The following is a 230,686-nucleotide window of genomic DNA, read 5'->3' as shown; positions in this document are numbered from 1 at the left end:
TTCTAGTTCATCCATCAATTGATTTATTTCATTAAATACTTGTTTATTTAACGCATTCACTGGTGGACGATTGATTGTCACAGTCGCTACATGATTTTCAATTTGACAATCTATACATTCATAGCTCATCACTTTGCCTTCTTCCTTGATATTATTTGTCGTAGTCATAGAATCCAGCTCCCGTTTTCTTACCTAAACGTCCTGCGTTTACAAGTTGTTTAATTAATAATGGTGGTGCGAAGCGCGAATCATTAAATTCCTCTTTAAAATATTCCATCACATGCATGCCGATATCTACTCCAGCATAATCTTGTAAAGTAAATGGTCCCATCGGATAGTTCAAACCAAGAGTTACTGCTTTATCAATATCTTCAGCAGAAGCAACGCCTTCTTCTAAAAGTTTGATTGCTTCAATAAATTGTGGAATCATAATTCGGTTTACAATGAAGCCTGGTGTATCTTTTTTTACTTCAATCGCTTCCTTGTTCAATTGTTTCGAAAACGCTTTAAGTTCATTTACCGTATCATCGCTTGTTTTATACCCTCGTACAACTTCAACTAATTTCATAAGCTGAGCTGGATTAAAAAAGTGCAAGCCAGCTACTCGCTCCGGTCGCTTAGTTGCAGATGCAATGACTGTAATGGACATTGAAGACGTATTCGTAGCTAATATCGCATTTTCACGGACTATTTCATCTAATTGTGAGAACACTTCTTTTTTCAGATCCAAATCTTCTATTACGGCTTCAATAACTATATCCGCCTCTTTCATATCATTAAGATCTGTTGTTACTTTAATTCTTTCTAACGTTTCTAATTTTTGCTCTGCTGTCATCTTTCCTCTTGAAACACTCTTATCCATAAACGCTTCAATTCTCTTTAATCCATTTTCAAGATATTTATCTTCAATATCTCTTAGGATTACGTTAAACCCAGACATTGCAGCGATATTGGCAATGCCACTTCCCATTGAACCTGCACCAACTACTCCAACTGTCGTAATATTCATAATCAAATGCCTCCTAATAATCTAATAAAATATAATTCCCTTAATTGAATTATAGGAATATTAAAACAAAAAATACACCATCACCGTATAGGAAGATACCATCAAAAATTCGTCATATTTAAGGGGAGAATACTTAATCGATTTGTCGACCCACGCACAAAGTCTAAGTCACCCATCCGTTTATTATTTTCGCGTTAACAACAAAAAGCATGGAAAAATTCTCCACGCTTTAAATCAACTTTATGCATTTGAATAATATAAGTCATACAATTTATAGGCCAGCATGAAATTAAATCGATGTTCAGAATAATGAAGGTCTACTTCTAACAGACTCTCTATTTTTTCCAACCTGTATAGAAGAGAACTTCTATGAATAAAAAGTTCTTCTGAAGTTTCTTTAATGCTACCATTATGATAGAGGAAAATTCTTAACGTTTGAAATAAATCCATATTTTTACCTTTTGAATAATTAATTAATGGACCTAGATGCTTATTAACAAAAAGTGTTGAAGACGCGGAATCCCTCAAATCGTTCAAGAGCGTGTATGCACCCAATTCTTCAAAAAAGGCAAAGCCTAAATCTTTAAAGCGCTGGTTCACTACACTCAGTGTCTGCACACCTTGTTGATAACATGTATAATAATCTTCAAGCTTTTCGGTTTTTCCCCCAATCCCCATGAAAATGGTGCTTAATGCTTTTTCTCCTTTCATCCATTCTTTTAATTGCTGATACAATGTCGACCAATATACTTTAGGTTTCTTTTTTTCCTTTACAGTTGGCACGATTAATATATACTCTTCTTTATTGGTTGCTACGATCATATCTTGATCGAAAATGCGAATTTGTTTCTTTAAATGTTCCCACAATAGTGACTTTTTTGCTTCTTGTTCAAGAATATTACACTCTAGTGAATCTCTATCATCAAGTAAAATGGAAAGGACGACAACCCGGTGTTGATCAAATAAATCCCACTTAAATAAATTTGCATATTGAATAATACTTTCTTGATCCTTTATCTCTTCAACCAAAAGTTTATTGATAAAGCTATCTTTCACTTGTTCCTTTGTATCAAAAACTAGTTTTTGTTTCATAAATTGTAACGAGTAAATATTCAAAGACAAATCAATACCTAGTTTCAAAAAATCATCTATGTTCTCATTCCCCATCTCGATCACTAAATACCCTAATAAATCCCCTCCTCCATTTATTGGAAAAGTTTCTACGTTCATATTCTGTCTCGGTTCAAGCATAAACGGTAGCTCTCTATTTTTACGTTGGACAATCGCATATGTGGCATTTTCGAGAAAAGTCGGGAGATCTGCTTCATCTTTTTCCCACAAGTTATAAGCAATCGGCCTCATAAATCGATCAAATAAGACGACAGATTTTGTAAATAACGTACTTAATGTCTTTGTAATCCCCTCAAAGTGATCGGCCTCAACTGTTTCTTTTACAAGTGCATGTTGATAATCTAATAAAGAATGCAATCGATTTTTATGGTATTTTTCAATATTGTAGAGGCGTGCATTTTCAAGCATAGCTGCAACATGGTTAGAAAGTAACTCTAGAATCTCTAAGTCTTCTTCTATAAATACACCCTTGGTTTTATTTTCTACATGAAGGACACCAATTGTTTTTAATTCTAATACTAAAGGCACACTTAATTGATTTCCTCCCGTCGTTTCTAAAAAGGGGAAGTATTCTTTTAAAATATTATTATCATCGATCTCAATCCTTTTAGATTGACTCATTTCTCCATAACAAGGCGGTTGATAAATAAAACAATTTTCCTGTTCGTTATATAAGTAGATACATGCCACTTTTGAGTTTGTACCTTTTCCCGCTCTTTCTACAATTTTTTCTACTACCTTTTCAATAGATGAATTTAGAGATATATTTTCACTGATCCATTTAGCACCTTGTATTTGCTTTTTTTGAACTTCTTTCCTTTTCGCCAAACTAATAGCAACTGCGACATCTTTACCAAATTCTACAAAAAGAGGTTCCATTTCTTTTAATAGTGCTACTGAATTCATAAATCCAATGATGCAAAAACCATAGCTATTTCTCTCTTCTTTTATCGGAACCGTAAACCATGTACTCATTATTTCTTTTTTTAATAAATGGGACAATTCGCAACTTTCATTTCGCTTGATTTCTTCATAGGTTAAAGCTCTTGTTAGAATTTCGCTTGAACAGTTATTAATATATAATGGGAATTTCGAAAAAAATGAAACGGAGGCACCGCTCGTTACTCCTGGAACTAAATTTTCTCCATCTTTAAGAATAATTCCCACAAAATCACAGGCAAGTTCTGAACGAAAAGAGTCAATTAAGTATTGAAGTGTTTCTTCTTCCGTATCAAACTTAACAAGTTGACGAGCGGTCATGCGCAAGTGATTCTCAACTCTTTTTATTAACTCATCACGCTTTTTTATCTCCATATCTGATTAATCTCCCTTCCTTTTTAATCCTTAATCACATTCGTTTTTATCAGTTTAACAGATTACTATAATACAAACGAAACAATCTTAATTCATATTCTGAATTAAGATTGTTTCGTTAACTTTATATTAAGATAAGCGCTTTCATAAAAATGGTTATCTTGTAGTGATTCTCTTTGCTAACTGTTCCTTAAGTAAAACCTTTTTAATTTTCCCTGAAGGTGTCATTGGAAATTCTTCTACAAAAACAATTTTGTCAGGAATTTTATAGTCTGCAATCTTATTTTTTATAAAATTCATCATTTCCTCTTCTGAAACATCTCTTCCGGCTCTTAGACGTATACAAGCACAAGATATTTCTCCTAACACTGAATCAGATAACCCTACAATCGCTACTTCCGATACATCAGAATGGGAATAAAAATGCTCTTCAATTTCACGTGGATAAATATTGTACCCTCCACGAATAATCATTTCTTTTTTTCTTCCCACGATTCGAACATATCCATCTTCATCAATAGTTGCTAAGTCACCTGAATAATACCAACCATTTTCATCAACTGCCTCTGCAGTTTTTTCTGGCATATTAAAATAACCTTTCATTAAGCCGAAACTTTTACAAGCTAACTCTCCTATTTCACCAACCTCTAATTCTTCTCTTTCTTCATTAACAATTTTAATTTCAACACCAGGAAGTGGTTTTCCAACCGTTTCTGATCTAATCCTTTCGCTATCATCAAAACTAGTTACAGTCAAAACAGGAGAAGTCTCTGTCATACCATAAGCTACAAGAACATTACAATTCATTTCTGTTCTAACTCTTTGTACAATTTCTACTGGACAAGCGGCAGCAGCCATTTCCCCTGTTCTTAGGGAAGATAGGTCATAAGACAAAAACTTAGGATGATTTAACTCAAGGATAAACATCGTTGGTACACCAGGATGTACAGTTACTTTTTCCTTTTCTATTAACGACAATGCTTTTTCTGGCTTATACTTTTCCATCAACACAATTTTTCCTTCTGATGCGACGGCGCGAAAGATAAAATTGATTCCCATCACATGAAATATCGGGGTTGGCATTAGAAACACATCTTCAGGAGTACATCTCATCCACTCACCCGCAGCTACTGCTGTATGAACAACATTTTTGTGAGTTAACATCGCCCCTTTTGGATTACCAGTTGTACCAGAGGTATACAAAATAGCATAAATATCTTCTTCTACATCGATTTTATTAACATTAAATGTAATTGATTTACCTGTCTCTACTAAGTTAGTATAACTAACAGCACGGTCAGCTTTAAAACGAACCGTAATAAGGTATTCAAGTGTCTGTAATTCATTGCTTAATTCCATATATTGTTGATAATGATCAACATTATCAACATTCTCTGAAAAAAATATTGCCTTAGCACCTGAATTTCTTAAAATATATTCCACTTCGCCTTTACGGAAACGTGTATTAAAAGGGATCAAAACGGCCCCAATTTTTGCTAAAGCAAAGTAAATTACAATTGTTTCATGCCAGTTTGGTAAGCTTACAGCGACACGGTCGCCCTTTTCAATTCCTAGTTTTGATAGTCCTGAAGCTAGATAACTAGCTTCAGTGTCTAACTCACGATATGTCATCCTATTTCTTTCATCTACAATTACTTCTTTATTTGGGTTTAAAGATGAGGCTTTTTCTAGCAGTTGATTTACTGACATATTATATCGAGTTTGAGTCATTATGATCCTCCTTCACATTATAACCGTTCCCAAATAGCTGCTATTCCTTGGCCACCGCCTATACAAACCGCTGAAGCGCCGTATCTTTTATTCCTTAATTGCAATTCATAAATTAAACTGAGTGATATTCTCGCTCCACTAGCGCCTAACGGATGACCTAAAGCAACTGCTCCTCCATTTACATTTCCAATTTCCGGGTCAAAGCCTAACTCTTTTTGACAAGCTAAATATTGAGCTGCGAAAGCTTCATTAATCTCAATTAAATCTAAGTCTTCAAGCTTTAAGTTTGCCTTTTTTAAAGCATCCTTAATGGCAGGGACTGGACCAATTCCCATAAGTGTTGGCTCTACACCTACAACACTCCAGGATACTAATCTTGCTAATGGCTTTAATCCTTTTTTTTCTGCATATTGTGATGATGCTAATACTAACGTTGCAGCTCCATCATTGATTCCACTAGCATTTCCCGGCGTAACAACACCATTTTCCTTAAACCTCGGTTTTAATTTCAATAAATCTTCTAATTCTGTTTTTCTTGGTTTTTCATCTTGACTGATTACTTTTTCGCCTTTATAAGTTTGCACGGTTACAGGTGCAATTTCTTTTGCCATTCTCCCAGATTCAATTGCCTTGATAGCTCGATCATTGCTTGCTTTTGCAAATAAATCGACTTCTTCTTTTGATAATTCGTATTTTTCAGCTAGGTTCTCCGCTGTTATCGCCATTGTACAATCACCAAATGGATCATATAATGCTTCCCATAAGAAATCGACCACCTTTGGTACTTCCCCTAAACGTGTCCCCCATCTAGCTCCTTGTAACAAAAATGGAATTTGACTCATATTTTCCGTACCACCAGCCAGTGCGACTTGTGTGTCTCCAATTAAAATATTCTTGGCTGCAATGGTAATGGCTTCTAATCCGGATCCACACAAACGATTAACCGTTAACCCAGGAACATGCTTAGGAAGTCCAGATTTCAATCCGATATGTCTTCCAACAAACACAGCATCTGTACTCGATTGCTGGACATTGCCTATTACAACTTCATTAATATCCTGAACATCAATTTTCGACCTTGAAATTGCTTCCTTTGCGCTACATACTCCAAGTTCAATTGCTGAAACATCTTTAAAAGCTCCTCCAAAATTGCCAAAAGGGGTTCTAGCTCCCTCAACTACAACTACATCATTATTTTTCATGTTTTCACTCCTCTTTTATTAAAAGATAAATAGATCAATCATTTTTCATACTTGAATTATAATCGTTTTTTTTTCTTTTAATTATCTATTCAGTGTAGGAATATGGATAGTATCCTTCCTACAGTATGTAGGTCATACTTCATAATCATTTTTGTCATTTAGAGAATACTTCCAAACTAAAAACAATAAAAAAAGAAGTGACCGCACAAATAAATAAAATGTGGTCACTTCATGTTTTACTAGTATTATCTTACACTATTAGAGCCCATAGATTGTTCTCTATTGTATACATCACTTTTTCTAAGATTCAGGATTACATTGCCAAATTCGGAATCCATAATACGATCTGTGGAAAAACAGTAATGATAATTAAAACGACAAACGATACAACTAAAAAAGGAAAAATTGATCTTGTTAACTGTTCTATTTTCACTTGTCCGATCGAAGAAGCTATGAATAGGCCAGCCCCCACCGGTGGAGTTAACAAACCAATTGTTAAATTGATACATATAATAATCCCAAAATGGACCGGATCAATTCCATAAGTAGTGATCATAGGCAAATAAATCGGCACTAGTATAATAAGAGCTGCAATCCCGTCAATGACCGTTCCTATTAATAATAATAAGAGATTTGTGATTAATAGAAAGATTAATGGACTTTCTGTTATTCCAGTCATCGTTTTTGCAAGCATCTGCGGGATGCCTTCAAATGTTAACACCCAACCAAATATATTCGCCATCGCTATAAGCAACGTCACTGTAGCGGTTGTCATTGCTGTATTTACTAAGATATCAGGTATGTTTTTGATTTTAAGATCTTTATAGAAGAAGTATCCTACAATAATCCCGACCAAACACGCAATTGCGGCTGATTCAGTTGGAGTAAACACACCACTTATAATCCCTACAATAATGATTGCCGGAACAAGTAAAGCTGGGATGATTTTAAAACTAGCTTCAAAAACATGTTTCAAAGGCTCTTTCTCTGAACGTGGGAACTGATAACGATACCCCAAATACATGATAACTAGTATAAAGGAACCACCTAATAAGATACCAGGCATGATTCCTGCAAGAAACATCGTACCTATTGACGTTCCAGATTGAACACCATAGATAATAAATAACATACTTGGCGGAATAATAGGCCCGAGTAGTGCAGCTGCAGATGTCGTTGCGGCTGCAAAAGAGCGCTTATATCCTTCCTCTTCCATGGCTGGAACCATAACTTTACTCATCATCGCAATTTGCGCTGTCGCTGAACCAATGATAGACGCTAAAAACATATTAGCGACAACATTGACATAAGCTAGACCGGCCCGATAATGCCCAAATAATACTTTAGCAAAACGAACTAGTCGTTTAGTAATTCCGCCAGAGTTCATTAATTCACCAGCAAGCATGAATAAAGGTATCGCTAACAATCCATAACTTGCTAAACCTGAAAATAATCTCTGTGGGACCGTATGCAAAAGTCCTAAACTACCACTAATCACGATATAGGAAACACTCGTTATTCCTAACACAATCGCTATCGGTATCCGTAATAATAATAGAATGATAAACACAAGTAACGCAGTTAACATTGTAACCCCCCCTTTATGAAGTTTCCTTAAGACTTAGTAAAAATAAATGAATCGAATGTATACTCATAAAGAAGAAGCCTAAAGGAACACTTAAATAAGGGTAAATCATTGGAATTTGCATAGAAGTCGATTTCTGTAATGAGATATTTGGTGAACTCAGCCATATATATGAATAATAGACGATAAATAAACAAAAAATGATTACAATTAAAAAGCCAATACTAGCGACAATTTTTTTAAACTTATTGTTTAATTTATCTACTAAAATCGTAACGGCAGCGGTTTCCTGCCGTTTAATACTCATACTTCCGCCTAAAAACGTCAACCAAACTAAAGTAAAAATCGCAAACTCGTCACTCCAAAATAAGGGGCTATTTAAGTAATAACGGAAAAATACACCTGCTGTAAGTGATACAAACATCGCAATAATTAAGATCATTACTATCGACTTTTCAATTTTGAAAACGTAATCACTTATTTTTCCGAATATATTGGTTAAAGTCACTTCTATGCCCCCCTATACGTTTATTGATTGTTTTCAATAAATGTTTGAATTAGCTCATTGCTGCTGTACTTTGAATAAATGTCTTCTTGAACGGATTTAAAAGAGGCCGTGTCGAATTCATCGACGATATTTAATCCTCCTTGTTGCAACAACTCTAAATTATCTTTTTCTCGTTGAATCGCATCTGCAACTCCCCAATCTACTGCAGCCTTCATTGCTTCTTTCACAATTACTTGGTCCTCAGGAGACAGTGAGTCAAGCACCTTTTGGCTCATGATAACGACTGCTGGGAATGCCATATGCTTCGTCAATGTTAAATCGTTTGAAATTTCTTGTAAGTTTAAAGAAACAAGCGCATCTAAATCAATATCAATCCCATCAATTACACCCGTTTGTAACGAAGAGTATACTTCCCCAAGTGGCATTGGAGTAGGACTAACCCCTAAACTTGACCAAAATTCTTGCATAACAGGATTACCAATGATACGCAGTTTTTTACCTTGTAAATCTTCTTGAGATTGTATCGCACCGTCTTTCATTAATACATGTCGTTCTCCAGCAAAACTAAAATCTAACCCAACTAATCCTTGTGCTTCAAGTTCTTCTAACATTTTTCCTACTTCTTCAGAGTCTCTAGCTTGACTTGCAGCTTCTAAATCTTCGAAAAGAAACGGCATAAACCAAGCATTTAATGATTCAGATCTTGTACTCATATAAGCATTTGTTATAAATCCAAAGTCTAACGTACCAATTTCCATTTGTTGAACCATATCTGCCTCAGATCCAAGTTGTTCACTAGGAAAAACTTCCGCACTCATTCGTCCATCCGAACGAGCTTGAAGTTCTTCATTGAACTTTTCAGCTGTTACTGTCCAACCATGTGAAGGTGGCGTTACTAACGATACTCTAAAATTGTACGTTTGTTCACCATCTGTTTCACTTATATCAGTGCTTTCATTTCCTCCACATGCAGCAAGAATTGTTATAAAAACAAAAGATAGTATCATTACAATTACGTTTCTTTTTCTCATCATAATCCCCCATTTGTATAGTTTAATAGTTATACTACCTATTTGATAGAAACAATTGTAGGCTATTTATGAGCCTATTCTTACATCCCTTTAGGAACCGCTTTCATTCCACCCTCCCTTGATCTACTTTTTTTCGAACTAGTGAAACTTGTTCCTTAATATGATAATATTCAAAATTACTTAACTTGTCAATATCATTTCACAATTTGAAGAATTTTGTCGAACAACCCCGAACTGTCTGATTTCACTAGTAATGCTTTCTCACTGTTGAAAAATTCGCTTTTTGAACAAGCTCGAAGCAATGAGCGAAGCCACTGCAATGTTTTAAGTCGATCCGAGTGGTTTTTCGGATAGACGCGCAGTGAGTGAAGCCATTGCAAGTCTTATAGAGTACCTTTTGAACTCGCTCTTTTATCTGAAATAAAAATTTACATTAACCCTCATCAGTAATCGCTAAAATGCATCCTTCTCATATGAAAAAGCGCTAGAATCCTTTTTTCTAGCGCTTTTCATCTTCATTCTTATGCTTTTTCTTGAGATACTCGTTTTAACACAATCACCGTTATGACTAACAAAGCGAACGCAACGATTAAGCTAAATCCTACACTTGTCGTCACTCCTAAAACAAGATATGAAATAATGGTAATTCCCGCTGCAAGCAATGCATAAGGAAGCTGTGTGACAACGTGATCAATGTGATGACTTCCCGCACCAGTTGATGATAATATCGTGGTGTCTGAAATCGGAGAACAGTGATCACCAAAAATCGAACCAGCAAGAACCGCCGCCATCATGGGTAGGATCATCGTAATATCAATTACCGCCGCCATTTCACCTGCGATTGGCAGCAATAGCGCAAAGGTTCCCCATGAAGTTCCTGTTGAAAAAGCTGCAAATCCAGCAATCACAAATAAAATAACAGGTAAGAACATCGGATTTATATTAGATCTCTCGACAATTGAAGCTAAATAGGCTCCTGTTTCTAAGTCTCCAATGATGGAAGTGAGTGTCCAAGCAAAGAATAAAATATAAATAGCAGGAAGCATTGATTTCATACCGATCACTAGTGATACAACTAAACCTGTTTCAGATTTTGGTTTCATGACATTTACGAATAGGGCAATTGCTAAACCGAAAAGTCCACCATATACAAGGGCTGCTGCAACATCTGTATTTTCAAAAATAGTTAAAATTGAGACGTCGCCTTCTGACGCTTGAATTCCAGTTAAAATCATAAAGAAAACTGTACCAACAATTAAAGCAACAATTGGCCATACAAGATCGCCAACGTTTCCTTTATCGTTTGCTTTAATATCATCTTGAGCACCAGGAATCGGACCTAACGCAGGATTGAATAATTCGCCCGTTTCACGAGCACGCGTTTCATGCTTCTTCATAGGTCCAATATCTAAGTTAAACCAAGCTACCGCTAACACTAAGCCAATGGCAACCAATGCATAAATATTCATTGGTACCATAAGCATAAACGCTTGTAACGCTTCGTATTCTGTCACTGAGTGCGTGGCAAAAATCCCAGCAATAATCGCAATAATATAAGCTCCCCAGCTAGAAATCGGGGCAATGACACACATTGGTGCCGATGTTGAATCGACTAAATAAGCTAGTTTTGCCCGAGAAATGCTATGCCGATCTGTTAGCGGTCGGCTAACATTCCCAACCGTTAAGCTGTTAAAATAATCATCAATGAAAAGAATGATCCCAAGTACAACCGTTAACAACTGAGCACCAACTCGTGTTTTTACATGTGTCATTGCCCACTCACCAAAGGCCCTGCTTCCACCAGAACGCGTGATCAGCGCAGCCATCATGCCTAATAATAAAAGGAAAAGAACGATGAAAAATTCCCACGTATTAATCGCAAAACGCTGATCAATGATTGCACGTGTGACCGTTCCAAATGTTACGACTTCCACTTCAAAATCAAAGACAATACCCATGACAATTGCATAGATGTTCGCTACTGCTGCAAGTGGGTTAAATTGATTTAATAATAATGCTCCAACAATAGCACCAAGTCCCAATGATAACAGGACTCGTCTTGTGAAAATAACCATGACTAGCGCTAAAATTGGAGGCAATAAAGATATAATAGATGATTCCAAATGACTCAACCCCTTAAAAAATATGGTATAAAATAGGAACTACTCCATAACATTCACTACAATTTGGAATTTTTCGATCCACAAAAAAAGACAATAATGGTTACCCACTATCGCCTATTGCGCACGTGATATCCCCACTAAGATGGTAGTCCTCCATAACCTGTTCGCATCCACGTTATGACAGCCCTGCATTTATTCAATGCAGTTCCAGTAAAAGCAGCCTGACCTCTACTTCCACTTCGGCGACATTCCCTTTCGCTTTCTCTCCACGTTGTCATCCTTAAGAAAGATATTCATGGCCGTCGCGCCTCTACCTCATTGTACAATGAGGCACCTCTATTCAATTACCGTATAGGATAGTACCATGTTTTATAGTAGTTGACAATATTAATTTCCTCCACCACTTGATGATTGACCAGCTGGAAGGATCATTCCTCCACCTTCTGAGTAGTATTCAGGTACTCTTCCTTGGATATTCACAAGCCCTACAGGAATCGTAGTCTTAATTGCCTCCGTATTCGTGGCAAAAGGAATGACAATTTTAGCATCAACAATCACATCAAAATTGACAGACATCGTCGTATTATTAATCCCTGTATTCTTCACATCTAATTTCAAATCTGTTTTCACATCACCAATGGCAGAAAACCGAACGGGAATTTGCGGACCTAACTGAGCAAGTAAAGCATTATTCGTTGCTTGCCCTAGTGGAATGCTATAAATAATTCCCCCCTCTGTCGTTAGAGGGATTTCATTTTCTGTTTCGAGCGATACATCAAAGGCTTCTCCTCTTTCTATTGCTTTTAGATGTCGTTGAACACGGTTCGTTGCTTCTGATAAAATTCGATTGTAAATCTGTGTATTAAACTGGATGGACGTTATGAAATTATCTGAATCGGTTTTGACAATAAATAACTCATCCTGATTAAGATCAGACGCAATTTTCTTTGATACCGCATCATTAATCGATTTTGTCGCTATCACTCGCGTTTCGGTGGTGGCAATATCCATTAAAGTGGGCCTAATCCCCTTCTCAACGATCCATAATCCTTGTACGGTTAACACTACAAAAATAAGAAAAGATAATAACAAAACATAGCGAAATGGAAGTGGACCTTTTCGAGATTGGGGTCTGCGTTTTCTCGGTGCTCTCATCTTGAAATCCCCCTTCACCACAATTATATGCAGCAAAGAGGGATAGTTTGACCAAAAGATTTATTTTAGTTGCCTAGCCTAACGCTCGATTCTTTCATATGTCCGAAATTCATGTGGGTAATGATTTTTCTCATCAACTGTACCTTGCTCGACTGAAACAAGCTCCCAAGTATCTTCATCAATTTCTGGGAAGTATGTATCCCCTTCAAAAGCCTCATCAATGTATGTAACATATAAGCGGTCGACATGCTCCCATAACAAAGAAAACACTTGTGTACCACCAATAACAAAGCATTCATCCTCTTGCTTGGCCAGCTTTAGTAAATCGTCAACATGATAGACGACTTCACACCCTTCCGCTTTAAAGCTCATACTCCTAGTAAGGACAACATTTTTCCGTTTAGGCAGAGGACGCCCAATCGACTCATATGTTTTTCTACCCATTACAATTGTGTGGCCTGTAGTCACCTTTTTAAAATAAGCAAGGTCTGCAGGTAAATGCCATGGTAACTGATTATCTTTACCGATCAAGCGATTGCGATCCATTGCTACAACAAATGAGATCATAGTAACCGACTCCTTTAGTTATGTATATGCTCATATCGTATCATATTGAAGTTTTCCTTGCAGGCAAACTTCCGTTAAAAAGGATGGTATCGCATAACAAATCGAGTGCTTCGGATAGACGTGCTTTTCAGCTGATAATATCTTTTAAGGTAATACTTAATCGATATGTTAATTCTTTCTTCCCTAACCGAAGCCATTACCTTTTTAGGTTTATCTCTCTTTTGATTGCTCTAACCGTCACTTTATTCTAAAGAATAGTTTCAATTACTTTGGAAATGATATAACTTGTAATACACGATCAATCACATTTTCTTAGGAGGTTTTCAGAATGGGATTTTTTGATTTGTTTAACGAAGAAGAAACTCAAAAGGAAAATCGAAAAGAAGTACGTGAAGTAGATCGAGTTACAGACACAGAGTTCGCCACTGAAGACGCACATCTTGATCTCCGTGAAGAACAATTAGATATTGACAAATATCGTGTGGAAACAGGAGATGTTATTCTTCATAAAGATATTATTGAAGAAGAGCAAGCAGTTAATGTTCCTGTGTCTCATGATCAAGTCATTATTGAAAGAAAAGCGGTCGATCATGAACCAACTGATGAACCGATAACAGACGAAGAAACGGTTCACATCCCTGTTACATCAGAAAAGATCGATGTCGATAAGCATACGGTTGTTACTGGTGAAGTTTCCGCTCATAAACGTTCTGTTGAGGAAACACAACAGGTTCGCGATGTCCTTCATAAAGAAGTCGCTGATGTTGAAGCACATGGTGAGGCAGACATTATTAAAGAGGACTAATGGAAAAAGTCGCTCCCCCTACTTAACCTTTGTTAAGTAGGGTTTTTTTCATACTCTAAAACAAAATGGGACATACTAATAAAAAACGCTACACTAGGAGGTCCCATGGGAAGATACATTCTTATTGGAGCTGTAATTGGAAGTATTTTAAGTTGGGTAATGAATATTTCAATTGTAACAGGACTTGTTCTTGGAGCTTTTGTAGCCGCAATCTGCTACACCATTTACTCTAAAAGAAACATTGCAGAAGGAACAAACGATTCTCTAGAACAAACCATTCAATTGCGTGAAGAACAGGTAGATATAAAGAAAGAACGTGTCCAAACAGGTGAAATAAAGATTCACAAAGAAATCGTTGAAGAAGAAAAAACGATTACAGTCCCAATCCGTAGAGAGGAAATGGTTATTGAGGCCGGAAGTGAAGAAGAACTTCGAATTCCTCTAAAGGAAGAAGAAATTGAAATAAACAAACACCCTGTTCAAGTCGCTGAGGTCTCTGTAACAAAACATCAAGTTGAAGAAACAGAACAAGTTAAAGCAACCGTCAAAAAAGAGACATTGAGCTATGAAACGGAAGGCAACGCAGATGTCAAAGAGGAACAGGAACAGTCTTTATAAATTCTTTAAACGTTTATAATAAAGACGATTCGGGAAACAAGGTAGTACGAGACCCCAAAGGAGGTTGTCCGACGTGAAAAAAGTACCAGTTGGCAGTATCTTCTATTTTATTGCCTCTTTACTATGGCTTTTCTTAGCCTTTACCGGTTTAGGAAATTGGTCAACTAAAGTTTATATCTTCTTGTTTATTCTTTTTGTTGCAATCGGCATCATTAATTGGAGAATGACCGATCGCGCTAATTCTGATTGATTCTCCTAACTATCCTTACCTGCGAAACTAAAGGATGAGAGTTTTTTATTAATAACGTCCTCCAGTGGACCGATATCATAGGAAAATGGTTAATATCTCCACCTTTTGTATAAAATAAAGAACAGAGGTGATTCAAATGAACCATGATTTAGACTATGATCGTGATGGTGATAGAGAAGATTTGTTAACAACAGAAAATGTCACGATGCAATTGCAAACAAATTTAGGCAAAGAACAAGAAATGATGCGTTCCTACTTAATACTAGCCGAACGGATACACGATAACGATAGCTTAAAAGATCGTTTAGTTAATTTTGCTGAAGGCAATGCTAAACGTTCACGACAATTAATCGACGAACTCTCACAAGAACATTAATAAAAAGGTGCTGAGAAATCTTAATTCTCTCTCATGTACATGGAGAATATGTAAGGGATAATTTTTGGCCAAAACAGAAATTGGCTAATTGAGCTAAGACGTCATTGTCAGGAAACGACAGTTATGGAAAATGAAGCTACGATTAGTAAAAGGAAAATAAAAGGCTTCTGAAAAAGGGAAAGCACCCTTTTGAGGAGCCTTAGTTTGAATAAGTTTCCTGCCTTGTCCATTTTGTTCGAAAGGTAAGAACTGTCATCGTTTTTCGGAAACCGAGAAACGCATTTACTTAATAGAGAGTCCAGGGATATAAGGCATACCAAGACTTTACAATAAACAGTCTACTGCTTTATTTCCTGTAAACCTTTAATAGTTCTTACTAACTTCAGATAAAAAAATAATCAAATCTTTAAATGTTAGATAATTCCATGATTGACAACAATTCCATTATCTATTACAATGGTAATGTAAACGCTTTCATATTTATTAAAGGGAGTGACGTTATGTCTGTAACACTTTCTGAGTTTGATAAGGAACAAATCATCAACACCCTTTTAGAACATCAATACTTTAAAATGCCTGATGGTCGCCAACTATACGAAGCATCTGAATCCGAACTTCAACTATTCATCTGTTCGGCAATCAATGACCAATATAATTTTTGCTCTTTATAACACATACAACAGCCAGTGTACAAAACGCACGGGTTTCGTTCTAAGAGGGAAAAGCGTTAAAAGTTAGATTTAAATAACATACCATTTAAGCAATAATGGTTAAATTTTTTTTGTCAGTACTTTGTATGAGTGGACTCTCGTTCCGTTATCTACTAACTGACAATCAAATTACCATGGAACAAATGAAGTGTTAATTAGAAAAGAGCTCTGATAAATCGATGGCACTGAAAAATCCCTTTTAGCAGATTCAAGGAAGCAGCAATGGCTCCACACGTTGCGCGCCTACTATGAGAAGCCCACTCATAGCAGGCTTAAGACAAAGCAACGGTTCTGCTCATTGCTTAAAGGCCACTGAAAAAGGTGAAAATCGTACCTTTTTCAGTGGCCTCGATAAATCTGAGCTCTTTTTAATGCTAAGTCTAGGAAAAGGAGACCTACCTTCCCTCCCTCTAGTTTAAAACACAATAAATGACTTGGATTTTGATTACTCATACCCATTTGGGTTGGTGTTTTGCCATCTCCAGGAATCTGCACACATCTCTTCAATTCCTTTCGTTGCTGCCCAGCCTAATACAGCTTTTGCTTTTGATGGATCGGCATAACATATGGCAACATCCCCAGGTCTACGATCGACAAGTTGATACGGAACACTACGCTGAGATGCCTTTTCAAACGCCTCAACCATTTCGATGACACTATAACCGTTCCCAGTTCCAAGGTTATAAGCATCCGCTCCTGTTGAATTCATCACTTTCTCGAGAGCCTTTAAATGCCCCTTTGCTAGATCAACTACATGAATGTAATCTCTTACACCTGTTCCATCTACCGTTGGATAATCATTACCAAATACTTTTAACTCATCTAATTTTCCCACAGCTACTTGCGTAATAAAAGGCATCAAGTTATTAGGAATTCCGTTTGGATCTTCGCCAATCATCCCACTAATATGTGCTCCAATCGGGTTGAAATAGCGTAAAAGAGCCATACTCCACTCTTGATCAGAAACATAGAGGTCACGGAGTATTTCTTCAATCATAAGCTTTGTTCGACCATATGGGTTTGTCGCACTAAGAGGAAAATCTTCAACAATTGGGACACGCTCAGGCATTCCATAAACAGTTGCCGAGGAACTGAACACGATTTTTTTAACGTTGTATTTCTGCATTAGTTCACTAAGAACTAGAGTACCCGTTACATTTGTATAATAATATTGTAATGGCATAGCAACCGATTCACCTACTGCCTTAAGACCTGCAAAATGAATAACGGCTTCAATTTTATTTTCAACAAAAACAGGTTCAAGTGCTGCCTTATCCAAAAGATCAACTTCATAAAAAGCAAAGTCTTTCCCTGTAATTTTTTTCACTCGTTTAATCGATTCTATTTTACTATTAGAAAAGTTGTCCACTACTACAATTTCATACCCAGCTTCTAGAAGTTCCACACATGTATGACTGCCAATGTATCCTGCTCCGCCTGTTACAAGGATCAACTTAAATCACTCCTCAATATCTTACTCTCTCATTCAAATTATTAATATTTCGTATTTTACCATATCGCTGTCATTTTATATAGGATATTTAGATAAGCCAAGTAAGCAACTGTACTCTAAAAGTAACATGAAGATGTTTTGTGTTTGGAATGCTTATTCAATGACTACACTCTTTACTAATGAGAGTGTAAGTAGAGCTAAGAATCATGAATGTTCAAAACCGGGTTATAGTAGGGAGGTTATTTGTATGAGACCCATTATGTACGGAGTGCTATTTGTCTTGCTTTGTGTGACCATTCCAAGTTTGATCGGCTTTTACCACAACACAGATCAAAAACAAGCGAAAGTGATTGAACATGAACAGATTGCCACTACTAGCAATAGTAATAAAATCATTGAAAAAGAAGCAGCGGAAAAAGAAACTACTTCCAACTCTTTTAACAATCACGACGGACATTCTGAATTAGTATTCACAAAAGAGGAAGCTGTTGAAGCTGTGCTTAATCAGTTTACCCTCACAGAATTACTTAGTCTTTATTCACAACTTCAAAATGGTATCGATGATGTGGACAAAGAGAAGATCCTTGCGATGCTGGAGGAACGCTTTACCGATGAGGAAATCGAAGCTCTTAAAGTCTATGGAATTTCCGAACTTGAAAAAGTGTTGCAGTGAGGAGATCAGTGTCTCTCGTGGGTCACTTATGCTTAATTCAACTCAGAAAGATGCTTAGCTTCAATAAGAAAACGGCATACCGTCTTGTTCTTAAGTCCAATGTACGGAGCCGTTGTCCTTCTAAAGTTATCAATCAAAAAAAACCTTCTCGAGATACGTTCAAAACTCTTTGAATCTCGAAACAAATCCTTTTTTAAAAGCCCCCATTTCAGGGCTGCTTTGGCATCAACTTTTCACAATGCTCAATCATTTCTGCCAATAAATCTTGTTTCTCAAGTGAGGTCCATGGAACTTCCACCCCTTGGCCTGGAGCAAGAGCCTTTCCCCTATACTCTTCTTGATCGTTGGCTGCGATATAAATATCCCAACTCCAAGTTCTCAATTTATTTGTTGAGGCTGCACTTCCGACATTATCAATTTCTACTAAAAAGTGATTTTTGATTTGAAATTCCCTTATATTATCCATTTATTAAAACACTCCTTTTACTTATCATTCTGCAAGAAGGGGTTATTTTCCTATAATAATCGTCAGACAATAACCGACAGAAGAAAACGTTTATGTCGAAAAAATTATTATGTTTGGAAAGTTTGCTAAACCTTCTTTACTTTTTTTACACACGTAAAGGTGTGTTACATGTCAGCTAGTCGTGGAGAATTTTTGCGGTAAACTACTTGATCTCAAAAAAAAAAGAGACACAAATCTATGAGATTTATGTCTCTTTTTACGATATTTTGGAGTTTCTCCCTCTGCTTTGAACCCTACTTTTAATTAATGATTAGAGATGCATTACCTCTAATAGATAAAGGGCAAAGGGCCTCTTGATTTATTTTACTTAGGTAACGTAATCGTAACCTTCGTTCCATCCTTTTTATTTTCAAAAGAGATCGTTCCCTTATGCTCTTGAATGATTCTTTTAGAGATCGACAATCCTAAGCCTGTCCCACCCTCTTTCGTCGAAAAGAACGGTTCCCCTAACCTACCTATAACAGCTATTGGTATCCCTATGCCATTATCAACCACCTCAATAGTAACCTCTTTATTCCCTATGGTGCTTACGTTAATCATAACTTTTCCACTTTCTTCTACGGCCTCTATTGCATTTTTTAATATATTAATCATCACCTGTTTTATTTGAATTCGGTCTACGTACACGTCAAACTTGTCTGAGTCAACCGAAACAGACATCTCTACATTATGAAGTGCAGCCTTACTTTGAATGAATTCAACAGTTTCACAAACAACCTCATTTATATCATAATGACCCTTCTTAGGAGCGGTTGGCTGCGTGACCAATAGAAAATCATGAATCAAGTTGTCCATTTGATCAATTTCACTTAAGACGATATCACGAAAATGATTATCCACCTGATCTTCAAACAAAAACTGAACAAAGCCTTTCACAGACTGCATCGGATTTCGAAGTTCATGCGCCAATCCGGCTGATAGCTGTCCAAGCAAAGCTAACTTTTCTAGCCTCATAAGTTTATCATCAACCGTATTACAACTTGAATTAGTAGCATTCTCTAAAATAACCGCGAAAATAGAAGAAAGCCTCTCCATCACTTCAATCTCATCTTGAGTAAACGCATATGGTTCTGGATCAATTGCACAAACAGTCCCATACATTTTCCCATTTTGTAGGTAAACAGGGACGCCCAAATAAGAACCAATATTAGCCTCATATATCGCATCAAAGACGTTAGCTCTCTCATCCTTTTTTGTATCATGTATAATTAACGGTTCCCGACCGTTACAAGGAATAAGACTTCAAATAGCATGGTCTTTCGATAACTCCATACCTTCATTCAAGTAGCAACCTTCTTCATTGAACACTTTTATTACTTTAAATGTTTCTTCAATATGACTAACAAAAAGCGTTCGAGCCCCAATTAATTTACTAGAAAACCATAAGAGATTTTCTAATATATCTTCATATTGAACGGCCATACTACTCCTCCTCTATCAAAAAAGGCACGTTTCTATTGTTTATCATGCTTTCCTGTTACCTAGTAAAACGACCTATTGTATATAAGTATAACAAGATTTTACAGCAATAGGGTTCAACTTGAAGGTTTTATCAAGATTCGGTCTAAATCCCTATATTCTTTATCACTCTTTTTAAAGGAGTGTTTCATAAACATTGTACTAACAATACAAAATTGTATAGAGACCCATGTTCAAAAAAGCATTTTAATTAAATGTTCCACTTTTTAACATATATGATTATTTAAGGGGTCATTATGATTAGTTACATGAAAAAGGAGGAGTTTATGTAACAGAACATTTTGATACTTGTCGTTGTAGTACTAGATATTTGCACGAAGACATCGAGTTGACTTCCAAAAAAGTTACAAAGGTATAGTGTTGGCCAGTTTTATTAACTCCCTTTATTATCGTCTTTTTTAGACACCTGTTTGGGAATTTAATCCTAGTAGTTTAAGCTAGGGGCTCTAAGAAAATTTTACATTTTTTTGTCCACCATCATTATCCCTTTTATGTTTATCTAACTTTCCTAAATCTTTCTCCAAATTAGTTTTACTTTTACCGATACTATAATGAGTTTATTCGTAGATTTACAATGCAAAGAATCCTTTAGAACACTTGTTATTATTTGAGTATACGTCTTAAAGGTCTAAATGTTTTTAAAAGCTTTCTTCATTAATTGGAGATTTTCAAATAACGATATCGACGTTTAACATGCAAGTACTAAGACACATTACAAAATTCACTTGATTTAATGCATCAGTTTACCCAAATGCTACGACTCTTTACAATCAAAGGACTTATAAAGATAAAACTTTTTCCATTTTTTACAAAGTTTTTTTGCTTTGTAAATCCAGCTTTACTAATTGAAATTTCGGGAAAAAGAAAACAAATTTAATTGAATTGAGGGGAGCAAACCGTGGAAATGGTATCCTACTTTTTAAAGTTTTGTTTTAAAGTCACTTAAAACGAGATGATATATTGGTCTAGCGAAAAAAACATCCCCTTAAGGATGCTTGGGCATTTGCTGTTCACATAAAGCCATCATTTCTTCCAGTAAGTTTTGTCCCCCAAGTGATGTCCAAGGCACTTCTATCCCTTTTCCAGGTGCCATTGCTTTTCCTTTGTATTCTTTCTCATCATTCGCAGCAATATAAATATCCCAACTCCAAGATTTGATTTCATCTCCGACATGTTCAATTTCAGCTAAATAGTAATTTTTCACCTTGAAATTTCCCATACGTTCTTTCATCATTTGAATCACTCCTTTAATTAATGTTTGTCCCTTCTCTTAGTTATTATAATAATCTGAAAACTGGATAATTGAAAGCATTAAGGGAGAAAATCTCACATTAAATATGCTATTACTTTGTAAGTTGTTAGATATTTACGGGATTCGACTCGTTCTCCTAACTGATTCCATTAGAACTAGGCTGTTTGCTAACGCTAGTAAACATCCTTACCGATTAACAGAACTAATCTATAGTGAAAACTACATTACCTTCGTAAGCGCTCTTCTTTCGGCATATTCTAAACATTTCGGACAAACTTTCATTTGTCTACCTTGATGATCTCGGTATTTTGTAAAATAATCTTGCTTGGATGAGCAAAAATGCATTTTTACTTAAAGAATGATTTTAAAAACGTAACCTTACTCTTCCTCATTTTGTATGATTATATTCACAAATATTCTTTGTTGTCATATTTTAAGTAACACTCGTTTAATGACGTGTATAGTTGAAAATAATTCAGTCGATACTTGTAAAAAAATGATTGCGAGGACTGATTAAGATGGAAGAAGAGGGTAATGTATTTAAAGGGTTATTGTGGGGATCTGTCTTAAGTGTTCCGCTATGGGCGGGGATCGTCTTGATCATTAAACAGTTGCTCCACTAGATCAAAAAAAAAACAGGTTCTCGTTAAATCAAGGGTAAAGAGATACAAACTTAAGCTAGCCTTTTTAAGTTTGTGTTCCTCAAGTCAGGGATTTACCGCCGACTTCCTTCAGATTCTGGGGTACCATATCTTATGCTAACTGCAACTCTGCCTTCACAGATTGGGGACTTGAACCCTAGAGAATATGCGCATGCCTGGCGCACATAAAAAGGTTTAAGGGGCACATCCCTTAAACCTTAGTTCACTAAACAGCTATTGTTCCTTTAATTTTTGGATGAGGATTATAATCCACGATTTCTATGTCTTCCATCTCAAATTCAAAAAGAGAATTTATATTTGGATTTAATTTTAGTGTTGGGAAATTACGAGGTTCACGATTCAATTGAGTTTTTATCTGCTCTATATGATTTAAATAAATATGAACATCCCCAAAAGTATGAATAAATTCTCCCACCTCTAATCCACATTCCCATGCTATTAAATGAGTTAAAAGAGAATAACTTGCAACATTAAAAGGTACTCCAATAAAAACATCACCAGATATATTTTATTCAATTAAGTTCGCTAAACTTAACCTGCTCTTTTATGAGCTACTACATGTTTCCATATAGATTAGACCATATTATCATCCAAATTGGATGCTCCCCGTTTCGAATGCCAATCGCTTGCACTCTACGAACAATCACGTTCTGGTCGTTGCACCTTCCTTCTAAAAGGCTTGGCTCAGGATTACCCACCGTCCTATACGGTTTGGGCTTCCCCTGAATTAGAGGAATTTTTCAATACGAATTACTCCGTAAAGGCGCTCTGGAATTTAACGCTGATATAATTGACAACTAAGTTTTCCGTTAGATACATAGAATTGAAACAAACTATGACATGGAGGAAGGGCCATACTTGAGACTTCACCGGGATTATATGCTACTACTAAATGTCTTCGACTATCAGGGTTAGATTTTATTTGCTCTACAACATTTTTTAATTGGTCTATCGTATCACCACGAGCTGTTTCCCAATCCCTCCACTGTTTCCCATATACTGGACCAAGTTCACCGAACTCCTTAGCAAATCTATCATCTTCAAGAATAAGTTTCTTAAACTTTTTCATCTGTTCTTTATATAATTCATTAAAGTCTTTGTCTTGTTGACTGCGGATTCCAAAACCAGTCATATCAGGACCGTTATATTCACCACTTTCAACCCATCTTTTAAAAGCCCACTCGTTCCAAATATTGTTTCCATGTTGAAGTAGATACCTGATGTTTGTATCACCTTTTATAAACCATAACAATTCACTAGCTACTAATTGAAACGGAACACTCTTAGTGGTAAATAAGGGAAAACCCTTACTTAAATCAAAACGCATCTGATACCCAAATATTGATTGTGTACCCGTTCCAGTTCTATCATCTTTTTTCGTACCATTGTCTAAAATATAACGACACATATCAAGATATTCATATTCTTGATGTTTCAATTTATCCACCCCATCTTTAAAAAAATCAAGTTAAACACACTTAAGATTCACTTAAATTTATATAAAGATTCATTATAATATAAAATCAAGTTTTTTTACATTTTCATTTAAATTAGTTAATTAGTTCGCATCATATTTTTCATCTGTCTTTGAGCTCTTTAATCTCATTATTCGTACATCAAGAGTTTCTTGCTTTTGTTGAATTAACCTGCTTAACATATTTATTTCTTCTTTTGTACTTTCATATTTGGATAACTATTTTGTAGTTTCCTCCTTACTCTTCTCTAATTTCATTTTTAGTATATCAACTGAATTTTCTTTTCTACATTGTAATGAATTTTCTTCATCACTTTGATCGATTATTATTTTTCCGAATAAATCCTTTCGCTTTAAAAGGTTTTAGTCCTTCCTTTGCCCCAAATTCTCCCATTTCTTCTTTAGCATAATCAAATTGAGGGTCTTTTATTTCACTTTATTATCTTTATCCATGTTAATCCAAATAGGAACTTTGTTTTGGTACAAGAGCATTACCACAACGAACAGGGTACTAACTCGGTCTGTTCCTTATTATTCCAAAGTCTTATCTAACACATTCTAATACTAATAATCATTTTAACATAAAGAAACAGGCATTTAGATCATTAAAATCTAAACACCTAATTCAAGTTGTCTATTAAATTGATTGCCTATGATATAATATCTAGCTTATGTGATTGATAGTTGTACGTGAACATCCTCTTTTTTCTTACGTAGCAATTGAATCGCAACTAAGAGAACTAATAATACCATTCCAGCGACATCAGTCATCCATGAACCATGGATAAATACCAATGCTGTTACAAGAGCCAGAATACGTTCATAGAAACGTAATTTAACAAGGAAGAAGTTTTGGATAAACACCACGAACGCGATAATCCCAAGTACTGCCGTAAAAATGTTTTGTGCCACGACCGGCCAACTGTAAAGGCCTGCGTTTTCAGGTAACAAGAGGATGACTGTATTCGTAGCAAATACAAATGGTAATAGCAATGCCCCTGAATCAAACTTAAAGCCTTGAATTCCGGTGCGGATCGGCTCAGAATTTGCTATTCCTGAGACCGCATAGGCTGGTAGGTTAATCGGTGGTGTATCATCCGCTAAGATCCCGTAATATAAAACGAAAAGATGCGCTGCCATAATCGGGACACCCATTTGCACAAGAGCTGGAGCAACCATCGCTGCTAAAATAACGTAAGTTGCTGTTGTCGGTAAACCTAACCCTAAAATTAAACAAGCAATTAATGTAAATACGAGTGCTAAGTACAAATTATCACCAGCAAAATTAACGATAATGATTGGCAACTTCGCCGTTAATCCAGTAAGGTTAATAACTCCAATTAATACCCCAGCAGTCGCACACGCTACGACAACCGTTAGCGAGTTACGCGCTGCCATTTCAAAGCCTGAAAATAATTCTCTTACTCCAAAACGAATCGGAGCTGCTTCAACTTTAAATTGCTTCTGCAAAAGGATTACAAAAAGAGAGACAAAAATACCAAGCGCAACCATCACAGCTATTTCAATGTTCCAATCTAAAACAAAGTGCATCCCATAAGCAAATCCGCCGACGATAGCGGCAATTAAAAGGCCAACGCCCATTTTCTCACGCATGCGATGAGTAAAGACGGCGAGTGTTAGCAAGATGACAATCGAAAAGAATGCTGCATTGGGAACGGTATTTCCTTTTACTAAAAAGTAAACGAGGATGATGATCGGCAAGATCAAATACCCGTGTTGAATCATTGTTTTCCGCGCTGATACAAGCATTTCTTTTGGTAGTCCTTTAATATTATGTTTCGATGCTTCAAAATGAACCATAAACAAAATAGCGATATAGCTTAAAATGGCTGGTATGGCCGCAGAACGAATAATCTCTCCATATGAATAAGGCGTATACTCTATCATTAAGAAAGCAGCCGCCCCCATAATTGGTGGTAACAACTGACCGCTTGAAGATGCTGCTACCTCGATCCCGCCAGCAACTTGTGGCTTAAAGCCAACTTTTTTCATCAATGGAATTGTAAAAGTACCTGTTGTAACTGCATTGGCAACCGAGCTTCCCGAAATCGAACCTAACATTCCAGAAGCAACAACCGCTGCTTTAGCAGGTCCACCTTTGTATTTTCCAAATGCCCTTAACGCTAAATCAATAAACATTTTCCCGGCACCTGTTGCTTCTAAAATGGCACCAAATAAAATGAAAATGAAAACATAAACGGCGGAGACCGATAGTGGAGTACCAAAAATTCCAGAAGATGTATACGTCATTTCATAAATAAAATTTTCGAAATCGGCTCTTGTATGTCTGAATGGTGGATTTAAGTAATGACCCAAAAAGAAATAAGCAATGAAAAGAGAACTTATGATGACTAACGGTTTTCCAACAACTCGTCTCGTTGCTTCTAAAACAAGAGCAAGCAGCACAATTCCAATAATCATATCCGTTAGTGTCATCCGACCTGTTAAAATCGAGTTTGAAGTTTGGTTTGAATATAAATAATAACCTACAAAAATCGCGATAAGCGCAATAAAAAAGTCATACCAAACAATTTTTGTTTGTCCTAACCCTCTTTTAATTGGAAAAATTAAAAACACAAGCGCCAGTCCAAATGTTAAATGGATAATCATATGAGTACGAGTTCCGACCCCTGGCAAGAGACCGAAACCAGCCGTATATAAATGATACAAAGACATGACAATTGCCATCACTAGAATAAGAAAAGCCATCCAACCGCGAACTTTCCTGTCACTGCCGGCAAGCTCATTTACTTTTTCCTCTATATCTGGATCGGCTTGATAACTGATTTGCTCATTCTTTGTCATTATATTCAACCCCTTCCAAGTTTAGAGACTATCGTTTTATTTTTTTATCACCTGGATTCGAATTCGTTTTCCGTTTAATTCGCCAGATAAATCAACCGTTTGCTCTCCTACATAAAAAGCATGTGGAAACAGATCAGACGGCAGCATATTTAAATGCTCTATTAAACGTTCCTGCTTAATGACGATAAAGCCCTCTTTCATTTCTAGTTCATCTCTTTTCTCATAAGGTAGACCGGCCCCAAATGACTGCGTCCAACTCGCTGTAGCTATCATATTATAATGATCATCTATTTTAAAATATTCTCGAACCTGAGATAATTCAACGGAATGGATATACTCATGATAGAAAGTTTCATCTGGTTTAATAGGCGTTTCAAAAAAAACGACATCCTCATAAGGTAAGTAAATCTGTAAAAAGTATTCATCCTGCTGACTAGGAGTCAAAATGAAGTAGATCACTATGAAAAGGAACAAAAAGGCAGTGCTTAAAAGCAATGCCTTTTTGCTAAACTTTTTTTTATTGCTCATCATAAAAACGTTGTGCACCTGGATGAACGTCGATAGACATGCCATCTAATGCTGTATCTAACGTAATGTTCGCACCTTGTTGGTGAGCATTACTGAAAGCATCAGAGTTTTCAAACATAGCCTTCGTAATGTCATAGACAAGATCTTCGTCCATTTCAGAAGACACAACTAGCATAGCAAGTACAGCAGCTGTTGTTGTATCCTCAGTTCCGTATGTGTCACCAGGAATAGTGAACTCTGTATAGTACGGATAAGCTTCCGCTAGCTCAGCCAGTTTCTCTGAACTAATCGCAATAACGTTAATGTCTTTTGATGCTTTAAGAGCTTCCACTGCACCAGTAGGTAATCCAGCTGTAATGAAAGCTGCATCAATGTTACCATCTTGAATTCCATTAGCAGCATCACCAAAGCTCATGTATTCTGGACTAATGTCATCATATGTGATGTCATGTACTTCAAGAATTTGTCTTGCATTGATTTCAGCACCTGATCCTAAGTCACCGACTGCAACACGCTTATCTACTAAGTCTTCAATCGTTTCAATACCACTGTCAGCGGCTGTAATGATTTGAATCACTTCAGGATAAAGAGTAGCAATCCCTTGGAAGCCTTCTAGAGCACCATCTTCTTCAAACATATTAATACCCTCTGCAGCATAGTAAGCTACATCATTTTGAACTAAAGCAAGATCTGCATCGCCATCAATGATTCCGTTAATATTAACAACAGAAGCACCAGATGCGAATGAAGCAGCATCAACGTTTTCAATGTGAGCATTAATAATGTTGTTTGCAAGTGCCGCTCCAAGTGGGAAGTATGTACCTTGCTCTCCACCTGTCATAATTGCGATATCTGTGAATTCACGAGCCGTATCGTCCCCTTCTGCTTCTTTAGTCGTATCAGCACCGTCGTCAGTTGGTTCTGCAGGCTCTTGTGCACCACCACATGCAGCTAGTACGAGCATAAGAGCTAGCATCATTAAAAAACTGATCTTCTTCATGTAAAAATTCCCCCTTATTTCTTCTAAATTTTATTGTTAGCAAATGTAATTTGCCTAACACCTTTTCCATTTGTTGGATCACTCTCTATTCTATATATATCTTTTTAAATTTACAACTTAATAGGCACATTTTCAAACAATTAAACTAGTAATCACCAAACCATCCAAAAAAAGGTGTTTATTTGACATTTCAGTCATCTACTATCAACAAAAAAAGCCCTCGTAAGTTACACAAAGGCTTTCATAAACGATTAAACTAAACTGCTTGCCGCTAACGTAGTTTCTGTCTCAACAATCGTTACATTTAATTGTTTCATTAAATCGACATCGTATGAAGGTGAAATCTCAATATTATTTTCTTCAATAATACGAACAACAGGATGGGTACTCAATTGTTTATTTTGTTTGACTACAATCGCCATTCTTCCATCACTTAATTTCACTTTTAATCCAGCTGGATAAACCGCAATCGTTCGTCTAAATGCTTCAACAAGCGTCTTGTCAAATTGTTTTCCAACGCCAGCATATAACAGCTCCAATCCTTCATGAGGTAGCATCGATTTCCGGTAAATTCGATTGGAAGTAACCGCATCAAATACATCAGCAATCGCCATTATCTTTGCATAGTAATGAATTTGATTGTCCTTAAGTCCTTGTGGATAACCAGTTCCATCCAACCGTTCATGATGCTGATAGGCACAATGCGCTGTAAGCAATGAAAGATTAGGAGCATTTCTTAGCATATCAAAGCCCGCTTTGGCATGAGTCTGAATGATACTGAACTCTTCATCATTTAAACGTCCTGGTTTATTTAACACCTCAACTGGAATAGCCATCTTCCCAACGTCATGAAGTAAAGCACCCATCCCAATATCCATCATTTGTTTATCATTAAAACCTAACTCGACTGCTAGCCCTAACGTATAGACCGTTACATTAAGCGAATGAGTGAATATATAGCTATCATAAACGAACATATCCGATAAGATGGTCAACGCATTCTCATTCTCTTTAATATCAGATAAAATAGCCTTGATTACTTTAGAAAAATCTTTACTTAAGTGATCACCGTTAAACGTTTTTTTAAGATTCAAATCGTTCGCAATGACTTGAAACTCTTTCTTAATCGTTTTAACAGCTTTACGTTTCGTCTCTTCTCTTACAACATTTTCTATATCTATATCATCTGTTCGTTCATCTTGAACATAAATAAAAGTAAAGCCTAACTGACTTAAACGATTAAGAACACGATCTGTAAGCTCTGCTCCTTGAAATAAGAGGACTTGTCCATTATCATTATATATTGGTTTAGCAAGTTTAGATCCTGCCGTTACAGAGCGAGTAGAAACTAACCTCATGGAGTTCTCCTTTTCGTTGATATTCAATAAGCAGAAAACAAGGCGAATGTCTAACTTAACTAGTTGCTGCTTCGTTTCATAGACTTAAGAAAACTCGAAAATCATTTCCAACAAGTGCCAATTTTCGACATAAATAGACGCAGCTGCCATGTCTCAAAATGTTTGAATATTGTTTTAGTAGGAATTATCTACTATTAAGTTTACATCATTAAGAAGAGTCTGCAAGTAAAACCTTCCATTCTAGGCGAATTTTCTTTAAAAAATGAAAAATTTGTCGAAATTTTTCATTTCATAGCAATAAATATTGATATTTTTAAATAGAGTAGTCCATAATGACTACTCTATTTTGAACGTTCTATTTCATTTTTAATAAAGCATCTTTTCCTTTCATACCAACATGAATACCTAACTGCTCGGCTTCTAAAGTAACAGATTCTAAAGGGGCCTCTAATAGTTGATCAATTGTTCTTACACCAACTGCTCGACCTGCAACAATTTTACGATCCTTTAATTTTTCATTTAAAAGCGCAACATCTAGTGCTCCACACATAATGTATCCTGTATCATTCATAACTGCCATAAAATTAGTTTTAGGAAGTTTTAATGTAACGGCAATAAACGTTTCGCCTTGAATTTGAATTGGGTTCATTTCAAGCATCAATCATACCCTCCCTTTCATTCGCTCTATCTCATTAGTACGATATGAAAGGATTCTAAATGGCGTGAACCTAAATTAAGAGCTAGTTCAAAAAGGGCGTTTTTCCAAGGGCTGAAAAAGGTACGATTTTCACCTTTTTCAGTGCCCTTGAAGCACTGTGCGGAACTGCTACCTGCTCTTAAGAACCCTATGAGCGGGTTTCTCATAGGGGGCGTGTAGCTTGTGGAGCCAGTGCCTATAATGAAACAAAAAGGGCGTTTTTCCAAGGGCATTGAAAAAGGTACGATTTTCACCTTTTCAATGCCCTTGAAGCAATGAGCGGAACCGTTGCTTTGTTTTAAAGCCTGCTATGAGTGGGTTTCTCATAGCAGGCGCGCAACGTGTGGAGCCATTGCCACTTCCTCGAAACTGTGCGGAACTGCTACCTGTTCTTAAGAACCCTAGGAGCGGGGTTCTCATAAGTGCGCCAGAAAGATAGTTCCACACTTTCTTAAAACCACTCTTTATGCCCATTTTTGCGTTAGCTTCCACGCCAATACATCTCGCAAAAATTCAGGCATAAAATACTGTTTCTCCGTGGAATCGGAGAAATCTGGGAACAAATATCCAAATGTATACATATCCAGTGTCGCTACTGAATAGACTTTTTCTTTATTAAGTGGCTTATTAAGAACTTTTATTTGGATCATACTAGACTGTTGTTCGATCTCAATACCTGTAAAAAGCATGACACCAAGTATTTTTCCACGGAAACCAAAACCCTTCAGTTCTAGATCAGTCAATTCTTTTGTCAGCGCCCTCTTAATCGTTTTCTCAAGTTGCGCACCTGTTACTTTCACAGTACAAGGATTAATAGGATGCGGACAAATACGATGAATATCTGCTTTTGTTACAACTCCTTGTTCAAGGGATTCAAGCAGGACTCCTGCATTTAACATACCGATCTCTTTTCCACACCACTCGGTGACCGCATCACAAAGAAGTTGGCCAAATTCCGTTTGTTTTTGCCAGTGAACCGGTAGAGGCTTCGGAATCACCGCAATCGGCTCACTTAGAATTTCCGATGCTTGTACTTTCATTCGTTCTAGTATTTTATCCGTATCCAAATCTTTCGGTTTCTCTTTCAAATCCAATAAACTGGCTTGCCTCTGTTTAATTCTATGTACAGAATCATCATAATCTAAAGTTACTTTTCCCAGAAAAGCACCATGCTTTCCCGTCTGAGCTATCAATGTATCCCCAACCCACTTTCCATTAGGAAGTACATGATGAGTATGGGCCCCTAAAATCACATCAATTCCCGAAATTCTTTCGGCGATTTCTTCGTCCTTTGTTAACCCTAAGTGAGACATAAAAATAACAATATCAGCTTGCTTTCTTACTTGAGGTAAAAGCTCTTTTAGCAAGGGTAAAGGAGCTTTTACCTTCCACCCCAACTGTTCATAAAAACGAGAGAAAGGTGCTGTGATTCCAATTACTCCTATTTTCAACCCACTCTTCATTGTATGTATCACAAATGGCTTCATCCACTTCGGACGAGCTTCATTCTCACTGAACACATTCGCTACAATAACAGGAAAAGTAGCTTGTTCATATAAAGACTCTAACTGATCTTTTGAAAACGTAATTCCTTCATTGTTTCCAATGGTTCCGTAATCAACACCGGCCTCATTTAACAGCTCGACATTTCCCTTTCCATATGTCGCTTCTGTCAGGGCATTGCTTCGATCGGTATGGTCTCCCAATTCTAAATAAAGCGTGTTTTCATCTCTGTTTTTCTTAATATACGCAACTGTTTGAGACCAATTATCAAAACAGCTATGGATATCATTTGTATGAAATATAGTTAGTTGCTTGATCGCCAAAATTTAATTCCTCCTTCCTAAACTACTCACAAACCCTCGTATATGAGTCTAAGCGCAACAAATATCAATACGATTCGAAGAACAAGGACTAAACTGTCACTTGATAATCGACGATTGATCGCAGCTCCGGTTAGCCCACCAAACCATGCTCCAGGTAAAAGAGCAAGTATATAAAACCACTCAACATTTCCTAAAATTATATGTGCTAGAGAGCCGGCAAATGCCGATAATAAGATCATAAACATCGAAGTTGCTACGGCTATATGCGGAGGAAAATGAAAGAGAATCATCATCGCTGGTACCATGAGCGAGCCGCCACCAATTCCAAATAAACCTGATAACATCCCAACAACAAAAGAAAGCATTAAAGCCGGTAACACGTTATAGCTATATGTATAGGTAGTTCCTTCTTGATCGATATAGGTACGTTCTATTCTTTTTTTCGTATATAGTTTTGGGGTGAGTCGGCTGCGAATAAACAAAACAACCGAAACCAGTAAAATAAAGATCCCTAAAAACAATTGAAAAGAATCAGCATCAAAACCTCGATTTAGCCAAGTACCAACAATCGCACCGGACCACTTGCACAAAAAAAGAGCAGACCACTCTTATAATCAACTTTCTTTTGCTTCACATAAGCGATCGTTGCTGAAAATCCCGTTACGATCATAATGACAAGCGAACTCCCAACTGCAACTTGCGGTGTGATATCTATTAAAGACAAGCTTGCAAGTAATAATAAAGAAGGAACGACAATGATTCCTCCGCCAAGCCCCATAAGACTCCCAACTGTTCCACCTACAAAGCCGACTATTACTAGTATCAACCAAACCATCTTATTCACACCTACTTCTTCATTAAGTTCATATCATATCATCTCTTCTATTATCAAGAAAATAGATCTAATTGTCTAGGTGCAAGACCTTGATAGTCAATTTTCAGTAAATCAATCAGCTGTTTAGCATTCTCAGCAGCATCTCCACCAGAATTATTGTTGAACACAATATAAATATCTTTTGTTTGTAAGGCTAAAAGCTTGAGTCGTTCCTGCCATTCTTGTAATTCTTCCAAATTGTATTGATATAAATATCGTACGTCTCGCCACGTACCATCACCAGGATCATTCCATCCATGTACATTCCGACCATGAAAACGAATTAACGTTTTATCGTCATGTGTGGCTTCTAGTACAATGGGAATCGACCGCATCCCCGCTTGAGGTTCATCACAAATGCTATGAATCCATCCTTCTTCCTTCATAAATTGAAGCGTTTTTCTATACATCTCCCCATCAAACCAAGAGCGATGTCTAAACTCAAGTGCAACTGGTATCTCTTTTAATTGTTCTTTCACATACCGAATCCACTGCACGTGTTCTTTTTTACAATCGAACCACGGTGGAAACTGGCAGAGTACCATCGCTAATTTTCTAGCTTGAAGGAAAGGCTCAAGCGATAAACGGAACGCCTGAAACATCTCTTCTTTCGTTTCAAAAGGAGCAAAGCCTTTTTGATGCCCCGTCATTCCTTGATAGGCTTTTACGACAAATTGAAAAGTTTGCGGTGTTTCCCGAACCCACTTTTCCATATTCCGAATAGGTTGTACAGCGTAGAAAGATGCATCAACTTCTACAATTGGATAATGGCCTGCATAGATTTCTAACTTAGATTGTCTGCTTGCTACTGTATACAGATCATCATGATCGCCCCAGCCTGCTAAGCCTATGTAGATCATTTTTAACAGCTCCTTTAATGATTACATTACCTACATTGTACCTGAGATAAAGCCAACCTCACATAAAATTAACTAAATAAAAATCTAGAAGCCCTTCATTAGTAAAAGGATGACTCAAAATGAGTCATCCTTTCTTTGGTTTATTTCCTTTACGGCTTGCTCTAGAAGGGGACTGGACTAATTAAATAATAAACATAATAATACCGATTCCTAAAACTGCCATGATCGATAAGTGCAAACCATTTGCACGAAGACCTGTTTCTACTCCAGATATTCCGGCAATTCGACTAACCATTAAATTCAAACCAGAAAAAGGACTTAAAGACGATGAAATGGACCAAGTAAGTAATAAAAGCATCGCAAGAGCGAGATTGCTTATTCCTAATTCATGAGCGTTTAATTGCATCGCTAGGGCCGCAACTACGGCGATTTGATGAATGCCAACATATGTCACAACTAACACAATAGCCATTACAGCTAAAGCAAATAGCAAGAATGATTGATGGGCAATTACAGTTAAGTACTCACTAATTGTATTGGCGAAACGCGTTCCTTGAATTGCATGCGCCAGCAAACCTGCGCTCATAAAAAGCGTAATTTCGTTGCTCATCATCGGTACCGATTGATCACGAAATTGGATTAACATCGGATTTATTCGGTTCCACCCAGTAATCATTCCCCATATTAAAGGCAATATAATCGAAATTAAACTAACGATAACAATCATTGACCACTTCGTTAGATACTCTATTGTTAGAGACGAAGTCATAAGAATTACGACAAATAAAGCCAGTTGTACGAGTTGCTTTTGATGCTTCCTATCAAGCGGCTTTTCTGGAATAGAACTTTTGGTGAGTGGATGGCTCCGCTCCCACAAAAAGAATAGTAAATTCCCGATAACTAGGGAAAGAAACGATAAGCTGATTCCGTATAGAATATATGTCCCTACCGACATTCCTAAATAGTAAAGAACTAGTGAGACGGAAGCGAAATAGGGCGACCACAACAATGCCGTCGAAAAACCAATTAAATAACTTTTAGCTGACATGGCCGAGGGTAGCTTAAGATCCGTTAGAAATTCATTGATGATTCTAACAGAACCTAAGTTTAAGATCGGACTTAAGATAAAAAGAATCGTCGTAATCCCGGCAAATAATTGTCTCGGATGGTGTAATAAGTTGCGTAGCAACGAATCAACCGATTGAAAATACCCTCCTAATTTGAGGGGAAGCGAAAGAAGCGGTGCGAGGGTAACAAGACAAAGTAATGGCAAAATTAATAAAATGCCTTGGCTAATTCCTTCTAGTCCTGTACCTTTGTTAATTTCTAATAACATCCCTGTTCCCATCATAATGATCGCAATAATCCTTGGAAATCCGCTCGCGTTTATCGCACTTGCAATAAACGCGAGAATGGCCATGATGACGACGAAATTCCCGATCCATACGACATTGGCAAAATACTGAATGAGAAACAGGAAACACATTAGTAAAACGAGATAGCTACGCACAGGTCTCATCCTTTCCTGTAAACAAACGATAAACCTTTCTCTATATTAACCCTATAAAACAAGAGAAAGGTCCCTAAAACGAGAGAGGTAAGTGTTTATGTGACTGGAGCAGGGTTGAATAAGCTCAGTTCGTTGCTGATTCCCCATTTTTCTGTCCATGTTTGCTTACGACCACTAGCTACATCTATGATGAAATGAAACAACTCCCAACCAACATCTTCAATCGTTGCCTCACCTGTAGCAATGGACCCTGCATTTACATCAATCAAATCACTCCACTGTTCTAGCAGCGCCGTTCTTGAGGATACTTTAATAACCGGAGCTGCAGCTAGTGCATAAGGTGTTCCGCGTCCTGTAGCGAATACTTGCAGATGCATGCCGGCTGCTAATTGCAGCGTACCACAGACGAAGTCACTTGCCGGTGTCGCGGCAAAGAGCAAGCCTTTTTCAGTTGCCTTTTCTCCTGGTCCAACAACGCCTGCGATCGGACTGGTACCTGACTTCACAATCGAGCCAAGTGATTTTTCAACGATATTTGATAGACCGCCTTTTTTATTTCCTGGTGTCGTGTTGGCACTGCGGTCTACTTCACCTTTTTCCAAATAATCATCATACCATTTCATTTCTCGAATGATCGCCCGGCCAACATCTTCGTTCACGGCACGAGGCGTCAACAAATGCACACCATCACGAACCTCTGTTACTTCAGAAAACATAACCGTGGCCCCTGCACGAACGAGCAAATCTGCAGCATAGCCGATGGCAGGATTAGCTGTTACACCTGAAAAAGCATCACTTCCCCCGCATTGCAAGCCAATGACCAGGTCCGAAACAGGACACGTCACTCGCTGTCTTTGATTTAATTTTTCTAAGCGTTCTTCTGCCATTTTCATAATCATTTTTACCATTGGCATAAAACCTGCTTGATCTTGAAGCGACATCAAGTCTTTCTGATCACCTAATTGGGCAGGTGATAATTTTTCACAGCCTAATCCAACAACCATCGCCTCTCCTCCGAAATTCGGATGAGTAGCAATATTTTGAATGGTACGGATTGGAATTTTTGCTTCAGGTGCATTGATGGCCACACCACATCCGTATGTGTGGTTTAGGGCAACGACATCATGAACATTTGGAAATTTCGGTAGAATTTCCTCCTTGATTCTTTTCACCGAATATTCAAGGACTCCTGTTACACACTGGACACTCGTTGTAATACCAAGGATGTTCTTAATTCCTGCTGTTCCGTTCGAATTTCTGTAACCTTCAAATGTATACCCATCTAAAGGTAATAATTCAACTGGTACATGACTAGCTAGTGGTAACTCATCCATCTCTGGTGGAGTTGGCATTCTTACTAATGATTCTTTAATCCAACTTCCTTTATTGATGGGGGTCATCGCATATCCAATAACTTCTCCGTAACGGGTAATTCCTTGCCCCTCTTCAATATCGCACAAAGCCACTTTGTGTCCTTGTGGTACGAACTCATCAAGTTTCAGACCACAAGAAAACAACGTTCCTTCCTTTAAACCACCAGCATTGACAATAATCGCGACATTATCTTGTGCGTTAACTTTGATATATAAAGGTATTTCATTCACTTTTGTGTTCAAAGACATAGGACAGCTCTCCTTTGTTGAGTATTTGATCGTTTTTCCCAACTAAAAGTAGACCGAAATTCGGCCTACTTTTTTCTAGAATGATCAAGGTTTTATACCTCACACTCATCATTCACTTCTAATTAATCTCGCACTAAACATGGACGTTTGTTATCAAACTTCCAACCAGGAATTAAATATTGCATGGCAACAGCGTCATCACGAACGCCTAATCCTTCTTGAAGATAAAGCTTATGAGCGCTCTCAATTTGCTCCATATCAATTTCAACACCTAGACCTGGTTTATCAGGTACATCGACCATTCCATTCTTAATCTTAAATGGATTCTTTGTTAGGTGTTGCCCATCCTGCCATATCCAATGGGTATCAATCGCTGTAATATTCCCAGGAGCAGCCGCAGCCACATGAGTAAACATCGCAAGTGAAATATCAAAATGGTTATTCGAATGAGAGCCCCATGTGAGACCCCAATCATTACACATCTGTGCCACACGAACAGATCCTTGCATTGTCCAAAAGTGTGGATCTGCTAAAGGTATATCAACTGATTGTAAAGAGATCGAGTGTCCCATTTGGCGCCAGTCTGTGGCAATCATATTCGTTGCTGTTTTCAATCCTGTTGCACGACGGAATTCAGCCATGATTTCACGAGCAGAATACCCGTTTTCTGCCCCACAAGGATCTTCTGCATAAGCAAGAACGTTATGTTGGTCTCGACAAAGGCGAATTGCCTCTTCTAATGACCAAGCACCGTTTGGATCAAGTGTGATTCTGGCATTCGGGAATCGTTGTGCTAGCGCAGTAACCGCTTCGATTTCCTCTTCTCCACGTAATACGCCACCTTTCAACTTGAAATCGTTAAAACCATAACGTTCATAAGCCGCTTCAGCTAAACGAACAATCGCCTGAGGAGTCATCGCTTCTTCGTGACGTAATTTAGACCAAGCATCTTCTCCATTAGGATCACTTAAATAAGGGAGATCTGTTTTGTTACGGTCTCCGATGTAGAATAAGTATCCTAACATTTCAACTTTATCTCGCTGCTGGCCTTCGCCAAGCAACGCTGCAACTGGTACGTTCAAGTGTTTCCCGAGAAGATCTAGAAGAGCTGCTTCTAATGCCGTAACGGCATGAATCGCGATACGCAAATCAAAGGTTTGTAGTCCCCGTCCCGCTACATCTCGATCAGCAAATTGCTTTCGAACTGAGTTTAGAATGTTATTGTATTTCCCAATTGATTGGCCAACGACTAATGGCGTGGCGTCTTCAAGCGTTTTTCGAATTCCTTCACCACCTGGCACTTCCCCAACGCCAACGTTACCTGAGCTATCTTTTAATATGACGATATTTCTTGTAAAAAACGGACTATGCGCTCCGCTTAGGTTCAATAACATGCTATCACGACCAGCAACAGGAATGACTTTTAACTCTGTAATCATCGGGGTAGCTGTTGTTCTTTCATTCGTTTTTTGTTCAGTTTGCATGCAGGATTCCCCTCCATCTTTAAAATGTATTTCAGATTATCATTACTTAAAGGTTGTTCAAATAGTGGATAATCCCTTTTGAACAACCTCTTATGCTATCTTATTTGACGAAAACCGTTTTAATAGAAGTAAAGAACTCCTTCGCCGCTTCACCTTGTTCACGAGAGTGTGAGCTAGATTGCTTCATACCGCCAAATGGAGCTTGGAGCTCAACACCAGCACTTTCAGAATTAATACGTACAAGGCCTGCTTCCATGTCTTCAACAAAAGAAAGCATGCTTTGGATATTGCTTGTGAAAATTGAAGCACTTAGACCAAATTCAACGTCATTTGCAATTGTTAGAGCATTTTCTAAACTATTTACTTGAATTAGAGCGATAACCGGACCAAAAATTTCTTCTTGAGCAATTGTCATATCAGAAGTAACATTTTCAAAGATTGTAGGCTCAACGAAAAATCCGTTATCGTACCCTTCACCTGTTAAGCGATTTCCACCTGCTAGAAGAGTTGCTCCTTCTTCTTTTCCTTTTTCAATGTAATGAAGGACTGTATTCAGTTGGCTTTCACTTGCAGATGGTCCCATCCAAATTCCTGATTCTAGACCATCACCTACTGTAATTTCAGCCGTTTTAGCTAATAGTTTCTCTTTAAAAGTTTCATAGACAGCTGCTTCAACAATGACACGGCTTGTAGCTGTACACTTTTGTCCAGTAGAACGGAATGCTCCACTAATTGTTGAGTCAACGGCAAGGTCGATATCTGCATCTGCAGCTACAATAACTGGATTTTTTCCACCCATTTCTAGTTGATACTTTGCTCCACGAGCTAAACAACCTTGACCAATCCCTTTTCCGACTCCATTAGAACCAGTAAACGTAATTCCATTTACATCAGGATTGTCTGTAAGCGCTTGACCGATAACTGAACCTGACCCTGTAACCATGTTTACAACACCTGCAGGGAATCCAGCTTCTTCAAAACACTCGATAACTTTAGCCAATGTTATAGCTGCTTCTTGTGCTGGTTTAATAACAATGCTATTCCCATAAATAAGAGCGGGTGCCATTTTCCAAATAGGAATGGCGACTGGGAAATTCCAAGGTGTAATGACGCCAACAACACCTAAAGGTACACGACTTGTGAACATAAGAGCTTTGCTGTCTGTTGAAGGAATCACATCGCCAACTTTGCGTAACCCCTCACCAGCGTAGTAACGAAGAATTGCAATACCACGTGCCGTTTCACCTTTTGCTTCAGGCAATGTTTTTCCCATTTCACGAGTCATACATTCCGCTATTTCATCCAATCTGCTCTCTAACACATCTGCAGCTTTGTATAAGAACGTTCCACGATCATTGCCGGAAAGCTTCTTCCACGCTTTTTGAGCCACTTTTGCATGCGCAACTGCTTGATCCGTTTCTTCCTTTGTAGACATTTGCACATAGCCTATAACATCTTTAGTATTTGCTGGGTTTAAGCTTGGTTTCGTTTCTCCACTTGTAGAGGCAACCCAAGCACCATTCACATAATTTAAATACGTTTCTTTCTTAGTTTCAACTGTCATTTTTATTTCCTCCTTCTAATTTACTTAAAAAAATATACTGTTTTAAAGTTTACTAGTTTCTGTTTTTGTTACTGGATACTTTTCTAAAGTAGAGCTAATAATTTTTTTCAGTTCCTCATAATGGCCTTCTTCAACTGGTACACAAGGTGGACGCACTGTATTAGCAACAGGGAAGCCTTGAATTTCCATTCCTGCTTTAATTAAAGAAACGGCATAACCTTTTTTCGCTTTTCGAATTCGGTTAATCGGGAGTAAAACATCCACGTAGATTTCATTTACAAGCTCATCGTTGCCTTCTAGTAGAGCATCATAAAACATTCTTGAAATATGAGGCATATAGTTAGACATCGCTGAAGAATATGAACTATATCCAATTTTCGCATATGCTGGCATCGTGATCTCCGCAAACGGCATTCCATTTAACCATTCAAGTCGATCTCCAATTGTGTTTGTAAACTCTAGGTTCAATTCCATATCTCCATGACCATCTTTTAAGCCAACGATTTGTGGAAATTCATTTATTAACCTTTGTAATGTATCTAGATTAACAATAGCATTATCACGGTTATAAAGAATTGCATTTAAATGACTGCTTTGAACAATAGTTTTATAGTAATTATAGAGACCCTCTTGCTCACCATCAATAAGGTATGGAGGAAGAATCAAGTATCCATCTGCACCTAAATCTTCTGATAGTTTTACTAATTCAACCGCATCAGTAATGTTACCACCTACACCAGTGTAAATTGGAACTCGACATGCTGTTGTTTCCACTGCCACCTCTACCATTTTCTGATACTCTGCTCTGCTAATTGCATGAAACTCTCCAGATCCACAAGCGATGAAAATAGAAGATAATCCTTCATTAATTAAGAAGTCAATATTTATTGCTAATGCTTTCTCGTCAATGTTTCCGTTTTCATTTAACGGAGCTGTCGGAAATCCTAAAATCCCCGTTGGTATTTTTTTGTTGTTTATCATATTATTCCCTCCACTAAATATTCTATTAGTTTGAATGAATTAATTGTAATATCTTTTATTGTTTTAATTGTAAGACAAATGAATTCTTTAGTCAACACATTAAAGAAAATTATAATGATGTTTTCCTTTTTTATTAAAAACTATTGATGCTCATAACATATTGTTCAAGTTATGAGCATCTAAGCTATTAAAACTTATTCTTCATTAAGCTCAATATAAAATTCTTCCGTTTCTTTAATATAATTAAATGTTTCTTCTGGGTTCATAAACGTAGGTGAAACAAGGAACTTCTCTGCCTCTGCTACATATTGCTCATTGTTTACTACATTTTCAACGGCCTTTGAAAATTTCTCTACAAACTCATCAGGTGTTTCTGGGCCAAATCCATAAAAGAAGAATTTTTCGAAACTAGTGTTAACATCTTGCTCTATGAATGTAGGTACATCTGGCATTAAGTCAACTCTTTCTTTAGCCATAATACCAAGTGATCTCATATCACCAGACTCAACATAATCCTTAACCAATCCTAAAGAAGTAGGAACAATATCAATATGTCCACCAAGAAGAGCGGCAATTTTATCAGATGCTCCACCAACGTCAACAATATTGAGTTCAATTCCTTGATCCTTTTCTAAAGCTAATAATTGCAAGTGCGTGAATCCACCAACTTCAGTCGCAATTGAAACCTCACCTGGATTAGCACGAGCAAATTCAACCATATCTTGAAGATTTTCAAATTCGGAATCACCAGCTACCATAAATGTATTTCCCTGATCTAATACTGGAATACCAGCTAGTTTAAAAGAATCATAGCTAAAATCAACTAGGCCAAGAATTCTATTTAATAATAATGAATTGTGGAAAAATAAAACGGTATGTCCATCAGCATCAGCATCCAATACTTCTCTAGCACCAACTGTACCACCAGCACCAGTGACATTAGAAATGACAATTGTCTGACCTAATTCTTCCTCTAAATATTTACCTAGTAATCTTGCATTTGCGTCAGTATCCCCTCCAGCCCCTGCTGGAACAACTACTGTAATTGGTTTCGTTGGATAATCACTTGCTGCTTCAGATCCTTTTTCAGTATCTGTCGTTTCCTCTGAACTTCCTTCATCATTACTTGGCTTACTAGAACCTTCTTCACTCGAACAGCCAACAGCAAAAGCTGCTAAACAAAACATTGCCACGATCAAAAATAACGTCTTAAAAGATTTTTTCATAATTGTACCCTCCCAGAATATTTTTTATATTTTCATAGGAACTTATGTCCTATCAAAATCATTTGAATACGCTTACTTTAAACCCCTAAAGTATTTGAATCTACTTTTTTCTTTTTCTTATAGTTGTCTCTTACTTTTAGAATAATAGATAAAAGAGCAAGTGCTAAGAAAAGCGCCGCAATTGGTTGAGTTAAAAATGGTAAGAAGTCACCTTTTGTGTACATGAGACCTCGACGCAAGTTTGTTTCTAGAAGCGGTCCTAGAATAAAACCTAGAATGACAGGTGCTACTGGAAATTTAAATTTCAACATTAGATAACCTAAAACCCCGAAAAACAATAGAGCTCCAGCATCAAACAAACGATTATTAACACCGATTGCCCCTACTACACATAGCACCATGATGATAGGTAACAAGATATATTGTGGAATACTTAAAACTCTCGTGAATACTCTCATTCCCCAGTAAAGGAAGGCAATCATGGCAAAGTTAGCAATAATCAATGCTGCAAATATTCCGTAAACAATGTCACCATTATTTTGGAATAGTAGCGGACCAGGTGTTAAGCCATGAATCACTAATCCTCCTAGGAGTAGAGCAGTAACCGTGTCCCCAGGTATCCCTAGAGAAACTAAAGGTACGAGCGCTCCCCCTACGGCAGCGTTATTTGCCGATTCCGATGCAACAACTCCATCTGGATGACCCTTCCCAAATTTTTCAGGAGTCTTTGACTGGTTCTTAGCGGTAACATAAGCAATAATATTGGCTGTTCCTCCACCTATACCCGGTAGAATTCCAATTCCAATTCCAATTATCGCTGATCGTAAACCATTCCATCCTTGTTTGAAGAAGTCCCGTAGCGAAAAACCAAATCCTTTCATCGCATATTGAATTGATTTTCCCTTTTTAACTTTAGTCTCTGAAATTTTAATGATTTCAGAGACCGCAAACAATCCAATAAGAACTGGCAATAAGTTAAAACCAGCATCAAGAGCAGTATTGCCAAAGGTAAATCGCGGGAATGCGTCAATCGGAGCAGCTCCTACCATTGCTAGGGCAATCCCCATTAATCCAGCAAGTAATCCTTTAATTAACGAGTTTCCGGCCAAACTGGAAATCATCGTTAAAGCAAAAACCGTGATGGCAAAATACTCAAATGGTCCAAACTTAAGTGCAATCTTCGCTAAAGGAGGAGCAAGTAGCATTAGAACAAAGATACTTAATAATCCTCCCAAGAATGAGAACACAATTGCGTATCCAAACGCCGCCCCCGCTTTACCATTTTTCGCCATTGGATAACCATCAAATGTAGTTGCAATGGAAGAAGGCGTTCCTGGAAGCTTTAACAAGATTGCAGGAATTAATCCACCAGATACCCCTCCAATATATAGTCCCATCAATAAGGACATCGCAGCCATCGGATCCATTCCAAACGTAATCGGCAGGGTGATCGCGATCGCCATTGTTGCTGTTAGCCCAGGAATTGATCCAAATATCAGTCCCATTGCTACACCTGCCATTATTAGTAGGATCGTCTTAAAATTTAATACTGCAGCAAATCCATCTAGAAACAATTCAAACATATGAACACCTCCTTATCCCAAAATTCCAGCTGGTAGCATTAGATGAAATATTGATTTAAAGCAAAAGTAGATAACTACAGAAGATACAACTGATACAATTATAAATAAAGGTGCTTTTCTCTCTTTTGGATCAGCTAGTAAATACATCTGTAAGAATAGATAAATCGATGACATTATCAGAAAGCCAACTGGTTTTAATAGAGCAATATAACCAATCATTAGAGCCAAGGTTATGACGACTGATAGCGGACTAATTTTTCTTTTTATACCCTCATGCTCGTCCTCATCTTCATCCTCTAAAATATCAGTTCTTTGTTTCGCAAACTTCATTTCTTTTATAGAGTTAATTAGTAAGATTATACTAAGGATAAATATTGCAATCGCAATCATCCTCGGCATAAACCCTGCACCAATTTTAGAGACAGTTAACATTTTAATGCTGAAACTAGAGACATACATAATTACTGAAAACGCCAGCAAGAAAACGCTTGCATATACATCTTTACTTAATCTAAACATTGTCCTCCCACCTTATATTGGAATCTACCCTTCAAACTCAACTAAAGCAGCAAGTAGTGCCTTAATGTATCCAATCGAGTATGCAAAACCTACGCTTCCATAACTCCATCCAATATTTGAATTTGCCCAGTTTTTATCTAGATCAGGGTTGTCGCCTTCCATCATCGGTACATGATCAGGATTTAAACAACCATTGTATCCTACTTTTCTAAGTTCTAATAAGATCTTGTACATATTCATGTCTCCGTCATCTAACAACGCTTCTTCAAAGGCTCCTGCTGTTGGTAATGTACCTCGAACGTTACGGAAATGCACAAGGAAAATTCGATCTTTTCTTCCATAATGGTTGATTTCATTTAACACAAGCGGGCTTCCACCTTCTTCTGCTCTCGTTCCCACACAGTAAATGTAGCCAACATTTTTACTTGGGAACTCATCCATGATCCGGCGGTAGCCAAGGCCTCCAAATGGAGTATCATGATTCGGTGAGTCTGAAGGATGCATTCCAATGTTCACATTGTAATCTTCGCATACCGGAACTATTTGCGCATAAGCATCTCTGAAACGTCCCCACCATTGTTCATGCTGCTCTAATGTTGGAGTTTCGTATGGTTCCTTTTGAAAACCAAGGCTTTCCCCGCGTGCAATCGCTCCTCCTCTTTGACGAGCTTGAAAACTCCTTGTCATGTAGTTGAATGTATCTCCTGCAAAACGTTGCCTTACAATTTTAATACCAGCTTCGCCGAATACTTTTACCGCATTCACTGAGTGTTCTAGCTCTTTTTCACTTCCTTCTTCATTATTCATATAACTTGGTGAGAGATCAGGCAAGGTGACTCTGTTGACATCAAGTCCAAATGACCGAACACGCTTTTTCATTTTTAGTACTGCATCCAAATCTGGAAATCCCTGTTCCTTCACACCTGGAAATGAAGAACCTGTTCCAAAGTCAACGCAATCTACGCCTAGTTGACACATTTGCCTTAAATCGCCATCCGTTAAATCAAACTTGGTGGTTGTTACTGATACTTTCATCATCTTCTTTTCCCTCCATTTGTCTAAAACTTCATTCAAGTAGATCAGTTCAAGTATGCGCTTTCAAACCTCTTATGAAAATTAAGGTCTTTCTCGAACGACCCATGCTATCCGCAATTGACTAATTATTTGATAATCTAATTGTAAGACAAATGAATTGTATAGTCAATACCGAATTTTAAAAAAATGTTTCCTATTCAAATGAAAAAATTTTTATACTGAATAATGGATAAACGCTTATCCATTATTCAATATTTTCATTTATTTATTTTTAAACTTTTCAATGCTTTCTTTCTTACAAAATCGAGATGACGATACATCGCAATGTATGCTTCAACTGGATCTCTTTTTAAAAGGGCATGATAAATCTCGACGTGATAGCTTAACGTATCATCTAAGTTTCGATCTTCGAGTGGAATTTGTTCTAAAATTTTGGAATGAAACTTCTGCAACGCATCAATAATTCCTTCAAACAGTGGATTTCTAGCACTTTGTGCAATGATCTTATGAAAACGCATATCTACTTCTGAAGAATCATTAGTCGGTAAATTTCTCATCTCTTCAATATTTTTTCTAATTAGCTCAAGCTCATTGTCTGTAATTTTTTCAGCCGCTAATGTGACCACTCCTAATTCTAAGGCAACTCTTGTTTCGATAATAGAAACGACATCTCCAGCTGAAAGCGCTAACATCATTGAAAACGGTTTGCTTCCAATTCTCTCAGAAAAAAACGTCCCATGACGAGTTTTTCGATTCACAATTCCCAGTACTTCTAGTGACGTTAATGCCTCACGTATAACGGGTCTACTCACATCACAAATTTCCATTAATTCGTGTTCGGATGGTATCCGGTCTCCTGGTTTCAACTGTCCGGTCATTAATAAATTTATAATTTCATCAATAACTTGTTTAGAAAGCGATTTTCGGCTAAGTGATTTAATATCTACTTCTTTGTTGTCTGCCATGTTAAAACCTCCTCTTGGTAGACTTATGTCTTTATTATAATTGTAAGACAATTGATAAAAAAAATAAAGCTTTTTATTATTTAATTCAAAAATTACAGAAGAATTTTTAACTAATTCTTTTTCCATCATTTCCTCAAACTACCAACCCATTAGTTAAAGATTATTGCAAAAAAAGGCGAACCCCAGCGGGATTCGCCTTTTCTATTTTATTACCCGATTGACCCTTCCATCTCAAACTTGATCAGACGGTTCATTTCAACAGCGTATTCCATCGGTAGTTCTTTTGTGAATGGCTCAATGAAGCCCATTACGATCATTTCTGTTGCTTCTTGCTCAGAAATACCACGGCTCATTAGGTAGAAGAGTTGATCTTCTGACACCTTTGAAACCGTTGCTTCATGCTCAAGTGTAATGTTATTGTTTAGAATTTCGTTATATGGAATTGTGTCAGAAGTTGACTTGTTATCCATGATTAACGTATCACACTCAATCTTCGACTTCGAGCCAGCTGACTTACGACCAAAGTGACAGACACCACGGTATGTTACTTTACCACCATGTTTAGAAATCGACTTCGATACAATGGTCGATGAACAATTTGGTGCAAGATGATGAACTTTTGCTCCAGCATCTTGGTGCTGTCCTTTACCAGCGATTGCGATTGAAAGGATTGTTCCTTTCGCTCCCTCACCGCGCATGATAACAGCTGGGTACTTCATCGTTAATTTTGAACCGATGTTCCCATCAACCCATTCCATTGTTGCACCAGCATCAGCTACTGCACGTTTTGTAACAAGGTTGAAGATGTTTGGAGCCCAGTTTTGAATCGTTGTGTAACGACAGTATGCGTTTTTCTTAACAATGATCTCAACAACCGCACTATGAAGTGAGTTCGTTGAATAAACAGGCGCTGTACAACCTTCAACATAGTGTACAGAACTGTCTTCATCAGCAATGATTAGAGTACGTTCAAATTGACCCATGTTTTCAGAGTTAATACGGAAGTACGCTTGTAATGGTGTTTCAGATTTAATACCTTTTGGTACATAGATGAATGATCCACCAGACCATACAGCTGAGTTTAATGCCGCGAACTTATTATCAGACGGAGGAATAATTGTTCCAAAATGCTCTTTGAAAATTTCCTCATGCTCTCTTAACGCTGTATCTGTATCTGTAAACAGAATTCCTTGATCCGTTAATTCTTGCTTCATGCTATGGTAAACAACCTCAGATTCATACTGAGCAGAAACCCCAGCAAGATACTTTTGCTCTGCCTCTGGAATACCTAGCTTATCAAACGTATTTTTAATTTCCTCTGGCACTTCATCCCATGACTTTTCTGATTTCTCTGATGGCTTAACGTAGTAAGTGATGTCATCAAAGTGAAGTTCAGATAAATCTCCACCCCATTGTGGCATAGGCATTTTGTAGAACATTTCTAACGATTTTAAACGGAAGTCTAACATCCATTGTGGTTCACTTTTCATACGTGAGATTTCTTCAACGATTTCTTTCGTTAATCCACGCTTCGAACGGAAAATCGAGACATCTTTGTCTGAGAAACCGTATTGATATTCTCCGATTTCAGGCATTTTTTTAGCCATTTGAAACCCTCCTCATATAGTCTAACTATCGAGTTTACTTCAAAAAGATAAAAGCTACTTTTTTGAATCAACTCTCTTACTGGTGGTCGTTGATTCCTTTTTCCATGGCTTTCCATGCAAGAGTCGCACATTTAATGCGAGCAGGAAACTTCGCTACACCTTGTAAAGCTTCAATATCACCTAAATCAAAACGTTCTTCGTCGTAATCTTTTCCGAGCATAATACTCGAAAAAACATTAGACATTTCTACAGCCTCATCCAATTTCAAACCTTTAATAGCTTGAGTCATCATCGAAGCGGAGGCTAGGCTAATCGAACATCCTTCCCCAACAAATTTAGCATCGGTTACAATATCATCTTCAACTTTGAGTTGAATTTGAATGCGGTCGCCACAAGTTGGGTTATTCATATTAACGGTTACGGTATCGCCTTCAAACTCCCCGCGGTTACGAGGGTTTTTATAGTGATCCATAATTACCTGTCTATAAAGGGTATCAAGTTTAGAAGACATCTCCAAAGTACTCCTTTGTTTTTACTAGTCCTGTATAAAGAGCATCGACGTCTTCTTTCGTATTATACAAATAGAAGCTTGCACGAGCCGTCGCTGTAACCTTTAACCACTTCATAAGAGGTTGGGCACAGTGATGACCAGCACGAACGGCAATTCCCTCTGCATCTAGTACTGTTGCGACATCATGTGGATGAACATCATCCAAGTTAAATGTTACAACACCAGCGCGATGTTTTGGACCAAATATTGACATTCCATCAATCTCACTTAAGCGTTCGATTGCATAAGATGCTAATTCATGTTCGTGTTTAGCAATTTCATCTAAACCAATCTCTTCTAAGAAATCTATGGCTGCTCCTAGTCCAATAGCACCTGCAATGATCGGAGTCCCACCTTCGAATTTCCAAGGTAACTCTTTCCAAGTTGAATCTTGTAGTCCAACAAAATCAATCATTTCACCACCAAATTCAATTGGCTCCATCTTTTCAAGCAGGGCCTTCTTTCCGTATAAAGCACCCATTCCAGTTGGTCCAACCATTTTGTGAGCTGAAAAAGCAAAGAAGTCACAATCAAGGTCTTTCACATCAATTTTCATATGTGGTGTACTTTGCGCACCGTCGACGACCATAATTGCTCCATTGCGATGAGCAATTTCTGCGATCTCTTTCACAGGGTTAATCGTTCCAAGCACGTTTGACACATGCATAACGGAAACAATTTTCGTTTTATCCGTTATTGTTTTTTCCGCATCAGCTAGATCAATCGTACCATCTGACTGTAGCGGGAAATATTTTAATGTCGCTCCTGTTTGCTTGGCAATTTGCTGCCATGGAATGATATTACTATGATGCTCCATTATCGAGATCACAATCTCATCCCCAGCAGTCAAGTTGTCTCGACCATAACTAGCAGCGATTAAATTAAGGGCAGTCGTTGTTCCACGTGTAAACACAATCTCTTCCATCGAACTTGCATTAATGAAGCGGCGAACTTTTTCACGAGCTCCTTCATATCCATCGGTTGCAAGTGTCCCAAGAGTGTGAACACCACGGTGAACATTTGAATTGTAACGACGATAGTAATCATCAATTGCTTCAATGACTTTAAGTGGCTTTTGTGAAGTAGCGGCGCTGTCTAGGTAGACAAGCGGATTTTCGTTTACTTCTTGATTAAGAATTGGAAAAAGCTGCTTAATCTCTTTTGCATTCATTAGCGTACTTTCCTTTCAATCGCCTCACGCATACGCTCCTTAACAGATTCAATCGGAAGCTGTTCAACAACAGGTGCTAAGAACCCATGAATAACAAGGCGTTCTGCTTCTGTACGTGAAATTCCACGACTCATCAAGTAGAACATTTGCAGTGGATCTACTTGACCAACAGATGCTGCGTGACCTGCTGTAACATCATCCTCATCAATCAATAGAATGGGATTCGCATCACCACGAGCTCTTTCACTAAGCATCAATATGCGCTCTGTTTGAACGCCGTTCGACTTTGTTGCGCCATGCTCAATTTTAGTAATCCCGTTAAAAATGGCCGTAGCTGCTTCACGCATAACACCATGCTTGAGGATATGACCTTCCGAATGCTTGCCATGATGGAAAATTTGTGTAGTGAAGTTTTGCTTTTGTTCACCACGACCAATTGTAACAGTTTTCGTATCCGCCCAAGAACCATCGCCAACAAGATGCGTTGTATTTTCAGATATTGTATTTCCGTCATTCATTTGACCAAGAGCCCAATCAATACGAGCATCTTTATCAACATGGCCACGACGTACTACATAGGTTGTCACATTACTACCAAGGTTATCAACGGCACCAAACGCCACCTTAGCCCCTGCCTTAGCATATACTTCAGCAATGATATTAGCAACGGCTGATCCTTCATTAGATGACGTGTAGTTTTCAACATAAGTAACGGAACTGTTTTCTTCCGCAACAACAATCACATGATTACTAAGAACCGCTTCTGGTGTTTCAAGTGAAAATACTGTTTGTAAAGGCACTTCAACATGAACATTTTTCGGAACATAGATAAACGCTCCACCATTTAGTACAGCTGCATGTAGAGCGACAAGACGATTTTCCTCAGGCTTCACTGCTTCGCCGAAGAAATAAGGTTTTATTAAATCAGCGTGCTGTTGAAGAGCTGTTTGAATATCTGTGAAGATAACACCTTTTTCAGCAAGCTCTTTGTTTGTTTTCGTGTAAACCGCTGTTGTATCTTGTTGAACAAGCAAATTTTGTTCAGCTGTCTCTGCGCCAATTAACGCTTGAATGGCTTCAGGTAAAGCTTTCACTGATGTAGCTTTTGGCTTTTGATTCATGTCAAAGCGACGCTCTACAAAATTCCACTTATCAATTTTAGTTTTCTCTGGCTTTGGAAGTGCTGCTGTTTCAGATAATTCTAAGCCTTTTAAACGAATGTCGCGTACCCAATCAGGTTCACTGCGTCCATTCGAGAATGATTCAATTTGTTCTTTTTCGAACAATTCTTTTGTCTCGACTGACATACATACCCACCCTTTACTTTTAAACTCACTCGCCTAATGCGAGTCGATTGTTTCATCTATATCTGCGATTTTCTTACGCTTCTAGGTTTGCGCCTACACGCTCATCTTCAATACCAAGCTCAACCTTAATCCAGTCATAACCTTCTTTTTCAAGGCGAGTAGCAAGCTCAGCGCCACCAGATTTCACAATACGACCTTGCATCATTACGTGTACTTTATCAGGAGTGATATAGTCAAGTAAACGTTGGTAGTGAGTAATCATTAAGCAACCAAAGTTCTCACTGCGCATTTCGTTAATCCCTTTAGAAACCACTTTAAGTGCATCGATATCTAAACCAGAATCAATTTCATCAAGGATGGCAATTTTCGGCTCAAGCATTAAAAGTTGGAGGATTTCATTGCGCTTCTTTTCTCCACCTGAGAAGCCTTCGTTTAAATAACGGTGTGAAAATGAATCATCCATATCAAGTAGTTCCATTTTTTTATCAAGTTGGCGAATAAATTTCATTAATGAAATTTCGTCTCCTTCCTCACGTTTTGCATTGATCGCTGAACGTAAGAAGTCTGCATTTGTAATCCCACTAATTTCACTTGGGTACTGCATTGCTAAGAAAAGACCAGCTTGTGCACGTTCGTCAACTTCCATTTCAAGAAGATCTTCCCCATTAATTGTTACCGATCCACTTGTAATTTCATATTTAGGGTGTCCCATAATAGCAGAAGCTAAAGTAGATTTACCTGTTCCGTTCGGTCCCATGATCGCATGGAATTCTCCACCTTTAATTTCAAGGTTGAAATCTTTAAGGATTTCATTCCCTTCTACTGATACGTGTAGGTTTTCAATTTTAAGATATGGTACTGACATTACGACGACCTCCAATGTATTATGCTTTATCCTGGACAAAGCTGCATTTAATTTTTTATTTAATTTTATTCTCAATCTATTCTCATTACAATCTTATAACAAATCTATTATAAGTTCAAGGACTGCGATTCAGTAAAAACTATTATACCTATGTTTATAGTGGAAACTTTCTTGAGAACCTTACTCTACAGCCCTATACTTCGTTTCATACTATTTAAAGTATGTAAAATTTCTTTTATAACTTAAGGTTGAAAGGAGGGAAATCTTCACAAAATAGCGTCAATAAAAAAAGAGTAGCACCTCAAGGCACTACTCTAACTCGATCTATCATAACTGATACGACCCTAGCTAAATTGAGCTGCAATTTTTTTGCTAGCCTCGTAATCTTTTTCACGTTGTTTCTCAATTTGAATACGTTTTTCTAAACTTTGATTGTATTCAGAATAATTAATCCCGTGTGCTTGTTGCAATCCCTTTTCCATTTCTCCTTTGACAGCTGAATGGCCCTCATTACGACTTGTGTCTATTGAATGGATAATGAATCAACCCTTTCTCGTTATTGTCAGATGTAATCTTACCATGATCAGAAAATTCCACCAACAACGAAATAACGAGATATATTAGTATATTGAGCCTTGAGAAGTGTTTAAGTATTGTCAGAAAATATACCGATACAAATCCTTTAACATCCTAGCTTATTGAACTTGAGAACCACTTCCATCTAGTTCACTAATACATTCTTGAACGAGTGTAACCGCTTGGCTCATCGCAGCCCCGCCACCAAATGCAGCTGTCACTCCAACCGTCTCAAGAATTTCTTCTTCTGAACAACCTTGATCTAAACATCCTTTAGCATGATAAATGATGCAATACTCATCTTGAGAATACACACTAATGCCTAGCGCAATCATTTGCTTTTCCTTTTGTGAAAGCTTCCCATCTGCAAAACACGCTTCCGTGAATGCGTTGTATTTCTTCGCAATATCAGGCATTTTTTGTGTGAAATTGCCTAATCCTTGTTTATAATCTTGTAATGCTTGTTCAATTGGAGTTCCTTCTTGTTGCTGTTCCATTTTAATAAAGCCCCCTTTGTTAAATTGCGACAATGATAGTATCCGTAGCTATAAATGGGTTTATACACTGAAAAAAGAGGACTAAAATAACGAGACCACTGAAAAAAGGTACGGTTTTAACCTTTTTTCAGTGGTCTTTAAGCAATGAGCGGAACCGTTGCTTTGTCTTAAGCCGGCTATGAGTGGGTTTCTCATTGCTGGCGCGCAACGTGTGGAGCCATTGCTGCTTCCTCGAATCTGCTAAAAGGGACTTTTTCAGCGGCCTCTAAAATAACTTTTCCTTTAACTATGTATGTCTTAGATTGTTTAAGAAATATTACTAATAAGAATTGATTTTTAGGGGGTTCACAAAAAAATATGTGGCCAGTATTGATTATCCGTTTAATCCTTTTTTTACCGTGGTTTACATTATTGTTTATGAAGAAAAAATTCATAAAACGCTACACACCCGTTGCAACTTTTTCAGCTTTGCTCGTCACCTTGTACGCAGAACTTGCCTACACACAGGATTGGCTTATTCAAAACGTGGTAATAACGGACGCTTTAATTACATTTCTCCCCTTCACATTTGGAATCTTTTTCGTCGGAACCATTTGGATTTTCGCCGTGACCTTCGGACGCTTCTGGTTATTCCTGATTGTCAACGTCGTGGTTGATTCTTTGTTTGCATTTGGTTTACACAAATTTGTAATAGTACCTCTAGGCATTATTAAAGAAGTCAAGCACGGGAGCCTTGAAGTTTTTTTAGCTTTTGTCATCATGGCTGTGCTTCTTTATCTTTATCAACTTTGGATCGAAGGAGCCTTATTTAAAACGGATACTACGAGCAAGAATAAGAGCTTCACTGATCGTTTTAAGACAGTTATTCGTTGGGATATCTAGTTTTAAAAAACGACGAGGCTGCAATGAGCGGAATCCCTACTTCTTTGACTAGGTTTTATACTTCTTTAAAATCGATTCTGTATTTCACTTCAATTTTAAACTTTCTTACCTCAAAAAGGCTGTTGAGTTTATCACTCAACAGCCTTTCGTTTATTAGAAATTATTTCGACATAAACCAAAGTTCATTTAGTTCGTTAACGGAATTACCGCACCTTTATAATTTTCTATTATAAATTGTTGAACTTCTTCTGATTGAAGGATTTCAACTAATTTTAGTAGCTCAGGACGGTTTTCATCTTCAGCACGGACAACGATTAAGTTCGGTTGAAGAACATCTTCACCTTCAAACGCAATACCAAATTGCTCAATGTCCACGCCGCCTTCTAGTGCGTAGTTTGTGTTAATGACAACAGCATCGCCCTCACCAGCTTCAAAAGATGGTGCGAGCATTTTCGCTTCTACTTGCGGATCTCCAAATTTAAGGTTCTTTGGATTAGATGTAATATCATCGATTGTTGCTAAGGCACCTTCTTCAACGTCAAGCTCAATTAAACCAGCACGTTCAAAAATCGGTAGGATACGACCGTGGTCACTAATAGAATCACTCATCACAATGCTAGCACCTTCTGGAAGCTCCTCTAAACTAGAGTACTCTTTAGAATAAACACCAATTGGCTCTGCATGAACGGAACCAATGCTTACAAAGTCATAATCATTTTCTTCAATTTGCATTTCTAAGTAACCAGGTGTTTGGAAATAGTTAACATCAATGTCTCCATCACGAAGTGTTTGATTTGGTAAAATATAATCTTGGAAAGTGACAATCTCAAGCTCAATGCCTTCTTCAGCTAATAATGGTTGTGCAAACTCAAGCACTTCTGTATGCGGTACAGCAGATGCACCGACTACGATTTTTGTTGATTCTTCTTGAGCTGTTTCGTCTGCAACCTCTTCAGTTGTTTCTTCCTCTGCACCACCGCATGCTACTAATGAAAGTGACAATGCAGCTGCGCCAATCAAACTTAAAAATTTCTTCATCTGTAAATCCCCCTTGTTATCGTTTATCTGTTTTATTTGTAAAGTAGTCACCCATCCATTGAATGAAGAAGACAACTAATAAGATGACAACTGTAGCAACTAATGTAATTTGGCTGTTGTTTCGTTGAAAACCTTCTAAATAAGCAAAGTGACCTAGTCCACCTGCCCCAATGACACCAGCCATCGCCGTGTAACTCACTAGCGCAATCGCGGTCACGGTGATACCAGAAATCAAAGCAGGTAGTGATTCAGGAATCAGCACTTTACGGATAATATCCCAATTACTAGCTCCCATAGCTTGAGAAGCCTCAATCACACCTTTGTTAATTTCCCGCAGTGCAATTTCAACCATCCGCGCATAAAATGGAGCTGCTCCAATAATTAACGCTGGCAAAGCGGCATTCGCCCCTAACATTGAGCCTACAAGAATTCGTGTAAATGGAATTAACAAAACAATGAGAATAATGAAAGGAATCGACCTAAACACATTAACAATAAAACTAAAAACACCATTGACTAACGCGTGTTCCCAAAGGTTTCCTTTGCTTGTTAAATATAGAATCATCCCTAGAATCAATCCAATGATGAATGTTGCGGTCACTGAGATACTTGTCATGTAAAGTGTCTCAAGAGTTGCATCCCAAAGTTTATCCCATTTCACTTTTCCAAACCATTGGTCAATCATGGACAATCACCTCCACATCGACTTCCTTATTACGAATAAAGGTGATCGCTTTTTCGATTTCAGCTTTCTCGCCATTTAAAGCGACAAATAATGTTCCATAAGAACCCTCTTGGAATTTCGTGATTTTCCCTTGAACAATGTTCACTTCAACATCAAACTGACGAATCAATTGCGTTATTAACGGCCGCTCCGCTTCTTCACCAACAAATGTTAACTGAACAATCTGACCTTCTGGATGCTCTTTAAGCATTTGTGTAATCGCATCAACCGTTTCTTCCGGCTCTGTAATCTGCTTAACAAACTCTTTCGTCATGTTCTCTTTTGGTTTGCGGAACACTTCACGTACGAGTCCTTGCTCAACGATACGGCCAGCCCCCATCACCGCCACTTGATGACAGATCTTTCGAATCACATGCATTTCATGGGTAATCAGAATAATCGTCAAGCCAAGCTTCTCATTAATATCAACAAGTAAATCAAGAATCGAGTCAGTTGTTTTCGGGTCAAGTGCTGATGTCGCCTCATCACAAAGAAGCACTTTCGGATTATTAGCAAGTGCACGAGCAATCCCAACCCGCTGCTTTTGTCCACCACTTAATTGAGATGGATAACTTTCCCCTCTTCCTTCTAACCCAACAAGTTCAATTAACTCATTGACGCGCTGGTCTCTCGTAGCTTTTTTTACACCGGCAATTTCAAGTGGAAAGGCAATATTTTCACGAACGGTACGAGACCAAAGAAGATTAAAATGTTGAAAGATCATGCCAATCTCTTGACGCGCTCTTCGAAGATCTTTTTGACTCAACTTAGAAAGAGTTTGTCCAGCGACTTCAACATCACCTTCTGTTGGATGCTCTAACATATTAAGCATTCGAATCAACGTACTTTTCCCAGCACCACTATATCCGATGACCCCGTATATTTCACCTTCATTAATCTTTAAATCTATGCCATCAACTGCTGTAACCGGTCCATCCTTTGTTTGAAACGTTTTCCGGATGCCGCTTAACGAAATCATAGTCGTATCCCTTCTTTCTTAAGGTAGTTTGAAGAAGTCTATGAATGTCCAACTCTCTTTTTATGCTAGATTCATATGTTTAAACTCTTCATTCTAACTTTCCCCACTAAAAACTAAGCTTTAATTCAATAATAATTACGTTCATTTAGCTTCCATACAGAAAAACCTTTCTGAACATGGTGAACAGAAAGGGTAATAACAATGCCTTTCTCTCATCTATCAAAGCAAATCGCTTTGCAGGATTTAGCACCTTCTTAGATAAGCAATTCATCTAACGGTTGCCGGGCATCTTCGGGCCAGTCCCTCCGCCACTCTGGATAAGAGTCTATATCTTTAACAATGAGTGAATAATAGCATGCAAGAAAAATAGTTGTCAACTGATAAAGCTATAGCATTACGGCATTATTCATATTCGTATTCTTTAGAATAGTCACTTATTTAAAACGTTAATTTTGTCCCTGTAACACCCATTAACATAGCATTTTTTAAGAACGATCACTGAAAAAAGAAAAAAATGACCTCACCATTATTTAATATTTTAAAATATTAAATAATGGTTAAGAGCTTTGCTATCTGTTCTTTTAAAAATTAAAACCTCTTAAGATCATTCGCTCTACCACGTCATCTTACAAAGAAAGAGGGACATAAAATTGAGGCCACTGAAAAAGGTACGATTTCTACCTTTTTCAGTGGCCTTTAACGTGTGGAGCCATTGCTGCTTTCTGAATCTGCTAAAAGGGACTTTTTTAGTGGGTTCTGGTTTTTATCTTCTTAAGTAGCTTCCATAAAATCAACTCACTTCGAGTTCAATTTAATGCGAGCCATACCATTTTTAACACCAGCCCTCGTCACAACCTTCTACATACGATTTCACTTCATTTGGATTCTCTTGCTCATAGCGGAAAATTTTATCGTTCTCAAATTCAAAGCCTTCAGCCATTTCATGCGCGAGCCCTTGATTCGTTTCGATGACTTTTCCTATTTGAGCCTTATCCATATATAAATTCATATGGCCATTCTCATATTTCCCTTTTACTTTACTTGTTACATCAACTTTTACAAGATCCACGGCACTAACCTCCTTAAACAGAAGCTACTCTTATTGTGTCCACCAAAAATGACAGCAGCCATGGGTAATACATGAAAAAGAGGAAAGGCTTTTGCCTTTCCTCACTTAATGCTTAGTCTTCATTGATCATTTCTTGATATTGCTCTGCAGACATAAGCTTGTCTACTTCACTTGAATCACTTGGCTCTATAACGATCATCCAAGCTTTTTCGTATGGTGACTCGTTGACGAATTCTGGTGAATCATCAAGCTCTTCATTAACAGACACAACTTTCCCACTAATTGGTGCATACAATTCTGATACCGTCTTTACTGACTCAACACTTCCAAATGGCTCGTCCGCTTCAATTTCATCTCCCACTTCTGGAAGTTCAACGAATACGATGTCTCCAAGTTCCGACTGAGCGAAATCTGTAATTCCGATACGAACCGTTTCACCTTCAACTTTAACCCATTCATGCTCTTCTGAATACTTTAATTCCTTTGGTAAATTACTCATCCAAATCCCTCCACTCAAAATAATACAATTTATTTCTACATTATACCTGTTTTACCATTAAAACAAAACTACTTGCCCCATGTTTTCTCAAATTGTTCTTCTTTAAATCCAACAGTCACTTGAGTGCCATCTATTGTTAGTGGACGTTTGATCAACATGCCATCCGATGCAAGTAGATCTAACGCCTCTTCCTCTGACATATCCTTTATTTTGTCTTTTAAACCAAGCTCCCGGTATTTCTGACCACTCGTATTAAAAAATTTTTTCAATTCTAAGCCACTCTTTTGATAAATGCTGCGTAGCTCATCCTTTGCTGGAGGATTTTCAACAATATGTATATCGTTAACTTCGATGTTTTTTTCCGCAAACCACTTACTTGCTTTTCTGCATGTCCCACATTTCGGATATTGATAAAAAACTACTGCCATTTTCATTCCTCCTCTCTTCCTTCTTCAACGTTATTATTACTTATCTCTAGCTTGTTCACAATTTTTTTGCTCATGATTCTCTGTTTTCGTTTCCCACGTTTTTTGCAGAGCATCATGGACCGAACCAACACTTATATCTTGAGCAAATTCTTCTACTCCTGTTAAAGGCTCCGTATAACGGATTTCTTCGTTTTTTTTCATTTAAATCCCTCCAGTTATTCTTGATACTAAGATAGGTTGCGTCGGGTAAGGAAGAATCATACAAACCAGTTGGATCGGTAGAAGGTTGAGTGAAAAAATTGTACTTCCTTCTACTTTTTTCACTGATATGGTGAGAAAACTCGTTGTTAATGTAGCTGCGCTGATAAAAGGCAAATTGGTTTTCCTCCAAAAAATATCGCTGTTATTTCTCAGGTTTTCCGTTGTTATCTAGAGATTCCTGGTTAAATTTAATATATCGCCATTGCGGTGCAATTCCCCAAGAACCGATCACCAAGGAACATGACGACAAAAGAAGTCCCATTTGGGACTTCTTTGTACTAGAGAGGAGAATGCTCCATAAGAAAGGAGTATTTTATAATATTGTGAGGAAGGAATGAACTTCCCCAAAAGCGTAAACATTAATTAAACGACAAAACGTTTTGCTTTTAAGATCGCTGCGGCAATTTCTCGTTTTTTCGTAACGACATTGATTGGTGTGTGGCGTGTTAGTTTACGAAGAATGCCTAGCATTGTACGAAGCTTATCGCCTTCTTCCATTGCTACAAGTGATTCTTTCGCGTGTGCTTCAATGCGGTTGAATGCTTCTTGGCAGAATACTTCTGTCATCAGAAGCTTTTGCGCGGCTTGATCTGCACCCGATTTGTTGATTGCTTTTTCAGTACGAAGGATCACAGATTCCATAGAGTAAATCTCGCTTACAATGTCTGCAACATTTGAAAGCTGCTCTTGCTCGTGTTGAAGCTTTTCACCGTATTTTTGCGCTCCATTACCAGCCACCATTAAGAAAATTTTCTTCGCCATGCCTAGTAAATACTTTTCTTGCTCAAGTGGCTCATCACTAACTTCTTGAGGCATCATCATCATAATTTCTTCTTGTAAAGCCATCGCTTTTTGTAAAAGCGGAAGTTCACCTTTCATTGCTTTACGCATGATCGTACCAGGAACTAAAAGACGGTTGATTTCGTTTGTTCCTTCGAAAATACGATTAATTCGTGAATCACGGTACATGCGCTCTACTTCGTATTCTGCCATAAAACCATAACCACCATGGATTTGAACGGCTTCATCCACTACATAGTCAAGTGTCTCAGAACCGAATACTTTGTTTAATGAACACTCAATCGCATATTCAGCAATTGCGTTTGCAACGGCACGACCATCTTTTTGCTCTTCATCTGACAATCCCCCAAGACGTTCTTCAAAAAGACCACCTGTGCGATAGACTGAACTCTCAGCTGCATACGTTTGTGTCGCCATGTTCGCAAGCTTTTCTTGGATAAGCGTAAACTGGCCAATTGGCGTTTTAAATTGCTTGCGTTCTGTTGCATACGTTGCCGCAAGCTCAAGCGCACGCTTCGCACTTCCTACACAACCTACACCAAGCTTGTAACGGCCGACATTTAAAATATTAAAAGCAATTAAGTGACCTTTACCAATTTCACCAAGTACATTATCAATTGGTACAAGCGCATCTTCTAAAATTAATGTTCGAGTCGATGAACCTTTGATTCCCATTTTCTTTTCTTCTGGACCCGTTGTAACACCCTCGAATTCTTTTTCCACAATAAAAGCTGTAAATTTATCGCCATCGATTTTTGCGTAGACTACAAATACATCCGCAAACGCTGAGTTCGTAATCCATTGCTTCTCCCCATTTAATACATAATGAGTACCTGCTTCATTTAGAACTGCGGTCGTTTTTGCACCTAAGGCATCTGACCCTGAGCTAGGCTCTGTTAAAGCATACGCAGCAAGCTTGGCACCGCTCGCAAGGTCAGGAAGATATTTTGACTTTTGCTCATGATTACCAAAGAATACGATCGGCAATGAACCAATTCCTACGTGCGCGCCGTGACTTAAACCAAATGCACCACCACGAACAAATTTTTCAGAGATGAGGGACGAACTGATTTTATCAAGGCCAAGACCGCCGTATTCTTCAGGAACATCTGCGCCAAGAAGTCCTAGTTCCCCCGCTTCTTTTAACAATCTTACGGTATGTTCAAATTTATGCTGTTCAATCTCTTCAAGAACAGGCTCAACCTCATTGATGGCGAACTCTTCCGTCGTACGACCAATCATCACTTGCTCATCTGTGAAATCTTCTGGTGTGAATATTTGATTAGCCGTAATGTCTTCAACTAAGAAACTACCGCCTTTTAATACCTTGTTTTCTGTTTGACTCATTTTCCGTTCCTCCTTATTTGTGATGTCTTTATTTTTTTAATGGCAATAGTCTTAGATCAGTTCAAAAACGCCAGCTGCGCCCATTCCGCCGCCGATACACATAGTGACAATACCGAATTGTTCGTTGCGGCGTTTCATTTCATGTAAAAGCGTAAGTGTTAATTTCGTTCCTGAGCAGCCTAGTGGGTGCCCTAAAGCAATCGCACCACCGTTTACATTGACACGATCCTGATCAAGGCCAAGGTGGCGGATGACTTGAAGTGATTGAGAAGCAAACGCTTCATTTAGTTCGAATAAACCAATATCAGATAGTTGGAGTCCCGCAAGTTGAAGAGCTTTTGGAATCGCTTCAACTGGTCCAATTCCCATTATTTCTGGAGCAACTCCAGCTACTGCAAATCCGCGGAACTTCAACTGCGGTGTTAAGCCATTAGCAAGTGCCTCTTCACGGTCCATCAGGAGGACTGATGCTGCACCGTCACTCATTTGTGAGGAATTCCCTGCTGTAACACTTCCTTTTGGGTGGAAGGCTGGTCGAAGTTTTGCAAGTCCTTCAGCCGTTGTATCTGTTCGCACACCTTCATCCATTTCAAACCGCACTTGTTTTTCTTTCAGCTTGTGATCGGCACCAACCGAACGTAACATGACGTCGACTGGTACAATTTCGTCTTTAAAACGTCCGGCTTGAATTGCTACCGCTGCACGTTTATGACTCTCTACTGCAAACGCATCCTGATCCGCGCGGCTCACTTCAAAACGATTTGCTACTTCCTCAGCTGTATAACCCATTCCCATATAATATTCTGGTTGTTCTTCAACAAGCTTTGGATTCGGTGCAATGACATGACCTCCCATTGGAATCATGCTCATTGACTCAGCTCCACCAGCAATAATCGCTTTTGAGTGACCAAGCATAATTCGCTCGGCACCGTATGCAATACTTTGCAATCCAGAAGAGCAATATCGATTTATCGTTATAGCTGGAACTGTATTTGGCAATCCTGCTAAAGCAGAGATGTTACGAGCCATGTTCATGCCTTGTTCCGCCTCAGGCATCGAACAACCCATAATGACATCTTCTATATATCTAGCATCAAAATCACCGGCACGCTTTAATGTTTCACGAATGGTTAACGCACCTAAATCGTCCGGACGCACGTTAGCTAACGTCCCGCGTTTTGCTTTTCCGACTGGTGTTCTAGCACCAGCGACTATAACGGCTTCTCTCATTTCGTTTCCCTCCTATTCCATCGATTAGTTACGAAGTGGTTTTCCTTTTGATAACATATATTGCATCCGTTGTTGTGACTTTGGTTCAGCAAGTAGGCTTAAAAATGCCTCACGCTCTAGGTCGAGTAAATACTGCTCGTCAACTAATGTTCCCTTTGGTACACGACCACCAGCTAAAACGAAGGCTAGCTTCTCAGCAATTTTCAAGTCATGGTCAGAAATCATGCCACCGAATTTCATTGTTTTTGCACCTAATAACATCGTTCCGTATCCGGTTTCTCCAACAACCGGAATTTTCTTTCTCTCAGGAGCTCGGTAGCCCGTATCAGATAAGTGTAGAACTTCTTTTTTTGCACGATCAATGAGCAAATCACCATTGATGACAATCCCATCTCGCTCACTTAGAAAACCGCTTTCTTTAGCTTCTTCGGCAGACGTTGATACGTTCGCCATTGCAATTGACTCAAACGTTTTGTTAGCAACAGCTTGTAGGTCTGTTCCTCCTGATTTCTCAAGGTTACGAAGGTACAATTCTTTGTTACCACCACCACCAGGGATCAACCCAACTCCGACTTCAACTAAACCCATGTATGTTTCAAGTGACGCCTGAATGCTAGCAGACGGTAGACAAATCTCCGTTCCACCACCAAGTGTCATCCCAAATGGAGCTGCCACTACTGGCTTCTCTGAGTACCTGATATTTGCCATTGTTTGTTGGAATTGACGAACGACCATTTCTAGTTCAAAGAAGTTATCATCTTGCGCTTCCATTAAAATCAGCATTAAATTGGCGCCGACACAGAAGTTTTTACCTTGATTGTTAATGATAAGACCTTTGTAATTTTTCTCGACTTCTGCAATCGATTTATTGATCATTTGTAAAACATCGGCACCGATTGAGTTATTTGGAGAATGAAATTCCAGTAGAGCAACGTCATTTCCGACATCAATCAAGCTTGCTCCTGAATTTTTGAACACGACATGTTCAGGCTTTAACGATGTAAGGTGAACGATCTTTTTGTTAATGACCTTTGGTGCAAATCTACCTTCATGGTAGAAGGTATTTTCTTTATAGAAGCTTTCTTGTCCTGAAGCAAGCATGTCTTTCACCCAGTTCGGAACGGTTTCTCCTTCTGCTTCCATACGTTCAACAGATTTTGCAACACCGATTGCGTCCCATGTTTCAAACGGACCCATTTCCCAGCCAAAGCCCCACTTCATCGCTTGGTCAACAGCATGAATATCGTTAGCAATTTCAAATGCTTTTTCTGCTGAATAAATTAAAGTTGGTTTAAGTATGCTCCAAATCAATTGGCCCGCACGATCATCTGCATACACTAGCGTTTTCAATTTGTCTGTTACTTTCTTTGCTTGCTTCGTTTGCTCAACTGAAGCTGCTGTTAATTTTTTACGCTCTTCGTACTCAAGTGTTACTGGATTTAATTCGAGGATTTCTTTTCCTTGCTTCAAGAAAAATCCTTGGCCACTTTTAGCACCGAGCCAACCCTTCTCAGCCATCTCTTTCATAAATAGCGCTGGATCAAATACTTCTTTCTCCGCTTTGTCCACGACATCATAGACATTTTTCGCTACGTGTAAGAATGTATCGAGACCAACGACATCCAACGTACGGAATGTGGCACTTTTAGGACGCCCAATTAGCGGTCCTGTAACGGAATCCACTTCGCCGACTGAATAACCGCCTTTTAACATTTCTCTAACTGTTACAAGAAGTCCATATGTTCCAATTCGGTTCGCAATGAAGTTTGGTGTGTCTTTTCCTTCTACAACTCCTTTACCGAGCGTCCCCTCAGCAAACGCTTTCACAAATGATAAAACCTCTTTATTCGTTTGATTTGTTGGGATAACTTCTAACAGCTTTAAGTATCTTGGTGGGTTAAAAAAATGCGTCCCAAGGAAGTGCGCTTTAAAATCATCTGAACGCCCTTCAGCCATAGCTTCAATTGAAATTCCTGATGTATTTGAACTGACAATTGTACCTGGTTTACGAACCGCATCAATTTTTTCAAAAAGTTGCTTTTTAATCGCTACGTTTTCAACAACGACTTCAATAATCCAATCGACTTCTTCGAGTTTTTTCAAATCGTCCTCTAGATTTCCTGGTTGAATATAAGATGCTTTTGTTTTTGAAGAAAGCGGTGCTGGTTTTTGTTTAGCAAGCTTCTGAATAGCTGTTGTGCTTAACCGATTGCGAACAGCCTTATCATTCAGCGTAAGACCTTTTGCTTGTTCTGCGTTATTCAAATCTTTCGGTACAATATCAAGTAATAAAGACGGGATTCCAACATTCGCTAAATGAGCGGCGATTCCTGAGCCCATAACTCCTGAGCCGATTACCGCGACTTTACGTATGTGACGAGTCATACTTCTCCCCCTTTTCCAGTTCGAACTTAGTTTAATTTATTCATGTCTTTTCTGCAGTATGAATCATTTAAAAACGAATGAACACTCATTCATTTCCACTCCAAAAAAAGACGACAATCTCAAATGTCATTTTCTATAAGTTATCATAACGAAGAATAGTCATTTGCACAAGAGATAATTCTGAAAATAATCTTGATGATTTTCTAAGCTGACATTTTTCAATCCCTATGAATTTTTTGGAAATGACTCCTTCTTATGTAACGGATAAAATCAACTGATCTATTTCACACTAATGAGGTATCCGAATGACGGATACGTTGCTTACTTGCAACATCCAAAGGAGGGTATATAATGGACCAACAACAATTCCAAGGCATGCAAAATCAACAACAGCAACCAACCGGGATGCAAAACCAACAACAAATGGGAGGACAACAAGCGACTTTCCAAACACCTCCTCCTGTCATTACGACTAAGGATCAGCTTTATTTAACGGATATCCTTTCTTGGAACATGATAGCAATGAAAAAAGCTCATTTCTTTGCTCAGCAATGTCAAGACCAAGAAATTAAAGCCTTGCTTGAAAAAACGGGGCAAATGCACCAACGACATTACGAAAAAATCTTAAGTCATTTAAAAACAACCGAACAACAACAAAGCATTCCAATGCAATAATATTGTTCAACCTGAAACAACTTCGGATTAATGCAATTTTTAAGCCTGCAGAAGTGGTTTCCTTTTTAGCATGTGCGCTACACTATGTGGCGCCATTGCTTCAACTAATTATAAGGGGGCATTTTCATAATGAACCAACAATCGAAAAAGATTCAAAACCCTGAAATGCAAGTTCCAAAAACACCGCAGATGAACGACCGTGACTATATTAATGATATTCTCATGTGCGCTAAAAACATGACAAACTCATATAGCGTTGCGTTAAACGAAATGAGCCATGACCAATTATACCAAGACCTTTCACAAGTTTTTAATGAAACACAAAATTGTCAGCGTGAGTTATATAATACGATGTTCAAAAAAGGATTTTATGGGTTAGAAGCCGCTGATCAGCAAAAGCTCGATCAATCCTATCAGCAGTTTTCTGGTTACAGCAGTCAGTTTCCTTATCAGCAGTAATGAGTTAAATCGCTGTCCCAAGATTGGGGCAGCTTTTGGTTTCTAAAAAAAGACTCCCAAAAAGGAAAACCTCTCCCCTTTTACGATTTATCTTTGCTGTTACCTGTTGCAGACCTGCATACTTCGGATCTGCAACTTTTATGCGTCAGTGTCACTTCCGCTACATTAGCAGTATACGAACCACATAACCCTTTAGAAGAATGGTTTCCTATACTCGCTGATAGTGCAATACCCGCAAAGCTCAGTAGCCTTGCGGGTAAGAAAGACAAGTTATGAGTTCGCCCACATTAACAAACTAGCACAACCTAAAATTTCCTCTGGTGGTCCGACACGACTAATGACACCATATTCAATAAAAACGATGCGGTCAGCTAATGCTTTGGCATCTTCTTGATCATGGGTGACAAAAATGGAGGTAATGCCAGTCTTTTTTAAAATCGTTCGGAGTTCGTCTCTGATTCTCACTTGTAAATTCGCATCCAAATTGCTAAATGGTTCATCAAAAATAAGCAAGGAAGGAGCTGGCGCCAATGCTCTAGCTAAGGCGACACGCTGCTGCTGCCCACCACTTAATTCAAATGGATAACGCTCTTTATATTCAGTTAAATTAATTAATGATAACATCTCATCTAATCTTTCTTGCTTTTGTTTACGATTCATTTTTCTAAGCCCATACTTAATGTTATTCGCAACTGTCATATGAGGAAAAAGGGCATAATCTTGGAAAACCATTCCTACTCCTCTTTTTTCAGGTGGAGTGAAATGGGCATCATTCATAATTGTTTTATCATTAATTAAAATCGATCCATGGTTCGCTGTTTCTAGGCCTGCAAGTAAACGTAGAATCGTACTTTTCCCACTACCACTTTCCCCAAGAATACAAACGATTTCTCCCTGTTCGATATTTAATGAAAAGTCCTTAATCGTTGGTTCAACTGCATTTTTATAACGATACTGTAAATTTTTAATTTGTACAAACATTAGTTACTCTCCTTATCTAAGACTTTATGAAAGAAGAAAATACAAATTCCACTGATCAAGATAATAATAATCGATGCTAAAGCAGCTTCATGTACTCGTTCATCATTTGCATACTTAAAAGCTTGGGTTGCTAGTGTTGAAAAGTTAAAAGGCTGTAAGAACATCGTCAATGGCAGTTCTTTTAATATATCGACAAAAACAAGAATAAATCCGCTAAAGACAGCGCCTTTTAACATCGGAATGTCTACTCTGAAAAAAGTTTTAACCGTTGAATTTCCAAGTGTTCTTGAAGCTTCCGTAAAGCTATTCCCCACTTTTTCAAATCCAGATTCAATTGAATTGTATCCAATGGCTAAAAAGCGAATAATATAAGCCGACACCAACATCACAAGACTAGTTCGTAGCACAAAAGCTGGATCAAAACTAAAAACGGATGAAGCCGTTAAGATAAAATCATCCAATAGTAGAAAAATGCTGATTACAGCTATTGCGATCGCAGCACCAGGGATTGAATATCCCAGTGTGGTCACTTTAGAAAATGCCTTTGTGAATCGCCCTTGATGCAGCCTTGTATAATTTCCAATGATTAAAGAGATAAAGACAATAATGAGTGCAGCAATCGACGCTACAAAAACAGAATTGTAAATTAACGTGAGGAACTCCTTACTAATTACCTTTTCATAGGTCATTAAAGCCCATTGTACTAACTGCAAGAAAGGAACAATAAAAGCGATGGTAAAAATCCCAAAACAATAAGAAAAAACTAGCCATTTCTGTATACCCTTTAGTTGTTTAGGCTCAATTGGTCGAACCTTTGAGGTCGCATAGCTATAACGCTTTCGGCCCCGAATTAACTTTTCGATCACGAGAATAAAAATGACAATAAACATTAAGGTTCCAGCAAGCTTTAACGCTGAATCGAGATCTTTCATTCCATACCAAGTGCGAAAAATAGCTGTACTAAATGTTTGAATACCAAAATAACTGACAACCCCATAATCATTTAAAACCTCTAATACAACCAAAGTCACACTACCAACGATCGCAGCCCTTGAAATCGGTATAATAACACGAAAAAAGGTTTCAAAAGAGTTGTCTCCTAGCAATTTGGCATTTTCCACAATAGAGGACGATTGATTTTGCAAAAAACTTTTCGTAATCGTGTAAACATAAGGAAACAGGAAGAGCGTGAAAATAAAAATGGCCCCCTGCAAGGTCATGATGTTAAAATGGCTTTGTTTAACCGAGATATCGAATGAATTTCTTAATGTCGTTTGGATGACACCTGTATAATTTAACATCCCATGATAAGCATAGGCTCCGATATAAGGCGGAATCGCAAGCGGCAAAATCAATCCCCATTTTAAAAAGTTTCTGAGAGGAAATTTATACATCGTAATAAACCAAGCTAAACTAACGCCCACAATCGTAGTAGCCAGTCCCGTAAAGCTAATAATGACAAGAGAATTATAAATATAATCTTTAAGTAAGTAATCTTTTATGTGTTGCCAATTTTCATTTGGCTCCGTAAACAATTCAAAACCAATTAGAAAGTTAGGAATTAAAATAATAGAAACGAAGATTAAGCTTAATATGGCCCATATATTTAATTGTTTCTTCGCTTGTTGGATTAGTCTCATGTTGACACACCTTATATTCGTTTCCTACATTATAACGAAAATCATTCTCAAATGGAATACTTAACAGGAAAACTCTGGATCAGTTCCACATAAGTCTATTATTTACCTCAGATAAACGCTTGTACCTCAGAATTTTTGTTCAACTTATAAAAAAATAACCGTATCACTTTTTTAAATGATACGGCATTTTTTAGATCTCTTATTTCCAACCAGCTTGATCAAATAACTTGATTGCTTGTTGTTGATTTTCTCCTAGAACAGATAGATCAATATCTTGCTCTTTGAATTCGCCCCATGATTTAAGAAGGTCATTCGGTTCAACATTTGGATTTGCAGGATACTCATTGTTTGCTGCAGAATACGCACCTTGAGCTTCTTCACTAGATAAGAACTCCATAAGCTTGATCGCATTCTCCTTGTTCCCTGCATGCTTCGTTAAAGCAACTCCGCTAATGTTAATGTGAGTCCCTGTTGTTTCTTGGTTCGGGAAGAATACACCAACAGATTCTGCTACTTTCACTTCTTCTGCATCTTCTGAATTTAACATTGTACCAATATAGTACGTATTCATGATCGCTACATCACCTTCACCAGCAACAATTGCTTTAGCTTGGTCGCGGTCATTCCCTTGAGGATCTCTAGACTGATTGTTCACAATACCTTTAGCCCATTCTAATGCTTCTTCTTCACCGTTCAATTCAATCAAAGATGCAAGCAAAGAAATATTATACATATTATTTGATTCACGAACCGTCACGCGACCTTCCCAATCAGCTTCTGTTAACGCTTCATACGTAGAAAGCTCTGATGGATCAACACGATCTTTCGCATAAACGATTACACGTGCTCTTTTCGTTAAACCAAACCACTCATTATCAACATCACGTAATTTTTCAGGAATATTAGCCGTTAATACTTCACTTTCAACCGGTTGCAATAACCCACTTTCACTAGCAACATAGAGGTTACCAGCATCTGACGTAATAAATAAATCAGCCTCTGTGTTCTCACCTTCAATATTCAGACGCTCCATTAATTCGTCGCCTTTTCCTTCTACAACATTTACTTGAATACCCGTTTGCTCAGTAAACAAGTCATAAAGTTCTTGATCAGATTCATAGTGTCTGCTTGTATAAAGATTTACAACACCAGCTTCTTCTGTAGTCTCTTCAGCCACTTCACTTTCACCTTGCTCAACTTCTGTTTCTTCTGGTTCCGCAACTGCGCTATCATCTGCTCCGCAAGCAGTGACAACAGCTAGTGCTAGTACCATTAATGCGAACAACATAGCTTTTAACGTTCTACTCATACGATAAACCCCCGATATGTATTTTTCATGAAATTGCGGTAATGAAAATCATTATCACTATTTCTCCCAATTTAGATTCTAATGGAGTTGATAATCATTGTCAATATTTTTTTGGATTTTTATTTCTTTTCTACCTTTAAATTTCATCAATTCACATTTATTTACAAAAGTAAAAGCACCTTCAATATCGTTCAGAAGGTGCTCTTGTTAATCGATACTCTAACTCAAAAAGGCCTCAACCGGCCATTTTTTGATAAGATCATCCTATCTTGCTCCTATTCCATCCGGAGCCCTAAATCATTTTTATCGGCGTCATTTACATTTTCAACCCATTCAAACTTGCTCCTTCTACAAAAAACCTCTCTATGTTCTTTTCAACAGCAGCATCCGCTATTAATGGTGGTGCGTGATGGGTTTTAATACGGGCATCAATGATGAGATTATCACAGCCCCAATGCTTGTTCTCATAATAACTGTTTACGCCATAAATATCGTGTGAAGGGTTGCTACGAGTGAAAGTCGCCCAAAGAAAGTTACTGATCGATTCGCTCATAAAAGCACTATCATCACATAGGATGATCAGCGGGCAAGTTGGTATTGAGCCCTTTGCTTGAATGGCTTGACTTATTTCATTTAGTTCCTCTTGCGCAGATGGGTAATCTTTAAATGTAGACGCTTGAACCGCCACAACACCAGGCATGACCAATTTCGAATGTTGAACATTTCGCAATTCACCCAATGCCTCTGGAACCTCCTTACATAAGTCTCTTTTTTGATCGCCATATGCCGCAAAAATCACTTTGCTTCCGGTATTTAAACCGGTTCCTGAGTAATCAAGAGTATCGATCGTCGTGTTCGTTTGAAAATGAAGATCGCGATGCAGATCGATTCGTTCAAGGATATAAGTTAAAAAATCAGCTTCTTGATGCGTATCTAACGGCCTGTCCTCTTCGGCCGTAATAAATAAATATTTCGCTAAACTTAATTGACCCGTTCCTAATATTCGATTAGCAATCGTCAGAATCTCAGCTGGCTGTTTGACTTTTTGATAAGGGGTATACCGCTCACTCCCAATGGCAAAAAGCAATGGATGTACTCCGGCAGCGTCAACAGCATGGACTTCTTTGACACCAGGGACTTCTTGCTTGATCGCATTACCTGTTAACTCATGAATGAGATCACCGAATGATGTATCTTCTTGCGGTGGACGTCCGACAACCGTAAACGGCAAGATCGCATTCGTTCTCGCATAAACTTTGTGAATTTTCATTAATGGGAAGTCATGAGTCAAACTATAGTATCCTAAATGATCACCAAAAGGTCCCTCAGGTTTGGTCTCACCCGGATGAATTTCTCCCGTAATCACAAAATCTGCATCATGACTAACACAGAAACCATCAACGTAGCTATACCGGAAGCGTCGTCCTGCCAGCAAGCCAGCGAACGTCATCTCGCTTAAACCTTCAGGTAATGGCATTACGGCTGATAACGTGTGCGCAGGAGGACCTCCGATAAAAATACTTACTTTTAGCGGTTCTCCTTTTTTCACTGCTTTATCTTGATGAATGCCAATTCCGCGATGAATCTGATAATGTAACCCAATTTCCTTGTTCTCTTCATACTCGTTTCCATCTAGTTGTACCCGGTACATCCCTAAATTAGAATTCATAATCCCTGGCTTTTCCGGATCCTCCGAATATACTTGTGGCAGCGTGATAAAACCACCGCCATCCATTGGCCAGTGTTGAATCGATGGAATATCAGTTAAATTTATTTCCTGCATACCAGCTGGCAAACCACTCTTTTTCGCAGGTAGAGCTGTAGATGCAGAGAAACCTGTCTTAATATGTTTTAATGGATTTTTTAATGCCATCATTGGATCGTTGCGTAAAGCAATGATGTCCTGAACCGGTTCTAGTGTATCTCGGAAAATAAATTTACTGCGCTCGATCGTACCGAAAAGGTTGGATACAGCCCGATACTTTGACCCTTTTACATTTTCAAATAACAGCGCAGGACCACCAACTTCATAAGTTTTCAAGTGAATTGCTGCCATTTCAAGATATGGATCCACTTCTTCTTGTATCCGCACCAAATGTCCGTTTTTTTCTAAATCAATTATGCATTCTTCAAGATTTCGATACATGTATGAAATGCTCCATTCTATTCATTCTAGGTTTTATTCTATTATATCTTGGTCGATTATAAAAAGAAAAGTCTTAGAAAGTGGCTAACAGGGGGTTGGTGAATGCTTTTTTCAAGTACATCCCTTTTGAATATTGTGGCTTTTTTTATTAATTGCACGAATTTGTGGGGAATTGCGCGAATTTCCATTTTATTGCATGAAATCAAGAGGGAATCGCAACCCCTGTCTATTGTCCGGCACCCCTCTCATCTATTTTTTTACATTTGTATGATTGTCCGTTGCCAAAAACCTGTTCGATGCATTTCCTATTATCTAGATACAAATTTTCATTGGAGGAGAATGGATATGCTGAAAAATGTCTCAATCATTATTCCCTTCCAAACCGACCATGGACCACGAGCGGAGGCATTTGAATGGGTAAAAAAATATTATTCTAATGTTTTCCCAGAGGCCGAGTTGTGTTTAGGGATAATTGATGAAAGTCATATGAATAAGGCGAAAGCAGTCAATCAAGCTGTAAAACAAGCAACTAGAGATCTATTAGTCATTGCTGATGCTGATGTCGTTTATGATCCTAAAATAATTGTTGAATCGATTAAATTATTAAAAAAAGCTCCCTGGGTTGTTCCCTTTACCGAACTATATGATGTACCTCAACAAGAAACTAGAAAGATACTGACTAAAAAGGCAAAGTGGCCTATTGCTATAAAACCAAAAAATTGCCATAAGATAAATTGGTTATACGAAGGATTTGCCGGAAAACTAATTGTTATTCCGAGAAAACATTTTGAAGCGGTAAATGGTTTTGATGAACGATTTATTGGGTGGGGAGGCGAAGATGATGCTTTTTCGCATGCTGTAAATACTATTTGCGGTGAGTTTGTTAATTTAAAAGCAAAATTATTTCATTTGTGGCACCCCCCCGCTTACTGGACTACTAATCCAAATGCAGATGAAAATGGCCAGCTTCTTAACCGCTATATAGCTGCAAGTGGCAATAAGACGGAAATGCATCAACTAATTCAAGAGCGTGTAAGCAATTATGAAACCGAAGAACAAACAAATCAATCGTCGATTCCAATAAAAGAACATCAAAAAAACTCTTCACAAAAGAAAATATCAGTGGATCGTCTTTTTAGTCAGAACATAGATGCAAATAAAATTGGAAAAGAAATGATTAACTTGATCAAGAAACGCAACGGACAACGAGCAATTACTGACCATACTAACCTTCCCAACAGTAAAATTTGTTTTGCTATCCTTGTTCATAAAAACCGCGACTTAGTTAAACAACTAATTGATAACATAAGGTACTATTGTCCGAACAGTGCAATTGTTTTGTACAATGGCGGGGATGACCCAAATCTTTGTAAAGGCTTAGATGTTCCTGTTTGTCCATCCAGTCACAAGTTAGAACGTGGATATACAACGATCTATTTTTTAGAAACAATGGAATGGATTGAACAAATAGGAATGGAATATGATTACTTTATTAATGTGGACTCTGACGCTCTATTTATTAGAAAAGGGTATGAAGAATTTATTGAAGAACAAATGAAAGACACAGATTACATGGCTGTGAGGCTTCGGATACCTGAAGATGATTGGTATATTGGAAACGAATTAAAAAAAGATATAACAAGATGGAAAAAGTTATTTTCCGTTACGCCCTTTTATGGGGTATTCAACGTCGGCCAAGTCATCTCAAGACCACTCGTTAACGTGTTGCTTCAGCCAGCACGTAAAGATAAATTTAAAAAGGCTCTACTCAAAACTTCCACCTTTGGCTCAGATGAAATCTTTTTCGTGAATATCGCTAAAGAGCTAGGTTTTAGAATAAAGAAATACCCAAATGTGACGGACTCTACAATGATTCGATATCGACCATACTTTTCTTTAGACGAGATGATCCAATGCCTTAACGACATTAAAAAAAGCTGGTTATGTCATCCAATTGATTTAGATCATAACGACCCTGCCAGAAGGTTCATTACTAGTATTGAAAGTGAACATTATATGCAATCTTACAAAGCTCCTGAGTTTCCTTGGTATGAAAACAATCCCACAACCTATTCACTGTCTTTACCGATTAAAAGTAGTTTTGGCAGCTCAGAAGTGATCGTCCGATCTGGAAGTTCATTGGCCCACTACTGGCAGCAGTCTCCCAATGAAAAATGGACTAAAAGTGAAACGTTTGCAGTTGGAGCTACCGGTATACCTATATTTCATGAAAATTCCTTAGGGCATTTTGAAGTAGTAAGTGAGTTAAAAAAAGGCGGAGTTGGATTTTGGTGGAGAGACAACCACTCACACGAACATTCTTGGCATGGACCTTACGTTATTCTTAAAAAAGATGTAGAACCTATTTTGCTGACTCAGCAATCAGATGGTCAACATGTCCTCGTTTGTAAATCTGGTGATAATTTCGTTCGTTCGATCAGCAAGAAATCCTGGCCATCATCTTTTGGATAGGAGGGGATTGTTTTTTTGTGTGAGTCAGCAAAATAATGATCGAATTTCGGTTATTGCACGAGAATAACTGATTATTGCACGAGTTTATATTTAATTGCACAAATCTTTTTTTAATTGCACAAAATCATTAAGTCATTGCACATTTAACCATCTTGAGAAAGTAGATATACACTTCCTTTTGTTACACCTGTCGATTTGAGGTTCATTTTTTTGAGTAAATGAGCGCTGATCGATCTTGACGTGAGCTGAAGAAAGCCGCGCAATTGTTTGTTGGTTATAGTTTCGCTAATGAGGAGAGAGTAATCTTTTATTGCATTTAGATGGGCGTCTTTTGAATTGAGGTGACATTGAGGACAATTCCACAACCCATGTTTCCTTCTCATGGGGACAAAATAACAAATGGGACAATGAACGCCGCTCAATAGGTCTGTTTCCGAAAGGTTGAATTTCTGAAGGATATTCGAAGTTTTTGGAGTGTGATGTTTCAGAAGAAGTGATGTTAGTTTTCTCAAGTCTTTTGTTGATAATTTCTCCATTTTGTTTGCGTGGTCAAATTGCTTGATCTTACTAGGAAGGTTAGCATTATGAATCAACTGTTTTAACCTGGGATCTGAATGAGAGGATTTTATAATTGTAGATGGATGCGAAATAACCACTAAAGTTTCAACTGCTACTGGAGGAAACTTATGATTACTAAGCCATTTGACAAACTGTTCTTGCTGGAGGCTCACTTGGACGAGCGGATTAGGAAAACCCGTTTCTTTCCCATCAAGAATTCGGATCATTTGATCAAACTTGTCATCAAAATAAATAGTACCTTTAATATTTTTCACTTCAATAATGAAGAAGTAACACGGGGATAGAAGCAGGAGATCGATCTGAAAATAAGAAGACTGATGAAAGAGTCTGAGGTCGTGGAAAGCGAAGAATTTTCTGGGCTCAAGTAGATTTAGATAATAATCAAGTGACTGCTCTCCGCGATATCCAGCCATACCAGTTGCAAACTTCTCTTCAATAAGCGAATGTTTCGGATGGTTCGAGGGCAAACGTCGCAGCAACGCTCGTAATTGCTCAACCTCCAGTGGAATTTTCAGTTCTTTTTTAATCAATTAGTTCAACTCCTTTTTGGCTTAAGGATAAATTCTACAACTTTTTCAAAAACCCTCTAAACTTTTTTAAAAGAGGGAAACAGCAAGTACGCTTATTGTTCAACACATACGAAATTTATGTAATTGCACGAAAACAAATGATTATTGCTCAAGTATTTAAATAATTGCACAAATTCAGCTTATAATTGCGTGAAAATCAAAGTAATTGCACGAAATACCATCACATATGCACAAACAGCAAAAGCCCGAACAAAAACAACCGCATGACCTCTGCGGTCATGCGGTTGATGGTATGGTTTTGGTGGAGACGGTGGGACATGTTATTCCAAGCTTTCGCACTGGCACTGACTATATCTTGAACTTGAGATAACTCAAGTCCCTTGGCGTGTTATGAAGCACATATATTTGTCAAAGACTGAATGCTCCATCCTAGTACTACCTGTATTGGCAGCCTATAAGTCGATACACGGCTGTTGGATTACTCCACATACCGCTCGATATTACCCTATCATCCAAAACGGATGACGTAGACTTCATCGATAAAGCCAAGTTATCACTCATGTGTCACCACATAAGGCGACTATTTCCATAATCGAACCCACGTCCAGAAACAACGACACTTATGCTTCTACGAGCGTAGTCATCGAATTAGTATTTCGCTAACACTTCGGCCCAATGACAGGCTTTGGTGCAGCTAGTCTGATTGATCTCTTCCTTCACCCTCAGACGGAGAGTAACCGGCGTATCCCACTTAGAGTGAGTCCCAGATCCTACCACATGGGCGATGGAGGGTGGAACCGCAAAGCGCTATTAAGCTGCTAGTGCGAAGTTGTTGTTTTCTTTGCCAGTTAATTGGCTTTGGCGTTTTAACGAGGCCGACCCCCTCGACTCGCAACATAAGCACGACCTATCCCTGTCGAATCCTAAACGTCCCCAAGTTAAAAGTTAGCTCAAGAGATTCTCACTCATTGGCTAAGTGAATCGTCCAGAACAAAGAGTAACTCTCTGCCTGGACTCTTATTATAGCATACTGATTAGTGAATACAACTGGTAATTATCTACCATAAACACCAATTCAAGTTAGCCTTTTTGACGTTCTCTTAACGCACGATCGATATCACGCTTAGCATCTTGTCGCTTTAGTGTCTCACGCTTATCATAATTCTTCTTACCCTTCGCAACACCGATTAACACTTTAGCAAACCCATTTTTGATGTACACTTTCAATGGGACAATGGAATAACCTTTTTGTTGCGTTAGCCCAATCATCTCGCTAATTTGTTTTTTATGGAGAAGAAGCTTGCGCGCACGGGTAGGATCGTGATTGTAACGATTGCCTTGTTCATACTCACTAATATGAGCATTGTGTAAAAACATCTCACCATTTGAAATACGAGCAAATGAGTCCTTAAGATTCATACGTCCTAATCGCATCGATTTGATTTCCGTACCTTTTAACACTAAACCTGCTTCGTACGTTTCTTCAATAAAGTAATCATGACCTGCTCGTTTATTTTGAGCAATGACATTACGGTCTTTGTCTTTTACAGCCATTCGCTACACCCTTTTGCTTCATGACATTTCTTTTAATGATAGCAAATGTTTAAGAATGACGTCAATCAGTCTTTAGATTAGAGCAAAGATTTAACAAGCTTTGCTCCTTTTTTTGAATTATTTGCCTCGCTTCTTTCCTTTTTTACGCTTTGCACTTGGAGCATTTTCATAAAACTTTTTCTTTTTGCGTCCTTGCCCTTGGCCAGCGGTCTTTTCTCCGGTTTTTTCACCAGGATTTCCGCTCTCTTTCCCTCGTCGACCATTTCCACCACGAGCACCACCACGCGGTTCACGCTTTCCGCCAATGATTACTTTTGGACGATCTTTCGGTTCACGACGCTCTCTTGGTTTCATTCCGGTTACTTCAAAATCGATTGAAGCTTCATCAACATTGACATTGGTCACTTTGACTTCAATTTCATCACCGATGCGGAATATTTTCCCCGTTCGCTCGCCGATCATCGCATATTGCTTTTGATCATAGTGATAATAATCATCCGTTAAATAGCTAACATGAACGAGTCCTTCAATCGTGTTCTCAAGCTCGACAAACATCCCGAAATTGGTAACCCCGCTAATCATTCCGGTGAACGTTTCGCCAATTTTATCTTCCATGTACTGAGCTTTTTTCACACTATCGGTATCACGCTCAGCTTCTACAGCACGTCTTTCCATTTCAGATGCATGACGAGTTAATCCAGGCAGTACCGCGTTATTTTTCTCTTGCGTTGCTTCATCGACATTTCCTTTAATTAAGTACTCACGAATGAGTCGATGAACAAGTAAATCCGGATAACGTCTAATAGGCGATGTGAAATGCGTGTAGAACTCTGTTGATAAACTGAAATGGCCAATGCTATTCGTATCATACTTCGCTTGCTGCATGGAACGAAGCATTACCGTGCTAATCACCGTTTCTTCTGGTTCGCCTTTTACTTCTTCAAGCAGCTTTTGAAGTGCGCGTGGATGAACGGTATTCGCACTCCCTCGAACAACATAACCAAAGTTTGTAATGAACTCAAGGAATTTTTCTAGCTTCTCTGTATCTGGGTCTTCGTGAATTCGATAAACGAACGGGACCTTTAACCAATGGAAGTGCTCAGCAACTGTTTCGTTTGCTGCTAGCATGAATTCCTCGATTAATTTTTCAGCGACTGAACGTGTTCTGAGGACGACATCCGTTGCTTTTCCTTCTTCATCAACAAGCACTTTTGCTTCTTTAAAATCAAAGTCCATTGCTCCACGTTCAAAGCGTTTCTTCCGTAAAATCGCTGCAAGCTCTTCCATCTCCTCAAAAAACGGGACGAGCGGCTCGTAGTTTTTACGCGTTTCTTCATCTTTGTCGACTAAAATTTTATTAACATCAAAGTACGTCATTCGCTCAGTTGTCTTGATTACACTTTGAAAGATTTCATGTTTTTTAACATGTCCATTTGAGTCAATTTCCATTTCACAAGTAAGTGTTAGTCGGTCGACCTTCGGATTTAAACTACAAATTCCGTTAGATAATCTATGAGGGATCATCGGGATTACTCGATCGACTAAATACACACTAGTTGCCCGGTCCGCTGCCTCTTGATCAATCGGAGATCCTTCTTTAACATAATGGGTAACGTCAGCAATCGAAACACCTAATAAATAATTGCCATTCTCAAGACGCTTTACATGAACAGCATCATCTAAATCCTTCGCATCTGCTCCGTCAATCGTCACAATCGTTTCATGTCGCAAATCACGACGATCTTTAAGATCAGCAGGATCAATCTCATCTGGAACGGAATTAGCTTGTGCAATTACTTCGTCAGGAAACTCAATTGGAATTCCATGTTTATAAATGATCGAAATGATGTCCATTCCTGGGTCATTTTTATGCCCTAGCACTTTGATGACTTTTCCTTCTGCACTCATTCGGCCTTCAGGGTACTTGGTAATTTTCACAACGACTTTATGGCCTTCAACCGCGCCATTTATATTTTCTTTTGGAATAAAAATATCATTAGCAATACGCTTATCATCCGCCACAACAAAACCATACGATTTTTGATCCGAATAAAGACCAACTACCTCTGTTGTTCCGCGTTCAATAATCCGAATAACTTGTCCCTCTGGTCTTGATCCAGAACTTTTTTGATTTAAACGAACGAGAACGGTGTCTCCGTTCATCGCGCTATTCATATCGCCACTCGTTACATAAACATCATCCATGCCTTCTACTTCCGGGATGATAAAGGCAAATCCTTTTGCATGCCCTTGCACACGTCCTCGAACAAGGTTCATTTTCTCTGGAATGCCGTATCGATCGGTTCTCGTTCGAACGATTAACCCCCGATCTTCAAGTTCATTCAACGATTTAACAAGGTTTTTAAAATCGTCGCCACCTTCAATCTTAAATGCTTCCTCAATTTCTTTTACCGAAAGAGGTTTTTCCGCGGTTTCGCGAAAGTAAGTTAATAGTTGTTGAATTTGTTCTTCATTCAATGGTCCTTACTCCTTTCGTTCAAACAACTTCATTTTCATTTTTTTCTTACACGGTCCACTCTAGCTGTTCCAAAAAATGATAGATGTCTTCATGAAGCTGTTCTTTCTCTTTATCTAAAGTAATGACATGAGTTGAATGCTCATACCATTTTAATAACTTCTCATCTGCTTCAACGTGATCGTGAATGATGTTGGCACTGTTCGTATCAATCATTTCATCATGACGGGCTTGCACCACAAACGTTGGGGAATAAATATAATCGAGCTGTTCTCTAACATCCTCAATTAATTCCTGTAACGCGTTTAACGTTTCCATCGGCGTTTCCTTAAAAGCAGCCATCTCTTCTGCTATCTGCTCTGTCGGCTTCTGCTCGAGTTTTTTGTAGCCTTCTGCATACGCGAGTATCCCTTCATACATTGCATCTTCTGTTTTAGGTTTCATCGGAGCACACATAGGCACAATTCCCTTTATAGGTAGAGTGTACCCGATTTTAAGCGAGAATACCCCTCCAAGTGAAAGTCCGGCAACGGCAATCTCTTCATATCCTTGACCTTTTAGGTATTCATATCCTTCGACAACGTTCTTCCACCAGTCCTCAGGTCCCGTATGTATTAATTCTTCAGGCGGTACTCCATGTCCTTTATATAAAGGTGCATAACATGTATAACCTTGTTTTTGCAAATAGCGTCCAAGCATTCTCACATCAGCTGTCGTTCCTGTAAAACCATGCAAAAGCAAGACAGCACGATCTCCTCCTTCAAATGTAAATGGCTTAGGAGCAACCACTTTCATCTTCATCATCTTCCTCTCTACATAAAAATGCTTCAATCTTGTTCAGTAACAAATCCTTCTCAAAGCCATGGCAAATAAGATGCTTTGACTCCGGCAAAAAATGAAGTTCCTTTATTTTGGAACCGATGTTCTCATATAAATAGTGTGCACTTTTCCGCGGAACGACTCCATCCAACTCCCCTTGCAAAATTAATGCCGGCACATGTACTTTTTGAACATATGGTTTAATCTTTTTGACGACTTGCATAAACTGAAACACAGCCGACATGGGAGTTTCAGTAATTTTCTTACGATAGAGTTGGTAATGTTCATCTAAAACAAGCTCGCCACGAAGACGTCGACGAACAATGTCTTTAAGCTCCTGTAACAGCTGTAGCGGATTTACATAATAAGCTGCGGCACTCAGGAGAACGAGTTTATCAACGGGATATTTAGCAGCGAGGTAGGAAGCTAGCATACCACCCATTGAAAAACCAATTACAAACACTTGATCACAACGACTAAGCAACTCTCGTATCGCTACTTCAGCCATTATTATCCATTCCTGATAGGTTACTTCTTGAAGGTTTCCTGTTGGTCCATGTCCCGGTAAGGTCGGTGTATAAACAAGCCACTTCTTCTTTTCAAGAAAATAGGTTGAGATCGGTTCAACTTCCCACGGTTCACCGGTGAAGCCATGTAAACAAAGACAACCAATCATATCTCCCCACCTTTCTCCATGAATTAACCACTTCTCTGATCTTATTCATCCTTTTCGATAAGGCCTGTCCAATCAATTTTTCAGTAAGCTATTTTATGAATGTACATCATTACAGGAAATCAAGCAATGTTTTCCATTTTAACCTCTTCCCTATTGGTTTAAGCAAGTAAACGCACTTTCTACAATAAATAAAAAAACAGCAGGCATCGCCCACTGCTTTATGATTACATTAAATATGCGACTGTAATGGTTAGGACAAAAAACAATACAGCTAAAACGACTGTTGCTTTTCCTAAGACGGCATCCACGCCACGAGCTTTTTGTTTACCGATCAGTTGCTCTGCACCACCAGAAATCGCTCCAGAAAGACCGGCACTACGTCCTGATTGCAATAAAACAACTCCAATTAAGCCGATTGATACGATCACAAGTAAAACGGTTGCTATCATTTGCACGTTTCCTACACCTCCAAGCACAGTATGCGCTTATACTAATGTACCATAACTAACGTTTGATTCTCAACATAAAAAGTACAAGTTATATTAAGGATAAAATTTACGTTTTCCCAAATAATAAACATATAAATAGATAGGAGTGATAAAAGTGGATGTTAATCGTGTAAAACAAATCCTTTCGTCTTCTGCTGAGATTGACGTGCTATACAATGGTACGCCAGTTTGGATTGATAAATTAAATGAAGATGGTGCAACGGCGACTGTGCATTTAAGAGGTTCTTTAGAGGAAAGATCGGAAGTGGAAATATCAGAGCTTGAAGAAATATAATATATAAGAAAAATGGCGTTAGCTGTCTTTTCTTAGAAGCAATCCGTCGAGCCCTTGCTCTTCTTCTTTCATTCTTCATTAACCCGATCTGTAGAAACTCCCTCATTAATAAAGTAAGGTCAAAAAAGAGCTAACAGTTATCCTGTCAGCTCTTTTTCGTTATTGTAGCTTGTTTTGTTCAGTAGCCATTGCATTAAATAATTGTTGTTGCGCTTGAAGAACTTCTTGTTTTTCTTGTAAAATTTCTTGCTTCTTTTGAATAACTTGATGCTGTTGATCGCGTAATTGCTGTTGTTTATTCGTAACTTGTTGATGCATATTATCTAAATCCAATTTTCCTTGTTGCACTTGTTGCTGGGCTTGTTGAAGCTGTTGTTGTGCCTGTTGCAATTGTTCGTTTTCTAACTGCAACTGTTGTTTTGCTTGTTGTAGTGTTGTTTGAGCTTGCTGTATTTGCTGTGGAGATCCACTAGTTTGCGCTTCAATTAACGCTGCATTGGCTTCTTCTAATAAAAGTTGTGCTGGGTTGGTACTTGGATTCATAAGCAAGAAACCTCCAATATCATAATTTTAGGTGCCCAATCTTATCGTGCGCACAATCGGTTTTTCTATGCTGTACAATCCCTGCCAAACACGGCTCCGCTCCTGAATCCGAAACATGAATCAATTTTTTTTACAGTGGTTTATTCGAAGTAAGTTAAAGGAAGTTTATCAATTGAACAAGAAGATGATGAACACGAACAAATTAAATGCCGTATAAAAAGAAAAGGCAAATAAAGGCTTAACTACGAACGTAGGTTAGTTGAAGAAAACGTAAACCATTCTTGAAATTTGTTCAGTTTTTCGAAAAAATTGAATTGTATCGATTAAATTAAAAAGAAATAGGTTGAAATTAATAAATGCGATTGCTCCATAAAGGCAGTCGCTTTTTTGTACTAGGTGCAATTTATTCAAATGATTTTGCATTTCAATATTTGTAATGATTGGAATAATTTAATAGCGGATTTACACACTATAAGATAAGAAAAAATTGTTGAATTACACAACCAGTTTTCGTGACACACAAATGAACGGATTTAAAAATGAAAAAACAATTTGTACTTCTAGATAAAAAATCATGAAAAAATGACTATCAAAGGATAGTCTTTTTTCATTTTATAAATATCTTATTAGCAATAAAAGTAGGTTGTGTTTCAAGCAGTGCAGTAAATGTTATATACAAATAAATAGTCAAAAACCAAATACTATATTTATTCAGGAAAGGATAGCGTTAACTAACTATAAAATCAAACGCTCAAAGAATGAACTCTGAGCGCTTTTTCTTCTTATGCAAATGGTTGAGCAATGGTAAAAGCCTTCGCCACACGAGCTACTCGTTCGCCAAGACGGCCAGCCATTGTTAATTCCTCCACTACGGGTGTTCGTGATCCATCCGGTCCTGCGAGTGTCGAGACGCCATATGGAGAGCATCCAATTGCTTGATCGGTTAAATATTCTGGATTCTCTGTGTACGGCAACCCCACAAAAATCAAACCAAGATGCAAGAGTGGAACGAGTGAATTTAACAAAGTCGCTTCATGCCCTCCATGGATTGAGCCTGTACTCGTAAATAAAGCGGTTGGCTTTCCTTCAAGCTCACCAGTTGTACAAAACTGACCGGCTTGATCAAGAAAGGATTTCACTTGCCCGGGCATCGAACCTAAATAAGTGGGAAAGCCCCAAATAATTCCGTCTGCGTCCCGTAAATCATCCATCGTCGCGACCGGTATGCTCGCTTGTTCGTGTTGGACTTCTTTATAATCCTCTATTCGTTTCGTTAATTTAAAATGCTTCGCTAACCCTTCTTCTTCCTCAGCGTTACGCTGATTAACAATGCGAATATTCGGGTCTTCGAATTCAGGAATCCGGACGAGTTTAGAGGTGACACCGTCCACTCTGTCAACGCCTTTGGCAATTGCCTCACTCAGCGTCGCTATATGACCAAATGCACTGTAATATATAATTAAAACCTTCGTCAACATCGATCCCTTCTTTACACGTTTATCGTCTTACTGATTCCAGACTTTTTTTCACATGCGTTACCTGGAGCCATCTCCCCGCACCGTAAACCGCTCGTGTTTGTGGCAATTCGGCAAATAGCTCTTCAAGAGTCGTTGCATCAAACAACACAAAATCCGCTTTTTGTCCGAGTTCAATTCCCTTATGCTTTTGACCGACCAATTGCGAAGGAACGGTCGTGATCATTTGTAAAAGAGTAACGAGATCGTCTTTCCCCCCCATATGAGCGGTATAGCCTGTTAATTGGGCGATCTGCAACAAATCACCTCTTCCAAACGGATGAAAAGGATCACAGACATTATCTGATGCTGTCGCAATCGGTACGTCGGCCGCTAACAACTCACAAACCCGTGTGATGCCCCTGCGCACAACACCACGATCATCTCTTCCTTGTAAATATAAATTCGCCGCAGGTAGCGTGATCACACCAAACTTCGCTTCCTTCATTTTCGCAATAACTGATGCTGCCTTTTCATGATCCATCGCTGCTAATGAGCAAAGATGGTCGACGACGACTTTTCCTTGATAATCAGCTTCAACTGTTTTCTCAGCAATGTACAAAACCGTCTCAACATTTGGATCATCGCTTTCATCTGTGTGGAGATCGATCGGCAAATTATGCTGAAGTGCATACGTAAAAATTTCATCAATGCATTCTAACGGCTTCTCACTAATATGAGGAGCCCCACCAACACCGTCGACTCCCATCGTTAGCATTTTTTCAATTCTTTTACGATCGTCATCATCGTAAGGATAATACGGGAGCATCGGAAACACTTGAATATCGATAAAAGGAGCGAGTTCTTGCTTTAATTCTAAAGCCATTCTCACCCCGCGAAAAGTCGTTTCTTCTCGCACCTTCGTATTAAAGTCAATATGAGTTCGAATCGTCGTTGTCCCGTGTGCCAAAGCCGATAATGCCGTTTTCCTCATTCTATCTTTAACATTTTCATCCGTGAACGTTTCAGAAGCTTGTGTATAGCTTTGAATCGCTTCTAATAACGTGCCACTTTTATTTTCAGCTACAAGTAGAGAGTGTGATTTATCTAGATGCATATGCGCATCTGTCATTCCCGGCAAGAGAATTCGACCATCGCCATCCCATGTTAAATCGTCAGCTTCCTCATAATCTTCTCCGAGGAAAGAAAACATGCGATCCGCTTTTTGCTTCTGTTCGTGAGAATTTACCGCCATCACCTGGCCAGCTTTTATCGTAAGATCATAATAGAGCTCAGCGTCTAGAATAGGGATTTTTACATTGATCAACTTCATGTTCATTCCTAAACTTCCTCTCTTACTTGATTTCGATTTTGATGAAAGATCGTTTTTGTTGGAGCCGTTTCCAGAATTTCTCCTTGAGTGATCACCATCTCAGCTTTCGGTTGTCTTCTTAATAAGTCATGGGCGTTTGTGGCAAATACAAGGAGTAAATTGGCTTTGTTCCCTTCCGCAATTCCATAGCCTTTTAGCCCTAAGATATTAGCTGGTTGAGTCGTTACCATCTTAAAAACCGCGTCGAAACTCTGCTCCTGTCATGTGGGCTAAGCGGATAAAAAGGACTGAGAAATCATCATGGGCAACCGCTACCGTTATACCAGCATGATGCAAATTCTTCACTCGCGTAATCCCTCGACCTTTTGGCCAAGAATCAAAACGTCCTTGCATCACACTATTGATTGATGGCGTTGTGACGACATTGATTTTTGCTAATTGAAGTAAGTCAATTAATTTTCGGACATCGGCCTCATCATAATAACTCATCGCGTTAATATGGCTAACTGTGACTCGCTCTTTTAACCCCGATTCTATGGCAAGATCGGCTACAACCTCTAGAAAGTGTGATTGCCCTCATCAATTTCATCACAAAAAATATGAACAAAACGATCATGCTTTAGCGCCAACTGAAAACAGTCTTTTAAAAACTGACTAAGCGCTGGTTTCCCGCTTGTCAAGGCTGTACCCAAATGCAAATGAGACTCTACATATGGAAGAGAACCAATCTTCCTTCGCCAAGTACCACTTGACGATAGGTTTATTGACATGACCTATTTTCTCAATATGTCCATCTTTAACACCACTATCAAAAGTATTTTCACTAGATAATAAATGTACCTCTTTAATGACAAGATCAAACATTTGTCTCACCCATTAGTTGTGATTTAACCAACTGCTTTGTCTTTCCAGGATTTAAAAGATCATATGGATCGTTTTCCAGTATTCGTTGTTTGAAATTCACGACAAACTAGATGCCCCGAATACTTCCAATACTGAGGGTGATCAAACGAAGGCTTTCATCAATCCCAATATTTTTCACTCCTAATTCAGCTAACTACTTTGCAGCTAAATAATGGAGACCCGAATGACGCTTAAACCAGTCCTCCGTTCTATATGAGCGTTCATAGTGACCTGTATAGAGAAGGACAATGTCTCCCTCTTCAATTTGTTGTCCAGATTGTTTCAATGCTTCTTTTAAATGTTGTCTCTTCATATATTCGTCTGGGGATAGCTGAGAGAGATCCAAACAAATTGCAGGACAGTTTATGACTATTGCTTGTTTTTCATATAATAAACTAGTCTAGCAATAGAGTAATGTATAACCGGTTTTTTTTGGTGATAAGTTACCTAATCTGACAGATTTTTGAGAGAGGTTTTTTAAAAGCAAGTATGGTGAACCAACTCGACAGTCTGGAATCGGTGTAGCCGTGGTGGTCACTGAATCTATCTCCAAACAAAACTCAAAAAAGCATCCGCTACGCGAAATGCTTTTTATCTTCCCCATGCTATATACATCTTTAAGGTGCAACATTCATCAGCGCGTAAAGTAAAGGTTACCCCAGAAGGCGTATAAGAAGTTTCTGCAATAGTTTGTACACCCGTTTCTCTAATAATACGATCGACTTCTTCATCGTCACTTTTTTGCGCCGCATCCATCAGTTGAAACATTTTATCTTGTGACGATACAAGGCTATTGACCACGACTTTCCCCTGTTCTAACAAGGTTTTAAACGTTTGTAATGATTGTTCGAATTTGGATGTATCGACAGGAGGAAATTGACGATAGTATGCGGGGTGAAATTGATAATAGACTTGATAAAACATTGTACTAAGACCCCCAACTTTTTAGTTCTTACAATATATGTGGTTGACCTGAGTAGAGTGAACACATGACTCTCATTGCTTTCCCCTGTATTTGTTTGATCAATTTTTTTATGAATTAAGACATATAGTAGTTATAGATATTATTTTTAGGGTAAAGTGATAAGAAAAGGAGAGACTTATCATGAAAACAAGTTTTTTAGGATTTTTTTTAGCTCTAGCTATTCTCTTAACTGGATGTACCCAAACAGAAACTGAACTAGTTGAACAGGAACCTACTGCTCCATCCGAACAAGAAGAGACTGATCAAACACCTGAAGAAAAGCCAGGCGATGAAAGCGAAATTGATTCAGTTACAGATGAGGAAACGGAAAAACAAAATCTTTCACTAGAGGAAACATCAGACACCATTGTTCAGCTTTTAAAGGATCACAAAATGAAGGAGTTAGCCGAGTTTGTCCACCCAACGGATGGCGTACGCTTTTCTCCTTACGGTTACATTGATGTTGAAAACGATCAAGTTTTTTCAGTAGAAGAAGTGAAGCAACTATGGGAAGATGAAACCGTTTATCATTGGGGACAACATGACGGTAGTGGTGAACCGATTGATATGACATTTCTACAATACTATGAACGCTTCGTCTATGATCAGGATTACGTAAACGCGGAGGAAATAGCCGTTAATGAGCGACTTGGGCAAGGAAATACACTTGATAATACTGAAGAGGTTTATCCTAATGCCACCGTTGTTGAATATCACTTTTCTGGCTTTGAAGCGCAATATGAAGGTATGGATTGGAGAAGTCTTCGGCTTGTCTTGAAAGATGATATTTTTACTTGTTTGTTGTTTTAAAACATTCATGATGAATGGACAATCTAGAAAAGCAAAACCGACTCTGCTCAAACAGAGTCGGTTTTGCTTTTCGATTATTTGATTCCACCAGCAGGATGATAGGCTGGTGGAATTTTTAACCATCCGCGCTGTTTCTTTAACGTTCTTAATGTGGTACTAAACACAAGTAATTCAGCTTGAAACTCAGCCCACATCATTCCAATATCATTTCTGATCGCCTGAGCTTGCCCCCTGGCACATTCTACAAGAGAAGCTGCTACTTTTATTGCGAGGCTGTTTGCTAGTTCATCATCAGTCATTTTCACACCTTGAGGAACATCAAGAGGCGAAGAATCCGGCTTGGGTGGTGATGTATGCGGAAGTGGAACCCCTTCTTTAATCAGAAATTTTTCTAAACGGTCACTTTGTTCTTTACACATTTTATAGGCATCTTTTAATAGCTTAACCACATCTGAATCAGTTGTTGTATTTAAACCCACCTCTTCAAATCGTAACATCTCTTTCATTGCTGTAAAATAAGTCCAACACGTCATCACTTCACCAATATGCATGGGGGTTTCCTGCCCCTTATCATTATCACTAGAAGATTTTAAGATATCCCAAAATGCTTCAAAAGGATTAGACATTTTTCTCACCTCCGTCTCATTCATTTTCCCCAGAGTGATGTGAGAATATTTGTATACTCAAAAAAAAATGACGTGTGAATAAACTTAAAGGTACTGAAAAAGATCAAACCATTCAAAAGTGATTCGGGGAAGCGGCCATGGCTCCACATGTTGCGTGCCTGCAATAAGAACCCCACTCACAACGGGCTTAAGACTTAGCAACGGGCACGCTCATACTAAAAAGGCTACTGAACAAGGTAAAAACCTTTTTCAGTAGCCTCATTAAACTATTACTTCTTCAAGTTATAAAATGCAGAACGTCCGCCGTAAGTTGCCACGTTCGCAAGCTCATCCTCGATGCGAAGAAGTTGGTTGTACTTCGCCACACGGTCAGAACGTGATGGTGCACCGGTCTTGATTTGACCAGCATTTGTTGCAACAGCGATGTCAGCGATTGTCGCATCCTCTGTTTCACCAGAACGGTGAGAGATAACAGCTGTATAACCAGCGCGTTTAGCCATTTCGATTGCTTCGAACGTTTCCGTTAAAGTACCGATTTGGTTTACTTTGATTAGGATTGAGTTACCAATTCCCTTTTCAATTCCTTCAGCAAGCTTCGCTGTGTTTGTCACAAACAAGTCGTCTCCAACAAGCTGAACTTTTCCACCAAGACGTTCAGTTAGAAGCTTGAAACCATCCCAGTCGTTTTCGTCTAAGCCATCTTCAATCGAGATGATTGGGTATTTAGAAACAAGCTCTTCATAGAAACCAACCATTTCCTCAGAAGTGAAGCTTTTGCCTTCACCAGCTAAGTGGTACTTCTTATCTTCTTTGTTGTAAATTTCAGAAGCAGCTACGTCCATTGCAAGCATAACTTCTTCACCAGGCTTGTAGCCGGCTTTTTCGATTGCTTCGATGATCGTTGAAAGGGCTTCTTCGTTTGAAGAAAGGTTTGGAGCGAATCCACCTTCATCCCCTACAGCTGTATTGTAGCCTTTTCCTTTAAGAACAGACTTCAGGTTGTGGAAAATTTCCGCACCCATGCGAAGTGCTTCGTGGAAGTTTTCCGCTCCAACAGGCATAACCATGAATTCTTGAATGTCGACGTTGTTATCAGCGTGCTCTCCACCGTTGATGATGTTCATCATTGGTACTGGAAGTTGTTTCGCGCTGAATCCGCCAAGGTAGACATATAAAGGTAAACCAAGAGCGTCAGCAGCAGCATGTGCCACAGCCATAGAAACACCAAGAATTGCATTAGCACCTAGCTTGCTTTTGTTTTCAGTACCATCAAGCTCGATCATTAATTGGTCAATACCAAGTTGATCAAGTGCGTCAAAACCGATTAACTCAGGAGCAATCACTTCGTTTACGTTATCGACCGCTTGAAGAACCCCTTTACCCATATAACGCTCTCCACCATCACGAAGCTCAACTGCTTCGTATTCACCTGTAGAAGCACCACTTGGTACTAAAGCGCGACCCATCGCACCAGACTCAAGGTATACTTCCACTTCAACTGTCGGATTACCACGTGAATCTAATACTTCGCGAGCATAAACATCTGTAATCATTGTCATTGTAAAGTCACTCCTTCAAATATATTGTATTATTTCAATTTATTGTTAGTTAGAATGTTGTTTTTCATTCAGGGCCAACCGTATTAAGGTTCGACTAGAATAAAAACATTCCTGCTTTTATTTGTGAATTATTTTTGAACCAATGAAATCCCGGTCATTTCTGTTGGTTGCTTTCCACCTAAAAGGGCTAATACCGTTGGTGCTAAATCTGCTAATTTACCATCTTGACGTAATGTAACATTATCCTCGGTTACAATAACTGGTACGCGGTTTGTCGTATGTGCAGTCATTGGCTTGTCTTCAGGTGTAAGAACCTCATCAGCATTCCCGTGATCAGCGGTAATAACAGCGGCTCCCCCTTTTGCGACAATCGCATCGACGATTTTTCCTAGACACTCATCGACAACTTCCACCGCTTTAATCGTTGGCTCAAGCATCCCTGAATGTCCAACCATGTCTGGGTTAGCAAAATTTAAAATAATTGCATCGTGCTTATCTGCTTCAATGTCTGCTAGTAACGCGTCCGTTACCTCGTAAGCACTCATTTCAGGCTGTAAGTCATATGTTGCTACTTTAGGTGAATTGATTAAAATCCGTTCTTCACCTGGGAACGGCTCCTCACGACCTCCACTAAAAAAGAACGTGACGTGGGGGTATTTCTCCGTTTCCGCAATGCGAAGCTGTTTGTAATTTTGTTGAGCTAATACTTCACCGAGCGTATTGTCTAAGTTTGATGGCTTGAATGCAACAAACCCATCAACCGTCTCACTAAAATGTGTTAAGCATACATAGTGAAGGCGTTCTGGGTGATTTTCGCCACGATCAAAGCCACGGAAGTCTTCGTTTGTGAATACTTGTGACATTTGAATGGCTCGGTCTGGACGGAAGTTAAAGAAGATAACCGCATCATCATCTTGAACCATACCTACCGGAGTGCCATCTTCTTTCGTAATAACAGATGGAATAATGAACTCGTCGAATATCTCATTTTTATAGCTATCTGTCACAACATCAATCGGATTCGTGTAAGTTGGACCTTCGCCGTACACCATCGCACGGTAGGACTTCTCGACACGCTCCCAACGACGATCGCGATCCATCGCGTAATAACGACCGTGAAGCGAAGCCAATTCTCCTACACCTAAATCCTCTAATTTGCTTTGTAAGCCTCGAACATAAACTTCAGCCGACGTTTGACCAACATCACGTCCATCAAGAAACCCATGAACATACACCTTTTCTACGTTTTCACGCTTGGCCAGTTCAAGCAAGGCAAAAAGGTGATCGACATGGCTATGAATACCTCCATCTGAAAGCAGCCCATACACATGTAGCGCACTGTTTTTTGCCTTAGCATGATTCATCGCATCAAGAAACGTTTGATTTTCAAAGAAGTCTCCTTCGCGAATCGATAAATTCACGCGCGTTAAGCTTTGATAAACGACACGTCCTGCACCAATGTTCAAATGCCCTACTTCCGAATTCCCCATCTGACCTTCAGGTAAACCAACGGCCTCCCCTTGCGCTTCAAGAGTGGCATGGGGATATTGATTCCAATAACGATCAAAGTTCGGTTTCTTCGCTTGAGCAACCGCATTTCCTTTTACTTCATCTCTCATCGCAAATCCGTCTAAGATGATGAGAGCGACGGGCTTTTTACTCATTTGCCTTCCTCCAAAAGTGAAAGGAATGAATCCGTTTCAAGGCTAGCGCCACCAACAAGAGCTCCGTCAATGTCAGACTGACCCATGTATTCTTTAATATTAGCAGGCTTAACGCTGCCGCCATACTGAATACGAACCGCTTCAGCTGCTTCCGTTGAGAAAGCCTCAGCTACCACTTTACGAATGTATGAACATACTTCGTTTGCATCGGTTGGCGAAGAAGATTTTCCTGTGCCGATTGCCCAGATTGGCTCATAAGCAATAACGGTATTTTTCACTTGCTCATCCGTTAACCCAGCAAGACCAGCCTCTACTTGAACTTTAACAACATCGTTCGTTTTGCCCGCTTCACGCTCAGCATCTGTTTCACCGCAGCACATGATTGGAACAAGATTATGTTTGAAAGCAGCGTGAACTTTTTTGTTTACTGTTTCATCCGTCTCAGCAAACATTTCACGGCGCTCTGAGTGACCGATAATGACGTAGTCCACTTTCATATCAGCTAGCGCTACAGGGCTAATCTCACCTGTAAAAGCACCGTTCTCTTCGAAGTGAACATTTTGAGCTCCGATTTTAAGGTCTGTTCCTTCTGTCGCACTTACTAGGCTTTCTAAAAACAATGCTGGTGCACAAACAACAGCATCCACTTCACTATTAGCCGGAATAGTCGTTTTCACTGCGTTCACAAATTGCTTCGCTTCACCTAGTGTTTTGTTCATTTTCCAGTTACCTGCAATAATTGGCTTACGCATCGTAATCACACTCCTTATTTATCGTTTAAAGCAACAAGTCCCGGAAGTTCTTTTCCTTCCATGAATTCAAGGGACGCTCCACCGCCCGTAGAAATATGACTCATTTTATCCGCAATTCCAAACTTTTCAACTGCTGCTGCCGAGTCTCCGCCACCAATAACAGAGTAAGTATCTGTGCTTTCCGCGAGGGCTTCCCCTACGCCACGAGTACCTTTTGAGAATGCTTCTAATTCGAACACACCCATTGGTCCGTTCCAAATAACTAGTTTCGATTCAGAAATAACTTTACGATATGTATCAATCGTTTTTGGTCCAATATCAAGTGCTTCCCAGTCTGAAGGGATTGAATCAATATCCACGACTTTAATATTGGCATCATTTGAAAAATCATCAGCAACTGTCGCGTCAACTGGTAATAACAAGTTCACATTGTTTGCTTTTGCTTTTTCCATGAATGTTTTGGCAAGATCAATTTTGTCTTCTTCAAGAAGGGACTTACCAATTTCATGGCCCTGTGCTTTGACAAATGTATAAGCAAGTCCACCACCAATAATAAGGTTGTCGACTTTATCAAGAAGGTTATCTATGACACCAATCTTGTCTTTTACTTTTGCTCCACCGATAATGGCCGTGAATGGACGCTCTGGATTTGATAGGGCTTTACCAAGGACGTCTAGCTCTTTCTCCATTAGAAGGCCTGCTGCTGCCGGTAAGTGATGTGCAATTCCTTCAGTTGAAGCATGGGCGCGGTGAGCAGCACCGAACGCGTCATTAACATACACATCAGCAAGTGCAGCAAATGCTTTTGCAAGTTCTGGATCATTCTTTTCTTCACCAGGATAGAAGCGAACGTTTTCAAGTAGAAGTACATCCCCTTCTGCAAGTGCATTAGCCGCTTCTTCTGCTTGTGGTCCAAATGCTTCATCGACCTTTTTAACCTCCTTGCCTAGTAGCTCACTTAAACGAGCTGCTACAGGTGTTAAACGAAGCTCTTCTACGACTTCTCCTTTTGGACGGCCGAGGTGAGAAGCAAGAATGACTTTTGCACCTTGTTCCATTAAAGCTTGGATCGTAGGGATTGCAGCACGAATACGAGTTTCGTCTGTTATTTGACCAGCCTTCATCGGAACGTTGAAATCAACACGACAAAATACCTTTTTCCCTTTTAGATCAAGATCACGGATCGTTTGTTTGTTCATTTGCTAGACCTCCTGCGCATGCAATATTTTTCACAGCGGAAAAAAGAGGAGAAGCAAATCCTTCTTCCTCCTCTTTCCAACTATTCTCTATTATAGTCCTTGCTTAGCCATGTAATCAACAAGATCTAAAACACGGTGAGAGTAACCAGACTCGTTATCGTACCAAGAGATTACTTTTACCATGTTACCTTCCATAACCATAGTTGAAAGAGCATCAATTGAAGATGAATGTGGGTTACCGTTATAGTCACTAGATACTAGTGGTTCTTCGCTGTAGTGAAGGATTCCTTTTAATGGACCTTCAGCTGCTTCACGAAGGGCATTGTTCACTTCTTCAGCAGTAACGTCTTGGTTTAACTCAGCTACTAAATCAACTAAAGAAACGTTTGGAGTTGGAACACGCATAGCTCCACCATTTAATTTACCTTTAAGCTCAGGAAGAACAAGAGCAACCGCTTTTGCAGCACCTGTAGTAGTTGGGATGATGTTCTCAGCAGCCGCACGTGCACGACGATAATCCTTATGTGGAAGATCAAGGATTTGTTGGTCATTTGTGTATGAGTGGATCGTTGTCATCATACCGCGCTTGATTCCGAACTTATCGTTAAGAACTTTTGCGAATGGGGCAAGACAATTCGTTGTACAAGAAGCGTTTGAGATAACGTGGTGGCTTCCTGCATCGTACTTATCTTCATTAACACCCATTACGATTGTGATATCTTCGTCAGAAGCAGGAGCAGAAATGATAACTTTTTTAGCACCAGCTTCGATATGTTTAGCAGCATCCTCACGCTTCGTGAAGAAACCAGTAGATTCAACAACTATTTCTACACCACGGTTTGCCCAATTAAGTTTAGCCGGGTCACGCTCAGCAGAAATATTGATTTCTTGTCCGTTAACAACTAAAGAATTTCCGTTTACAGAAACTTCAGCATCTAAGTTACCGTGTACTGTATCATATTTGAGTAAGTGTGCAAGCATATTAGCATCTGTTAAATCATTAATTGCCACTATCTCTACTGCAGGGTTGTTAAGCGCTGCACGAAATACGTTACGTCCAATACGTCCAAAACCATTAATACCAATTTTTGTTACCATGTTAAAATTCCTCCTAGAGTTAATTCTTAGATTTATCAAAAAGAGCAATGCCCTTTTATCTACTATTTAATTTCAATAATGACTCGGCAGCCGCTTCATCTGTAATCAACACATCGCTCGGACGATATTTCATGTAAGCACTAATGGCTTCCGCCTTCGAGCTTCCTCCTGCAACAGAGATCACATTTTTTTGCTCACCAAGGTCATCAAGCTGTAAACCAATCGTTCTTTGCTTATAGATTAGTTTTCCGCTTCGGTTAAAATAAAAACCAAAAGCTTCTGCTACAGCCTCTTCCCGACTCAGCTTCTCAATGAACGAATCGACCGAATCTCGTCTAAGTGCCATCGTTTTAGCATCACCAATTCCGTGAATAACAGTTCGAGCCGATTGAATCAGCTTTAGGATATCCTTAACAGAAGGTTCTAATACTAACGATGAGTAAGCTTCTTCACTAATTTGATCAGGCACATGTAACAAGCGATATTGTGCGCCCGCTCGACTGGCTAGTTGAGCACTAATCGTATTCGCTTGATTCTCAACTTGCTCACCAAGTCCACCCCGTGCTGGCACAAAAACCACTTCTCTTGTTTTTGCATCAGGCTGCATCATTTGAGCAACAGCTGCGAGCGTTGTGCCACCCATAACAGCAACAACATCTTTAGGTTCCATAATACGCTTTAGTTCGCTAATACAAGCACGGCCCATCTCACGTTTTACCCAATCATCTTGATCACTGTTTCCAGCGACTACGATTACTTGCTTCACACCAAGTTCTTTTTCTAACTTGCTTTCAAGCTCCCTTAGCCCAAGTAATTCCTTCATCATCTCTTCTAACTTCAGAAAAAGTTGTTCGCCTTCTTCTGTAATACTCATCCCTGCAGTTGCAAAGTGAACAAGTCCTTGATCTTTTAAAAAGGTGACTTCTCCTCTTAACACGCGTTCTGACAATTGCAAGCTAGAAGATAAATTTCTTCGACCAATTGGTTGCATCAGCTTAATGTAGTGGAGGATCCGATAGCGCTTGACCATTACGTCAAGCAAATCAGGTAATAATTTTTTTTGAATATCTAATAATAGTTGCATAGAATCATACTCCCTTTTCTCATCATAGGACAAAATTAGTCCCACTAAGACTTTTTATGTCCCGATCAAGGTAAAAAAAAAGACCAAATCCTTCCTACAGATTTATATTACCAAGGATCAGGTCATCGCACAAGTTAAATTTGCCTATTTAATTCAAGTAAACGCTTTCTTACTTTTTCTTTTGAGATTTGCCCAAAATCTATTTCTTCATCATTAATTAAAATGACCGGGATCATGATTTGATATTTTTCGAGCAACTCATCATCCTGATAAATATCAACTATGTTCAGATCAAAATGAAATTGTTCTGCTAATGGTTTGATTTTATCAATGGCCTTATCGCACAGCGGGCAATCAATCTTTGACATGACGGTTACTTCTAGCATTTGTGTTATCACTCGCTTCTATTCAATGTTCATTCGAGTTAGTTCAAAAAGGTAAAGTTCAACCTTTTTGCGTTGAAGTTTGCAATGGCTCCGCTCAGAGTAGGCTTAAAACCTTGCAACGCCTTTGCTCATTGCTTCGAGCTAATAGGAAAAGGCAAATTTCCACCTTTTTCTATTAGCTCTCAAATCTTTTTCTCTTTGATGAGGAGGGGATTCCTAATTCGTCACGATACTTTGCAATGGCTCTTCTTGATACGGTAGTATCTTTCTCCTGTTGCAACCAGTTTACTATTTTGGCATCGGATAAAGGTTTCTGCTTGTTTTCACTCGCAATAAGTTCCTTCATCCATTCTTTAATCGAACGGCTTGATGTCGATTCTCCTAATCCATTTTGAACAGAAGAAGAAAATAATGATTTTAACTCAATGACGCCTCTTGGTGTATCAGCATACTTGTTCGTAGTCGCTCGACTTACCGTCGATTCATGAACTTCAATCTCGTCAGCAATTTCTTTTAATGTCAGAGGCTTTAACGCACCGTTTTTATTTAAAAAATACTCTTTTTGATGGCGCGCGATCGCTTCTCCTACTTTCACAATCGTTTGCTTGCGTTGCTGGATGCTTTTCATCAGCCATTGCACCTGTTGTATTTTCTGTTTAGCATATTGGGATGCCTCGTTATCGGCTTCATTTTTTAACAACTCTTCATAATGACGATTCAAACCAACATTTGGAATTATATCATCTTCTAAATGAACTAGAAGATCTCCCTCATATGGTACAATCCTCAACTCAGGTCTCACAAATTGAACCGGCTCAGACATATATTGTGTTCCTGGCCGTGGATCTAATGTTTGAATTAAATCATTTACTTCTTGGATTTCGGCAAGGCTCACACTTAGTTCAAGGGAAATTTCTTTCCACTTTCTTTTAGCAAAAGGCTCCATGTAATGAGTAAGAACTTGCTCAGCCAAAAAATTTCTTTTTTCTAGACGCTCTAATTGAAGAAGCAAACATTCTTGAAGGTCACGTGCTCCCACTCCAGCTGGTTCAAAACTTTGCAACGTAAATAATAGGTCTTCCCCTTCTTCAATGTCAATGCAAAGCTCTTCACATAGTTCCTCAAGCGGACGAGCTAAGTAGCCATCTTCTCGCAAGCTATACACTAAATAGGTAAAATCTTTTTTCTGTTTATCCGTTAGTCTCAGCTCTTGAATTTGTAATAGAAGATGGTCACTTAAATTCGCTCTTGTTACAAGGGCATAGTCAATTGGCGAGGGGTGGTCTTCCTTGCTTGCATGTGTAAAAGTTGAATAAGAATACTCTTCCATCTTGGGCCGTTCTTTCACATCAAGTAACGGGTTATCAAGTGCTTGATCATTAATGAAATTGGCTAATTCTACTGCCGAAAACTGTAACAAATGAATTGCCTGACGTAACTCCTGAGTCATGACAAGACTCGTTGTCTGCTGTTGATAAAGACCAAATTGCACATCCGTCCCCTCCCTTACTTAGAAATCTTTATTCCGTTGAATTTTAATCGAAGTTATCGTTTTCTTTCCGTAAACATCATAATCTTCCTTTATATTTTTTTATAGGAAATCAGATGCCTACACTCCCAATAATTCAAATTCTCTCTTCTCTATTGTAAACGCTTTCTAATATCTATGCTACTCATTGTTTATTTCATTCCTAATCTTATTATATCGGATAAATAACTTCAAAACTATGTTAATGATTAGCAAACTCGTTTAGATATTTTAAAAACGGATATTATGAAAGGAGGGTTTAATTATCTTGATATGGAATAGTATGTATAGGAGGTTTGAAAAAAAGAGTAAATTTAAACCTCTGTGAAGAAGGCTTATCATTTGACCTTCTTTGACCTTTTTTGTATGATGTACATAACATAGAGATGATAGACGATTACTTTTTAACTATCATCTGTAACACAAACTCACCCCATTTTAAAGGAGGAATTTTTCAATGAATTTAATCCCTACAGTTATTGAGCAAACGAACCGAGGCGAGCGTGCATATGACATTTACTCGCGTTTATTAAAAGACCGTATCATCATGCTTGGCAGTGGTATTGATGACAATGTCGCAAATTCCATTGTCGCACAGTTACTGTTCCTACAAGCAGAAGACCCTGAGAAAGATATCTCTATTTACATCAATAGCCCTGGTGGTTCAATCACTGCTGGTATGGCTATCTACGACACAATGCAGTACATAAAGCCTAAAGTATCAACAATTTGTATCGGTATGGCTGCATCAATGGGCGCATTCTTATTAGCAGCGGGTGAAAAAGGAAAGCGCTTTGCCCTTCCTAACAGTGAAATTATGATTCACCAACCACTTGGAGGAACACAAGGTCAAGCATCTGATATCCAAATTCACGCAAAACGCATTCTTGAAATGCGCGACAGCTTAAACAAAATTTTATCTGAGCGCACAGGTCAACCTCTAGAAGTGATTGAGCGCGATACAGATCGTGATAACTTCATGCTTGCAGCGAAAGCAGCTGAGTATGGTTTAATTGACAAAGTTATTCCAGCTTCGAAATAAGGTTCGTGAAAACATGTTAGAACAGCGATGTTCTAGCATGTTTTTTTATTGTATTGGAGGATAAAGACCTTAATCTTATTATAGTGGTTTTCAGTAGCTTTATTTTTGGCAACTTTCTTTCGTATTTCGGCAACTATATACTTTATTCCGGCAACTTTGTGCTCTATTCCAGCAACTTCCAGCCTGATTTCGGCAACTTTCTCCCTCTTTTCAGCAACTTCGCTTTTTCCGGCAACTTTGCTTTGTATTTCGGCAACTATATGCTTCATTTCGGCAACTTTCAGCCTGGTTCCAGCAACTTCCAGCCTGATTCCAGCAACTTTCTCCCTCTTTTCAGCAACTTCGCTTTTTCCGGCTGCTTTCTTCAATAAAATAAAAAAGACACCGTTTCCCCTTGCGGTTGGTCGGTGTCTCAATTCTTATTCAGTTTCAATAAATGTGCTTAGCGCTTCGAGTGCTTCGGCTTCATCTTTTCCTTCTGTAATTAATGTGATCGTTGTTCCATGGCCTAGTGCTAAACTCATTAACCCCATGATGCTTTTCGCGTTGACTCTTTTCTGATCCTTTTCAATAGACACCTCAGATGAAAATCTTGATGCTTCCTGGACAAAAATTGCTGCAGGTCTTGCTTGTAATCCTGCTTTTCTTTTTACTATGATTTCTTTTTTAATCATGGTAGATCATCTCCTCATTTTTTATTTTCTACTTCAAACGCTTGACCATTCCGTAATTTATCGGCAATTTGATCAATTTTTCTTAACCGATGATTGACACCAGATTTGCTTACAGTACCGCCATCAACCATTTCCCCTAGTTCTTTCAATGTCACATCTTGATGAAGAACTCGTAATTCAGCAATTTCTCTTAACTTTGGTGGCAGTTGATCAATGCCCATGACGCGATCAATATAGCGGATATTTTCGACTTGTCTCAGAGCTGCCCCGACGGTCTTGTTTAAATTAGCCGTTTCACAATTCACAAGGCGATTAACAGAGTTGCGCATGTCTTTCATAATACGCACATCTTCAAAATAAAGCAGCGCCTGATGTGCTCCGATGATGTTTAGAAACTCTGTTATTTTTTCGCTCTCTTTCATATACGTAATGAAACCCTTTTTACGTTCCAACGTTTTTGCATTTAATTGATATTCGTTCATCAGTTCACATATTGAATCATTATGTTCCTCATATAAAGAAAAGATTTCGAGGTGATAAGAGGACGTTTCAGGGTGATTGATCGATCCACCTGCTAAAAAGGCTCCTCTTAAATAAGCTCGTTTACAACAAGCTTTTTTGGTCAGTTGTTTTGAAATCGTTCGAATAAAGACAAAACCTTCACCAAGAATATCAAGTTTCTCTAACAATTCCCTTGCCTCATGCTGCATTCGAACGAGATAAACATTGTTTTTTTTCAGCCTCATCTTTTTTCGAACAAGCAACTCAACAAACATAGAAGGATACACTCGTTTAATCAGTGTATAAATCCTCCTTGCTATAGCCGCATTCTCCGTTGTAACATCTAAACCTAACTTCTTTTGACTAAATGAGACAGATCCATTCATTCGAATTAAAGCCGCTAACTCTGCCTGTGCACAGCAATCTTCATGTTCAATTTGCGTCAACTCTTTTTTGGTTTTGGCTGCAAAGGACATCGTCCTCACTCCTTTCAGCCGTGTAGCAAGGTGCTGTAGCTAAGTAGTAGGTTTGACTACACGAACATTTGCCTATTTTGACACTCGTAAAATGGCCTTAGAAACTTTTATGGCATCATGCCTTAACACGTTCTCTCGTTCTATAACGAAATGATCTCGAATAATAGAGACGCCTAACTGATGTAATCGCTTATCATCTACGACTACAGGAACAGCTCCTTCTTCTGCATAGATATTTTGAACATCTGCAGAAACAGGTGAACCATTAACTAAAATATCGTCTACGAGCGCAACTCCACAATGGTTAATAATCGCTTGAATATGATCAGCCGCTGAGTAGTGATCGGTTTCACCCAACTGAGTCATCACGTTGCAAATATAGACTTTTCTAGCCGCTGATTTTTGAATCGCTTTCACGACTCCCGGAACAAGCAAGTTTGGAATAACACTAGTGTAAAGGCTACCGGGCCCTAATACAATTAAATCGGCTTCTTCAATCGCTTGAATTCCATTCTGCAATGGATGAATATTTTCTGGAGTTATGAACACTCGTTTAATTTGCTTTTTCTCAAGAGGAATAAGCGACTCACCAGTCACAATCGTTCCATCTGTCATCTCCGCATGAAGAACAATGCTTCGATTCGAAGCGGGATACACATTCCCTCTCACATTTAACACTTTACTTAACTCCGTAATTCCTCTAGCAAAATCACCGGTAATCGACGTCATTCCAGCGAGTAACAAGTTTCCTAAAGAATGTCCCGATAAACCATTGCCATTGGCAAAGCGATGCTGGAAAAGTTCTTCAACTAAAGGTTCTACTTCAGACAAAGCGACTAACACGTTCCTGACATCCCCTGGTGGAGGAATGTTTAGTTCTTTACGCAGTCTACCTGAGCTACCACCATCATCGGCTACTGTTACAATCGCTGATATATCAACAGGAAATTTCTTTAATCCCCTCAGTAATACCGATAACCCTGTTCCGCCCCCAATAACGACTACTTTCTTCTTTGTCAATGATGAGAATCCTTTTCGATATCGCGGTGACTCATATGCACAATATATTCATCCGCGAATGCTTTTCCGAAATGCTCTGCTAACGTTACAGAACGGTGTCTACCACCAGTACAACCGATTCCGATAACAACCTGACTTTTTCCTTCTCTTTTATATTGCGGGAGCATGAATTTCAATAAATCCATTAACTTTTCAACAAATTGTTGTGTTTCCGTCCACTTTAGCACGTAGGAGGAAACCTCTTCCTGAAGACCTGTTTTCGGTCTCATATGATCAATATAATGCGGGTTTGGCAGGAAACGAACATCAAACACAAGATCGGCGTCAATCGGCATCCCATATTTAAAGCCAAACGACATCATATTTATCGTAAAGGGATGTTTCTCCTCTAAGGAAAATCGTTGAATGATTTTTTCCCGTAATTGAATCGGTTTCATCTCAGTTGTATCAATAATTTGCTGAGATCTTCCCTTCATTTCCTCTAACATTTCTCGTTCCAAACGAATTCCTTCAAGCGGCAATCCAGTTGATGCAAGGGGATGTGAACGTCTTGTTTCTTTATAGCGTTGGACAAGCTTAGCATCCTTGGCATCTAAGAATAAAATTTGTAGCTTGTAATGTTTTTTAAGAGAAAGACTAATTGAATCAATCGCTTCAAACAAATGATCAAAAAACTTCCGTCCTCGTAAATCAATCACAAGGGCAACTTTATTCATTTTCCCGTTCGAGCCTTCAATTAACTCGACAAACTTAGGAATCAAAGCAGGAGGAAGGTTATCGACGCAAAAATAACCAAGGTCCTCGAAGCTTTGAACAGCTACTGTTTTACCCGCTCCGGACATACCGGTAATAATGACAATTTGAATTTCTTCTTGCTCGGCCGTCATCCTATCACTCCTTTAGGCAAATTCCGGGGTCAAACGATACGAAATCAACTTAAATTCTTTCGTATAATAAAAGGTCCCATACATAATACCTTGGCGATTTAACACATGCTGAAACATCCATGTATCTCCTTCTGCCATTGGTAGTTTTACTATGTCCTTTACCTGTTTCCATTCTAACTTTCCTTCAGGAGATTGTTCAAATAGCTGACCTTTGAAACTTGTTGATTGGAATGTAAACATCATCCATTCGTCGACTAGCTGATTATTTTCCATAATCACTATGGTTGAAACCACTCGTAGCTCAGTGTTTAAAACATGAAGCCCTGTTTCTTCGCGAAATTCGCGCTCCGCTGCTTCCTTAATCGTTTCACCAGATTCCATTTTTCCACCTGGTGCAACCCACCAGCCACGCCTTGGCTTTTGTAATAATAATGCTTGATCTCCAGTTGTTAGTACACAATTTGTAATTCGCTGCAACTGCGTCACCTCACGTTCTCCTAATAGAGTCTGTTCAAAATGATTTGAACAAATGCAATGAGCGCAGCCGCTAATACAGGTATAAGAATTCTATCCCACAAAACCTGCTACGCAAACCTGATAACAGACAAACAAGCTAAGCGGGGTACTGCATCACCTTGCAAACACGCTCTATTTCTTCATTATACAATTAATTGAAAGGTCTCACAATTGCTAGAACTAGGGAATGAATCTTTTTTCAAATATATGTATGTTTTGTGAAGGAAAAAAGGTAAAAAAAGGGCACGGACAGATGTCCGTGCTAAAGTATATAAAAAAGGGGGTCAATTACTTATTTATATCCTACCCTTTTTATATTTCACCTGTGTTACAGAAGTATTAAGAACGAATGACGAATCACAAGCCGCGGTTTTAAAACTAGTTAGGATGTGGGGATTGTTGACCACATGTGACATGTTAAGGCATTGCCACGGTTAACCATTTTGACAATGGTGGACTGCACCGATGTGCTGATTGCCGAGTCACTTCCTCATCGAAAAGTCTATCGTTCATTGCACGTTAATAGTCCATTTTCAAGTGATAACAGCGAATATTTAGCAGTATCAAGGTTTCTCATTTGGCTAATCCTCCTCAAACTCGCAAAAAAAACCTGCACCCCTGTTAATTACATAACAGGACTACAGGTTTCTACTGCCTAATTAAGCCTTTGTTTTTTCACTTAACGACTCAAGATAATGCTGAACGTTTTGCGCGGCAAGGCTTCCATCTCCCGTTGCCGTCACGATTTGACGAAGCGATTTTTCACGAATATCACCTGCTGCAAGAATACCAGGCACCTTCGTTTCCATCTCTTCGTTTGTTTCAATATACCCATCGGCATTGGTGATGCCTAGGTTTTTCACGCTTTCGTTAAGTGGAAGCATGCCGATATAAATGAACACACCATCGGTTTTGAACTCTTGTTCTTCCCCGTTTTCTGTGCTGACTAAAGTCACACTTCCCACTTTTCCGTTTTCAGCGTTGATCTCTTTAATCGTATGATTCCAGATGAAATCAATCTTTTCGTTGTTAAAAGCACGTTGCTGTAAAATCTTTTGAGCACGAAGCGCATCGCGACGATGAACAACCGTTACTTTAGATGCAAAGCGCGTTAGATACACGGCTTCCTCAACAGCTGAGTCTCCTCCACCAATAACAACTAGTTCTTTCCCTTTAAAGAAAGCTCCATCACAAACGGCACAATAAGAAACCCCACGACCACTTAACTCTTTTTCACCTGGAACGCCAATCTTCTTATATTCAGCTCCTGTCGATACGATGACCGCACGAGCCTTGTATTCCTTGCTTCCAGCTTTAACGATTTTTATATCGCCCTCATCAATGATTTCTTTAATGTCGCCATAGCCATACTCCGCACCGAACTTTTTAGCATGCTCGAACATTTTTGTTGAAAGTTCTGGTCCGAGGATATGGTCAAAACCAGGATAGTTCTCGACATCCTCTGTGTTGGCCATTTGACCTCCAGGAATCCCACGCTCAAGCATAATCGTCGATAGATCAGCACGAGAGGTGTATACAGCTGCTGTCATCCCGGCAGGTCCTGCGCCTGCAATAACAACATCGTAAATTTTTTCCTCACTCATTTTGCTCACTCCTTTAAAAAAAGAATTCATTCACTTCAATTACATACTCATATCGTAGCGAATAACCCTTTAGTTGTCTAATTTCATGCTCAACTTAATCAACCCAAATATCATAGTGAATCTGATCGGTATCGAGTTCACCTCTAAGGTGTCTTTTCATCGTAATTTTAGCTTGTTTAGATCCTAATTCAGCAGCTCTTTTAAAAATTGATCTAGCTCTACCTGGCTCGCCTAGGTTATGAAGCGCAACGCCGTAGCTAAATAGCAATTCTGGTCGTAATTCCAGTTCCCAGCGCCCTAGATCCTTTAAACGTTCGTAAGCTAATTGATATTCTCCAACAGCACAAAGCGTTTCAGCTACTTTCACATAGTGATCACCATCAAGTGGATAGACTCTACGTAACGAACGAATGAACGTTTCAGCTTTTTTAGCATCCCCATTTTTCATATAAAACAAAGCCAAATTGGCAATCGTAAATAGATTTCCCTGATCTTGTTCAAGAACAGATTCGCATATCTCAAAAGCAGACTCATCCCCAAGTCTAAAGAGAGCCTCAGCCAGGTGATTATGAGCAGCCCAGTATGTTGGATGTTCAAGGATAATCGTTTGTAAAAGTGGAATCGACGCTTCAATCTCGCCTTTTCGAAGTAAGGAACGAGCGCGCTCATGTTGGGCAATGAGTTCATCTTCATCGTCCTCTAACTCATCCCAATCATCTTCTTCCTCTCGTTCAAAGTGAAGCAGCTCTAATAAATCTTTTGCATCCTCTGTAAAACGATCATCCGGATTGGATTCTAAATAGCGCATAACCATCCGTTCCGCTTTTTCAAAAAGACCTAAATAAGCGTAGTTATTCGCCATAAAAAAGAAGCATTCATCGACATTTTCCTTTTTTTCGTCTAATACATTTTGTAGAATTTCATTTGAACGCTCGTACTCGCCGATCTCAGAGAGAACTGCTGCCAATTGAACATGAAAAACCGGCTCTGTATTTGTTATCTTAACCGCTCTCTCAAAAAGTTTAATCGCACGATGCAGATGATTTTTTCGGTATGCCTCTATCCCACGATGAAAGAAATAATCCCCAGTTTGGAACATAGGGACGACATTACTTTTTCCATGTTCGTTTTTAGGTGTTAATCCCATGAAGTTTCGTTCCCTCCAGCTTCTCATTCATACCTTTCAGTATACAACATTTTAGCAAAAAAGGGCTATTGTTTTCACATGTAAAAACACCTCCCTGTTTTTTCCAGAGAGGCATTCTTTCTTCCTTATTTATGTCGTTCCTGAAGAACAGCCAGCACTTCATCAAGTGGCAACTTTTGCTCACGAAGGAGAACCAATACATGATAAAACAGATCGGCCACTTCCCATTTTAATTCTTCTGGGTCACGGTTTTTCGCAGCAATTATCACTTCACCGGCTTCTTCACCGACTTTTTTCAAAATTTTATCGACACCTTTTTCAAAAAGATACGTCGTATAAGCACCTTCTGGCATTTCCGCTTCTCTTTGCGCAATGACTTGCTCAAGCTCATCGAGGATCGCAAAACGAGTCGGATTCGTTCGTACTGGTTCTGCATCGAAAAGTGAGTCAGCAAAGCACGTATACGCGCCTTTGTGACAAGCAGGGCCAGCTGGTACGACTAATACAACGAGCGAATCGGCATCGCAATCATAGCGCATATCAATAATTTGCTGGGTGTTTCCAGACGTTGCTCCTTTATGCCAAAGCTCTTGGCGCGAACGCGAATAGAACCATGTCTCTCTTGTTTCAAGCGATTTTTCAAGTGATTCTTTGTTCATATAAGCTAACGTCAACACTTCCTTGCTCACTGCATCTTGAACGATCGCAGGAACGAGTCCGTTTTGATCAAATGTAATGTTTTCAACCGTCATCGTACAGCCACACCCTTTTCTATTAAATACGTCTTCACTTCTGCAACCGATGTTTCTTTATAATGAAAAATCGATGCGGCAAGTGCTGCATCTGCTTTTGCTTCCTCAAACACATCAGCAAAATCTTCTTTCTTACCAGCACCGCCAGAAGCAATCACCGGTACCGTAACTGCGGCATTGACAGCTTTTGTTAAAGGAAGATCAAAGCCTGTCTTCGCTCCGTCTTGATCCATACTCGTTAATAAAATTTCTCCAGCTCCAAGACGAACCGCTTCCTTCGCCCACGCTGTTACTTCCCAGTCGGTTGCCTTTCGTCCGCCATGTGTATAAATGCGCCACGAACCTAACTCTTCGTCGTACTTCGCATCAATCGCCACAACAATACACTGGGAACCGAAGAAATCAGCACCTTCTTTAATAAGCTCAGGACGATTTACTGCAGCCGTGTTCAGTGAAACTTTATCAGCTCCAGCACGTAAAACACGTTTCATATCTTCAAGTGCGTTGATTCCCCCACCAACGGTAAAAGGGATCGAGAGCGTACCTGCCACTTGCTCGATGACTTCTACCATCGTTTCACGGCCTTCATGTGAAGCGGATATATCTAAAAAGACAAGCTCGTCCGCTCCTTGTTCATCATAAAACGCGGCAAGCTCAACCGGATCACCAGCATCACGTAAATCCACAAATTGAACGCCTTTTACGACACGTCCATCTTTAACATCCAAGCAAGGCACGATTCGTTTTGTTAACATTTACTCGCCTCCTTGCAGGGCTTCTTCTAATGTAAACTGATTCGTATAAAGAGCTTTGCCAACGATTGCGCCACTCACACCACGATTTTTACGTTCACGAAGTTCGGTTAAGTCTGCTAAAGAACTCACTCCGCCAGAAGCAATCACTTGCTTGCCTGTCGCTTCTGCTAAACTGGTAATCGCTTCGGTGTTCGGGCCTGAAAGCATGCCATCGCGAGAGATATCGGTGAAAATAAACACCTCTGCTCCGTGACGAGCGAGTTCCTGTGCCAGCGTTTCTGCTTTTACAGAAGATGTCTCAAGCCATCCTTCTGTTGCAACAAACCCATCACGAGCATCTAGACCGATTGCAATCCGCTCTCCGCCATATGTAGCTAACATTTCTTTTGTAAAAATTGGGTTGTTCACAGCAACACTTCCAAGGATAACACGGTCTACTCCTTGATCAAGATAAAACGCAACATCTTCGGCTGTCCGAATCCCTCCGCCAACTTGCACTTTCGCGTTCAACTCTTTTGCAACACGAAGCACATGCTCATGATTCACACGTTTTTTTGCTTTTGCTCCGTCTAAATCAACCATGTGAATCCACTCAGCTCCAGCATCAGCAAACACTTTTGCCATATCAAACGGAGAATCCCCATAAACCGTTTCTTGATCATAATCTCCTTGAACAAGACGGACACACTTGCCGTCTCTCATATCAATCGCTGGATAAATAACAAAATTACTCACTTGTTTCTCCTCCTTGTGTGACAAGCTCCCCGAAATTACGAAGAATCGCCATTCCGACATGGCTGCTTTTTTCTGGATGGAACTGGGTACCAAGTACATTGCCACGTCCGACGACAGCCGGCACTGTTACATCATAGTCACTCGTTGCAAGTAAGACTTCTTCAGCTTCTGTTTTGACAACATATGAATGAACAAAATACACATGACCTTCTTCGACATCTTTTAAAAGGCGGTTCTCAGGTTGTCTGAACGAAAGCTTATTCCAGCCCATGTGAGGAACCTTGTACATGGCGCCACTCGCATCATGCCCGGCAAAACGCTCCACTCGCCCTGGCAATAAAGCTAAACCTTCTGTGTCACCATGCTCGCTGCTTTCTTCAAACAAAAGCTGCATCCCTAAACAAATGCCAAGTAGCGGCTTGCCTTCTGCTGCCCACTCTCGCAAAAAGTCGCTCATGCCCATTTCATTTAATGTTTTCATCGCATCAGGAAAAGCTCCAACACCTGGAAGCAAAAGTCCATCTGCTTGTTTTAACTGCTCGATATCATCTGTTAACATATACTCTAATTCTAAGCGCTCTAATGCTTTACTCACACTGTGCAAGTTGCCCATCCCGTAATCAACAATGCCAATCATTCTACAACATCCCTTTCGTAGACGGGACCCCTTTTACCCGCTCATCGATACTTGTTGCTTCGTCAAGCGCACGCGCTAGTGCTTTAAACACTGCTTCAATCATATGGTGCGTGTTCTGACCATAGTGAACGATAATATGAAGGTTCATTCGTGCCTCAAGTGCAAGTTTCCACATAAATTCATGGACAAGCTCAACATCAAACGTCCCAACCTTTTGACTTGGAAATTCAGCACGGAACTCCAGATGTGGACGGTTGCTTAAATCAACAACGACTTGCGCTAACGTTTCATCCATTGGTACAAACGCATTTCCGTAGCGGCGAATTCCTTTTTTATCTCCTAATGCTTCTTTTAACACATGTCCTAGACAAATTCCGATGTCTTCAGTCGTGTGATGATCATCAACTTCGGTATCACCATTTGCGTCCACTTGTAAATTAAAGTGACCATGCTTCGTAAAAAGATCAAGCATATGCGTTAAAAAAGGGACACCTGTTTCCAACTCTGATTTTCCTTCTCCATCGATCGTAAAATCTAGTTTAATTTGTGTTTCACCTGTGAGTCGTTCAATTTGTGCGCGTCTTTCCGTCATCTTATTTATCCTCCAACCTGATATCAATTGCTCGTGCGTGAGCTTCTAAGCCTTCTAAGCGAGCTAGTGCTGAAATTTTCTGACCATTCTCTTCTAATGCTTGCTTGCTATAAGAAATAATGCTCGATTTTTTGATGAAATCATCAACATTCAGTGGACTTGAAAAACGTGCAGTTCCGTTTGTCGGCAGAACATGATTCGGCCCGGCAAAGTAATCACCAACCGGCTCTGAGCTGTAAGGTCCAACGAAAATGGCTCCCGCGTGGCGAATTTTCCCGATTAGATTCATCGGTTCTTCTGTTAAAATTTCAAGGTGCTCGGGTGCGAGCTGATTGACGACATCAATCGCTTCAACAAGATCACGAGCGACATAAATGACGCCATAATCTCGGATCGACGCCTCAGCTATCGCTTTTTTCGGGAGTGTCGCTACTTGCTGTTCTACTTCTGTTGCGACTTGCTCTGCTAGATACGTTGATGTTGTCACAAGAACTGCTGAGGCTTGCTCATCATGCTCAGCTTGCGAAAGCAAATCGGCTGCGATAAAACGCGGATCAGCTTTTTCATCTGCTAACACAACGATTTCACTCGGTCCAGCAATCATATCGATATCCACCTTGCCAAACACCGCTCTTTTCGCAAGAGCGACATAGATGTTTCCTGGTCCTGTAATTTTATCAACGGCTTTTATTGATTCCGTTCCATAAGCAAGAGCAGCAACCGCTTGAGCGCCACCAACTTTATAGATTTCCTTCACTCCGAGTTCACTTGCTGTTACCAGCACACTCGCAGGAAGGTTTCCGTCCGCGCCAGCTGGTGAGACCATCACAATCCGCTTCACTCCTGCTACTTGTGCCGGGATGACGTTCATCATGATGGAAGACGGGTACGCTGCTTTTCCGCCTGGTACATAGACACCGACTGAGTCTAGTGCGGTAATTTTCTGACCGAGGATCGTTCCGTCTTCTTTCGTTGTTAGCCACGATTGGCGTTTTTGACGTTCGTGAAAGTCGCGGATATTGTCGGTCGCCTCTCTTAGGGCTAGGAGGAGATCTTCGTTGATCTCTGCATAGGCACCTTTTAATTCTTGTTCTGTTACACGAAAATTGGTTAGCTCAGCACCATCAAATTTTTTCGTATATGCACGAACAGCCTGATCGCCATTTTCTCTTACTTGTTGGATGATCGCTTCAACGGCCGCACGCTGCGCCTCTGTCCCGGTGTCGAGGTCTCTTGTTAAACTCACATTGGCTGTGACGGGAACTATTTTCATGCTTCTTCCCCCTCGATTACAAGAGATAACCGTTCAACCATTTGGTCAATCCGCTCATCTTGCATGCGATAGCTAACTGGATTGACGATTAAGCGTGATGTAATCGGTACAATCGTTTCAAGTTCCACTAGCCCATTTTCTTTTAATGTGCGCCCTGTTGAAACAATATCGACAATTCGATCAGCCAATCCGATTAATGGCGCGAGCTCAATCGATCCATTTAATTTGATAATCTCAACTTGCTCACCCTGCTCTTTAAAATACTGTGTCGCAAGGTTTGGATATTTCGAAGCGACTTTCGGGTTGATGTCTTTTTTTTCATAACCCGGCAAGCCGGCAACCGCTAAGTAGCACTCACTAATCTTTAAATCAAGCACTTCATACACAACGCGCTCTTCCTCGATCATCGTATCCTTACCAGCGACCCCGACATCCGCAACCCCGTGTTCGACATATGTCGGTACATCCATTGGCTTCGCTAGGATGAAGCGCATCTTTTCTTCTGGTACATCGATAATTAACTTGCGCGAATCATCAAACTCAGCCGGCAAGTTATAACCAGCCTTACGCAATAATTCTAACGCTTCTTCAAAAATTCGCCCTTTCGGCATCGCAACCGTTAACCAATCCTTCATGTTACGCCTCTCCTTTCTTCTGCCCAATGAAATAGTAAACATCAGTAAATTGCTCTGACATGCCGTCAACATCGGACACTCCAGCGATATCTTGTACCACCACGGCTTCTCCCGCTTCTCTTAAGCTGATAGCCTCTTGAAATGCCTCAGCTCGTCTTTCTTTGCTGAAAATGATACAGGTTTTCTTACGTTTACTTGCTTTTTCTCCAATCGCTTCGACAAGAAGGTCTAACCTTAGGCCGAATCCAGTCGCTTGGCCAGGTCGCTCAAATTTCCCAAGTAGCTCATCATAACGCCCCCCACTACAAAGAGGTACACCGAGGTTGCTGCCGTAACCTTCAAAAACAGCTCCCGTATAATAGCTCATATGCAAAACGAGATTAAGATCGAGCTTCACGTACTCTTCGATGCCATAGCTTTCTAACACTTGCCATAGCTCTTCAAGTTCTGCAAGTGCTTTTGTGCCTTGCTCATTTTGAACAAGCTTAGCTGCTTCTGTTAATGTTTGTTTCCCACCGCGTAGTTTGAGAAGACCAAGTAGTCGGCCTTTATCAATAGAAGACAGTGGTAAGTTTTTCACATGCTCACGGAACCCCACATAATTTTTTTCATATAAAAAGCGTCTGAGCGCATCTGCCCGCTCGCCGACGATATCATTTAATAACGCATTCACATAACCGATATGCCCGATTGCAATTTTGAAGTTTGATAGACCTGAGCGTTTTAAAGCAGACACCATCAGTGCGATCACTTCTCCATCCGCACTCACCGTACCGTCGCCAATCAGTTCAACCCCGATTTGCTCAAACTCAGCAGGCTTTCCACCCTCATGCTGTTGCGCACGGTACACATTTGATTGATAGGAAAGTCTTAAAGGGTATGACTCACCTTTCATGCTTGATGCCACAAGTCGTGCAATCGGCGCCGTCATATCCGGACGAAGAACCAATGTATTTCCTTGTTGATCTAGAAGCTTAAATAGTTGCTGATCCAAAATAGCCGATGCTAAACCGACTGTTTCGTAATACTCCAACGTGGGTGTTTCAATCATTTGATAACCCCAACCAGACATTTCCTCTTCTACTTGTTCTCTAACTTGCTTTTTCATCTCATACATTTCTGGCAATGTATCCCGCATTCCAAGCGGTTTTTCAAACATAAATGGCTTAGACACTGACTGTCACTCCTTCATGATCTCCGTTATCTGCTTGTTGCAGATCCCCAAGTTGTCTTTATGACAACTTCTAGTCCTCTTTTTCTATCTTTCCTATCATTCGCTTTTTTTGTCAAAATACCTGTTTTTTTCTTTGTGAAAGCTTTGCTTTAGTTCGCTAATGTGCTAATAAGATAAAGTATGTTTATAGTTTACATCGAGGTAAGATCATCGTCAACCGTTTTGCGCTAGTTTTCACACAATTGAGTCAGAAAATAAAAATTCAAGTAATCATTCACTTTTTCCTGTGTATAACTGCCTTTTATGTGGATATTTTGTGGATAAGTCCGACTTATACACAGATTCCCGAGTCCCGCTTACGGCTTTTTGTTCTCTCAGATCGATTAGTGGCTAGTTTCTTGCTTCGATTTACTTCCTTGAATTTTTCCGTCGACTTTGTTTTGCTTTTCGACAACTTTTTATCTTTTTTCTGCGACTCTTGCTCTCTTTCCGGCGACTTCTGCTCTCTTTTCGGCAACTTTCCCTCCTTTTCCGGCAACTTCCGCTCCTTTTCCGGCGACCTTCCCTCCTTTTCCGGCAACTTCCGCTCTCTTTCCGGCAACTCCTCTTTTTCCGGCGAATTCCGCTCTCTTTCCGGCAACTTCCGCTCTCTTTCCGGCAACTCTCACTCTCTTTCCATCAACTCTTTCTCCGATTTCGACCACACCTCATGCTAGTCCTTCTGTCTCGAAACCGCAAAAAAGGCCGCTCCAGCCTCAGGCTTTGAGCGACCCTATTCATTATTCTCGTATCACTTGCATCGGGTTTCCACCGACGAACGCTCCGGCTGGAACATCGCGATGTACGAGTGTACCGGCAGAGACGATGGCGCCGTCACCAATTGTGACCCCTGGAAGAATTGTAGTGTTGGCACCAATCATTACTTCATCTCCAATCACAACATCGCCTAAGCGATATTCTTTAATCAAGTACTCATGAGCTAAAATCGTTGTGTTGTAGCCGATAATTGAGTTGCGGCCAATTGAAATTCGTTCAGGAAACATAATGTCCATCATCACCATGAGAGCAACGGCCGTTTCATCTCCCACTTTCATCCGTAAAAACGTGCGGTACAACCAATTTTTCACACTGATAAAAGGGGTGTACCTAGCTATTTGAATGACAATGAAGTTTTTAACAACTTTCCAAAATGGAACCGTTTTGTAGATTTGCCAGAGCGAATTTGCTGCTGTGACAGGGTATCGCTCTGTTTTTCTACTCACGACTGGTCCCCAACAATCGCTAGCAAATCACGCATATTCGAAAGTGTATAGTCCGCTTCGAATGTACGAATTTTTTCTTCTCCTTTAATTGACCACCCAACTACAGCTGTTGGTACGCCAAGGTTTTTTCCCGCTAATACATCAGCATGGCTATCGCCAATCATCATCGCCGTTTCTTTAGAAGAACCTAGCCTCTTTAACGCTTTTTCAAGCGGTTCTGGATCTGGCTTTGCTTTTTCGACATCATCCAAGCCAACGACGACATCAAAAAACTTGTCTAGGCCAGTTAGTTTTAATCCCATTAAAGCGGTCTTGCGAATTTTCGTTGTCACAATGGCCAACTTAAAGCCTTTTTCATGCAACTGTTCAATCGTTTCATAAACTCCTTCGTACTCCGTTACTAGATCATCGTGATTTGCATGATTATGCGTACGGTACACTTGAATCATTTCATCGACACGTGTTGGATCAACGGTTTTAAAGCTATCTATTAAAGGAGGACCGATGAATTCAATCACATGCTCTCTTGTAAATTCACCTGGTCGATATTGCTCTAACGTATGCAGAAATGAAGCGATAATTAATTCATTTGTATTAATAAGAGTCCCATCTAGATCAAATAATAGTGTATCAATTTTCATAAGTGGCTTCCTTTCTCTCTACCTCTGTTTTTTTCTCAACCTGTTTCCAAACGTAAGCAATGGCAATCGTAAGTAAAATAGCTGTGACAACCCGAATGATTAACAGCGGCCAAACCGGAACCCCTAGTGGAATAAAAATTAATGTATCTTCCACTACAGCGTGACAGGCAACTAGGAAAACAAAGACCAAATACAAATCTTTCTTTTCTACTCCATCTTCCTTTACTGCTTGAATCATCACACCCGCCCCAAAAGCAAGACCAAATAACAAGCCAGATGCGAGCGTTGTAGATGTATTTTCCTTGATACCAAGCATTTTCGTAAATGGTCTCATGCCTTTTGAAATGTACTGAAGCCAATTTCGTTCTTTCATAATTTGCACAACGATCATGAGCGGAATAACGATCATCGCTAATTGCAAGATTCCAAGCGACGCACTCATGACACCTTGCCATCCAATCGCAAGCCAGCCGTCAATGACTGGTTGCTTACCTCCACTTGATACGAATCCGTATTGAGCCGTTTCCTGCCCACCATTCCAGAGCAAGTTAATCACAAAAGCCGAGAACAAGGCAAGACCGATTCGAACGACTAAAACAACCGACATGCGAATGCCCACTTTTGTCGCTACAGCTGACTCCACAAAGAGATTATGCGAGAAAGAAAGCATGACCGCTAAAATAAATACTTCTTTCACCGTTAAATCTAACGTCAAAATCGCGCCAATCGCAGCGTATAAATTAAGCACATTTCCTAGCACAAGCGGAATAGCCGCTTCTCCCGGTAATCCAATCCAACCCATAACCGGCGCTAAGATTCCTGCAAGCCAGTTTAAAACAGGGGTATAACCTAAAATGGTAACAATCAGGGTAATCGGAAAAATAATTTTCCCCAATGTCCACGTTGTTTGGAGACCAACGAATAGGCCACGTTTTAACATCCCCATGCTCTCCCTCCACTCAACAGTCTCTATTTTTTCTTTTTCTTCTTTTTTTTAGCTTTCTTTTCAACAACCGGTAACGCCGGATCCCAGTATCTCAGTGTCTGTGGTTGCATACGACGATAGATAATTAAAATAATCGCAGCGACAATGGCAATAATTGATATAACCTGAGCTGTTTTCAAGACGCCACCAATCAGTAAGTAATCAAGACGAACCATCTCAAGGACAAAACGTCCTACTGAATAGTAAATCATATACGTCATGAAAATTTCACCTTGTTTTAGGTTTAGTTTTCGTAAATACATCAAAATTGCGAATCCTAGTAGGTTCCAAAGTGATTCATAGAGAAACGTCGGATGATAATAGATTCCGTTGATGTACATTTGATTAATAATAAATTCAGGCAACATCAATCCCTCTAAAAATTCTCTTGTCACAGGTCCACCGTATACTTCCTGATTCATAAAATTGCCCCAGCGCCCAATCGCTTGAGCCAAAATTAAACTCGGCGCAGTAATATCGGCAATTTGCCAAAACGAGTACCCACGGTTTTTACAAAAGAAGTAAGCCGTCAACATACCGCCAATTACCCCGCCGTGAATCGCTAGGCCACCTTCCCATATAAAAAAGACCCGAATCGGTTCATCCGCAAACTGTTCCCATCTAAAAATCACATAATACAATCTTGCTGATAAAATTGAAATTGGTAGGGCGAACAAAAGCAGATCCGCATAGGTTTCTTTCGGGAACCCGTGCTTGACCGCTTCCTTTGTCGCAATTAAATAACCAATAAACACACCTAAACCAATCAAGACCCCGTACCAGTAAATCTTAAAAGGACCAAGCTCTAAAAAAATTCTACTTAAAGGTTGTATTGTTTCTTCCATCATTTCACCCCATCCTAACTATTTACAATGGTCCTTAAAAATTAGGACCATCCCCCATTAATGAAATTCATCGTGATCTCCCTCTTCAATCACATCCGTTAATCTTGCTGAAAATTCTTGAGCGGCATCATAACCTAGACGCTTCAAACGGTAGTTCATCGCTGCTACCTCAATAATAACAGCCAAGTTACGACCAGGTCGAACTGGAACCGTCAGCTTGGTAATGTCAGTATCGATGATTTTCATTTTCTCTTCCTCTAATCCTAGACGATCATACGCCTTTTTCTGATCCCAAAGCTCAAGATTAATACAAAGCACAATCCGTTTAAAAGGACGAACAGCTCCGGCACCAAACAACGTCATAACATTGATAATCCCTAACCCGCGAATCTCGAGTAAATGTTGAATCAAGTCGGGCGAACGGCCAACGAGTGTTCCTTCATTTTCTTGGCGGATCTCAACAGAATCATCGGCTACAAGACGATGACCACGACGAACCAGGTCAAGAGCCGTTTCACTTTTACCAACACCACTGTTTCCAGTAATTAACACACCAATCCCATAAATATCAACAAGGACCCCATGCACCGCTGTCATTGGCGCTAGCTTACTATCTAAAAATGTAGTAATGCTACTACTCAATCTTGTAGTCGGAACATTGGATCTCAGCAAGGGAACGCCCACTTTTTCAGCTGCATAGATTAACTCAGCTGGCACTTCTAGCCCACGAGAAATCACAATTCCAGGCGTATCATATGTACACAGTTTCAACATTCTTTCTTCTTTTTCATGCTGCTTTAATTGCTCGAAAAAAGAAAGCTCCGTTCTTCCTAATAATTGCAATCGTTTCGCCGGATAATACGTGAAATAACCAGCCATCTCAATTCCAGGTCTAGAAAGGTCACTCGTTGTAATCGGGCGATAGATCCCTTCTTCTCCTGCGATAAGTTCTAAACTAAAACGTTCTAATAAATCATTTGCTGTAACTTTTGCCACTTCTCTAATCCCACCTTCACCATCTCTATGCGTTTACGCGTTTGTTATTTAGAACGAACTCGAGTCAATGAGCCTAACCACTGCTTGTATCATTCCTTGCAACAGGGTTATGTACCTATAAGAACACAGTGCTTCGAGTCATTGTTCCACCTTTATTTATAAATAAGTGAGTACGTTTTCCATTTTAGCATGTTTTAACCTAAATCATTTCATACTTCTCTTATCTTTTTTTTCAAATACTTACTCGAATCTACATTGTATTTACCAACAAAAGATTGCTAGGCTACTGAAAGCAATGAGCGGAACCGTTGCTTTGTCTTAAGTCCGCTATGAGTGGGGGTTCTCATAATGGGGCGCAACGTCTGGAGCTATTGCCGAAAACCTTGAATCTGCTAAAAAGGTCTTTTTCAGTAGCCTTTTGCTCGTTTTCTTTACTAGAGCTTGTTTAAAAAGGGACACGAGAATAGAGTTTCATTCCTCGTGCCCCTTTTCTATTTTTTATTTTGCAAAGTGAGCAAATAATTGCTTGAATTTATCTCTTGATCGTTCAATTTGTTCAAACGGTACACTGTAAGACATGCGGAAGTGACCGCCTCGGCCAAAACCACTACCTGGTACAAGCAATATTTGGAACTCCTCCGCTGCAATACGGCAAAATTCCTGATCATCTTCAATCGGCGATTTCGGAAAAATGAAAAAGCCTCCTTTTGGTTGAACAAATTCAAATCCAGCATTAACAAGCACACTGACCATCGCGTCACGACGTTGCTTATACTCACTTTGTTCTTCTGTTAAAGAATCTAACTTGCTAATCATTCGTTGAACCGTCACAGGTGCATTTCCAAATCCAAGCGTACGATTAGAGAAAACAAACGCAGCCATATAGTTCCCTGCTTCCTGCAACGCTTGGCTAATCGCTATGTATCCAAGTCGCTCACCCGCAAGACCTAAATCCTTACTGAAAGAAGATATGTAGAGTAATTTATCAATCGCTTTAAATGGATTCGGTACTTCACCATCGTAAATCAATTGGCTATAAGGATCATCATACAACACATGAATATCGTTGCTTAATTCCTGCTCTTTTTTCCGTAACAATTGATTAAACGCAACTAAATCGGCTTCAGGTAGCAATTGTCCTGTTGGATTATGAGGATTATTTAAAATAACTGCCTTCGTTTTCTCCGTAATTTTTGACTCAAGTAACGCTAAGTCAATCGTGAAATCTTCGGCTAATGGGCAATAGACAGCTTCTCCATTTACATTCCCAACATAGAATTTATATTCTACGAAAAATGGCGTGAAGATAATGACTTCATCGCCTGGATTTAAAATGCTTTTCAAGGCCACATTTAAGGCACCCGCTGCTCCAGATGTCATAATCACCGTGTTTTCATTGACTTGAATAGAACCAAAACGGCCCTCTAAATGAGCTGCGACTTTTTGTCTTGCTTCCACTAAGCCTTGGTTCGAAATATAACTATGTCCACCCTTTAACGGATTATGCGAATATTCTTGTAACGCTTTAAAAAAAGCTGGAGGAGGATCAATAATCGGATTTCCTAATGAAAAATCATAAATATTCTCAGCCCCATGAATTTTAGCTAAGCGTTGTCCTTCCTCAAACATCTTGCGAATCCAAGAACTTTGAGTTAAGTTTTGTTCGATCTCTTTTGCAATCATCTTTACACCTCATTATCATTATGTACACTGTCTTAACTATACCAGAAAAAAGATAGATTAGGCGAGTTCCTCTTATTTTATGTAAGGCCTTCATTAGAAAAAACTCTACCCTCATCATGAACAATGAAAGTAGAGTCTTTGATTATAGAGCTTGTTCAAAAGGGCGGTCTTTCCTTTTTGAACAAGCTCGAAGCAATGAGCGAAGCCACTGCAATGTTTTAAGTCGATCCGAGTGATTTTCTCGGATTGACGCGCAGTGAGTGAAGCCATTGCAACTCCGCATTAGGAAAGAAGATATTAAAGGTTCAAAAAGGGCGGTCTTCCCTTTTTGAACCTACTCTTAAACCCTATTAAACTCATCCGGATCAGGACCAATTCGTTTATCCTCGTTCAGATCATTAATGCGGTTCATGTCTTCTTCTGTCAACTCAAAATCAAAGACATCAGCATTTTCTGCAATTCGATGCGGCTTTATTGACTTTGGAATCGTCACCACTTCATTTTGTAAATCCCAACGAAGGATCACCTGCGCCGTTGATTTCTTGTATTTGTTTGCGATTTCGACTAATGTTGGTTCCTCAAGGAGTCCACCTTGCATTAATGGGGACCAAGCCTCCAATTGGATTTTGTTTTGTTTACAAAACGCATGTAAATCTGTTTGAGTCAGTCTTGGGTGATATTCTACTTGGTTGACCATCGGTGTAATGTCACAGTTAGCGATTAATTCTTCAAGATGATTGATCTTAAAGTTACTAACACCAATCGCACGGACTCGTCCATCCTTATAAAGCTTTTCAAGCGCTCTCCATGTATCAACGTATTTCCCTTCTACTGGAAGAGGCCAATGAATTAAATAGAGGTCTAAATAGTCTAAATCTAATTTCTTCATTGTTTCATCAAAGGCTGCTAAGGTAGAGTCGAACCCTTGACTCGCGTTCCACACTTTCGACGTGATAAATAACTCTTCCCGAGGTACGTTGGACTCAGCGATAGCTTTACCTACTCCATCTTCGTTTCTATAAACAGCTGCTGTATCAATACTTTTATAACCCGTTTCTATAGCTGCTTTTACTGAAGAGACAACTTCTTCTCCTTCCTTGACTTTGAAAACACCTAAACCAAGCCACGGCATTTTCACTCCATTATGTAAGGTTGTTGTGCTTTGTAAGTTTTTAAGCATTGATCTCGCTCCTTTTTCAATGAGTTATTACAGCCTTGCATACGCTACAAATAATCGTTTTGCCTTTTAAGTGCTTAGCTTTCTTCTACTTATCTCTCAACAGCTAGCCGATGTTGAGCCGTTACTAAGTTTGCAGCTCTTGCATTCAATTCTACTTCGTTTTCACAGCCAGGAAGGAGACTTTTGACAGCTGAATGCTTCAAGCACCAAGCAAAAGACCATCGGAAAATCTGACTCGACCTACAAGGTCAGAGTCAGACTCTCTTTTATCGTTTTTTCAGAGGTTTCACAATAAACGTTTGGGTAATGGTTATTAGGATCGAAGCTAAAATCGCAATGCCGAACCCGTCAATCTCAAACGCACTTCCCAATAAAGCTGCCGTTAACATCAGCGTAAGAGCACTGATCACAAATAAAAATAAACCAAGTGTTAACACGGTAATCGGCAAAGTGAGAATGATAAGGATCGGTCTGACAATCGCGTTCACGATTGTAAGCAGCAAACTCGCGATAATAGCTGCTCCAAAGCCCGATAATTGAAAACCATCAAATAAATAGGCAATCGCCATTAAAATCGCCGCGTTAATTAAGAGACCAACCAACCATCTCATTTACTCTCTCACGTCCTCTTCATTTGGAATGATGAATACGCCAATGATGTAGCCAATAACAAATGGAAATAAACCTGTAGCAAAAAATAAAATCACTGCAATTAAGCGTACAAGCGTAGCGTCAATGTTAATATATTGAGCAAGTCCTCCACATATGCCCGCTATCTTTCTATCTTCTTGAGATCGAAATAATTTTTTCATATCGGATCACCTCTTTTTCTCTTATTATTTCAAAGCAAAGCGGCGCTAGCCGTCTTTGCTTTGAAGCAACGAGCGGAACCGCTGTTTCTTTTAAGTCGAAGCTTCTTATGTTCGACGCGCAGCGTGTGGAGCTGTTGCCACCTCCGACAATGCTCACTCACCCTAGTTTTGATCCCGGACTAAAACCGATCCCGTATTCGTTGCAGCATTTAGCTTCAGTCTTGGCGAAGATTGTTGATTTCCCAGGAAATTCAGCGACTTTTGCGCAAACTCTTTCTTTTCTTCAAGCACTTCATAGTCCGTTAAATCAACCGTGAAGCCTCCTACATTGGTTTTTAGTTTCCCTTCAATTCGCGTTGACTTCGGAATAAATAAGTGAATGCTGCCCGTTGTCGCTTTTAAATCAGCATATCCCGGTTCAACTAAATCATCGACATTATACGTAATCGAGCCATTAACGGTTTCAACATCGACATCCTGAACTTTTCCTGCAATCGAAATCCCACCATTGATCGTTTTAGCATCAAAGACATCAATCGTGATTTGCTTGAAATCAATCGCACCGTGAACGGTTTCAGCGATGACCTTCTTGCCTTTCACTCCGGTAAAAGTTAACGCCCCGTTCACGGCATTGACATCAAATGTATCGACATCAATCTTCTCACCCGTTATTTGGCCATTAAACGTATAAAGCTTGAGATGCGAGAACGTCACTCTTGGAACAAAAACGGTTGTCTGAACTTTGATCGATTTCGTCTTCGTATGGAACAACATTTTGCGATCATCAACGCGGAATGATGTCTCTTGCAAAAACACACGTCTTGCTTCCTCAGTATCCTTTACCCGATATACCTTCGCTTGACACTCGACACGAATATCTTGTTCATCCCAAGGCTTAAAGGCAATCGAACCATTTTCCAAAGAAATATCAATCGACGTTGGTGCGATATCACGATGTTGGAAAATATGATCAACAACTACATGAGGACCAAAGTTAAAGTCTAAATCAACATCTTTAATTTTTTGAATCGCACTTTCAATAAATGAGGTGAACAAATTGGACGTCGATGAAGCTGCTTGACGTGCGCGGTCACGATAAGTCTCTCCTTCATCCCATTTCACTTTTGTCGACACCTCTGTTGTCGAAGTCGCATTTTCGCTAGTGGATCCAGGTTTATCAATCGCTTCTAATAACTTAAGACCTTCTTCAGCCGTGATCTTTCCGTCTTCAATCATCTTTAAAATCATTTTACGTTCTTCCAACATCGTCACTCCCTTAACTGATTTATAAGCCATGTTTTTTCACAGACGCAAACAGAAAAAGAACACTCAAGAACCTCGCAGTACTTTCACTCATTGCTAGCAGATAATCCGCTTCAGACTATAGGTTTTTGTAAAAGCTTCACTTATTAACCAAAGATCACGCTCATATCGTAACATTTCTCTCCCACTATTGTATTACGATAGAACCGGAAATAATGTTTCACTTTTTCAAGAAGTTGTATTTTTATTTAGGTCCCTAACCTGAAGTAACTCTGAGTTTTTTCTCAGAGCTACTTCAGGTTCATATCGGTCAATACGATGGCAATGGCTTCAATCGCTGCGCGCTACCGCTCAGACTTACCTTAAAACCTTGAAAGCGCCGTAATCATTGCCTCGAATATGTTCAAAAAGGTAAAAACCAACCTATTTGAACATGCTCTTTAATTTTTTTGCAATTCTTTTTCTTGAACCCACTGATCCATCCGGGCTTTATCGCGTTCCAAAATCGGCTTTAAGTATTTCCCTGTGTAAGAGCCTGCTACTTCGGCTACTTCTTCCGGAGTCCCTTGCGCTACAAGCTGACCACCTTTATCGCCACCTTCAGGACCGAGATCAATAATGTGATCGACCGTTTTTATCACATCGAGATTGTGCTCAATCACCAGTACGGTATCGCCATTATCGACTAGACGCTGCAACACTTTTAACAACCGATCAATGTCATCGACATGTAGACCTGTCGTTGGTTCATCAAGAATGTAAATCGTCCGACCTGTTGCTCGTTTATGAAGCTGCGAGGCAAGCTTCACGCGCTGTGCTTCTCCACCTGATAAAGTCGTTGCTGGTTGTCCGAGCCTAATATAGCCTAGACCGACATCAACGAGTGTTTGGATCTTTCTATTGATCTTTGGAATATTAGCGAAAAACTCAAGCCCTTCCTCGACCGTCATTTCAAGTACATTGGCAATCGTCTTGCCTTTATACGTAATGTCTAAGGTTTCGCGGTTGTAGCGCTTGCCCTCACACACTTCACAAGGAACATAAACATCTGGTAAAAAGTGCATTTCAATTTTGATGATTCCATCTCCACGACAGGCTTCACAACGACCGCCTTTGACGTTAAAACTAAAGCGCCCTTTTTTATAGCCACGGACCTTCGCTTCATTTGTCATCGCATATACATCTCTAATGTCATCAAATAAACTAGTATACGTTGCTGGATTCGAGCGTGGCGTTCGGCCGATTGGCGATTGATCTATTTCAATAACTTTATCAATTTGTTCAAGTCCAACTATTTCTTTATGCTGACCTGGTTTGTCTTTGGCACGGTGAAGCTTTTGTGCCAATGATTTATAGACAATTTCATTGATAAGCGTACTCTTCCCAGAACCTGACACACCGGTTACGGCGATAAATAAGCCAAGAGGAAATTCTACGGTCACACCTTTTAAATTGTTCTCCGTTGCTTTTTTCACCGTAAATGAGCGGTTATCGGCTTCACGTCTTTCACTCGGGACTGGAATGAATTTCTTACCGGATAAGTATTGACCGGTTAATGAGTTGTCATTGTTCATGATTTCTTCTGGAGTTCCTTGAGCCGTGATTTGACCACCATGTACACCGGCACCTGGTCCGATATCAATAATATAATCCGCTGCCATCATCGTATCCTCATCATGCTCAACGACAATGAGCGTATTACCAAGATTGCGCATATGATCAAGCGTTTCAATTAACCGTTCATTATCACGCTGGTGAAGCCCTATCGACGGCTCATCTAAAATGTATAGCACACCCATTAATGAGGATCCAATTTGCGTAGCCAAACGAATGCGCTGCGCCTCTCCACCTGACAGCGAGCCTGCTGAGCGGCTTAACGATAAATAATCAAGTCCGACATTAATCAGAAATCCAAGACGGTCATGAATTTCTTTTAAAATTAATCTCGCAATCGCAATATCCTTATCTGATAGATCGAGCTGTTCAAAAAACACCTTTGCATCTTTGACGGAAAGCGACGTCACGTGTCCGATGTGACTGCCACCAATGAAAATCGCGAGCGCTTCTTTTTTCAAACGATAGCCTTTACATGTCGGACAATGTTTGTGCGTCATATACGCTTCCATTTGCTCACGAATGTAATCCGAACTTGTTTCCTTGTAACGACGGGCAATATTGCTGATGACGCCTTCGAACGCAATTAAATTTTCACGAATTTGACCAAACTCATTTTCATAGCGGAAATAAATTCGTTCCTTGCCACTACCATATAAAATTTTATCAAAAAGTGCTTCCGGTATTTGCTCGACAGGAACATCCATCTCAATTTGATAATGCTCACACACCGCTTCAAGCAGCTGTGGGTAATACTGTGAACTTGTCGGCTCCCAAGCCGCAATTGCATGCTCACGTAATGTTTTTGTTCGATCAGGTACGACCATCTCGACATCCACTTCAAGTTTATGGCCTAGCCCATCACATGAAGGACAAGCCCCGTATGGACTATTAAACGAAAACATTCTTGGCTCAAGTTCTGGGATCGAAAAGCCACATTCCGGGCAAGCATGGTGCTGACTGAATAACAGCTCTTCTTGATCGATCACATCGACCAACACTCGACCGTCGGCAAGCGTAAGAGCTGATTCCAAAGAATCCGCTAACCGCGTCCCGATTCCTTCTTTAATCACAATTCGGTCAATAACGACTTCGATCGAATGCTTTTTGTTTTTTTCTAACTCAATTTCTTCCGCGACTTCACGCATTTCTCCATCAACACGTACGCGAACATAGCCTTGCTTCTTCATGTCTTCTAGTACTTTTACATGTGTGCCCTTACGCCCTGACACAAGTGGCGCAAGGATTTGCATTTTTGTACGCTCTGGGTATTGCAACAAGCGATCGACCATTTGTTGAATCGTTTGCGAAGAAATCTCGATGCCATGCTTCGGACAAATCGGTTTTCCGATTCGGGCGTACAACAAACGCAAATAGTCAAAGATCTCGGTTACCGTTCCAACAGTTGACCGAGGATTTCTGCTTGTTGTTTTTTGATCGATTGAGATCGCTGGCGACAAGCCTTCAATCGCATCGACGTCTGGCTTATCCATCTGCCCTAGAAATTGACGAGCGTATGCAGAGAGTGATTCCACATAACGGCGCTGTCCTTCAGCGTAAATCGTATCAAATGCAAGTGACGATTTCCCCGATCCAGATAAGCCGGTTAAAACAACCAACTTATCGCGCGGTATCGTCACATCAATATTTTTTAAATTATGAGAGCGTGCTCCTTTTACAACGATGTTTTCTAAAGCCATTTCCTCACCCCTCCGCCTTTAATTCAAGAACGAGATCGCGAAGCTCGGCTGCTCGTTCAAAGTTTAATTCACGGGCGGCATCCTTCATTTCTTTTTCCATCCGCTCAATCATTGCCTGTCTTTCTTTCTTATTGAGCTTCTGAGCAGGAGCCGCATAATTCATTGCCTTACCGTCTTCAGCCACCTGTGTCGCTTGAATCACATCTGGAATTTTCTTTTGAATCGTCTTTGGTGTAATGCCATGCTTTTCATTGTGTTCTTGTTGAATGGTACGGCGACGCTTCGTTTCTTCAATCGCTATATTCATCGACTTTGTCATTTTGTCAGCATACATAATAACATGACCGCCTTCGTTACGCGCAGCGCGGCCGATCGTCTGGATCAACGAGCGATCAGAACGCAAGAAACCTTCTTTATCCGCATCTAAAATCGCCACAAGCGAGACTTCAGGAATATCAAGACCTTCTCTTAACAAGTTGATCCCAATTAAAACATCAAACGTCCCCATCCGAAGCTGACGAATAATCTCGATCCGTTCTAATGTCTTTACCTCAGAATGCAAGTAACGAACCTTAATTCCAATTTCTTTTAAATAATCGGTTAAATCCTCAGACATTTTCTTCGTTAAAGTCGTCACTAAGACACGCTCATTTCGTTCAACACGGGCATGGATCTCGCCGATCAGATCATCGATTTGTCCATCAAGCGGACGAACGTCAATCGTCGGGTCAAGCAATCCGGTTGGACGAATAATTTGCTGGACCATTTCCGGCGTATGCTCAAGCTCATATGGTCCAGGTGTCGCCGAAACAAAAACAGCTTGCCTGATTTTCTTTTCAAACTCCTCAAATTGCAAGGGCCGATTGTCAAGAGCGGAAGGCAAGCGAAACCCATGATCAACAAGCACTTGCTTACGCGCCCTATCCCCATTATACATTCCGCGCACTTGCGGCAAGGAAACATGCGACTCATCCATGATTAACAGAAAATCCTCTGGGAAGAAATCGATTAACGTGTAAGGAGTTGCCCCTGACTCTCGTAATGTTAAATGCCGAGAGTAGTTTTCAATTCCCGAACAAAAGCCCATCTCCGCCATCATTTCAATGTCATAGCGAGTCCGTTGTTCTAGACGCTGCGCCTCCAGTAACTTTCCTTGCGCGTGTAACTCTTTTAACCGTTCTTCAAGTTCCACTTCGATGTTAACAATCGCTTTTTTCAGCTTTTCTTCACGAGTAACGAAATGGGAAGCTGGAAATATCGCAATATGGTTTCGCTCCCCTTTTATTTCACCGGTTAGGGCATCTACTTCCGTCATCCGGTCAATTTCGTCGCCAAAAAACTCCACCCGAATGCATTGCTCATCCCTTGAAGCAGGAAAAATTTCAACGACATCGCCTCTTACACGGAACGTCCCGCGCGTAAAATTAATATCATTACGGTCATATTGAATATCGACTAATTTGCGAAGAAGTTCATTGCGATCCATCTCCATCCCGAGTCGCAGGGAAACGACGAGATCACGGTATTCTTCCGGCGAACCTAAACCGTAAATACACGACACACTTGCAATGATAATGACATCATTTCTCTCAAAAAGAGAGCTCGTCGCCGAGTGACGAAGCTTGTCAATTTCATCGTTAATGCTCGCATCTTTCTCTATAAAAGTATCTGAACTCGGCACATAGGCCTCAGGCTGATAATAATCATAATAACTAACAAAATACTCAACCGCGTTATTCGGAAAAAACTCCTTAAACTCACTATAAAGCTGACCAGCAAGCGTTTTGTTGTGAGCCATAATTAACGTTGGCTTATTGACCGCTTGAATGACATTGGACATCGTAAACGTTTTACCGGTCCCAGTTGCCCCTAGCAACGTTTGATGCTTTACCCCTTTATTAAGTCCTTCTACTATCTTCTTGATCGCTTCTGGCTGATCTCCCTCTGGCTGATAAGCTGATTGAAGTTCAAACGTTTCACTCAAGTCAAATACCCTCCCAACGAACTGTTTATAAGTAGCTGTATTATATCATAGCTAACCGGATGAAAAGCAAATAATACGAACGCTTGTTTTTGTTCCTTTTACAGAAATTAGGTTAGTGGTTTAGTTTGCGATTGTAAAAGGAGCTGATTTTTAGCTGACCATTACTGGAATCAGCTTATCTCCCTCTTTTCCTTGAGTAATGCAAAAAAGAGACGATAACGGTCGTCTCCTTTTTACATACCTGGCGTTTTCTTCAATCTGTTTTTTGCTACGAAAAACCCAATAATAAATGATATAAAGGCAATAATTCCACCTATCCATGATTCCACTGGTAAAACAACCAGGCAAACCATCCAGGTCACAATGCACGCCCCCACTATACTAAAGGTGACTCTTGTAACCATAACCATTAATAGAAAAGGAATGATTAGCGCAAGGACTAAGTCCGTCATTCAAATATTCAAACTCCTTTTCAGCGATCTTTTTAGTAACTACGTACAAATCTTTTATACAAGTTCGTTTTATTATACTAAGCATTCTTTGTTTAAGTAAATGGTGAAAGTTGTATTTTACCTGTTTCTGTTCATTTTTATTCAAACAAGATGGGTATAAAGAAGTTAGCAATGTTAAAAACAATAGACGTTGCTAACTTTATAATGGCAATAAGATTGAAAATGACTTTGATTTATTTAGCCCTCAAAACAAACGAGAGAATAATAGACAAGTGAGGTTCGCACTCGAATCAAGGCTTTTGCGCCCTCTTTACACTAAGCTAGGCTACTTCGGGCTTTATTCTCTCTCATTAACTCCCTCCTCACACTAAATTAGACTAATTAAGGGCTTCACCAAAAAAGGCTATCCATATATACCGGATAGCCTTTTCTGTCTCTCATTTTATATTATTACGTAATCGAATCCTGCAGCACAACATCATCCTTCACTAACAATACGCCTAGTTGATGGTGTCCCCCATCATATAGCGCGCCTTGAGCGAAGCGAATCTCACCGTCGTGATTCAACACTTCTAATTTACAAAAAGCTGAATTGATTTGTAAAGCTTCATAAAATGTTGTTTCGCTGTTGACTGGTTGACCATTTACTTTTACGATCGTTTCACCAATTGCAATCTTCATTTTTTCAGCAGGGCTATTAGGAAGCACGCCCAGGACGATACAACCTTTTGACTGTGTCGAAAAAAAGATTGGTTGCTTTTCTTCGCGTATTTTCGCTTGATACGAAAGCAGTTCTCGACCGACGATTGCTAGTCCACCTAGTACGACGGCTAAAATAGGAATATAGAAGCTTCCAATCGCAAACAGCGCTAAAATTAAACTTAAGCCAATGACACGCATACCTGTTGTTTTAATCGGAACGCTAGGGATTGAACCATGAACCCGTTGATGAAAACCAATTAAAAAGGGAATGAAAACAGGCTGCAACGACATCTCACCGATCGATAGAATCGGCCAATACGTAATCGTCGGAATAATCCCTTCAGGAATAAACAACACAACGGGTACGATCCACAATCGTTTTGATACATGCAGTCCAATCCATTTGCCACGCTTGCTCTTTTCCAATCTTGGTGAGGTATAGGTAGCCCCGTTAAAGCGAATTAAAAATCCCTCAACGATCATCAACAGAACTAGCAGACTTGCTACGACTTGAAGTGGAATTTGCGTCAATTCAGCGTAAATTGGATTAAAAAAACCGATGCTTGAAAGCAAAGGTTCCATTCCGTAAAAGAGCAACAGAATCCCCAATGCAAACGTCGTTGTCATCCATTGAATTTGCAACGTCAACATAAGTAGAAGATAGAGAATCGCAAGAGCGACAAACCACTCCCATGTGATCACAATCCCAAGTCCAATCGTGACAATCGAAGCATAAACACCTGCCAACAAAGCCGGCAAAAATGGAATCGTAAAATCGGCCATTTGCCTAAAAACTCTTGTATGAAATGAATGACGTTCATCCTTCACACGACTTTTTCCTAGAAAATAGATGACGATTATGCCTATATACAAAATCGGGTTGATGAAAAAAGAAAGAAAAAAGATGCCTACTGTTCGTAATATGTCTATTAACATAGTTGTAACTCCTTCAACTATTTGATCCTGAGCATAACGTACCATATTTATGCAAAAAGGTACATCCTTCAAATGATAGAAGGATGTACCTTATAGATTCGACATAACTCTGCCGGTTCCTTTATTCTTTCTTATTCGCTAGCTTGTTTAATCAACAATTCAATTGCCGTTTGAAGCTGAAGGTCGTTGTCTCGCTCGCGCACTTGCTCCATTACTTTTTGTTGGATAAGCGATGCTGTATCGTCGTCAATCTCACCAGTCGCTTCTAATCCGTGTTCGCGTTGGAACGCGATTACCGCTTGCTTAGTCTGATCATTGAAATAGCCATCATCTCGGCCTGTTTCAAACCCTAGACCTTTTAACATTAACTGCGCATTTTTGATTTGTTCGCTCATCATGTCAAGTCGGAATGCCCCTAAATCACCTACGGATAGCGGCGCTGTATAGAAGTAATCGGGTTGTTTCACTTCAACCGTTGGCTTAACGCCCTCACCATTGATGTCGTTCCCAGCTGACGTTAACCATCTGAATAACGATAATTTTAATTCACTGCCATCTCCAAGCTTAATCGTCTGCTGCACGGTTCCTTTTCCAAAGGTTTGCTCACCGACCACATCATAACCTCCACCCTCGATTAAAGCACCAGCTAAAATCTCAGAAGCAGATGCTGAGGAGCCATCCGTAATACCGATAATCGGATATGGCTTCTTTTCTTCTAGATTCGAAACATAACGGACTTTTTCGCCGTCTCTGCTTTCAATCTGAACGATTGGGGCACCACCTGGAATAATAAGTTTTCCAATGTCCTCCACCGCATTTAAATAGCCACCTGGATTCCCACGAACATCAATGAGCAATCCATCGATACCTTGCGCTTCCAATTGTTCAAGTTGTTCTTTAAAACGCTCTGCCGTATCTTCAGAGAATGACGTAATCTCTAATAGTCCTAATGTCTGACCATCTTTCTCAATCACATCAGAACGTACGGTTTCAATTGGAATCAGCCCTCGTTCAACGGGAATGTCAAACAACTCACTCGCACCAACACGTTCAACGGTCAAGCGAACGGTCGTACCTTTTTCACCGCGGATTTGTAAAACAGCTTCATAGAGAGAAAGTCCTTCAATCGATTCTCCATCAATTTGAAGGATCTTGTCATTAGGCTGTAAACCTGCTTTTTCAGCTGGTGAATCACGGAATGGTGCAACAATCGTTACCTTACCATCTGTCATACTCACTTCAGCTCCAATTCCCTCAAAATGGGAACCGAGTGATTCCATAAATTGAGTCGCTGTCTCTTGATCCATATACACTGAATATGGATCATCTAATGCCCGCAACATTCCTTCAATCGCGCCTTCATACAGCTCTTCCTCACTTACTTCTTCGACATATTGTTCTTCGATAATTGTCAGTGCTTTTTCAAATTTAGCTAACAATTCTTTATTCGATAATTCCGATTTCATTTCCGGGCTGCTTGTAGCAGAATCGGTTTCAACGCTAGGTGGTGCTGATTGCATATAAAGTCCAAACGCTCCCAAAACCAATACGGCAGCTAAAATCATTAGAAACTGCTTCTTTTTCAATTTTACCAACTCCCACTATGTCTAGAACATCCATAATTATTAGGTTCATCACCTTAATCAAACCACAAAGCAAAAAATCGATCTCATGAATGGAATGTGTTTCACACCCATGGAAAAGCGAGCTTAACACATCACAAATACTTTTATCAGCAAAAGGCACTACACCAACCGTGCAATGCCCTCCGCTATCTTTTTCTCACTCTACTGTTGACAACAAAATCCAACTGTAGATACCACTAACATGTCCATTGTATTTTCATCTTATGTTTTACTTGTACGAGTTATGATTCCTAATTTATTTTAGTAGAGAATCACTAATAAGTCAAAACCCCACCAACCCTAAATAGGAGCGATGAGGTTTAAAGATAGACTTAATTGGATATATAACGCATAGGGTCAACGGAATTTGATTTTGCACCATTCCAACCGCCTTCATGAACTTCAAAATGAAGATGCGCGCCAAATGAATTACCTGTGTTCCCCATAAAACCTAGACGTTGTCCTTTTGAAACGCTTTGGCCAGAAGACACTTCACGGTTTTCTAGATGAGCATACAACGTTGTCACTGATCGACCATTCACATTATGAGCGATTAAAACAACATTTCCATAACTTGATGAATAATAAGATTGAACGACTGTTCCATTTTGAACGGAAACGACTGGAACGTCACCTGAACGACCATTTTTTCCAATATCAATTCCGTAGTGCATACGCCCACCCGAGAATGCACGTGGACCATAACCAGACGTAATCGACCCTGTTGCCGGACGCATGAAACCAGAACCAGTTACAGCAGGTGCACTATGAACTTGCGATGAACCACCGCTCGATCCATCACTAGACTTATTTGAACTACTAGAACTTGAACTGTTTGAACTACGAGACGCTAAAGCCGCGGCAGCCGCTGCTTCCTCTTGTCTCTTGCGCTCTGCTTCAGCAGCTTCGAATGCAGCTAATTCCTTTTTCAACGCTTGCTCTTGCATTTGTAAAATGCCTGCTTCGTCGTCAAGCACTTCAAGATCTGTATGAAGATCGCCTTCTTTATCTTGCAGTTGGCCCATCACGCGATCTTTTTCTTGGCGTTGCGCTTCTAATTCAGCCATTAACACTTCAAGATTGACTAAATGACCTTCTAATTTTTCAAGCTCTAACTCAATTTGTACTTTTGCTTCTTCAAGTAAAAGATGGTCTTCAATATGTGCATCTAATATGTTTCGATCTTGTTGAGCAATTACAGATAATGCACTTACACGGTCTAAAAAGTCTCCGAATGTTTTCGCACCAAGAACCACTTCTAAATAGTTAACCGAACCACCCGTTTGATACATCGAACGAGCACGATCCTTTAGAAGCTCATCTCGTTCTGCAATTCGTTCCTCTATGATGATAATTTCTTCTTTAAGCTCTTCAATCGCTACTCGTACTTCTTCAACTTCCGTACGCTTTTCACGGACTTTTCGATTGGTTTCAGCTACAGCCTCATCAATACGTTTAATTTCATTTGTTAATTCGTTCATTTCTTGTTGTAGCTTCTCAAGCTCAGCTTGAGCTTTCGCTTGTTCAGCTTCTACTTGTGCTTTTTCATTTTTAATATCCGATATTTCATTACGAAGCTCACTGTTCGCTAGAGCTTTTGAATTAAATCCTTCTAATCCGAAAGATCCAACAGTCAGTAATACAGCTACAGCTACTAGCCCGATTTTCCTTTTCATCTAGTCGCTCCCCCTTTTTCCTGCTTCCTTTTAATTGATCAGACTTTTTCTTCCATTCTTGTAACCTACTATGTATCAGGTGTGAGTAAACTCTCACACCATTTATCAACTGCTACTTTTATGCTTATACTTTTAAGAACTTCCGAACCGACATCATACTTCCCCAGACCCCGATAAAAGCTCCTATCACGATTAACAGACCAGCAATTTGCCACATATATGGAAATACGGGTACTAACGAAAACAACATGATCTCAATCTGAGATCCCCAATTAGTGAAGAAGTAGGAATATCCAAATCCAATGATGAAGATTGGAATTAAAGCTCCTAGTACCCCAAGTAATATGCCTTCAATAAAAAACGGCCAACGAATAAAACTATTTGTTGCTCCAACGAGTTTCATAATTTGAATCTCTCTTTTTCTAGCAACAATGGTCAACTTAATCGTATTTGCAATTAAAAACATCGCTGTAAACATCATTCCAACGACTAAAATCAAACCAACTGTTCGAATAAAATCAGTCACCTTGAAAAGACGTTCGACATAATCGCGCCCATAATTAACTCGCTCAACAAAATCGAGCGATTCAATCTTACTTGCTATTTGATCTGTTAATTGCGGTGTCGTAGCACGAACAACATAAGAGTTATTCAATGGATTCTCTTCTCGAATCGATTCAAACACTTGACCACTTTCATCTAAACTATCAATTAATTGGTTAAGACCCTCTTCTTTATCGACATAGGTAATCGTCTCGACATTCGGTATTTTTTCGATTTCAGTAAGAAGTTCTGCTTCCTGCTCTTCTGTTGTTGTAAGTTCAATGTAAACTTTAATCTCAACATCGTCCTCAATTCCGCTTGCCACATGGTTGACATTCATAATGAGTAATAAAAAAACTCCTACGACAAATAACATGACAGCAACAGCACTGATTGAAGCAAATGTCATCCAACCATTTCGCCCTAAGTTACGTGTACCTTCTCGAGCATGACGTCCAAGGGTTCTAAGCTTCATAGCCGTAGGTCCCCCTTACTTCATCCCGGACAACTCGTCCACCTTCAATGGCGATTACGCGTTTCTTAATCGTATTCACGATATCTTTATTATGGGTTGCCATAATGATCGTCGTTCCACGGTGGTTGATATCATCTAAGATGTCCATAATTTCCCAAGCAGTGTCTGGGTCTAAATTTCCCGTTGGCTCGTCCGCAATTAAAACTTCCGGACTGTTTACAATCGCACGGGCAATCGCTACTCGTTGTTGTTCTCCACCCGATAGTTCATTCGGTAACGATCTTGCTTTATTTTTCAGATGGACAATATCTAAAACATCCATCACTTTACGTTTAATCACACTTGGACTTTCTTCTATAACTTCCAAAGCAAAGGCTACATTCTCATAGACTGATAGAGTCGGCAGCAGCTTGAAATCTTGAAAGACAACTCCCATTCTTCTTCTAAGCTTTGGTATCGCTTTTTCTTTTAATGTTGCTAAATTGGTTTCATCAATGAAAATGTCACCTTTTGTCGGCTTCTCTTCACGATACATCATTTTAATAAAAGTCGATTTCCCCGCCCCACTTGGACCTACTACGTAAAGAAATTCACCTTTTTTGATCGATATAGTAATCCCATTTATCGCTTTGACATTATTGGGATAGGACTTCCAAACGTCTTTCATTTCAATCATTACTAATCACATCCATGGCATTTCTCTTAATCGTGCTAACGTTAAAGCACAGGTTTAAGTGCTTGTCCAAAAACGACAAAAAAAGCTGTTGGAATTTCGCAACTTATGTCGTTTTCTAAATCATTATAACACCTCTACTTAAAAATAGGTTGATCATTTATGTTACAATTTCATTTCAAGAACATGAAATATCTTGTAAAAACAAAAAAAACCCATTCTCTTTGCTTGAGAATGGGTTATTTACACTATTATTGCGCTGCAATCCATTTAGCTACATTTTCTGCTTCCTCTGCAGGAATATCGATCGCTGGCATCGTATTCTGACCATTTTGAATCACACCGAGAATGTGCTCAGGAGAATGCTCACTTCCTGCCAACTTAGGACCCATTGCACCTTCTAGATTTCCACCATGACAACTAATACAGCTTGTTTCATATGTGGCACGCGCCGCTTCCGCATTAAAATCCCCAGCTGGCTCTTCGGTTACCGCCTCATCTGCTGGTACAGCTTCTTCCGGTGCGGCTTCTTCTGGTGCTGGAGCCGCTTCATTCCCACCTCCACAAGCTGATAGACCAACAACTAGTCCAAGTGCTAATAACATTTTTTTCATCTTTACACCTCCCTTCTAATTGGAAACTTTAGGAGAAACTCCATTAGCATTATAACTCTCTTATTACCCTTTAGGGTCGTTTAAAACCTTCACCAAGGACCTCTGTAGCGTTCGCCACAATGACAAACGCTTTAGGATCAACCGCTTTGACAACTTGTTTCAATTTTGTGACTTCCGTTTGGTTCACAACACACATGAGTACATCTCGTTCCTTATTTGTATAGCCACCAAAACCACTTAACTTAGTCACTCCACGATCAATGTCTCGTAGAATCATTTTTTGAACATCTTTTTGGTGATTAGAGATAATGAGAGCTATCTTTGCATATCCTACCCCCATTTGAACAATATCAACCGTTTTTCCAGTAACAAACAAACTAATTAATGCATAAAGGGCCAGCTCGATTCCAAAGACGAGCGCTGAGGTCATGACAATCAACCCATCAATTAGAAAAACAGCAACTCCAAGTGAGAGACCTGTGTACTTTTGAATAATTTGTGCAGCTAAATCAGTTCCCCCCGTACTAGCACTTGCTCGGAAAACAAGGCCAATCCCAAGCCCAACTCCTATTCCACCAAATAAAGCACCTAACAACGGATCGACAAAACCGACGGACCAGTCTCTTGTTACAAACACGACAAGCGGTAAAAAAACCGTCCCAACAAGAGTCTTCACCCCATACTTTAAGCCACCTAACAAAACAATACCTAAAATAAATAAAGGGATATTAAATGCCCACTGTGTAAAGGCTGGCTCGATTCCAAACATATGAGCAATGATCGTACTAATCCCACTGACGCCACCTGACGCTATTTTATTAGGAAGTAAAAACAAGTTAAAGGCAATCGCCACACAGGCTGCACCAACCAAAATATATGTATAATCGATCAATAATTGCACCATTGAACTCGGAGGCGGTTGCCCTCTTCGTTGCTTCATCATCATCATCATGCCGCTTCACTCCTTACGCTTAGAATAACCAAATAATCCTTGCGTAGTATAGCACCAGCCCTTCACTGTGTAAATGAGACTCCGCTAATACGGTGTTGAGGTAAAGGGGTGAAGGGATGAAGGGATGAAGCCGGCAGAGGAATTAAATAATGATAAGTCGTTGCCGAGTTGTGGTAGTAGTGGAGTCCTTCGCATAACAAGTCACCTAATATAGAAATCCTCCAACTGAAGCTTCTTGAGTTCCCATTTCAGATTACTCGTGTTTACATGAACCATAGCACCTTAGTTGAGCCCTTTTTTGTTCTTATTCAAATATTGAGAGCTTCATTGTTTCGGCTTGATGCCCTCTTTTGTCTTTTCTTCTGTTTTTGATCTTTATTCCTTCTGATTAAATCCCTCTTTTGCCCTTTTTTCTGCTTTTGAGCTTTATTTCTTCAGTTTCAAACCCTCAAGCCCTCAAATCTACACATCATCTATTTAACCTCAATTAACCGACTACTTTCACTGTCCTATGCTTGCCAATTGTATCGCTGAATTAGCTATATGTTTCCGGCTACATTTGATTTCCTATCTTATTTCTAAGGTTACTCCACATTATTGGACAATTTTTCCGTTCTTTAATTCTCAAAATAAGACAGTTTATATTCACCTTTCCCTTCTTTCTTACCTTGCCCTCTCCTAAAAATACAAACCTCCTCCCAATCGCAACTGATTATCAATTACATTCATATTTTATCAATTAATCTTTTTCAATAAAAGTAACCAAAAACTCATTGACATCATAAATATAACTCTATAACATAAACAACAACATTTTATTAAATTATAATAATTATAAATAAAAATCATTCTCATTACACATTGCTTTTAAAGAAGCCCTACAAGAGGAGGACATTTGTATGAGCAGAGAACTACAACTTCAATCTAATTCATGTCATCGTACGCCAATCGAAACTGAAGATCGCAGCAAGGTTACGCTTGAGTTCATTTTCTCCCTTATAAGCGGAGCGTTTATCCTAACAGCATGGATGCTTCAACAACTCGATCATATATGGTTATCCGTCCCTTTATTCCTTGTTGCCTATGTGATAGGCGGGTACCACAAAGCGAAAGAAGGCATTCAAGACCTGATTCATAATCGCACATTGAATGTCGAGTTATTAATGATTTTGGCAGCTGTTGGCTCTGCTATCATTGGTTACTGGATAGAAGGGGCTATTCTCATTTTCATCTTCTCCTTGAGCGGCGCCCTCGAGACGTATACGGTTAATAAAAGTCATCGGGAAATATCAGCTCTCATGAATTTACAACCTGAAACAGCGACGATACTAGTCAATGAGCAAGAGCGGGTTATTCCCGTATCAGAACTAGCAATTGGCGACCACGTTCTCATTAAACCAGGTGAACGCATTCCAGCTGATGGCCAGATTATCCGAGGCCATACTTTAATTGATGAAGCCACCTTAAGTGGCGAACCAATTCCAGTTGAAAAAAAGATAAACGATGTAGTGTTTGCAGGAACCGTTAATAAAAATGGATTACTGATCATCTCTGTTTTGAAAAAAAGTGACCAGTCGCTCTTTCAAAAAATTATTAATCTTGTCCAAACTGTCAAAGATGAGAAAACCCCCTCTCAACAATTTATCGAGAAATTTGAAGGAACCTATGTAAAAATCGTACTCGTTCTGGTAGCAATTATGATGGTTTTGCCATATTATCTTCTCGGCTGGAGCTGGACAGAAACCTTTTATCGCGCGATGGTCTTACTCGTTGTCGCTTCACCTTGTGCGCTGATCGCCTCCATCATGCCGGCGACATTATCCGCTATCTCGAATGGCGCGCGCCAAGGAATTTTATTTAAAGGTGGCACACATCTTGAAAAGTTAGCTTCATTAAAAGCTATCGCCTTAGATAAGACAGGGACGCTCACCAAGGGCAAACCAGAGGTGACCGATCTGATCCTCCGCGCAGGGATGGACCGAGATTATTTTTTACAAGTGACCTCTTCGATCGAGAAATTATCCAACCACCCATTAGCGGAAGCGATCGTAAACTATGGGAAACAACAAGGTGTTACATCATTTGTGGAAGTAGAAGACTTGAGAGACATCATTGGTTTTGGACTTGAAGCAGCCATTGACGGCGTTAACTGGAAAGTTGGAAATCGTCGTTTTGCAGGAGAGGAAAGAGCCGTCCAGTTTACCACTGAACAAACTAGGCAGTTATTAAAAGAAGGAAAAACACTTGTTTATGTAACAGATGCAGAAGGAATTGCCGGAGTGCTTGCTCTTCAAGATACAATCCGAAAAGAAACGATCGACGCGATTCAATCATTTAAAAACCAAGGCATTTATACAGTGATGTTAACAGGTGATCATGAAGAAACTGCAAAGGCCATTCAAGCCATGACAGATTTAGATGAGTATGTCGCCAATTGTTTACCTGAACAAAAGGTCAATGAGATCAAACGACTAAACAAAAGATATCAAATGAGTGCAATGGTTGGTGACGGCATTAACGACGCACCTGCTCTTGCTACAGCGAATATCGGGATTGCGATGGGAGGAGGCACCGACGCAGTCATCGAAACATCTGATGTCGTGTTAATGAAAAATGACTTAACGAAAATTGCAAAAGCAATAGAATTATCGAAGCGCACGAACCGAATTGTAAAACAAAACATCGCATTCTCCCTTTTTGTTATCATCTCATTAATCATTTCGAACTTCTTCGGTCACATTTCATTACCGCTTGGTGTTATCGGCCATGAAGGCAGTACTATTCTCGTCATTCTTAACGGATTAAGGTTGTTGCGAGGCTAATCAACGGTCGCAGAGCGGATCGTCTGATCAAAGAAAAAAACGAGTGTGAAATCTATGATTTCACACTCGTAAACTCTCTTTTAATTATTCGTCTCATCCCTGCCCTGTCCTATTGACAAACGCAAGTACGCATCAATAAAGCCATCTAGTTCGCCATCCATAACTGCATTCGTATTTCCAATTTCAAAACCAGTACGGTGGTCCTTCACCATACTATACGGATGAAACACGTAAGAGCGAATTTGACTTCCCCAGCCAATTTCCTTTTGCTCCCCACGAATTTCATCTAGTTGCGCTTGTTGTTCTTCAATCTTCAATTGATAGAGCTTCGCGTTCATCATTTTCATCGCGCGCTCACGGTTTTTAATCTGAGATCGTTCCGTTTGGCAAGTCACGACTGTATTGGTCGGTAAATGCGTAATCCGTACAGCGGAGTCCGTCGTGTTAATATGCTGACCACCAGCGCCACTTGCTCGGTACGTATCAACTTTTAAATCCTCTGGCGAAATATCAATGTCTACATTATCATCTAATTCCGGCATGATCTCACACGAAACGAACGACGTATGACGACGACCAGATGAATCAAATGGCGAGATTCTTACAAGGCGATGAACACCTTTTTCAGCCTTTAAGTAGCCGTACGCGTTATGCCCTTTTATGAGAAGAGTTACACTTTTCACGCCAGCCTCATCACCAGGAAGGTAATCCATCGTCTCCACTTTAAAGCCTCTGCCTTCTGCCCAACGCGTATACATCCGTAATAGCATCGAAGCCCAGTCTTGTGACTCAGTTCCACCAGCTCCAGGATGAAGCTCAAGCAGCGCATTGTTTTTATCATATGGCTCACTTAATAGCATCTGAAGTTCATAGTCATTCATTTCTTGTGTAAGTGCTTTTACACCGATTTCGAGTTCTTTTTGCAACTCTTCGTCAGCTTCTTCTTTGACTAGTTCATAGGAAACTTCCAAGTCCTCAAACTTTTCAGCCATCTCTAAAAATGTATTCACTTGTTCTTTCAGCGCGTTTGTCTCATTTATGACCACCTGTGCTGCTTCCTGGCTATTCCAAAAATCAGGGTCGGTCATTTTTTCCTCTAACTCGGCAATTCGTTCTTGCTTTTCATCAAGGTCAAAGAGACCCCCTAAATTCTATTAATCGTTTTTCCACTTGAGCCAGTTCATGCTTTACTTCTACTAATTCCATTTTCTCACCTCAGGGCAATTGCCAGTAACTACTCTACTAGCAAATCCACATCTTTCTTTGATTATTGTGCTGCACCGCAGCAGTTTTTGTATTTTTTACCACTTCCGCATGTACACGCATCGTTACGACCGACTGTGACCCCTTTGCGAATAGGCTTGCGCTTTTTCGGTTCTTTCTCCGCGCTTTGTTGCATCGCTTTTCCTTCAGCAACTTCTTTGCGCTCAAGATTTTGTTGAACTTGCGCTTTCATGATGTACATCGCGACTTCTTCTTCGATTGAGTCGACCATCGCCTCAAACATTTCAAAGCCCTCGAAGCGGTATTCACGAAGCGGATCATTTTGTCCGTAGGCACGTAAATGAATCCCTTGACGAAGCTGATCCATTTGATCGATGTGGTTCATCCACTTGCGGTCAACCGTACGAAGCATGATTACCTTTTCGAACTCACGCATATGTTCAGGCGTGAACTGCTTTTCTTTTTCATTGTAACTACTCGTTACCTTCTCCAAGATAGTCTCGATCATTTCCTCAGGATCTTTGCCATTTAAATCTTTGACTGTTAACTCTTCTTCATTGAGAAGGTTAGCCTTCACGTAATTGACGACCGCCGTAAGATCCCAATCCTCTGGCACTTCACTTTCAGGTGTATGCAAGCGCACCGTGCGCTCAATCACGGACTTAATCATTGTCTCAACAATCGCACGTAAATTCTCAGATTCGAGAACTTCCATACGCTGCTTGTAAATGATTTCACGCTGCTCACGCATGACATCATCATATTGGAGAATTTGTTTACGAGCATCAAAGTTATTACCCTCAACTCGCTTTTGCGCCGTCTCAACCGCACGAGAAACAAGCTTGCTTTCGATCGGCTCATCTTCTTCCATGCCAAGACGATCCATCATCGCACCCATTCGCTCTGATCCGAAACGGCGCATCAATTCATCTTCCATCGATAAATAAAATTGCGTCGAACCCGGATCGCCTTGACGACCAGAACGACCACGAAGCTGATTGTCAATCCGACGACTTTCGTGACGCTCAGTTCCAAGTACATGAAGCCCACCTAATTCAATAACGCCTTCACCCAATTTAATATCCGTACCACGACCGGCCATGTTTGTCGCGATCGTAATCGCGCCTTTTTGACCAGCACCTTCAATGATTTCCGCTTCCTTTTCATGGTTCTTCGCATTTAAAACATGGTGAGGAACTTTTCTCTTCTTTAAATAATTCGAGACAAGCTCCGATGATTCAACACTGACCGTACCAACTAAAACAGGTTGCCCACTCTTGTACTTTTCTTCAATTTCATTGATAACGGCTTTGAATTTCGCTTCCATCGTTTTAAAAATAAGATCGGGCTTATCATCACGAACAATCGGTCGATTCGTCGGAATGACCATAACATCCATTCCGTAAATGTTACGGAACTCTTCTTCCTCTGTTTTCGCCGTACCTGTCATCCCAGCTAATTTTTGATATCTACGGAAGTAGTTTTGGAATGTAATCGAAGCAAGCGTCATGCTTTCCTTTTGAATCTGCATGCCTTCTTTTGCTTCAATTGCTTGATGAAGACCATCGCTGTAACGACGTCCTTTCATTAAACGACCAGTAAATTGGTCAACGATCACGACTTCGCCATCTTCAACGACATAGTCTGCATCGCGGTGCATCACAACAAAGGCTTTTAACGATTGGTTTAAATGATGGTTCAATTGAACATGCTGTTGGTCATAGAGATTATCAATGCCAAATGCTCGCTCCGCCTTATTCACACCTTCTTCTGTTAACTGGACATTCTTTGTTTTTTCATCAAAGGTATAGTCTTCTTCTTTTTTCAAGACACGAATGAACGAATTCGCTTGTTGATAAAGCTGTGTAGAGCGCTCGACTGAACCAGAAATAATCAACGGTGTCCGTGCTTCATCGACCAAGATTGAATCGACTTCATCGACTAACGCGAAATGAAGCGGGCGTTGCACCATTTGTTCCTTGTAAAGCACCATATTATCACGTAAGTAATCAAAACCTAACTCGTTGTTCGTGCTGTATGTCACGTCAGCTAAATACGCTTCACGTTTTTCGTCCTTAGAAAGTTCTGAGGCATTCAACCCTACTGTCAAACCTAAAAATTGAAAAAGCTCTCCCATAAGTTCACAGTCACGGCCAGCTAAGTATTCATTGACCGTCACAACATGAACACCTTTTCCTGAAATCGCATTTAAATAGACGGCAAGCGAACCAACGAGCGTTTTCCCTTCCCCTGTTTTCATTTCAGCGATATTCCCTTGATGAAGGGCAATGGCACCTAGAAGCTGAACAGGATATGGAGTCATATGTAAAACACGAGTAGACGCTTCACGAACAACCGCGAAAGCTTCTACCAATAAAGCATCTAAAGTTTCACCTTTTTGATAACGTTGTTTAAAATCTTCTGTTTTTGCACGAAGCTCATCATCGGAAAGCTTCTTTGTATCTGAAGCTAAAGCTTCAATTTGATCAACGAGCTTCTCATTTTTCTTGACTTGTCGTTGACTCGGATCCCCGATCACTTTCTTTAATAAACCTAACATCAGATTCGCCCTCTCTTTTTTCAGCCCGCAGAAACCAAACACGAGCATGACGCATTTTCACTTACTCTAATTTTATCAGTTAACACTAGGTCTTACAAGAGACACCACTAGAGAGGGCTAACCAAAAAGGATGAAGGGATCCATAAAAAGGTCGAACTTTGCCTTTTTATGGATCCCTATGCAAGGAGCGAAACCACTGCATTCTCTTAAGCCCACCCTAAGCGCACTTCTCAGGGCGGGTGCACAGCGTGTGGAGCCCTTGCAAAAAACCATCGCCAAAGGCACAAACTTAAGCAAAAGGTCGTACTTTACCTTTATATATATCCCAGTGCAAGGAGCGAAACCACTGCATTCTCTTAAGCCCACCCTAAGCGCACTTCTCAGGGCGGGCGCACAGCGTGGTACAGCCCTTGCAAATAACCATCACCAAAGCCACACCCTTAACCAAAAGGTCGAACTTACCTTTTTAAAGTTCCCGGTGCCATGTGCAGAGCTGCTGCATTCCATTAAGCCCATACTGCGCGCACTTCTCAGGGCGGGCGCACAGCGTGGTACAGCCCTTGCAAATAACCATCACCAAAGCCACACCCTTAACCAAAAAGTCGAACTTACCTTTTTAAGGTTCCCGGTGCCATGTGCAGAGCTGCTGCATTCTCTTAAGCCCGCCCTGAATACACTTCTCAAGACTGGCACAGAGCCGGTGTTAGCCACTGCAAACTTCGCCGTCATCAAGGCAGCTTCTCCCTTCATAGGCAGGTTTCCATCTTCCTATTTTATTTCTACAACTTCAGTTGCTCCCTCCGCACTTGGCGCATACCTTATGCATGAGGAGGGATTTTATGCAAATTTTAAACTGGGGAGTAGACTCTGCGTCGGCTGTAACAGAAGATTTATATCAATGTGTCGTTGAAAATTTTGGCCAGCCTGATTTCTGGGGACGTTACTTATCAACGATCCCTAATGTGAGTGATGGATTAACAGTGGAAGAAATTCGTCGGATTCAAGATCGCGGTATGAAGATCATGCCGATTTATAATAATTTCAGAGAGGCTGTCGGAGCTCGTACGGGCGCTGTCGCTGCTCGAAATGCGATTTTCAAAGCAAGGCAGCTCGGAATCTCGGAAGGAAGCTTTGTGTTTGCAAATGTCGAACGATTTTTCGTAGTAGATGCAGATTGGATCATTGCATGGGTCGAAACGATGTATAACAGTCCTTATCGTCCCGGGATTTACGCCGATCCTGATGAAGGACCTTTTAACGAGGCCTATTGCCAAGCATCAGCATCGAGCTCCCTCGTCCGTCAACAAACGGTCATTTTGAGTGCAGAGCCCGAGCCTGGACCTACGCCGAAAAGACGAGCACCGAAAAGGTTCAACCCAAGTAAACCTGATTGCGAAGCCAATGTCTGGGCATGGCAATACGGGCGCGACGCAGATCAATGTCCAATTGATACCGTGTTAATTGAGCAACGATTGTTTCAGAGTTTATTTTAAGAGTCTGTTCAAAAAGGGGTGATTTTTCCCTTTTTGAACAGACTCGAAGCAATGAGCGGAACCGCTACAGGGTTTTGAGCCTCTAGGAGTGGGGTTCTCCTAGAGGCGTGTAGCGTGTGGAGCCATTGTCATCTTTTTGAACACGCTCTTTAATGCACTTAAATAAAAATGAACTCTACAAGGACATGATCGCAATAAAATGACCAGCAGATCCGCATTTACTTTCCATATGATAAACTACCAAAAGCTTGGATAAAATCATTATCCAAGCCTTTTTTCTGTAATAAAGTTAATAACATACATATCCAAGCTCAAAAGACACCTTCTCCCAAAATATCAGGGATTTGCAACAGTTCAAAAATATCCATAACCTCTTCTCTAACATTCGTAATCGTTACTTTTGTGCCCTGACTATTTAATGTCTGAACGGCATTTAATAAAAGGCCGATCCCCGAAGAATCAATAAATGGGACACCCTCAAAATTCAAATCAACTGATTCAAATGGCTCAATCGTTGGCATGAGTTCTACTTCTATCACTTCCGTACTATCGATATCTAAGTCCCCCATTAGTTTCACCTCAACGGTGTGATTTACTTTGTTAGCCAAAAACCTAATCATACTCTTCCCTCCAGTTTCTTTATCCAAAAGTAATTCGTTCATTTTTATCAAGATAAGCAACTACATGATGCCTTGTTTCTTTAAAGATATGTTTGACATTGCCGATCTTAATAGTCGTACCTTCCATCGCCTTATGAATGATTACTTTTTGATCATATGGGACTGCAATTACGGTAGACGTTCCGATTTCAGCACCCGCCTCATTAATAACAGCTCCTAACTTCCCGTACACTTCTCCACCACGAATAATTCCGCTAATTTCTACTTTTCCTCCTGCATGAATTTTCGTATTCACACAGCCTTTTCCCGTAATCCTTATATCGCCACTGCAATAAAGCTGACTATTTGATGCATTAGCGATAACGATATAGGAATCGGGCTCTACAGGAGTTAGACTTAGTTCGTATAACTCTTTCATTTTTCGAGATAATTTAATGATCTTCTCAAGAGAGATCTGCTCATTGGATAATGATAAAAAGAGTTGCGTTAATTTAACCGAGACTTCTTTCCACTCATTATCATCTAAATAAATGTCAGCCTGCTTAACAACATCAACGTATCTCTTAGCAAGCGGCGGAAAGGTTTTAAATTTCTTTTCCAATAAAATACGAAATAACGGTTGTAAGCCAGCTCTAGTAAAATCGCCATTTTTAAAAGCGGGAGATTGAATAAGTTGATTAATAACAACAATCATTCTCTCTGTATGATGGTGAAGAGTTCCAAGTATATGTCCCAATTCTGCGATTAACATGTTATTTTTCCCTGCTGATATTTCCGAACCAACCATGTTCCCATAAGAAATAATAGCGCCCGACGCAGTAAGCGTTGCTCGATTAACCTCTTTTCGAACAATAATATCTCCTTCAGCCTCCACCAGCATCCCTTCATTGATATGACCGATCACTTCCACATCACCCATGAAATGAATGTTTCCTGAGGCAATATCTACATCCCCAAGATGCGTCAGCTTTTGCATGATAGAAATTTTCACGATCCGACCTCTTTTCTCGATTTGAGGTCTGCCCGATTCAATCGAAACAATCTTGTCATCAACGATTGAGAGTCCTTTTCCTAGTTTCAAGCTAACTGGAAGTGTTTGTTTTGCTAGAAGAGGCTCATTGGTAACCGTCGTTCCACTTTGCCCTGGAATTGGCTCGTGAACAATAGCGACGACTTCACCGCTACTCACGGTAGGAATCGATTTGATTTCTCGATAATCTACACTGCCATCCTCCGATTCTCTTGGACCTACCTGTGTTTCTAAATCAACTTTCACTTCAACCCAGCCATCTTTTCCTTCTTTCGCTTCTATTCCAGTTGCAATCTCAAACGTACCAGGTACATCTGTCTCCATTGCCATTACTATTTCATTTTGGTTAAACCCTTGCTTAACCTTTAACGACTCTAATTTACTGATGATCGCTTCGTAATTCACGTGATTATGAACTTCTTTTATTTCTTCTACATATAAATGGATGTGATAATCTGCCTCTATATTTGGGATACTGCGTTTAATTATGAATCCAGGTTCAACATGTAATACAACTTTTAATTTTTGCTGGTCTATAGTCACTTTCCATTTCGTCTCAACTTCTTCATTTTCTACTTTTAATTCAAAAGTTTCACTCTCTGTTACAATGGCTGTTCTCTCTTTAACTAGTTGATTATTTTTAAAGAGTTTAATATCAGCTGGAACCGTCACCATCGGAAAATGCTTCGGAGACGATTGACAATAGATTTTCCCATCCTCTACCCACGCTTTTCCTGCTTGCGATTCTGAGGTAACATTGAACTCTTTAACGATTGGTTCGTCAAGATTTAAATTAATTAAGTCGATTTTTTCATCTGGAATACTTGAAATCACATCTTCTAATAGATCAAACTGTTCAGAGAGGGTAGGTTCTTTGATCGGTTGAATCGATTCAGATTCTAATTTAACCAGTTTAACGATTGCCTCTTTGGAGCCAATTCTAAGAAAGCCCTTTGTATCATGCTGTAAAATTTCAATGTTTACTTCTTTAATAGTTGTATCTAATAGAGAAAGCCCTAATTTAATAGCCTCATTAATATTTTTACCTTTCGAAACAATACTTTGCATACTTATCCCACCTAAACATTTATTACTGGTGAATTTAAGCTCGTAATATTTGATTTTTCAAAACTCAACTTCAATACGACCATTGTAATATCATCTTTTTGCGGAGCACCATCAGCAAACTGAGTAACTGAATCTATGACACTTTTCTCAATCTCCCCTACATCGCTGTCCTGATGGGTAATAAGGGTTTTCGTTAAACGCTCTAATTGATACTGTTTCCCGTCATTATTTTGAGCTTCTACAATTCCATCCGTATAAAAAAACACGGTATCATTGTTTCGTAACTGGATTGCTTCTTCTTGATATACCTGATTAGGAAGTCCTCCAACCATAATGCCTTTTGCCTTAGGCAGCATTGTCACGGTTCGGTCGTTTCCGTTAATATAAAGTGGCATATTATGTCCTGCATTCGCATAAGTAAGAACCTCCGTTTTAGGGTCCCAATCGGCACAAAACAATGTCACAAATGACTTTAACGTCCTTAAATCGCTATATAATGCTTGGTTCATTGCCGTTAACGTTGAACCAGGACTTGACGTACTTTCTGCAGCTGTTCGAAAAGCCCCTCTCGTTAAGATCATTAGCATCGCTGCTGGAATGCCTTTTCCCATGACATCCCCAATCACTATCCGAATTTTGCCGTTGACTAATGGGTAAAAATCATAATAATCTCCACCAATTAGTCTAGCTGGAAAAGAAGAACCGATCACTTCTCCTTTTTCAAATTTAGGAGTTTGTCCATTCAATAATTTAGATTGGATATTTTTAGCTAAGTTGATTTCTCTTTGTAATGTTTTATCAAAATTTTCAGTCGATTGTTTAGAACTTGGAACAGTTAATCCATTATAAAACATTACGAAACCTCCCCTTGAATCGCTTCTAGTATTTGATATAATCCAACCATTTCAAAAATTTGATGCGTTAATTCATTTACGCCATCGAGTTTAAGTTTGAAATTTTTCTCCTGCGCTAGATGAATCGCATTCATAATGGAACCAATCCCTGTAGAATCCATAAATTCGATTCCAGAAAAATCAATCACTACTACTTCTACATCATCATGGATCTCATCTAGATATGGATCGATAACGGCATTTGTTGAAATATCCAAAATACCGCTGATAAACAGGGTAAGCGTGGAACTTTTTTCTTCTTTTAAGACGGTTAGACTCATAACCAGTCCCCTCCTCTTCTGTTAATCTTTTTAATGAGCCATTCTTACTCATTTTCACAGGTGTTATATTCTAAGGCAAAATCGACCTTCTGTTTAAAATCTCTTTCTTATCGGTCATCTTTAACTTGAAAGAACTTAATTTTTTCATTTAACTCAGTCGATAATTGATCCATTTTTTGTAACGCTTCATTCAACTCTTTTAATGTATCATAGAACATGAGCGTGATATCCGTCACATGGGTCGAATGTTCTTTGACCATTCCTTCGAGTTCCGTTAGTTTCTCAAGAACTTCATTCAAAGATTTTTTGATAAGCGGGCTCTTCTTTCCTTCCAATTGCCCACTACCAAGAGTGTTTAGCTCGTTGTCATGAATCGACATTGACAACCGTTGTAGTTTTTCAAGAGTAATTGAAATTTCTAGTAAAATAGTTTTCGATTCCGAGGTCATAGTCGTTGATGTTTCACCCATCGTCTTTACCGAGGTGTACACTTGTCTAGATAACAAACTAGAAACAATCACAAGTGAATGCGATTCTTCTTTTACACCCATAATTAATTGATGAAAACGTTGAGTCATATCATTAATATTTTCCGCCAACCAATCTAGCTCATTTTTTTCCTTAATTGTTAACCTCTTGGTTAAGTCTCCTTCAGCTACCCCTTGAATATGTTCAACAATATTTTGTAATGGCTTTAACTGACGTCGGACGATGAAGCGGATAATGATAAATAACAAAACGGACGCTAGGAGAAATCCACCTAAGAACAGGAATAAGAATTGATTTCCCATTTGCTTTTGCCTGCTTAAGTCTAAAGTAATGGCCATCACTCGGTCATGAGCGAGTGGTTTAAATAACTTTTTGTAGGACACACCATCTTTTTCAAAGAGTTCACTATAATTTTTATTTTCGCGCTGCACCTTCAGAAGGATTTCTTCATCCTGTTCAAGTTCAAATTGATGACTCCCATACAACACAGGTAAATCGATAGCGGGTTCAACTACGTCATTGTCCTCTCCTCTCAACCATGCAGGAACATTGATTACGGCAATCTCTTCAATATCCATATTTTCAGCGATGATTTTTTCAATCATTTGCGTTGGACCCGCTTGAAAGGTTAGATTGTATATTTCCTCATCAGAAATAAAAGGATTAATCATAAAGTCCGTTGTGCCATCGTAATAATAAGCAAATTTATAATAAATATGCTCAAAGCGCTCTGCTCGAGAGATCGGGCCTACCCAGTAATTATCGAGCGCCGTTCCTTGTTCAACGGTGACGGCTTGACCGGACATTAATTGATCAAATGCCGTGAACCAATAGCCCCAGTCTTTTGAACCCATTTCTAATTGCGTTTCATCAGATGATTGAACTGTCACGATATCATCACCAATTCTTTGCCACAGCGATATTTCTTCAACATCCCAATTGTCGGCTAGTACTCTTAGTTCTTCCATGTTGATGTCTTCTATCTCTTTACCACGTAATTCGGACATGATTCCTTTAGAGGAAGCATACAGGAGATTTTCAATCATATGTTCGATCGTCTCGGCCGATTGTTGCGTTGAGTCCATCGCATGAACGACAACACCCGTGGCGTTATTAATCTGCTCCTCCTGGTAACTTTCCATCTTTAAATTGATCAAGTAATAACCCGTTACAAGAATAATAATGGCGAGTAACCCTAGAAAAAATCCAATTTTAACTAGTAACTGCATCATAATCGTATTTCTTTTCATAACTTCACCCCTAAACATCCCTCTTTTTTATCAACTAACAACTTTCCCTTCTATTTCCTGACTACAATCAAACGTTAAAATAACAGTTGAACCTACCGGTGATGTATAGAGTAAAACTTGCTTCGACATTTTCATCATTAGTGAGAATCCCTGACCCATTGATTTTTTCGTTGAGTAGCCCGCTAAAAGCGTTGTTTTAGGGAGTTCTTCTAGAGAAAATCCGGGTCCTTTATCTTCGATGACAAAGCGCATCTCCTTTTTCTCCCCATCTTCTATCAATGTCATTTTCCCTTCCTCAGCATGCTTGATCGTATTTGTAATCGCTTCTGATAAAACCAGCAACCAACTCATAACCTTTGCTTTATTGAACTCCTTTTGCTCAAAAATCTCTTTAGCTTGATTTCGGCATGTTGGTATATCGGAACGTTCTTTAATCCATCCTTCGTAAAGTACATTTCCAGCTTTGTATGTCGTTACTTCCTCTTCTGAAATCAGCAAGAACTGTCCTTGAGTCGCTGCAAAAATAACCTCTCTATACACGAGCCATGTCGGATCCGGTTTTTCATTATGCTTGGCTGAAACTTCTGAATTCTCGTCAAGTATGACATCTCCCGATAAAAACAAATCTTTCTCAAACATGTCATAGGCCTTTAGCATCGCGTTTTGGATGTCATCCTTTACGTCTAACTTTTTAATCTTCTCCGGTATATTTTCATTTTGTTTGCCCCACTCTAGCATCTGCTCACTCAACTGAAGTAACCGTTCATGATCATTTTCAATCTTACTTTTTTTAAAAGTGGTTCTAGCTAATGATTGATAAAATAAAGAGCTGCCCTCTTCCCTTTTCATGCTTAGATATTGGCTTAATTTCCCGGCAAGAAACCCTCTTTTAGTCATATAAGTTAGCTCAGAAAAGGATAAATCTGATGGGAGAGTCGGAGCACCAAATTGAGAACTCTTTGTTGTATGTTTAAATACTTTATTTAAAAATCGTCTCATTGAATGCTCCTCCTTCTCATTTAAAGTATGTATCCCTAAAAAGATAAAACAAAAAGCCCACCAACTAGATTGGCAGGCTCGAATATAGGCTTGTATCTTACCTATTTTTCTTTCATCCAATCCTTTTCGGTAACTCGGCTGTCATAGCTTCTTGCCTTAGACCCGTAGTTTTGCGTCCTCATTTTTCAATAAGTTTGCCGTTATCGAAGGAAGTATCCTTACTATTGTTTATATCGGTAGTTTCCTACTAGTACTTGAGTGGTAATTTACCCCAAAAGCAATCAATTAATATCAAGACCAGGTAATCTTACCACGACCGTGGTTCCTTTATTTTCTTCACTAGCAATTGAAATCGTACCGTTATGTTGCCAGATGATGCGGTGACATAACATTAACCCTAAACCTGTCCCTTTTTCTTTAATACTAAAGAATGGTTCTCCTAACCGACCTAAGCGTTCTTCTTTCATCCCAACTCCGTGATCTACGACTTTTATGAGAAGATTAGATCCACTGTTACTCACACGAAGCTTGATCAATCCACCATTTTGACTCGCTTCAATACTATTGGTAACTAGGTTCATAAACACTTGCTTGATTTGGACCGGGTCACACTTGACCTGAGGAAAGTCAGCCGCTTCTTCAAGATAGATTTCTACCCTTTTTTCCTTTGCTAGGTGAGCCAGTGATGATTTCACATCTTGTAGCAACATATCGATGTCGACTGCGTCTTTTTGATTGATTGGTGGTTTAGAAATGTTTAGAAACTCTTCAATGTACTTCTCAATCTGATGGATCGAAGAGCGGATAACATCAAAATAATTTTGCTTCAACATTCCTTGTTCGAGTAGATGAACAAACCCCTTTATCGACGTAACCGGATTTCTAATTTCATGTGCGATACTTGCCGCTAATTCACTTACTAGTTGTAGCTTTTCCGCCTTCCAATGGAAATCTTTATCTCTTCGGTTTTCAGTTACAATCATACCTTCAACACAATCATCTATTAATTCGGTTACATTTTCAGCTAGTAAGCCGTATCTAGTTTCAGGATAAGAAGATTGATCGAACTCTAGTCTCGACAGATCCATACAAGTACCAATCACTTCCGTTACTTGTCCCTGATATTTAATCGGTTTTAAAGTGGCAATATAATAAAAGCCGTTCAAGATCGCTTTATAGGTAACCTGCTCACCATTCCAAGCTCTTTCATAATAATGAACTTTCTCAGCAGCTATTTTTTCTGGAAGAAATTCTCTTAGTTCTTTTCCAATCGTATTTGAAGGAAATAGTTCACCCTTAGAAAACGTGTGAATAAAGCGATCATCCACTTTTTTAAATTTGAATATAAAATCTTGCTGAGGGTTTTCTGCATCGTTCTTTGTGATCACATTGAATTCTTCTGTCCATATACGCTCATTATTATTTAAAGTTACACCTTGTTCATTTACAATTTGTGTGATCTCAGGTATTCTTTTTTCTAACTCACTGGCAGGAACTGGTTTACTAAAAAGATAACCTTGTCCTTCATTACAAAGATGCTGTTGCAAGAAAACAAGCTGTTCCTTTGTTTCAATGCCTTCGGCGACAACATTTAGCTTTAAGTTATGTGCCATCGAGATAATCGTCTTCACAATCGTTGCATCGCTTGTGTCATCGAATAATTCACGGACAAATGATTGGTCGATTTTCAACGTATCAATAGGAAATTGTTTCAAGTAATTTAGGGAACTAAAGCCTGTCCCAAAATCATCTATACTGATCTTAACCCCAAGCTTCTTAAATTCATGAAGGGTCGTAATCGTTTGATCAATATTGACTGTCATGCTTTCTGTAATTTCCAATTCTAAAAAGTATGGCTGAAGGTCTGTTTCTTCAAGGATTCTCTTAATTGTTTGTACTAAATTGACTTTTGTAAATTGTCTTGGAGATAAATTAACAGACATCACACATTTAAAGCCATTTCTCTGCCATTTTTTATTTTGTTTACACGCTTCCTTAAGTGCCCACTCTCCAATTGGTATAATTAATCCAGACTCCTCCGCAATCGGAATAAACGTCCCTGGCGAGATCATTCCCCACTCTGGGTGAAGCCATCTGATCAAAGCCTCTACACCGATTATCTCACCCGTTTTTAAATTGACCTTGGGCTGATAGTGTAAGACTAATTCATTTCGGTCTACCGCACTGTGCAACTCCATTTCTAACTTTAATGGGTTGATCGAATCACCGACATCAGGTGGCGAGTAAAAACTAACGCCATTTCCTCCATTGTTTTTCGCTTGATACATCGCAAAATCGGCATTCTTTGTCAGTTGTTCAACTGATGTCCCGTCCTCTGGCAGCATACTGATTCCGATACTTGGGGAAGTATAAACATCAAAGTTATTAACGAAAAATGGAGAAGCAAATAACTGTACGATTTTATCGGATATGTTTGATGCTAAGTTTCGATCTACATTTGTAAGTACAATGACAAATTCATCTCCGCCTTGTCTAAAGAGATAATCACTTTCAGCTAAACAAGACTTGAGACGCTTTGTCACTTCTATTAACAAAAGATCTCCTACATGATGACTCATACTATCATTAATGACTTTAAACCGATCAAGATCTATAAATAAAATAGCTGACGGCTGTCCTTTCTCTAACTCTTCCAAAAGGCATTTCTCAAGCAAAAATCGATTTGGGAGTCCCGTTAAATAATCATAATAAGCCAATTGTTTCATTTCTTCTTCAGACTTTTTCCTGCTCGAAATATCTCGGTAATTAACAATAATCCCGTTGACGTTTTCATCATCAAGAAGATTCATAACACTGACTTCACAATATAACGAGCTTCCGTCCACCTTCTTCAGTCTGAACTCCGCTTTAATTTTACTCTGAGGATCATTTAATACAGATTGAATTACATTTTGTGCGATCTTTAAATCGCCTTCATAAACCCAATCTAAGCAGCTCTTCCCTATTTGCTCCTTAGCCTCATATCCTAATACTTGTTTAACAGCAGGACTTACGTACTGAATAATTCCTGATCGGTCTAACTTAGCAATTACATCAGCGGACTGCTGGATAAGCGTTTCAAAGAGAACTTCACTTTTTCTGAGTTCATTCTCTAACATTTTTATCTCGGTAATATCTTTGGCAACCCCATAAATTCCTAAGACTTCGCCGTTAATCATCGCTGGTCCTACCTTGACAGAAACGAATTTAATCGTTTTACTTTTATGAATCATTCTAAATTCCTTTTCATTTGCATTTCCTTTTAACGCATTAGTGAACGCATTTTTCACAAGATCCAAATCGTTTGCGTGAATATAATTTGAGAAGTGAGAATATAATAACGTCTCTTTCGAAAATCCAGTCAAAGAGGCTAAATCATCATTGATGTCAATAAATTCCCCTTTATAATCCAAAAGAAATAACGCATCTGGATAGTTTGAAAATAAATCTTTATAAAGTACATCTTTGTTCAAATTCTCGACGCTATTACGTTTTCGAAAGGATAGTTTTCTCATATTTTCACCTCAAATTTTAATAAAAGAACGTGTTCAAAAAGGGAAGACCGCCCTTTTTGAACCTTTAATATCTTCTTTCCTAATGCGGAGTTGCAATGGCTTCACTCACTGCGCGTCTATCCGAGAAAACCACTCGGATCGACTTAAAACATTGCAGTGGTTTCGCTCATTGCTTCGAGCTTGTTCTGAAACCTTTAATTTCAACAAGATCAACTTGAGTTACACTTGGATTCACATATTGATAACGACATGTGCAATCTTGAAATGGCTGACCGATACACTCAATTATTTTAAGACATTCTAATGTTTGTAACGCTTGATCGTAAGTTGCTGTTCTGAAAACATTCCGATCACTACATTCACTATTACGAGCGAACAGAAGAATATAATGATTGACTCTTATGAAGTTTTCAAACTTATTTTTTTCCATATAACCCTCTCTTTGTTGATTTAAACGAGTTTATGTTTTTCATATTATACTTACATGTTTATTTTCCAATAAAAGCTAATAATCGTACATCACCTTAGGTTCCCAATTTTCAAATTAAATAGGTCTAATTCACTGAGATTAATATCCTATTTATGAAAGTAAGCAAAAAAAAACCGTACTCTGATTATCCAACTGCTTCCTTTTTTGAGATTGATAGGAGTGTCCTATTGTTGTATAGGAATTTACTCCTATACGTCCTATCAATAATCCTTACTGTGCGTTTTGAAGGGGACTCATAAGGTATTCGATGAGCAAACAACAGAATACAATGACGAGTATAATCTATAATCGCTAAAGAACGTAACGAACGATCGAGGAATACGGAATATATTAAACTGTTAGCAGAGTCTGTTCAAAAAGGGGTGATTTTTCCCTTTTTGAACAGACTCGTAGCAATGATTGGAGATCATATCGCAAGGGCTAAAGGACCTTAAACAAACATGCCACTTTCGTTTCAGTTTAAAGAAAGTCCATCTGGAAATAATATACATATTGAGTTTCAAAAGAAGTTTTCAATTGTACGTGTGTCTTCATAACTGATTCTTAGTAGGAGGAAAATGAATGAGTTTATTGAGAGAACGTTTTACTGAAGGCTATTTAGTATATGCCTTTATCAGGGGTCTTAATTTTGCAATTGAAAGCGATGTAAGAAAAAATGTACAAAATGAGAAGGTAACATTGCCTGGTTTTCGCATTCTATGGATTTTATATTTTCATTCAACTATAAAAATGACAGACCTGACCAATCTAGCTCAAGCGAATATTTCAAATGTGTTTCGACAATTGAATAAACTAAAAGAAGAGGAGTTAGTTGTGATTGAAAATGGCCAGGATGCTCGGACGAAGAAAATCACTTTAACAAAAGAAGGCAGAAAAATTGTACAAAACTTTATAGATGAAAATACGTCAAACTCGGAGTTACAGTTCATTCAGTTAATCGAAAAAATTCCAAAAGAAGATCTAACAAAACTAATTGAGGTTTCCAAATTATTAAGCACTGAATTAATCGGACAACACTTCACTGATTTTGTCATGAAATCATCAACTGATCTATTAAATCAATCCAAGTAAAGAGGTCAACGAGTTTATGATTGACCTTTTATATAGGATCATTAGCTTCATCAAAACTAGAGGAACACTTATTAAAAAAAGCTTGAAGATATGACTATCATCAAGCCTTAAGCTTTGTACGTATTCACAAATACCTACGTTTACAAAGAACCTATCTTTCAAATTGTTTGCTTATTTTAAATATATTACGATGCTTTTTTGCTTCATACAACGCATTATCAGCGTTTTTTAAGAGTGTCGGATAGTCATTACCATTTTGAAGGTAAATGGCTATTCCAATACTGGTTGACATATGGAACGGTTTACCTTCTATGAAAAGGGGGTGTTCAAACGAACGAATAATTCTGTCAGCTACACCTATAATCTTCTCCTCTTGCGTTTCATTAAGAAGAATCGTAAACTCGTCCCCCCCTTGTCTACTCAACATATCTGTATCACGAATACAGTTCTTTACTCTTTTTGAAAATTCGACTATAACTAAATCACCAATGTCATGGCCAAAGTTATCATTAATCGACTTAAACTTGTCCATATCTAAATACATGAAAGCAAATCGCTCATCTGATTCACTTATTCTTTCTGTCACTTGTTTTTGGAACATTCTTCTGTTAGGTAATTTAGTCAGTTCGTCATGAAAAGCTAGAAATTCTAACTTTTGCTTTAAAGATACGGTTTCCTTTAATACTTGCTGCAAATAGTAGAAAGTAAGAACAAAGCCCAGAATAGATATAACAAGTAATAGGACCCCAAACCATAAATAACTAATGTAATTTGTTTTTTGTGTTTCTATAAGTTTAAAAATTAATTGATAGTAATCATTTGATAAGGGCTGTAAATAGAAGGTTTTAAACTCTTCAAATTCCCTATTGGCTTCAATTAGTAACCTCAGAGCTTCAGTATCGTTGTTTTCCTGACTCAAACTAATGGCTGCTTCAAAAATACTCCAATAAAGTTCCCATTTCTCAATAATATTGCTATACACACTGTCATTTTCGATATTTAACTCCACTTTCATTAATATAACCATCAGTTCATCAAATGTTGATTCAATTTCTTTATTATAATCATTCATTTCTTTATTACGTTTCGATAGGATGTGTTGTTGCCCTAAAAAGTTCAATCTAGAAGTCGAATATTCCAATCTAAGAATGGTCTCAGCCATTTCTATTGATTGAGCGTGTAGTTCATGGTTATCCTTATAGGTCTGATAAGCATTGAATAATAAAAAACACGATAAAAATAACATAAGGAAAAACAAACTAATAAATGCAATGTAAATTTTAATTTTTACTTCTTTCATACTTTCTCCTATCACAAATTCGTTATTTTTCACTTAAGATTGACTTCTTACAAGTAGCATTATGTCCTAAGAGCAATAAATAGACAATAACGAATGATTCCTATATTTAGCAAATCACTCCCTAATTTAGTAGGAACAAAACTCTACTTTCACCCTTTCTATTTCCTTCTATGAGTATTGGTATTACTTTACTGATCGACCGTATTATAAGGTCTGCTACTCACAGCCTTCATATTGATTATTAATCCCGTATTATCAATTAAAGTGATTCAATACTTGTATTCCTAATTACACCTTGAATAACAGAAATTACACAATTGACAACAGCTAATATCAAAAGCGAACTACATAGCTAAGTCAGAGGCCGCTGAAAAAGTCCCTTTTAGCAGATTCGAGGAAGTAGCAATGGCTCCACACGTTGCGCGCCAGCTACGAGAAACCCACTCATAGCAGGCTTAAGACAAAGCAACGGTTCCGCTCATTGCTTAAAGACCACTGAAAAAAGGTGAAAACCGTACCTTTTTCAGTGGCCTCGCTAAGTCAGGCTTCTTTTTGTTTTAAAACATTGATAAAAAAAACGAGTATAAACCCTATGTGAGTTCATACTCGATTTAATAGGCTTTTTCAGCCCGTTAATTTTTATTTGCATTCGCAAATAATTTTTAAAATATGAGCCATAATATGACCAAACCCTTTAAATCTTATACCGTTTTATCTGTATACGTTCAAATAGTGAAAACAAGTTATCATTAAAGGAGGTGATCATAATCGCTAGCTATAATAAAGAAAATACAATCATCCTCTCGTCTTGCATCATTACAATCGTATTACTATTTAAATATATCCCTAAAAATAAAGTGAGAGAAGCACATGTTCCTTTTCTTTTTCAACAGACTGTAACATGGTTCTTTGGATTACTAGTGGTAGAGAAGAATTTTATTAAATATCCATATAGACCCTATTTCAAGAAATCAAACAAATCCGGTTTCTCTTTTGAATATTTTATCTATCCAGCCTTAACTTCACTTTTTAACGTCTGTTATCCAGAAAAGAGAGGGATCTTATTTAAAGCATTCTATACTTTTTCATATAGTGGTGCTGTTACATTGTTTGAAATATTAATCGAAAAGTATACAGACTTGATTACATACAAAAAGTGGAGTTGGCACTGGAGCTTTATTACCATGTCTTTCACCTATTATCTTTCCCGCCTTTACTCCCGGTGGTTCTTTAAGAGTTTGTTCAATAAGGGAAGACCGCCCTTTTTGAACCTTTAATATCCTCTCTCCTAATGCGGCGTTGCAATGGCTTCACTCACTGCGCGTCTATCCGAGAAAACCACTCGGATCGACTTAAAACATGGCAGTGGCTTCGCTCATTGCTTCGAGTTTGTTCAAAAGAACTCTAAAGGTTGGATTGAGGAGGTTAATCCTTAATGTTGGTTAACCTTTTTATTATTGGGGCATTGTAATTAGCGAAGATTAGGCAATAGGTTGTCGTTACAAAGAAAAAAAACCCGCCTAGTAGCGGGTCCATTAATGAGAAGGAGAATAACCTAATTGATAGATCATCGCAATCGCTTGAGAGCGATCACTCACCCCAAGCTTTTGGAAGATATGAGTAATATGATTTTTCACTGTGTGTTCGCTGATATATAAGTTACTCGCAATTTCACGGTTATTAAAACCCTTTAAAAGCTGATTTAAAACTTCTACTTCCCTTGAAGACAGATTAAGCTTCTTCTTCAAAATGCTTTCCCCATTTTGGATAGTAGGCTTGCTACTAGTAACGGGCTGACGACCAAAATCTAAGGAAATCTCCGTTTCAACCATTGACCGTTGATTGACATAGTCTACAAACTTTTCTTTCAACTCTTCCCTTATATTCGGAATCTCTTTAATGACTATTAAGTTTTCATTTTGAGTAACAAAACAATAGATCATTGCTAAAATTTCACTATCTTTACTAGTTCCAGCTTTTTTCGCAAGGACATTTTTAAATTCAGCAAAAATCGAAAGTAGTTTATCGTCACTCAAGTAATTCTCAAGTAATGTAGTCTCAAAATAAACTAGTCCACTTATCTTCTTTAACGACAGATAATCTCCATCATTCAAGTAGGAAGTAAAATCCTTTACATGACTTTTTATTTTCATTGATAACTTATATTGGACTTCGTTTTGTTGACTCATCGCTTCCTGTAACAACTGGATAACTGAATCGTCTGTTCCTGTTCCGTCCTCCTGTTGACAGAGGTGAATCGAAATGCTTCCCGCTACAGCTAAAGTAGATAAGAAAGCTTTATATTTTTCTGGATCATGCTTATGTGTTAAGCCAATACATAACATCCCGAAGAAGTGATCATTGAAAGATAACGGAAACTCTAACACTTCATTTCCCCAATTCGTTTTCCCAAGTACCGGTTGCTTTAAGTTCATGTCCTTGTTTAAATCGGAAAATGCTCTTTTGGCAACATCATAGCCATAATCGTTTATTTCTGTGTTCGCTAGACCTCTTGAAACAATATCAACTTTAGAATCATTTTTTCTCGATTTAAAGACAATACAAGCAAAAGGGCCCCTCATAATATTAATACTAATATCAACAAGAATATAGAGAACCCTTTTAATATCCTTCACGGTCGTCATGACACGAAAAACTTCATTGAATGTCGATAACTCCATTAAATGATTTTGGAGGTTTTCCCTAAGGTTTTCGGAAGTAATTAAGACACTGAGCAAAGATGAATGCATTTTAACTGGTTCTAAAATGTCGGGATTTTTCATTTCATGTTTGGTGCTTCCCCCGAACAATATTCCAGCCACCTTTTCCTCAACAAAAATAGGTACGCAAAATAAACTTTTTGGGTAAAGGCCGTACCGATTAAAAAAGTTAATTCGTGGGTCATTGTTCGTGTCTTTCCAAAATTGAAATTGCTGAGTCGCAATCGTGTGTCCGAGGAAGCCTTCCCCCATTGCAAAAGTAAGCCCTTTAAATTGTTCGGTATGATCACCGAGGATCGCTTCAATCCGATAGTAACTATCATTATTTTCAATTGCTAGTCCGATAAAATTGAAATCCGAATGAAGATGGTACAACCCTTCTAAAAAAGAAGAGGCTGTGGCCTTGCCCGTTCGAATGTTTTCAAGCTTGCCATGGATAAAAGCAAACGTGTCACGCTCCGTTTTCTTTTCTACCTGTGCATTGATAAATGTCTCAGTTACCTCTGTCAAGGTAGAAGCTAGCTTGAGTTTTTTATTTTTTTCCTCTTCAGATAGCTCTCGTACTAGTTCGAGAGCCTCCATTAAACCTCTTATGTTTGAATAATGTTGCAAGGCGTATTCACCCACGAGTTTTCGTGTCAATGGTTCTAAAAAATAACCTGCAATCAGATAATTACAAATTTGATCATTTACTCGTATTGGAGAAACGATTAATTTTAAGCCCATTCGATTATCGACAACAGTTGGCTGACGAATGGACTGTAACGGTTCTAAAAAGCTCTTATAATGATCCGTTGTCCCCCATTCGCTATGAAGTAAACGAGATAAAGGATTGTTATTCGATATGTCTGTTATTTCATTTCCATCTACATCTATAAGGACCATGCTTAGATCCATTAACTTCGCATAAGCATCCTGAACATCTTGAAGAAAGGTTACGCTTGCTCCCATGACTCCACCTTTCCTAAATCTAGATTTACAGGTTGAATATATCGGTAAATAGCCGTTTCACCTGAACCAATCACTTCTAATACCATACTTGAAACCAACAGATCTAGTGCATCGACTAAATCTTCGGTATTTCTTCCAAGTCGAGTCGCTAAGCCTTTTATCGTTTCGTATGCGTAAGGGTTCTCTTGAAAAAACAATGTACACTCCACTTGCAGCGGATTGAAATGAAAAGCAACCATTTGATCATCCCCCTATAAAAACCTAATGAAAGGTTTAGATTGTATATTCTCAACTAGTAATGGCTGTGACATATTCCCTTGTGGTGATTTCTTCAGTTGGAAATACTGGTAGTTCCCATCAACCCATGTTTGAAACACCCCATTACAGGTTCTTTCAAGAAAGCTTGCCGTTTCTGGGCCAATCTCCGTAAAGTTCGTTAAAGCAAGCATGCTCATGCCTTGTGCACTAATAAAGGCAACTTCTTCAGTAAAGTGGCTCGTAACAAAGTCTTTGCCTCTTTGAGAAACAAGGGTATTTAGATCATAAAACATAAACCACGTTTCCCCTTGATTAATTCTCTCTGAAACAATCGAATTTAATTTCCCTTGCATGGTGTTCTTATATTCTTTATTATCCATTTTGTTGACTTGAATCACAGCCGATTTATAGGATTCTGGAACTGGCCGATCATAGTGTTCAATAAAATAAATCCGCTTCTGTTGGACTACTTCATCAAGATCAACACCGAATAAACGATAGATCTCTTCATAGTCGCATATGCTTAATAAGCTTGATAACACCATGATCACATTTTCACCTGCAAGAATTCGGCTAGTCACAATCGAAGCAAGCAAATATTTATAATTAGCCTTACTGTTTGTATCTAATACAAAAGCAGTCCCTCTTGGAATTCCACCAGATAACATCTGATCTAGGCTAGGTATTCCCGTTGTTACATTCGCTTGGTTGTCAGTGACGACCATATCTTCAATCATCGACAACGCTGGCACAAGGTAAACGCCCGAATTGGTTATTCGATAAATATGTTCGCCTTCTTTAATTTTACAGCCGCGCATTTTTAACACTTCTAACGTTCTCTTCCGATAGATCGTATGATGCTCTTTCAAAGAAAGTTGGACGACCCCATCGACAACATAACTGACAAAAGGGATTTCTTTTTCGTGAAGCGATGTCCGTTCATTTATTAACAAAGAAGTTAATGAATACTTACGGAGTATATTCCTTAACGTATAAACGGTCTCTCTTTTTTCTACTTGACTTTCAATCCCAAAATGAAGCAAATTCAAACTGTCAATCACGACTCGTTTACAATCGATCTCTTTAATAATTTGTTCAAAAAGACCATTTTTCTGCTTCATCTGAGTAATGAGCACCTCAGGTGACATACAGATGACACGCAGTTTATTTTCCCTTTCGAGTGCTTTTAAATCCCAACCAAATGAGTTCATTTCTTTATAGATTTGATCAGGAAATTCTTCAAAGGTTATATAAACTCCCGCTTCATCATGTTCCTTTGCACCATTATATAAAAATTGCATTCCTAATATCGTTTTTCCAGTACCCGGTGCCCCGTCTAATAAGGTAGCAGAACCAGTCGGTAATCCACCCGTTAAAATGACATCGAGTCCATCTATTCCTGCTTTTGTATATGTCACCATAATGAATCTCACTCCCATTTGTAACAAATTATAGGTAAACCATTCATTATTTCACGGATAATTAGTAGTGAGATTAAGGAATCTCTTTTTAACTACATAAAGTAAGATGGCACCTAGAAAGTAGCCATCCTTTAGCTTAATACGTTTCGTTCGGTAACTCGGCTACCATCGCGAAGTTGCTTTAGGCCCGTAGCTTTGCGTCCTTATCTTTAGATAAGTTTGCTATTATCGTGAAAACTAGTCTCTTTTTTGAAAGTCCATGATGTTATAAGATCCCCTAAATATTTTAACACGTTTGTCATCACGCGACTAGAATGAAGGTCAATTTACGATGGAACTTCTCAGCTTGGGGTAAAAAGACAAAAAAGTTATTAACTATTAATTGTAGGTGTGAATTGCAATAAAATTTTCGTCTCCTCTTCTTCCTTTGTATAGCAATTACGTTCTCGATTGTATTAATACCACTAATCCAGTTATTTATGTGAATAACGTTAGTTCTAGAAGACTAAAACGGCATAGGGCCAATGGCTCTTTTTGCCGTTAATCTATCTGCTCTATTCACTATAGCTTTCTCCACTCAATCGCACCTGTTAGTTTCACCTTAGTACTTGCAACTAACAAAAAAATAAGAGAGTGCGGAATCTCCGCACTCTCTTACTCTCTTCCTAATTTAAACTTAAGCCTCAGACTCAATCAACCCGTATTTCCCATCTTTTCGCTTGTAGACAACGCTTGTCGCTCCGTCTACAGCATCTGAAAAGACAAAGAAGTTATGACCAAGCATATCCATTTGCAAAATTGCTTCCTCGGCATCCATTGGCTTTAAATTGAAGCGCTTTTTCCGAACCACTTCTAGTTCATCCTCAGGCACAGCGACTTCATCTTCTAGTTCAAGTGGCTCCAGCTCATTTTTAAACATATATTTCAAGCTTCCCTCTTGACGAAACTTGCGATTCACTTTTGTTTTATGCTTGCGGATTTGTCGTTCTAATTTTTCTACAACTTTATCAATAGCCGCATACATATCTATATGGACGTCTTCACCTCGTAGCAATAGTTGAGGCATCGGAATCGTGATTTCAATGATATGCTGATTGTTTAAAACCTGCATACGCACATTGACGTCTGCAATTGGTGTCGTATCAAAATAACGCTCAAGCTTACCGACTTTCTTTTCCACATAGTCTCGTAAAGCTGGAGTTACTTCCAGGTTCTCACCACGGATATTGTAATTCATGAACAACTCCTCCTTTTCTATGTACTTATTTCTCTATACCCCAGACTAAGTCCTTCTTAAACATGAAAAACAATTAAAAATATGAAGGTTGTAAACTATTATATTAAAAAAAGCTCATTCTAGAACACTAGAATGAGCCGTATCGTTTTTAGCTATTATTCATTTCCAACAGGAATGTGAATTAAAGCTTAACTACGTTCGCAGCTTGTGGACCACGAGCACCTTCAACGATTTCAAATTCAACGTCTTGACCTTCGTCTAAAGACTTGAACCCGTCTGAGTTGATAGCTGAGAAATGTACGAATACATCGTCCCCATCTTCGCGCTCAATGAAACCAAAACCTTTTTCTGCGTTAAACCATTTTACTTTACCTTGCATCTTTTCACATTCCCTTCGTAACTAAAATACTTGTGGATCTTTTCCACACTTTAACTATAACAGCGCTCTCAGACCGATGTCAAACCTTTAAACGTCTGACAACTCGCCAAAATTCAACAGATCTTGACTTCAATTGATTACGCTTACATTTGTCACGAAAGATAGTTTTAACGTTTTTAAAAATGTTATGTGTAATAATCTATCAAGATCCATTGTCCTCATCCTTTTATACTATTACAATAGAGTCAGATAATGGTAAATACTAACAAGGAACGACATAAACCATTAGAAATAGATCCGACCTTATACCTCATTTCCCTAGATGATTGCGACTACTCCTACATAGCCCCATTACTTCGCGTTCACTAGGGTTGAAAAGTGTCGAAGCAGCTCACTTCTTTGAGACTTTGCCCTTCGCTCTTTTATATAATAGGATGATTCAAAACATGCTTGATCGTAAATGACACAAAATATAGTACATACATCAAAAAAGACACCCTATATATTGTGAACATTCGATCAAAGCATTGTAAATGAATCATCCTCTTTCCATTTAAACCTTTTGTCTCTATATAAATAAGTAAAACTTTGATAAAATTTGGAGGTGTTGTGTAAAAAAAACAAGGGGGATCATGCATGAGGAATTTAAAACACTGGTTCGTTATTCTTTGCTGCTTTACTATTTTAGCAGCCTGCAGTGAAACGACATCAGTAGAATCTACAGACCCTTCAGAAAAAGAAACAACGGAGGAAGTACCAAGAGACTTGACTGTTGAAGAGATCTTACAAAAGTCAATGGAAGCCATGGAAAACGTTCAAAGCCTATCAACAGAATTGAACATGACCCAAGACATGGCGTTACCAGATCAAGAAAGCTACTCAACCAACATATCCGTTTATATGGAAATGACGCAAGAACCTTTTAACATGTATCAAAAAATGGCGATGGAACTACCTGAAGTCGGCAAAACAGAAATGGAATTTTACATGGTCGAAGATGCCGTATATTATAAAGACCCAATGGAAGATACATGGTTCACCTATCCAGATGATCTAGCACAGCAATTACGCGAATTGGAAACATCTCAATTTGGTACAGATGAGCAATTGGCCTTGCTTCTTAAAAACACAGAAAACTTAAGCCACACAGAGGATAACGACCATTACATCATTACAGTCGAAGGCGCAGCCGATTCACTTCAAACATTCGCCCAAGAACTCAACCGCCTTGTTCACGATGACATGGCGGGAGACATTGATCAACTTATGCTCATGTCAGATATAAAAGAATTAAATTACACCCTTCATATTGAAAAAGATACATTTCTACAAACAAAAATGGATATGACGATTGCGTTTGAGCTAACAACCGAAGGCGAATCGGTTACGATTCAGACACGTACACATGCGACGTTCAGTGATTTCAATGATTTTACTAAAATTGAAGTTCCAGCAACAATTGTTGACCAAGCGGAAGAGTTTGACTTGAGCTTGTCTGAATTTGACGTAGTCGGTGAAGAAGAGGATACAGAGGAATATTGAAAAGAGGTGACGCAGGGCGTCACCTCTTTTTATTGATTTTGGATAAAACTCACCATAAAAACCAATGAAAAAGAGAAAGAAAGAGGGGCTCATAAACGAGGCCACTGAAAAAGTTCCTTGTAGCAGATTCGAGGAAGCAGCAATGGCTCCACACGTTGCGCGCCAGCTATGAGAAACCCACTCATAGCTGGCTTAAGACAAAGCAACGGTTTCCGCTCATTGCTTAAAGACCACTGAAAAAAGGTGAAAACCGTACCTTTTCAGCGGCCTCCTCATAAACGAGTCCTTCTTTCAAGCTATTATTTATGATTTTTTCACTCACTATACTTTAAATTAGTTGACAAGCAGTTTCAACTCGTCGGCTCGTTCAGCTAAATGAGAAGCAAAGATGCTAACTTCTTCAATGCAGCTAGTTGTTCTTCTGAAGCGGCAGCTACTTGCTGTGAATGACCGGAAGACGATTTTGCCGTATTCGCCACTTCATCCACAGATGCCGTCACCTCTTCAGTGCTTGCTGACATTTCCTCTGATACGGCTGTCATATCTTCAATTTGAATCGATACTTGTTCAATTTGCTTTAAAATATCAGCAAAAGACGACCCGACTTCATCGATTAAAGCGATTCCGCCTTTTACATCTTCTTTACTTTCACTCATCGATTTGACTGCGTCATCTGTGTTTCCTTGCATCCGGTTATTTAATTCATGAATTTTCATCGCTGATTACTAAAATTACAACAGGGAGACTTCTATTCATAACGTAATAGTACGGGTATTTTTCTGGGATTATTGGAGTCGATGTTTCCCGGCATTCATTTTTAAAGGCAAAAATTGAAGTTTTTCGAAGCGTTCGTTTGGTAGGTTGATTTGGTAGGCCGGGACATAGGTAGATGGAGTGTCATCGTAGACAGCAATCGAACTTGCTTTTTCTATTGCGGAGTGTGGCGCACTTGAGCTCATACTTTATTTTTTACACCTTTCAATTTCTGTAATTGGCAAGTTCGTTAGCTCTTTAATTTCGTCTATATCAAATCCCTTTTCTATTCCTCTGCGTTCCCAAGAGCCACTTTCCATAATTTAACTCTCCTCTTCTTTCGACATTTGTTTGATTTCTGCTTGTAGTTTCAGTTCTTCAGTTTGAGAGAGACGTAAATAAGATTGGATTTTTTTTGCGCTAAAAAGAAAAAGAGCAACCTTCTTGTCTTCTCCGTGCACGCTAAATTGTATTTCTATAAATCTATCAACAAAATCTAATAATCTTCGAGGAGTGACTAGATAGAAAGCGGCAATTCATTTATTATATTTTTACAAATTAAATAGACACTTGTGGCATCATATTTTTTTCCTAACTTTGGATTCCAATACCTTCCGTGCGCTAACCAATGACGATATTTTAATGCTCCAATATAGTCACTAATGTAGCCTTTAAAGTTAGGATATCTCATCTTCCAATTTTCTAATATCATTTCTTCCAAGCTAATATTAGCTGCTTTTTCCTTATACATGTCACGGAAGTCACGACTTAGATCATCTTTTAACCTTTCAGTAGCTCTTATCAAATAATCCATTCTAAAACGAGCTTCTATTGCTGCGATCATACTAAGACAAAATGATAATTCAACCTCCCTAAGTAAAGCTAAAAAATACTCTTGCACTTCTTGACGCGACATACCAACAAACTGTTCAGGTATTATTTCTTCATTTAATACTTGTTTTCTATACAATTGTATAGATTCTGTATTGAGTTGAAACCAACGAGCAAGATCCTCGACATTTTGATTTTCTCCAGAGAATCGGTAGCTTTGATTAGACATTTCTAATTACCGATAATAAAGATTGCGTAAACGTTTCTTCATTTAACGGAATATATTGAACATTCGGCGGAGGCGTAATGATTTTCCATCCAAAATCATTAGGAAGAGAAGAGGTTGATTTATTGGTCTCATTCAGCGCTTTTTCACCTGTAGAATCTACTACACGAACAGTTACATTCGGTTTATTTAAACGCTTATCGACTAACACAAACCGAACTGTACCATATGTGCCTTTCATATCAATTCGTCCTCTAGCACCGATTAACATCGTTCCGATTGGTTCAAGAACCACCCTCTTTCCTTTAAGGGAAATATTCATCTTTTTAACTTCATATTCTCCGATGTCCTCTTCATTAATGACTAATGTATCCAAAGTAATCTTTAAATTCGAGTTATCCCTTTCAGTAATTGGCTTCAACCATTCGGTAATGTTACGATAAAAATCATCAACTGCCGTTAACCAATCAGTCTTCTCTTTCTCCCAATCAAAATTATTACCTTCATTATTATCATCATTTAAGAACTCTTCTAAATCCTTCAAACTCATTGATATACACTTCCCTTTTTCATTTTAATCCACTTATAGCCTTTTCTTGACAGGAACTTTCTCAAGTTATAGATGTTTCATTTTCTGTCGTAAAGTCGATTACTTTTAATAACTATTTATTTAACTTATCTTTGCCATTTTCTACATTAAATTGTGAGAAGAAGCGTTTCTATAATCAACTCCAAAAACCCCTCCCCCGTTTGTTTCTTTAATTATAGCATGATTCGAGTAATTATCAGAAATACATTGACAAATCACTTGACACCAATTTGATTATAGAATTCTAACTATCGACATAATCTAAGGAGTATGAAAAAAGAGCTACCGCGATTGATTGCGATAGCTCTTTCTGTCAGTGACACTACAGGTGGAAAAATCAACGTTTTTGTCCACTTGTGGTGCCACCCAATTCGGAATTCGTTGAACATCTATTGCTCTTTGAACAAACGTATGCTCAAACTTATAACATATGTACCGTTTTTAGGTGGATTTTGTTATCAGACAAGGATAACTTCCGCTATTTTGCGCTGAAAAGAAATAGAGCAACCTTCTTGGCTTCTCTGTGCACGCTTCAAGTGTATTTTCTATTATTCTTCTAATCTATCGACAAAATTTAACAATCTTCGGAGAGTGACAGGCACCGAAGCCTACGAACGTTTAGATGAAGTCGGTGAAGAGGAAGAAGTTGTAGCAGAATATGTAGGAGAGGTGGCGGCGCCTCTTTTTCATCAGTTATCGAATAAAGAATCAACTTCTATTGTAAAACCAGGCAACGTTGCCACCGCAACAGAGCGTTCCTTATCATAGTAAGTAGGCTTGCCAAATCCGCCCTCTCCGAGCAAAAAGACTGTCACTATTTGATCAAACGGGTGCACGAGCCAGTACTCTTTTACCGCATACTTTTCATACAGCTGATATTTACGGATATAATCATGTGCAGCGGTCGAAGGGGAAATCACCTCAATAATCAAATCAGGCGCTCCCAAACAACCGCGCTCATCCAACTTTTTCTGATCACAGATCACACTCAAATCTGGTTGAATAACCGTTTTAATGTCCTCATCGTTAGGTGAAACAGTCTCGGTCAGCCTTACGTCAAATGGAGCCACATAAACATCACAATCGTGTCCCTTAAGAAAATTAGCAAATTGTCTTCCTAGCTCTAATACTAAACGCTGATGTTCACGGGATGGTGCTGGAGTCATCGCATAAGGAATTCCATCCATTAACTCAATCTGTTCTCCCTCAGTCCACTGCAAATAATCCGCATATGAATATTTCCCAATGTCTTGTTGACGTTTTGCTACCATACTAAGAGTCCCCCTAACTTTTTTCTACAGTGTATCATAGGTCTTCATCAATTTAACATTCAACTCAACTTAAATTGATTTTCTATTGTTGTAATCAGCTAATAAGAAAAGAAGAGATAGCTCACTCTAGAGCTACCTCCCCTCCCCTCACACCCCACGTTTATCAAAAAAGACACCATCCGAAGTCGGTCCATCATAAGGATTTTCATATTTACGAACTTGTACTTTTTTCGTTTTCAATTCTGAAAGATTGACACGAATCTCTGCTCGAATTTATTCCAATCGTTCATTCAAATGTTTATTTAATTTAACGAGTTCTTGTCCGAGTTTTTTTTCTGGTTCGGATTGTCGGATTGTAAAACTTAATGAACCGACTTTCATTACCTATCACGCTTATCGATAAAAGCTCCCTCGGTTGTTGTCATATCATAAGGGTTCTCATATTTTCTATTCATCTTCTTTTTTAATGACATCTTATCTATATCTATTTTAATTTTTGCTTTTAAACGTTGTAGATGCGCTACAATTTCTTTATTCATTTCAACTATTTTTCTTGCTGCAATTAATTCTTCTGCTGTTTTTGCAGGTGAATCGATCGAGGCAATAGCACCCTCACGTTCTTTCAAAAGATGCTCAATTTTAACGATATCTTCATCACGTTGTTCGTTATCAGCGAATGTCAGCGACTTTAACAATTGTAACAGCTCGTCCGACACCTCAACCAAACGAAGGATCGTTTGATTCATTACGCTTTAACCTCATGACGCTTTTTACGATCAATTAATAACGCTTCTTTCCAAGTGTCACGGAAGTCTTTAATCAGTTCCTCCGCTTCATTGAGCTTTTCTACACTATTTTCTGTGTTGGCATCCGTTAATCTAGATAAAATAAAATCATATAACGTTAACATGTCTTTACCTAGTTTCGTATCGGTTTTTAAAGTAACCATGAGCTCTCTAATAATATTTTGAGCTTTAACTAGATTTTCATGACGCGCTTGGATTTTCCCTTGCTCAATTGACCTTTTTGCGATTCCAACAAATTTCAAACATCCGTTATAAAGCATCAACGTCAACTCTCCTGGAGATGAAGTGACTGCTTTATTTTGTTGGTAGGCTTGTTGCGGATTACCTATAGCCATGTTAAATTCATCCTTTCAAATTTACATTCCACCAGTTAACTGGCTCATCAACGCATTCCCTTGTGCATTAGCTTGATTCATTGCTGTTTCCATGCGTGTAAATTGGCTCCAGTAGCGTTGCTCTATTTGAGCTAATCTACGCTGAAAATTATTAATCTGATTATCCACATTTAACAATTCTCTTCCTAATGTAAATTGTTGATTAGTCCGATTGTTGTTACCAGCACGACTTACCACTTTATTAATAGTGTCATTAATGGTAGTCCGTAGTCGACCAACTATTCCTGTTTGACTCTGGATCTCACCTTGTTGCTCCGCCGTACGATCTTCCGGCTTAACATCGGTTAATGTCTTATCAGCGACGTTATTGAACAATTGATGAACTGAATCCGGATCATCCTCTAATGCTGCCCTTAACTTTGCTTCATCAATCTCTAAACGACCTCCATCACGGAAGTTTTTAGTAGTCGTAATCCCAACTTGTGTAATCTGATTAAATTGACCAGATGTTGATACCGGAGTATATATATCATTTCTCATTTGGGTTAACATCGATGAAAGCATTGGATCACGGCGAAGTAACCCACTTTTCGCTTTTTCATCCCAAAGCTCAGCCTCACGCTCTGAGATCTCTTGACGTTGCTCATCTGTAAGCGGAGGGAAATCACGATGTTTCGGCTCAGATAATTTAGTTTGAATCTCAGCTATCATTTCATTATAATTGTCCACAAAAGCCTTAATCTTATCAAAAGCAGCATCCGTATTTGATGACACATTTACCGTTTCAAACACACCATTCGTAGGCTGAGTTACATTAAACGTCAATCCACCAATAGTGATGCGGTTTGAACGAGATTCCTCCGTTATTGTTTCACCTGCAAATAGAGGATTTTGAAATTCAACTTTCGCATTTACTCCAGCAGCCTCATTCCCCTGCTGTATATTTAACACATCATTGAGAAAGCCTGTATTGCCACCAAAAACAATTTGTCTATTTACTCCGTCAGCATCTAGCTCACCATTAAATTCTCCAGTTTCTTTTCTTTCAATTACGACACGATCAAAAGCAGAGTCATAATAGGCACGAACACCGATATCAGAGTCATTTATTTGTTTCAAATTTTCATTCAGCGATTTAGTCGTATCTATTGTGACTGTAACCTCTTTTGCTGCACCTGTTGTGTCAAACGTCTTTACTGAAAATTGCGTACCGTTATAGGCACTAAGATCTCCGACAGCATCAGTCTGGGCATCTAATCTTGTTGAAGCACTAAATTCAGTGCTTCCCGTTGTAATATTTGCAGCACTGATATTTCTCGTTTTAGTTGCGACTTGATCGACTTTAAAGTTATATGTGCCGTTCTGCACACTTGAGTTGGCCGTAACTGAAAACATTTGCTCGTTTGAAGAATTTGCCACACGTGTATTTAATGAACTACGAAGACGAATACTTGCTGCAGACTCTTCAAGCGTACGTAATTTCAAGTTCATATCACGATAAGCATCTCGTTGCCACTCAACCGTTTGCTTTCGTTGGAAGAAACGATCAAGAGGCTGCCGCTCCACTTGCATGAGTTGTTTGATCATTGACTCCGTGTCAATTCCCGAGGCTAATCCACCAATTTGCATATTTCACACCACTTTCTAGATTCTTTTATCAATAAATAAACCGATTGTTTCTTTCATTGCTGCATACATATCTAATAGTTTCTTAGGTGGAATTTCTTTGACGATTTCGTTAGTTTGTTGATCGATGATCGCTACGTAATACTCGTTTAACTCTTCATGAAAACTAAACTTCAACTGAGTATTGCTCGCTTTTAAGAATTGATTGAAACTATCTACTTTCCGTTCCAAATCTTCCTTTTTTACCTTCTTATCCTTTGGGAGACTGTCCTCAAGTCCTTGTTGTCTCTTATCCGGCGATTCAGTCATTGATTTATCTATGTCAATTCCATTATTAACTATTATTGGTAAGCTACGACTTACTTCCACCGTATTCACTCCTTAGATAAAGTTACTATTCTTTATATCGGTTGTTTGGCAGTTATTTTAAATAGTATTTAATAGATTATTATAAATTCATCTTATTTCCCCTTATTACATCACCATACATTGTAATATCATTAGTAAATATGTAAGAAAAAAGAGACTCTAGATAATACTAAAGTCTCTAATTCATTCTGTTTATCTGTTGTTTTCTTTTAAACTACTTTTTACTTTTTTTGAACCTCTAACTAAATGATCGCCTATCATGCCACGGAATTGTAAAAGTGTTTCTCCTTCAACCCAATCGAAATCTTCTCGGTTAAATTTGAAATGGCCTTTTTCTGCCTTTTTCTGATCGCCATTTTTCTCATCAATGGCTGCGACTCCATTTAAGGTTACACTTTGTAGCTCAAATTCTTTAAGCAGTTCTTTCAAATACTTTTTACCGTATTCTTTTTCATACTCTTTTGAAAAAGAGACTTGAACGGTGAATTTCCCCTTATTTTCTTTCATAACAACTGGGGTTACTTTTATCTCAACAGGAATATAGACTGTGATCGTTTTTTCGATCGTTGTTACCCAGCCAGCATGATCCTTCACTGTTAACGTGAGTGTATAAGTACCCGGTTGATCAAAACTGTACTCTTCTCCATTTCCAAAGCGAGTTCCATTAACAAGGAGCACTTCACTTTGTACACCAGATACGTGATCCTGAGCTGAATAGTTTAAAGCTAAGACCGTTTCTAATTCATACTCATCCTCAAAATCCCAGATAACTTCTGGTGCTGTTTTGTCAATTTTCACCTCTAGCGTTTGTTCTTCTTCTTCGTTACCTGCTTCGTCTACACTATAAAACGTGATTTGACTAATTCCTTCTTCAGTTACTTCAAAGCTCGTTCCTTCTATAAAATCAGATCCATTTATTGAATAGAAAGTGCTAGCAACTCCACTACGGTCATCTTCTGCTGTCAGCTTAACGTTCACAGCTTCCTTAATCCATGTTGTTGGAGCATCCGATGATGTAATTGGTGCTGTTTTGTCAATTTTCACTTCTACTGTTTGTTCTTCTTCTTCGTTCCCTGCTTCGTCCACACTATAAAATGCGACTTGGTTGATTCCTTGTTCAATTACGTCAAAGCTCGTTCCCTCTGTAAACTCGGATCCGTTTAACGAATAGAAAGTGCTGGCAACTCCACTACGGTCATCTTCTGCTGTCAACTTGACGTTAACAGTTTCCTTGCTCCAAGTTGTTGGAGCATCAGATGAAGTAATTGGTGCTGTTTTGTCAATTTTCACTTCACTTGTTTGGATCTTTTCAACGTTTCCTACTTTATCAACCGAGTAGAAGGAAATTTTATGAACTCCTTCTTCTTCAAGTGTAAAAGTTGTTCCTTCAACGAAAGGACGATCATTGATTGTATAATACGTGTTTGCTACTCCTGTTTCATTATCCGTTGCAGATAATGTTACATCCGCTTTTTGATTTGTCCACTTCGTTGATGAATCAATCGTCGTTACAGGCGCTTCATCATCAAGTATCAGTTTCGCCAAAACGACATTTGACTGATCTGATTCTCCAAACGAATTACTGTAGGATGTCACAACATATTCGTGATTCGCATACGACATATTCGTAATCGTGTAAGATAGGTTATTTACCTTCTCCGCAACTAGAACAAGCTCTCCGTCTATTAATTCATAAATGTTGTACCCATTTGCATATGTGACAAAATCCCAATAAATCCTAGCACTTGTATCACTGATCAGTTTCAAGGTTGCCAAAGGAGGCTCCATAATCGGATAAACAATCGTTTCCGTGATCCGATTAGATGGTTTTGACTCTCCAAAGCGCGTACTAAAAGCTGTCACCTCAAAAGAATGTGTACGTTCTGTTAAGTTATAGATCGTGTAATTGCGTGCTGTTCCTTTATAAATCAACTCTCTGCTATCATCTTTTACTTTGTAAACACGGTATTCATTCGCCCATTGAGCAATCGGCCAAGTCAATGAAATGTTGTTGACGTTATTAATCGTTCGACTCACTTCTGGTGGTTGCACGACCGGCCAAGTTAGATTAAAGCTTACTGACGTGCCTTCTAAGGATTGGCCAAAGCGGCTACTATAGGAATGAACAACGTATTCATAATCGCCCTCAGGCATATTCACAAACGATGTCGACGTTCCTGTTACAGTTCTTTCAAGGACAGGTTCGCCATCATCGCTAATCCAATAAACTTTGTAAGTTGTTGCAAACGCTGCTTTATTCCACTTTAAGACAATATCATTCCCGTTGATAATACTATTTGTTACGTTTTCAGGCGGTTCCATGGTTGGATGGATCAATGTTAATGAAACATCACTTCCTTCCAAGGATTCGCCAAAACGACTGCTATTGGAGTGAACAACGTATTCATAATCACCTTCAGGCATATTTACAAATGTTGTTGCCGTTCCCCTCACGGTTCTTTGTAAAACCAGTTCACCATCTACCACTTGGTATACGTTATAATTTGTCGCATAAGCGGCTGCATTCCATTTCAATACAAGATCATTTCCGTTTACAATACTGTTCGTTAAATTACCAGGTGCTTGCATAATCGGATGAACTAGTGTTAAAGATACTTTACTTCCTTCTGAAGATTCACCAAAACGACTGCTGTTGGAATGCACAACGTATTGATAATCCCCTTCCGGTAAGTTACTAAGTGTTGTTACCGTTCCTGTCACGGTTCTTTGTAAAACCAATTCCTCATCAATCACTTGGTAGACATTGTAATTATTAGCAAATGCGGATGCATTCCATCTTAATGTGATGTCATTCCCATTTGTTACGGTTTGAGTCAGGTTTTCCGGTTTCTGCATAATTGGGAAAACGACATTTTGAGTAACTTCACTGCCTTCAGCTGATTCACCAAAACGAGAGCTGACAGAATGAACCACATAAACATGCTTACCTTCTGATTCGTTTGAGAGGACTGCTGATAGCGACGATACCGTTCTCTTCAATTCTTTTTTGCCGTCAATAACTTCATAGATTTTATAGCTATTTGTATATGGAACGGATCCCCAGCTTAAAACGACATCATTTCCATTTTGAACTTTGGAAGTAAGATTAGCTGGAGCTTCCATATTAGGGTGTGTCAAAGAAATCGTTATTTCTGCCCCCTCTGGTGATTCACCTAATAACGTTGAAACAGAATGAACGATATAATGGTGTTCGCCTGCTGGCATGTTTGAAAAAGTGACCGCTGTCCCTGTTACAGTTCTCATTAAAACTTTTTCGTCATCAATAACTTCGTAAATTTTATAACTATTTGCATATTGAACACCTGTCCACTTCAACGAGATGTCATTTCCATTTAAAATGCTATAAGTTAGATTTGTCGGAGTTTCCATCGTTTCTCCGTTCAACGTCACCTTAATCTTCGTTCCCTCGGCTGACTCTCCAAATCTACTAGAATATGCATAAACGACGTAATCATATTCTCCAGGTGCGATATTGCTATAAGAAACACTTGAACCTGACAAAGTATTTTTCAAAACTTTTTTTCCATCAACAATCTGATACACTTTGTAACTTGTTGCAAAGGAAGCCAAATCCCAGCTCAATTTAAAAGAGGTTGGGCTTGTAAGTGTTTGAATCAAATTTGCCGGAGGTTCCATAGTCGGATGAATGAGTGAGAAGGAAAGTTGACTACCCTCTACAGATTCACCAAATCGTGTCGATAAAGAGTGAACTTCGTAATGGTATTCTCCTTCTGGTTTGTTAGCATACGTAACGCTCGTACCCTTTATGGTACTTCTCAATACCTTTTCTCCATTCTCAACTTGATAGACCTTATAACTGTTTGCATTGGAGACAGCTTCCCAGCTAAGGGCGATATCGTTTCCGTTTTGAATTTTATAGTTAAACTGATCTGGCGCTTCCATCGGATCAAATTCAACAGTCAAAGAGACTTTACTACTTTCGCTCGATTCGCCATATCGATCACTATAAGAATGTACCTCGTATGTATAATCGCCATTTGGCATATACATATACTTCACACTTGTATTAGTTACCGTGCTTTTTAACATTTTTTCTCCATCGATTATTTGATAGACTTTATAACTAGTAGCATATGGTACGCTTGCCCACGATAAAATGATATCATTTGTATTTTGAAGCTCGTATTTAAAATCACTTGGTGCTGTCATCGAAATATCACTTACAGTTGCCGTTAGTTGGCTTCCTTCTGTTGATTCTCCGAAGCGATCGCTAGTAGCTGTAATCTCATACACATAATCTCCAGCAGCTACATTTGTAAGTTCAAACGACGTTCCAGTTACTTTCTTTAATAAAACCTTTTCACTATCCTTAACTTCATAAATATTATATTCTGTTGCAAAAGAAACAGAATCCCACGTTAATGTTACGTCATTACCGTTTTTAACCGTATATGAGAAATTACTTGGTGCCGTCATTGTCGGATGAACAACCTCTACCTCTACAGAAGTTGAAAGAGACGATTCACCATACAAGGAATTTTCTGCTGCAACTGCATACGTATACTGACCTTCAGATGCATTGCTTATCGTATATGTAGGCGATGTGACAGTAGTTAGCAATTCCTTTTGATTGTCTGCTGACATTTGATAGATATTATAATGTTCCGTATACTCGGATGCTTCCCAGTTTAACACGATGTCATTACCGTTTTTTATGACATGAGTTAAATTCCCTGGTTCCGCCATGTCTGGGTATACTATATCAGCAGAAACCGGCGCACTTGGACCAGATTCACCATCTGAACTTAAGGTTGAAACGACAAAGCTATAGGAGCCTTCCGCTAAATCATTTATCGCATAGCTATTCGAAGTAGTCTTGCCATGTAAAATAAGCTGCCCCTCTGTAATTTCATAAACATTGTAGCCGGTTGCGCCGTGAACTGAACTCCATGTCAGCTTCACATCATCCGGTGTTACCATTTGTACCGCAAGATCACTTGGAGGTAATATAGTACTATTGCCTTCAGCAAATGCGCTAGCAAATGGAACCAAAAATTGAGATAAAATTGTGAATAATGTTAGAAACGTAACGCTTCTAATAAACCGCTTTCCCATACAATAGTCCCACCTTTTCTTATTTTATACCCAAATAAAAAAGAACCTTAACAAGGTTCATAGGTTAGGATACTATGATTCCTTGTGGCAACCGGCTGCCATCCACGCGGTACTTCCTCGTAGTTCAGGCCCTTGGCTTTGCGTCTCATAGTTTCCTATGGTTTGCCTTTTTCACTTGGTGTTTTATACCTATTACTATAATAATAGGTATAAAGATTCTAGTGAATAGTTATTATTACCTAATGTTTCTGAATGCACTTTGATAGAGGTGGGTATTTAGGTTCATTTACCTTGGAAATTTTGTATTACCCTACTATTTTGTTTAGATTAAGCTGGATTGAAACTATTCATTGTATTCTTTTGACTTTATTAGATTATTCAATTTTTATTTATCAAGCCACATCCGTATGAAAAAGAGTCTACCGTTTAACATTAGACTCTTTTGTACTATATAAATTTAAAAGTTAATCCTTATTCTCGTTCACACAACAACTAGACGAGAATAAACCTTAGTTGTTGTCTCCGCCGTAAGTTTCCCAATAGCTTCTTTTGTTAGTCCCAAAGTCCGATATGAGTTGAAGATCTACACCTTCCTTAGTATGATTAAAAACAAAACTGCATATATCCCACCCAAAATAACTGACACTCAATCTGTGGGACTGTGGGACCATAGAAAAGAGACCCTAGAATACTAAGATCTCTCTTTTCTGTTACTTAAAATTAACGAAGTAATTGTAATACAGCTTGTGGCTGTTGGTTAGCTTGAGCAAGCATAGATTGAGATGCTTGGTTAAGAATGTTAGTTTTAGTAAAGTTCATCATCTCTTTAGCCATATCAACGTCACGGATACGAGACTCAGCAGCTTGTAAATTCTCAGAAGCATTATCAAGGTTTTTGATTGTATGCTCTAGACGATTTTGATTAGCACCAAGACTAGAACGAGTTGAAGAAACAGTTTCAATTGCAGCGTCAATAGCTGCTAAGTTAGCATCAGTGCTTGCCTTAGCCCCATCCCATACTAATGAAGCAGAATCAACTCCTAAACCAACTGCGTCAAAATCTGTTGCGATAGTTATATTATGTTGTTGACCTGCATTTGCCCCAATTTGGAAGTCTTTATTAAAGGATCCATCTAATAATTTTTTTCCGTTAAATTCTGTACGGTCTGAAATTCCAGTTAACTCTGCTTGTAATTCCGTAATTTCATCACTGATAGCTTTTAAATCCTCAGCCTCAAGAGTACCTTCATTACCTGCTTGAACAGCTAGTTCACGCATACGTTGAAGGATAGCATGAGATTCGTTTAATGCTCCTTCAGAAGTCTGAATAAGAGAAATTGCATCTTGAGAGTTACGAGATGCTTGATCTAAACCACGAATTTGTCCACGCATTTTTTCAGAGATTGAAAGACCAGCTGCATCATCACCTGCACGGTTAATACGAAGACCTGATGATAATTTCTCCATTGATTTACCATTCTCGTTTACATTCATACCCATCTGACGGTGAGAGTTCATTGCATTTAAATTGTGATTGATAATCATTATAATTTCCTCCTTGAAATTAGCTCCGCCCACATCCTTGTGGTTGGATATTGAATTTTTTGTTAAGCAATCAGTCATATAGTCGGCCGAGCATATATGACTTCCTGCTTACAATATATATATCGGATGCTAGTTTGATATATTTAGTGTTTTTTAAACTTTTTTCGTTATTTTTTTATTTACACGTGTACAACCTCAATCTTCTGTAAAAAGTACACAATATAAATATCCGAATTCCGTGTGTTTAGTACCGCTCTTTCCACCTTTACATAAGGATTAATCGGGTCTTAAACTAATATAAAGGTAGTTTTCCCTTTCCTTCCATCAGATAATCGAACCAGACATCCAATGGACATCCCCATAATTCTTCTATATGAAGGTATTCGTCATTTACGGGGTAGTTTTCCGAAGATTCACTTCATAGTTCTTTTAAAGCATCATAGTACGAAAGTCCTTTCCGACAGACTCGGTTTGATCTCACTGGATGGAAAGTGTAAATGAAGTATTGGAAATAACGTCCTAATGAGAAGACCTAGTAAAGTCATTCGTTGAGTCTATTTTTCCATTAAGAAAAAGCTGTTCGTAAATTAACGAGGTAATAATCGAATCATATGATTTTTATCCTTGTCTCTTGGAGAAAACTAAACCACTTTATCAGGAAACAACAAAAATCTCCCGACTCAAACGTCTATCACGCATAGTGGCGAGATTTCTTTTATCGGTTCTTTAATTGGGCAATATCACATTTGTTCGTTGGGTTACTTGAAAAAGGAGGTCAATATCTGAGTTCTTTTTGTAAAAGGCGAGTTCTAATTTGTCGAAGCGTTGGTTGGTTTCAGTTCGTAGTGAATGGATGTCTTCTGTGTTTTTAGCTGTCATTGTCATCAGCGATTGTAATAACCGTTCGTGCTGATCTAGACGATTTTCAATCTTGTCTAATCGCACCTCAATCTGTTCAAAGTGCTTGTCCATCTTCTCATTTATTTGTTTTAGCAATAATAGAATTTCACTTTCCATGTTACTTCACCTCCTCGATATCAGTTTATGTCGAATTAAACTAGTGGTAAAGGAAATAGAGAAGGAATAATAAAAAAACTTCCCTCCTACTCTTTCCTCTCTGACCTTTGCAAAAACCCTTTCAACGCATCCACGGAAATCGTCTGAGCTGCCGCACTATTCTCTTCCTGGATCGCCAAAAATACTTCTTTGCGATGAATCTCAATATGCTTCGGGGCTTCAATGCCGATTTTGACTTGATCTCCTTCAATGGCTAAAATTTTGATCTCGATGTCATCAGCAATTTGAATCGCCTGTTTTAGTTTACGTGAGAGAACCAGCATCTACTTTCCCTCCTTAGCTATTTGGAGGACAGCTTCTTTGAAGATCGGGTGTTTCGTTTTATAATCCGTATCGCTAAGCAACAGTTGCTTTCCTTTTTGTTTGTTCACATTAATAATGATTGGACCTTGAAGATTGGCTGTTGTTTCAGCAAAAGGCTCTTTTACTGTTAAGACAACGAATGTCGCAACATCTTCTTCCTTATTAATCTCAAGCATCTCAAGTGTTGCGTCTGGTAATTTAATTTGATAGTTTGGAACAATTTCAAATGGGTTCATAATAATAAACGCAACATCTACTGTTTTTGTTGATTGTAGGACAAAGAAAGATGTTCCTTTTTCAAATGGCAAGAGAATAAATTGTTTTTCATCTTCAAAAGCAGGGATTCCTTTTGCAAATGTGATGATTTCATCGTCATTTATTTCAACTGTTCCTTGATATTTCGTTTCAATGTTCATACGGCCACACACCTTTTCTTCTATAAAATTCCGTTTAAGATCTTTCCAACATTGTATCATAACGAGCTAGGTAGAGAAAAAGAAGCCGCCACCTGCGACTTCTTTAAAGACCTCGATTCACCGTACCACCAACTGCTTCAAATGAAATTTGGTTTTTCTGTTTAATATAAACGTCTGACTGCCACTTCGGCATCTCAATTTGCGGCGCGCGTCGATTGACAATAATGTCGGTTTCATTCGTTCTTGCCTTTATGTTTACTTGAGCCGGTTGGAAAACAAACTTCACTCGATCTGCAGATTTAGGCATATAGCCAATATTAAATTGTTTTGGCGTCGGTTCGCTATTGGCTTTCGCTATTCGTGTAATCGCACCAGTTCCGTTTTCAATCCTCATCAGCTGATCGCCTTGCTGAGCCGTTTTTGCAACAAAACTTGAAACCTGCTGCAGGGCTCTTGCAGCTGCTTCATTAGCGACTCTTAATGATGATTTTAAGTTCGCATCTGCAAAGGCTTCTGTTTGGTCAATATGCATTTTCGAGGCTGTTGTACTTATCTCAATTAGGTTGTTATGATTCTGCCTAATTTGCATATCAGCCGCCTGCTGTCTAATTTGCGGGCCAGGACGGCTCGAGCTAAGACCAATTCGCGCATCGGTTTGTTGGATATTTAAAGACGTTAGTTGCATAATGTACGCCATCCCTTCCTTTAGAAAGAGGTTGACCAAAAGGACCGTTACACCTTTTTGATCAACCTCTATTACACTAATTATTTTTTTCTCAACTAAGTAATGAGCGACTAGTCAATGCCTCTCTAACGGAGAAAATCCATCAAACTAGGCTGAATAATTCTCGCTCCTGAAGATAAAGCCGCACGATGCACACTTTCCTGTGTCATTAAATTAGTAATGACTACTTCCATCTCCGCGTCTTCATTTTCAGACATAATGCGGTTGGCACTGACTTCCTGCTCCATTAAGCGATTTTCGATCATCTGAACTCGGTTTGTTCTCGCTCCAAGCTCTGCACGCTCTGTTACAAACCTATCGATATGATCATAAAAGTTGTCAATATAACCAGTTAGCTCGGTTCCATCAACCGTGGAATCTTGAAGCGCGCGCTCAAGGCGGGTAAGGTCCCCAAATAAAGCATTACTGAACACATTACTTGGATTGATGTTCACAGGGATCGTTACCCCTTTTATTAACTCAATTTCAACCGATTCTGAATTACCCGAAACGCCATTCGTATTTGCCACGACTACATCATTTTGACGAACACTTTTTTTTGTAACTGGCTGACTTGAAGGATTGTTAGGATCATGCGCTTTGTTCGGTTCAAGGTACTTCACATTATTATCCTCTCCAACTGTTAAGAGAGTGGCTTGCTTATTCAACTCATCCCCATCAAAAGCCGGGGTCGTTTGTGAAACATCTTGAAAAATATGCTGACCATCGACCGTATCGATATGCTTGAACGTCTTGCCATTATAGATCACTTCGACCGAATCTAGATCCGTAATCGATCCATTAGATAGCGCTTCAATCCCTAGATCCATATTACCCGTATTGCCAATTGGTGCATTCGTCGTGTTCGTTCCATTAAAGATATACTTATTGCTGTTTTTCGTATTTCCCAATGATTCAAGATGTTCACGCAATTGCTGAACTTCCTTGGCCATATTCGCCCGTTCAGTTGGGTTATACGAATCGTTTGCTGCTTGTGTAGCTAGTTCACGAATACGTTGCAATGCTCCTGTTCCTTTATCAAGAGTCGCATCTGCTGTATCCAACCAGTTGTAAGTTTCACTTAGATTGCGTTTAAATTGTTCCACTTCTGTTACTTGTGAACGGTAACGCATCCCTTTCATCGCGACAACAGGATCTTGTGATGCACGAGTAATCTTTTTACCTGAAGCCAGTTGATCTTGGATGTTCGCTAAGCGATTGTACCCTTGGTTAATATTGCGTAATGAGCTTTGTGAGAGCATCATCTGTGTCACTCGCATCTATGTCCACCTATCCTTATCTGCCAACGACACCCATGCCGTTAATAATCCGGTCTAGCATTTCGTCAACCATTGTAATGTTTCTTGCTGCTGCGTTGTATGCGTGCTGATATTGAATCATCATCGTCATCTCTTCATCAAGAGAGACGTTACTAACTGAGTTTCTCCGGTAATCGACACTATCCTGAAGCGACGCTGAACTATTCAGCATCCGGGCTGCTTCTTGTGTTGAAACAGCCATATCGCCAATTACACCTTGATAATACGAGCTAATCGTTGCTGAATCGTTAGCAAACGTTAAAGTAGCATCTTTTACATCGGCTAAGCGTTTCGCATTTGATCCGTCACCAGCAAAAGCTTTTTGCACTCCCGGTATGAACGTATCATTCGCATCCAAGAAATCATGAACACCGTCGTAATTAACAGGATTTTCGCTTAGTAGTGCTTGATATTCTTCAAACTTCCCAGGCGCAAAAGCATTCACGTTCACCCCAGAAGCCGCAATGTTATTTAAGCTTGATAGAATGGCCGCATCGAGTTTCATCGCTTTTGCCGCTTCAACTCCGTTATCCGTTGCTGTAAGATCAAACAAATTCCCAGCGACGTTAGCAGAACTGTTTGAGCCTGCAAGGGTAAAACCTGTTTTATGCATATTGTTCATTTCTGTCGCAAACACTTCAGCCATATTATTTAATTCATTCATCATATCTGGGTAGATCCCTGTTACACCGTTTGCATCTTCGCCATAGCCATAAGTCTGAATTAAGGCCTTCATTTCACCGCGTGGCATCGCATCTAATTCCACTTTGTGACCTGTCCCATTTTGATCGACAAACGAAAACTCACTAACAAAGTTCGCTTGATCAAACGTGATCGTCATTTGTTTTCTAGCTTCAGCACCCGTTCCATCTACTAGTTTAAGAGGTTCTCCGTTTACTGAATACGGATTTCCTTGATCATCAATTAACGTTACAGTTACTGCTCCTTCAGCTGCTGGGTTCGGTTGTCCATCGCTTTTCTCACGCTGAACTTGGATGTTAACCATTTTAGAAAGTTGGTCTAATAAACGATCTTGTTCATCATAAAGGTCATTCGTAACACGACCGTGCGGCTCCGTTTTGCGAATTTGCTCATTGACCGTATCAAGTTGATTTAAGATCGAATTCACTTCTTTTTGAGCCACTTCGATTTCATTTTTATAATCGTTTCTAATCGCAGAGATGGAGTCATGCAGGAAGTTGAACGTCTCAGCAACAGCCATGGCGCGCTGACGAACAACGGAACGAGCTCCTGAGTCCTCTGGATCCACGTTTAAATCTTGAAGCGATGTCCAAAACATATCAATTTGTCGATTTAACCCTTGCTCTGATGGCTCATTTAAAATGTCTTCCATCTTTGTGAGGGCGTCATTCCGCGATTCCCAGTAACCCACTTTATTTGTTTCATTTCGGTATTGAACATCCAAAAATTGCTCGCGTACACGTTGAACCGAGCCTGCTTGGACCCCTGTTCCTAAGTTCCCTGGTACTCTCGGACTGTTTTTTCCTATACCTGGATAGGACTCTGTTTGCTCAAAATTCACTCGCTGCCTTGTATACCCCTCTGTATTAGCATTGGCAATATTATGCCCTGTTGTATGAAGCGCACTTTGCTGCGTCATCATCGCGCGTCTTGCTGTTTCTAATCCGTGAAATGTTGATAACACTACCGCTTCCTCCGTTTCTTGAACAACTTCTTTTATGCTTTCGAATCAAATATCGAGTGGGCATTTTCAAATGGTTCATCATCTCGACTCCGTGGATCGTAGCTAACATCTTCCTTATGCGGAAGCATCAAGTCCAGGGAAAGGTTCACAAATCGTAACGATTCCTCGATTAACTCCTGATTCATTTCATTTTGTGTTTTTAATTTCTGCACATCATCAACCAGTTTTAATTGAAGCTGCTCAAGCTGAAGTTTTTCTTCCACTGTCGCAAACCGTTTCACATCAGACATCGTTACGGCTTCTTTTGCCTCTCCCTGCTCAAGCAGGAAGGTTCGTACGACTTTTGAACGTAACATTTCTGTTGTCTGGAGTTTATAAGCAAGTTTTGCTTCTTCGCGAACGATCGCTTCAAGCACTTTCATGTCGCCTTTTTTGATCGGCTCAACTTTTTTAACGGCCAAATCATGCAATGGTTCATGGATTTCAATTAACCGTTCCATCATTTGTGTAATCGCTTTGATCGACATGTTCACTCCTCCTTTTCTCCAGACAGACTATCATTTTTGATTCCAAAAATCATAAAACTTATTAGCGATCGCTTGTGAATCAACCTTGTACTCACCCGCATCAATCTTCTGCTTCAAAGCTTCGACTTTTTCTAAGCGCTCTTTCTCAATCCTCGTTCCTTTCTGCATCGAAAGTGCCTCAGATGAAATTTCAAGTTTATCTCGCTTCGCTTCAACGTCGTTTGTTTTCTCAGTTTTCTCGATTTGCTTTCGATATGGGTTTTGTTGAACAGAGTTATATGGGTTAATTTTCATTTCAGTCACCTCTTCTCTAGTGTAATTGTCTTTATATAAAATAAACATAAAAACGTCCCGAGTTCGTTATTCCTATTATCGGCACGTTTTCTTATTTTGTTAACTATTTTTTATCAAAAACGGTCTTTTAATGAGTGATACGTCGCACCCTTGCTTTTTTCCGCTCGTCGCTCTGCATCTTTGCGCTCTTGAAATTCTTTTTCTTTTTGCAAGTTATCAAGTCCCGTTGTGATGTTAGCTGTACAACCTCCACATATACGACCTTCTTTGATAATCTCCCCACATGATTCGCACGGATAGCCTAAGTTTGGAAAACTCTTTGTTTGCAAGCGGCCTTCACGCACAAACTGGTGAATCAATGTTAACTCTACCTCTGTTTGTTCATGGACTTCGCGAATCGATGACATTCTATTTTGTTTCTTTCTCATAAAAGTAGATACCTTATCAAACTGATCTTCCTGTTCCTTATAACAATGCTGACAAATTGGACGTAACGCTTTCACAAAAATCTTTCCGCATTTTGGACAATTGGCTACATTCTTCATACTCTTCCCCTCCTCTTTTTGTCATTATAGCGAAACCTGTCGAAATTGTCAGTGTTGTTTTTAAGGAAGGTTCTATCTTGCTATCGTGAGTGAAGCCACTTTTTTTGCTCCGTGTTCTAATAAAATTTTCGCTGCTTGACGGACGGTTGTGCCTGTTGTATATACATCATCGATCAGAACGATTGATTGATTTTCAATAAGGTTTTTAGATGGCGGGTGGAGGGTGAAGGGGTTGTGTGTAAATTGATTTATCCGCTGCTTTCGAGATTTTTTGCTTTGTTTTTCTCCGGTCGTCCGGATGAGATAGCGCTTGTCTATTGCCCACGGCGACATGAGCAGCGCCGATTGGTTGAAGCCTCTTGTTTGAAGTCTTTCTGGGCTTAGCGGCATCGAAACAGTGATGTAGCGCTGAAATTGTTTTTCGTAAACCTTGTGAAGAAGTGGAGAAAAATACGTGGCAATGACGGCATCTCCCCTGTATTTATAAGTCGCCAGCCAATCTTTTAAAAACGAATTGTATTCATAAAGGGAGACATTGCGTTCCAAAAGAGTGGCTGTATCTTCTCTGTCTTGCCAACGCCAACAATCTAAACACTGATCTTCTTTAAAATGTTCTTTTGCTACTTTTTCAAGGGAGCGGAAACAGATCTTACACGTTTGACCGCTAATGCGCGAGAGCTTTGACTCACATAACGAGCAAAGCAGTGCCTCCGGTTCCATCAGGAGCAACTTTCTCCAGCCCACGGATTCAAAAAAGCGTTCGTGACAAGCTAGACAACGATTCATGTAAATCCCCCTTCTTTATTCATGTTTTCAATATGTGTTTTCGCTTTCTTCATTTCCTGCGATACTCCGTAATGAAAAAAGACGACATCTCCTGTTGGAGTTTCTAGCTTTCGACCTACTCGTCCTGCTATTTGTACTAAGGCCGCTTCGGCAAAGATTGGATCCTCTGCTCCAAGAACAGCGACTTGAACATCTGCAAAGGTAACCCCTCTTTCTAAAATGGTGGTGGTGACCATAAGCGGGACTTGGCGGTTGCGAAAGGCTTCTACATACTCGTGACGCTTCGGTTCATTTGAGTGAACGGCTAAGTGGTGGATGTTGTGATGCTCTAGAAGCGAATAAATGATTGTTAATGTTTGAAGTGAAGGAACAAAAAGGAGCAGTGGCTTTGCATAGTGTTTCGCTAACCATTTAACGAGAGCGGTTGGGAGTGTCTTTTTTTGAAGATGCTTCTGCCAGTTGCCACACCACTGAAAACGAGGTACTGGTAAGGGAAAACCGTGATAGCGTTTCGGAATTTTAATGATGGTGAGGCCGGGCGTTTTAAGAAGGTCCTTAGATGGAGTCGCGCTAAGATAGATCGTTGTGGCGGTGGGTTTTTCGGCTTGTTCGACAGCATGTTGCAAGCTCCGATCATAGGAGTAAGGAAAGGCATCAACTTCATCAATGATGACGACATCAAACGCTCGGTAAAAACGCAGCGCTTGATGAGTTGTGGATAACACCAATTGAGCGCCTGTTTTTCTGTTTTTACTGCCTCCATACAAGGTTGAGATGTGCGTATGTGGAAAACTTCGCTGCAATCGTGGGGATAACTCTTTGACGACGTCTGTACGGGGTGTGGATAACAGCACTCGTTTCCCTTGGGCAAACGCTGCTGCTAAGCCGCGAAAAAGGACTTCTGTTTTCCCCGCACCGCAGACGGCCCAGACAAGAAGTTTTTGCTGATGGTTAATCGCTTCGACCACCGCATCAGAAGCGGTTGCTTGTCCGCTTGATAGAGTGCCATTCCAATGAAGACTGTTAGGTTCGTACGGCATCTTGAGCTCAGGTCCAACCCAGTGATACAGCTGCTGACAACGACTTATTTTTCCAAGTTGAATACAGTGCCGACAATAGCTACACATTTGCTGACAACGTGCACAAGGGTGTTGTCCAAAAAGCGTTCGATCGTGATTGCCACACCGTATGCAGGTTTCACGTCCGTTAATGAGTTGAATGCCAGGTTCTGCTAGGATATGCGGGTGCGGAAGATGGTTTTCTAGGACAGGTATTTCAGAGAGGAGAAGTCGATTGCCTGAGAGGAGTTGTTGGAGTGAAGGATTCAAATGGGCACCTCCGATAGGGAATTTTATCAAAAAGAGCATGACGCTATTTTCGCTATCATACTCTTAGGTGTGGTTTATGTATATTGTTTTTGCCAAGACAGCCCTAAGCTTCCGGCTCCTAAATGCGTACCGACTACCGGGCCGAAGAAACTGATATCGACTTCCACTTCAGGAAAACGCTCGTTAATCATTTCAACTAATTGCCGGGCTCCATTTAAACGATTGGCGTGAATAACGGTGGCATAGTAGTTTCCCCCTTGCGAAACATCTTGATCTAGAAGATCGAGTAACCGCGCCAGCGCTTTTTTCTCTGTCCGTACTTTTTCAAAAGGAATGATTTTTCCTTCTTCAAAATAAAGAATCGGCTTGATTTTCAACAGATTTCCAACCATGAGTTGGGCTCCGGACAGGCGTCCGCCGCGGTGCAAGTGTTTTAAATCATCGACCATGAAATACGCTTTTGCTGTTTTCTTCATGAACGCTAACTTTTCAAGAATTTCGCTCGCATCTGCACCCGCTTCGGCTGATCTCGCCGCTTGTAATACATAGTAGGCTTGAGGAGCACAGCTAATTTCCGTGTCAAACCCGAACACGTCAATGCCTTCAACCATCTCTCCAGCACTTACGGCCGATTGGAACGTGCCACTTAATTGACTAGATAAATGGATCGTCACTACTTGCTCAAATCCTTTTTCAGCCAATTGTTCAAATAGCGTCACAAACTGACCAATGGCCGGTTGTGATGTTTTCGGTAATTCTTCAGTTGTCTTCATTTTTTGATAAAATTCATCCGTTGTTATATCCGTTTCTTCTTGATAGGATTCTTCACCGAATATCACATTCAACGGAACCATCTCAATCTGAAGTTTTTTGCGAATATCAACTGGTATGTAGGCGGTACTATCCGTAACAATGGCTACTTTTTTACTCATGAATAGCTCCTCGCTTTTCTCACACCTCTTGTTTGAGGTATGCTCCTAACTTGAAATCTCTACCATCTAATGTACATGTAAAAGATAAAGCTTTCAAGTCGCGGTTTTTCAGCATGCATTTGAGCTTTCTTTTAGTAGAGCTACTGCAATGATTCCCTTAAAAAACCTTCCAAAAAAAAGGAAGAAATAGGCCAGTGGCCATTCCTCCCTTCCTACTATCTTACAATGACAAAGCCCTTTTTAATTGCTTCTACAACGGCTTGCGTACGATCATTTACACTCATTTTTTGTAAAATATTACTGACGTGGTTTTTCACCGTTTTTTCACTAATGAAAAGCGATTCACCAATCAAACGGTTGCTTTGGCCGTCTGTCATTAATTGCAAGACTTCGCACTCACGGCGAGTTAAAATATGAAGGGGCTTTCTGTATTCCACTTCACGGTATCCAATCGATTCCTCATGAATATCATCTTCCTTCGCCAAACGACGGTATTCATTAATCAAATTATGAGTCACTTTCGGATGGATATACGCCCCGCCTGAAGCTACGACTTTAACGGCTTCGATCAGAGCATCTGCATCCATTTCCTTCAATAAATATCCGGAAGCTCCTGTTTTTAAAACATGCGTTACATACGATTCATCATCATGGATAGACAAGATCAACACTTTGATATTAGGGAAAGCTTGTACTAATTCTTTTGTTGCTTCAACCCCGTTCATGTTCGGCATATTTATATCCATCAAAACAACATCTGGACGGTAAAGCTTTACTAACTCCAATGCTTGTGATCCATCTTGGCCATCCGCCACAATCTCGAATTCTTTTTCCATAGCAAGAATGCGTTTTACACCTTCACGAAATAACTGATGGTCATCAATGATGACGATTTTAATTTTGTTGATTTGTTCTTCACTCATCATTTTCACCTCTCCGTTTACACGGTAATGTAATCTATTTACAAGATAACTAAATTTATAAGTCGGATGAGTTTAACGGAATGCCAATCGCAACAACCGTTCCTCTGTTCAACTTTGACTGGATGTTTAGCTCGCCCTTGAGCATATTGACTCTTTCTTTCATCCCGATCAAACCAAACGATCCTTCTTTTTTTGTTGATGGTTCAAAGCCTATGCCATCATCTTTAATTATCATTATAACCTTTGTTGGCTTGATTTCAATTTTTACCTGAATTTCTTTTGGTTCCGCATGTTTATAGGCATTTTGTACTGCCTCTTGTACAAGACGGAATAAGGCGATTTCAAACTGCTGAGGCAGCCTCTGATCTTTCCCAAAATGTTGAAAAACGATTGAAACTCCATTATGTTCTTCAAACGTTCTAAGATACTTCACTAAAGTCGGAACTAAGCCAAGATCATCGAGTGCCATCGGTCGTAAATCGTAAATAATTCTTCTTACTTCAGCAAGGGAAGATTTTACCATTTGACGAAGGGAACGAATCTCATTTAAAGCGTCATCAATTCCTTTTTCATGATACATTCGTTCAATTAGCTCAGAACGAAGCATCACGTTTGCCATCATCTGAGCAGGGCCATCATGTATTTCACGAGATAGTCTCCTTCGCTCTTCCTCTTGCGCTTCAATGATTTTCAACCCAAACGCCTGCTTTTCCTTGGCATCTTCTATGACGTCAGTCACTATTTTTAAATCACTAGAAAGAAAGTTATAGACAACTGACATTTGTCCAGCGAGCTGTTCAGCTCTAACGACGGTATCTTTTAAATTAATTAGTCTTCTTTCTATTTGATCACGCTGTTCTCGTAGCTGAAATTCCTCTTGATTTAACACCGCTAATTGTATTTGATAATCATTCGCTTGTTCATAAGCCGCACGAACTTCCTCTTTTGAGAACGTATCAAAAGATTTGCTCACTTCGACCAAGCGACCTCGAGCAAATTTAGCGTACATCTGAGTTCGATCTGACTTTTCGATAACGGAGGCTACTTTATGGCGAACGTTGACCAATTCTTTTTTCAATGCCGCAAGTTCTTGTCGGGATTGCTCTCCAATATGAAAGATTTGTTCTCGACTATCTCCTACCGTTTTTAAAGTCTGATCAATGATTTTGTCCAAAAAGTTCGTATCTGCCAAGCCAGTCACCAGCCTATTCGAAGATGTGCAATCTATTTGCCAAGTGAATTTAATTTCGCTATTCTTATTTTACAACATTCCGTCACAAATAGCGTAAAAATCTTTCTATTCTAGCAATTTAATTGAAGATTCGTTATTCTTCCTCAGAATATATCGTACCATAGCTTTATTACATAAACATGTCTTACATTTGTAAAACTGTGAAAAATGAAGGGGAGTGAGGGGATGACCTTTGCAGCATATGAAACCGTAAAAGGACGTGGAGAACACGAAATCGTCATTCAAAAATCTCGATTTATTGCTTTTTTTGATCGAGTCGAAACAGAGGAAGCCGCACAGGCTTTTATCGAGAAAGTGAAAAAAGAACATTGGAACGCTGCCCACAATTGCTCCGCCTACTTAATTGGAGAACGAGATGAAATCCAAAAAGCAAACGACGACGGCGAGCCAAGCGGCACAGCGGGCGTCCCAATGTTAGAAGTATTAAAAAAGCGCGGTTTAAAGGACACCGTTGTCGTCGTGACTCGCTACTTCGGCGGCATCAAGCTAGGAGCTGGCGGCTTAATTCGCGCTTATGGTGGTGCTGTGAGCGAGGGCCTTAATGCCGTTGGTGTCGTACGGCGCTCACTTATGATCATTGTACATACTGAAATTGATTACCACTGGCTCGGCAAGGTGGAGTACGCATTGCGAGAGTCCTCATATACATTAAAAGGGATCGAGTATTTAGAAATGGTTGATGTTCAAGCCTATGTGGCGGTCGGTGAGGTTGAAGTCTTTGAAAAATGGATGACGAATGTGACGAACGGCCAAGCTGTGTTGAAGCGCGGTGATGAGACTTATTTGGAGGAAGATGTGGAGTAGGAGGATGGTGAAAGTGAATCCGGGAGCTTCATGTTGCATTTCGGCAACTTTGAGCTCTTTTCTGGCAACTTCATGCTGCTTTTCAGCAACTTTGAGCTCTTTTTCAGCAACTCGGCTCTTTTCCGGCAACTTCTGGCCTGATTCCGGCAACTTAGTTCGCTTTTCCAGCAACTTCATGCTGCTTTTCAGCAACTTTGAGCTCTTTTTCAGCAACTCAGCTCTTTTCCGGCAACTTCCGCTCCGATTCCGGCAACTTAGTTCGCTTTTTCAGCAACTTCATGCTACTTTTCAGCAACTTTGAGCTCTTTTCCAGCAACTCAGCTCTTTTCCGGCAACTTCCGCTCCGATTCCGGCAACTTAGTTCGCTTTTCCAGCAACTTCTACTCCGATTCCGGCAACCTTAGTCTACTCACCGCCTCTTCTAAAATGTGAGAGATCATAAACTCGTCCCTTAGTTGCGCCTTCATATTTCCTTCCGATGCTGTTTAGGATTCTTTTAACAAGGTCGTCTGATTCAACTTTGAGGAAGTTTCGCGCTTCACGATTTGTAATACTTGTTCCAATTAACAAAGCATAATCTCTTAAAGCTGCAACATGGGCATCCTTATACTTTACCGAGCACCTAGGGCAATGCCAGGACCCATAGACTCGTGGCAACGGTGAGTATGAACAAGCTGGGCAAATCACGCCTGCTTTGAGCTCCCCAGAAGAGAGTTTATGTTTTGTTAATATAGCTGGATCTAGAGGAGTATGCTGCTTTTGCAGCAACATGATCATTCTTTTTAGGTCTGGAGGAGAAAGTTCTTTTTCAAAGAACTCTTCACTTAAACGGGTCACCTTATCTGGTAAAGCATCTCGATGTATGACGATTTGAGAGAGCAAACTGGGTTCTAAATTAGAGGATATCGAGGTCAGAGGATTGCTTATTAGGACAAACGGACGGACAGGAATATCATGAAAATGATTTCTTACTAACCAACCTTCAAACAAAAATTGTTGGCGTTTCACTTGAAGGATCGGATCAGGTAAAATTTCTCGCACTCCATCTTTTCTTGTTCGAATCAGTTGGTGCAAGTCTTGATCAAAATAAAGCATTCCTGAAATATTTTTTACTTCGATGACTAACAGGAATTTCCTTGTTACAATCACTGTATCCATTTGAAAAAAATGAGGTGCATGGGAAAGTCGTAGACCGTGGAAAATCAAGTGATTCTCTGATGGCAGAAAGCTCAAAGGGTAATCAATTGAATTCTCACCACTTACACCGGCAAGTCTTCTTGCAAGGTCATCCTCAACATCGGACAATCTCGGATGGTTAGTTGGCAATCTTCTGAGAAGTGCTTGTAATTTTTCAATAGCTAAAGTCTTTTCATGTTTTTTAATAATCATCACACCACTCCTTTTAGAAGTTCCCAAAAACGATAAAAAGCCTCCCGATACCAAAAACAGGCATCACGCATGAGGCTGCATCCACTTTTTTATGGTTAGAAAGTAACAGCATGAAATGTTGCTCTTAATAAAAGAAAAGTTTTAATGAAGAATAAAGTTTAATACATCGATTACACAGCTTCATTAATTCTGCACAGTGACTTTTCCAACGCATTTCTTAGGATTGTAATTTCCTCGACCTGTAGTTTACGGTTAAGTCTTTTTTCAGTTTGCGCGATCATTTGACTTAAAGCTGTTTCATATGACATATTTATCACCTCAATTTTTATTATACAACAAAAAATGTATGCCGATGCTAATTTGTTAGAAAATTTACACAACTATTACATTTATATTATATTATTTACACCTGACTTTGCAAACGCTTCCATAAATTAATATTTTCTGTATAAGACTCTTAAATTTAAATCATAATACAATTAAACATGGTTTGATATCCTCCCTTAGTAAACCATAACCATGTTTGCCAGCCCCCACATGATGGAGTGGAGGGCTTTTTTGATTATTTTTAAAAAGGAGTAAATGTTTAAATGTAATGAAATTTTGATAATCTTTTTAATTTAAGTACTTTAAAACGTTTATAATTTAGATTATCATTAGTTTTATGCTTTAATATACGGATAATTTCGAATTTTAGAAAGAGGCTTAATATGTTTAACGATTTAGATGATCGTTCCTTGTTAGAAGCTTATTATGAGGCAGTTAGAAATAATTTAGAGATAGACTTCATCTCTATCTTAAAAGAAGAAATAGATGCAAGAGGTCTTATTAACAAAAATCCCAAACCTGAAGATTTTATTTGGTCGACTTAAGTGATGATTCTCTTTTTACTTTTCTCTTTTTGATCAACCAATTATTGAAAAACTTCAACTTTTTGTTAGAAAGTCTTCTACTTAATTTCACCTCAAAATAATTCTAGTTTTCTCGCCCCCTTGAAAAGAATCTAATATGATTCCGATGTTATTAAAGATTTTCATTAAATTCCCACATGATAAACATACAGCATCTTTCAGTTGAGCTTGGCTTAAGCTTCCTACTTTATCACTATCCTTCTAAATCTTAACCAATTAAATCAGAAAGGATGAATGAATTTGGAACAAACATTCCATCTTAAAACAGATACACGAGACCAAATGATTGATATTACTGCAACAATTGAAGATTGGCTTCAACAAAATAACATTGATAATGGGATTGTAGTCGTATCCTCTCTCCACACTACTGCGGGTATTACGGTTAATGAAAACGCAGATCCTGACGTAAAAACCGACTTTCTCAGACGTTTGGATGAAGTCTATCCTTGGGAGCATCCGAGAGACCTTCATATGGAAGGCAATACAGCTGCGCACTTGAAAACGAGCACAGTTGGCCATGCACAAACGCTGATTATTTCAAACGGTCGCCTAGTGCTTGGCACATGGCAAGGGGTTTACTTTTGTGAATTCGATGGACCACGAAGCCGAAAATTTACTGTCAAAGTCATAACCGGATAGAGGGTGAGGGGATAACACTCTCCACGCACACCATCTTATAATTAATACTTAACTGATTTTAGTTCTAGTAGATTAGTCTTTGAAAAAGAGGATAAACGGGATTCCCCCTTTTATCCTCTTTTAATTTAAAGAACGTCTTTCTTCCATAATATTAACCACCTACCATTAATCTTCTTATTTACTAATCTTATTTTTTTCGATAAAATAGAGCATAATGTTGAAAAATGTCTAAAGCTTGTCCTATTATAAAAAGTAACTATAAATACTATCAGTTAAAGTGAGGTTTGATAATGGCTCAATCTAGAGTTAAACGAAGAAAAAGAAGAGGGAAAAAGGGTATACTACGAATGTTCTTATTACTCGGCTTCATTACTCTCCTCGCATTTGGCGGAGGAGCCGGTTATTTAATTTATAAAATTTCTAATGTAACGGCAAATACACAACTTGAGCTAGAGCGCGGTGATAAATCAGAAAAACGTGAAATTGCTGTTAGTCCAAGTAAAGATAACATCTCTATTATGTTCCTAGGTGTCGATTCAAGAGATAGTGACCTTAGAGGTCGTACAGATGCGATGCTCCTTGCAACGTTTAATCGTACAGATTCAAGCATTAAGATCTTAAGTATCCCACGAGACTCACGGGTCGATATTCCAGGAAGACAAAATCCTGATAAAATTAATCATGCACATGCTTTTGGTGGCTTGGATTTGACGATCGAGACAGTAGAAGAATTTCTAAATATACCGGTTGATTATTATGTAACACTAAACTTTGAAGCCTTTATGGAAATCATTGATTCATTTGGAGGAGTCGATGTCGAAGTACCTTTTACGTTCTCTGAACAAAATAGTGCTGGAGTTCATAACACGATCACGATTAATGAAGGATTACAAACACTTGATGGTGAAGAAGCTTTAGCTTATGTAAGAATGCGTAAGAAGGATCCACTTGGAGATATTGGCCGAGGAATGAGACAGCAGCAAGTTATACAAGCTCTTATCGAAAAAGGTTCATCTTTTTCCTCTATATCTAAATATGGAGATGTACTAGAGAGTATAGAAGAATATATGTTCACAAATATATCTTTTGGAAATATGGTTGCTCTTCATTCTTATGCTTCTTCACTTAATAAGATAGAGACCATTAATTTAAAAGGAAGTAACTCTACAATAGGTGGAGCTTACTATTACCAAATAAGCGAGGAATCGAGAGAAGAAATCTCAACTACATTGAGGGAACATTTAGGTTTAGAATAATGTTTTACTAAGATGATTTAACCTAGTCTGATTGCTAGTTAAATCATCTTTTTTTGTTATTTAACTAACAGGCATCAATATTCCCATAATTGTTTCATTCTCTACTAATCTATGGTTTGATATAATATCATATAGATCTACAAAAATGGAGGTTTTTATACATGATTTTTACAAAGCGTTTCATTATTACATTGTCGGTTTTAAGTGTGTTATTTTTTGTTGCCCTTTCAGTACCAACAAAGTCTGATGCTTCTAGTAACGTCGTCTTAGCAAGCGTTGAATGGGTGCAGTCCCAGTTAAATCCAGTAAAAGATAAAGTAAACCAGCTAGAATCTACTATTAAGAAACAACAAGACGAAATTAATTCTCTTCGTCAAGCATTAGAATCAGGAAACCCTGTTACTCCAGCTCCTTCATTACCTAGTCAAGTTTTTGTTAACAAACCAAGTGCTACCATCCATTCTGGTGCAACCCGTAATTATAGAGTTGTAGCTACAAGAGTTCAAGGGGATTCACTCAATGTTATAGATACACATACGTCAAGTTCAAACGATACTTGGTATCGAGTTAATGTTAGCTCAAACTTAAATGGTTGGATTCACAGTGGAGATGTCTCATTAAGTCAAGTAACCGTTCCAACTCAAGCTGTAACAACCACAAATACTGTCGTAAGAAGAGGAGCTACAACGGATTATGCTTCTGTTGAGTCCGTTTCAAGAGGAACAACGCTTAAATACATTGGTAGTTTCACAAATAACAACGGTGAGCTTTGGTATAATGTAGAAACATCCCGCGGAAATAGAGGCTGGGTTATTTCTACACACGCAGAGGTACGTTAGTAATGAAGAAAAAATTACTTTCATTTCTTTTCATTATGATATCAATGATCCTTTGGGACCCGGTAAGTACGGCTGCACAAACTCTATCAGCAGCTACTTATAATAAACCTGTATCTGTTTCAATCGTAAGTGGTCCAACCATTACCTTTAGTATAGAAGGAATCTACGAATTACGAAATAAATCTACAAATGAAAGAACTTATTTAAATCCAGGGATCTCCTTAACTAGCACTCGTAATGGCCAAAATGTCGTGCTCAGTAGTCATGGACAATCCTATACATCAGTAAATGGATTTACATTACAGGAAGTCGTAGGACCAGCAAAGGTAAGTACTTTTAGTAGAGAAACCCAAATGCGTAAAGGCGCACAAGCTAATTATGCCGTCGTTACTTCTTTCTATCCAGGAGAAGCTGTAATCTATTTATCTAGTTTCGTAAACGGTCAAGGAGAAACTTGGTTTAACGTTATGGATAGTAAAGGTCAAAAGGGTTGGGTCCCTGCACAAACAACCTTTGCGCCTAAAGATACACCTACCCTTTCTCTTACGTCTGTAAACAGCAATAAATATAGAGGAAGCATGGAAATAAACCCATCATCCTCAACGGTTTCTCTCATTAATCGACTAAATATCGAAAATTACTTAAAAGGTGTTGTAGCAGCAGAAATGCCTGCATCTTGGCACATGGAAGCTTTAAAGGCTCAAGCGATTTCTGCACGAAGTTTCGCCTTGAATTCTATGAGTCTTTCAAACACAACTTCCAGTCAAGTATATAAAGGGTTTACTAGAGAGCACCCCGATACTAATGAAGCTGTTGAAAAGACGAGTGGGAAAATTGTAACTTATAATGGAAAGCCAATTCAAACTTTCTTCTATTCTGCTAGTGGTGGGAGAACAGCCAATATTGGTGATGTATGGAATTCAAACCAAGCAAACTTTCCTTACTTAGTAAGTGTGGATGATCCATTTGAGAACTCAGCAAATAGTAACTGGTCGGAGTCCTTTCCTTCAAAAATGCTATTAAACAGTTTTGGATTTAACTCTTCAGATACTCTTCATGATATTCAATTATCAAAAACGGGTGCCAATGGAGAAGTACGTGCGATTACTCTTATGACGTCTGCAGGAGATAAAACGATTTCGGGGAATGAACTTCAAATTAGACAACTAATTCCTGTCTCTGGCCAAGGTTATACATTCCTACGCTCAAACTGGTTTGATATCGTTTATCCGTTCACGGTAAAAACAGCGAGTGCTGATCAGCAGCAATTTAGTATTACAGGTCAGAGGGTTCAAACTGCTACAACAATAACGACCGTTCCAGATAGTACTGTCCAAGTTCAAACCACAAACGGTACAACTTCTCTTGAAGCTCTACCCACGTCTGTGCAATTAAACGGAAAAGGGTTTGGACATCGAATTGGTATGAGTCAACATGGGGCAAAAGGTTTAGCTGAAAATGGAAGAACAGCAGAACAAATTATCACTCATTACTACCCTGGTACAAAAATTGAAACTTATTAAAGTCTTTTCCCACATAATAGAATTTATTCTTAAACAAAAAAAACGCTCAAAGTGAGCGTTTTTTTGTTTTCTCGTATTCTCTTTTAATTTATAACTTCACTTAAAGAGGTTTTCTGCTACAATTTCCTTTTTAACTTTAAAACCGGCCAGCGCTGACTCGCATCTGAATAAAAGCGGTAGAAAATCAAAATACCTGCTGTTAAAACCGTTGCAGCAATCCATATTGGATTATATAGGAAATCAGCGAAACCTCCAACAATTGTTCGTGGTATATTAATCGTGAAATAAACAAACAAACCAATAAGAATAGGATGCTTTTTTAATCGTAAAAAGATGATATAAAGCCCTTGCAAAAACAAACCAATATAAATGGTACCGGCTACCACACCCAAATAACCAAAGTTTGCATAGGCCTCTGCAATATAAATGGTATTTAACACTCCACCCGTGCCATCCTCAACTCGGTCTGGAAAATAATACTCCAATGTTAAGCGAGCAGAACGGATGTGTTCTAAATCATATAAAGCGAGAAAACTCGAAGGCAAGCTTTTTCCACCTAGATATGGCACATAGTTTCCAAAGAGATCAAGATGTAAAAAAAACGGAGAAATTTGTGCCAAAATAAGTCTTCCTAATGGTCCCGTATTATAGGATAAAAATTGATTTAGCGACGTGACATCTTGAATAAAGACATACATCACAATAAGACCTGTGACACCTCCAAGAGCAAGGACAGTTATTTTTCTTAGATTAAGTTTCACCTGTCCAATATAAATACTTGTCAGGAGCAACATCAGAAAATAAAAGAAAATAGGTGCTTTCGCTAAATCATAGAGACTAATGAGAATAGATGCACCTAGCAATATAATGAACCACAATCTCCATTTTACTTGTTTGGACACTGTTCCATAAACAAAAGCAATTAAAGAGAGGAGGGGCACTAACTGTAAGGCAAATATATTGCGAATGTAAATGTTTCCTCCGAAATCTCTACTAGCCTCAATTCTCATCTGTGCTAATTCATGACTACTGGCACCTGTAACCAAACCTAAAAGGGGGATTTGCCTCAAGTTTAAGTACGTATAGGCAACAGCAAAGACACCGATCGCCGCTAAGATGGAGAATAGAAAAAAAATCATTTTATTGTCTTCGAGTGCCACCTTTTTCTCCAAATAACCAGTAAGTTCTACTTCACTTTCAAACCGAGATAACCCGGAAACAATCACCATGACGGTTGGCATTAATACCATTACTAGCACGATCAACCAAAAGCCTGTATGACGAACACTTTCATCTCGCAACCGGTCAATCATATAATGCTGGTCCACCCCTAGTGCTATGAGAAGTGTTCCGATAAATGATGTGATTAAAAGAGAATAATAAAACGTTATTGATATGACATTCGGTTTAACTAGTGATAAGCTACCAGATGCTTTTTGAAAAAGGACAATAGAAACTATAAGCGCGATACACCAGATTGAAATATAATACATTTCTATGCTCCTTTACCTTACCTTTGCCATTACTTTTGCAAAAAGGCAACGATCTTCTCTGCTGCACGGCCGTCACCAAATAAATCTTTATAATTCGGAGACAATTCTTTGTTTACAGCTTCGACGATTTTCTTAGTGTCTGCTCCAACAAGAATGTTCGCTTCTCCTTCTAATGTTTCAACCCACTCTGTTTCGTCTCGTAACGTAACACATGGAACCTTCATAAAGTAAGCTTCTTTTTGTACGCCACCTGAGTCAGTCATTATTTTTTTAGCGTTTTTTTCTAAGGTTAACATATCTAAATAGCCAACCGGGTCAATAACTTGCAAACCTGGAATTTCAGCTAAATCAATGCCCATTGCAGATAATTTATTTTTCGTTCTTGGATGAATCGGCCAAACCTTCGTTCCCTCTACTTGTTTGAATGATTCAAGAATGGCATGCATACGGTTTTCATCATCGGTATTTTCAGCTCTATGAACCGTAATCAAATAATAAGCACCCTTAGTCAAATCATGCTTTTCTAATAAGGTATTATTTTGATTCAACTTCATGTTATAAAGAACTGCGTCATACATGACATCGCCAACGTTATGGACACCGTTAGTTATATTCTCCTCTTTTAAATTCTTCACTGCTGTATCAGTAGGGCAGAATAAGAAAGCAGAAACATGGTCCGTCAGAATACGATTCACTTCCTCCGGCATTTTTTTATTAAAGCTTCTTAATCCTGCCTCAATATGCAAAACAGGAATATGAAGCTTTGCTGCTGCTAGAGCGCCTGCTAATGTTGAGTTCGTATCCCCATATACAAGCAAGAAATCAGGCTTTTCTTTTAATAAAATTTCTTCTATTTGAATAAGCATTTCCCCGGTTTGTTTCCCGTGACTACTAGACCCAACTCCTAGGTGATAATCGGGCTTGGGGATATGCAATTCTTCGAAAAAAATATCAGACATATTTGCATCATAATGTTGTCCTGTGTGAATAATAATTTCATCATGAGTCTTACGCAATTCTCTTGAAACAGGTGCTGCTTTAATAAATTGCGGTCTTGCACCTAATACTGTTACAACCTTCATTCTAGCCCCTCCATTCAACTTATCTTACATCTCTCCAAATACGAATTACTACTAAACTTAGTATGAAATACAACCAAGGAATAAATACATAAATAAAGGAAAAGTCAGTAAACTCATGGATATACACAATCGCAAGCATGGCAAGAAAGCCATTAAAAAAGATATACGAGAGCTTAAAACCATTAACAGGTACTTTATAAACACGTTGACTTCGATTGTAAATTAATAACGTTGCCGTTAAATAAGAAAGCACGATGGCTAAAGCGGCCCCGAGTAAAGACATAGTTGGAATTAGCAATACGTTTAATAGAAGACTGAGTAAAGCTGCTATTCCAAAGTAGATGGAGATCACACTTGTTTTCTTTTCAATGAATAATCCGACTGAAATAATCAAATAATAGAAGTTCAAGAACGTCCCCGCACTTAATAAGGCTATATATTTTGTTGCCTCGGCATAAATTTCATTTGGAATCATAAACGAAAATACATACGGAATGAGTGTCGCCACTCCAAGCAATCCAATGACTCCAACTAGCATAATCATAATATAGAACTTCGCAAAAAGGTCTTTCGCATCCGGCTTATTTTTTATCGACATGGAATATGGTCTCCAGGCCATTTGTACCCCTGATGTAACTAAGGTAATCACCGTTGCAAATTTCACGGCAACTCCATACACACCCACACTTGATAGTGATTCAAAGTAACTTAAAAAAAAGCGATTGGATGAAGCGATCACCCAAAAAGCAATCGAAGCAGGTACGAGCGGTGCTGCGTATACGAGCATCTCCTTTAATACTACTTTATTGATTCTAAATGTGAAAAATCGTCTTACCTGACTTCCAAGAAATAAAACGATAAGAATGGTTGCAGCGATCCGGCTATATAAAATGGAATCAACTGTTGGCATAAAAAAGCGTAATAGTAAATAAGACAGCAATGCAATTAGTCCCAAACGAACAACCGTAAAAATAACAACCTTACTTACTTTAAAATTGAAACGGAAATAAGTAAGAATTAACGTAACCATTGACTCAAAAAGCAACACGACCATGGCGAAATAAAGTAAATATTTATATTCCGGTCCACCAAGAAGAAGATTGGCAATGATGTCTCCCAAAAACACAGTAAACACAAAAAGGGACGCAGCCACTAGCAAACGGAACATCATGACATTTCTAAAAAAATCTTTTTTCTTCTTCTCATCCTCGGTATCATAATAAAAAAAGGCTAAAGCCGAATCCGTGCCAAAGATGACAACAAATGTAAGCATTGCAAAAAGGGCATCGATATTTTCGAGAGCCCCCATTTCATCCGGACTTAAGTAGGAAGTATAAATAGGTAACATTAAAAAAGCAATAAGCTTCGTACCTACATTCATTAATGCATAAAGGAGGGAATCCCCTCCTAATCGTTTCAACTGACTAATCACTGGTCTAACAACTCACGTTCAGGTACGTCTCTTAACACTTTTGCAGGGAAACCTTTCACCACTGTCTTAGGTGTTGTATTCTTTGTAATGAGAGCTCCAGCTGCGATAAACGTTTCCTCAGCAATCGTAACACCTGGCAAAAGAATCGATGCCCCACCGACACGAGCACCTTTCTTAATCGTCGCCCCTTTAATCTGATCAAATCGCTCTTCCGTTCTTCCCATGAAATTATCATTGGTCGTTGTGACGCAAGGCGCAATAAAGACATGATCTTCTAACGTGGAATAAGCCGTAATATAACTATTGGATTGAATCTTTGTACGTTGTCCAATCTTTACGAAATTTTCCACTACAACATTTTGACCGACTACAACTAAATCAGCAATTTCAACATTCTCTCGAATACTTGCTAAATCAGCGATTAAACAAGAATCTCCAATTTGACTACCTCGATAAACAACGCAATTTGCGCCAAACGTTGTCTCTTTACCAATAGTTAATGGCTTAAGGTCATGATTCATTTTTACTGTACTTGTTTTTGCTGGTTTTGGAGGCTTCCCAAGAACAGCACCATCAGCTATTGTTGTTCCTTCTCCAATAATGGTTCCCTCATAAATCGTCACACGATTCCCCACCATGACATTAGCGGCTATTTTTACATCCTTTTCAATGACAGTAAAGTGCCCCACTTTAACAGTAGAGTCCAACTGAGCAGTAGGATCAATGCTATTCATTTTAGTTCCCCCAATTTATAGCTTGATATACTTATTCGGTTTCTCGATTCCTTTTAGTGTATTACGCGTATCAAAAATGACTTTACTGTGATTAGCAACGAACTGGTAATCTACTGTTGTATGATCAGTTGTAATTAAAACTAAATCAGCATTTTCTAAAATGGCTTGGTCTAAGCCAACAGTCTCAAGGATCTCCCCACCTATTTTGAAACTTGGAACAAAAGAGTCAATAACTGTTATGTTTGCTCCAGCCTTTTTCATTTGAGAAATAATATCAAGTACAGGCGACTCTCTTACATCATCGATATCTCGCTTATAAGCTACGCCTAAAATAACAATGTTAGCTCCATTTAGTGCCTTAGCATCCTCATTCAAAATCTTCATTGAACGATCGACCACAAATTCAGGCATCGCATTATTAATCTCACCAGCTAATTCAATGAGCCTCGTGTGGTAATTATATTCACGTGCTTTCCAAGTTAAATAAAAAGGATCAATCGGGATACAGTGCCCACCAAGACCTGGTCCTGGATAAAAGGCCATGAAGCCATACGGTTTTGTTTTCGCAGCGTCAATTACTTCCCACACATCAATTCCCATTCTCTCACACAAAACTGCCATTTCATTAGCTAAGGCAATGTTAATATGACGGAATGTGTTTTCAAAAATCTTCTCCATTTCTGCAACGGCCGGAGAGGAAACTTCATGAACTTCTCCTTCAAGAACATGGCGGTAAAGAGCTGCAGCAACTTTTGTACATGTTTCTGTTATTCCACCAACAACCTTAGGCGTGTTCTTCGTATTAAAATCTTTATTACCAGGATCGACACGTTCTGGAGAGTACGCAATGAAGATTGTCTCACCTGTTACAAAGCCTCGGTCTTCTAAAGCTGGTTTAACAATTTCTTCAGTCGTTCCTGGATAAGTAGTCGACTCTAGAACGACAAGCATCCCTTCATGGGCATACTTTGCGATTTCTTTAGCAGAGCTCTCAACATAAGACGTATCCGGTTGCTGATAAATGTCTAAAGGAGTCGGTACACAAATAGCGACCGCATCCACTTCTGTAATTCGAGCATAATCTGTTGTTGCTTCAAGTTGACCAGATTTGACAATTTCAGAAAGTTCCTCATTAATAACATCACCGATATAGTTAATTCCATCATTAACTTGTTTCACCCTTGAGTCTTGAACATCAAAACCAATAACCTTGTATCCAGATTTTGCTTTCTCAACCGCTAAAGGAAGACCTACATATCCTAAGCCGACTACCCCAATAACTGCTTCTTTGTTATTTATTTTTTCTAATAATCGTTCAAATACTGCCATACTTAACGTACTCCTTCCTTAACTTCAAACATGTCTAAACGCTGACCTTTTTCAGCTGATTCAAGAATCTTCGTGATCAAACGAACAGGAGCTAAACCATCTTCTCCAGTTACAATAGGATCTCTTCCTTCTTTTACGGCATCTACCATATCCTCAATGATCCATTGGTGACCTGGTTTTCCAAACGGATCAGATTTGATTGTTTCTTTTAATTGCTCCGTTTCTTCATCACTGCCGTTTTCAAAATTCCACGTTTCAATGTGATTAGCCGTAACACCTGAGATGATTGCACTTCCTCTTTCACCAAAGACCGCTAATGATTCTTCTAAATTTTTTGGGTAAATCGTAGTAGCAGCTTCAATAATACCAAGTGCGCCGTTCTCAAATTCAATGACTGCCGATGCTAAGTCTTCCGCCTCAATCGCTCTTAACCTTGTTTTCGCCATTGCTTGCACAGACTTCACAGGTCCCATCATCCAAATAAGTAAGTCTAAGTTGTGAATGGCCTGATTCATTAAAACGCCACCATCAAACTCTTTCGATCCACGCCAGTCAGCTTGGTCATAATACGCTTGATTCCGATTCCAACGAACCGTTGCATTCGCATGGCTTAACGTACCAAATGCCTCATTTTTTACTTTTTCTCTTAGCGCTTGAATAGCTGGTCTAAAACGATTAGGGTGTACAACAGCCAATTTTACCTTATTTTCATTCGTAACTTTAATCATCTCTTCAGCATCCGCTACAGTTAATGCCATCGGCTTTTCAACAATAACATGCTTCTTAAAGGACGCAACAATCTTTGTTAATCTTGCGTGTAATCCAGACGGCACACATATATTGACTACATCAATAGTTGGTTCTTCTGTTAACATCAATTCAAGATCAGAATAGGCTTTATACGTGCCTTCATATTCAGCGAGTCTTTCTTCGTTTGCATCGCAAACAGCTACTAAGTTGGCCTCTTTTATATTAGATATTGCTTCAATGTGTTTTTTAGAAATATGTCCCATTCCAACAATCGCAAAATTAATCATTTGCAGCTTCATCCTTCCGTGCATCAAAGATATACTTCCACAACATTAGAACAATTACAGATAAAACAAAACCAAGTAGAGCTCCTACAAGTAAATTAGACTTCAAATAACTAGGTTCTTTTTTAACTGTTGTTGTGCTCAGAAATTGAGGTTCTTCAAAGAAAGCTAAGTCCGTTTCCATTCGTCGAATTTGTAAGTTGTATTTATACAAGTCGTTAGTTTTTATATACAAAAGCTCTCTATATCTGTTTTCCAGCTCCTGTGTTAGCGTTTCTTTAATCAATGCAGTCTCGTAAAATGGAAGAGATTCCTTAAGTGAGTTAATTATCTTATAAGTAATTTCAATTGAATTCTTAGTAATCGAGTAGCGTTCGTTATATTTGTCCAATAAATCACTTTCAAACGCACCGGCTATTCCATTAAGTCCATTTTCAATAGTAGAAGGATCATCACCTATAAATTTAAAAGAGATCACATTAGTACGTGCTACTGAAATATCAGCTTTGACTCCCTCAGGAATAAATTGTTGATACGATTCATTCGCCTCAATTATAGCATCATCAGAAAATGTTTGATTGTTAACTCCACCAATAAAAACAAAAGCTTCCCCTTCAAATTGTCTTTCTTGTAATAAGCTAAACATCGTTCCAATCACTAATCCAATTATAGGAAGCAGCAGCAATACCCATTTTTTACGGTAGAAAAACTTTAAATACTCATAGAACACATACTGTTTTTTGTCATTTGTCATTTTGCTAAATTCACCATCTTATCGAATTTGCAATAAAAAGGAGTTGCCTCCTTTTTATTCAAAATTATTTAGTATAAAATTGTTTGATCTTTTCAACCACATAGATTTGTTGATCTTCTTTTAACTCTGGGAACATAGGCAATGAAATCACTTCATTTGCAGCCTTATCTGTTTCCGGTAAATCGCCTTCTTTGTATCCATACTCAGTAAATACAGGCTGAACGTGTAACGGTTTAGGGTAATAAACCATTGAGGCAACTCCATGTTCCTGTAAGAAGGTTTGAAGTTCTGATCTGTTGTTTGTTCTAATCGTATATTGATGAAAGACATGATATCGTTTTTCTAACTCTTTAGGCGTAATGACGTTATCGCCTAACTCATTTTGAAGTAACTCTGTATAGACACTTGCTTTCTCTCTTCTCTTTAATGACCAACTATCAAGGTGCTTGAATTTCACATTTAAAACAGCAGCTTGCAATTCATCTAAACGACTGTTATAACCGAGTACGTGATGATAATACTTTGGCTTACTTCCGTGAACACGAAGAACGCGTAATTTTTCAGCTAAATCATCTGAATTGGTAACGATCATTCCACCATCACCATAAGCCCCTAAATTTTTAGTAGGAAAGAAGCTATAGCACGTTGTATCTCCTAATTCGCCCACTTTTTTCCCATCATATGTAGCACCAATTGCTTGAGCAGCATCTTCTATAACAACAAGATTATGCTTGTCAGCGATGGCACGGATTTTATCCATTTCAGCTGCTTGACCATATAAGTGAACTGGGATAATAGCCTTTGTCTTAGATGTAATGACTTCTTCTATCTTATTTGCATCAATATTATATGAAATTGGATCAATATCAACGAATACAGGCTTGGCCTTTAATCTAGCAATCGCTCCAACTGTTGCGAAAAAGGTAAAAGCGGTTGTAATAACCTCATCATTTTCTCCGATTCCAGCTGCATGCAAAGATAGTAACAAGGCATCACTACCGCTTGCAACACCGATTCCATGCTTTACATTACTATAATTAGCAACGTCAGCTTCTAGCTTCTTTACATTATCTCCAAGGATAAATCTTGAAGAAGACATCACATCATCCATCGCTGTGAAGATTTCTTCTTTTAGAGTTTGATACTGTTCTGTTAAATCTAACATTGGTACATTCATTTCACATTCTCCTCTATACATCGGCTTAATACAATATTTACTAATTAACTAAACTAAACAATAATACAAATATAGGGATTTGTCGAAGCAAAAGTCGACAATTTATTCTCAAGCTTATTCTACCATAGCTTACTCAATTGAAAATTAAATATTTATGTGAACGAACAATCAATCCTAGAAAAAAGCCGTTCGCAATTAAAACTGCAAACGGCATATACATTAAGCTTTTAATGCTCTCTTCCTGGGACTCTTCGTTTATTCCCCACTACCCTTCGGAATAAAGAAATCACAGGCTTGTATCGATCGTTTATTAACCCAATCATCTCTGCTATCACTTCAACCATGAGCAAGAGAATAAATAACAAAATGATTGTACCCCAAATGGTCGTTCGAGAGAAAAGTAAGGCACTCGCACTAAAAACAAATCCTAACGAATAAATAACAAGTACTGTGTTTCTATGTGAAAAACCAATTGCTAATAAACGATGATGCAAATGCGACTTATCTGGTGAACTGATTGGTTTCTTATTTACAATTCGACGAATAATGGCATAAGTAGTATCAAAAATTGGAACTCCAAGAATAATGATTGGAACAACAAAACTGAATAACGTTACACTTTTATAAAGTCCTAATAAAGATAAGATAGCAATCCCATATCCTAAAAATAAGGCTCCTGTATCACCCATGAAAATTTTTGCCGGATGAAAGTTGAAAAATAAAAATCCAACCGTACTTCCCATAAAGATAAGGGCTATTAGAAGAATCATTTCTTTGCCAGCCAGACCAGCCATAACAGCAATTGTACCAATAACAATAACCGATACTCCGGCAGCTAAACCATCTAGACCATCTATAAGATTAATCGCATTTGTGATTCCGACAATCCAAAAAATAGTAATCGGAATTGCCCAAACACCAAATTCAACAACCCCAACGGTAGGGATATGAATAAATTCTACAGTTAACCCACTAACAACAACCACACCAGCAGCGGCTAATTGACCTAGCAGTTTAACTTTAGCGGACAATTCATATTTATCGTCTAATATTCCAATTAATATAATAACTAGTCCACCCACTGTTATTCCGGTTATTTGATGATTATGCAAGCCACCAACAAAATAACCAACAACAACACCTATAAAGATCGCTAAACCACCTAATCGTGGCATCACTTTAGCATGGACTTTTCTATGATTAGGTTTATCTGTTGCGCCTATTTTAACAGCTAACTTCATTACAAACGGAGTAACTAGTAACACTGTTATAAATGAAGCAAAAAAAGCAAGAATAGTTTGTGTACTCATATAGTTCCCCTTGTACGCATATTTGAACAAAATCAATCGTATCATATAACTAGATAAAAGCAATGATAATTTATCAAATATCATCATTTTATACATTCTTTTGTAAAATTCCATTCAATTAAAAAAAGGATGAAACCTTTCTTATTTAGCATGCGTTACATAGATGTCAATATGATTGTTTCTTAAAGGTAATTAATTGTAAAGAGAGACCTGAATAAATCAGGTCTCTCGGTTAACATTAATTGCGGATTGTCTCGTATTTCTCCTGGACTGAATCCCTTAAACCTTTTAGGTAAGCTTCCATTTCAGGAAGATCAGGATACGAACCTGGGTGTAAAGCATTCCCTGCTTTTTTTATTTCTACTGAACGTCGTTCTAGACGATTCAATAAAGCAAAGTCATCTTCAATTTGGTTTAGTTCACCACGATCTAATTGAGCATCCATTTCTTTCAACAATTTATAACGTGTCATCTCCCAGATAACCGTTTCTCTAGCAATTTTAGCAGGTAATACAAATTTATCACCAACTAACTGACGCGGTTCTGGACCATATACTCGTCCAATTGCACGTTCTGTGCGTCGAATTTCTGAAGAAAGGGAATCATAGGCTTTTTCCATATCACCGTTGATTACTTCGTTATCAATAAACACTCGTAATTGATTCTGGGCAGTAACAAGTTGGTCGCCTGTTCTCACTCCATCAAAGAATCGTGCTGCTCTTAAAATCAACTCATCTGCTTCGTTAATTTTATTAACTTGGTTAGCACTTAAGTTAAGAGCTTGTGAATGACTTACTGCATCTTTTGCTACATTATAAGATTGTTCAAAAGCACTTGAAATCTGAACTTGATCTATACTAGTTACCATATAATGGTTTTTAAGTGAACGCGCCTGGCGCTCAGCATTAGCTACCATATCTTCAGCTTGTAAAGAACTTCTCGTTGTTTGATCAAGAAACGTACGATTTCCTATGTATCGTTGGCTCCAATATGAATCATTTAATGAACTAACCATAACCCCTCTAGATGAAGAGGCATGAATAAACTGATTATTTCCTATGTAAATCCCTGCGTGCGACGCTCCTGGCTTATAGGTTTGAAAAAATACCAGATCTCCATTTTGGAGATTCTTACGCTCTATAGGGTCACCTGCTGCATAAATAGCTGCTGCTGTTCGCGGTAGTGAAATTCCATTCTTTGAAAAAACATAATTTAAAAAACCTGAACAATCAAAACCTCTTGTTGTAGTTCCGCCATATACATATGGAGTCCCTACTAAACTCTGTGAATCTACTACTATTTTATCTTGTAAAGATTGAGCTTGAACTTGATTTGGTGTCATAATCTCTACTGATACTACACTCATTGTAGCAATCCCAAGTGCTAAGAGCCACGTTCTAAGTTTCCTCATAAGTTAAAATCCCCCTAATACCCGATAGCGCTATCAATTAAACGCCTTTTTTGACTTAAATCGAGTATACTAGATTTTTTCACTTAGAAATATTAACAGTAGATTAAAAAATAAGTAGTTTTGTAACGAGAATGTAATATTACATCCTTTTTTTTACATAATTCTCTGTTTTTTTGTTTATAATTTGACATAACAGCTGTTTTTTCTTACGTCTTCTTTCATATTTCTTCATTATTTTACAACTTCACCTCTCGATAAATTACTAGTTACATTATTAATGGTAAGAACGTGCTAACAAGAAAAATCAAACTTACTTCTTCTTACATGCAAAAAGAACCCCAGAAAGTGAGGTTCTTAATCATCTTCAATTACAAGATATTAATTTTTCGCATAATCTACTTTTCCTCGTTGATCACGAATATAGTCTCGTGTTCCAATCTTCATCAAACCAGGCTCTAAAGAACTAACTCGATACCTCGTTCCTTTAGTTGCTCTGCCAACAGCCTCATTAAGCGGATTTAAAATAGGTACATCCTCTTTAATATCAGCGTACCCGACGAAGTATTCAATCTTCTCATCGTTTACTACGTAATAGCCGCCTCCTACTTGGAATTTCTCCGCATCGTATGAGTATACGCGTACTGCTTCACCTGGTTGTAGCATACGATGTATTTGACCATCCTCTGTATAAAGAGGTGTTTCCTTATGAATTAATGATCGTCCAACAAATATACTGATATTTCCAGGCTCATTGAAGACATAATGACTCCCACCAACATCATAGTAATTTCCTTTTGTACCATATGTGCGATAAAAGTGTCCAGGTTCCAATTGTCCAACTTTAATCAATTGACCATTTTCTTCCTTTAATAAATCAACATTTGTCCGAACAAACAAACGAGCAATTGGATGACGATGTCCAGAAGGCAAAGTCACATTTGGTATCTTAATATCAAAGTCTTGTTCACTTATCGTATAATTTTTTACTTTTTCAAAGTTTGCTTTCATCATATTCGTTTCATTTAAAAAATAGAGATTTCCTTGTGCATCTTGAGATAGTCGATCTGCGTCTTGATTATTTCTCACTATATCCCAAGCTAACGTATCTTTATGAACTCTAAAAAGCATGTGATTTACCGTGCCGTAAATGTTCCCATCTTTCCCAATTCGCAATGTGGCATTTTTAAAGAAACCAGGAGTATGACGAACAATTGGCACAACCTCAGTTCGGTTACTTCGAGGGTTATGGACAATAAGATTACCATCTGCCATGCCCCAAATTCTACCATCATCAGTAACAGTAAGTGCAGTAATCATCCGAATCGAAGATAGTGGCAATTTGATCATTTCAGGTTTCGCATTCGGATTGTTAGCAGGTAAGCTGAACAGAACCGCTGTTGAATTAGCAGGTGCCTGAGTAGAACCTGGTGAAAAAACAGTTGTTCCACCATATACACGATTGTTCTCTTTAGAATAAACCATTGAAATGACACTTTGGTTCTGAATAAAAGGATGACGAACAACCGTTTTTCCCGTTGCTTGATCAAAAATTGCTAATGCGCCGGCTTTTTCACCTGCAATCGGATAGCTTCCAATAAATAATTTATTATAGGAATCCACACCGACCATTGCAACAGGACGTTCTTGCCTATAGGCAGAAAGGTTGATACCTGGCAATTCTTGAAAAGCAAGATTAGGACTTCCACCAATTTGGTTAGCAGGATCAAACTCGAAAATATTTCCTTTCGGATACATTCCTACGTATAATTTTCCATTCAAATGAGTGGCACCTTCCATCTGACCCTGTTGCGAATAATACCTCGTTACATTTTCTTCAGGAGAATAAATGCCTAGATTACCTGAGATAAAACCTGAACTTATAATTTCCCCATTTAAGCCTTCTGTTACATTGTGAATAGCAATAGGTTGTGCAGGTAAATCTAGCCACTCCAACGTTTGTTTTCCTGTTTCTAAATTGTATTGAAAATATAATCCATCGTTACCCAAAATCCCAACTAGTGTATAACCAGGAAACCCCGGTTTATCTAACTGAACAAAATCAAGTGAAACGGCACTTCTTGTACGAATGTTGCTTTCTAATTCCACACTTTTTTGTGTTGCAAGGTCAAAGCGATAAATACTATTTTCACTCGTATAATAGACCGACTTTCCGTCAGGTGATACTTTTGAAACACCACGTGACAACGCAGGAAACTCTCCTAAAAATGCTTGGGTTTCCACGTCAAAAAGAAGCATCTTTCTACTTGTTTGGAGTTTTGCAAAAACAAGACCGCCTTCTACGTTTAAATCATAAACAAACGACTCATTACGATAGTTTTGAGGTAAAATTTCTTTCTTACTTCCAGTGTTTAAATTCCAAGCTATTAATGAAGCGTTAGATCCTACCCCCGCAAAAAGGATTTGATTTTTCTCATCAATGGCTACACTTCTCACCGAGTTTTTACCTTTGACAGCTTGCCCTAAATGTTGAACCCCTGAACTAGGGTTGTATTTGAATACATCTCCACCATAAGACGTCCCGCCAAAAATAGAATTAGTCGAATCATCTACTGCAATATTCCAGATTGTCGTATTTTCACGATCTGTCATTTTGCCATGGTTTACTAAATGTTTTGTATTTGGGTCATAAGCATAAAGGGATTCGTTTGGAGTTGTCCCAACCCATACCGTTTGGTCATCAGCAATATCAACAGCCCAGACACCCTTCGCACCTTCTAATACCTTTTCATCATAAACTTCTCCTGTATTTAAGTTGATGACAACCAAAACAGCGGTCTCACCTTGCATCCCTAAATAAAGCAAAGGTGTTCCATCCTTCGTCATCCCAGATTTACCTCGCATTGGATAAATCGTCCGAACCTGTGGGCCTAGATTCTCAAAGGTATGATTACTTCCACTGAAATTCGATGTACTCACTTTCATTTCATTAAAATCATCACTATCACCAAGAAACTCCCATTCTACAAGCTTTTCCGCAAACGCAGATGAAGTTTGGTAACTTAAAACTAAACATAGAACTAGTATTGAATAAACTATTTTTTTCATTAGATCTCCTATCTATTCCATCTTTTTCACTCTCTCATTATATGTTATAATTTTACAAATTCCTATGATTTTCACTCAACAATCCATGTGTTTTGCTATCTATTATTCTACCCCACTTCTTACAAATAAGAAAAAATAAGCCGGACTTTTTAAGAGGCCGCTGAAAAAGGTACGGTTTTCACCTTTTTTCAGTGGTCTTTAAGCAATGAGCGGAACCGTTGCTTTGTCTTAAGCCTGCTATGAGTGGGTTTCTCATAGCTGGCGCGCAACGTGTGGAGCCATTGCTGCTTCCTCGAATCTGCTAAAAGCGACTTTTTCAGTGGCCTCACTTTTTAAGCTGACTTCTTCTTTCTTATTTGATGAAAATCCATTTTAATGGAGCTTTCTAATTAGCTTCCTTCCATTTCTTTCACATCTTACTTACTATAGCGTATAGGTTGCACCTGTTAAGACCTAGTGGAAAAAATAGGTTTGTAGTGTTAAGATGATTGAATTAAATAATAAAGAAGGTATCAAATGGAGTTTATTAACGATAAAGTACTACTAATCGCTTTATTCATTTTAATCATTCATAGTATTGAAACATTAGCCTATGCGGTTCGCATATCTGGTGCTCGAATGAAATTAATTGCTTCTGCTTTGTCTCTTTTCAATTTAATGGTCCTCGTATCGAGATTATCAAATATGATGCAACAACCTTTTACTGGGAGTTTAATTGACACAGCGCCCGACACACACACATTAGAATTTGTCGAAAGTCAGTTTCGCGTGATTATCGGAGCTTCTACTGTTGGCACGATTATGGGTGTCATCTTACTGCCTACCTTTATTGCACTTTTTTCAAGAGCAATTGTCCATTTATCAGAAACAAAAGGTTCTGTACCTTTATTAGTTAAGAGAGGTTTGACTTGGGCGTATATGAAGAGAGTTATTAAACATTTCCATTTGCCGCGTTGGTCTTACATTGTAAAAGATGTAAGATTCAAAGACATTCCCGTTAAACTCTTTATTATCAATATGGTGATAACAGCCATTTACACGATTGGCGTCCTCGCTGCGTTGTACGCTTCCTTGTTAGTTCCAGAAAGAGCATCAACAGCGATTATGGCCTCGGGACTCATAAATGGAATGGCCACTATTTTACTTGTTATCTTTGTTGATCCTAAAATTTCTGTTTTAGCAGATGATGTTGTAAACAAGAAAGGTAGCTACGCCTCTTTAAAAGCGATTTCCTTGATGATGATTTCTTCGAGGTTATTAGGAACGCTTCTGGCTCAGGTATTGTTTATACCAGGAGCGCACTATGTAGCGTGGTTTACGAAGTTTATTGTGTAAACTGTTACGTGTTTTGATTTTTAAATCAACTTTTCGAATTGTTAGCTGTAAAATAATAAACATAAGAAAACAGAAACCTCCTATAGATGAAATAGGAGGTTTCTACTTTAACCTACTTATTATTAGTGAACTCATGAATAAAAACACTGATTAGTTCTTCATGTAATTAACCCTATTGCTGTCTTCTGTATAATAACCGCTACCTAAATTGAATTTATTGCCTTCAATGTCGTATACACGATAGAGTGCAATACGTTACTCAATTAGGTGTGTTTGATGTAGATGATATTATATTAAATTCATTAGGTGGACTTATAGGTATTTTGGTTTTTAGTTATTTAAAAAGAGAAAAAGGTTATTAAACTAACGGAGTAGCGTTGTTTTTAACAAGGATGCGCCTTTTTTATTTTATTAACGAGCAGAAGATTTCAATAATGGCAGCCTGACATTAGAGTACTGAGCCATAATCCAAACAAGAGGTTTGGGGAATTGATAAGACAGATCCTGCAGTTATAGCCATGTGGATTCTCATTCCGTTAAAAGGTAGAAAAGCTGTTCCAAAATAGTCGAAACCGATTCTGGTTCCGCTAATCATGAAAAATCAATGGAAAATGGGGTTAAAAAAGACGAATAACGGAACGAGGATCCAAAAACATCCCTCACACAAGGAATTTGTGGCAAATAGCGGAATAAGGAACCGCTCCTGTTAGCCAAGCGAATATTAAGCCCACATTTTATGAAAAGAGTCCTCTTTTTACTATATCAAAAGGTTAAAACTAATATTGTTGCTTTCTTCAAATAACGTTCTTCACCAATCAGACGAGAACATTGTAAATGTTCTCGTCTTTTTACTTTTGGAAAAAAATATAAAGAAGTGCATGTTCCAGAGTTGAATCCGTTATTTAATTATTTTATTATCGAATTATAAACTTCATCAACAACTTCTTCATTTTGAATGTCAAATTCCATTCTTAGTTGGTATCTAATTATTTCTTTATTTACCGATCCTTCAACGATTTCAACTATATTCGTTTTTAGCCAATGAGCTATCAAATTAATTTGGTCATCATAATCTAAAATATTCATGCTAAACTCTCCTTAATTTAGAATCCTTTGCTTAGAATCTTCTTAACGTTCATTTATATACTCAAAATAAAATTTCTTGTTGATCTAACGGTGCAAGTTATTAGCTCTTAGTTTTAATAACCTTAAATAATATCCTTTTTATAAGCACATACTATGTTTAAAAAGAAGTATGCGTTTGATAACTATTTACTAAGGGATGAAACATATGCACGTTCTTACTGCCCTTATTAGCATCATTGCTGTGTTTATTTGGGGCGACTGGAATAATTGGAGAAAGTATCATGCAACGTTACTATTTTTGCTCTTGGGAATCTGGTTTATAACTTCTTAACAGCAAATTACTTTTTATGGCGTTTGGATGCAGACTTTATTTCAAATCATACTCTTACTGAAATGCTCTATACATTTATTTTTTACTTTAACAGACAGTATTGAGTACCAATATGGATGGACATTAGGATGGTCGATTGTAGCCCTTTTTATTATGTTCCCTCTATTAAGATTGCATTTTAAACACCCCTTATTAACGTACTTACTTTTTGCACTAGTTTGTATAGGATTTCTTTGGTGGTTTAATGTTCCTGTTCATTTACCAGTTGAAAAAGGAGAATATTATGGAGTGATTGGAGGATCGATTAATGTCTAAAGATAAATTTTCATTATTGCTGTTATGGTTAATCATGGCTGGTGTTCTTTTTAAATGTATCCCACAGAATAAAACTAGACACGGTATTTTGGCGTTTTTCTATATGCAAACTCTTACTTGGTTTTGGGGTTTGGTTGTAACAGAAAAAGGGTTGATAAAATATCCAGTTAGATTTTTCAAACAATCGAACAAATCTAGTTTTTCATTTGAATACTTTATTTTTCCCGCTATGTGTTCCATTTTTAATATTTTTTATCCAAAGGGTAAAAATAAGTTTTTCAAGCTCCTCTATTATATTTTGCATTCTGGAATTATTACAGCTATTGAAGTGATGATGGAAAGATTCACTAACCTTATTGAATATAAAAAGTGGAAATGGTATTGGAGTTTCCTCACTATAGGTATATCTTATTATTCATCAAGATTATTTTATCGATGGTTTTTTAGCTCAGCTAGTCACAGTTTTGAGAACCCTTCTTCAGACAAATAAAAAATCCCTAAAGGGTTCGTTTCTGTAAGAGCAAAAGGAATGCTTTTTGACTTAAGAAGTAGGGTAGAAAAAAAGAGCAGAAAGGTTCCGACCCCTGAAAGTTAGAGTAGAAAATCTAACTTTCGGGAGTCGGAACCCAACTGTCGCTCTTCCTTCTTCTTATTCATTAGCCGTTTCAACTTTATCTTCAGTTACTTCCTCTTCCACTACTTCTTCAGTAACTTCTTCAGTTACTTCTTCAGTCACCTCTTCAGTTACTTCTTCAGTCACTTCTTCAGTCACTTCTTCAGTCACTTCTTCAGTTTCTTCTTCGATTACTTCTTCCTCAACCGGATCACTTTCTGATTCCTTTTCAAGGGCTAATCGAGCACGTAAATCTAGTTCCCACTCTTCAAGTGCCTTTTGCATCTCTTTAAGTGAAGGATATTGACCTGGATGAAGTTTATTTCCAGCTTCCTTAATCTCAACCGCTCTACGTTTAATTCGATTAGATAAGCTTAATTCGCGCTCAACCTCTTCTAAGTTACCTAGGTTAAGTTGTTCTTCGACTCGATTATAAAGTTCGTATAACGTCACTTCAAAGATCATTGCTTCTCTTCGAATCTTAGCTGGTAAAACAAATGCGTCATTTGCAATTTGGCGGTCTTTTGCACCGTACACTCGACCTATTGCTCGCTCTTGCCGACGAATTTCACTAGATAAAAAGTGGTACGCCACTACAGATTCTTCGTTTAACGTTTGATTGTTGATATGAACTTGTAAAGCATCCGTTGCTTTCTTCAAATCTTTCGCTACGTTTGTCGCATCTATAACAGACGCAACTTGAAGCATTTTCCCTTCTGCATAGCTAAGTTGATCTGTTAACCAAGCTTGTCTACTCTGATTAGCTTTTGCAACCGTTTCTTCAGAACGACGGATTTGTCTTCTGAGTAAGTTGTAGTCTTCTAAGAATTTCTTAGAAAGAACTAAGTCATTCGTCGTACGAATTCGTGATTGTCGTTCCAAATCATTTGCAAGAATTTGACTGCTTCTTACTTGAGCTGTTGCTAAACCATCAATTCTATTCAAGAATAATTTATGCCCTTCATGAGCCACATAAAGTCCAACTCGGTGATTTTGCTGCCAAACACGATCATAAGCTGAGATTGGTAGATTCGTATTGCCTACGTAGCGACCAAGTTCCGGTGTGAAAGCTGGGCGTTGGAACGTTTGAACAAACCAATCTGTCATTCCACCGCCTGATTGGTTAGCCCCTGGGAATATGAGCGAATACCCAGTCAGATTTCCAATTGAACGAGCGTAACTTAAATCACGTTGATATCTCACTCCTGTTTGCTTGTAGTTCCAAAAAAGGATTTCCCCACTTGAATGGTAGGCAACTGACATTTCCGGGTCTACTTCATTTGTAAAATTAACAAGTGCCTTTATCTCTGCTGCTGATTGCGGAGAATAACCCTTGAAATTCATATAAGAAGGTCCAGATGGGCCTTTTACTTGAGACCAACCAGCATTGTATTGACGGTTTAAATCAACACCTTTACCGTTTGCTTTCCAGCGCTTAAAATCTCTACTACCACCATTCATCGTAATTAACGCTGCGTGCTGGCTTGCCGGCAAAGCAGAAAGTCCATTTTGTTGCAATGAAACCCCATCAGGATTAACCATTGGAACAAACCATATTGTTGTATTATCCAATGTGTTACGAACATTATAAGAAGCAATTGATCCATTGCTCGTATAAGATTGAGCATATTGATCTATCATATGCATATTTAAATTAGTTGAAAGCCATTCTCTGGCATGGTGAGAACCATTAATTAAAACCGTTGAATTACCCGTTCCTAATGAAACCGCGTAAATATTTCTCCCGAATTCACTTTTCCCAATAATCTTTGATGATATAAGATTTGGATATTTGGCTTCAAGTAATTCTATATCTCTTTCCATCATTTCATACGTGTACGTCTGTTTTGGGTTTACAATATTTGCATTAACTTCTGCCGCTTCCATGAGAAAAGAAAATAATAAAAAGACAAACAGCAACGGTACTATTTTCGACACTTTTCCAAGATTTTTTGACAAGTTCACACGTTTCTCCCCTTTTTTTTACAAACTTCTGTAACCATTCTACTATAATTCTACTAAATTAGTAACCTAGCATAAAAAAAGGAGAGAATATCCTATTGGATTTTGGAGCGTTTTTTAATATTGTTTGCTTTTATTAAAGAGCCTATCATTTTGACCCGTATATTGTGCATTTAACCTTGAAATATTAAAGGTAAATATCTTTCCTCACCCTTAACGGAGCCATACTACAATAGGAATCCCCTTTTTTAAAGGCAAAAAGCCGTTACTCTTTCTAGGACAAGGTCGCTCGAAAGATAAAAAATCATTTACATATGGTAAAATAAGTTTCATTTAGGTTAGAAAAGGAGATTTCCATGTATTTATAATCATTATCGCTTACTTATATGGGCCATGTTAAATCGGGGTTTTTATCTAGTCGATGATTGGCTTTTAACTAGCTTGATACTCATGTTATCTGCCCTTGTTATAACTTTAATCAATTGGCAAAAGAAAAACACTTGGTTAGAATTAATCGTTTATTCTATCTCACTATTTTACTGTTCGACGCTTTTCTTTACAGTAGAATCGGTAGAATCGAGCTTACATTTTAGCATTCAATAGCTTATGTTCGGAAGCTTTCTCTCTATTTGTATCTATTTAAGAACAAAAAGCAAACCTCGCTTTTGAGGCTGCCATTGCCAAAGATTCATGTGATCGAGAAAAATATCAACTATATGCAGAGACACTAGTAAACCGTGCCTTACGTTATAATCGCGCCGACAATCAGGATAAAGTTAAAGTGGAAGCTAAGAAAGCGAAAGAAGTTCTAGCAACTTGGGAGGAAAAAGCTATTACCGTTAAGGTGCAATCAAGCATGACAAACCAACGAGAATTTTTATTTTCAGATAGAGGGATGCAATTAAAAGAAACAACTTTGCAACTGTTGGATGAATGATCTTTAGCGCCAATTTATTAATAACTTGACCATACACAGGCGAACTAAGTCAAAACTACGCAACGCAAAAAAGAGGACTAAACATTAGTCCACTTCTTTGTATATCATGAAATCTTTTATCTATTTTGATAAAAATCCAAGATACCTAGATATATAGCTTCTGCAGCATCACGTTGGAAACTTTGCTGCGCTAAACGCTTGGCTTCATTCTCATTTGTAACAAACCCAAGTTCTACTAGAACACTAGGCATTGTCGAGTTACGGATAACAGAGAAGTTACCTTCTTTGGCACCACGATCTCGAGTATCCAAAGCTTGGATCAGACGCTTTTGGATTTTTTCTGCTAACTCTTTACTTTCGGCACTACTATGGTTGGCATTCCAATACGTTTCAGTTCCATGCGCTGACTCTACCCCTGCGGCATTCGCATGTAAACTTAAAAAGATATTGGATTTAGCATCGTTCGCTATTTTTGAACGGTCAGCTAAATCAATGAAGGTGTCGTTCTTTCTTGTCATAATAACGTTAGCACCAGCTGCTAATAATCTTTCCTCAAGCAAAAGTCCTACACTAAGTACAACATCTTTTTCTTGAACCCCAAACGCAACAGCACCTGGATCTTGGCCACCATGTCCTGCGTCGAGCGCTATTGTCCTACCTGCTAACGCCCCACTTTCATTTGGAATCCCTCTACTAACATAAGCTTTACTAATAAACCCATAGGAAGTTCCAAACTTAATGAGTAACCAATCTCCAATTTCTTGATAGATCTGAACATAATTCCCTTTCGTAACAGATCCAACTTGCTTAGAAGAAGCATTGGGTTGCGAACGAATATTAAGCGTAGTAGCCGTTACTTGTCCAACATCAGTTTGATTTCCAAAAAGAATGAAATCAACATGGATGTATGCAGTTTGGCTATTATAAACAAATTGAACCCATTTGCCATCAATTGCAATAATATCAATCTTTTGATTTTGACTCAAAGAACCTAGAATCGTCCCTGAAGTAGATGGTTGAGATCGAACATTCAAGGAAGAAGCCGTAATCGTTCCTTCGGCTTGACCACCAGATGAAACCGCTCCACCATTACTAGAAGTGTTTCTAATACTTTGTTCTAATTGCTTTAATTCATTGTTCACTTTAGTTGGTAAAGCCGCATATCCACCAGCTTGCTTGATCTCAATTGCTCGACGATTCAGCCGAGTTAATTTCGCTAGTTCACTCTCAACAAGTGCTGTATTTCCTTTTGAAATCAGCCCCTTAATATCTTCCATTAAGCGGTACTGTGACACTTCATAAATCGTTCGTTCATGAGCTATCTTCGCCGGGCGAATGAACTTATTTCCAACAACCGTTCGGTTATTTCCTCCATACACTTTACCGACATGCATCTCAACTCGTCTAATTTGACTCGTGAAATCATCATATAAGTCGTTAATCTCACTTATATTACCACGGTTAATCGTTTGATTAAATTTGGCTAACTCCGTTAGAAGGAGTTCTCCTTGCTTAGTAGCATCAATAAAATGAGCAGCATATAAGCGAGTCGCCTCTGCTGCATTAAGTCTTTGTTGTAAGTTATTCTTCTCAGCTGAGGATCCTAGTCTGTTTAACGTTGTTTGTGCTTGATTAATAGAGTTTCTTGCACCATTGTATTGAGACTCAAATGCACTTGAATACGTAACTTGATTCACATTACTTACTCTAAAATAATTCCACAAACCATCTGCCATTCTCTCAGCTTGTTGAATTTGACTTCTTGCTTGTGACACTGATGCCGTTGATGCTTCTGCCGTTAAAGTAGATAACGATGAGCATACAAATAGGAAAAGCGCTATTGTCACCAGCAAGACCTTTTTAACCTGCATTACAAAACTCCTTTCTCTGAAACTGTTATTTCTACTCTATTATCTAATATTCTACAAAATAATGCATCAATTCTCTTGATAATTTTTCATATTTTTCTTAAATCGTGACAAATGACTCACTTATAAAAATAGTCTGACTGACTAAACCAATTTATCCTAACAAACAAAAAAACCTCCAAACCGAGAACTTGAACAAACGTTCATTTCACTCAATTTGAAAGGTTAAAAACCGGTTAGTTTAATTGCCATTCTTGTTTGCCATTGTTTGTTTGAACCATGATACGATTATAGCTATCTTTGAATGTATTTAACTCTTCCTGATCAAGAGTAGATTCTTTACCATCCTCTGTCATCACAGTTGCACTCGTCAACCAATCTACTTCGTGGAAACTTCTATAGACATTTAAAAAGCCTACTTGTTGAAGACGACTGCCATTGTTTTGATAAGCAAAGGATGAATATTCTTTTAAACGAGAACGAACCCACTCCACACGGTTTCCATTTGCTTTTCCTTGATAAAGAGGCAATAACTTAGATGCAGCACCCGTCACATGTGGAGCTGCCATCGAGGTCCCCGACATCTCACCGAAAGAATGATTTTTCACTGTTGAAGGTATTCGCACGCCTGGAGCTAAAAGATCAACTTCAGAACCAAATGACGACCAACTAGGCATGCGCCTGTTTTGGTCCGTAGCCCCGACACCAATGGTATAACGAGAAGCAGCTGGATATTGAACTACGCCCCCGTCATTACCTGATGCCGCAACGACAACAATCCCGCGATCATAGGCATCTTTTAGTGTATTCTCCATCGTTTGAGAAAATCGATCTGTTCCAAGACTAAGATTCACTAGCTGAACATCCTCATTCATAGCCCAGCGGATTCCCTTGACCATATCCGAGACAAAGCCATTTCCTTCCGCATCTAAAGCTTTCACGATATAAAGGGAAGCATCATTGGTCATTCCTACTAGCTGACCATTTGTAGGTTTTCCAGCAATAATTCCAGCAACATGGGTACCATGACCATCACTGCTATCGTCAAATGCAACCCCTGTTTTTTCTTGCAAATTAGTATAGGTTATTTTTTTTCTAACAGCATAATTAAGGGCAACATGATCTGAAATCCCACTATCAATAATCGCGATTTTACACCGACAAGGCTCATCTAGCAGACGATTAGCTTCAATCTCCAATATTCCCCAAGGTGACATCTGGGAACCCGACACATCCTGATTCACCAATTGGAGAGGTTGATCTTCTTCCATATATAGAATAGAAGGAAGTTGCTTCGCTTGTTCAATCGATTCAGAAGCCCCTTCTGCTATCGTGTATGTTTTCTCTTCAAACGTAAAGCGATCGAGAATCGTAAGTTCATCGATAGTTTCTAACTCTCCTTTTAGTCCCTGCTTTTCACTGACGATGATGTAACGTTGGTTCGTTTCAGCACTTCCTAATGGAGAAAGGAAAAAAAAGAGAAACATTAAGAGAAGAAAAGAACAAGCCCTTAAACCTTTCATCTTACGCAACCTCCCTTCTACTGTTTACCGTTTTCTACTTACTAGGACGACCAATGGAATGGTATTCTACTTCTACACGTTTCATTTCTTCAATATTATAACAGTTTCGTCCGTCAAAAATAACTGCTTGTTTCATATGTTTTTTAAAGATTTCTGGAGTTAAAGATTTCACTTCGTTCCATTCAGTTACGATAAACGCCACTTCTGCTTGCTCGATCGCTTCAATGGCTGAATTGACATAGTTAACTTCTTTAGGTAACCATTGCTTTGCATTCTCTGTGGCAATCGGGTCAAACGCATAAATATCTGCACCCTCTTCCACTAGTTTTTCCGCAATGACAATGGAAGCAGCTTCTCTCATATCATCTGTGTTCGGTTTAAAAGCAAGTCCAAGAAGCGCAACACGTTTGTTTTTGAGCGTGCCCAAATGCTCAACCGCTTTTATCACTAATTTTTCCCTCTGCGTGTTGTTCACCTTAATAACGGATTTAAGCAATTCAAAATCATGCTCAATATTGCCTGCAATTTGCACGAGTGCATTCGTATCCTTAGGAAAACAAGATCCACCATAACCAATTCCAGCTTGCAAGAATTTACTTCCGATTCGGTCATCCATTCCCATACCAGTTGCTACATCTTCCACATTCGCACCGAGCTTCTCACAAATATTAGCAATCTCATTAATAAAACTAATTTTTGTTGCTAAAAAAGCATTCGATGCATACTTAATCATCTCAGCACTCTTAATATCCGTTCGAAAAACAGGAATGCCTAATGGTGCAAATACACTCTCTACCTTTGCAGCCGTTTCGTCATCATCAGCCCCCACAACAATCCGATCGCCTTTAAACGTATCATCAACAGCAGAACCTTCACGTAAAAATTCCGGATTCGAAGCGACTGTCACTTGGACTTGGTATGCTAAATTAGCTAAAAGTGTTTGTTTCACAAAGTCATTTGTTCCAACAGGTACCGTACTTTTTGTGACAACAACCGTATCTTTCTGAATATGGTTCGCAATATCTTTAGACGCTTGCTCAATGAATCGTAAATCGGCTGTTCCATCTTCTTTTTGCGGAGTTCCTACTGCAATGAAAATGACTTCAGCATCAGCAAAACCTTCCGCATGTTTTTCTGTAAAATTCAGGCGACCAGCTTTCAAATTCTCTTTCATTAATTCCTCAAGACCTGGTTCGTATATCGGAGATTCTCCACTTTTCATTCGTTCTACTTTTTTCACATCAAGATCAATACAAGTAACATCATGACCAATATGAGAGAGCACCACTCCCGTTACAAGGCCAACATAACCCGTACCAATAACCGCAATCTTCATTTCTATTTTCCTCCCTGTTTACCTAATACAAGCCCTTGTAAATAAGCTTGTACATCAGCGCTCAAGTCCTCACGTTGCAAAGCAAAATCAATGGTTGCTTTCACGAACCCTAACTTATCTCCAACATCGTAACGTTTCCCTGAGAAATTGAAGGCTAACACTCGCTGCAACTCATTCAATGATTTAATCGCATCCGTTAATTGGATTTCACCTCCGGCACCTGGCTCTTGATTTTCAAGGACCTCAAAAATTTCCGGGGTTAAAACGTAACGACCCATAATCGCAAAATTAGACGGTGCTTGATCTAAAGCTGGCTTCTCTACTAAAGAGCTGACTTCAATAATATCGGTACCTGTAGCATCTGAAGAAGGAGCAATGATTCCATACTTGGACACATCTTCATCCGGTACTCGCTGAACACCAACAACTGAACAGTTGTTTTCATTGTAGACATTGATTAACTGTTTCAAGCAAGGCTCGCCATCGGATTTAACAATGTCATCACCTAATAAAACAGCAAATGGTTCATTGCCGATAAAACGACTTGCACAATGAATCGCATGACCAAGTCCACGTGGTTCTTTTTGACGTATATAATGGATTTTAGCCATATTGGAAATGGCTTGCATCTCTTCTAACATCGCAAACTTTTCTTTCTTAGCTAGCGTTTCTTCTAACTCATAGGATTTGTCAAAATGATCTTCTATCGCTCGTTTCCCTCGACCACTGACAATGATAATGTCCTCAATCCCTGACTGAATCGCTTCTTCGACGATATATTGGATCGTTGGCTTATCAACGATCGGCAACATTTCTTTTGGCTGTGCTTTCGTTGCAGGAAGGAAACGAGTTCCCAATCCTGCAGCTGGAATAATGGCTTTCCGTACTTTCATAATATCCCCCTATCAGATTACAATTATCTATTAAAATGCTTCTTACCTGATGTCCATACATAATGAATAAAATTGTACAAAGCATAAGGCAAGCTTAATTTTTCTACGTGCCGATACACATAAAAATTTTGCTTCGCTGCCTTAAACTTATTGCTAGAAATGGAACCCTTAACCTTCCGATAACGTGCTAGTACTTCGGGATATCCATAGGCAATATATCCTCTTTTTAAAACGGACAACCATAATGCCCAGTCTTGCCTTGTTCGAATTAAAGGCATTTGCAAGACACCCGTTTTTTCCACATCTATAACAACTGTTAAACAACCGATAATTGTATTTTTGAGAAGGCCTTTATAATCCATTTGTTTGGGTGCTTGAACAACCTGACCAAGATCATTTCCAAACTCATCCATCGTTTTATAAGCTGTAAAAGTAAAAGCATAATCATTCTCTTGCATAAAGGCGATCTGCTTTTCTAATTTTTCAGGTAACCATAAATCATCACTATCTAAAAAAGCAACATATTTACTTTTAGCACTATTAAGAGCTTTGTTTCGTGCAACGGCTGCACCGCTATTCTCTTCAAGTACCATGACCTTAATTCTATCATCCTCTGCTGCATACCTCTGCAGCACGTCTAGTGTACCATCTGTTGAATAGTCATCAACAAGGATCATTTCCCAATTTTCATAGGTTTGATTTTGAACCGATTGAATCGTCTCACCAATGAACTTCTCGCAGTTAAAGGCAGCCGTTACAACCGTTACAAGTGGTTGGTTCTGTTTATCCATGTACAGCCTCCTTTAGCCTCCGCTCATAAACCGCAAGCATCCGCTCTGCATTCTCAACCCACTCATATTCCTTTATGACATGAGCTCGGCCGTTTTTGCCAAGTTCTTTCCGTCGCGCTTCATTATTCAATAACTCTTTCATTTTTGTGGCGATGGCTACCGCATCCTTTGTTGGAATCACGTAACCCGTTTCTCCATCTTTTACAACCTCAGGAAGGCCACCGACATTAGCCACCACAACAGGAACTTCGCACGCCTGCGCTTCAACAGCTGCCACCCCGAAGCTCTCACTATCAAGAGTAGATGGAACAAAGAACAAGTCAATCTGATTAATGTAATGCGGAACTTCATGATGAGGGACATTGCCCGTGAACGTCACTTGATCATCAATCTCAAGCTTTTTTGAAAGCTCCTTATACTCGTCAAGCAAAGGACCACCGCCGACAATGACAAGCTTTGTTTTTCGATACTCATCTTCTGTCACATCATCTTTAAAAAGGCGATAGCCTTCTAGCAAAAAGCGAATTCCATATTTCTCTTTCATCGTCTTCACAATCCCAAAAACGACTTTATCTAGATCCTGAATTTTTTCTAATGGTTTAAACGTATTCATATCCACACCAAAAGGAGTGACATCAATTTCTTTATCTGTATATTCGGCCGTCACATCTTTCATGACATGGCTAGTTGAACAAATCACATCAGATTTGCTCAACGCAAATTCAACTAACTTCCGTTTGATTGACCCTTCTTTTGGAAAATCATAAATATCACTTCCCCATACAGAAGACACATATGGGTGAAAACCAGTTAAAGCCCCGACTACCCCATAGCTAGAAATATAATGAGAATGCAAAAGAGTCGGTTGCTCGTCTTTAATAATCTGCTTCATTTGGCCAATTGTTAAGAAATAAGCTAATTTATTAGCAAACTTTAAGTGTAAATAAGTGGTTTTAACGTGAGACCACTTCGAGCGATCTTCGTCATCTCTATGACTATCGAAACTAACGTTGACCACTTCGATCCCTTTGCTATTATAAAAATCAAGCCATTTCTTTGTATGAACATTATTCGCTGGTGCTAATAGAATGATTTTCATCTGCTACCTACCTTTCATGAGCTCTTCTGCTACCTGCCTAGCTCGAGCTTCCCAGGAATGATTTTGAAAGCTGTATGTTTCTATATTTAACCGTAATTTCTCGTAGACCGAACGATCTAACATCTGCTGCAAACCAACCATAAAGCTATCGAGATCATCATCAGTAGTAACACCAACCTCTTCTTCATTAATGACTCTAGCCTGTGCCTTACAGTTTGTCGCAAGGATCGGTTGACCATTAGCCAGATATTCAAACATTTTTACCGGCATTGAAAAATGGTGATATGTATTCATTTCCCGTGGGATGACAGCAAAATCTGTCTTTTCGTAAATGGCTTCGAGTTCCTTCCCAGAAACGTGTAAAATTGAACACCATCCTTCTTCTGCAAAAGGGTGCATAGCCGGATATTTTTTATATTCTTGTTCACGGCAAACTAACGATAACCGAAGCTCTCTTCCTCCATCGTTCACTTTCTTAAACGCTTCTAACATCAGCATCACGCCTTTTTGATCGGTGATTCCCCCGACAAAAACCGCATGCATTGGCTCATCTTCTTTCTTAACTGTAAGTCCACTCGGTTCAAACTCCATACCAGGAGGTAGTTCCTTATACTGTCCTTTCCAATTGACAAAGTCGTTCATTTCAAGAGATGGTAAATACATGATATCTACGAATTTCTTAAAGACAGCCAGTTCCCGGTAATAGATCGCTCTCATTAGCGGTGTGAATATTTTCTTTCCACCTGGTGGAACATACATGTCATCAAATTTCCAATACACATCACGGTAAAACAAACCAATTGGTACATTTTGCTGTTTTAGATACGTCCAAAAACGCTGATCCATTTTCGGAGCGCGTGGAACATGATCCGAATCAGTTAGCCAGTAAGGAATCGTCGCATTTTCCATATAACAGAACGAGGCATCTTTTGCTCGATTTTTTTCGCGGTACTCCTCCGTAGCCTTTGCCCGCTCTTTTGAATCACCGGAAATAACAACTAATTCAAAGCCTTCTTTCTCCGCGTAGCTCGTGAATGCAGCCACCATTTTTTTAGGTCTTACACCCGAACCACTCTTCGGATTTTCTTGTAGTTTATATGGAAAATACACAAGGATATGTTTCATTTCTAACTCCCTCATACTCAAATATGTCGTTTCATCATTATATCACTTCGTATCATATCATAAAAATTTCAGAGGTCACGCGTCCGAGTAGGGTTGACGTGAAATTTTCAAGATTTTTCTTATTTGATACTTATACATAAGAAAAAGACAGCCATATGCTGTCCTTTTGTTTTGACTTTAATTAATAATTAAGTCTATTTGTCTATTGTCAGCCCTTTATTCATAAGAACCGACAATTTGAAGTGTCATTCTAATAGGCTGTTCCAATGCCTCTCCATTTAAGCTTCAGTATCAATGACTGAACCATTCATACTGAAGACTAATTCAAGAACTTACGATCAATCTAAAATTTCAAATTCCATCATGACCTTTTCACTTAATAATTGACCCTTCTCTGACTCGAGTCCATCACTTATATATAAGTAATAACTTTCCCCAACTTTGTATGACTGTGAAGGGATAATTTCAACTGACATTCCATCTTCACTTTCTTGAATGAGGGCTGGAGTTGAGATTCCTTCACTGTTCGTTACATATATTTCATTAAAATTAATAGTAGACGAATTTACTAACGCATTAAAGGCGATCGTCCACTTTTTAAAGCGGTCATCTGTCGTTTTCTTCTCCCATTTTTTCCACGCTGAATCTAATTCAACCGTAACAGGTTGTACATTACTTTGATTACCAGCTTGATCTGTAGCCACAATGGATAATACGGTTGCCGCATATTGCTTTTCAATTTGAACAGTAAAAGCTCCATCTGCCTTTACAACAGCGCTTCCTAGCACGTTTTCTCCTGCTTTAACCGTTACCGTGGAGCCTGCTTCTGCTTGTCCGGTTACGGCTGTGGTTTGGTCTGTTATTTCATCTACCATTGGTGCTTCTGGAGCTGTCTGATCCACTACGATTACTTTCGTCGCTTCACTTACATGTCCTGCTTCATCCGTTGCGGTCACTTCGACTTGCGTTCCCGCTGCTTGTTTTGCAATTTCTACATGATAGGTTCCATCTGACTCTACAACAGCGCTTCCTAGCACGTTTTCTCCTGCTTTAACCGTTACCGTGGAGCCTGCTTCTGCTTGTCCGGTTACGGCTGTGGTTTGGTCTGTTATTTCATCTACCATTGGTGCTTCTGGAGCTGTCTGATCCACTACGATTACTTTCGTCGCTTCACTTACATGTCCTGCTTCATCCGTTGCGGTCACTTCGACTTGCGTTCCCGCTGCTTGTTTTGCAATTTCTACATGATAGGTTCCATCTGACTCTACAACAGCGCTTCCTAGCACGTTTTCTCCTGCTTTAACCGTTACCGTGGATCCTGCTTCTGCTTGCCCGGTTACGGCTGTTGATTGGTCTGTTATTTCATCTACCATTGGTGCTTCTGGAGCAGTCTGATCCACTACGATTACTTTCGTCGCTTCACTTACATGTCCTGCTTCATCCGTTGCGGTCACTTCGACTTGCGTTCCCGCTGCTTGTTTTGCAATTTCTACATGATAGGTTCCATCTGACTCTACAACAGCGCTTCCTAGCACGTTTTCTCCTGCTTTAACCGTTACCGTGGATCCTGCTTCTGCTTGCCCGGTTACGGCTGTTGATTGGTCTGTTATTTCATCTACCATTGGCGCTTCTGGAGCAGTCTGATCCACTACGATTACAATCGTCGCTTCACTTACATGTCCTGCTTCATCCGTTGCGGTCACTTCGACTTGCGTTCCTGCTGCTTGACTTGCAATTTCTACATGATAGGTTCCATCTGCCTTTACAACAGCGCTTCCTAGCACGTTTTCTCCTGCTTTAACCGTTATCGTGGAGCCTGCTTCTGCTTGCCCGGTTACGGCTGTTGTTTGATCTGTCACCTCTTCAACTTCTGGCGCTTCTGGAGCTGTCTGGTCCACTACGATTACTGTCGTCGCTTCACTTACATGTCCTGCTTCATCCGTTGCGGTCACTTCGACTTGCGTTCCTGCCGCTTGTTTTGCAATTTCTACATGATAGGTTCCATCTGCCTTTACAACAGCGCTTCCTAGCACGTTTTCTCCTACTTTAACCGTAATCGTTGTTCCTGCTTCTGCTTGGCCTGTTACAGTTGTAGTTTCTTCCGTTACTCCTTCAACTTCTGGCGCTTCTGGAGCAGTCTGATCCACTACGATTACAATCGTCGCTTCACTTACATGTCCTGCTTCATCCGTTGCGGTCACTTCGACTTGCGTTCCCACTGCTTGTTTTGCAATTTCTACATGATAGGTTCCATCTGCCTTTACAACAGCGCTTCCTAGTTCGTTTTCTCCTGCTTTAACCGTTACCGTGGAGCCTGCTTCTGCTTGCCCGGTTACGGCTGTTGTTTGGTCTGTTATTTCATCTACCATTGGCGCTTCTGGAGCAGTCTGATCCACTACGATTACTGTCGTCGCTTCACTTACATGTCCTGCTTCATCCGTTGCAGTCACTTCGACTTGCGTTCCTGCTGCTTGACTTGCAATTTCTACATGATAGGTTCCATCTGTTTTTACAACAGCGCTTCCTAGCACGTTTTCTCCTGCTTTAACCGTAATCGTTGTTCCTGCTTCTGCTTGGCCTGTTACAGTTGTAGTTTCTTCCGTTACTCCATCTACCATTGGCGCTTCTGGAGCAGTCTGATCCACTACGATTACCGTCGTCGCTTCACTTACATGTCCTGCTTCATCCGTTGCGGTCACTTCGACTTGCGTTCCTGCCGCTTGTTTTGCAATTTCTACATGATAGGTTCCATCTGCCTTTACAACAGCGCTTCCTAGCACGTTTTCTCCT

206 protein-coding genes, 1 other RNA gene, 4 pseudogenes and 5 riboswitches (1 of these 216 cut by a window edge) are annotated in these 230,686 nt (G+C 39.0%); of the genes and pseudogenes, 29 read left to right on the top strand and 182 right to left on the bottom strand.

Annotated elements, in window-relative coordinates; all coding sequences use genetic code 11:
• The 11 genes from LDX58_RS13725 to LDX58_RS13675 form a co-directional block, all read right to left on the bottom strand.
• A protein-coding gene (locus tag LDX58_RS13725) for an enoyl-CoA hydratase/isomerase family protein (RefSeq protein ID WP_227937529.1) crosses the window boundary here: on the bottom strand, nucleotides 1–129 show its 5' end (the start). 651 nt of this gene lie to the left of the window's left edge; only the first 129 of its 780 coding nucleotides appear in the window; it begins with the start codon at nucleotides 127–129; the stop codon falls past the left edge of the window.
• 22 nt (nucleotides 130–151) lie between these two features.
• Complete coding sequence (locus LDX58_RS13720; RefSeq protein WP_227937407.1) at nucleotides 152–1,009, bottom strand: 3-hydroxyacyl-CoA dehydrogenase family protein; 858 nt, start codon at nucleotides 1,007–1,009, stop codon at nucleotides 152–154.
• Between the two features lie 240 nt (nucleotides 1,010–1,249).
• Nucleotides 1,250–3,454 (bottom strand): helix-turn-helix domain-containing protein, encoded by a 2,205-nt coding sequence (locus LDX58_RS13715; protein ID WP_227937406.1) that lies wholly within the window; start codon nucleotides 3,452–3,454, stop codon nucleotides 1,250–1,252.
• A 156-nt stretch (nucleotides 3,455–3,610) separates the two neighbouring features.
• Nucleotides 3,611–5,185 (bottom strand): long-chain-fatty-acid--CoA ligase, encoded by a 1,575-nt coding sequence (locus LDX58_RS13710; protein WP_227937405.1) that lies wholly within the window; start codon nucleotides 5,183–5,185, stop codon nucleotides 3,611–3,613.
• Between the two features lie 17 nt (nucleotides 5,186–5,202).
• Nucleotides 5,203–6,387, bottom strand: coding sequence for an acetyl-CoA C-acetyltransferase (locus LDX58_RS13705; RefSeq protein WP_227937404.1), 1,185 nt, complete (start codon nucleotides 6,385–6,387; stop codon nucleotides 5,203–5,205).
• A gap of 313 nt (nucleotides 6,388–6,700) precedes the next feature.
• Nucleotides 6,701–7,975: a TRAP transporter large permease gene (locus LDX58_RS13700; protein WP_227937403.1), complete on the bottom strand. Its 1,275-nt coding sequence runs from the start codon at nucleotides 7,973–7,975 to the stop codon at nucleotides 6,701–6,703.
• Nucleotides 7,976–7,988: 13 nt separating this feature from the next.
• Nucleotides 7,989–8,480 (bottom strand): TRAP transporter small permease, encoded by a 492-nt coding sequence (locus LDX58_RS13695; protein ID WP_227937402.1) that lies wholly within the window; start codon nucleotides 8,478–8,480, stop codon nucleotides 7,989–7,991.
• Between the two features lie 20 nt (nucleotides 8,481–8,500).
• Nucleotides 8,501–9,511 carry a TRAP transporter substrate-binding protein gene (locus LDX58_RS13690; RefSeq protein WP_227937401.1) on the bottom strand — a complete coding sequence of 337 codons (1,011 nt, stop codon included), beginning with the start codon at nucleotides 9,509–9,511 and terminating at the stop codon, nucleotides 8,501–8,503.
• Nucleotides 9,512–10,032: 521 nt separating this feature from the next.
• Complete coding sequence (locus LDX58_RS13685; RefSeq protein ID WP_227937400.1) at nucleotides 10,033–11,634, bottom strand: Na+/H+ antiporter NhaC family protein; 1,602 nt, start codon at nucleotides 11,632–11,634, stop codon at nucleotides 10,033–10,035.
• A gap of 138 nt (nucleotides 11,635–11,772) precedes the next feature.
• Nucleotides 11,773–11,955: riboswitch (Lysine riboswitch) on the bottom strand.
• Between the two features lie 66 nt (nucleotides 11,956–12,021).
• The gene (gene yunB, locus LDX58_RS13680; protein WP_227937399.1) at nucleotides 12,022–12,789 is read right to left on the bottom strand and encodes a sporulation protein YunB; all 768 of its coding nucleotides are present in this window, start codon (nucleotides 12,787–12,789) and stop codon (nucleotides 12,022–12,024) included.
• A gap of 78 nt (nucleotides 12,790–12,867) precedes the next feature.
• Complete coding sequence (locus LDX58_RS13675) at nucleotides 12,868–13,356, bottom strand: dihydrofolate reductase (protein ID WP_227937398.1); 489 nt, start codon at nucleotides 13,354–13,356, stop codon at nucleotides 12,868–12,870.
• Between the two features lie 328 nt (nucleotides 13,357–13,684).
• On the opposite strand from LDX58_RS13675, the gene LDX58_RS13670 reads away from it, so the two are divergent.
• From LDX58_RS13670 to LDX58_RS13650, 5 genes are all read left to right on the top strand, one after another.
• Nucleotides 13,685–14,161 carry a YsnF/AvaK domain-containing protein gene (locus LDX58_RS13670; protein ID WP_227937397.1) on the top strand — a complete coding sequence of 159 codons (477 nt, stop codon included), beginning with the start codon at nucleotides 13,685–13,687 and terminating at the stop codon, nucleotides 14,159–14,161.
• Between the two features lie 105 nt (nucleotides 14,162–14,266).
• Nucleotides 14,267–14,779: a YsnF/AvaK domain-containing protein gene (locus LDX58_RS13665; RefSeq protein WP_227937396.1), complete on the top strand. Its 513-nt coding sequence runs from the start codon at nucleotides 14,267–14,269 to the stop codon at nucleotides 14,777–14,779.
• Nucleotides 14,780–14,852: 73 nt separating this feature from the next.
• Nucleotides 14,853–15,029, top strand: coding sequence for a hypothetical protein (locus tag LDX58_RS13660; protein WP_227937395.1), 177 nt, complete (start codon nucleotides 14,853–14,855; stop codon nucleotides 15,027–15,029).
• 136 nt (nucleotides 15,030–15,165) lie between these two features.
• Complete coding sequence (locus tag LDX58_RS13655) at nucleotides 15,166–15,405, top strand: hypothetical protein (protein ID WP_227937394.1); 240 nt, start codon at nucleotides 15,166–15,168, stop codon at nucleotides 15,403–15,405.
• Between the two features lie 500 nt (nucleotides 15,406–15,905).
• Nucleotides 15,906–16,076 carry a hypothetical protein gene (locus LDX58_RS13650; RefSeq protein ID WP_227937393.1) on the top strand — a complete coding sequence of 57 codons (171 nt, stop codon included), beginning with the start codon at nucleotides 15,906–15,908 and terminating at the stop codon, nucleotides 16,074–16,076.
• A gap of 484 nt (nucleotides 16,077–16,560) precedes the next feature.
• Here LDX58_RS13650 and galE read toward each other — a convergent pair whose 3' ends face one another.
• Nucleotides 16,561–17,568 carry a UDP-glucose 4-epimerase GalE gene (gene galE / locus LDX58_RS13645; protein ID WP_227937392.1) on the bottom strand — a complete coding sequence of 336 codons (1,008 nt, stop codon included), beginning with the start codon at nucleotides 17,566–17,568 and terminating at the stop codon, nucleotides 16,561–16,563.
• Nucleotides 17,569–17,815: 247 nt separating this feature from the next.
• Between galE and LDX58_RS13640 the strand changes: the two genes are divergently transcribed.
• Entirely contained in the window at nucleotides 17,816–18,241 is a 426-nt protein-coding gene (locus tag LDX58_RS13640; RefSeq protein ID WP_227937391.1) for a hypothetical protein, read from the top strand.
• Between the two features lie 208 nt (nucleotides 18,242–18,449).
• Here LDX58_RS13640 and LDX58_RS13635 read toward each other — a convergent pair whose 3' ends face one another.
• From LDX58_RS13635 to LDX58_RS13485, 31 genes and pseudogenes are all read right to left on the bottom strand, one after another.
• The gene (locus LDX58_RS13635; protein ID WP_227937390.1) at nucleotides 18,450–18,707 is read right to left on the bottom strand and encodes a hypothetical protein; all 258 of its coding nucleotides are present in this window, start codon (nucleotides 18,705–18,707) and stop codon (nucleotides 18,450–18,452) included.
• 363 nt (nucleotides 18,708–19,070) lie between these two features.
• On the bottom strand, nucleotides 19,071–19,976 hold the full coding sequence (locus LDX58_RS26450) for an ATP-binding protein (RefSeq protein WP_308017520.1): 906 nt from the start codon (nucleotides 19,974–19,976) through the stop codon (nucleotides 19,071–19,073).
• Between the two features lie 33 nt (nucleotides 19,977–20,009).
• On the bottom strand, nucleotides 20,010–20,189 hold the full coding sequence (locus LDX58_RS13625; RefSeq protein ID WP_227937389.1) for a hypothetical protein: 180 nt from the start codon (nucleotides 20,187–20,189) through the stop codon (nucleotides 20,010–20,012).
• Nucleotides 20,190–21,231: 1,042 nt separating this feature from the next.
• Entirely contained in the window at nucleotides 21,232–21,480 is a 249-nt protein-coding gene (locus tag LDX58_RS13620; protein WP_227937388.1) for a hypothetical protein, read from the bottom strand.
• 885 nt (nucleotides 21,481–22,365) lie between these two features.
• Complete coding sequence (thyA, locus tag LDX58_RS13615) at nucleotides 22,366–22,665, bottom strand: thymidylate synthase (RefSeq protein WP_372459193.1); 300 nt, start codon at nucleotides 22,663–22,665, stop codon at nucleotides 22,366–22,368.
• Nucleotides 22,666–22,938: 273 nt separating this feature from the next.
• Nucleotides 22,939–23,598 (bottom strand): annotated as a pseudogene (locus tag LDX58_RS13610) (thymidylate synthase); the annotation flags it as partial.
• A 705-nt stretch (nucleotides 23,599–24,303) separates the two neighbouring features.
• Nucleotides 24,304–26,460: a TRAP transporter permease gene (locus LDX58_RS13605; protein WP_227937387.1), complete on the bottom strand. Its 2,157-nt coding sequence runs from the start codon at nucleotides 26,458–26,460 to the stop codon at nucleotides 24,304–24,306.
• A gap of 36 nt (nucleotides 26,461–26,496) precedes the next feature.
• A complete protein-coding gene (locus tag LDX58_RS13600) occupies nucleotides 26,497–26,991 on the bottom strand; it encodes a DUF1850 domain-containing protein (RefSeq protein ID WP_227937386.1) in 495 nt (164 codons plus the stop codon).
• Nucleotides 26,978–27,988 carry a TAXI family TRAP transporter solute-binding subunit gene (locus tag LDX58_RS13595; protein WP_227937385.1) on the bottom strand — a complete coding sequence of 337 codons (1,011 nt, stop codon included), beginning with the start codon at nucleotides 27,986–27,988 and terminating at the stop codon, nucleotides 26,978–26,980. The genes LDX58_RS13600 and LDX58_RS13595 overlap by 14 nt, the downstream gene beginning before the upstream one ends.
• A 251-nt stretch (nucleotides 27,989–28,239) precedes the next feature.
• The gene (locus tag LDX58_RS13590) at nucleotides 28,240–29,346 is read right to left on the bottom strand and encodes an HD-GYP domain-containing protein (protein WP_227937384.1); all 1,107 of its coding nucleotides are present in this window, start codon (nucleotides 29,344–29,346) and stop codon (nucleotides 28,240–28,242) included.
• Nucleotides 29,347–29,701: 355 nt separating this feature from the next.
• Nucleotides 29,702–30,004: a YunC family protein gene (locus LDX58_RS13585; protein ID WP_227937383.1), complete on the bottom strand. Its 303-nt coding sequence runs from the start codon at nucleotides 30,002–30,004 to the stop codon at nucleotides 29,702–29,704.
• Nucleotides 30,005–30,507: 503 nt separating this feature from the next.
• Entirely contained in the window at nucleotides 30,508–31,869 is a 1,362-nt protein-coding gene (locus tag LDX58_RS13580) for a bifunctional metallophosphatase/5'-nucleotidase (protein ID WP_227937382.1), read from the bottom strand.
• 26 nt (nucleotides 31,870–31,895) lie between these two features.
• Nucleotides 31,896–32,704, bottom strand: a pseudogene (locus tag LDX58_RS13575) (sulfite exporter TauE/SafE family protein).
• Between the two features lie 53 nt (nucleotides 32,705–32,757).
• Complete coding sequence (locus tag LDX58_RS13570) at nucleotides 32,758–33,603, bottom strand: DUF72 domain-containing protein (RefSeq protein WP_227937381.1); 846 nt, start codon at nucleotides 33,601–33,603, stop codon at nucleotides 32,758–32,760.
• A gap of 181 nt (nucleotides 33,604–33,784) precedes the next feature.
• Complete coding sequence (locus LDX58_RS13565) at nucleotides 33,785–35,113, bottom strand: hypothetical protein (RefSeq protein WP_227937380.1); 1,329 nt, start codon at nucleotides 35,111–35,113, stop codon at nucleotides 33,785–33,787.
• A gap of 95 nt (nucleotides 35,114–35,208) precedes the next feature.
• The gene (garD, locus tag LDX58_RS13560) at nucleotides 35,209–36,735 is read right to left on the bottom strand and encodes a galactarate dehydratase (protein ID WP_227937379.1); all 1,527 of its coding nucleotides are present in this window, start codon (nucleotides 36,733–36,735) and stop codon (nucleotides 35,209–35,211) included.
• Between the two features lie 122 nt (nucleotides 36,736–36,857).
• A complete protein-coding gene (gene gudD / locus LDX58_RS13555) occupies nucleotides 36,858–38,219 on the bottom strand; it encodes a glucarate dehydratase (RefSeq protein WP_227937378.1) in 1,362 nt (453 codons plus the stop codon).
• A gap of 100 nt (nucleotides 38,220–38,319) precedes the next feature.
• Nucleotides 38,320–39,783 carry an alpha-ketoglutaric semialdehyde dehydrogenase GucD gene (gucD, locus tag LDX58_RS13550; RefSeq protein ID WP_227937377.1) on the bottom strand — a complete coding sequence of 488 codons (1,464 nt, stop codon included), beginning with the start codon at nucleotides 39,781–39,783 and terminating at the stop codon, nucleotides 38,320–38,322.
• A gap of 42 nt (nucleotides 39,784–39,825) precedes the next feature.
• The gene (gene kdgD, locus LDX58_RS13545; RefSeq protein ID WP_227937376.1) at nucleotides 39,826–40,764 is read right to left on the bottom strand and encodes a 5-dehydro-4-deoxyglucarate dehydratase; all 939 of its coding nucleotides are present in this window, start codon (nucleotides 40,762–40,764) and stop codon (nucleotides 39,826–39,828) included.
• Between the two features lie 194 nt (nucleotides 40,765–40,958).
• Nucleotides 40,959–41,990 (bottom strand): tripartite tricarboxylate transporter substrate binding protein, encoded by a 1,032-nt coding sequence (locus tag LDX58_RS13540; protein ID WP_227937375.1) that lies wholly within the window; start codon nucleotides 41,988–41,990, stop codon nucleotides 40,959–40,961.
• Between the two features lie 77 nt (nucleotides 41,991–42,067).
• On the bottom strand, nucleotides 42,068–43,573 hold the full coding sequence (locus LDX58_RS13535; RefSeq protein ID WP_227937374.1) for a tripartite tricarboxylate transporter permease: 1,506 nt from the start codon (nucleotides 43,571–43,573) through the stop codon (nucleotides 42,068–42,070).
• Between the two features lie 12 nt (nucleotides 43,574–43,585).
• Nucleotides 43,586–44,092 carry a tripartite tricarboxylate transporter TctB family protein gene (locus tag LDX58_RS13530; protein WP_227937373.1) on the bottom strand — a complete coding sequence of 169 codons (507 nt, stop codon included), beginning with the start codon at nucleotides 44,090–44,092 and terminating at the stop codon, nucleotides 43,586–43,588.
• 24 nt (nucleotides 44,093–44,116) lie between these two features.
• Complete coding sequence (locus tag LDX58_RS13525) at nucleotides 44,117–45,130, bottom strand: mannonate dehydratase (protein WP_227937372.1); 1,014 nt, start codon at nucleotides 45,128–45,130, stop codon at nucleotides 44,117–44,119.
• Nucleotides 45,131–45,384: 254 nt separating this feature from the next.
• Nucleotides 45,385–46,092, bottom strand: a complete 708-nt coding sequence (locus tag LDX58_RS13520) for a FadR/GntR family transcriptional regulator (RefSeq protein WP_227937371.1) — start codon at nucleotides 46,090–46,092, stop codon at nucleotides 45,385–45,387.
• 209 nt (nucleotides 46,093–46,301) lie between these two features.
• A complete protein-coding gene (gene sufB / locus LDX58_RS13515) occupies nucleotides 46,302–47,699 on the bottom strand; it encodes a Fe-S cluster assembly protein SufB (RefSeq protein ID WP_227937370.1) in 1,398 nt (465 codons plus the stop codon).
• 76 nt (nucleotides 47,700–47,775) lie between these two features.
• Entirely contained in the window at nucleotides 47,776–48,210 is a 435-nt protein-coding gene (gene sufU, locus LDX58_RS13510) for a Fe-S cluster assembly sulfur transfer protein SufU (protein WP_227937369.1), read from the bottom strand.
• Nucleotides 48,200–49,420: a cysteine desulfurase gene (locus LDX58_RS13505; protein WP_227937368.1), complete on the bottom strand. Its 1,221-nt coding sequence runs from the start codon at nucleotides 49,418–49,420 to the stop codon at nucleotides 48,200–48,202. Before LDX58_RS13505 ends, sufU begins: the two co-directional genes overlap by 11 nt.
• Nucleotides 49,420–50,727, bottom strand: coding sequence for a Fe-S cluster assembly protein SufD (gene sufD / locus LDX58_RS13500; protein ID WP_227937367.1), 1,308 nt, complete (start codon nucleotides 50,725–50,727; stop codon nucleotides 49,420–49,422). The genes LDX58_RS13505 and sufD overlap by 1 nt, the downstream gene beginning before the upstream one ends.
• Before the next feature lie 73 nt (nucleotides 50,728–50,800).
• Nucleotides 50,801–51,592, bottom strand: coding sequence for a Fe-S cluster assembly ATPase SufC (sufC, locus tag LDX58_RS13495; RefSeq protein WP_227937366.1), 792 nt, complete (start codon nucleotides 51,590–51,592; stop codon nucleotides 50,801–50,803).
• A gap of 344 nt (nucleotides 51,593–51,936) precedes the next feature.
• Complete coding sequence (locus LDX58_RS13490) at nucleotides 51,937–52,074, bottom strand: YuzK family famiily protein (RefSeq protein WP_227937365.1); 138 nt, start codon at nucleotides 52,072–52,074, stop codon at nucleotides 51,937–51,939.
• Nucleotides 52,075–52,287: 213 nt separating this feature from the next.
• The gene (locus LDX58_RS13485) at nucleotides 52,288–52,665 is read right to left on the bottom strand and encodes a carboxymuconolactone decarboxylase family protein (RefSeq protein WP_227937364.1); all 378 of its coding nucleotides are present in this window, start codon (nucleotides 52,663–52,665) and stop codon (nucleotides 52,288–52,290) included.
• A 357-nt stretch (nucleotides 52,666–53,022) separates the two neighbouring features.
• Here LDX58_RS13485 and LDX58_RS13480 point away from each other — a divergent pair, with 357 nt between their 5' ends.
• Nucleotides 53,023–53,547, top strand: coding sequence for a hypothetical protein (locus LDX58_RS13480; protein ID WP_227937363.1), 525 nt, complete (start codon nucleotides 53,023–53,025; stop codon nucleotides 53,545–53,547).
• A 186-nt stretch (nucleotides 53,548–53,733) separates the two neighbouring features.
• On the opposite strand, the gene LDX58_RS13475 is transcribed toward LDX58_RS13480, so the two are convergent.
• The 10 genes from LDX58_RS13475 to LDX58_RS13430 form a co-directional block, all read right to left on the bottom strand.
• Nucleotides 53,734–54,585 (bottom strand): MetQ/NlpA family ABC transporter substrate-binding protein, encoded by an 852-nt coding sequence (locus tag LDX58_RS13475; protein ID WP_227937362.1) that lies wholly within the window; start codon nucleotides 54,583–54,585, stop codon nucleotides 53,734–53,736.
• Nucleotides 54,586–54,601: 16 nt separating this feature from the next.
• Nucleotides 54,602–55,270, bottom strand: a complete 669-nt coding sequence (locus LDX58_RS13470; RefSeq protein WP_227937361.1) for a methionine ABC transporter permease — start codon at nucleotides 55,268–55,270, stop codon at nucleotides 54,602–54,604.
• Nucleotides 55,263–56,288, bottom strand: a complete 1,026-nt coding sequence (locus tag LDX58_RS13465; RefSeq protein WP_227937360.1) for a methionine ABC transporter ATP-binding protein — start codon at nucleotides 56,286–56,288, stop codon at nucleotides 55,263–55,265. The genes LDX58_RS13470 and LDX58_RS13465 overlap by 8 nt, the downstream gene beginning before the upstream one ends.
• 209 nt (nucleotides 56,289–56,497) lie before the next feature.
• A riboswitch (SAM riboswitch) is annotated at nucleotides 56,498–56,612 on the bottom strand.
• A 508-nt stretch (nucleotides 56,613–57,120) separates the two neighbouring features.
• The gene (locus tag LDX58_RS13460) at nucleotides 57,121–57,357 is read right to left on the bottom strand and encodes a YusG family protein (protein ID WP_227937359.1); all 237 of its coding nucleotides are present in this window, start codon (nucleotides 57,355–57,357) and stop codon (nucleotides 57,121–57,123) included.
• Nucleotides 57,358–57,469: 112 nt separating this feature from the next.
• Nucleotides 57,470–57,856 carry a glycine cleavage system protein GcvH gene (gcvH, locus tag LDX58_RS13455; RefSeq protein ID WP_227937358.1) on the bottom strand — a complete coding sequence of 129 codons (387 nt, stop codon included), beginning with the start codon at nucleotides 57,854–57,856 and terminating at the stop codon, nucleotides 57,470–57,472.
• A 68-nt stretch (nucleotides 57,857–57,924) separates the two neighbouring features.
• Nucleotides 57,925–58,284 (bottom strand): arsenate reductase family protein, encoded by a 360-nt coding sequence (locus tag LDX58_RS13450; RefSeq protein ID WP_227937357.1) that lies wholly within the window; start codon nucleotides 58,282–58,284, stop codon nucleotides 57,925–57,927.
• Nucleotides 58,285–58,320: 36 nt separating this feature from the next.
• Entirely contained in the window at nucleotides 58,321–58,485 is a 165-nt protein-coding gene (locus tag LDX58_RS13445) for a hypothetical protein (protein WP_227937355.1), read from the bottom strand.
• Nucleotides 58,486–58,908: 423 nt separating this feature from the next.
• Entirely contained in the window at nucleotides 58,909–60,693 is a 1,785-nt protein-coding gene (locus tag LDX58_RS13440) for an acyl-CoA dehydrogenase FadE (protein WP_227937354.1), read from the bottom strand.
• Between the two features lie 51 nt (nucleotides 60,694–60,744).
• Nucleotides 60,745–61,923 (bottom strand): acetyl-CoA C-acetyltransferase, encoded by a 1,179-nt coding sequence (locus LDX58_RS13435; RefSeq protein WP_227937352.1) that lies wholly within the window; start codon nucleotides 61,921–61,923, stop codon nucleotides 60,745–60,747.
• A 24-nt stretch (nucleotides 61,924–61,947) separates the two neighbouring features.
• On the bottom strand, nucleotides 61,948–64,308 hold the full coding sequence (locus LDX58_RS13430; RefSeq protein ID WP_227937351.1) for a 3-hydroxyacyl-CoA dehydrogenase/enoyl-CoA hydratase family protein: 2,361 nt from the start codon (nucleotides 64,306–64,308) through the stop codon (nucleotides 61,948–61,950).
• A gap of 405 nt (nucleotides 64,309–64,713) precedes the next feature.
• On the opposite strand from LDX58_RS13430, the gene LDX58_RS13425 reads away from it, so the two are divergent.
• Together LDX58_RS13425 and LDX58_RS13420 are read left to right on the top strand one after the other, a co-directional pair.
• On the top strand, nucleotides 64,714–64,983 hold the full coding sequence (locus LDX58_RS13425; RefSeq protein WP_227937527.1) for a hypothetical protein: 270 nt from the start codon (nucleotides 64,714–64,716) through the stop codon (nucleotides 64,981–64,983).
• Between the two features lie 129 nt (nucleotides 64,984–65,112).
• Nucleotides 65,113–65,442 (top strand): spore coat protein, encoded by a 330-nt coding sequence (locus LDX58_RS13420; RefSeq protein WP_227937350.1) that lies wholly within the window; start codon nucleotides 65,113–65,115, stop codon nucleotides 65,440–65,442.
• Between the two features lie 270 nt (nucleotides 65,443–65,712).
• On the opposite strand, the gene LDX58_RS13415 is transcribed toward LDX58_RS13420, so the two are convergent.
• From LDX58_RS13415 to LDX58_RS13400, 4 genes are all read right to left on the bottom strand, one after another.
• Complete coding sequence (locus LDX58_RS13415; protein ID WP_227937349.1) at nucleotides 65,713–66,423, bottom strand: ABC transporter ATP-binding protein; 711 nt, start codon at nucleotides 66,421–66,423, stop codon at nucleotides 65,713–65,715.
• Nucleotides 66,423–68,063, bottom strand: coding sequence for an ABC transporter permease (locus LDX58_RS13410; RefSeq protein WP_227937348.1), 1,641 nt, complete (start codon nucleotides 68,061–68,063; stop codon nucleotides 66,423–66,425). Before LDX58_RS13410 ends, LDX58_RS13415 begins: the two co-directional genes overlap by 1 nt.
• 199 nt (nucleotides 68,064–68,262) lie before the next feature.
• Nucleotides 68,263–69,351: a Fe(3+) ABC transporter substrate-binding protein gene (locus tag LDX58_RS13405; RefSeq protein WP_504752902.1), complete on the bottom strand. Its 1,089-nt coding sequence runs from the start codon at nucleotides 69,349–69,351 to the stop codon at nucleotides 68,263–68,265.
• A 337-nt stretch (nucleotides 69,352–69,688) separates the two neighbouring features.
• On the bottom strand, nucleotides 69,689–71,518 hold the full coding sequence (locus tag LDX58_RS13400) for a UbiD family decarboxylase (protein WP_227937345.1): 1,830 nt from the start codon (nucleotides 71,516–71,518) through the stop codon (nucleotides 69,689–69,691).
• A 345-nt stretch (nucleotides 71,519–71,863) separates the two neighbouring features.
• Here LDX58_RS13400 and LDX58_RS13395 point away from each other — a divergent pair, with 345 nt between their 5' ends.
• The gene (locus LDX58_RS13395; protein ID WP_227937344.1) at nucleotides 71,864–73,990 is read left to right on the top strand and encodes a glycosyltransferase family 2 protein; all 2,127 of its coding nucleotides are present in this window, start codon (nucleotides 71,864–71,866) and stop codon (nucleotides 73,988–73,990) included.
• A gap of 143 nt (nucleotides 73,991–74,133) precedes the next feature.
• Here the strand turns inward: LDX58_RS13395 and LDX58_RS13390 are convergent, their stop codons facing one another.
• From LDX58_RS13390 to secG, 7 genes are all read right to left on the bottom strand, one after another.
• Entirely contained in the window at nucleotides 74,134–75,099 is a 966-nt protein-coding gene (locus LDX58_RS13390; protein WP_227937343.1) for a nuclease-related domain-containing protein, read from the bottom strand.
• A 589-nt stretch (nucleotides 75,100–75,688) separates the two neighbouring features.
• Nucleotides 75,689–76,026: a transfer-messenger RNA gene (gene ssrA, locus LDX58_RS13385) on the bottom strand.
• 153 nt (nucleotides 76,027–76,179) lie between these two features.
• Nucleotides 76,180–76,653: an SsrA-binding protein SmpB gene (gene smpB / locus LDX58_RS13380; RefSeq protein ID WP_227937342.1), complete on the bottom strand. Its 474-nt coding sequence runs from the start codon at nucleotides 76,651–76,653 to the stop codon at nucleotides 76,180–76,182.
• 117 nt (nucleotides 76,654–76,770) lie between these two features.
• Nucleotides 76,771–79,131 carry a ribonuclease R gene (gene rnr, locus LDX58_RS13375; protein WP_227937341.1) on the bottom strand — a complete coding sequence of 787 codons (2,361 nt, stop codon included), beginning with the start codon at nucleotides 79,129–79,131 and terminating at the stop codon, nucleotides 76,771–76,773.
• A gap of 46 nt (nucleotides 79,132–79,177) precedes the next feature.
• On the bottom strand, nucleotides 79,178–79,924 hold the full coding sequence (locus tag LDX58_RS13370; protein ID WP_227937526.1) for an alpha/beta hydrolase: 747 nt from the start codon (nucleotides 79,922–79,924) through the stop codon (nucleotides 79,178–79,180).
• Nucleotides 79,905–80,624 (bottom strand): alpha/beta hydrolase, encoded by a 720-nt coding sequence (locus LDX58_RS13365; RefSeq protein ID WP_227937340.1) that lies wholly within the window; start codon nucleotides 80,622–80,624, stop codon nucleotides 79,905–79,907. Before LDX58_RS13365 ends, LDX58_RS13370 begins: the two co-directional genes overlap by 20 nt.
• A 224-nt stretch (nucleotides 80,625–80,848) precedes the next feature.
• Nucleotides 80,849–81,073: a preprotein translocase subunit SecG gene (gene secG, locus LDX58_RS13360; RefSeq protein ID WP_265416692.1), complete on the bottom strand. Its 225-nt coding sequence runs from the start codon at nucleotides 81,071–81,073 to the stop codon at nucleotides 80,849–80,851.
• 154 nt (nucleotides 81,074–81,227) lie between these two features.
• On the opposite strand from secG, the gene LDX58_RS13355 reads away from it, so the two are divergent.
• Nucleotides 81,228–81,407 (top strand): H-type small acid-soluble spore protein, encoded by a 180-nt coding sequence (locus LDX58_RS13355; protein ID WP_227937338.1) that lies wholly within the window; start codon nucleotides 81,228–81,230, stop codon nucleotides 81,405–81,407.
• 159 nt (nucleotides 81,408–81,566) lie between these two features.
• On the opposite strand, the gene LDX58_RS13350 is transcribed toward LDX58_RS13355, so the two are convergent.
• From LDX58_RS13350 to LDX58_RS13315, 8 genes and pseudogenes are all read right to left on the bottom strand, one after another.
• Nucleotides 81,567–81,950, bottom strand: a complete 384-nt coding sequence (locus tag LDX58_RS13350) for a hypothetical protein (protein WP_227937337.1) — start codon at nucleotides 81,948–81,950, stop codon at nucleotides 81,567–81,569.
• 782 nt (nucleotides 81,951–82,732) lie between these two features.
• On the bottom strand, nucleotides 82,733–83,425 hold the full coding sequence (gene wrbA, locus LDX58_RS13345) for an NAD(P)H:quinone oxidoreductase (protein ID WP_227937336.1): 693 nt from the start codon (nucleotides 83,423–83,425) through the stop codon (nucleotides 82,733–82,735).
• Nucleotides 83,426–83,447: 22 nt separating this feature from the next.
• Nucleotides 83,448–84,743: an amidohydrolase family protein gene (locus LDX58_RS13340; protein ID WP_227937335.1), complete on the bottom strand. Its 1,296-nt coding sequence runs from the start codon at nucleotides 84,741–84,743 to the stop codon at nucleotides 83,448–83,450.
• 2 nt (nucleotides 84,744–84,745) lie between these two features.
• On the bottom strand, nucleotides 84,746–84,967 hold the full coding sequence (locus tag LDX58_RS13335; protein WP_227937334.1) for a hypothetical protein: 222 nt from the start codon (nucleotides 84,965–84,967) through the stop codon (nucleotides 84,746–84,748).
• Nucleotide 84,968: 1 nt separating this feature from the next.
• Nucleotides 84,969–85,289: pseudogene (locus LDX58_RS13330) on the bottom strand (amidohydrolase family protein); the annotation flags it as partial.
• 102 nt (nucleotides 85,290–85,391) lie between these two features.
• Nucleotides 85,392–85,601, bottom strand: coding sequence for a hypothetical protein (locus LDX58_RS13325; RefSeq protein WP_227937333.1), 210 nt, complete (start codon nucleotides 85,599–85,601; stop codon nucleotides 85,392–85,394).
• A 193-nt stretch (nucleotides 85,602–85,794) separates the two neighbouring features.
• Nucleotides 85,795–85,992 carry a cyclase family protein gene (locus tag LDX58_RS13320; protein ID WP_308017518.1) on the bottom strand — a complete coding sequence of 66 codons (198 nt, stop codon included), beginning with the start codon at nucleotides 85,990–85,992 and terminating at the stop codon, nucleotides 85,795–85,797.
• Between the two features lie 239 nt (nucleotides 85,993–86,231).
• Complete coding sequence (locus LDX58_RS13315; RefSeq protein WP_227937331.1) at nucleotides 86,232–86,564, bottom strand: YuzC family spore coat inner layer protein; 333 nt, start codon at nucleotides 86,562–86,564, stop codon at nucleotides 86,232–86,234.
• A 181-nt stretch (nucleotides 86,565–86,745) separates the two neighbouring features.
• Here LDX58_RS13315 and LDX58_RS13310 point away from each other — a divergent pair, with 181 nt between their 5' ends.
• Nucleotides 86,746–87,414, top strand: coding sequence for a hypothetical protein (locus LDX58_RS13310; protein ID WP_227937330.1), 669 nt, complete (start codon nucleotides 86,746–86,748; stop codon nucleotides 87,412–87,414).
• Nucleotides 87,415–87,488: 74 nt separating this feature from the next.
• On the opposite strand, the gene LDX58_RS13305 is transcribed toward LDX58_RS13310, so the two are convergent.
• From LDX58_RS13305 to rpoN, 9 genes are all read right to left on the bottom strand, one after another.
• Entirely contained in the window at nucleotides 87,489–88,040 is a 552-nt protein-coding gene (locus LDX58_RS13305) for a DUF3231 family protein (RefSeq protein WP_227937329.1), read from the bottom strand.
• A gap of 269 nt (nucleotides 88,041–88,309) precedes the next feature.
• On the bottom strand, nucleotides 88,310–89,599 hold the full coding sequence (gene eno, locus LDX58_RS13300) for a phosphopyruvate hydratase (RefSeq protein WP_227937328.1): 1,290 nt from the start codon (nucleotides 89,597–89,599) through the stop codon (nucleotides 88,310–88,312).
• A gap of 128 nt (nucleotides 89,600–89,727) precedes the next feature.
• Nucleotides 89,728–91,263: a 2,3-bisphosphoglycerate-independent phosphoglycerate mutase gene (gene gpmI / locus LDX58_RS13295; RefSeq protein WP_227937327.1), complete on the bottom strand. Its 1,536-nt coding sequence runs from the start codon at nucleotides 91,261–91,263 to the stop codon at nucleotides 89,728–89,730.
• The gene (gene tpiA / locus LDX58_RS13290; protein WP_227937326.1) at nucleotides 91,260–92,015 is read right to left on the bottom strand and encodes a triose-phosphate isomerase; all 756 of its coding nucleotides are present in this window, start codon (nucleotides 92,013–92,015) and stop codon (nucleotides 91,260–91,262) included. The genes gpmI and tpiA overlap by 4 nt, the downstream gene beginning before the upstream one ends.
• A 14-nt stretch (nucleotides 92,016–92,029) precedes the next feature.
• Nucleotides 92,030–93,214 carry a phosphoglycerate kinase gene (locus LDX58_RS13285; RefSeq protein ID WP_227937325.1) on the bottom strand — a complete coding sequence of 395 codons (1,185 nt, stop codon included), beginning with the start codon at nucleotides 93,212–93,214 and terminating at the stop codon, nucleotides 92,030–92,032.
• Nucleotides 93,215–93,304: 90 nt separating this feature from the next.
• Entirely contained in the window at nucleotides 93,305–94,312 is a 1,008-nt protein-coding gene (gene gap, locus LDX58_RS13280) for a type I glyceraldehyde-3-phosphate dehydrogenase (RefSeq protein ID WP_227937324.1), read from the bottom strand.
• Between the two features lie 55 nt (nucleotides 94,313–94,367).
• Nucleotides 94,368–95,396, bottom strand: a complete 1,029-nt coding sequence (locus tag LDX58_RS13275; RefSeq protein ID WP_227937323.1) for a sugar-binding transcriptional regulator — start codon at nucleotides 95,394–95,396, stop codon at nucleotides 94,368–94,370.
• Between the two features lie 134 nt (nucleotides 95,397–95,530).
• Nucleotides 95,531–95,764 carry a glutaredoxin family protein gene (locus tag LDX58_RS13270; RefSeq protein ID WP_265416679.1) on the bottom strand — a complete coding sequence of 78 codons (234 nt, stop codon included), beginning with the start codon at nucleotides 95,762–95,764 and terminating at the stop codon, nucleotides 95,531–95,533.
• Between the two features lie 193 nt (nucleotides 95,765–95,957).
• A complete protein-coding gene (rpoN, locus tag LDX58_RS13265; RefSeq protein WP_227937321.1) occupies nucleotides 95,958–97,274 on the bottom strand; it encodes an RNA polymerase factor sigma-54 in 1,317 nt (438 codons plus the stop codon).
• 493 nt (nucleotides 97,275–97,767) lie between these two features.
• On the opposite strand from rpoN, the gene clpP reads away from it, so the two are divergent.
• Nucleotides 97,768–98,352: an ATP-dependent Clp endopeptidase proteolytic subunit ClpP gene (clpP, locus tag LDX58_RS13260; protein ID WP_227937320.1), complete on the top strand. Its 585-nt coding sequence runs from the start codon at nucleotides 97,768–97,770 to the stop codon at nucleotides 98,350–98,352.
• Nucleotides 98,353–98,384: 32 nt separating this feature from the next.
• Here the strand turns inward: clpP and LDX58_RS13255 are convergent, their stop codons facing one another.
• From LDX58_RS13255 to LDX58_RS13075, 37 genes are all read right to left on the bottom strand, one after another.
• On the bottom strand, nucleotides 98,385–98,720 hold the full coding sequence (locus LDX58_RS13255; protein WP_227937319.1) for a hypothetical protein: 336 nt from the start codon (nucleotides 98,718–98,720) through the stop codon (nucleotides 98,385–98,387).
• 51 nt (nucleotides 98,721–98,771) lie between these two features.
• Complete coding sequence (locus tag LDX58_RS13250) at nucleotides 98,772–99,026, bottom strand: HPr family phosphocarrier protein (RefSeq protein ID WP_227937318.1); 255 nt, start codon at nucleotides 99,024–99,026, stop codon at nucleotides 98,772–98,774.
• 14 nt (nucleotides 99,027–99,040) lie between these two features.
• Nucleotides 99,041–100,003, bottom strand: coding sequence for a DNA-binding protein WhiA (gene whiA, locus LDX58_RS13245; RefSeq protein ID WP_227937317.1), 963 nt, complete (start codon nucleotides 100,001–100,003; stop codon nucleotides 99,041–99,043).
• A gap of 72 nt (nucleotides 100,004–100,075) precedes the next feature.
• The gene (gene mgfK, locus LDX58_RS13240; protein ID WP_227937316.1) at nucleotides 100,076–101,023 is read right to left on the bottom strand and encodes a gluconeogenesis morphogenetic factor MgfK; all 948 of its coding nucleotides are present in this window, start codon (nucleotides 101,021–101,023) and stop codon (nucleotides 100,076–100,078) included.
• Nucleotides 101,020–101,910, bottom strand: coding sequence for an RNase adapter RapZ (gene rapZ / locus LDX58_RS13235; protein WP_227937315.1), 891 nt, complete (start codon nucleotides 101,908–101,910; stop codon nucleotides 101,020–101,022). The genes mgfK and rapZ overlap by 4 nt, the downstream gene beginning before the upstream one ends.
• 12 nt (nucleotides 101,911–101,922) lie before the next feature.
• Nucleotides 101,923–102,396 carry an NUDIX domain-containing protein gene (locus tag LDX58_RS13230; RefSeq protein ID WP_227937314.1) on the bottom strand — a complete coding sequence of 158 codons (474 nt, stop codon included), beginning with the start codon at nucleotides 102,394–102,396 and terminating at the stop codon, nucleotides 101,923–101,925.
• Between the two features lie 689 nt (nucleotides 102,397–103,085).
• The gene (trxB, locus tag LDX58_RS13225) at nucleotides 103,086–104,030 is read right to left on the bottom strand and encodes a thioredoxin-disulfide reductase (RefSeq protein WP_227937313.1); all 945 of its coding nucleotides are present in this window, start codon (nucleotides 104,028–104,030) and stop codon (nucleotides 103,086–103,088) included.
• A gap of 94 nt (nucleotides 104,031–104,124) precedes the next feature.
• Nucleotides 104,125–105,177 (bottom strand): tetratricopeptide repeat protein, encoded by a 1,053-nt coding sequence (locus LDX58_RS13220; protein WP_227937312.1) that lies wholly within the window; start codon nucleotides 105,175–105,177, stop codon nucleotides 104,125–104,127.
• Between the two features lie 125 nt (nucleotides 105,178–105,302).
• On the bottom strand, nucleotides 105,303–105,929 hold the full coding sequence (hisIE, locus tag LDX58_RS13215) for a bifunctional phosphoribosyl-AMP cyclohydrolase/phosphoribosyl-ATP diphosphatase HisIE (RefSeq protein ID WP_227937311.1): 627 nt from the start codon (nucleotides 105,927–105,929) through the stop codon (nucleotides 105,303–105,305).
• Nucleotides 105,926–106,684: an imidazole glycerol phosphate synthase subunit HisF gene (gene hisF / locus LDX58_RS13210; protein WP_227937310.1), complete on the bottom strand. Its 759-nt coding sequence runs from the start codon at nucleotides 106,682–106,684 to the stop codon at nucleotides 105,926–105,928. The genes hisIE and hisF overlap by 4 nt, the downstream gene beginning before the upstream one ends.
• Nucleotides 106,685–107,419 (bottom strand): 1-(5-phosphoribosyl)-5-[(5-phosphoribosylamino)methylideneamino]imidazole-4-carboxamide isomerase, encoded by a 735-nt coding sequence (hisA, locus tag LDX58_RS13205; protein ID WP_227937309.1) that lies wholly within the window; start codon nucleotides 107,417–107,419, stop codon nucleotides 106,685–106,687.
• A complete protein-coding gene (gene hisH / locus LDX58_RS13200; RefSeq protein WP_227937308.1) occupies nucleotides 107,412–108,056 on the bottom strand; it encodes an imidazole glycerol phosphate synthase subunit HisH in 645 nt (214 codons plus the stop codon). The genes hisA and hisH overlap by 8 nt, the downstream gene beginning before the upstream one ends.
• Before the next feature lies 1 nt (nucleotide 108,057).
• Entirely contained in the window at nucleotides 108,058–108,648 is a 591-nt protein-coding gene (hisB, locus tag LDX58_RS13195; RefSeq protein WP_227937307.1) for an imidazoleglycerol-phosphate dehydratase HisB, read from the bottom strand.
• A gap of 1 nt (nucleotide 108,649) precedes the next feature.
• The gene (hisD, locus tag LDX58_RS13190; RefSeq protein ID WP_227937306.1) at nucleotides 108,650–109,921 is read right to left on the bottom strand and encodes a histidinol dehydrogenase; all 1,272 of its coding nucleotides are present in this window, start codon (nucleotides 109,919–109,921) and stop codon (nucleotides 108,650–108,652) included.
• Complete coding sequence (gene hisG, locus LDX58_RS13185; protein WP_227937305.1) at nucleotides 109,918–110,556, bottom strand: ATP phosphoribosyltransferase; 639 nt, start codon at nucleotides 110,554–110,556, stop codon at nucleotides 109,918–109,920. Before hisG ends, hisD begins: the two co-directional genes overlap by 4 nt.
• 1 nt (nucleotide 110,557) lies before the next feature.
• Complete coding sequence (locus LDX58_RS13180; RefSeq protein WP_227937304.1) at nucleotides 110,558–111,730, bottom strand: ATP phosphoribosyltransferase regulatory subunit; 1,173 nt, start codon at nucleotides 111,728–111,730, stop codon at nucleotides 110,558–110,560.
• A 458-nt stretch (nucleotides 111,731–112,188) separates the two neighbouring features.
• The gene (locus LDX58_RS13175) at nucleotides 112,189–112,398 is read right to left on the bottom strand and encodes a hypothetical protein (protein WP_227937303.1); all 210 of its coding nucleotides are present in this window, start codon (nucleotides 112,396–112,398) and stop codon (nucleotides 112,189–112,191) included.
• Nucleotides 112,399–112,509: 111 nt separating this feature from the next.
• Nucleotides 112,510–112,992, bottom strand: coding sequence for an acyltransferase (locus LDX58_RS13170; RefSeq protein WP_227937302.1), 483 nt, complete (start codon nucleotides 112,990–112,992; stop codon nucleotides 112,510–112,512).
• Nucleotides 112,989–113,633: a pyrophosphatase PpaX gene (gene ppaX, locus LDX58_RS13165; protein ID WP_227937301.1), complete on the bottom strand. Its 645-nt coding sequence runs from the start codon at nucleotides 113,631–113,633 to the stop codon at nucleotides 112,989–112,991. Before ppaX ends, LDX58_RS13170 begins: the two co-directional genes overlap by 4 nt.
• Nucleotides 113,623–114,579, bottom strand: coding sequence for a nucleoside recognition domain-containing protein (locus tag LDX58_RS13160; RefSeq protein WP_227937300.1), 957 nt, complete (start codon nucleotides 114,577–114,579; stop codon nucleotides 113,623–113,625). Before LDX58_RS13160 ends, ppaX begins: the two co-directional genes overlap by 11 nt.
• 23 nt (nucleotides 114,580–114,602) lie before the next feature.
• Nucleotides 114,603–115,463: a prolipoprotein diacylglyceryl transferase gene (gene lgt / locus LDX58_RS13155; RefSeq protein WP_227937524.1), complete on the bottom strand. Its 861-nt coding sequence runs from the start codon at nucleotides 115,461–115,463 to the stop codon at nucleotides 114,603–114,605.
• A gap of 57 nt (nucleotides 115,464–115,520) precedes the next feature.
• Nucleotides 115,521–116,459, bottom strand: a complete 939-nt coding sequence (gene hprK / locus LDX58_RS13150; RefSeq protein ID WP_227937299.1) for an HPr(Ser) kinase/phosphatase — start codon at nucleotides 116,457–116,459, stop codon at nucleotides 115,521–115,523.
• Between the two features lie 498 nt (nucleotides 116,460–116,957).
• Complete coding sequence (locus LDX58_RS13145) at nucleotides 116,958–118,142, bottom strand: pyridoxal phosphate-dependent aminotransferase (RefSeq protein WP_227937298.1); 1,185 nt, start codon at nucleotides 118,140–118,142, stop codon at nucleotides 116,958–116,960.
• A 340-nt stretch (nucleotides 118,143–118,482) separates the two neighbouring features.
• Entirely contained in the window at nucleotides 118,483–119,322 is an 840-nt protein-coding gene (locus tag LDX58_RS13140) for an aldo/keto reductase (RefSeq protein WP_227937297.1), read from the bottom strand.
• A gap of 266 nt (nucleotides 119,323–119,588) precedes the next feature.
• A complete protein-coding gene (locus LDX58_RS13135) occupies nucleotides 119,589–119,933 on the bottom strand; it encodes a phage holin family protein (RefSeq protein ID WP_227937296.1) in 345 nt (114 codons plus the stop codon).
• Nucleotides 119,934–120,134 carry a PspC domain-containing protein gene (locus tag LDX58_RS13130; RefSeq protein WP_227937295.1) on the bottom strand — a complete coding sequence of 67 codons (201 nt, stop codon included), beginning with the start codon at nucleotides 120,132–120,134 and terminating at the stop codon, nucleotides 119,934–119,936.
• Between the two features lie 162 nt (nucleotides 120,135–120,296).
• A complete protein-coding gene (locus LDX58_RS13125) occupies nucleotides 120,297–121,400 on the bottom strand; it encodes a DUF4097 family beta strand repeat-containing protein (protein WP_227937294.1) in 1,104 nt (367 codons plus the stop codon).
• 437 nt (nucleotides 121,401–121,837) lie between these two features.
• Nucleotides 121,838–124,711, bottom strand: a complete 2,874-nt coding sequence (gene uvrA / locus LDX58_RS13120) for an excinuclease ABC subunit UvrA (protein WP_227937293.1) — start codon at nucleotides 124,709–124,711, stop codon at nucleotides 121,838–121,840.
• A 4-nt stretch (nucleotides 124,712–124,715) separates the two neighbouring features.
• A complete protein-coding gene (uvrB, locus tag LDX58_RS13115; RefSeq protein ID WP_227937292.1) occupies nucleotides 124,716–126,695 on the bottom strand; it encodes an excinuclease ABC subunit UvrB in 1,980 nt (659 codons plus the stop codon).
• 233 nt (nucleotides 126,696–126,928) lie between these two features.
• Nucleotides 126,929–127,147, bottom strand: coding sequence for a DUF2198 family protein (locus LDX58_RS13110; RefSeq protein WP_227937291.1), 219 nt, complete (start codon nucleotides 127,145–127,147; stop codon nucleotides 126,929–126,931).
• 450 nt (nucleotides 127,148–127,597) lie between these two features.
• Nucleotides 127,598–128,785, bottom strand: coding sequence for a PDZ domain-containing protein (locus tag LDX58_RS13105; protein ID WP_227937290.1), 1,188 nt, complete (start codon nucleotides 128,783–128,785; stop codon nucleotides 127,598–127,600).
• A gap of 131 nt (nucleotides 128,786–128,916) precedes the next feature.
• Nucleotides 128,917–130,371 (bottom strand): S41 family peptidase, encoded by a 1,455-nt coding sequence (locus LDX58_RS13100; RefSeq protein WP_227937289.1) that lies wholly within the window; start codon nucleotides 130,369–130,371, stop codon nucleotides 128,917–128,919.
• A gap of 371 nt (nucleotides 130,372–130,742) precedes the next feature.
• A complete protein-coding gene (locus tag LDX58_RS13095; protein WP_227937288.1) occupies nucleotides 130,743–132,086 on the bottom strand; it encodes a murein hydrolase activator EnvC family protein in 1,344 nt (447 codons plus the stop codon).
• Between the two features lie 124 nt (nucleotides 132,087–132,210).
• Nucleotides 132,211–133,104, bottom strand: a complete 894-nt coding sequence (gene ftsX / locus LDX58_RS13090; protein ID WP_227937287.1) for a permease-like cell division protein FtsX — start codon at nucleotides 133,102–133,104, stop codon at nucleotides 132,211–132,213.
• On the bottom strand, nucleotides 133,094–133,780 hold the full coding sequence (gene ftsE, locus LDX58_RS13085; protein ID WP_227937286.1) for a cell division ATP-binding protein FtsE: 687 nt from the start codon (nucleotides 133,778–133,780) through the stop codon (nucleotides 133,094–133,096). Before ftsE ends, ftsX begins: the two co-directional genes overlap by 11 nt.
• A gap of 248 nt (nucleotides 133,781–134,028) precedes the next feature.
• Nucleotides 134,029–134,391, bottom strand: a complete 363-nt coding sequence (locus LDX58_RS13080; protein WP_227937285.1) for a c-type cytochrome — start codon at nucleotides 134,389–134,391, stop codon at nucleotides 134,029–134,031.
• Between the two features lie 70 nt (nucleotides 134,392–134,461).
• The gene (locus tag LDX58_RS13075; protein ID WP_227937523.1) at nucleotides 134,462–135,334 is read right to left on the bottom strand and encodes a YitT family protein; all 873 of its coding nucleotides are present in this window, start codon (nucleotides 135,332–135,334) and stop codon (nucleotides 134,462–134,464) included.
• Between the two features lie 908 nt (nucleotides 135,335–136,242).
• Between LDX58_RS13075 and LDX58_RS13070 the strand changes: the two genes are divergently transcribed.
• Entirely contained in the window at nucleotides 136,243–138,165 is a 1,923-nt protein-coding gene (locus LDX58_RS13070; protein ID WP_227937284.1) for a heavy metal translocating P-type ATPase, read from the top strand.
• Nucleotides 138,166–138,245: 80 nt separating this feature from the next.
• On the opposite strand, the gene prfB is transcribed toward LDX58_RS13070, so the two are convergent.
• Together prfB and secA are read right to left on the bottom strand one after the other, a co-directional pair.
• A protein-coding gene (gene prfB / locus LDX58_RS13065; RefSeq protein ID WP_227937283.1) for a peptide chain release factor 2 occupies nucleotides 138,246–139,371 on the bottom strand; the annotation gives its coding sequence in 2 pieces (ribosomal slippage) (nucleotides 138,246–139,298 and nucleotides 139,300–139,371; 1,125 coding nt in all).
• A gap of 61 nt (nucleotides 139,372–139,432) precedes the next feature.
• Nucleotides 139,433–141,949 (bottom strand): preprotein translocase subunit SecA, encoded by a 2,517-nt coding sequence (gene secA / locus LDX58_RS13060; RefSeq protein WP_227937282.1) that lies wholly within the window; start codon nucleotides 141,947–141,949, stop codon nucleotides 139,433–139,435.
• An 839-nt stretch (nucleotides 141,950–142,788) separates the two neighbouring features.
• On the opposite strand from secA, the gene LDX58_RS13055 reads away from it, so the two are divergent.
• Complete coding sequence (locus LDX58_RS13055) at nucleotides 142,789–143,442, top strand: glycoside hydrolase domain-containing protein (RefSeq protein WP_227937281.1); 654 nt, start codon at nucleotides 142,789–142,791, stop codon at nucleotides 143,440–143,442.
• 311 nt (nucleotides 143,443–143,753) lie between these two features.
• Here the strand turns inward: LDX58_RS13055 and LDX58_RS13050 are convergent, their stop codons facing one another.
• From LDX58_RS13050 to LDX58_RS13015, 8 genes are all read right to left on the bottom strand, one after another.
• Nucleotides 143,754–144,062: an STAS domain-containing protein gene (locus tag LDX58_RS13050; RefSeq protein ID WP_227937280.1), complete on the bottom strand. Its 309-nt coding sequence runs from the start codon at nucleotides 144,060–144,062 to the stop codon at nucleotides 143,754–143,756.
• 19 nt (nucleotides 144,063–144,081) lie between these two features.
• On the bottom strand, nucleotides 144,082–146,160 hold the full coding sequence (locus LDX58_RS13045; RefSeq protein WP_227937279.1) for a FapA family protein: 2,079 nt from the start codon (nucleotides 146,158–146,160) through the stop codon (nucleotides 144,082–144,084).
• 11 nt (nucleotides 146,161–146,171) lie between these two features.
• The gene (locus LDX58_RS13040) at nucleotides 146,172–147,014 is read right to left on the bottom strand and encodes a PP2C family protein-serine/threonine phosphatase (RefSeq protein WP_227937278.1); all 843 of its coding nucleotides are present in this window, start codon (nucleotides 147,012–147,014) and stop codon (nucleotides 146,172–146,174) included.
• Nucleotides 147,014–147,334 (bottom strand): STAS domain-containing protein, encoded by a 321-nt coding sequence (locus LDX58_RS13035; RefSeq protein WP_227937277.1) that lies wholly within the window; start codon nucleotides 147,332–147,334, stop codon nucleotides 147,014–147,016. Before LDX58_RS13035 ends, LDX58_RS13040 begins: the two co-directional genes overlap by 1 nt.
• A gap of 107 nt (nucleotides 147,335–147,441) precedes the next feature.
• The gene (locus LDX58_RS13030) at nucleotides 147,442–149,073 is read right to left on the bottom strand and encodes a HAMP domain-containing protein (protein WP_227937276.1); all 1,632 of its coding nucleotides are present in this window, start codon (nucleotides 149,071–149,073) and stop codon (nucleotides 147,442–147,444) included.
• Between the two features lie 30 nt (nucleotides 149,074–149,103).
• Nucleotides 149,104–150,072, bottom strand: coding sequence for an ATP-binding protein (locus LDX58_RS13025; protein ID WP_227937275.1), 969 nt, complete (start codon nucleotides 150,070–150,072; stop codon nucleotides 149,104–149,106).
• A 125-nt stretch (nucleotides 150,073–150,197) separates the two neighbouring features.
• Nucleotides 150,198–150,281, bottom strand: a riboswitch (cyclic di-GMP riboswitch).
• 72 nt (nucleotides 150,282–150,353) lie between these two features.
• Entirely contained in the window at nucleotides 150,354–153,587 is a 3,234-nt protein-coding gene (locus LDX58_RS13020; RefSeq protein ID WP_227937274.1) for an EAL domain-containing protein, read from the bottom strand.
• A gap of 166 nt (nucleotides 153,588–153,753) precedes the next feature.
• Nucleotides 153,754–154,017 carry a hypothetical protein gene (locus LDX58_RS13015; protein WP_227937273.1) on the bottom strand — a complete coding sequence of 88 codons (264 nt, stop codon included), beginning with the start codon at nucleotides 154,015–154,017 and terminating at the stop codon, nucleotides 153,754–153,756.
• A 621-nt stretch (nucleotides 154,018–154,638) separates the two neighbouring features.
• On the opposite strand from LDX58_RS13015, the gene LDX58_RS13010 reads away from it, so the two are divergent.
• Nucleotides 154,639–155,148 carry a MarR family transcriptional regulator gene (locus LDX58_RS13010; RefSeq protein WP_227937272.1) on the top strand — a complete coding sequence of 170 codons (510 nt, stop codon included), beginning with the start codon at nucleotides 154,639–154,641 and terminating at the stop codon, nucleotides 155,146–155,148.
• A gap of 151 nt (nucleotides 155,149–155,299) precedes the next feature.
• Here the strand turns inward: LDX58_RS13010 and LDX58_RS13005 are convergent, their stop codons facing one another.
• Nucleotides 155,300–156,448: a GGDEF domain-containing protein gene (locus tag LDX58_RS13005; RefSeq protein WP_227937271.1), complete on the bottom strand. Its 1,149-nt coding sequence runs from the start codon at nucleotides 156,446–156,448 to the stop codon at nucleotides 155,300–155,302.
• Nucleotides 156,449–157,206: 758 nt separating this feature from the next.
• Here LDX58_RS13005 and LDX58_RS26280 point away from each other — a divergent pair.
• Nucleotides 157,207–157,725: a CBO0543 family protein gene (locus LDX58_RS26280; RefSeq protein WP_308017513.1), complete on the top strand. Its 519-nt coding sequence runs from the start codon at nucleotides 157,207–157,209 to the stop codon at nucleotides 157,723–157,725.
• 258 nt (nucleotides 157,726–157,983) lie between these two features.
• Here LDX58_RS26280 and LDX58_RS13000 read toward each other — a convergent pair whose 3' ends face one another.
• The 5 genes from LDX58_RS13000 to cspD form a co-directional block, all read right to left on the bottom strand.
• A complete protein-coding gene (locus tag LDX58_RS13000; protein ID WP_227937270.1) occupies nucleotides 157,984–160,119 on the bottom strand; it encodes a LuxR C-terminal-related transcriptional regulator in 2,136 nt (711 codons plus the stop codon).
• Nucleotides 160,104–160,358: a hypothetical protein gene (locus tag LDX58_RS12995; protein ID WP_227937269.1), complete on the bottom strand. Its 255-nt coding sequence runs from the start codon at nucleotides 160,356–160,358 to the stop codon at nucleotides 160,104–160,106. The genes LDX58_RS13000 and LDX58_RS12995 overlap by 16 nt, the downstream gene beginning before the upstream one ends.
• Before the next feature lie 12 nt (nucleotides 160,359–160,370).
• Nucleotides 160,371–161,798 carry an ATPase domain-containing protein gene (locus LDX58_RS12990; RefSeq protein ID WP_227937268.1) on the bottom strand — a complete coding sequence of 476 codons (1,428 nt, stop codon included), beginning with the start codon at nucleotides 161,796–161,798 and terminating at the stop codon, nucleotides 160,371–160,373.
• 149 nt (nucleotides 161,799–161,947) lie between these two features.
• A riboswitch (cyclic di-GMP riboswitch) is annotated at nucleotides 161,948–162,032 on the bottom strand.
• Between the two features lie 442 nt (nucleotides 162,033–162,474).
• The gene (gene hpf, locus LDX58_RS12985) at nucleotides 162,475–163,035 is read right to left on the bottom strand and encodes a ribosome hibernation-promoting factor, HPF/YfiA family (RefSeq protein WP_227937267.1); all 561 of its coding nucleotides are present in this window, start codon (nucleotides 163,033–163,035) and stop codon (nucleotides 162,475–162,477) included.
• Nucleotides 163,036–163,216: 181 nt separating this feature from the next.
• Nucleotides 163,217–163,414 (bottom strand): cold-shock protein CspD, encoded by a 198-nt coding sequence (cspD, locus tag LDX58_RS12980; RefSeq protein ID WP_034634086.1) that lies wholly within the window; start codon nucleotides 163,412–163,414, stop codon nucleotides 163,217–163,219.
• Nucleotides 163,415–164,050: 636 nt separating this feature from the next.
• Between cspD and LDX58_RS12975 the strand changes: the two genes are divergently transcribed.
• Nucleotides 164,051–164,956: a DUF6612 family protein gene (locus LDX58_RS12975; RefSeq protein ID WP_227937266.1), complete on the top strand. Its 906-nt coding sequence runs from the start codon at nucleotides 164,051–164,053 to the stop codon at nucleotides 164,954–164,956.
• A 371-nt stretch (nucleotides 164,957–165,327) separates the two neighbouring features.
• Here the strand turns inward: LDX58_RS12975 and LDX58_RS12970 are convergent, their stop codons facing one another.
• From LDX58_RS12970 to LDX58_RS12850, 26 genes and pseudogenes are all read right to left on the bottom strand, one after another.
• A complete protein-coding gene (locus tag LDX58_RS12970) occupies nucleotides 165,328–165,672 on the bottom strand; it encodes a methyl-accepting chemotaxis protein (RefSeq protein WP_227937265.1) in 345 nt (114 codons plus the stop codon).
• Between the two features lie 69 nt (nucleotides 165,673–165,741).
• Nucleotides 165,742–165,915 (bottom strand): hypothetical protein, encoded by a 174-nt coding sequence (locus LDX58_RS12965; RefSeq protein WP_227937264.1) that lies wholly within the window; start codon nucleotides 165,913–165,915, stop codon nucleotides 165,742–165,744.
• Nucleotides 165,916–166,226: 311 nt separating this feature from the next.
• Complete coding sequence (locus LDX58_RS12960) at nucleotides 166,227–166,769, bottom strand: hypothetical protein (RefSeq protein WP_227937263.1); 543 nt, start codon at nucleotides 166,767–166,769, stop codon at nucleotides 166,227–166,229.
• Nucleotides 166,762–167,316: a hypothetical protein gene (locus tag LDX58_RS12955; protein ID WP_227937262.1), complete on the bottom strand. Its 555-nt coding sequence runs from the start codon at nucleotides 167,314–167,316 to the stop codon at nucleotides 166,762–166,764. Before LDX58_RS12955 ends, LDX58_RS12960 begins: the two co-directional genes overlap by 8 nt.
• A gap of 728 nt (nucleotides 167,317–168,044) precedes the next feature.
• Complete coding sequence (locus tag LDX58_RS12950; RefSeq protein ID WP_227937261.1) at nucleotides 168,045–168,626, bottom strand: Uma2 family endonuclease; 582 nt, start codon at nucleotides 168,624–168,626, stop codon at nucleotides 168,045–168,047.
• Between the two features lie 380 nt (nucleotides 168,627–169,006).
• Nucleotides 169,007–169,372: a flagellar protein FliT gene (gene fliT, locus LDX58_RS12945; protein WP_227937260.1), complete on the bottom strand. Its 366-nt coding sequence runs from the start codon at nucleotides 169,370–169,372 to the stop codon at nucleotides 169,007–169,009.
• Nucleotides 169,372–169,767, bottom strand: a complete 396-nt coding sequence (fliS, locus tag LDX58_RS12940; protein ID WP_227937259.1) for a flagellar export chaperone FliS — start codon at nucleotides 169,765–169,767, stop codon at nucleotides 169,372–169,374. Before fliS ends, fliT begins: the two co-directional genes overlap by 1 nt.
• A 21-nt stretch (nucleotides 169,768–169,788) precedes the next feature.
• Entirely contained in the window at nucleotides 169,789–171,396 is a 1,608-nt protein-coding gene (locus LDX58_RS12935) for a flagellar hook-associated protein 2 (RefSeq protein ID WP_227937258.1), read from the bottom strand.
• A 15-nt stretch (nucleotides 171,397–171,411) separates the two neighbouring features.
• Nucleotides 171,412–171,762, bottom strand: a complete 351-nt coding sequence (flaG, locus tag LDX58_RS12930; RefSeq protein ID WP_227937257.1) for a flagellar protein FlaG — start codon at nucleotides 171,760–171,762, stop codon at nucleotides 171,412–171,414.
• Between the two features lie 192 nt (nucleotides 171,763–171,954).
• Nucleotides 171,955–176,859 carry an OmpL47-type beta-barrel domain-containing protein gene (locus LDX58_RS12925; protein ID WP_227937256.1) on the bottom strand — a complete coding sequence of 1,635 codons (4,905 nt, stop codon included), beginning with the start codon at nucleotides 176,857–176,859 and terminating at the stop codon, nucleotides 171,955–171,957.
• Between the two features lie 83 nt (nucleotides 176,860–176,942).
• Nucleotides 176,943–177,036, bottom strand: a riboswitch (cyclic di-GMP riboswitch).
• 543 nt (nucleotides 177,037–177,579) lie between these two features.
• Nucleotides 177,580–178,404 carry a flagellin Hag gene (hag, locus tag LDX58_RS12920; RefSeq protein WP_227937255.1) on the bottom strand — a complete coding sequence of 275 codons (825 nt, stop codon included), beginning with the start codon at nucleotides 178,402–178,404 and terminating at the stop codon, nucleotides 177,580–177,582.
• A gap of 726 nt (nucleotides 178,405–179,130) precedes the next feature.
• Nucleotides 179,131–179,421: a hypothetical protein gene (locus LDX58_RS12915; RefSeq protein ID WP_227937254.1), complete on the bottom strand. Its 291-nt coding sequence runs from the start codon at nucleotides 179,419–179,421 to the stop codon at nucleotides 179,131–179,133.
• A gap of 86 nt (nucleotides 179,422–179,507) precedes the next feature.
• The gene (csrA, locus tag LDX58_RS12910) at nucleotides 179,508–179,744 is read right to left on the bottom strand and encodes a carbon storage regulator CsrA (RefSeq protein WP_227937253.1); all 237 of its coding nucleotides are present in this window, start codon (nucleotides 179,742–179,744) and stop codon (nucleotides 179,508–179,510) included.
• Entirely contained in the window at nucleotides 179,745–180,200 is a 456-nt protein-coding gene (fliW, locus tag LDX58_RS12905; RefSeq protein ID WP_227937252.1) for a flagellar assembly protein FliW, read from the bottom strand.
• A 103-nt stretch (nucleotides 180,201–180,303) separates the two neighbouring features.
• Nucleotides 180,304–180,885 (bottom strand): DUF6470 family protein, encoded by a 582-nt coding sequence (locus LDX58_RS12900; protein WP_227937251.1) that lies wholly within the window; start codon nucleotides 180,883–180,885, stop codon nucleotides 180,304–180,306.
• Nucleotides 180,886–181,010: 125 nt separating this feature from the next.
• Entirely contained in the window at nucleotides 181,011–182,204 is a 1,194-nt protein-coding gene (flgL, locus tag LDX58_RS12895; RefSeq protein WP_227937250.1) for a flagellar hook-associated protein FlgL, read from the bottom strand.
• A gap of 16 nt (nucleotides 182,205–182,220) precedes the next feature.
• Nucleotides 182,221–183,909: a flagellar hook-associated protein FlgK gene (gene flgK, locus LDX58_RS12890; RefSeq protein WP_227937249.1), complete on the bottom strand. Its 1,689-nt coding sequence runs from the start codon at nucleotides 183,907–183,909 to the stop codon at nucleotides 182,221–182,223.
• 32 nt (nucleotides 183,910–183,941) lie between these two features.
• Nucleotides 183,942–184,436, bottom strand: coding sequence for a flagellar protein FlgN (locus LDX58_RS12885; RefSeq protein WP_227937248.1), 495 nt, complete (start codon nucleotides 184,434–184,436; stop codon nucleotides 183,942–183,944).
• 30 nt (nucleotides 184,437–184,466) lie between these two features.
• Nucleotides 184,467–184,730, bottom strand: coding sequence for a flagellar biosynthesis anti-sigma factor FlgM (gene flgM / locus LDX58_RS12880; RefSeq protein WP_227937247.1), 264 nt, complete (start codon nucleotides 184,728–184,730; stop codon nucleotides 184,467–184,469).
• 113 nt (nucleotides 184,731–184,843) lie between these two features.
• Complete coding sequence (locus tag LDX58_RS12875; protein ID WP_227937246.1) at nucleotides 184,844–185,275, bottom strand: TIGR03826 family flagellar region protein; 432 nt, start codon at nucleotides 185,273–185,275, stop codon at nucleotides 184,844–184,846.
• Nucleotides 185,276–185,347: 72 nt separating this feature from the next.
• Entirely contained in the window at nucleotides 185,348–186,061 is a 714-nt protein-coding gene (locus tag LDX58_RS12870) for a ComF family protein (protein WP_227937245.1), read from the bottom strand.
• A complete protein-coding gene (locus LDX58_RS12865; RefSeq protein ID WP_227937244.1) occupies nucleotides 186,058–187,101 on the bottom strand; it encodes an ATP-dependent helicase ComFA in 1,044 nt (347 codons plus the stop codon). Before LDX58_RS12865 ends, LDX58_RS12870 begins: the two co-directional genes overlap by 4 nt.
• Nucleotides 187,102–187,134: 33 nt before the next feature.
• Nucleotides 187,135–187,428: pseudogene (locus LDX58_RS27045) on the bottom strand (DNA/RNA helicase); the annotation flags it as partial.
• Nucleotides 187,429–187,463: 35 nt separating this feature from the next.
• The gene (locus LDX58_RS12860) at nucleotides 187,464–188,321 is read right to left on the bottom strand and encodes a DegV family protein (protein ID WP_227937243.1); all 858 of its coding nucleotides are present in this window, start codon (nucleotides 188,319–188,321) and stop codon (nucleotides 187,464–187,466) included.
• Nucleotides 188,322–188,536: 215 nt separating this feature from the next.
• Nucleotides 188,537–189,244, bottom strand: a complete 708-nt coding sequence (locus tag LDX58_RS12855) for a response regulator transcription factor (RefSeq protein ID WP_265416678.1) — start codon at nucleotides 189,242–189,244, stop codon at nucleotides 188,537–188,539.
• A 55-nt stretch (nucleotides 189,245–189,299) separates the two neighbouring features.
• The gene (locus LDX58_RS12850) at nucleotides 189,300–190,436 is read right to left on the bottom strand and encodes a sensor histidine kinase (protein WP_227937242.1); all 1,137 of its coding nucleotides are present in this window, start codon (nucleotides 190,434–190,436) and stop codon (nucleotides 189,300–189,302) included.
• A 225-nt stretch (nucleotides 190,437–190,661) separates the two neighbouring features.
• On the opposite strand from LDX58_RS12850, the gene LDX58_RS12845 reads away from it, so the two are divergent.
• A complete protein-coding gene (locus LDX58_RS12845) occupies nucleotides 190,662–191,300 on the top strand; it encodes a YigZ family protein (RefSeq protein ID WP_227937241.1) in 639 nt (212 codons plus the stop codon).
• A gap of 405 nt (nucleotides 191,301–191,705) precedes the next feature.
• Here the strand turns inward: LDX58_RS12845 and LDX58_RS12840 are convergent, their stop codons facing one another.
• Complete coding sequence (locus LDX58_RS12840; RefSeq protein WP_227937240.1) at nucleotides 191,706–192,689, bottom strand: nuclease-related domain-containing protein; 984 nt, start codon at nucleotides 192,687–192,689, stop codon at nucleotides 191,706–191,708.
• Between the two features lie 710 nt (nucleotides 192,690–193,399).
• Here LDX58_RS12840 and sda point away from each other — a divergent pair.
• From sda to LDX58_RS12815, 5 genes are all read left to right on the top strand, one after another.
• Nucleotides 193,400–193,561 carry a sporulation histidine kinase inhibitor Sda gene (gene sda / locus LDX58_RS12835; RefSeq protein ID WP_227937239.1) on the top strand — a complete coding sequence of 54 codons (162 nt, stop codon included), beginning with the start codon at nucleotides 193,400–193,402 and terminating at the stop codon, nucleotides 193,559–193,561.
• A 279-nt stretch (nucleotides 193,562–193,840) separates the two neighbouring features.
• Nucleotides 193,841–194,242, top strand: a complete 402-nt coding sequence (locus LDX58_RS12830) for a secondary thiamine-phosphate synthase enzyme YjbQ (protein ID WP_227937238.1) — start codon at nucleotides 193,841–193,843, stop codon at nucleotides 194,240–194,242.
• Nucleotides 194,243–194,532: 290 nt separating this feature from the next.
• Nucleotides 194,533–195,498 (top strand): LCP family glycopolymer transferase, encoded by a 966-nt coding sequence (locus LDX58_RS12825; protein ID WP_227937237.1) that lies wholly within the window; start codon nucleotides 194,533–194,535, stop codon nucleotides 195,496–195,498.
• Nucleotides 195,499–195,659: 161 nt separating this feature from the next.
• Nucleotides 195,660–196,337, top strand: coding sequence for an SH3 domain-containing protein (locus LDX58_RS12820; RefSeq protein ID WP_227937236.1), 678 nt, complete (start codon nucleotides 195,660–195,662; stop codon nucleotides 196,335–196,337).
• Nucleotides 196,338–196,339: 2 nt separating this feature from the next.
• Complete coding sequence (locus LDX58_RS12815; protein WP_227937235.1) at nucleotides 196,340–197,860, top strand: SpoIID/LytB domain-containing protein; 1,521 nt, start codon at nucleotides 196,340–196,342, stop codon at nucleotides 197,858–197,860.
• A 116-nt stretch (nucleotides 197,861–197,976) separates the two neighbouring features.
• Here the strand turns inward: LDX58_RS12815 and LDX58_RS12810 are convergent, their stop codons facing one another.
• The 11 genes from LDX58_RS12810 to LDX58_RS12760 form a co-directional block, all read right to left on the bottom strand.
• The gene (locus tag LDX58_RS12810) at nucleotides 197,977–199,353 is read right to left on the bottom strand and encodes an O-antigen polymerase (RefSeq protein WP_227937234.1); all 1,377 of its coding nucleotides are present in this window, start codon (nucleotides 199,351–199,353) and stop codon (nucleotides 197,977–197,979) included.
• A gap of 29 nt (nucleotides 199,354–199,382) precedes the next feature.
• Entirely contained in the window at nucleotides 199,383–200,435 is a 1,053-nt protein-coding gene (wecB, locus tag LDX58_RS12805) for a non-hydrolyzing UDP-N-acetylglucosamine 2-epimerase (RefSeq protein WP_227937233.1), read from the bottom strand.
• A 19-nt stretch (nucleotides 200,436–200,454) separates the two neighbouring features.
• Nucleotides 200,455–201,867, bottom strand: a complete 1,413-nt coding sequence (locus LDX58_RS12800) for a lipopolysaccharide biosynthesis protein (protein WP_227937232.1) — start codon at nucleotides 201,865–201,867, stop codon at nucleotides 200,455–200,457.
• The gene (locus LDX58_RS12795) at nucleotides 201,864–202,601 is read right to left on the bottom strand and encodes an N-acetyltransferase (RefSeq protein ID WP_227937231.1); all 738 of its coding nucleotides are present in this window, start codon (nucleotides 202,599–202,601) and stop codon (nucleotides 201,864–201,866) included. Before LDX58_RS12795 ends, LDX58_RS12800 begins: the two co-directional genes overlap by 4 nt.
• A 15-nt stretch (nucleotides 202,602–202,616) precedes the next feature.
• Nucleotides 202,617–203,930 (bottom strand): nucleotide sugar dehydrogenase, encoded by a 1,314-nt coding sequence (locus tag LDX58_RS12790; protein WP_227937230.1) that lies wholly within the window; start codon nucleotides 203,928–203,930, stop codon nucleotides 202,617–202,619.
• A gap of 2 nt (nucleotides 203,931–203,932) precedes the next feature.
• Nucleotides 203,933–204,967 carry a Gfo/Idh/MocA family protein gene (locus LDX58_RS12785; RefSeq protein WP_227937229.1) on the bottom strand — a complete coding sequence of 345 codons (1,035 nt, stop codon included), beginning with the start codon at nucleotides 204,965–204,967 and terminating at the stop codon, nucleotides 203,933–203,935.
• Nucleotides 204,960–205,718: a GumC domain-containing protein gene (locus tag LDX58_RS12780; protein WP_227937228.1), complete on the bottom strand. Its 759-nt coding sequence runs from the start codon at nucleotides 205,716–205,718 to the stop codon at nucleotides 204,960–204,962. Before LDX58_RS12780 ends, LDX58_RS12785 begins: the two co-directional genes overlap by 8 nt.
• A 64-nt stretch (nucleotides 205,719–205,782) precedes the next feature.
• Nucleotides 205,783–206,895, bottom strand: coding sequence for a DegT/DnrJ/EryC1/StrS family aminotransferase (locus LDX58_RS12775; RefSeq protein ID WP_227937227.1), 1,113 nt, complete (start codon nucleotides 206,893–206,895; stop codon nucleotides 205,783–205,785).
• Between the two features lie 227 nt (nucleotides 206,896–207,122).
• On the bottom strand, nucleotides 207,123–208,205 hold the full coding sequence (locus tag LDX58_RS12770; RefSeq protein ID WP_227937226.1) for a glycosyltransferase family 4 protein: 1,083 nt from the start codon (nucleotides 208,203–208,205) through the stop codon (nucleotides 207,123–207,125).
• A gap of 238 nt (nucleotides 208,206–208,443) precedes the next feature.
• Entirely contained in the window at nucleotides 208,444–209,616 is a 1,173-nt protein-coding gene (locus LDX58_RS12765) for an NlpC/P60 family protein (RefSeq protein WP_227937225.1), read from the bottom strand.
• Between the two features lie 378 nt (nucleotides 209,617–209,994).
• The gene (locus LDX58_RS12760; protein WP_227937224.1) at nucleotides 209,995–212,682 is read right to left on the bottom strand and encodes a ligand-binding sensor domain-containing protein; all 2,688 of its coding nucleotides are present in this window, start codon (nucleotides 212,680–212,682) and stop codon (nucleotides 209,995–209,997) included.
• Nucleotides 212,683–213,198: 516 nt separating this feature from the next.
• Here LDX58_RS12760 and LDX58_RS12755 point away from each other — a divergent pair.
• Complete coding sequence (locus LDX58_RS12755) at nucleotides 213,199–214,017, top strand: lipid II flippase Amj family protein (RefSeq protein ID WP_227937223.1); 819 nt, start codon at nucleotides 213,199–213,201, stop codon at nucleotides 214,015–214,017.
• A 245-nt stretch (nucleotides 214,018–214,262) separates the two neighbouring features.
• The gene (locus LDX58_RS12750; RefSeq protein WP_227937222.1) at nucleotides 214,263–214,379 is read left to right on the top strand and encodes a VanZ family protein; all 117 of its coding nucleotides are present in this window, start codon (nucleotides 214,263–214,265) and stop codon (nucleotides 214,377–214,379) included.
• Nucleotides 214,380–214,923: 544 nt separating this feature from the next.
• On the opposite strand, the gene LDX58_RS12745 is transcribed toward LDX58_RS12750, so the two are convergent.
• Entirely contained in the window at nucleotides 214,924–215,103 is a 180-nt protein-coding gene (locus tag LDX58_RS12745) for a hypothetical protein (RefSeq protein ID WP_227937221.1), read from the bottom strand.
• 358 nt (nucleotides 215,104–215,461) lie between these two features.
• Here LDX58_RS12745 and LDX58_RS12740 point away from each other — a divergent pair, with 358 nt between their 5' ends.
• Nucleotides 215,462–215,749 (top strand): hypothetical protein, encoded by a 288-nt coding sequence (locus LDX58_RS12740; RefSeq protein WP_227937220.1) that lies wholly within the window; start codon nucleotides 215,462–215,464, stop codon nucleotides 215,747–215,749.
• The gene (locus LDX58_RS12735; RefSeq protein WP_227937219.1) at nucleotides 215,742–216,239 is read left to right on the top strand and encodes a CBO0543 family protein; all 498 of its coding nucleotides are present in this window, start codon (nucleotides 215,742–215,744) and stop codon (nucleotides 216,237–216,239) included. The genes LDX58_RS12740 and LDX58_RS12735 overlap by 8 nt, the downstream gene beginning before the upstream one ends.
• Nucleotides 216,240–216,398: 159 nt before the next feature.
• On the opposite strand, the gene LDX58_RS12730 is transcribed toward LDX58_RS12735, so the two are convergent.
• Entirely contained in the window at nucleotides 216,399–218,327 is a 1,929-nt protein-coding gene (locus LDX58_RS12730) for a M14 family zinc carboxypeptidase (protein ID WP_227937218.1), read from the bottom strand.
• A 778-nt stretch (nucleotides 218,328–219,105) separates the two neighbouring features.
• Between LDX58_RS12730 and LDX58_RS12725 the strand changes: the two genes are divergently transcribed.
• Nucleotides 219,106–219,261, top strand: a complete 156-nt coding sequence (locus LDX58_RS12725) for a hypothetical protein (protein ID WP_227937217.1) — start codon at nucleotides 219,106–219,108, stop codon at nucleotides 219,259–219,261.
• A gap of 116 nt (nucleotides 219,262–219,377) precedes the next feature.
• On the opposite strand, the gene LDX58_RS12720 is transcribed toward LDX58_RS12725, so the two are convergent.
• The 8 genes from LDX58_RS12720 to LDX58_RS12685 all read right to left on the bottom strand — a co-directional run.
• Nucleotides 219,378–221,132, bottom strand: a complete 1,755-nt coding sequence (locus LDX58_RS12720; protein ID WP_227937216.1) for an N-acetylmuramoyl-L-alanine amidase — start codon at nucleotides 221,130–221,132, stop codon at nucleotides 219,378–219,380.
• A 233-nt stretch (nucleotides 221,133–221,365) separates the two neighbouring features.
• Nucleotides 221,366–222,652 (bottom strand): S8 family peptidase, encoded by a 1,287-nt coding sequence (locus LDX58_RS12715; protein WP_227937215.1) that lies wholly within the window; start codon nucleotides 222,650–222,652, stop codon nucleotides 221,366–221,368.
• A gap of 34 nt (nucleotides 222,653–222,686) precedes the next feature.
• On the bottom strand, nucleotides 222,687–223,988 hold the full coding sequence (locus tag LDX58_RS12710; RefSeq protein ID WP_227937214.1) for a UDP-glucose dehydrogenase family protein: 1,302 nt from the start codon (nucleotides 223,986–223,988) through the stop codon (nucleotides 222,687–222,689).
• A gap of 2 nt (nucleotides 223,989–223,990) precedes the next feature.
• Nucleotides 223,991–224,881: a UTP--glucose-1-phosphate uridylyltransferase GalU gene (gene galU, locus LDX58_RS12705; RefSeq protein ID WP_265416677.1), complete on the bottom strand. Its 891-nt coding sequence runs from the start codon at nucleotides 224,879–224,881 to the stop codon at nucleotides 223,991–223,993.
• Between the two features lie 23 nt (nucleotides 224,882–224,904).
• Nucleotides 224,905–225,672, bottom strand: a complete 768-nt coding sequence (locus LDX58_RS12700) for a glycosyltransferase family 2 protein (RefSeq protein WP_227937213.1) — start codon at nucleotides 225,670–225,672, stop codon at nucleotides 224,905–224,907.
• The gene (locus LDX58_RS12695) at nucleotides 225,665–226,771 is read right to left on the bottom strand and encodes a glycosyltransferase (protein WP_227937212.1); all 1,107 of its coding nucleotides are present in this window, start codon (nucleotides 226,769–226,771) and stop codon (nucleotides 225,665–225,667) included. The genes LDX58_RS12700 and LDX58_RS12695 overlap by 8 nt, the downstream gene beginning before the upstream one ends.
• Before the next feature lie 3 nt (nucleotides 226,772–226,774).
• Complete coding sequence (locus tag LDX58_RS12690) at nucleotides 226,775–227,896, bottom strand: glycosyltransferase (protein WP_227937211.1); 1,122 nt, start codon at nucleotides 227,894–227,896, stop codon at nucleotides 226,775–226,777.
• A gap of 338 nt (nucleotides 227,897–228,234) precedes the next feature.
• Nucleotides 228,235–230,686: Ig-like domain-containing protein (locus LDX58_RS12685; protein WP_227937210.1), on the bottom strand; the 2,452-nt coding region annotated here is incomplete at its 5' end.

The organism is Alkalihalobacillus deserti, assembly GCF_020734105.1.
Classification (GTDB): Bacteria; Bacillota; Bacilli; order Bacillales; family Bacillaceae_D; genus Halalkalibacter; species Halalkalibacter deserti.
Note: the sequence above shows the minus strand (reverse complement) of the source record. Positions and strands in the feature narration are given on the sequence as shown.

Coding starts and splice junctions, on each gene's coding strand:
- LDX58_RS13720 (WP_227937407.1), bottom strand. CDS start 1,009: ATGAATATTACGACAGTTGGAGTAGTTGGTGCAGGTTCAATGGGAAGT.
- LDX58_RS13715 (WP_227937406.1), bottom strand. CDS start 3,454: ATGGAGATAAAAAAGCGTGATGAGTTAATAAAAAGAGTTGAGAATCAC.
- LDX58_RS13710 (WP_227937405.1), bottom strand. CDS start 5,185: ATGACTCAAACTCGATATAATATGTCAGTAAATCAACTGCTAGAAAAA.
- LDX58_RS13705 (WP_227937404.1), bottom strand. CDS start 6,387: ATGAAAAATAATGATGTAGTTGTAGTTGAGGGAGCTAGAACCCCTTTT.
- LDX58_RS13700 (WP_227937403.1), bottom strand. CDS start 7,975: ATGTTAACTGCGTTACTTGTGTTTATCATTCTATTATTATTACGGATA.
- LDX58_RS13690 (WP_227937401.1), bottom strand. CDS start 9,511: ATGAGAAAAAGAAACGTAATTGTAATGATACTATCTTTTGTTTTTATA.
- yunB (WP_227937399.1), bottom strand. CDS start 12,789: ATGAGAGCACCGAGAAAACGCAGACCCCAATCTCGAAAAGGTCCACTT.
- LDX58_RS13675 (WP_227937398.1), bottom strand. CDS start 13,356: ATGATCTCATTTGTTGTAGCAATGGATCGCAATCGCTTGATCGGTAAA.
- LDX58_RS13670 (WP_227937397.1), top strand. CDS start 13,685: ATGGGATTTTTTGATTTGTTTAACGAAGAAGAAACTCAAAAGGAAAAT.
- LDX58_RS13665 (WP_227937396.1), top strand. CDS start 14,267: ATGGGAAGATACATTCTTATTGGAGCTGTAATTGGAAGTATTTTAAGT.
- LDX58_RS13655 (WP_227937394.1), top strand. CDS start 15,166: ATGAACCATGATTTAGACTATGATCGTGATGGTGATAGAGAAGATTTG.
- LDX58_RS13650 (WP_227937393.1), top strand. CDS start 15,906: ATGTCTGTAACACTTTCTGAGTTTGATAAGGAACAAATCATCAACACC.
- LDX58_RS13640 (WP_227937391.1), top strand. CDS start 17,816: ATGAGACCCATTATGTACGGAGTGCTATTTGTCTTGCTTTGTGTGACC.
- LDX58_RS13635 (WP_227937390.1), bottom strand. CDS start 18,707: ATGGATAATATAAGGGAATTTCAAATCAAAAATCACTTTTTAGTAGAA.
- LDX58_RS13625 (WP_227937389.1), bottom strand. CDS start 20,189: ATGGCCGTTCAATATGAAGATATATTAGAAAATCTCTTATGGTTTTCT.
- LDX58_RS13620 (WP_227937388.1), bottom strand. CDS start 21,480: ATGATGAAAGAACGTATGGGAAATTTCAAGGTGAAAAATTACTATTTA.
- LDX58_RS13605 (WP_227937387.1), bottom strand. CDS start 26,460: ATGACAAAGAATGAGCAAATCAGTTATCAAGCCGATCCAGATATAGAG.
- LDX58_RS13600 (WP_227937386.1), bottom strand. CDS start 26,991: ATGATGAGCAATAAAAAAAAGTTTAGCAAAAAGGCATTGCTTTTAAGC.
- LDX58_RS13595 (WP_227937385.1), bottom strand. CDS start 27,988: ATGAAGAAGATCAGTTTTTTAATGATGCTAGCTCTTATGCTCGTACTA.
- LDX58_RS13590 (WP_227937384.1), bottom strand. CDS start 29,346: ATGAGGTTAGTTTCTACTCGCTCTGTAACGGCAGGATCTAAACTTGCT.
- LDX58_RS13585 (WP_227937383.1), bottom strand. CDS start 30,004: ATGCTTGAAATGAACCCAATTCAAATTCAAGGCGAAACGTTTATTGCC.
- LDX58_RS13570 (WP_227937381.1), bottom strand. CDS start 33,603: ATGATCTACATAGGCTTAGCAGGCTGGGGCGATCATGATGATCTGTAT.
- garD (WP_227937379.1), bottom strand. CDS start 36,735: ATGTCTTTGAACACAAAAGTGAATGAAATACCTTTATATATCAAAGTT.
- gudD (WP_227937378.1), bottom strand. CDS start 38,219: ATGCAAACTGAACAAAAAACGAATGAAAGAACAACAGCTACCCCGATG.
- gucD (WP_227937377.1), bottom strand. CDS start 39,783: ATGACAGTTGAAACTAAGAAAGAAACGTATTTAAATTATGTGAATGGT.
- kdgD (WP_227937376.1), bottom strand. CDS start 40,764: ATGATAAACAACAAAAAAATACCAACGGGGATTTTAGGATTTCCGACA.
- LDX58_RS13540 (WP_227937375.1), bottom strand. CDS start 41,990: ATGAAAAAATCTTTTAAGACGTTATTTTTGATCGTGGCAATGTTTTGT.
- LDX58_RS13535 (WP_227937374.1), bottom strand. CDS start 43,573: ATGTTTGAATTGTTTCTAGATGGATTTGCTGCAGTATTAAATTTTAAG.
- LDX58_RS13530 (WP_227937373.1), bottom strand. CDS start 44,092: ATGTTTAGATTAAGTAAAGATGTATATGCAAGCGTTTTCTTGCTGGCG.
- LDX58_RS13525 (WP_227937372.1), bottom strand. CDS start 45,130: ATGATGAAAGTATCAGTAACAACCACCAAGTTTGATTTAACGGATGGC.
- LDX58_RS13520 (WP_227937371.1), bottom strand. CDS start 46,092: ATGGCAGACAACAAAGAAGTAGATATTAAATCACTTAGCCGAAAATCG.
- sufB (WP_227937370.1), bottom strand. CDS start 47,699: ATGGCTAAAAAAATGCCTGAAATCGGAGAATATCAATACGGTTTCTCA.
- sufU (WP_227937369.1), bottom strand. CDS start 48,210: ATGTCTTCTAAACTTGATACCCTTTATAGACAGGTAATTATGGATCAC.
- LDX58_RS13505 (WP_227937368.1), bottom strand. CDS start 49,420: ATGAATGCAAAAGAGATTAAGCAGCTTTTTCCAATTCTTAATCAAGAA.
- sufD (WP_227937367.1), bottom strand. CDS start 50,727: ATGTCAGTCGAGACAAAAGAATTGTTCGAAAAAGAACAAATTGAATCA.
- sufC (WP_227937366.1), bottom strand. CDS start 51,592: ATGTCAGTACCATATCTTAAAATTGAAAACCTACACGTATCAGTAGAA.
- LDX58_RS13490 (WP_227937365.1), bottom strand. CDS start 52,074: ATGGAAAAGGGATTGCAACAAGCACACGGGATTAATTATTCTGAATAC.
- LDX58_RS13485 (WP_227937364.1), bottom strand. CDS start 52,665: ATGGAACAGCAACAAGAAGGAACTCCAATTGAACAAGCATTACAAGAT.
- LDX58_RS13480 (WP_227937363.1), top strand. CDS start 53,023: ATGTGGCCAGTATTGATTATCCGTTTAATCCTTTTTTTACCGTGGTTT.
- LDX58_RS13475 (WP_227937362.1), bottom strand. CDS start 54,585: ATGAAGAAATTTTTAAGTTTGATTGGCGCAGCTGCATTGTCACTTTCA.
- LDX58_RS13470 (WP_227937361.1), bottom strand. CDS start 55,270: ATGATTGACCAATGGTTTGGAAAAGTGAAATGGGATAAACTTTGGGAT.
- LDX58_RS13465 (WP_227937360.1), bottom strand. CDS start 56,288: ATGATTTCGTTAAGCGGCATCCGGAAAACGTTTCAAACAAAGGATGGA.
- gcvH (WP_227937358.1), bottom strand. CDS start 57,856: ATGAGTAATTTACCAAAGGAATTAAAGTATTCAGAAGAGCATGAATGG.
- LDX58_RS13450 (WP_227937357.1), bottom strand. CDS start 58,284: ATGGCAGTAGTTTTTTATCAATATCCGAAATGTGGGACATGCAGAAAA.
- LDX58_RS13445 (WP_227937355.1), bottom strand. CDS start 58,485: ATGAAAAAAAACGAAGAAATCCGTTATACGGAGCCTTTAACAGGAGTA.
- LDX58_RS13440 (WP_227937354.1), bottom strand. CDS start 60,693: ATGAGTCAAACAGAAAACAAGGTATTAAAAGGCGGTAGTTTCTTAGTT.
- LDX58_RS13435 (WP_227937352.1), bottom strand. CDS start 61,923: ATGAGAGAAGCCGTTATAGTCGCTGGTGCTAGAACACCAGTCGGAAAA.
- LDX58_RS13430 (WP_227937351.1), bottom strand. CDS start 64,308: ATGACTCGTCACATACGTAAAGTCGCGGTAATCGGCTCAGGAGTTATG.
- LDX58_RS13425 (WP_227937527.1), top strand. CDS start 64,714: ATGCAAAACCAACAACAAATGGGAGGACAACAAGCGACTTTCCAAACA.
- LDX58_RS13420 (WP_227937350.1), top strand. CDS start 65,113: ATGAACCAACAATCGAAAAAGATTCAAAACCCTGAAATGCAAGTTCCA.
- LDX58_RS13415 (WP_227937349.1), bottom strand. CDS start 66,423: ATGTTTGTACAAATTAAAAATTTACAGTATCGTTATAAAAATGCAGTT.
- LDX58_RS13410 (WP_227937348.1), bottom strand. CDS start 68,063: ATGAGACTAATCCAACAAGCGAAGAAACAATTAAATATATGGGCCATA.
- LDX58_RS13405 (WP_504752902.1), bottom strand. CDS start 69,351: ATGTTGTTCGCATTAATGGTACTAGCACTAGCTGTTGTCACTGCTTGC.
- LDX58_RS13400 (WP_227937345.1), bottom strand. CDS start 71,518: ATGTATCGAAATCTTGAAGAATGCATAATTGATTTAGAAAAAAACGGA.
- LDX58_RS13395 (WP_227937344.1), top strand. CDS start 71,864: ATGCTGAAAAATGTCTCAATCATTATTCCCTTCCAAACCGACCATGGA.
- smpB (WP_227937342.1), bottom strand. CDS start 76,653: ATGGCTGTAAAAGACAAAGACCGTAATGTCATTGCTCAAAATAAACGA.
- LDX58_RS13370 (WP_227937526.1), bottom strand. CDS start 79,924: ATGAAAGTGGTTGCTCCTAAGCCATTTACATTTGAAGGAGGAGATCGT.
- LDX58_RS13365 (WP_227937340.1), bottom strand. CDS start 80,624: ATGATTGGTTGTCTTTGTTTACATGGCTTCACCGGTGAACCGTGGGAA.
- secG (WP_265416692.1), bottom strand. CDS start 81,073: ATGATAGCAACCGTTTTACTTGTGATCGTATCAATCGGCTTAATTGGA.
- LDX58_RS13350 (WP_227937337.1), bottom strand. CDS start 81,950: ATGAATCCAAGTACCAACCCAGCACAACTTTTATTAGAAGAAGCCAAT.
- LDX58_RS13340 (WP_227937335.1), bottom strand. CDS start 84,743: ATGAACATGAAGTTGATCAATGTAAAAATCCCTATTCTAGACGCTGAG.
- LDX58_RS13335 (WP_227937334.1), bottom strand. CDS start 84,967: ATGGTAACGACTCAACCAGCTAATATCTTAGGGCTAAAAGGCTATGGA.
- LDX58_RS13325 (WP_227937333.1), bottom strand. CDS start 85,601: ATGTTTGATCTTGTCATTAAAGAGGTACATTTATTATCTAGTGAAAAT.
- LDX58_RS13315 (WP_227937331.1), bottom strand. CDS start 86,564: ATGTTTTATCAAGTCTATTATCAATTTCACCCCGCATACTATCGTCAA.
- LDX58_RS13310 (WP_227937330.1), top strand. CDS start 86,746: ATGAAAACAAGTTTTTTAGGATTTTTTTTAGCTCTAGCTATTCTCTTA.
- LDX58_RS13305 (WP_227937329.1), bottom strand. CDS start 88,040: ATGTCTAATCCTTTTGAAGCATTTTGGGATATCTTAAAATCTTCTAGT.
- eno (WP_227937328.1), bottom strand. CDS start 89,599: ATGACAATGATTACAGATGTTTATGCTCGCGAAGTATTAGATTCACGT.
- gpmI (WP_227937327.1), bottom strand. CDS start 91,263: ATGAGTAAAAAGCCCGTCGCTCTCATCATCTTAGACGGATTTGCGATG.
- tpiA (WP_227937326.1), bottom strand. CDS start 92,015: ATGCGTAAGCCAATTATTGCAGGTAACTGGAAAATGAACAAAACACTA.
- LDX58_RS13285 (WP_227937325.1), bottom strand. CDS start 93,214: ATGAACAAACAAACGATCCGTGATCTTGATCTAAAAGGGAAAAAGGTA.
- gap (WP_227937324.1), bottom strand. CDS start 94,312: ATGGTAACAAAAATTGGTATTAATGGTTTTGGACGTATTGGACGTAAC.
- LDX58_RS13275 (WP_227937323.1), bottom strand. CDS start 95,396: ATGCAACTATTATTAGATATTCAAAAAAAATTATTACCTGATTTGCTT.
- LDX58_RS13270 (WP_265416679.1), bottom strand. CDS start 95,764: ATGTCAAAGATTGATTGCCCGCTGTGCGATAAGGCCATTGATAAAATC.
- clpP (WP_227937320.1), top strand. CDS start 97,768: ATGAATTTAATCCCTACAGTTATTGAGCAAACGAACCGAGGCGAGCGT.
- LDX58_RS13250 (WP_227937318.1), bottom strand. CDS start 99,026: ATGATTAAAAAAGAAATCATAGTAAAAAGAAAAGCAGGATTACAAGCA.
- whiA (WP_227937317.1), bottom strand. CDS start 100,003: ATGTCCTTTGCAGCCAAAACCAAAAAAGAGTTGACGCAAATTGAACAT.
- rapZ (WP_227937315.1), bottom strand. CDS start 101,910: ATGACGGCCGAGCAAGAAGAAATTCAAATTGTCATTATTACCGGTATG.
- trxB (WP_227937313.1), bottom strand. CDS start 104,030: ATGAGTGAGGAAAAAATTTACGATGTTGTTATTGCAGGCGCAGGACCT.
- LDX58_RS13220 (WP_227937312.1), bottom strand. CDS start 105,177: ATGGGATTAACACCTAAAAACGAACATGGAAAAAGTAATGTCGTCCCT.
- hisIE (WP_227937311.1), bottom strand. CDS start 105,929: ATGACGGTTGAAAACATTACATTTGATCAAAACGGACTCGTTCCTGCG.
- hisF (WP_227937310.1), bottom strand. CDS start 106,684: ATGTTAACAAAACGAATCGTGCCTTGCTTGGATGTTAAAGATGGACGT.
- hisH (WP_227937308.1), bottom strand. CDS start 108,056: ATGATTGGCATTGTTGATTACGGGATGGGCAACTTGCACAGTGTGAGT.
- hisB (WP_227937307.1), bottom strand. CDS start 108,648: ATGACGGAAAGACGCGCACAAATTGAACGACTCACAGGTGAAACACAA.
- hisD (WP_227937306.1), bottom strand. CDS start 109,921: ATGAAAATAGTTCCCGTCACAGCCAATGTGAGTTTAACAAGAGACCTC.
- hisG (WP_227937305.1), bottom strand. CDS start 110,556: ATGAAGGATTGGTTAACGGTTGCGATGCCGAAAGGGCGAATTTTTGAA.
- ppaX (WP_227937301.1), bottom strand. CDS start 113,633: ATGAAAATTGATACACTATTATTTGATCTAGATGGGACTCTTATTAAT.
- LDX58_RS13160 (WP_227937300.1), bottom strand. CDS start 114,579: ATGGGGATGTTAAAACGTGGCCTATTCGTTGGTCTCCAAACAACGTGG.
- lgt (WP_227937524.1), bottom strand. CDS start 115,463: ATGGAAGAAACAATACAACCTTTAAGTAGAATTTTTTTAGAGCTTGGT.
- LDX58_RS13145 (WP_227937298.1), bottom strand. CDS start 118,142: ATGATTGCAAAAGAGATCGAACAAAACTTAACTCAAAGTTCTTGGATT.
- LDX58_RS13140 (WP_227937297.1), bottom strand. CDS start 119,322: ATGCTTAAAAACTTACAAAGCACAACAACCTTACATAATGGAGTGAAA.
- LDX58_RS13135 (WP_227937296.1), bottom strand. CDS start 119,933: ATGAGATGGTTGGTTGGTCTCTTAATTAACGCGGCGATTTTAATGGCG.
- LDX58_RS13130 (WP_227937295.1), bottom strand. CDS start 120,134: ATGAAAAAATTATTTCGATCTCAAGAAGATAGAAAGATAGCGGGCATA.
- LDX58_RS13125 (WP_227937294.1), bottom strand. CDS start 121,400: ATGTTGGAAGAACGTAAAATGATTTTAAAGATGATTGAAGACGGAAAG.
- uvrA (WP_227937293.1), bottom strand. CDS start 124,711: ATGGCTTTAGAAAACATCGTTGTAAAAGGAGCACGCTCTCATAATTTA.
- LDX58_RS13110 (WP_227937291.1), bottom strand. CDS start 127,147: ATGACGGACTTAGTCCTTGCGCTAATCATTCCTTTTCTATTAATGGTT.
- LDX58_RS13105 (WP_227937290.1), bottom strand. CDS start 128,785: ATGTTAATAGACATATTACGAACAGTAGGCATCTTTTTTCTTTCTTTT.
- LDX58_RS13095 (WP_227937288.1), bottom strand. CDS start 132,086: ATGAAAAGGAAAATCGGGCTAGTAGCTGTAGCTGTATTACTGACTGTT.
- ftsX (WP_227937287.1), bottom strand. CDS start 133,104: ATGAAGCTTAGAACCCTTGGACGTCATGCTCGAGAAGGTACACGTAAC.
- ftsE (WP_227937286.1), bottom strand. CDS start 133,780: ATGATTGAAATGAAAGACGTTTGGAAGTCCTATCCCAATAATGTCAAA.
- LDX58_RS13080 (WP_227937285.1), bottom strand. CDS start 134,391: ATGAAAAAAATGTTATTAGCACTTGGACTAGTTGTTGGTCTATCAGCT.
- LDX58_RS13075 (WP_227937523.1), bottom strand. CDS start 135,334: ATGATGAAGCAACGAAGAGGGCAACCGCCTCCGAGTTCAATGGTGCAA.
- LDX58_RS13070 (WP_227937284.1), top strand. CDS start 136,243: ATGAGCAGAGAACTACAACTTCAATCTAATTCATGTCATCGTACGCCA.
- secA (WP_227937282.1), bottom strand. CDS start 141,949: ATGTTAGGTTTATTAAAGAAAGTGATCGGGGATCCGAGTCAACGACAA.
- LDX58_RS13055 (WP_227937281.1), top strand. CDS start 142,789: ATGCAAATTTTAAACTGGGGAGTAGACTCTGCGTCGGCTGTAACAGAA.
- LDX58_RS13050 (WP_227937280.1), bottom strand. CDS start 144,062: ATGATTAGGTTTTTGGCTAACAAAGTAAATCACACCGTTGAGGTGAAA.
- LDX58_RS13045 (WP_227937279.1), bottom strand. CDS start 146,160: ATGCAAAGTATTGTTTCGAAAGGTAAAAATATTAATGAGGCTATTAAA.
- LDX58_RS13040 (WP_227937278.1), bottom strand. CDS start 147,014: ATGTTTTATAATGGATTAACTGTTCCAAGTTCTAAACAATCGACTGAA.
- LDX58_RS13035 (WP_227937277.1), bottom strand. CDS start 147,334: ATGAGTCTAACCGTCTTAAAAGAAGAAAAAAGTTCCACGCTTACCCTG.
- LDX58_RS13030 (WP_227937276.1), bottom strand. CDS start 149,073: ATGAAAAGAAATACGATTATGATGCAGTTACTAGTTAAAATTGGATTT.
- LDX58_RS13025 (WP_227937275.1), bottom strand. CDS start 150,072: ATGAGACGATTTTTAAATAAAGTATTTAAACATACAACAAAGAGTTCT.
- LDX58_RS13020 (WP_227937274.1), bottom strand. CDS start 153,587: ATGAGAAAACTATCCTTTCGAAAACGTAATAGCGTCGAGAATTTGAAC.
- LDX58_RS13015 (WP_227937273.1), bottom strand. CDS start 154,017: ATGGAAAAAAATAAGTTTGAAAACTTCATAAGAGTCAATCATTATATT.
- LDX58_RS13010 (WP_227937272.1), top strand. CDS start 154,639: ATGAGTTTATTGAGAGAACGTTTTACTGAAGGCTATTTAGTATATGCC.
- LDX58_RS13005 (WP_227937271.1), bottom strand. CDS start 156,448: ATGAAAGAAGTAAAAATTAAAATTTACATTGCATTTATTAGTTTGTTT.
- LDX58_RS13000 (WP_227937270.1), bottom strand. CDS start 160,119: ATGGGAGCAAGCGTAACCTTTCTTCAAGATGTTCAGGATGCTTATGCG.
- LDX58_RS12995 (WP_227937269.1), bottom strand. CDS start 160,358: ATGGTTGCTTTTCATTTCAATCCGCTGCAAGTGGAGTGTACATTGTTT.
- LDX58_RS12990 (WP_227937268.1), bottom strand. CDS start 161,798: ATGGTGACATATACAAAAGCAGGAATAGATGGACTCGATGTCATTTTA.
- hpf (WP_227937267.1), bottom strand. CDS start 163,035: ATGAATTACAATATCCGTGGTGAGAACCTGGAAGTAACTCCAGCTTTA.
- cspD (WP_034634086.1), bottom strand. CDS start 163,414: ATGCAAGGTAAAGTAAAATGGTTTAACGCAGAAAAAGGTTTTGGTTTC.
- LDX58_RS12975 (WP_227937266.1), top strand. CDS start 164,051: ATGAGGAATTTAAAACACTGGTTCGTTATTCTTTGCTGCTTTACTATT.
- LDX58_RS12970 (WP_227937265.1), bottom strand. CDS start 165,672: ATGAAAATTCATGAATTAAATAACCGGATGCAAGGAAACACAGATGAC.
- LDX58_RS12965 (WP_227937264.1), bottom strand. CDS start 165,915: ATGAGCTCAAGTGCGCCACACTCCGCAATAGAAAAAGCAAGTTCGATT.
- LDX58_RS12960 (WP_227937263.1), bottom strand. CDS start 166,769: ATGTCTAATCAAAGCTACCGATTCTCTGGAGAAAATCAAAATGTCGAG.
- LDX58_RS12955 (WP_227937262.1), bottom strand. CDS start 167,316: ATGAGTTTGAAGGATTTAGAAGAGTTCTTAAATGATGATAATAATGAA.
- LDX58_RS12950 (WP_227937261.1), bottom strand. CDS start 168,626: ATGGTAGCAAAACGTCAACAAGACATTGGGAAATATTCATATGCGGAT.
- fliT (WP_227937260.1), bottom strand. CDS start 169,372: ATGAATCAAACGATCCTTCGTTTGGTTGAGGTGTCGGACGAGCTGTTA.
- fliS (WP_227937259.1), bottom strand. CDS start 169,767: ATGGCTATAGGTAATCCGCAACAAGCCTACCAACAAAATAAAGCAGTC.
- LDX58_RS12935 (WP_227937258.1), bottom strand. CDS start 171,396: ATGCAAATTGGTGGATTAGCCTCGGGAATTGACACGGAGTCAATGATC.
- LDX58_RS12925 (WP_227937256.1), bottom strand. CDS start 176,859: ATGGGAAAGCGGTTTATTAGAAGCGTTACGTTTCTAACATTATTCACA.
- hag (WP_227937255.1), bottom strand. CDS start 178,404: ATGATTATCAATCACAATTTAAATGCAATGAACTCTCACCGTCAGATG.
- LDX58_RS12915 (WP_227937254.1), bottom strand. CDS start 179,421: ATGGAAAGTGAAATTCTATTATTGCTAAAACAAATAAATGAGAAGATG.
- csrA (WP_227937253.1), bottom strand. CDS start 179,744: ATGCTGGTTCTCTCACGTAAACTAAAACAGGCGATTCAAATTGCTGAT.
- fliW (WP_227937252.1), bottom strand. CDS start 180,200: ATGAACATTGAAACGAAATATCAAGGAACAGTTGAAATAAATGACGAT.
- LDX58_RS12900 (WP_227937251.1), bottom strand. CDS start 180,885: ATGCAACTAACGTCTTTAAATATCCAACAAACCGATGCGCGAATTGGT.
- flgL (WP_227937250.1), bottom strand. CDS start 182,204: ATGCGAGTGACACAGATGATGCTCTCACAAAGCTCATTACGCAATATT.
- LDX58_RS12885 (WP_227937248.1), bottom strand. CDS start 184,436: ATGTCGATCAAAGCGATTACACAAATGATGGAACGGTTAATTGAAATC.
- flgM (WP_227937247.1), bottom strand. CDS start 184,730: ATGAAAATTAACCCATATAACTCTGTTCAACAAAACCCATATCGAAAG.
- LDX58_RS12875 (WP_227937246.1), bottom strand. CDS start 185,275: ATGAAGAATGTAGCCAATTGTCCAAAATGCGGAAAGATTTTTGTGAAA.
- LDX58_RS12870 (WP_227937245.1), bottom strand. CDS start 186,061: ATGAATCGTTGTCTAGCTTGTCACGAACGCTTTTTTGAATCCGTGGGC.
- LDX58_RS12865 (WP_227937244.1), bottom strand. CDS start 187,101: ATGCCGTACGAACCTAACAGTCTTCATTGGAATGGCACTCTATCAAGC.
- LDX58_RS12860 (WP_227937243.1), bottom strand. CDS start 188,321: ATGAGTAAAAAAGTAGCCATTGTTACGGATAGTACCGCCTACATACCA.
- LDX58_RS12855 (WP_265416678.1), bottom strand. CDS start 189,244: ATGAGTGAAGAACAAATCAACAAAATTAAAATCGTCATCATTGATGAC.
- LDX58_RS12845 (WP_227937241.1), top strand. CDS start 190,662: ATGACCTTTGCAGCATATGAAACCGTAAAAGGACGTGGAGAACACGAA.
- LDX58_RS12840 (WP_227937240.1), bottom strand. CDS start 192,689: ATGATTATTAAAAAACATGAAAAGACTTTAGCTATTGAAAAATTACAA.
- sda (WP_227937239.1), top strand. CDS start 193,400: ATGTTTAACGATTTAGATGATCGTTCCTTGTTAGAAGCTTATTATGAG.
- LDX58_RS12825 (WP_227937237.1), top strand. CDS start 194,533: ATGGCTCAATCTAGAGTTAAACGAAGAAAAAGAAGAGGGAAAAAGGGT.
- LDX58_RS12820 (WP_227937236.1), top strand. CDS start 195,660: ATGATTTTTACAAAGCGTTTCATTATTACATTGTCGGTTTTAAGTGTG.
- LDX58_RS12815 (WP_227937235.1), top strand. CDS start 196,340: ATGAAGAAAAAATTACTTTCATTTCTTTTCATTATGATATCAATGATC.
- LDX58_RS12810 (WP_227937234.1), bottom strand. CDS start 199,353: ATGTATTATATTTCAATCTGGTGTATCGCGCTTATAGTTTCTATTGTC.
- wecB (WP_227937233.1), bottom strand. CDS start 200,435: ATGAAGGTTGTAACAGTATTAGGTGCAAGACCGCAATTTATTAAAGCA.
- LDX58_RS12795 (WP_227937231.1), bottom strand. CDS start 202,601: ATGAATAGCATTGATCCTACTGCTCAGTTGGACTCTACTGTTAAAGTG.
- LDX58_RS12790 (WP_227937230.1), bottom strand. CDS start 203,930: ATGGCAGTATTTGAACGATTATTAGAAAAAATAAATAACAAAGAAGCA.
- LDX58_RS12785 (WP_227937229.1), bottom strand. CDS start 204,967: ATGATTAATTTTGCGATTGTTGGAATGGGACATATTTCTAAAAAACAC.
- LDX58_RS12780 (WP_227937228.1), bottom strand. CDS start 205,718: ATGACAAATGACAAAAAACAGTATGTGTTCTATGAGTATTTAAAGTTT.
- LDX58_RS12775 (WP_227937227.1), bottom strand. CDS start 206,895: ATGAATGTACCAATGTTAGATTTAACAGAACAGTATCAAACTCTAAAA.
- LDX58_RS12770 (WP_227937226.1), bottom strand. CDS start 208,205: ATGAGTACACAAACTATTCTTGCTTTTTTTGCTTCATTTATAACAGTG.
- LDX58_RS12765 (WP_227937225.1), bottom strand. CDS start 209,616: ATGAGGAAACTTAGAACGTGGCTCTTAGCACTTGGGATTGCTACAATG.
- LDX58_RS12760 (WP_227937224.1), bottom strand. CDS start 212,682: ATGAAAAAAATAGTTTATTCAATACTAGTTCTATGTTTAGTTTTAAGT.
- LDX58_RS12755 (WP_227937223.1), top strand. CDS start 213,199: ATGGAGTTTATTAACGATAAAGTACTACTAATCGCTTTATTCATTTTA.
- LDX58_RS12745 (WP_227937221.1), bottom strand. CDS start 215,103: ATGAATATTTTAGATTATGATGACCAAATTAATTTGATAGCTCATTGG.
- LDX58_RS12740 (WP_227937220.1), top strand. CDS start 215,462: ATGCAGACTTTATTTCAAATCATACTCTTACTGAAATGCTCTATACAT.
- LDX58_RS12735 (WP_227937219.1), top strand. CDS start 215,742: ATGTCTAAAGATAAATTTTCATTATTGCTGTTATGGTTAATCATGGCT.
- LDX58_RS12720 (WP_227937216.1), bottom strand. CDS start 221,132: ATGCAGGTTAAAAAGGTCTTGCTGGTGACAATAGCGCTTTTCCTATTT.
- LDX58_RS12715 (WP_227937215.1), bottom strand. CDS start 222,652: ATGAAAGGTTTAAGGGCTTGTTCTTTTCTTCTCTTAATGTTTCTCTTT.
- LDX58_RS12710 (WP_227937214.1), bottom strand. CDS start 223,988: ATGAAGATTGCGGTTATTGGTACGGGTTATGTTGGCCTTGTAACGGGA.
- galU (WP_265416677.1), bottom strand. CDS start 224,881: ATGAAAGTACGGAAAGCCATTATTCCAGCTGCAGGATTGGGAACTCGT.
- LDX58_RS12700 (WP_227937213.1), bottom strand. CDS start 225,672: ATGGATAAACAGAACCAACCACTTGTAACGGTTGTAACGGCTGCCTTT.
- LDX58_RS12695 (WP_227937212.1), bottom strand. CDS start 226,771: ATGAAAATCATTCTATTAGCACCAGCGAATAATGTTCATACAAAGAAA.
- LDX58_RS12690 (WP_227937211.1), bottom strand. CDS start 227,896: ATGAAACATATCCTTGTGTATTTTCCATATAAACTACAAGAAAATCCG.